The organism is Bradyrhizobium japonicum USDA 6 (assembly GCF_000284375.1).
Lineage (GTDB): Bacteria > Pseudomonadota > Alphaproteobacteria > Rhizobiales > Xanthobacteraceae > Bradyrhizobium > Bradyrhizobium japonicum.
Window position 1 is genome coordinate 2,876,673 of record NC_017249.1, and the last position, 224,927, is coordinate 3,101,599.

Consider the following 224,927-nt stretch of genomic DNA (forward strand, 5'->3'; position numbering starts at 1 on the left):
AGCGCGCGGTGATCCGCACGCATTTGTCGACCGGCGAGGCCGTGACGCTGGTGCCGGTCGCCGCGATCCTGGTCGCGAGCATCCGCCTGCACTTCCTCGACATGGTGCTGAACGCGCAGACCCGCGGCCCGGTCAATTTCCCCTGCGACGTCAACGTGACCAAGGGCGAGGAGCTCGGCTGGTTCGAGCACGGCTCCACCATCATCATCCTGGCGCCCGGCGATTTCAACTTCTGCGACGGGATCGGCGAGGGCACCCGCATTCGTGCAGGTCAACCGCTGTTGAAGAAAAACTAGCCTTCAATCCGCCGCGTCGGCAGCCTATATCGTCCGCGGGGACGATTGGATCGACGCGGAATTTTGTGATGGCGCGGGCGCCGGTGATGGCGGCGGGGGGGATTGTGCTGCGGCGTGGCGCGCCGCCGCTGGTTGCGGTCGTGCGCCAGCGCAAGCGCAACGAATGGGTTTTGCCCAAAGGCAAGCTCGACGACGGCGAGACGCCGAAGGAAGCCGCGCACCGCGAGGTGCTGGAGGAGACCGGCCACGATGTGGCCATCCACGAATTCCTCGGCACGCTCGTCTACCAGTCGGGAGGGCGCTCCAAGGTCGTGCATTTCTGGCGCATGGAGGCCGACGGCGGTCCCGTTCGCAAGCTGATGAACGACATCAAGGCGGTCGACTGGCTGACGCTGGAGGATGCGCTCGCGCGCCTGTCGCGTGAATATGAGCGGGCGTTCCTGCTGCAGGTCGGTCCGATGGCGCTTGCCGCGGCAGGACTGGTGTTTACGCCGGTGCCCGAGCCGGCGCCAGCAATCGACGACATCGATGCAGCTTTGCAAACCCTGACACCGGCTGAAGCCGCCTCAGTCGACGAGCTGCGTCATGGGCTCCTGCAGAAGGTGAAGGCCTGGCTGCGCGGCGAAGCGTGAGTTGTCTTCAGGCTGCTCCGCTCGCGAATTTGGAAACATCCGCGAGCTAGCAAGTTTGTGTGAGCCTTAGTTCCCTCCAAGTCGTCATTGCGAGCGCAGCGCAGCAATCCAGAGTCCCTCCGCGGAAAGATTCTGGATTGCTTCGCTTCGCTCGCAATGACGGAGGAGAGGGCCGCGCACTCGACGTCGACCCTCATGGTGAGGAGCGCGCATCGCGCGCGTCTTGAGTCATGCGGCCCGACTGTGACCTCGCCCTTCGAGATGCTTGCTTCGCAAGCTCCTCAGGGTGAGGGGAGGCACCGTTCACCGCCGCTCTTTCCTCTCCTTCTGAGCGGGCGCCGGTCTGCGCGGTGCTGCGGGACGTTGCGCGGCGGGGAGGCGCTGCTGGAATCCGCCCTGGCGCTGGATGCCGCCCGGCTGCTGAGCCGCGGGCGGCTGGCCCGGCTGCAATCCGGTGCGCGGCGTTTGCGGCTGCGGCGCCGTGCCCGGCTGCGACGGCACGACTCCGCCGGGCTGCGCCGGGGTCTGTCCGTCTCGCTGTGGCTGCGTCTGCAGCGCGCCGCCGGGCGGCGTGCCTTGTCCAGTACGCGGCGCACCTGCTGGCTGTCCCGCACCTTGTTGCTGACCTGGTTGCTGCGGGCCCCGTCGTTGCTGTCCCTGCTGCTGCTGACCCTGGCCCGCGCGCGGCGCGCCCGGCTGCACGGCGCCGCCTTGTCCTTGCCGCTGCGGCGGCTGCGCGCCTTGCTGTGTTCCTTGGCGACCCGGCGTGCCCGGTTGCTGCTGGCCCGGACGGTTGTTCTGGCCGGGCTGGCCGTTGGGCCGCTGTTGCTGTTGGCCCGGCGGCGTGTTCGGCCGCAATTGCTGCTGCTGCGGTGGCTGGGTCGGCCGCGGAAGGCGGCTGATCGCGGTCGGATTGGCGCGGCGGAAGTCGCGCTGCTCGGTGACGATCTGCCGGCCGGTGGTCTGCGCCAGATGCACCTGGCTGACGAAGCCGCGGTCGCGCGCGATCTGCTGCGGAGCGATCGTGATCGGCACGGCGGCAAAGCGCATGCCGCCTGCGCCGCCGGCGCCCGGGCGGATCGCAAAACCGCTTGCGGCCTGCGTCAGCGCGCCGAGTCGCGTGCCGCTGGTGCGGTCGTTGACCTCGATGTGGCCGACGCGGCCGTCGGCGTCGGGATAGAGCTTGACGTTGACGTTATTCGCGGCGCTAGCCGCTGCGCCTTCGGGAACGTCGACGACGCCGGTGGTGCCGCGAATGCCGAGCGTTGCGGTCGGCGTTGCGATCTTCATGTCGCCGGTCTTCGCCACGGCGGCCGCGACGAAGGCAACGGTGCCCTTGCCGATGTCGAAGATCGCCGAATTTTGCTTGCCGCCGTCCTCATAGACGTAATTGTCGATGGTGATCTTCGCGCTGGCGGAGAGGTTGAACGTGGTGGCGTCGTTGAAGGTGATGCCGAGCGAGGAGTTCGACGAGGTCCGCACGACGTCATTGAGATAGATGTCGTCGCGCACGCGCAGCGGATAAGAGTTCTTGTCGCGGACCACGGTTGCGATCCCCGTCACGGTCGCGACGTTGCCGATCGGCTCGACGGCGGCGGGTTGCGCGTCCGTGGCGGGCGCAGGTGAAGCCGACGGCGTCGGGGAGGGGGCGGGCGTTGGCTGCGCTTGGGGCTGAGCCTGCGCAAGCTCGATTGCATCGGATGCGAGCGCCACGCTCGCGCCGGCCAGCGGCAACGCCAGCAACGGAAGCGCGAAGACGAAGCGGCGCCAAGCCACCATTGATGTCACGAGGAAGTCCCGGTGAGAGCGCGAGGCGAGATCGGCCGATATCAGCCGGGGTTAGCTGAATGGCGGATGAACATCTGTCGCATGGACGGGGCGAACGTTCAAACGCCACGCCCGGTGAGGGGCGTGGCGTTTCGAACTTGTGGCGCGAGATCCTCAGGTGCGCAATTGCGCACCATAGTTCGATGCTTCGCATCGCCCCGGGATGACACTTTCGGTGTCAGCTCACGCGCTTCCAGGTCTGGCCGCCGCAGAACATGCCGCCGAAGGCGCAGCCCTGCACGCGCATCGCATTCGGGCCCTTCATCGCGATCGTGGAGTCGTAGTTGCGGCCGGAGTCGGGATCGTGGATGCGGCCGCTCCACTTCGCGCCGTCGGGCTTCATGTTGATCAGGATGCGCTCGTTGGACTTCACGGCGTAACCGCAGAGATTGGCGCCGCACTGTTCGACGCGGACATTGCCCTTGTTCTCTTCGGTCGCCCAGACGCCGATCGGCGTGCTGGCAGCTTGCACGGGCGCGGCAGCAACCGGCGCCGGAGCGGGCGCGGGAGCAATCGCGACCGGTGCAGGCGCGGCAACGGGAGCCGCGGCGGGCGCGGCCGGCGTGGTGTTGTCGTAGCCGGCGGCCGGAGCGGCCGCAACCGTCGTGGCGGGAGCCGCGGGGGCGGCGACAACAGGCGCGGCCGGCACGGTCGCCTGCACCGGCGCCTGTTGCACGGGCTGCTGCTGCACCGGAGCCGGCGCGGGTTGCGCGGTCGTCGTGGACGGAGCTGGCGTGGTGTCGTCGTCGTCCTTGGAGCCGCCGAGGCCCTTGAGGTTGATATTGTTCAGCTTGATCGGCTTGTCCGACAGGCCCGGTGCGACGATCGTCACGCAATTGAGCGAGGCGCAGTTGCGCGGCGTCTCGATGCGGATGTGCTGGCCTTCGATCTGGAACGCAATCGAGTTGCCGGCATGCGCGGCGGCGGTCGAAGCGAGGAAGAGCGCGGTGGCGGCGATGGTGAGCTTGTTCATGACAACCTCCGAAAATTGTGCCGGTCTGAACTAGTGTCGCTGGTGGATGAAGCCTGGTTCGACCCTATGCCGGGCCTGTCCCGCCTTCTGTGATGGACGTCACAACGTTCCGCGCCGGCTGGGTCAGGCAGCGCACATTCAGCGGCAAGTCAGACCGCGTAACCTCGTGGCGACACAGAGGGAGGCGCCGATGAAGCGGCTTGCGTTTCTCTTACCCTGCCCTGGAGGGACCTGGAGGGGGAGGGTGGCAGCTTGCCCCTGTCAAATTTGTAATCGTCCCGCACCGAACCCGCATCTCGCCTGCACGCGACCGATGGCTGACGACGCATGCAAGGAGAGCCAACATGAAACGTCTCGGCTTCATCGCCGCGCTGCTGATCGGCAGCGCGATCCCGGCCCACGCCGACACCGACATCTGGAACAACATGCTGAAGCAGCAGCGCGGCGACGATGCGCTGCATGTCGATAGCGCGTTCTGCGATGCGCAACTCGGCGCGCCGCAGAACGGCACGGTGACCTCGGCGCAATACAAGCGCTGCATGCGCACGCGGGGCTGGCGCTTCAGTCATACGGTTCGCGAAAAGGACGACGGCTATCCCGATCCTGACAATCCCGGTCTCGTCTGTCACGACTTCAAGATCGGCGGCGTCACGGGATCGTCCTGCTCGAATTTCTGAGCACGGCAACAGGCCCGGCGGCCGGATGATCCGGCGCCGCCGGGCAAGCCCGTGATGCGGTCGGTGATGTCTCTAGATCATGCCGAGCACGATGGCGCCGACAAAGGCCATGGCGAGGCACGCGGTGATAACGCTCAGTCTCCCGGCCAACGTCATATGGTCGCTCCCGCTGTTGTCCCCCGTGCGAGCGCATCATGGTTAACAGAGAGTCTCTCTCCGAAAAAGTCAGCCTTGCTTCCGCTGCTGCCGCGCGGCGTATGCGCGTGCGCGCCGGTATGGTTAAAGAACACTGAAATCAACACGTTGAAGAGTCTTTAAGTAAATTCACCGAACGTGCGTGCATGACGCGCGGAGTTCGTTTGTATCTCGTCGGCTCCATCGTCCTTGTTTCGCTTGCGGGTTGCGGACGCGGCTTTTTCCAGGCCGAACGTGAACCGTGGCGGGCCGAGGCCGAAGCCGCATGCCTGAAATCGGGCGCGGTGAAAGAGGGGCCGGATCTCGTCCGCATCGACCCGATCTCGGGCCCCGGCATGTGCGGCGCCGAGTTCCCGTTGAAGGTCGCCGCCATCGGCGAAGCCTCGGGCAGCTATGGTTTTGCCGACGAGGAACTGCGCCCGCCGGGGAATATCGGCAGCCAGCCGCGATGGCCGGTGACGCAGCCGCGATCGAACGTTCCGCAGAGCCAGAACTATCCGGCATCCTCCTATCCGCAGCGGTCGAACTATCCCGAGAGCGCGGTGCGCCAGCCCTCCGGCTATGGCAACGCGCCCGGCCCGATGTCGCTGAACGCGCCCGGCGTGGCACAGCAAGAGGACGAGATCGACCTGCCGCCCGAAGGCACCGATGCCGCGGGCGCCGCACGCTACATGAATGCGCCGAGCTATCCGACGCGGCCGGCGCCGTACTCGCAGGCGCCCGCGCAGCAACCTTTGCCGCGTCTTGGTCCGGCGCAGGGCAATCCCGTCATCGCCGTCGGCCCCGTCGCGATCAAGCCGACCGCGACGCTCGCCTGTCCGATCGTGTCGGAGCTCGACCGCTGGCTCGCCGACACCGTGCAGCCATCGGCGATGCGCTGGTTCGGTGCCCGCGTCGTCGAGATCAAGCAGATCTCCGCCTATTCCTGCCGTGGCATGAACGGCAACTCGCACGCCCACATTTCCGAGCACGCCTTCGGCAACGCGCTCGACATCGCCGCCTTCGTGCTCGCCGACGGCCGCCGCGTCACCGTGAAGGACGGCTGGCGCGGCATGCCGGAAGAGCAGGGGTTCCTGCGCGACGTGCAGTCGGGCGCGTGCGCGCATTTCACCACGGTGCTCGCGCCGGGCTCGAACGTCTATCACTACGATCATATCCATGTGGACCTGATGCGCCGCGCCAGCCGCCGCCTGATCTGCCAGCCCGCCGCCGTCTCGGGCGACGAGGTCGCCGGTCGCGCCCAGCAGCGCAACCCTTACGCCGGTCGGCGCGATCCCTATGTCACAGGCTCGCTCGGAACGCGCAAGAGCACGACGCGCAAGCAGGAAGAGGACGAGTACGCCGACGAGTAGACTTGTTCGCCAGTAGCCCGGATGGAGCGGAGCGCAATCCGGGAAGGGCGTCCCCGCATTCCGATTCGCTCCATGCGGGCTACGACCGTGCCAAAAAGATGCCCGCCGATATCATCCGCTATATCACCCATCCGCAGGTGCAAATCGATCCCACGGTGCCCGTGCCGCAATGGGGCCTCAGCCCTCTCGGTCGAACGCGCACCGAAGCGCTGGCGAATGCGGGCTGGCTCGCGAGCACCACGCAGATCGTCTCGAGCGCCGAGCGCAAGGCGATCGAGACCGCGGAGATCATCGCAGGCCGCCTCGGGCTCATGATCGAGATCCGCGAGGCCATGCATGAGAACGACCGTTCGGCGACCGGCTTCCTGAAACCGGCCGAGTTCGAGGAGGTCGCCGACCGGTTTTTCGCGCAGCCGCATCTCAGCGTCCGCGGCTGGGAGCGCGCGGTCGATGCGCAGGCGCGCATCGTGCGCGAGACCGAGGTGGTGCTCGCCCGCAATCGTCCCGGCGATGTTCTCTTCGTCGGCCACGGCGCCGTCGGCACGCTGCTGTTCTGCCACCATGCCGGTCATGCCATCGATCGAATTCACGATCAGGCGGCCGGCGGCGGCAATTGCTTCGCATTCACCCGCGAGGGGCGCCGCGTCCTGCACGGGTGGCGCAGGATGGAAGAGATCGGGGCCTAGCTCGCGCCGGACAATTATTTCGAGGCGGGCTTCGACGGTGCGGGGACCAGCCCCATGCACCGCTGCACCTCGCCCGGGACGTCGTAGGTCCGCATGATATGGCGGCTGTCGCGCAAGCCGGACGCCTCACGTTGCACCACGAACATCCAGAGCGCCTGGCCGGCTTCCATCACCAGCTTGCGCCTCGCCGCTTGCATTGAGGCCGGCGCCTCCGCGTCCGCGTGCGCGGCGTCGAATTCGCGCAAGCGCGCAAGGCTCTGTTCGAGTGCACTGCCCATCCGTCCAAGCGCTGAGGCCTGTTCCTGGACGATCTCGTAATGGAGGATATCGACGGGCGGGCGAAGATCACGGGACATGGCGCTTAATATAGTGCCGCGGCAGCGGCCCGCGCAACGCGTGGCCCGCCGTTGCTACGTCGCCCGGTACGCCGCCAGAAACATCCGCGTCGCGCTGTCGACGACCTCGATCATGCGCTCTTCCGACGGCGCGGGCGCGGCCTGGAAGACGAACGGCAGGAAGAGCGAGGCCTTGCACAGTTCCATGAACTGTGACGCGGCAAGGTCGCAATCGTCGATCTTGAGATCGCCGGAAGCGACATGGATTTTGAGATATTCGGAGAGCCGGTTGATGGTCTTGTCCAGCACGCGCAGATAATAGCGGCGGCCGACGTCGGGCATGCGCTCGGCGATCGCCATCACGGTGCGAATCGCAGAACCACCGCCGGGCCGGCACAGCAGATGGATATAGGCCTGGCCAAAATCCTTCAGCGTGGTCTCGGCGTCGCGCGCGGGATCGAAATTGAAAACGACCTGGCCGTGCTGGAGCGCTTCCTGCTCGAGGATCGCTTCGAACAGCGCGCATTTGTCGGCGAAGTAGACGTAGAGCGTGCCCTTGGAGACCTGCGCGGCGCGCGCGATCTCGCCCATGCTGGCACCGTCGAAACCGAGATCCATGAACACCTTGCGGGCTCCGTCCAGGATCTGGCGGCGCTTGGAGCTGTCCTCCTCCTGGACGATGTGGAGAGGTTCGCGGCCGGCTACAACCATTGGTTTAGCGTCTCGGAAGGTTTCTGGATCGGGCCTGACCCATGAAACCCAAATAAAGGATTCGGGCCAGTAGGGTCCTGCACAAGAACATTATCTATGTTGACCGAACCGTTCGGTCAATGATATTTGGGATGGGCGAGAGGGAACCGGCCGCAGGACGGCCGTCCCTGGTCGCCGCTTTTTTGTTGGGGAGGCCTTTATGGCCGTATCGAGAGACCAGGCTGCGCGCGTCCTTCGCCAGGAAGCGATGGAGACGACGCCGGGGCAGGCCGGCAGTGAAGCTGCGACCGAGAAATCCGTCGCCCTCGCCGAGCAGTTGCGCTCTCATGTGGCCGAGGAAACCAAGCGCCGCACCGCTGAGGCGCCGGAGAAGCCCGTGACCGACAAGCCGGCCGCACCGGATGCGTCCGCCGCCGCCGGCGCGCCGAAGTCCGGCAAGCGCAAATTCGTGCTGATGGGTGTTGGCCTCGTGCTGGCGCTCGCGGCCGCGAGCTATGCCGGCTACTACACGCTGGTCGGCCGCTTCTACGTCTCCACCGACGACGCCTATGTCCGCGCCAACAACACCATGCTGGGCGCGCGCGTTGCCGGCCACATCTCGTCGATCCTCGCCGGCGACAACACGATCGTGCGCGCCGGCGACGTGGTCTTCCGCATCGATGACGGCGACTACAAGATCGCGGTCGATGCCGCCGCGACCAGGATCGCGACCCAGCAGGCCACCATCGATCGCATCGGCCGCCAGATTGCAGCGCTCGAGAGCCAGGTTGCACAGGCCAAGGCACAGCTCGTCTCGGCCGAGGCGGGCCTCAAGCGCGCCGATCTCGATTATGAGCGCCAGCAGTCGCTGAGCAGCAAGGGCTTTGCCTCGCGCGCCACGTTCGAAAGCTCGGAAGCCGGACGCGACCAGGGCGCCGCCGCGGTCAAGGCCGCGCAGGCCGCCTACGACGTCGCGGTCAGCAATGTCGACGTCACCAAGGCGCAGCAGGCCGAAGCGCAGGCGCAGCTCGCCGAGCTCAAGACCTCGCTCGCCAAGGCCGAGCGCGATCTCGCCTTCAGCGCGGTGCGCGCGCCGGTCGACGGCACGTTCTCGAACCGCCTGGTCAGCGCCGGCGACTTCGTCGCGGTCGGCCAGCGCCTCGGCAACATCGTGCCGCTCGACGACGTCTATATCGACGCCAATTTCAAGGAAACCCAGCTCAAGCGCATCCGTCCCGGCCAGCCGGTGACGATCAAGGTCGATGCCTACGGCATGCGCAAGTTCTCCGGAATCGTCGACAGCATCGCAGCCGGCGCGGGCTCGGTGTTCACGCTGCTGCCCCCTGACAACGCCACCGGCAACTTTACCAAGATCGTGCAGCGCGTGCCGGTCCGCATCCGCGTGCCGAAATCGGTGGCGAAGCAGAACCTGTTGCGTGCCGGCATGTCGGTCTATGCGACCGTCGACACCAACAAGGGCGCAGCCGACGCCGACAGCGAGATCGATCTCGACGATCCCACCGCGATCCACCCGCAGTAGCCACAAATCGAGCGCTGCGAGGTCAGACCATGGCCAACGCCACCACCGCTTCACCCGCCATGATGGCGAACCCCGCCTCGGAGCGCATCGCGCCGAAGCGGCTGTTCGCCTTCATCATCATGGTGTTCGGGATGTTCATGTCGATCCTGGACATCCAGATCGTCTCGGCGTCCCTGAGCGAAATCCAGGCCGGCCTGTCGGCGAGCTCGAGCGAGGTCTCCTGGGTCCAGACCGCCTATCTGATCGCCGAAGTCATCGCGATCCCGCTGTCGGGATTCCTGTCGCGTGCGTTCGGCACGCGGCTGTTGTTCGCGATCTCGGCCGCCGGCTTCACCGCCTCGAGCCTGCTGTGCGGCTTCGCCACCACGATCGAGGAGATGATCCTCTGGCGCGCGCTCCAGGGCTTCCTCGGCGCCGGCATGATCCCGACCGTGTTCGCCTCGGCCTACACCGTGTTCCCGCGCTCCAAATTCCACATCGTTGGTCCCATCATCGGGCTTGTTGCGACCCTGGCTCCCACGATCGGCCCGACGGTCGGCGGCTACATCACCGATCTGATGTCGTGGAACTGGCTGTTCTTCATCAACGTCGTGCCCGGCATCGGCATTACCCTGGGCGTGCTGGCGCTGGTCGATTTCGACGAGCCGCATTTCGAGCTGCTCGACCGCTTCGACTGGTGGGGCCTGCTCTTCATGGCCGGCTTCCTCGGCACCCTGGAATACGTGCTGGAGGAAGGTCCGCAATATGAATGGATGCAGGACACGTCCGTCGCGATCTGCGCCTGGATCTGCGCGATCTCGGCGATCGCCTTCTTCTGGCGCGTGTTCACGGCGGCCGAGCCGATCGTCAATTTGCGCACCTTCTCCAACCGCAATTTCGCGATCGGCTGCGTCCTGCAGTTCTGCATCGGCATAGGCCTCTACGGCCTGACCTACATCTATCCGCGCTATCTCGCCGAGGTGCGCGGCTATAGCGCGCTGATGATCGGCGAGACCATGTTCGTCTCGGGCATCACCATGTTCCTGGTCGCGCCGCTGGTCGGCCGGCTCATGGTCAAGCTCGACATGCGCTACATGATCGCGTTCGGTCTCGTCGTGTTCGCGATCGGCTCCTACCAGATGACCTGGATCACGCGCGACTACGATTTCTACGAGCTGCTGGTGCCACAGATCCTGCGCGGCATCGGCATGATGTTTGCGATGGTGCCGACCAACAACATCGCGCTCGGAACGCTGGCACCCGACAGGGTGAAGAACGCCTCCGGCCTGTTCAACCTGATGCGCAATCTCGGCGGCGCGGTCGGCCTTGCCGTCATCAACACCGTGCTCAACAACCGCACCGACCTGCACATCACCCGCCTTCAGGAGCGGGTGACCTGGGGCAATGCGACGGCGACCGAAACCCTGACCATGTTCATGCAGAAATTTCAGGGGCTCGGCGACTCCACGCTGATGGCGATGAAGCAGCTCAGCCAGATCGTGCACCGCCAGGCCGTGGTGATGAGCTTTGGCGACGCCTTCTTCGTGCTGACGCTGTTCTATCTCGGCCTCAGCCTGCTGGTCACGCTGCTGAGCAAACCGGCCTCGCTGGCCGGTGGCGGCGACGCGCATTAGGCCAGCGGCTTGCGAGGTGTCATCGCCTGCGGAGGCGGGCGATCCAGCACTCCGCGGCGGAAGTTGTGTGAGCTAAATATCGCCGCGGAGTACTGGATGCCCCGGTCAAGCCGAGGCATGACAGCGGAGATTGAGGCGGCGGCGATGCCGGACCAAGGCGCCCCGCACCAAATTGCAACACTCGTCCGTGATCTCGCAGAACCCCCGTTGCAAAGCGGAAGCGGCACATCTATAAAGCGCACCTCATTCATTCGAACCGGGGAGAGATTTGCATGACTATTTCGCTTTCGCAGATCGCGCGCCCGTGCTCGATGATGTTCTGGCTCGGTGTGTGCTCGACCTCCTAGAGGTCATTTCAGCCAGCTTCGATTGGGCACCAGATCCCGATCGCCAAACTTCCCAAGTCAAAGCCAATTTCAGCTGACGCCGTCTCGGCCCTTGCGGCCGGCCTGCGTCCATCGATGGAGCCGGCGCGCCAAAGCGGCCGGATAACGTCATGACCGCTCTGTCAAAAAAGCACGCGGCGATACGCGTGGTGCTGCCCTTCGTATTCCGGCACTGGCTGAAGCAGCCCGGACGCGGCCTGGTCGTGGCCGGCGGCCTGCTGGGCGCAACCATCGCCGACCTGTTCATGCCGGTATTCTCCGGACATCTGGTCGATGCGCTGACGCGCGGCGCGTCCGATCCCGACGCGCGCCGCGCGGCGCTGGTTGCGTTCGGCGCCATCGTCGCGCTCGGTGCGGCGTCCGTGGTGCTGAGGCTGATCGGTCTCCAGGCGATCGTCCCGTTCACGCTCAAGATCATGTCGGATGTCGCCCAGGAGGCCTTCACGCGCGTCCAGCGCTTCTCGACCGACTGGCACGCCAACTCCTTTGCCGGCTCCACGGTGCGCAAGATCACCCGCGGCATGTGGGCGCTCGACCTGCTCAACGACACCATCCTGATGGCGTTGGCGCCGTCTCTGCTGGTGTTGATCGGCTCCATGGTCCTGATCGGCCTGCACTGGGCGTCGCTCGGTGCGGTGATTGCCGTGGGAGCGCTTTTCTACGTCGCCATCACCGTGCTGTTCTCGACGCGCTACATCGCGCCGGCCGCGCGCGTCTCCAACGCCTGGGACACCAAGGTCGGCGGCACGCTGGCGGACGCGCTGACCTGCAACGCCGTGGTGAAATCCTTCGGCGCCGAAACGCGCGAGGATACGCGGCTCGGCCGCGTCATCAATCGCTGGCGCGTGCGCGTGCGGCGGACCTGGTTTCGCTACAACTACACGGCCATGGCGCAGCTCTCGCTGCTGCTATGCCTGCGTGCGTCCGTGATCGGCGGCTCGGTGCTGCTGTGGATGTCCGGGCACGCCTCGCCCGGCGACGTCACCTATGTGCTGACGAGCTACTACGTCATCCACGCCTATCTGCGTGACGTCGGCATGCACATCAACAACCTCCAGCGCTCGGTCAACGACATGGATGAATTGGTGGCGATCCATGGCGAGCCGATCGGGATCGCCGATGCGGCCAGTGCGCGACCGATCGCGATCGAGGCCGGCGAGATCGTGTTCGACGACGTCACGTTCCACTATGGCGGCCACCGCGCGCCACTGTATGACGGACTGTCGATCACGATCCGCGCCGGCGAGCGCGTCGGCCTGGTCGGCCGCTCCGGCTCCGGCAAGACGACCTTCGTCAAGCTGGTGCAGCGGCTCTACGACGTCTCCGGTGGTCGCGTGCTGATCGACGGGCAGGACATCGCGCTCGCTACGCAGCAATCACTGCGCAGCCAGATCGCGATCGTGCAGCAGGAGCCGATCCTGTTCCACCGCACGCTTGCGGAGAACATCGCCTATGGCCGCCCCGGTGCCAGCCCGGAGGCGATCGAGCACGCGGCGCGGCTTGCGAATGCGCACGACTTCATCCTGCGCCTGCCGAAGGGCTACGGCACGCTGGTTGGCGAGCGCGGCGTGAAGCTGTCGGGCGGCGAGCGGCAGCGCGTGGCGCTGGCGCGCGCCTTCCTGGCGGACGCGCCGGTGCTGATCCTGGACGAGGCGACGTCAAGCCTCGATTCGGAATCGGAGGCGCTGATCCAGCAGGCGATGGAGCGGCTGATGAAGGGCCGCACCTCGATCGTGATCGCGCACCGGCTGTCGACGGTGCGCAGCCTCGATCGGATCCTTGTGTTCGACCGCGGAGAGATCGTCGAGCAAGGTACCCATGCCATGCTCGCGGGCAAGCCAGGGGGCATCTATCGCGGTCTGTTCGAGCGCCAGGTGGTGGAGCTCGGGCGCATCGCGGCGGCGGAATGAGAGGCGCGCGGCAGCGGGACGCAAGTCCCGCGGTCACGCCTTTAAGGATGGAATGAGATGAAGGACCTGACGCGCGGCTCCATCGTGAGCCACATCCTGAGCATGGCACCTCCGATCGTGGTCGGCATGATCACGATCATGATCTGTCAGCTCGTCGATCTGTATTTCGTCTCGGGTCTGGGCGAGGCGGCGATCGCCGGCGTCGCGGCGGCCGGCAATGCGGGCTTTCTGGTCAATGCGCTGATGCAGGTGCTCGGCGTCGGCACGGTGGCGCTGATGGCGCACGCCGTGGGGCGGAAGGACCGCAGCGACGCCAATCTGGTCTTCAACCAGTCGGTCGTCCTGTCGGTGCTGTTCGGGATCCTGACATTGGTCGCGGGCTTCGCGCTGTCGCGCCCCTACATGCGCGCGGTTGCAGCCGACGAAGCTACGGTCGAAGCCGGTACCGTTTATCTGCTCTGGTTCATGCCGGCGCTGGCGCTGCAATTCGCCACGCAAGTGATGGCGTCCGCATTGCGGGCGACCGGCATCGTGCGACCGAGCATGGTGGTGCAGGCGCTTGCCGTGGTCATCAACATTGCGCTGGCGCCGGTCCTGATCACGGGCTGGGGCACCGGACATGCGCTCGGTGTCGCCGGTGCCGGCCTCGCCAGCTCGATCGCCGTCTTCGTCGGCGTGCTGATGCTGCTCGGCTATTTCCTCAAGCTGGAGCGCTACGTCGCGTTTCACCCCGAGCAATGGCGGCCGCAGCTGCGGCAGTGGAAGAGAATCCTCAATGTCGGCCTGCCCGCGGGCGGGGAATTTGCGATGATCTTCATCATCATGGGCGTGGGCTATTACGTGCTGAGCGTTTTTGGCCCGGCGGCGCAGGCGGGGTTTGGCATCGGGACGCGTCTCCTCGGGCTGATCCAGATGCCGGCGCTCGCCATCGCCCTCGCTGCAGGGCCCATCGCCGGCCAGAATTTCGGCGCCGGCAATGGCGCACGCGTGCGGGAGACCTTTGTCAAGGCGTCGCTTATCGCGACCGCCGTGATGATTGTCTTCATGATCCTCGCGCAGTTCGCGCCCGGTCTGTTGCTTGCCGGCTTCTCCAGGGATCAGGAGACGATGGCGGTTGCGTCGCTGTTTCTGCGCCTCGTCTCGCTCAACATGGTGGCGCAGGGGCTGATCTTTACCTGCTCCAGCATGTTTCAGGGGCTTGGCAACACCAAGCCGGTGTTGTGGACGTCGGCGACGCGGGTCCTCACCTATTCCCTGCCGTCGATCTGGCTCTCGACGTGGCCGGGCTTCCGGATGGAGCATGTCTGGTATTTGTCGATCGCGACGACCCCGCTACAGGCCGCCCTGAGCGTGTGGCTGTTGCTCCGGGAGTTCAGAAAGCGCCTTGCGTTGCCGGCACAGGAGAAGGTCGCGAAGCCGGCAAATCCCGAGCCGGTTGTACCTCCCATGCGCGAGCCCGCGTAGCAGATCGAACGGACGCGCGCTTGTCGCCCACCCACGGCTCCGGCTAGTTTGCCGCGCCGTGGGTGGGCCGCGAATCTGCAAGGGACGGGAATGACCGAGGTGTTGAACGAGCAGGGACGAGCGTCCTGGCTCTCCGCGATCTGGGCGGCGCGCTACCGTACACCGGCCCGGTTCGTTGCGCTGGTCGCGTTACTGCTGCCCTGGAGCACCACCGGTGTTACTTTTGCGCTCGTGCCCTGGCTGATCGCCTTTGCTTTCATCGACCTTCGCGAACTCCCGCGCTCGCTGCTGCGCCCGATCTGCCTGCTGCCGATCGCGCTGTTCGTGCTGGCACTCGTCGGCACGCTCTGGTCAGTTGCGCCCTGGGCCGAGCGGCTGCACGCGCTCGGGCCGCCGGCAAAACTGCTGGTGATCCCGCTGCTGATCTACCAGTTCGAGCGCTGGCCCTACGGCAAATGGGTTTTTGCGGCGTTCCTGGTCTCCTGCGCGCTGCTCATGCTGTATTCCTTCGCTGTCGCGATCGATCCCGGGCTCTCGCTAAAGCTCTATCTGTCGCGCGGGCCTCACCAGGTCGAGAGCGGGATTGCCGTGCGCAACTATATCGACCAGAGCCAGGAATTCGCGCTCTGTGCGATCGCGCTGGTGTACCCGATCGTGACGCTGGTCCAGCAGGGCCGCGTTCGGATCGCGGCGTTGTTCGCCGTATTGGCGCTCGGCTTCCTCGCCAACATGATGTTCGTCGTGGTCTCGCGCACGGCGCTGGTGACGCTGCCGGTCCTGCTCGTGGTGTTTGCACTGCTGCATCTGCGCTGGCGGACGGCGCTCGTCGCCGGCGCTGCGACGGCGTTGATCGCCGTAGCGCTCTGGGCCGTCTCGCCGCATCTGCGCGCGACCGTCGGCAAGTTCCAGAGCGATTACGAAAGGAGCCTGGAGGCCGACAACAATTCGATCAGCGGCATGGGCTCGCGTCTCGAATACTGGCGGAAGTCCCTTGGGTTCATCGCCGACGCGCCGCTGATCGGGCACGGCACCGGCTCGATCCGCGGTCTGTTCGCCGGCGTGGCCGCCAACCCGCACGACGACCCGCTGCGCGGCGAGATCGTCAGCAACCCGCACAATCAGACCCTCAGCAATGCCGTGCAGTGGGGCGTCGTCGGCGTGCTGATCCTCTACGCGCTGTGGATCGCGCACCTCTTGATGTTTCGCGGCGAGGGGCTGGCCTGCTGGATCGGCATGCTGGTCGTGGTGCAGAACATGCTGTCCTCACTGCTCAACACGCATCTGTTCGATTTCACCTCGGGCTGGATCTACGTGCTCGGTGTTGGCGTCGCCGGCGGCATGGCGTTCGCCGCGAGGAGAGCATCGAGCTAGAGCGCGGCAATACTGTTCCAGACGAGGGTGAGGCCCGACAGGAACAACAGGCCGAGCACGACGTCGCCAAAATGCTTGTCGTTCAGTGCGTGATAGACGCGGGCGCCGGCCCACGCGCCGATCAGCGTGCCCGGAAAGGCCACCAGCGCGAGCCAGACCACCTTGAATTCGACGAGACCTGATGCCGTCTGCAACGCCAGCGCGGTCGCGAGCACGGTGAAATTGAAGAGCTGGAAGATGCCGCGCCGCTCGTGCTTGTTCCAGCCGCGTATATTGGCCCAGAGGATCGGCAGCGGCCCGGACAATCCGGCGAGGCCGCCGAGAATGCCACCGGCAAAGCCGATCGCGCCGTCGGCAATGCGGCCACCGAACGTCACGGCGAGGGGCCGCTTGTTGAGATAGAGAGCAGTCGAAAAGATCAGGATCAGCACGCCGACGCTCAGCTTGAACACTTTTGGATCGGCGGAGGCGATCAGCATGGTTCCGAGCGGCACGCCGATCAGGCCCCCGATCAGGAACGGCCAGACCAGCGACAGGTCGAAACTCTTCCACATCGACGGCAGTGTCGAGGTCTGCGCGATCACCGAGCAGATCAGCACCAGGGGCACCGCGAGCGAGGGCGGCAGGACGTAGAGCCAGATGCCGAGCGCCATCAGCGCGGTCCCGAAGCCGGCCAGTCCCGAGACGAAGCCGCCGGCCAGCGCGCCGAACAGCAGCAGCGCATAAGTGAGCGTTTCCAACAGATCGTCCTTGTCGCAATGGGCGATCCCGAACTGTTGATCGCCAACGCCCGCATAGCACGGCTGCGGCCGTGCAGGTCAATTCCAAAACCGCACGCAAGCGTGACCCCCAACCGCGGGCATTCGCCAATGGCAGGCCTACATGATGAGCGTACTTCAATCCGGGGGCCTGCCCGACGCCATGATGCGCTCTCATTGGCCTTTCCCCGAACGAGATGACGGAGAACGACCATGACCCGCACGAAGATTGCCGTTGCAGCCGCGCTGCTGTCTGCGGCGGCCCTGATCCCGACAATGGCGCAGGCGCAGTTCTCCGAACCCGCGGCCTATCAGGCGGCCCATCCCGACCGCGATGTGCTGAACGGCGGCCAGCTCACGCCTGCGGGCAGAGCGGCGCAAGGGCTGCAGGGCGTGCCGAGCGATGCCTTCGCATCGCAGGCCTATCCGTCATCTGTTGCGCCGGTCGTCCGCCCGCGTCATCGCCGTCGCCACAATTGATCTAGACGATCTGTCGGGTGTCGGCGGGCCTGTGCAGCGCGCCGACCAGGATGCGCAGCGCCTCGGTCAATTCGGCCCTGTTGCGCGCTGCGCCGAGCGAGACGCGTGCTGCGTGCGGCGGTGTTCCGTCCACCGTGAAGGCATCGCCGGCGACGACTGCGAGACCATTCCGCAAGAGATGTGCCGCGACATCAGGACGGCCATCCGGCAGCCGCAGCCAGAGATGATGGGCGGCGGGCTTGGCCAGGAACTGAATGCCTTTCAGCGCGCGCTGCGCAAGCTGCTGGCGGCCGACCGCCTCGTTGCGGATGGCGGTGATGATGCGATCGGCGATGCCGTTCTCGATCCAATGCGTCACCAGCGCGACCATCAGCGGCGCCGGCATCTGCACGGTAGCCTGCAAGCCGGCACGCATGTCCCGCTGCGCCGCGTTGTCGGGCGTCACGAGATAGGCGACGCGCAGCGCCGGCGCGATGCACTTCGACAGCGTGGTCGCGAGATAGGTCCGCTCCGGAACGAGGTTTGCGATCGGTGATGCCGAACGGTCGAGCAGCCCGTAGGCATCGTCCTCGATCAGAATCGTATCGGCATCGCTGATGATCTTGGCGATGGCGCTGCGCCGTTCGGCGGAAAGCGTCGCGGTGGTCGGATTGTGCAGCGTCGGAATGAGATAGACGGCCTTCGGCCTGTGCGCGCGACAGGCCTTCGCCAGCGCATCGGGCAGGATGCCGCCGTCATCCATGGCGACACCGATGAGCTTGACGCCGAGCCGCGCCGCGGCGGCCTTGATGCCGGGGAAGGTGAGCGCTTCCGTCAGCACGACGTCGCCGGGCCGCGCGAGATGCGCGAGCAGGTTGAACAGGATCGTCTGCGTGCCGGGAAAGATCACGAGCCTGTCGGCGTGCGCGTGCGGAACGCGTGCACGCATCCAGCGGGCCGCGACCTCGCGCTCATGCGCGCTGCCGCCGGGCGGCTGATAGTTGAGATGCGCCGTCAGGCCCGATTGCGCGCGGATGGCTTCCATCCCGGCAATGATCCGCTCGTCGAGCTGCGCTTCCAGCGGATGCGGCGGCACGTTCATCGAGAGGTCGATCGCGACCGGATGCGGCAGGTCGACCGCGCGGCGCGCGCTGGTCTCGGATACGAATGAGCCTTGTCCGACACGGGCTTCCATGATGCCGCGGCGCCGCGCCTCGGTGTAGGCACGCGTCACCGTGGTGAGGTCGATGCCGAGGGCCTTGGCCAGCGCGCGCTGCGTCGGCAGCTGCTGGCCGCGCACCAGCCGGCCCGCGGCGATGTCGGCCTCCATGGCCTCGACGATGCGCTGGTAGCGCGGCCCGCTCAGCTCCGAGATTGTAGGGGTCCAATCCATGCAATTTAGGCCCATATCCTTTGAATGTATGGATGCAAGATATTATTGTATGGATCAGCTAAAAGGAAGAGGTGCTGTGATGGCAACCGGTTCAGTCTCTCTCACGAAGGCGATGTGGCGCGGCTTCTTGGGCAAGTGCCCGAACTGCGGCGAAGGACACATGTTCGGCCGTTTCCTGAAGGTCGCCGACAGCTGCGACCATTGCGGCGAGGAACTGTTTCACCAGCGCGCCGATGACTTCCCGGCCTATCTCGTGATGGTCGTGGTTGGCCATCTCGTGGTGCCGGCGATCCTCGCGGTCGAGACGGCCTATGCGCCGGCGGTCTGGCTGCAACTGGCGGTGTGGCTGCCGGTGACGCTATTCGCTTCGCTCGCGCTGCTGCAGCCGACCAAGGGCGCCATCGTCGGCCTGCAATGGCAGATCGGCATGCATGGCTTTGAGGCGGGCAAGCTGCGGCGTGAGGCCGTCGCGCCCGTCCTCGTGAAGGCAAACACCCGCGCGGCCTGAGAGGCCGCAGCGTTTACATCGCGCGCGCGGCCGCTACACTCCATCGTAGAAACAAGAACGATGGAAACGCCGATGGCCGCACGCGCGAAGACTTTTCTGCTCTGTCATGGCGCATGGTCCGGCGGATGGGCCTGGAAGAAGATGCATCCGCTGATGGCGCAGGCCGGCCACCGGCTGGTGGGGCCGACCTACACCGGGCTCGGCGAGCGCGCGCACCTGGCCAGTCCCGCGATCGATCTCGAGACGCACATCAGGGACATCCTCAACGTCATCAAGTTCGAGGACCTCAACGATATCGTGCTGCTCGGCCACAGCTATGGCGGCATGGTCGCGACCGGTGTCGCCGATCGCGCGCGCGAGCGCGTCACGCAACTGATCTATCTCGACGCCTTCGTGCCGCGTGACGGCCAGTCGCTGTTCGATCTCAATGAGGGCGGGCGCGAGCCGATGCGCAAGGCGGCTGCCGCGGGCGACGGCTACCGTATCCCGCCGAATCCGCCGCCGCCGGATACGCCGCAGGTCGATCTCGACTGGCTCAATGCGCGCCGCATCAACATGCCGATCAAATGTTTCGAGACGAGGCTCAAGCTCGAACACGGCGAACCGGCGATGCCGCGCAGCTACATCTATTGCAAGCGCGTTCCGCCGGGCGATGTGTTCGGGCAGTTCGCGAAGCGCACGAAGAGCGAGGAGGGCTGGCGCTATTTCGAGCTCGATGCGAGTCATGCGCCGAACGTGACGGCGCCCGGGGCGTTGATGGCGGTGTTGGAGAAGATTGTGGCCTGACCCACAGCCGTCATTCCGGGGCTCGCGAAGCGAGAGCCCGGAATCCATCAGGCGGCAGAGTCGGTGGATGAATGGATCCCGGGTTCGCGACTTCGTCGCGCCCCGGAATGGCACCATTTGAATGGCTGCGCGCTGGTGCCTCAAAATGGTGAGGGGTCCGATGCGCTAGCATCGAACCCCTCGTTGCAAGATATCAGCCGGCCTGTAAGCCGGGTTCTGTAAGGCACCGTCCGCTTGCGCAAACGATACGTGACGGCCATTCCTCTGGGACCATGTTTGCACATGGCCTCGAGCAACCTACCCGGACGGCGGGCCTGACATCGCCCCGCGGCGTTATCGCTTGCGCGAACAGCCCGCTACGCCGTCCCTATTCGGTTTTGCTCCCGGTGGGGTTTACCATGCCGGCTCCGTTGCCGGAGCCGCGGTGCGCTCTTACCGCACCTTTTCACCCTTACCCCGCGAAGCCGAAGGCGAAGCGGGGCGGTTCGTTCTCTGTGGCACTTTCCCTGGGGTTGCCCCCGCCGGACGTTATCCGGCACCGTATGTCAAGGGAGCCCGGACTTTCCTCCCCGGCGGCCTTTCGGCACCTGCCGGAGCGGCCGTCCGGCCGACTGACCGGGTACGCATGGAGCATTTGTGACGGTTCCGTCAAGCCGAGATCGACGGGCAGGCATCGGCTGAAATAATTTATCCCGAAGATGTCGTTTGGAGCATGCCCCGTTCGACTGGATGCCGGCGATGCAGCCGAACAACAGGAGTTGAGCAATGCAGTATCTGCTGATGATCTACCAGAACGAAGTCGAATACGCGAAGAACGACGCTGCCACGGCCCAGAAGATGATGGCGGAATACCAGACTTTCACGCAAGGCATCGTCCAGAGCGGCAATTTCAAGGCCGGCGACCGGCTCCAGCCGACCACGACCGCGACGACGGTGCGTGTGCGCGACGGCAAGATGCTGGCGACCGATGGGCCGTTTGCGGAGACGCGCGAACAGCTTGGCGGCTACTATCTGGTCGAGGCCAAGGATCTCAATGCCGCGATCGAGATCGCGGCGCGCATTCCAAGCGCGCGCATCGGGTCGATCGAGGTGCGGCCGATCTGGGTCTACGACAAGTGACGGCCGGGCCGCGCATCGACGCATGAATCCAGGCGAGGTTGACAAGATCTTCCGTGATGAGGCGGGGCGGGCGCTGGCCACCCTGATCCGCCTCGTCGGCGATTTTGATCTCGCCGAGGATGCTCTCCAGGATGCCTTTGCGGTCGCGCTCGAGCACTGGTCGACGTGCGCGATACCGGACAATCCGCGCGCCTGGCTGGTCAACGTCGCCCGCAACAAGGCGATCGACCGGGTCCGCCGCCAGATCGCGTTCCGCGGCAAGCAGCAGGCGCTCGTGCACGAGCTCGAGCTGAACGCGCAAGCGCCGGACGAGCCGCCTGCGATGCTCGACGACGACATGCTGCGGCTGATCTTCACCTGCTGCCATCCCGCGTTCGCGCCCGAGGTCCAGGTCGCATTGACGCTGCGCACCGTCGGCGGGCTCTCGACCGCGCAGGTCGCGCGCGCCTTCCTGGTCAGCGAAGAGGCGATGGCGCAGCGCCTGGTCCGCGCCAAGCAGAAGATCAGGCTCGCCGGCATTCCCTATGAGGTGCCCGAGCGCGACACGATGGCGCCGCGGCTCGATGGCGTGCTCGCGGTGATCTATCTGGTCTTCACCGAAGGCTATGTCGCAACCGAGGGTGCGGATTTGATGCGGCCCGATCTCGCCGCCGAGGCCATCCGGCTCGGCCGTTTGCTCGACCGGCTGATGCCTGATCGCAGCAGCATCAAGGGGCTCCTGGCCTTGATGCTGCTTCATGATGCGCGCCGCGCCGGGCGCGAGACGCCGGCCGGCGACATCGTGTTGCTGGAAGAGCAGGACCGCACGCTCTGGGATCGCGCGCAGATCGAGGCCGGCCTGCGGCTGGTGGACGATGCGCTGCGTGTGCCCGGCCCGCCGCAAGCTTATGCGGTGCAGGCCGCGATCGCCGCGCTGCATGCGCGTGCGCCGAGTTTTGAGCAGACCGATTGGCCGCAGATCGCCGGACTCTATGAGGTGCTGCTGCGCATCAGTCCGTCTCCGGTGATCGAGCTCAACCACGCCGCGGCAGTGTCGATGGTCGACGGTCCGGGGCGTGCGCTCGATCTCGTCGACGCGACCGCCGCGCGCGGCGGGCTTCGTGGCTATGAACTGTTGCCGGCGGTGCGTGCCGATCTGCTACGAAGATTGGGGCGTAAGGACGAGGCGCGCGAGGCGTATCGCGCGGCGACGGAGGCGACGCAGCTGGAGCCGTTGCGGCGGCTCTATGCGCGACGGATGCGGGAGATGGAGTAGCTGCCACATACTCCGTCATTGCGAGGAGCGAAGCGACGAAGCAATCCAGACTGTTTCCGCGGAGACAGTCTGGATTGCTTCGCTGCGCTCGCAATGACGGAGTGTGGCTTGCACCGTTACTTCGCCGCGACGGCCGTCGCATCGGCCGGCAGGCTCGCGAGCAACGCCTGCAATGTCGACAGCGTCGAGTGATCCGCGACACCATCGAGCCGCGCCGGGCGGAAATGGCGCTGGAAGGCGGTGACGACTTCCATCGTCGCGGCGTCGTATTTGCCGGTCAGCGGCACGCCGTAGCCGTATCGGGCGAGCGCCTGCTGCAGGCTCAGCACCTCGTCGCTGATGGTGCCGAGCATCAGGCTCTCGCCGCGCACGACCGGCGCGGGCGTCACCCAGTGGCCAACGCCGGAATTGGCCAGCGAATGCCACGGAAATTTCTCGCCGGGATCCTTCTTGCGCGCGGGCGCGACGTCGGAATGGCCGAGCACCCGGTGCGCGGCCACCTTGCGGCGAAGCATGATGCCGCGGCACAGCGTGATCACGGCGGCGATCTGGCGCAGCGGATATTCCGGATAGCCCCAGTCATGGCCGCGATTGATGATCTCGATGCCGATCGAGCAGGAGTTGATGTCGTCCTCGCCGGCCCAGGACGAGACGCCCGCGTGCCAGGCGCGCTTGGCCTCGGGCACGCATTGCACGATGCGGCCGTCCTCCAGCACGACGTAATGCGCCGACACTTCGGTGCCCGCCGTGCACAGTCGCGCCAGCGCGCCCTCGACGTCGGGCATGCCGGTGTAGTGCAGCACGATCATATCCGGCTGCCGTCCCTTGTTGCGGTCGCCATGGTTGGGCGAAGGGATGATGTCGGAGACGATCGAGGAATCCGGCTCGAACGTCCGCGTGTTCGCCGCGGCCTTGGGAACCGGGAGAACGCGTTGACGCTTCGAATCAGATCCAGACGGCGTGGAAGGACCGGACGGCATAGACAGCTCAAGCAGGACAAAGAGTGGGCCAAGCCCTTCTCTTTACTATTCCTTTACCCTCCGCCGCACGCAATCGCGCGGCGCGGTTAATGGATGCATTTTGGCGCATGTGTGTGGATGGAGCATCACCGACGCGTCACCTTTTTGACTTGTAACGAGCCGATCAACGCTTTCTTAACGCTAAGGGCCGTTACTGAGGATTGAAGAGCCGACCCGCGTCCGGAGGCGGCCAAAGCGTATTTTGGCTCGAAATCCCATGGCTGCCCGACAAATTCCACTGGGAACTCTGGGTTTGCGGCCCGGGATGACCGGGCCCGGTAACCATGCTGGACGAGGGTTGGGTCGTGGAACCGCCGCGACGCGGAATTATTCGAGGCGTTATGGACTCGCTCGTCCCAGATCTCGCATGGACGCTCTGCGGGTGTGGCGCATGAGTTCGGTTCCGCACATCCCCGTTCTCGGCCGCGAGGCGGTCGATCATCTCGCGCCGCGCGCGGGTGGGATCTATATCGACGCTACCTTCGGCGCCGGCGGCTACAGCCGCGCCATTCTCGACGTGCCGGGAACCCGCCTAATTGCGATCGATCGCGACCGCACGGCGATCGCCGGCGGGGCCGAGCTCGTCGAACGCTCCGCGGGCCGGCTGACGCTGGTCGAGGACCGCTTCTCCAATCTCGCCGAGGTCTGTGCGGCGCAAGGCGTCGATGCCGTCGACGGCGTCGTGATGGATGTCGGGGTCTCCTCGATGCAGCTCGACCAGGCCGGTCGCGGCTTCTCCTTCCGTCTCGATGGTCCGCTCGACATGCGGATGGGGCAGGCGGGGCCGACGGCGGCCGACATCGTCGCGCGCGCCTCGGAGAGCGATCTCGCCGACATCATCTATCTCTTTGGCGAGGAGCGGCAGTCGCGCCGCATCGCCCGCGCCATCGTTGCCGACCGGCAGGAGACGCCGTTCACGACAACGCGCGCGCTCGCCGATCTCGTCGGCCGGGTCGTGCGCTCGAAACCCGGCGATATTCATCCGGCGACGCGAACGTTCCAGGCCCTGCGCATCTTCGTCAATGAAGAGCTCGAGGAGCTCCAGACCGCGCTCGCTGCGGCCGAGCGCGTGCTCAGGCCGGACGGCCGCCTCGTGGTGGTCTCGTTCCATTCGCTGGAAGACCGCATCGTCAAGAATTTCCTTAGCCTGCGTTCGAAGACCGGCGGTGGCTCGCGGCATCTGCCGGAAGTGGCGCAAGTCCCGCCGAGCTTCCAGCTGCTGACGCGCCGGCCGGTGATCGCTGGCGAAGCGGAAGTCGCGCATAACCCGCGCGCGCGTTCCGCAAAACTGCGTGCCGCCGAGCGCACTTCAGCGCCCGCGCACGACGACGGCGAGACCTCGTCCTGGCCAAAACTCGCCGACGTGATGAGGGGTGGCTAGCGCATGCGCTTCATCCACCTTCTCGTCATCGGCGCGCTGATCTTCGCGGCGGCCTATGTCTACCGGATCAAGATGGACTCCACGGCGCGCACCGAAAAGGTGCTGCGGCTCCATGCGGAGATCCGCGAGCAGCGCGATGCGATCGCGGCGCTGCGCTCCGAATGGGCCAAGCTCGATGCGCCCTTGCGTCTGCAGGGCCTGTCCGACCGGCATCTGCCGCTCAAGCCGGTCAATGGCACGCAATATGACTCGCTGAAGAACCTGCCGGAGCGTCCGCCGCGGATGTTCAGGCCGGGCGAGCCGGATCCGATCGGGGCCATGCTCAACACCATCGAAGCCGCGAGCGATCCGGATACCGTGACGGGCTCCGTGCCTCAGCCCGAGGACAAGCAATGAGCGCTGTGACCCCGGCCAAGCCAACTCAAAAGCCGACCGAGCCCTGGCGGCAGCGGCTCATCCGCAGCCTGCTCTACGGGCGCAATGTTGACCGCGCCGCGAAGGCGCGCGCGCGCGTTGGCCTCGCGATGCTCGCCTTTACGTCGGTCTACGTCCTGATCGGCGGCCGGCTCGTGATGTTCGCGATCGGTGCCGACGCCCACAGCGCCCGCCGTGCTGCCGCGCAAGAGGTGGTCGCGACCGCGCGGCCCGACATCGTCGACCGCAACGGCGCGATCCTCGCGACCGATGTCAAGGCCGCGAGCCTGTTCGGCGAGCCGCGCCGCATCATCGACAAGGACGAGGCGATCGAGCTTCTCACCGCCACCGTGCCCGACCTCGACGAGGCCGAGGTGCGTGAGCGCCTGTCGGGGCGAAAAGGTTTCGTCTGGCTCAAGCGCGAGGTCACGGCGAAGCAGCAGCAGGACATCCACAAGCTCGGCATTCCCGGCATCGGCTTCCTTCGTGAGAACAAGCGCGTCTATCCGACCGGCAACGAGGTCGCCCACCTCATCGGTCTCGTCAACATCGACAACCAGGGCATCGCGGGCATGGAGAAGTGGCTCGACAATCAAGGGCTCGCTGATCTCCACCGCGCCGGCTTTGCCACCGACCGGCTGCAGAAGCCGATCGAGCTCTCGATCGATCTGCGCGTCGAGCACGCGCTGCGCGACGAATTGCTCAAGGCCAAGGAGAAGTTCCACGCCAAGGCGGCGTCCGGCATCGTCTCGAACGTGAAGACCGGCGAGCTCGTGGCGATGGTCTCGCTTCCGGATTTCGATCCCAACAATCCGAAGGAAGCGCACGATCCCGATCGCATCAATCGCCTGACCACAGGCGTCTACGAGATGGGCTCGACCTTCAAGGCGTTCACGCTGGCGATGGCGCTCGATTCCGGAAAGATCAATCTGAACACGCCGTGGGATGCACGCGGAAACCTGCACTACGGCAAGTTCACCATCCACGACAGTCACCCGCTCGGACGTTTCATCAACACCAAGGAAGTGTTCACCTACTCGTCCAACATCGGCGCTGCGCGGATCGCGCTCGGCCAGGGCGTGGAGGCGCACAAGGCGTTCCTCGCCAAGATGGGCCAGCTTACGCGGCTGCGCACCGAGCTGCCGGAGAGCGCGGCTCCGCTGGTGCCGCGCCGCTGGGGCGAGCTGAACACGGTCACCATCGCGTTCGGCCAGGGCATGTCGGTGGCGCCGCTGCAGGCGGTGATGGGCATCAACGCGCTGGTGAACGGCGGCTATTTGATTCCGCCGACCTTCATGAAGCGCAGCGAGTCCGAAGCGGCGGCGCTGGCCAAGCGCGTCATCAAGACGGAGACCAGCGACAAGATGCGGTTCCTGATGCGGCTCAATGCCGAAATCGGAACCGCCAAGACCGCCGACGTCAAGGGCTACTATGTCGGCGGCAAGACCGGCACGTCCGAGAAGGTCATCAACGGCCGCTATGCCAAGAAGCGCGTGCTCAACTCGTTCACCGCGATCATGCCCTGCGACGACCCGAAGTATCAGATCCTGATCATGCTGGACGAGCCGCAGGCGATTCCCGAAACGAAGGGTTTCATCACCTCGGGCTGGAACGCGGTACCGACCGGCGGCAAGGTGATCGAGCGGATCGCGCCGCTTCTGGGCGTCGAGCCACGGTTTGACCTGCCGCCGTCCGACCGCCTTATTCTTGCAGCATCCAGGACAACCCAGTAATCAACGGGGGAGGCCGTCGCCGCTGCTGAGTCGGGGCTTTTCCGAAGATTCGGCTTTCCGGCACGGCATGTCGACTGGAAGACCATGAAGCTGCGCGACCTCCTAGGTCAGGACGTTCCAGGCAATGATGCCGCAATCGAGCCCGCTGTCGCAGCGCTCGATGTGACCGGCGTTGCGCTCGACAGCCGTGTGGTCAAGTCAGGCGACCTCTTCTTCGCGCTCGCGGGCAGCAAGACCGACGGCGCGCGCTTCATCGATGCCGCGATTGCAGCCGGCGCGGTGGCGATCGTCGGCGACCATGCGCCTGATGGCAGCAAGGTGCCGTTCGTTACCGTGGCCAATCCGCGCCGCGCGCTGGCGCTGGCCGCGGCCAAATTCTTCCCCGCACAGCCCGCGACCATCGCGGCGGTGACCGGCACCAGCGGCAAAACCTCGGTCGCCGCGTTCACGCGCCAGATCTGGGAGCGGCTGGGCCATGCCTCCGCCAGCATCGGCACCATCGGTCTCGTCTCGCCCAAGCGCACCGTCTACGGTTCGCTGACGACGCCGGATCCGATCGCGCTGCACCGGCAGCTCGATGAGATCGCGCGCGAAGGCGTGACGCATCTCGCCTTCGAGGCGTCCTCGCATGGGCTCGACCAGTACCGCCTCGACGGCGTCCGTGTCTCCGCCGGCGGCTTCACCAATCTCTCGCGCGACCACATGGATTACCATCCCACCGTCGCGCATTATCTCGCGGCAAAACTCCGCCTGTTCCGCGAGCTGGTCCCGGCGGATGGCGCGGCGGTGATCTCCGCCGATCATGATTGCTCGGCGGAGGCAATCGATGCTGCCAGGTCGCACGGCCTGCGCGCGATGGCGGTTGGCCGCAACGGCGACGGGGCAGGCGAGGGCATTCGTCTTGCTGCGGCCGAGGTCGAAGGTTTTTCGCAAGTGCTTGCCGTCGAGCATCGCGGCAAGCGCCATGCGATCCGGTTGCCGCTGGTCGGCGAATTCCAGATCGAGAACGCGCTGGTGTCGGCCGGACTTGCCATCGGCACCGGCAGCGATGCGGCCAATGTGTTCGCGAGCCTCGAGCATCTCGAAGGTGCCAAGGGACGTCTCGAACGTGTCGGCGAGCGCAATGGCGCGCCGATCTTCGTGGACTATGCGCACAAGCCCGATGCGCTGGCGAAGGCATTGCAGGCGCTGCGTCCCTACGCGAAGCGAAGGCTGGTCGTCGTGTTCGGCGCCGGCGGCGATCGCGATGCCGGCAAGCGCCCGATCATGGGTGAGATCGCGGCCGAGAACGCCGACCGTGTCATCATCACCGACGACAATCCGCGCAGCGAGAGGCCGGAAGCCATTCGCGCCGAAATCCTCGCGACTGCAAAAGGTGCCCGCGAAATCGGCGACCGCGCCGCGGCGATCCGCACCGCGATCGAGGAGTTGGAAGACGGCGATGCGCTGCTCGTTGCCGGCAAGGGCCACGAGACCGGGCAGATCGTCGGCAGCGAGGTGCTGCCCTTCAGTGATCACGAGGCGGTCGCCGCCGCATTAGCGTCGAGGGATGCATGAGCGCGCCAATATGGACGGTTGCCGACGTGGCGCGTGCGCTGGGCGCTGCGGGATCATTTCCGGACACGCCGATCGACTTCGTCACCCAGGACAGCCGCCTGGTGAAGCCGGGCAGCCTGTTCGTCGCGCTCAGCGGCACGCCGAGCGGCGGCTTCATCTCGGCCTTCGCCAGCGCGCGTGACGGCTGGGAGTTCGCCGACAAGGCGGAAGCATCGGGCGCGGTCGCGATGATCGTGCCGCACGAGATCGCCGGCATCCGCATTCCCCAGATCGTCGTCAAGGACACGCTGATCGACGGTCTCTGGGGCCTCGCACGCGCCGCACGCGCCCGTTTCAACGGACCGGTGATCGGGCTCACCGGCAGCGCCGGCAAGACCAGCACCAAGGAATTCCTCGCGGCCTACCCCGGCGCCTATGCCAGCCCGTCGAGCTTCAATAATTTCTGGGGCGTGCCGCTGACGCTGTGCAACGCGAGGCCCGACGCCAGCCTCTGGGTCGTCGAGATGGGCATGAACCAGCGAGGTGAGATCGCGCGGCTCAGCGAGCTCACGCGGCCGACCGTTGCGCTCGTCGTCAACGTTCAGCCGGTGCATCTGGAAAAGCTCGGCTCGCTCGAAGCCATCAGGCGCGAGAAGGTGTCGATCGCGCTCGGCCTGCCCGAGGATGGCGTGCTGGTGCTGCCTGCCGGGATCAAGGCGCCGGACTGGAAGGGCAAGGTGGTACGGTTCGGCGAGAAAGCCGAGGTGCACGAGGTCGCGCACGCGCCGCATGGCGAGAGCTGGCAGGTCGTGGCCACGCTCGGCAAGAAGGAGATCGCCTTCAGCCTGACGCCGGGCGCACCGCACCGCGTGCAGAATGCGCTTGCGGCGCTCGCTTCGGTCCGCGCCGCGAACCTCGATGCGGCGACGCTCGCGATCAAGCTCGACCGGGTCGGCATCATGACCGGCCGCGGCGTCGAGCAGGCGATCAGCGGCGTCACCGTGATCGACGACAGTTTCAACGGCAATCCGGCCAGCGTGGCTGCCGCACTGCAAAGCCTCCAGGCGCGCAACGTGACCGGCGGCCGTCGCATTGCGGTGCTCGGAGACATGCTGGAACTGGGCGATGACGCACCAAGCTACCACACGGCCCTCGCCAAGCATCTCGACGGCATCGACGGCGTCTACTGCGTCGGCCCCTTGATGCGCCATCTCTACGACGTGTTGCCTGCGGGCAAGGGCCTGGGCTGGCACGACGACCCCGCCACGCTGAAGCCGGGCGAGGTCGCAAATCTGCTGAGGGCAGGCGATGTCGTGGTTGTCAAGGGCAGCAAGAAGATGTTCTGGGTCAACAAGTTTGTGCCGGGCCTAGTGGCCGCCTTGCAGGCAAAGGCGTAAACTGCTTGGAAGGCGCAGTTCCCGAATCCCACCCTTTGCGGCGCGAAGCCGTCCGTTTTCCCAGGTCGCCCGACCCATGAAGAAGACCCGCGAATGCGCGTGAGGCAAATCAAGGCCAACACCAGGGCCGCGTGCAAAGGCGCCATAGGACCGTCTGAATGTTTTACTGGCTGATCGAGCTCTCCAACACATTTCCCGGCTTCGGTGCCGTTCGCACCTTCCTGAACGTCTTCCGCTACATCACCTTCCGCACCGGCGGCGCCGTCGTCACCGGCGCGCTGTTCGTGTTCCTGTTCGGGCCCTGGATCATCGACCATCTGCGCATCCGTCAGGGCAAGGGCCAGCCGATCCGGACCGACGGCCCGCAATCGCATCTCGCCAAGAAAGGCACGCCCACCATGGGCGGGCTGATGATCCTGTCCGGCCTCACGGTCGGCACCGTGTTGTGGGCCAATCCGCTCAATCCCTATGTCTGGATCGTGCTGGCGGTGACGCTCGGCTTCGGCTTCGTCGGCTTCTATGACGATTACCTCAAGGTGACCAAGCAGACCACGACGGGCTTCGGCAGCAAGCTGCGCCTGCTGATCGAGGCCGCCATCGCGCTGGTCGCCTGCTATGCGCTGGTGCGGTTGAACCGCGATCCGGCGTCGACCGCGCTGACGATTCCCTTCCTCAAGGACACCGTGCTGCATTTCGGCTGGTTCTTCGTCGTGTTCGGCGCCTTTGTCATCGTCGGTGCCGGTAATGCGGTGAACCTCACCGACGGTCTCGACGGTCTTGCCATCGTTCCCGTGATGATCGCGACCGCGAGCTTTGCGATGATCGCCTATCTCGCCGGCAACGCGGTGTTCGCCGACTATCTCCAGATCAAATATGTCGCCGGCACCGGCGAGCTCGCGGTGCTCTGCGGCGCGCTGCTGGGCGCCGGTCTCGGGTTCCTCTGGTTCAACGCGCCGCCGGCCTCGATCTTCATGGGCGACACCGGCTCGCTCGCGCTCGGCGGCATGCTCGGCGCAATCGCGGTCGCGGTGAAGCACGAGATCGTGCTCGCGGTGATCGGCGGCCTGTTCGTGCTGGAGGCGGTCTCGGTCATCGTGCAGGTGGTGTCCTTCAAGCTCACGGGAAAACGCATCTTCCGGATGGCGCCGATCCATCACCATTTCGAGCAGCTCGGCTGGACCGAGCCGCAGATCGTGATCCGCTTCTGGATCATCTCGGTGATGCTGGCACTTGCCGGCCTGTCGACGCTGAAGCTGCGGTGATCGATCGATGATCCCGGTCACATCCTTCGCCGGCAAGACCGTCGCGGTGTTCGGCCTCGGCGGCTCGGGGCTTGCGTCCTGTCACGCGTTGAAAGCGGGCGGCGCCGAGGTGATCGCCGCCGACGACAATGTCGAGAACGTCGCCAAGGCGGCACAGGCCGGTTTCATCACAGCCGATTTGCGCAATGTCTCCTGGGCGAATTTCGCGGCGCTGGTGCTCGCGCCGGGCGTGCCGCTCACCCATCCCGTGCCGCACTGGAGCGTGCTGAAGGCGCGCGAGGCCGGCTGCGAGGTGATCGGCGATATCGAGCTGTTCTGCCGCGAGCGGCGGCGGCACGCGCCCAACGCGCCGTTCGTCGCGATCACCGGCACCAACGGCAAGTCGACCACGACGGCGCTGATCGCGCATCTCACAAAGGTCGCCGGCTACGACACCCAGATGGGCGGCAATATCGGTACGGCGATCCTGTCGCTGGAGCCGCCGCGCACGGGCCGCGTCCACGTCATCGAGATGTCGTCCTACCAGATCGACCTCACGCCCTCGCTAGATCCCTCCGTCGGCATCCTGCTCAATGTCAGTGAGGACCACATCGACCGTCACGGCACCCTCGCGCATTACGCTGCGGTGAAGGAGCGTCTCGTCGCCAGCGTGCAGGCGGGCGGCACCTCGATCGTCGGCGTCGACGATGGCTTCTGCCGCGACATCGCCGACCGGCTCGACCGCGCCGGCAAGAACGTGGTGCGGATCTCCGTCAAGAACCCGCTGGCCTCCGGCATCCATGTCGAGCACGGCACGATTGTGCGCACCGCGGGCGGCGCGAGGAGCGAGATCGCAAAGCTCGGCGGCATCGGCTCGCTCCGCGGCCAGCACAACGCGCAGAACGCGGCCTGCGCCGCCGCCGCCGCGCTCGCGATGGGCATCAGCCTCGATGTGCTGCAGAACGGCCTGCGCAGCTTTCCGGGCCTCGCGCATCGCATGGAGCAGGTCGGCCGCCGCGGCAACGTGCTGTTCGTCAACGACTCCAAGGGCACCAACGCCGATGCCACCGCGCATGCGCTGTCGTCCTTTTCGGAAATCTTCTGGATCGCCGGCGGCAAGCCCAAGGCGGGCGGCATCACTGGCCTCACCGGCTACTTCCCGCGCATCCGCAAGGCCTATCTGATCGGCGAGGCCGCGCAGGAGTTTTCGGGAACGCTGGGCACGCAGGTCGCGCACGAGATCAGCCAGACGCTGGACGTCGCCGTCGAGCACGCCGCGCGCGATGCCGAGGCATCCGGTCTCACGGATGCGGTGGTGCTGCTGTCACCCGCCTGTGCGTCCTTCGACCAGTACCGCAACTTCGAGATCCGCGGCACCAAGTTCCGCGAACTGGTGCAGGCACTGCCGGGTGTGAAACCGGTGGTGTGAGGGGCGCTGCTTCTCCAATCTCCGCTGTCGTCGTCCGGCTTGACCGGGCGACCCAGTATCCAGAGGCGGTGCTGAGATACGGAGACGCTGCGGCGTACTGGATGCCCCGGTCAAGCCGGGGCATGAATTTGTGGTTGCGTTGTGCGCTCTCTCCAAAGTTATCGATCTCCTTAACCCCCGGTAACCAACCTCGGCGACCAATGGACCGACCTCTGTCCGAAAGCGGCCGCCCATGCTCTCCCGTGAAGAACGCACCCCCTTTTCCGAGTGGTGGTGGACCGTCGACAAGCCGCTGATGGGCGCCATCCTGGCGCTGATGCTCACCGGCGTGATCCTGTCGCTGGCGGCGAGCCCGCCGGTTGCGACCCGCATCGGGCTCGATCCGTTCCACTTCTTCAGCCGCCACGTGATGTTCCTGGCGCCGTCCTGCCTGGTGCTGCTCGGGGTGTCTTTCCTGTCGCCGCGCGCGATCCGCCGCTCGGCCCTGATCATCTTCGCGGCCAGCATCATCCTGATCGTGCTGACGCTCGCGATCGGCCCCGAGGTGAAGGGCTCGCGGCGCTGGATCACGCTGCTCGGCGTCAACATCCAGGCCTCCGAAATCGCAAAGCCGTCGTTCGTCGTCATCGCCGCCTGGCTGTTCGCGGAATCGACCAGGCGGCCTGAAATGCCGGCGACCTCGATGGCGCTGGTGCTGCTCTTGATGCTGGTCTCGCTGCTGGTGATGGAGCCCGATTTCGGTCAGACCATGTTGATCCTGATGGTGTGGGGCTCGCTGTTCTTCATCGCGGGCATGCGCATGATCTGGGTGTTCGGCCTGGCGGGCGCCGCCGCGGCCGGTCTGTTCAGCGCTTATCTGTTCGTTCCGCACGTCGCCGGCCGTATCAAGCGCTTCATGAATCCGGCTTCCGGCGACACCTTCCAGGTCGATACCGCCATGGAAGCCTTCTACAACGGCGGCTGGTTCGGGCTCGGGCCCGGCGAGGGCATCGCCAAGCGCAGCCTGCCGGACAGTCACACCGACTTCGTGTTCGCGGTTGCCGCCGAGGAGTTCGGCATCATCCTGTGCCTTGCGATGCTGGCGCTGTTCGCTTTCGTCGTGATTCGCACGCTGTCGCGCGCCTACGCCAATGAGGACATGTTCTCGCGCTTTGCGGCGTCCGGCCTTGCGATCCTGTTCGGCGTGCAGGCCGCGATCAACATGTCGGTCAACCTCCAGCTCATCCCCGCCAAGGGCATGACGCTGCCGTTCATCTCCTATGGTGGCTCCTCGATCGTGTCGCTGGCCTATGGTGTCGGCATGATGCTGGCGCTGACGCGGCTGCGCCCGCGCACCGAAGTCGAGGCGAGCGGCCACGCCGAGGCGATGCGCAGTTACGCCTAAGCGTCATTGCGAGGCGCGAAGCGACGAAGCAATCCAGAGTGTCTCCGCGGTCACAGTCTGGATTGCTTCGCTTCGCTCGCAATGACGGGAGATAGCCTGTAAAACTCCCTCACCATGGACACTTCCCCCCTGATTCTTCTCGCCGCGGGCGGCACCGGCGGCCATTTGTTTCCGGCCGAGGCGCTCGGCGTCGAGCTGATCCGGCGCGGCTTTCGCGTCCGCCTCGTCACGGACGAGCGGGCGCTGCGTTATAGCGGGCTGTTCAGCAAGGACATGATCGACGTCGTCTCGAGCGAGACCGCGCGCGGCCGCAATCCGTTGCAGCTCGCCTATGCCGGTCTCACGCTCGCCGCCGGCACGCTATCTGCGTATCGCCTGATCAAGCGGCTGAAGCCCGTCGCCGTCGTCGGCTTCGGCGGCTATCCGACGCTGCCGCCGCTGGTCGCCGCGAAGTTTGCGGGCGTCCCTGGCATCATCCACGACGCCAATGCGGTGCTCGGTCGCGCCAACCGGTTTCTGTCGACCCGCGTCCGCGCCATCGCGACGTCCTTGCCCGGCGTGCTCGACCGCGATCCGGCGCTGGCGGGCAAGACCACGACCGTGGGCACGCCGATGCGTCCGGCGATCCTCGCCGCGGCCGCCGTGCCATATGCCGCGCCTGAAGCGAACGGACCGCTGCGCCTGCTCGTCGTCGGCGGCAGCCAGGGCGCGCGCATCATGGCCGATATCGTGCCCGGCGCGATCGAACGGCTCGAGCCCGCACTGTGGAGCCGGCTCGTGCTGACCCAGCAGGTCCGCGACGAGGACATGGCGCGCGTGCGCGCGGTCTACGACAAGCTCAAGATCAATGCCGAGCTCGCGCCGTTCTTCACCGACCTGCCGGCGCGGCTCGCCTCCAACCATCTGGTGGTGTCGCGCTCCGGCGCCGGCACGGTCGCCGAACTCGCTGCGATCGGACGGCCCTCGATCCTGGTGCCGCTGCCCGGCTCGATCGACCAGGACCAGTTCGCCAATGCCGGCGTGCTGGCCAAGGTCGATGGCGCGATCCGCATCCCGCAGACCGAGTTCACCTCCGACCGGCTCGCCGCCGAGATCTCCGCCTTCGCCGCCGAGCCCGCGCGCCTCGCATCGATGGCCGCAGCCGCGAAGGGGGCGGGGCGGCTCGATGCGGCCGAACGTTTGGCCGATCTGGTGGTCAAAGTCGCGGGAATCTGACGCGAAAAAGCCCTTGTCTTGGCCTTCCAAAGCGGGGCATCCAGTAGGAAAGGCGCGCGGCTGATTTGGCCGTGACCTTCGCCAGATGCCGCCTTTCCGGCGGCAAGGTCAGGGAACAGAGCATGAGACTGCCGCGCGAGATCGGACCCATCCACTTCGTCGGGATCGGCGGGATCGGCATGAGCGGCATCGCCGAGGTGCTGGTCAATCTCGGCTATGCCGTGCAGGGCTCGGACGCTTCCGACAATTACAATCTCGACCGTCTGCGCAAGGCGGGTGCGAAGGTCTCGGTCGGCCACAAGGCCGAGAATGTCGACGGCGCTGCGGTCGTCGTCGTCTCCACCGCGATCAAGCGCGACAATCCGGAGCTGATGGCGGCGCGCGAACGCCGCATTCCCGTCGTACGCCGCGCCGAGATGCTGGCCGAGCTGATGCGGCTGAAGAGCTGCGTCGCCATCGCCGGGACCCACGGCAAGACCACCACGACCACGATGGTCGCAACGCTGCTCGATGCCGGCGGGCTCGATCCCACCGTGATCAATGGCGGCATCATCAATGCCTATGGCTCGAATGCGCGCCTTGGCGCCGGCGACTGGATGGTGGTCGAAGCGGACGAGAGCGATGGCACGTTCCTCAAGCTGCCGACCGATGTCGCGATCGTCACTAATGTCGACCCCGAGCATCTCGATCACTTCAAGACCTTCGAGGCGGTGCAGGACGCGTTCCGGCATTTCGTCGAGAACCTGCCGTTCTACGGCTTCGCCGTGATGTGCATCGACCATCCCGTCGTGCAGAGCCTCGTCGGCAAGATCGAGGATCGCCGCATCATCACCTATGGCGAAAATCCGCAGGCCGATGTGCGGCTCGTCGATCTCACCCCGATGGGCGGTGGCTCCAAGTTCAAGGTCGCGTTCCGCGACCGCAAGACCGGCGCCGTGCACGAGATCGCCGATCTCATGCTGCCGATGCCGGGACGCCACAACGCCTCCAACGCGACGGCCGCGATTGCGGTCGCGCGCGAGCTCGGCGTGTCGGACGAGGCGATCCGAAAGGCGATCGCAGGCTTCGGCGGCGTCAAGCGCCGCTTCACCAAGACCGGCGAGTGGAACGGCGTCACGGTGATCGATGATTACGGTCATCACCCCGTCGAGATCGCGGCAGTACTGAAGGCGGCGCGGGAATCCACCAACGGCAAGATCGTCGCCGTGGTGCAGCCGCATCGCTACACCCGCCTGCAATCGCTGTTCGAGGAATTCTGCACCTGCTTCAACGATGCGGATGCGGTTGTTGTCGCCGATGTCTATGCCGCAGGCGAGACGCCGATCGACGGCATCGACCGCGAGCATTTCGTCGCGGGCCTGCGCGCCCATGGCCACCGCGAGGTGATCCCGCTGCCGGGCGCGCCGGAGCTTGCAGGGATCGTCAAGGGCCTGGCGAAGTCGGGCGATCTCGTCGTGTGCCTTGGCGCCGGCAACATCACGCAATGGGCGTATGCCTTGCCCGGCGAATTGAAGGCGCTGGGGTAGGCGCTCTCATGAGAGTCTCACAGACACCCACACGGCACACTGCGCTCCCTCCCCCCTTGTGGGGGAGGGCGGGGGAGAGGGCTGGCCGCAGGCGAGGTCTGCGTTTGTGGCTACCCCTCTCCCTGATCCGCCCCAGCAAGTGGGGAGGGAACAGAGGCAGCGTGCGTCCCTCACGCGAAGCGAGCATCTCCGCATGAGCTTCCCGGACATCACGCCCGATCTCAAAGCCGCAATGCCGGAGCTGCGCGGCCGGATGCTGGCCAACCAGTCGCTGGCGGATCTCACATGGTTTCGCGTCGGTGGTCCCGCGCAGGTGTTGTTCACGCCGGCGGATGAGGACGATCTCGCTTACTTCCTCGCGCTTCTCGCGCCCGACATTCCCGTCTATGTCGTCGGCGTCGGCTCCAACCTGATCGTGCGTGACGGTGGCATCGCGGGTGTGGTGATTCGGCTGGCGCCGCGCGCCTTTGGCGAGGCTGTTGCGAATGGCGACATCGTCACCGCAGGCGCTGCCGCGCTCGACAAGCGCGTGGCGGAGGTCGCGGCATCCGCCAATATCGGCGGGCTCGAATTCTATTTCGGCATTCCCGGCACCATCGGCGGTGCGCTGCGCATGAATGCGGGCGCCAATGGCGGCGAGACCAAGGACGTATTGATCGAGGCGACCGGCGTTGCGAGGGACGGCAGCAAGCACGTGTTCTCGAACGCCGACATGAAGTTCGTCTACCGCAACAGCGGCATCGACCCCTCCATCATCTTCACCACCGCGCGCTTTCGCGGCGAGATCAGGGATACTGCTGCGATCCGCGCGCGCATGGCGGAAGTGCAGACCCACCGCGAGACCGCGCAGCCGATCCGCGAAAAGACCGGCGGCTCGACCTTCAAGAATCCGCCCGGCCATTCCGCCTGGAAGCTGGTGGACGCCGCCGGCGGCCGCGGCCTGCGCGTCGGCGGCGCGCAGGTCTCGGAGATGCACTGTAATTTCCTGATCAACACGGGCGATGCCACCGCGCACGACATCGAGACGCTCGGCGAGACCGTGCGCGAACGGGTGAAGGCAAACTCCGGAATTGAGCTACATTGGGAAATCAAGCGGATTGGAATTCCCGGCTAACCTGGACAGGCGACGAGAGAACATGCGCATCACCATCCTCTTCGGCGGCTCCAACCGGGAGCGTCTGGTTTCGGTCGCCTCAGCCCAGGCGCTACATCAGGCGCTGCCCGAGGCCGATCTCTGGTGGTGGGACGTCGAGGACAAGGTGCATGTCGTGCAGTCGAAGCAACTGCTCGAACACGCCCGTCCGTTCGAGGACGAGTTCAAGCCCGGCACATCGGGCATTCCGCTGGGGCAGGCGCTCGATCGGGCCAAGACGGAGGGCCGCGTGCTGGTGCTCGGCCTGCATGGCGGCCGCGCGGAGAACGGCGAATTGCAGGTGATGTGCGAGGCGCGCGGCGTGCCCTTCACCGGATCGGGCTCGGCCTCCTCGCATCTTGCCTTCGACAAGATCGCGGCCAAGCATTTCGCCGCGCTCGGCGGCGTGACGCCGCCGGCCAATGTTGCGCTGGACGAGATCGACGAGGCCTTCGCCGAATACGGCCGGCTGATCGCAAAGCCGGCGCGCGACGGTTCGAGCTATGGCCTGATCTTCGTCAACGCCAGGCAGGATCTCGTCGCCGTCCGCAATGCGGCGAAGCACGAAGACTATGTGATCGAGCCCTACATCGCGGGCGTCGAGGCGACCTGCGGCGTGCTGGAGCGCACCGACGGCTCGATCATCTCGTTGCCGCCGATCGAGATCATTCCGGGCGAGGGCAATTTCGACTACGCCGCAAAATATCTCCTGAAGTCGACCCAGGAGATCTGCCCCGGCCGTTTTGCGCCCGAGATCACCGCTGCGCTGAAGGAGCAGGCGATGCTGGCGCATCGCGCGATGTCCTGCACCGGCTATTCCCGCTCTGACTTCATCGTCTCTGACAGGGGCCTGATCTATCTCGAGACCAACACGCTGCCCGGGCTGACCAAGTCCTCGCTCTACCCCAAGGCGCTGAAAGCCGAAGGCATCGAGTTCGTCGACTTCCTGCGTGGCCTGGTCGAGCTCGCCGGGCGGGACGTAAGAAAATAATTAGGACTGGTTAACGGCCGAACGGGCGAAATGGCCGGTTTTGGAACCCAAAACCGGTAAGATGCCGGGTATCGCGGCATAAATGCCTCACAAGCCTGGGCAAAACGCATCCGGCGTTAACGAAGTTTACCTTTTGTTTACCAGGACGTCCGAAGGTTAACGCTGGCGGCGCACATGACGCTTTGGCTGCCGGCGCGTGGGCTGTTGCGGGTGATGTCACCTCCAGCGAACGCTTTGAAGGGGAGAGGTTTTCTTCTTCTGAAGACCAGCACCCGGCCCGGCAAGTCCGAGACGTCATGTTCGCCAGGACCCGCGCGATGTCGCGGGCTAACTGTTGACGAGCTCGTGCAATGGATGGTGCAGGAAGCCTCACCCGGTCGTTTTTGAGATCGCTGAGGCCCCAAGCTGACCTGAAGGCGGCCGCTATCGGAGCGGTGGTGCTTCTGCGCGAGTGGGTGCAGGACAAGCGCGACCAGAAGCGCGCTGCCGCCCAGAACAAGATCAGGTCCAAGACCAAAGCCAAGCCCGTCGTCGAGCGCGAGCCGCCGCCGCGCGTGGTCGCGCTGGTCGAGCGCTATGCGCCGCGCCGGGTCGGGATCACCATGACCGTTCTGCTGCTGGCCGGAAGCTGTGGCTTCGGCATCGTCAGGGGTGGCCACCTCCAGGATTTCATCGCCGCAGTCAGCGACACCCGTAACGCGCTGGCGAATTCCGCGGGCTTCCGCATCACCTCCGTCGTGATCAACGGCCGCAAGCAGCTCAGCCAGGACGAGATCCTCGCGGTCGGCGGGGTCAGCGGCCGCTCCTCGCTGCTGTTCCTCGACGCCGACGTCGTGCGCGACAAGCTCAAGGCCAATCCCTGGATTGCGGATGCGACCGTGCTGAAGCTCTATCCGGGCCGGCTCATGATCGACATCACCGAGCGCCAGGCGTTCGCGCTGTGGCAGGAGGCCGGCCGGCTCTCCGTCATCGCCGATGATGGTGCGGTGCTCGAGCCTTACGTCTCGCGCCGGTTCCTGTCGCTGCCGCTCGTGGTCGGCAAGGGTGCCGACACCCAGGCGCGCGATTTCCTGGCGCTGCTGGCGCGCTATCCGCAGATCAATTCGGTGACCAAGGCCGCGATCTATGTCGGCGAGCGGCGCTGGAACCTGAGGCTCAAGGATGGCCTCGACATCCGTCTGCCCGAGCAGGACGTCGGCAACGCCCTCGCGACGCTGTCCAGGCTCGACAAGGAGGACAAGCTGTTCTCCCGCGACATCGTCGCCGTCGACATGCGCCTGCCCGATCGCCTGGTGGTGCAGCTGTCCGACGACGCCGCCAAGGCGCGCGAGGACCTGTTCAAGGACAAGAAGAAAAAGAAGGCCGGGGACGCCGCATGACCGGTCTTGATCGCACCCAGACCCCGAAGACACGCCCGATGCCGCACAGGCGCGGCGGCATCGTCGCCTGCCTCGACATCGGCACCAGCAAGATCGCGTGCATGATTGCGCGGCTGAAGCCGTCGGCGCCGAGCGACGCCTTGCGCGGCCGTACCCATGCGGTTGAATTGATCGGTTACAGCCAGATCCAGTCGCGCGGCATGAAGGCCGGCGCGGTGATCGATCTTGCCGAATGCGAGCAGGCGGTACGCCAGGCCGTCGGGCTGGCGGAGAAGATGGCCAAGGTGCGGGTCGAGTCCGTGCTGCTGTCGGTCTCCGGCGGCCGGCTTTCCGGCCAGCTGGTCGAAGCCGCCGCCGACATCCGCGGCGGCGCCGTGACGCCGGCCGATGTCAGCCGCGTCACTTCGACCGGCATGCGCCACGCCACCGGCGAGGGCCGCACCGTGCTGCACGCGCTGCCGGTCGGCTACACGCTCGACGGCGTCAAGGGCATCCGCGATCCGCGCGGCATGGTCGCGCATCAGTTCGGCGTCGACATGAACGTCGTCACCTGCGAGGCCACCGTTGCCCGCAACCTGATGCTGGCGGTGGAGCGCTGCCACATCAATGTCGAAGCCATGGCGGCGAGCCCGTATGTGGCCGGCCTGTCGGTGCTGACCGACGACGAGGCCGATCTCGGCGCCGCCGTCGTCGAGATGGGCGCGGGCACCACCACCATCGCGGTCTATTCCGGCGGCCGCTTCGTGTATGCGGCGGGCTTTGCGGTCGGCGGGCAACACATCACGATGGATCTCGCGCGCGGACTCTCCGCGACCATTGCCGATGCCGAGCGAATCAAGACGTTATATGGCACCGTCATCACCGGCGGATCGGACTCGCGTGAGCTGATGTCTGTACCGACAGCCGGTGACGAGCAGGATCTGCCGCAGATCGTCTCCCGCGCCACCATCGCCAATATTGTCAAGCACCGTGCCGAGGAAGTCTTCGAAATGGTTCGGGACAAGCTGAAGGATTCGCCCTTCGCCTCAGAGCCCAACGGCCGCGTTGTGCTCTCCGGCGGCGCCTCGCAGCTCACCGGCCTCGTCGAACTCGGCACGCAGATTCTCGGCCGGCCCGTGCGGGTCGGACGTCCGCTCGGTTTCGGCCGGCTGCCCAATGAGGCGAAGAACGCCGCGTTCGCGGTGCCGGCCGGGCTCCTCGTCTACCCGCAATATGTTCATCACGAGCATGTCGAACCGCGGCATACGCGGCAGCAGGTCAAGACAGGGACGGGCGGTTATTTTGGAAAGGTCGGACGATGGCTACGCGAGGGCTTCTGATGAACCGGTTCCGCAACCTTCGCATTTCACCAACTCCCGCGGCCGCCGGCCGGGGCGAACCCACGCGCGCGTGATCGAGAGGCAAACATGACCATCAGCATCAATGTTCCTGATATTCACGAATTGAAGCCCCGGATCACCGTGTTCGGCGTCGGTGGCGCCGGTGGCAACGCCGTCAACAACATGATCACGGCGGGCCTCCAGGGCGTCGACTTCGTGGTCGCCAACACCGACGCGCAGGCGCTGACGATGTCGAAGGCGCAGCGCATCGTGCAGATGGGCACCGCGGTCACGCAAGGCCTCGGCGCGGGTTCGCAGCCGAACGTCGGCGCGGCGGCGGCGGAAGAGGTGATCGACGAACTGCGCGACCATCTCTCGGGCGCCAACATGGTGTTCGTCACCGCCGGCATGGGCGGCGGCACCGGCACCGGTGCAGCTCCCGTCATCGCCAAGACCGCGCGCGACATGGGCATCCTCACCGTCGGCGTCGTGACCAAGCCGTTCCACTTCGAGGGCGGCCGCCGCATGCGCACCGCCGAGGCCGGCATCAACGAGCTGCACAAGGTCGTCGACACGCTCCTGATCATCCCGAACCAGAACCTGTTCCGGGTCGCCAACGAGAAGACCACCTTCGCCGACGCCTTCGCGATGGCCGACCAGGTGCTTTACTCCGGCGTTGCCTGCATCACCGACCTGATGGTCAAGGAAGGTCTGATCAACCTCGACTTCGCCGACGTTCGCGCCGTCATGCGCGAGATGGGCAAGGCGATGATGGGTACGGGCGAGGCTTCCGGTGACAAGCGCGCGCTGACCGCCGCTGAAGCCGCGATCGCCAACCCGCTGATCGACGATAGCTCGATGAAGGGCGCCAAGGGCCTCCTCATCTCGATCACCGGCGGCAAGGACCTCACCTTGTTCGAGGTTGACGAAGCCGCGACCCGCATCCGCGAGGAAGTCGACCAGGACGCCAACATCATCGTCGGTGCGACCTTCGACGAAGCGCTCGACGGCCTGATCCGGGTCTCGGTCGTTGCCACCGGCATCGAGCAGGCAACGATCGCCCGCAACACCCAGGCCACCAGCGCCCCGGTCGCGAACGCGGCACCGCAGCAGATCCAACAGGTGCAGCAGGCTCCCGCTGCTCCGGCCGCCGCTGCCGAGAGCCGTCTCGCCGACCTGACCGCGCGTCTGCGTGCCGACAATCAGCGCATGGCCGAGCGCGCCCAGAAGCTGGAAGCCCAGATCCCGACCGCCGCCCCGGGGGCTGCCGCGCCGACCGCGCCGCGTCCGAATGTCGAGCGCGCCGCGCTTGCCGCCATCGCGGCTGCCGTTGCCGAGGTCCCGCAGGCCCCCGCGCCGATGCAGACCTATGGCGACGTCACGGTACGCCCGATCGCGCAGAAGCCGACCCTGTTTCCGGAGCCTGACATGGCCCCGGTCGCGATGCAGGAGCCGATGACGCCGGAAACCTTCATCCCGCCGCAGGCCGAACGTGGGCCGGTCCGTGCCCCGCGGATGCCGCGTATCGACGAACTGCCGATGCCGGCCCAGGCCGAGCTTCGCCAGGCCCGCGGCGAGGCGGAAGAAGAGACCCCGCAAAAGACCCGCCTGTCGCTGCTGCAGCGTCTCGCCAATGTCGGCCTCGGCCGTCGCGACGAGGAGAGTGAGGCGCCGGTCACAGCCCGCACCGCCAGTCCCGCGATGCCGCCGCTGCCCGATCGCCGGCCCCCCCAGAAGACTGTGGCACAGCAAATCGCGGCCAGCGAGCCGGTATCGGAGTATGCCCGCCGTCCCGCGCCTCAGGGCCTGGACATGCACGGCCGCCCGGCGCCTGTTGCGCCGGCGCCACAGGGTGACGACCATCTTGATATCCCCGCCTTCCTGAGGCGTCAGGCGACGTGAGGATTGTTACAATAAGGCTGACGAAAAAGGTCCCGGCGGGAAGCTCGCCGGGACCTTTCCATTTGTCCCGTGCATGTCCGGATTGCGGGGCCAAGCAACTGATTTTAAATCATTAATTACGCATCCGGTGGTTCAGTAGAACTGCCGATAACGGTCCCGAACTCCGGCGCAATTTGGTTAAGCCTTGGCGCGAATACGGCAGGTTTGGGGTAACAATCGGTAAAAAAGCGTGAGTTGGCTTGTTTGAGGCAGTGACTATGGTTTGCCGTGACTTGGGGATACGGAGATTCGCAACCGTCGGCACTGGCCGGCCAAGCGGGCCTAGTATAAGTCGCAGTGGGTCGTAGTGGGGCGGGTTCCTGATGAAATTTAGCCGGCAAACAACGCTTCGTGCGCAAGCCACCGTGGCAGGCGTTGGCGTTCATTCCGGTCTTCCAGTCACTCTCACGCTGGGGCCCGCGCCCGTCGATGCGGGTTTTGTTTTTGTCCGCACCGGCCTTGAGGGAAGTGACCGTGAGATTCAGGCGACCGCCGACCAGGTGATCGCGACCGACTTCGCTACCGTCCTCGGCGATCGTGACGGCCCGTTGGTTTCCACCGCCGAGCACGTGCTCGCGGCGCTGCGGGGCATGGGCGTCGACAACGCCACCATCGAGATCGACGGCCCTGAAGTACCGATCATGGACGGCAGTGCCGCGGCCTTCATTGCCGCGATCGACCAGGCCGGCATCGTCAGCCAGCCGGCACAGCGCCGCTTCATTCAGGTTTTGAAGCCGATCTCGGCCAAGGTCGGTGACTCCTTCGGCGAGATCCGGCCCTACGCCAACGGGTTCCGCGTTGATATCGAGATCGACTTCACCAATCCCGTCATCGGCCAGCAGAGCTACGGCTTCGACCTGAACCCGGAGCGCTTCCGCCGTGAAGTCGGCCGCGCCCGGACTTTCGGCCTGATGTGCGACGTCGCCCGACTCTGGAGCGCGGGTTACGCACTCGGCGCTTCCTTCGACAATACCGTCGTGTTCGACGACGAGCGGCTGCTCAACACCGAGGGCCTGCGCTACGCCGACGAATGCGCCCGCCACAAGGTGCTGGACGTGATCGGCGATCTCGCGCTGGCCGGCCTGCCGCTGCTTGGCGCCTACCGCTCGGTGCGTGGCGGCCACAAGCTCAACCACGCTGTCCTGACCGCGCTGCTCGCCGACCGTACCGCCTGGCGGGTGGTCGAGGGCGAGGCGGTCCGCCGCACCACGCGTCCCGTGGGCGAAGTCGGTCGTGGCATCGTTGGCGGCCGGATCGCTGCGGCCTACGGGCCGGACGTGTCCTGACGGGACCTGTCGCCACTGGCGTTCTGTTGCCGCCTGCGTTTGGCGGCGGCTTTCCCCGGGAAACTCCTGGTAACGATGATCGGCTAGGATTGCGGCGCGTTCGCCTTAATCCGGGCGAAATGCCTGCCTATCCGGTTGGTTCGAGATCGTTTTTCGGTTACACGGCGTGGTCGCATGGCAGGCGCCACGGCTACATTTCGCGCCCATGACGGGGTTCATGGGCTGGCGGACACCGCATCACAGGGCGTCAGGGCTTAAATTCATGTCGGCACAGCGTATGACGCGCGGATATCTCTCGGTGTCGCCTGGAGTCCGCGGGCTGCTTCAAGCCGCCACCTTCGTGGTGCTCGCGCTGCCGCTGGCCGGCTGCGGCACCGGCTCGCTCTGGGACAAGTTCACCGCCAAGGATGACACCTTCGTCGAGGAGCCCGCCGACAAGATCTATAATGAGGGCCTGTACCTCATGAACGAGAAGAAGGACATGAAGGGGGCGAACAAGAAGTTCGAAGAGGTCGACCGCCAGCATCCTTATTCCGACTGGGCCCGCAAATCGCTGCTGATGTCGGCCTATGCCTCCTACCAGGGCGGCGACTATGACGGCTGCATCGGCGCCGCGACCCGCTACGTCACGCTGCATCCCGGCAGCCCGGACGCGGCCTATGCGCAGTACCTGATCGCCGCCTCCCATTACGACCAGATCCCGGACATCAGCCGCGACCAGGCACGCACCGAGAAGGCGATCGCCGCGCTGGAAGAGGTGAACCGCAAATATCCGAACTCGGAATATGCGACCTCGGCCAAAGCCAAGATCGAGGGTGCGCGCGACCAGCTCGCCGGCAAGGAAATGAATGTCGGCCGCTATTACATGCAGAAGCGCGACTACACGGCGGCGATCAACCGCTACAAGGCCGTCGTCACGCAGTACCAGACCACCCGCCATGTCGAGGAGGCGCTGTTCCGGCTCACCGAGGCCTATATGACGATCGGCATCGTCGCCGAGGCGCAGACCGCAGCCGCGGTGCTTGGCCACAATTTTCCTGACAGCCGCTGGTACAAGGACGCCTATAATCTTGTAAAATCCGGGGGTCTCGAGCCGAGCGAGAATCAGGGTTCCTGGATGAGCAGGGCCTTCAAGAAGATAGGCCTATAGTCTCGGCTAGGAAATTTGATTCCATGCTGGCGCGTCTGTCGATCCGTGACATCGTCCTGATCGAGCGGCTCGATATCGAATTCGCCACCGGACTTGCGGTTTTGACCGGTGAGACCGGTGCGGGCAAATCCATCCTGCTCGATGCCTTTGCACTGGCGCTCGGCGGCCGCGGCGATGCCGGGCTCGTGCGCCATGGCGCGGAGCAGGGGCAGGTCACCGCCGTCTTCGATATCCCCAAAAATCACCCCGCGACGAAGATTCTGGCCGAGAACGGCCTGGACGATACCGGCGAGATGATTCTCCGCCGGGTGCAACTCGCCGACGGCCGCACCCGCGCCTTCATCAACGACCAGTCCATCAGCGTGCAGACGCTGAAGGCGGTCGGTGGCGCCCTGGTCGAGATCCACGGCCAGCATGACGAGCGCGCGCTGGTCGATGCTGCCACCCACCGCCGCCTGCTCGACGCCTTTGCGGGGCTCGAAAAGGACGTCACCGTGGTCGAAGCGCTCTGGGACGCGCGCCGTACGGCCAGCGCCGCGCTGGAAGAGCACCGCGCCGCCATGGAGCGCGCCTCGCGCGAGGCGGACTATCTGCGCCACGCCTCCGACGAACTGAAGCAGCTCGCGCCCAAGGATGGCGAGGAGACCTCGCTCGCCGGTCGCCGCACCACCATGATGCAGGGCGAGAAGATCGCCTCCGATTTGCGGGAGGCGCAGGAAGCCGTCGGCGGCAATCATTCGCCGGTCGCCTCGCTATCGGCCGCCGTGCGCCGGCTGGAGCGGCGCGGTGTCAACTCGCCGGCGCTGGTCGAGCCTGCCGTGAAGGCGATCGACGCCGCGATCAACGCGCTGGAGGAAGCCGACCAGCATCTTCTGGCCGCGCTCGCCGCGACCGACTTCGACCCGGGCGAGCTCGAGCGCATCGAGGAGCGGCTGTTCGCCCTGCGCGCCGCCTCGCGCAAATATTCGACGCCGGTCGATGGCCTCGCCGCGCTTGCCGCCAAATACGCTGCCGATGTCGTCCTGATCGATGCCGGTGCTTCGCGGTTGAAGAAGCTGGAGCAGGCGGCGATCGAGGCTGACGCGCGCTATGCCGCTGCCGCCAAGAAACTGTCGATGGCGCGGCAGAAGTCGGCGGACAAGCTCAACAAGGCGGTCAACGCCGAGCTCGCGCCGCTCAAGCTCGAACGCGCCAAGTTCATGACGCAGGTCGAGACCGATGAGGCCGCGCCGGGCCCGCAAGGTTTCGACCGCGTCGAGTTCTGGGTGCAGACCAATCCTGGCACCAAGCCGGGTCCGATGATGAAGGTCGCTTCCGGCGGCGAGCTCTCGCGCTTCCTGCTGGCGCTCAAGGTCGTGCTGTCCGACCGCGGCTCGGCGCCGACGCTGGTGTTCGACGAAATCGACACCGGGGTCGGCGGTGCGGTCGCGGACGCCATCGGTGGGCGGCTCGCGCGGCTTGCCGGCAAGGTGCAGGTGATGGCCGTGACCCATGCCCCGCAGGTCGCCGCCCGTGCCGGCCAGCATCTGCTGATCTCCAAGGACGCCCTCGACAAGGGCAAGCGCGTGGCCACCCGCGTCAATGCGCTGGCCGCCGACCACCGCCGCGAGGAGATCGCCCGCATGCTCGCCGGCGCCGAGATCACGGCCGAGGCGAGAGCTGCCGCCGAACGGCTGCTCAAGGCGGCGACGGCTTAGGCCACCACCGTCATTCCGGGGCGATGCGAAGCATCGAACCCGGAAACTCGAGATTCCGGGTCTGGTCCTTCGGACCATCCCGGAATGACGTTCTTAATTGCAGATCGACTCGTACAGATCATCCCAATTTGGATTCTTCTTCTCGATGAGCTGGGTTTTCCAAGCTCTCTTCCACTTCTTGAGTTCTTTCTCACGCGATATCGCCGAGATGGGATCGTCATAGGCTTCGAACCAAACCAGTCGCGTGATGTTGTATTTTGTCGTGAAGCTGGGCACGGCCTTGATACGATGCTCGTAGACGCGGCGCACAAGGTCATTAGTGATACCGACATAGATTGCCCCATCGCGCCGGCTTGCTAGGATATGACGTAGTACGCCATGATTGCCGAGCCCCTCCCAACCGTCATTCCGGGGCGCACGAAGTGCGAACCCGGAATCTCGAGGTTCCGGGTCTGGTCCTTCGGACCATCCCGGAACGACGAGACGCAACCTTAAGTATAATGGCAAGAGCAGCAAAATCCAACGCAAGGCCGCTTCGCGACGTCGCCGACCTCACCAAGGCGCAGGCCAAGGTCGAGCACATGCGGCTCGCGCTCGAACTCGAAGAGCACGACAGGCGCTACTATCAAGAGGACGCGCCTACCGTGACCGACGCCGAATACGACGCGTTGCGCCAGCGCTTCAACGCGATCGAAAAGCGGTTTCCGGATTTCGTCAGCGCGGAGTCGCCGTCCCAGAAAGTCGGCGCGGCCCCGTCGGGGCGCTTCAAGAAGGTTCGGCATTCCGTTCCGATGCTGTCGCTCGACAACGCGTTTGCCGAAGAGGACGTCCGCGACTTCGTCGGCCGCATCGTGCGCTTCCTGAAGCTCGACGACGACAAGGTCGATTTCTCGGCCGAGCCGAAGATCGACGGCCTTTCGATGTCGCTGCGCTACGAGGGCGGCGAGCTCGTCACCGCGGCGACCCGCGGTGATGGCGCTGAAGGCGAGGACGTCACCGCCAACATCCGTACGCTCGAAGACGTGCCGCAGAAGCTGAAAGGCCGCAACATCCCGGATATCTGCGAGGTGCGCGGCGAGGTCTACATGACCAAGAAAGCGTTCCTCGCGCTCAACGAGCGGCAGAAGGCGGAAGGCAGCACCATCTTCGCCAATCCGCGCAATTCGGCTGCGGGCTCGCTCCGGCAGAAGGACCCGACCATCACCGCCTCGCGCCCCCTGGGCTTCTTCGCCTATGCCTGGGGCGAGATGAGCGCGATGCCGGAGGGTACGCAGAGCGGCATGATCGGCTGGTTCGAGAGCTGCGGCTTCAAGACCAATCCGTTGACCAGGCTCTGTCATTCCGTCGAGGAGCTGCTCGCGTTCCATCATTCGATCGAGGAGCAGCGCGCAAAACTCGATTACGACATCGACGGCGTCGTCTACAAGGTCGACCGCATCGACTGGCAGGAACGGCTCGGCTTCGTCTCACGCACGCCGCGCTGGGGCATCGCGCACAAATTCCCGGCCGAGCGCGCCGTGACGGTGCTGCGCGACATCGAGATCCAGGTCGGCCGCACCGGCTCGTTCACGCCGGTCGGCAAGCTCGAACCGGTCGGCGTCGGCGGCGTGATCGTGCAGAACGTCACCCTGCACAACGAGGACTACATCAAGGGCATCGGCAACAAGGGTGAGGTGCTGCGCGAGGGGCGCGACATCAGGATCGGCGACACCGTCGTGATCCAGCGTGCCGGCGACGTCATCCCGCAGGTGGTCGACGTCGTCCTCGACAAGCGGCCGAAGACCGCCAAGGAATTCCATTTCCCGACGAAGTGCCCGTGCCCGCTGCACACCGACGTCACGCGCGAGGAGACGGCGGCCGGCGAAGAGGGCTCGCGCGCCCGCTGCACCGGCGAGTTCGCCTGTCCCTATCAGAAGATCGAGCACCTCAAACTGTTCGTGTCGCGGCGCGCTTTCGACATCGACGGTCTTGGCGAGAAGCAGCTCCAGTATTTCTTCGACGAGGGTTGGGTGAAGGAGCCTGCCGATATCTTCACGCTGGAGAAGCGCAATGCGAAGCTGAAACTCGAGGAGATCGAGGGCTACGGCGCAACGTCGGTGCGCAACCTGTTCGGCGCCATCGAGAGCCGGCGCAGAATCGCGCTGGAGCGCTTCGTCTATGCGCTCGGGATGCGTCATGTCGGCGAGACCACGGCGCTGGCGCTCGCACGCGGCTATGGCTCGTGGGACGCTTTCCACGACGCCTGCCTCAAGGTTGCCAAGGGCGACGAGGAGGCGATGGCCGAGATGGACGCGCTGGACCAGATCGGCGACACCGTGATCAAGAGCATCGCCGACTATTTCGGCGAGAGCCACAATCGCGGCATTGTCGAGCGGCTGACCAAGGAAGTCGAGATCATCGACGCCGAGAAGCCGAAGAGCAATTCCGCCGTCGCCGGCAAGACGGTGGTGTTCACGGGATCGCTGGAGAAGATGACGCGCGACGAGGCCAAGGCGACCGCGGAGCGTCTGGGGGCGAAGGTGTCGGGTTCGGTGTCGAAGAAGACCGACCTCGTCGTCGCCGGCCCCGGCGCGGGCTCCAAGCTCGCGGAAGCCAACAAGCACGGCGTCAAGGTGTTGACCGAGGACGAGTGGCTGACGCTGATCGGGGAGTGAGAGGGCACTTCACTCTCCACTTACTCCGCTGTCATTCCCCGCGAAGGCGGGGAATCCAGTATTCCAGAGGCATGCGTTGAAGATCTCGCTGTTGCTACCGGCGCCGCGGCGTACTGGATTCCCCGCTTGCCGCCTACGCTAAAGCTTCGGCGGCCCTGGACCTCAGCCCCGGCGAAGCCTTGGCGTAGCCGGGTCGCGGGGAATGACACCGAGATTGGTGCGAGGCCAATCCCCCCTTACATCATCCCGCTCTCTTCCTCCTCGGCCTGCTCGATCAACTCCTCGCTCACCACCAATTCGCGGCGGGGGACAACGAAGATCATCATGCAGGCGCAGAGCAGCGATATCGCCAGCACCGCCGAGGTCAGCGGCAGCGTGGTGGCGGAGTGGCCGCCGAGATAGGCGCCGAACTGCGACATCAGCGCGCCGATGCCCTGCTGGAGGAAGCCCATCGCGCCCGACGCGGTGCCGGCGGCTTCAGGGCGGATGCTGATGGCGCCGGCGGCGGAGTTCGCCATCACGAAGGCATTGCCGACCATCACGATCATCTGCGTGCCGAACAGCCATGCGGGTGCTTCGTTCCAGCCCGTAAAACTCCAGAGCAGGTTCAACAGGCTGCCGCAGAGTTGCAGGCCGAGCCCGAACCAGATCAGCTTTTCCAGCGAGTGTCGCGGCGCGAAGCGCACGCAGAGCAGATTGCCGACGAGATATGCGAAGCCGGTCGTGGCGAACCAGGCGCCATATTCGGCGCTGGTCCGGCCCATCTGCGTGACGACGATGTAGGGGCCGCCGCCGGCGAAGGTGAAGATAATCTGGGACGCCAGCACCTGGCACATCACGTAGCCGATGAAGGCGCGGCTCTTGATCAGGGTGCCGACGTCGCTGCGAAAGCCGCCGCTGCCGATCGCGCGATCGCGGCGGGTCTCGGGCAGCGCGATCGCGATGCCGACGGCGACCGCGATCGCACCGATCGTGACGGCGTAGAAGATCGCCCGCCAGCCGAATGCGGTCTCGATCAGGCCGCCGGTGAGCGGTGAGACCATCTGGCCGATCATGAGCGCTGCGACGACGAGGCTGATCATGGAGGCGACGCGGTCGCGCTCGTAGATATCGCGGATGATGGCGCGGCTCACCACCATGCCGGAGGCGCCGCCGAGCGCCTGGAAGAAGCGCGCTGCGATCAGTTGCGGCAGGGTTTCGGCGAAGATGCAGGCGATGCTCGCCGCGACCATCAGCGCGAGGCCGCCAAGCAGCACCGGACGCCGGCCGAACTTGTCCGACAGCGGTCCCATGATCAGCTGCGACAGTGCGATGCCGACCATGTACAGCGACACCGTCATCTGCGCGATCGAGATGTCGCGGCCGAATGTCGTCGCCAGCACGGGCAGCGCCGGAACCAGGATGTAGAGCGAGATCGGCGCGATCCCGGTCATGACGACCAGCAGCAGCAACACCACGCGCGAGGTCGCGATGTTTTTCGTCGCCGCGTCCGGCGGCCTGCTGATCATGCCGTGCATAGTCGTCCGTCTTTCGAAGTCGAATCGACTGTAGCGTGCTCGCGCAAGACGGATATCGGCGTTTCGGAATGCGGCTATTCGGATTTCGGGACGGTTACGATGAGGGCACGATGGCGACCGATTGGGCGCGTTGCACGCGCCACAAATTCACTGCCATCGCCCGCGAAGGCGGGCGATCCAGTACACCGCGGCTTCTCCGCATACGTTTCTGTCTCTGGAATACTGGATTCCCCGCTTTCGCGGGGAATGACAGGGATGGGCGGGGAAAGAGCGTTGCGCAAATCGCGTAGCGCTATGCGTCTCGGAATGGCGAGCTTACGCCTTCAGCTCCGCCGTCGCCTGATCGAGCCAGGCCTTCGTCGCATCGTCCAGCGCCGGCCGCACCTCGGCGCGAACGCGCGCGTGGTAGGCATTGAGCCAGTCGAGTTCGTCCTTGCCGAGCATCGCGACATCGATCAGCCGGCGGTCGATCGGCGCCAGGGTCAGCGTCTCGAACGCGTTCATCGATTTCTCGGCGCCCTCGATGTCCGCGGCGACCACCAGCTCGAGGTTCTCGATGCGGATGCCGAAGCCGTCGGTCTTGTAATAGCCGGGCTCGTTGGAGAGGATCATGCCGCGCTTCAGCGGCGTGGTGCCGAGCTTCGAGATCCGCGCCGGACCTTCGTGCACGCTGAGATAGCTGCCGACGCCGTGGCCGGTGCCGTGCTCGAAATCGACGCCGGCGGCCCAGAGATATTGCCGCGCCAGCGTGTCGAGCTGCGCGCCGGTGGTGCCGTCGGGAAACACCGCGCGCGCGATCGCGATGTGGCCGCGCAGCACCCGGGTGAAGCGGTCGCGCATCTCGCCGGTCGGCTCGCCCACGGCCATCGTGCGGGTGACGTCGGTGGTGCCGTCTTCATATTGCGCACCGGAATCGATCAGCAGCAAATCGCCCGGCGCGATGCGCCGGTTGCTCTTGCGGGTGACGCGGTAGTGCACGATGGCGCCGTTCGGACCGGTGCCTGATATGGTCGGGAACGAGACGTCCTTCAGCGCGCCGGTGTCGCGGCGGAACGTCTCGAGCGCCTCGACCGCATCGATCTCGGTCAGCTTGCCGCTTGGTGCCTCGCGATCGACGAAGGCGAGGAAGCGCGCCAGCGCCACGGCGTCGCGGCGGTGCGCCGTCCGTGTGCCCTTGATCTCGGTCGCGTTCTTGACGGCCTTGAGCAGTGCAATCGGATCGCTGCCGCGCACCGGCTTGCCGCCGGCACTTGCGATCAGCCGGCTGAGCGCGTCGGCCGCGGTGGCATTGTCGAGTGCGATCGCGGCGCCGCTCTTGGCCAGCGCCATCAGCGTCGGTGCCATCGCATCGGGCTCGCGCACATCGGCGGACTGCTCGAGATGGTCGCGGGCCAAATTGGAGAGTTTTCGGTGGTCGATGAACACGGTCGGCCGGCCGTCCTTCGGCACCAGCGCGTAGGACAGCGGCAACGGGGTATGGGCGACGTCGGCGCCACGGATGTTGAAGGTCCAGGCCACGGCGTGGCTGTCGGAGAGCACCAGCGCGTCGACGCCGAGCTTGGCGATCTCGCCTTTGATTTGCGTGATCTTCTCGGCCTCGGCGACCCCGGCATTTTGCAGGCTGTGCACGGCGACCGGGGCCAGCGGCGGCTGCGGCCGGTCCTGCCAGATCGCGTCGACCGGATTGCTGTCGACCGCGACCAGCTCTGCGCTGGCCTTGGCGCAGGCGGCGGCGAGGCGTTCGGCTGCCGAAGAAGTGTGCAGCCACGGATCAAATCCGAGGCGGTCGCCGGCTTTCAGGTGCGTCGATACCCAGCTCTCCGGCGGCGGATCGATCAGCGATTCCACCGCCCAGGCCTTTGCGTCGACCTGCTTGGCCGCCTGGATCGTGTAGCGGCCGTCGACGAAGATCGCAGCCTCATGCGTCAGCACCACCGCCAATCCTGCCGAACCGGTAAAGCCGGTCAGCCAGGCCAGCCGCTCTTCCGAGGGGGGCACATATTCGTTCTGCTGCTGATCGGCGCGCGGAACGACGAAGCCGGTCAGCTTGCGGCGGGCGAGTTCTTCACGGAGCGCGGCCAGGCGCGCCGTCAATGCGACGCCGGCCTCGGGCTCCTCGAATGTCTGGAAGTGTGCTTCGAACATGGCTCAGTTTAGGATCATGACGATCAGTCCGCAATGTAGACGCATTTGGAGTCGCATCTGGCACGGACCGTGCTTGAAAATGGTCCATTCGAATTGAGTGGAGTACAGGATGCAGCAGTTGCGCTTCGTCCGGATAACAGGGAAATTCGAGCGGGTGGTTCATCTCAACGGCGAGGGGACACACGATGCCAGCGTTCATGTTTGAGAAGATTTCGCCGCCGGCCCACCGCGCCCCGGCCGCAACGCCACCGAAGAAGCCGCGCGGCCTCATCAGCCAGATGATCGACCGTTTCGCCGAGCGCCGCGCCAAGCGTGCCTTGCAGGGCAAGCGCGCGACGCGTCGGGACGAGAAGCCGGCGGAGTAGGGCGGTGTTCGTTCACCTCGCCCCGCTTGCGGGGAGGTCGGATTGCGAAGCAATCCGGGTGAGGAGGGACTCTCCGCGAGTGCAACTCTCACCGTCGCTGCGGAGGCAGCCCCTCACCCCAACCCTCTCCCCTTAAGAACGGGGCGAGGGGCGCAGTACCGCCGCGGACGCAGCTCAACCAATCTTCTTCAGCAACAAACTGCTCCACCCCTCGATCCGCAGGTGCCGCAGCGGCGCGAGGCCGCGTGCGCGGTAGGCGGCGATTACGGCGGGGGCCTGGTGGGTCAAGAGGCCCGAGAGGATGACGCGCGCGCCGGGCGCGAGGTGCCGCGCCATCGGGCCGGCCAATTGCCTTAACGGATTGGCAAGGATGTTGGCCAGGACCAGGTCGAACGGGCCGCATCTGGCAAAGTCCGGCGCGGCAAATCCGGTCGCGCGGACCACCCGCAACTTGTTGCCGACGTGGTTCAGCGTCGCATTCTCGGCCGCCACCCGCACCGACGGCGGGTCGATGTCGGAGGCGAGCACAGCGCGATGCAGCGCCTTCGCTGCGGCGATGCCCAGCACGCCGGTGCCGGTGCCGAGGTCGAGCAGGTTCCTCGGCCGGGAACTCTTCAGGACGTGGTCAAGCAACAGTAAACAGCCGCGGGTGGTGCCGTGGTGGCCGGTGCCGAAGGCGAGCGCGGCCTCGATCTCGATGGCAAGCTTGTTCGGCGCGACGCGATCGCGGTCGTGGCTGCCGTGCACGACGAAGCGTCCGGCCGGCACCGGGACGAGATCTTCGAGGCTCGCCTTGACCCAGTCCTTGGCTTCGACAATGTCGAACACGAGCGTGTCCGCGATGTCGTTTCCTGCCGAAGTTACAATGAGTTCCCGCAGCCATGCCTGATCGGGCGCCTCGGCGAAATGGAGCGTGACGTCCCACTGTCCGTCCGGTCGCTCGAAGGCGGCGACCGCCGCATCGCCGTCGAAAAAGACCTCCGTGAGCACGTCGACGACGCGCTTGGCCGCGGCCTCGGTGCCGATCGAAAAGCAGGCGCGATGAGTGGGAGAAAGCTGCATCCTAGGGTCCCGTCAGTTCAATTTTTGGAACTTTTCTTCCCAATTTCCGTATAACTTGCAGGTTCCGATTTAACCTGACTGCAGGTTGTGTCCCGTACATTTCCGGGTGTTGGATCGAGCCAACACATCTTGAAATTGAAACGGAGGCGAGTCTTGAAGCGCATGGTTTTGAAGTTCTGGTCGGACGAGTCCGGTGCGACCGCGATCGAGTACGGCCTGATCGCAGCGGGTATCGCGCTGGCGATCATCACCGTGGTGAACAGCCTGGGCACCAGCATGAACGAGAAGTTTGGTTCGATTAGCAGTTCCTTGAAGTAATTTCCGCCTCCCATTTCCTGGCGGGGCTGTTTTTCTTTAGAGGCTGTTACCTGACGATCGCCCGCACGGGGAGTTGCCCCCGGCGGGCGAGGTCGTTTTGGGGCGGCCCGGAATGCCCACAGGCCCTCCACTCGTTTCCCCAAAGTTGTCCACGGCCTTATCCCGCCACTCGTCCCCAGCTTTTCCACCGCCTTGTGCGGGGCGCGCCGGGCCTGCCGCGCGCAGGCGACCCACTGCTTTCTCACAGCGTTGCCAACAGACTTGCCAACAGCCTGTCCACAGCTCTTTCCACATACCTATCCACGGCTTCCGAACAGCGAGCGGTGATCCCTCAAGATCGCCTGCGCGGCGTTGTGGCCGGGCGCGCCGGTGACTCCGCCGCCTGGGTGGGCGCCGGAGCCGCAATGATAGAGGCCCTTCAGCGGACCGCGATAGTCGGCATGGCCCAGCATCGGCCGCGCCGAGAACAACTGGTTCAGCGTCAGCGCGCCGTGGAAGATGTCGCCTCCCAACAGGCCGAATTGCCGTTCGAGGTCGAGCGGGGAGAGGATCTGGCGGCCGAGCACGCTTGCCGCAAAGCCGGGTGCGTATTTGTCCACCGTCGCGATCATGAGATCGGCGACCTCCTCGCGATGGTCGTCCCAGGACTTTCCGTCGGGCAGTTCGGGCGCGACGTGCTGGCAGAACAGGCTCGCGACGTGTTTGCCCGCCGGTGCGAGCGTGTCGTCGAGCGTGGAGGGGATCAGCATTTCGACGACAGGCTCCCGGCTCCAGCCTCGCGCGCGCGCGTCGAGATAGGCGCGGTCCATGTAGCCGAGGCTTGGCGCCAGGATGATGCCGGAGGTGAGGTGGTCGCCGTCGCCTGGGAGTGCGGTGAAGGAGGGCAGGCGGTCCAGCGCCACATTCATGCGGAAGGTGCCGGAGCCGTTCTTCCAGTGCCGGATGCGGGCGAGGAAGTCCGCGGGCAGGGCGTCGGCCGCGATCAGCCGCGTGTAGAGCAGCTTTGGATTGACGTTGGCCGCGACATATTTCGCGCGGAGGGACGTGCCGTTCTCCAGCACCACGCCCACCGCGCGGTCGCGCTCGACGATGATCTCGCGCACACCCGCATCCGTGTCGATCGTGACGCCGCGCCCCTGCGCGGCGCGCGCCATCGCCTGCGTGATCGCGCCCATGCCGCCGATGGCGTGGCCCCAGACGCCCTTCTTGCCGTTCACCTCGCCGAAGGCGTGGTGCAGCATCACATAGGCCGAGCCCGCCGCGTAGGGACTGGCGTAATTGCCGACGATCGCATCGAAGCCGAACAGCGCCTTGACCAGATCGTGCTCGAAGCGCTCGTCCAGCATCTCGCCGGCCGAACGGGTGAAGAGATCGAGCAGGCTGCGGCTTTGCTCCAGCGTCAACCCGCGCAGGATGTTGGCGCTCTGGAACGCGTTCATCGCTTCGCGGATCGCGTTCGTGCCAAAACCGTCGAGCAGGTTCGGCGGCGCGCGCAGCACGAACTGCCGCAGCACGTCGGCGATGTCTTCCAGCTCGCGCGAGAACCCGTCGAGCGCGCTTGCGTCGTCCGTGCTCAGCCGCGCGACGGACTCCTTCGTCCGCCCCTCGCCGGTGAGCAGATAGCTGCCGTCGGGCGCGGGCAGAAAATTCTGCGCGCGCCGCTCGACGATCCGCAGGCCCTGTTCAGTGAGGCCCAGGTCGCGGATCACCTGCGGATTGAGCAGGCTCACCGTGTAGGCCGCGACCGAGTTGCGGAATCCGGGGTGAAACTCCTCCGTGACCGCGGCTCCGCCGACCACTTTGCGGCGCTCGACGACGCGCACGCGCAGGCCGGCCATCGCGAGATAGGCCGCACAGGTGAGGCCGTTATGGCCAGCACCGATGATGATGACGTCGGTTTCGGTCATGAAGGATTCAAAATGTTCCACGGTCATTCCGGGATGATCCGAAGGACCAGGCCCGGAATGACATCTGTATAGCAAGCAATCGTCGCTGCAACATCACGAGACCCTTTATTGCCCGTTCAGGCGCGGTGTGCTCCATTGCGCGCGCCCGGCGCCCGCCGGGGTTTTAGCCGGAGCTTCCATGGATTCGATCGTGCAACCCGCCGCCACGGAGCAGCCGTCCTCGTCGCGCAACCGGCTGCTGCTGACGGTGTACACCGCCGCGATCTTCGTCAGCGCGCTGCTGCTGTTCTCGGTGCAGCCGCTGTTCGCCAAGATGGTGCTGCCGCGGCTCGGCGGTTCGCCGGCGGTGTGGTCGGTGGCGATGGTGTTCTTCCAGTCGCTGCTGCTGGCGGGCTATGCCTATGCGCATCTCTTGATGCAGATCAGGAATCGCATCGTTCCGGTCGCGGTGCATCTGGTTTTGCTGATCGCAGCCTTCGCCACGCTGCCGCTCGGCATCGCCACCGCCTATGGTGAGCCACCGGCCTCCGGCTATGCGTTCTGGCTGCTCGGCCTGTTCGTGGTCTCGATCGGCCTGCCGTTCTTCGCGCTCGCCGCCAACAATCCGCTGCTGCAGGCCTGGTTCGTCCGCACCGGCCATCCTGCCGGACACGATCCCTATTTCCTCTATGCATCCTCCAACATCGGCAGCTTCCTCGCGCTGTTGTCCTATCCGTTCCTGCTGGAGCCGATTTTCACGCTGCACACGCAGAACCGGTTCTGGACCCTTGGCTATGGCCTCCTGATCCTCCTGATCGCCGCCTGCGGCGTGCTGCTGCTACGCTCGCCGAAGCTGGCCGTGGTCGACGCAAAAACCGAGGACGTCAATGCGCCGGCCCCAGGCATCGTGACGCGGCTGCGCTGGATCTTCCTTGCCGCGGTGCCGTCCGGCCTGCTGATCGCCGTCACGGCGCACATCTCGACCGACGTCGCGGCGGCGCCGTTGCTCTGGGTGCTGCCGCTGTCGCTGTATCTGCTCACCTGGGTGGTCGTGTTCCAGTCGCGGCCGCTGCTGCCGCACAAATGGATGCTGATACTCCAGCCGGTCGCGATCGCGGGCGTCATCGTCCTGCTGGCCTTCGGCGGCGAACAGAATCTGCTGCTGACCCTCGGCGGCCACCAATTGTGCTTCTTCGTCATCGCCATGGCCTGCCATGGCGAACTGGCGCGGACACGCCCAGCCGCCAGATATCTCACCGGCTTCTATGTCGCGCTGTCGTTCGGCGGCATGGTCGGCGGGCTCTTCGCCGGCCTTGTCGCTCCATTCACCTTCTCCTGGATCGCAGAATACCCGATCCTGGTCGCGCTCGCCGCGCTGTGCCGGCCGCCGGCGAACGAGCGGCTGGCGGGCATCGTCAGATGGTACTGGCTGGCACTCGCCGTGCTTGCGGTGGCGCTGGTCGCGCCGTCTTACTTGACCGGCGATCTCTCGACCTGGTTCGAGGATCATCGCGTCTGGGTCGCGGGGGCCGTCGGCGTGCTCGCAGCACTTCTGGCGCTCGCGCTCAACGCCAGCCGCTGGAAGATCTTCGCCACCGCCGCGCTCGCGCTGGCGTTGATCCGCGTCTATCCGGCGGACGAAGGCCGCGTCACGACGGTGCGCAGCTTCTTCGGCGTGCACAAGATCGTGGTGACGCCCGGCGGCTATTTCCATGTGCTGATGCACGGCACCACGATCCACGGCGCCGAGCGCTTCCGCAACAACGACGGCACGCCGGTCGCCGGCCGGCCCGAGCCGATCACCTACTACCACAAGGACGGCGGGATCGGTCAGGCCATCACCGCGATCCGCGAGCGCAAGGGCGCGCCGCTGAAGGTCGCCGCAATCGGCGTCGGATCGGGCACGCTCGCCTGCGCCGCCGAGCCGGGCGAAAGCTGGACCTTCTTCGAGATCGACCAGTCCATGGTCGATGCGGCGAGCGACCCGAAGAACTTTCGCTACATATCGAGCTGCATGCCGGGCCTGAAGCCGGTGATCGGCGATGCTCGCCTCACTTTCGCGAAAGAGCCCGACGGCGCCTATGACCTGATCATCGTCGACGCCTATTCGTCGGATGCGATCCCGATTCATCTCGCCACCGAAGAGGCGATGAATATCTACAAGGACAAGCTGGCGCCGCACGGCGCCGTGGTGATGCACGTCTCCAACCGGCACCTCGATCTCGAGACCGTCGTGGTCGGTATCGCCGATGCCAACGATCTGAAGAGCTGGGTCTTCAACGAGGATTCCGGACGCGACGGGGACTACATCTTCTCGACCGACGTCGTCATCTCCGCGCGCGAGGAGGCCGACGTCGGCCGGCTCGCCTCCTCCAAGTCATGGGAGCAGACCGAAGCCGACGACCGGGTGCGGGTCTGGACCGACGACTATTCCAATATCCTTGGCGCGCTCTATCGACGCTTGAGGGATGGGGAGTAGGGGCGCGAGATCGAGCCCTACGGCGCGACCGGCGTTCCCGCCGGCAATGCAATTCCCTTCTCGCCCGCGACTTGCCGCAGCAGGTCCGGCCTGTCCGAGATGATGCCGTCGACGCCGAGCTCGATCATGCGCGCCATGTCCTCACGCTTGTTGACGGTCCAGACCACGATGCGCAGTCCGAGCGTGTGTGCCTCCGATACGACCGCCTCGGTCACATCGCCGTAATAGGGCGACCAGACCGTGCCGCCGGCAGCCTTGATCGTCCGCGGCAGCGAGCCGCCGTGATCGGCCGGGCTGAAACCCGCCGTCCAGTTCGTCGCCTTGTCCAACGACACCGTCTGGCCCGAGCCGCGCTGGAGCGTCAGGTAGACCGTCGGAATGTTGGGCGCCTGTTGCTGGACGAGCAGCAGGGTCCGCCAATCGAACGACTGGATCATGACGCGATCGGAAAATCCCTCGGCCTCGATCAGCCCGAGCAGCTTTGCGACAAAGCCTCGCGGATCGAGCGACTCGTCCGGATGGTTTGGATCGATCTTGGTCTCGATATTGAAACGCACGCGCGTGTTGCCGGCCTTGCGCACCAGCGCGAACAGCTGGCGCAGGGTGGGAATGCGTGTCCCCGGCACGGCCCTCTGGTCGGGAAATTGCTTCGCGTAGGAACTGTCGGGGCGGATCTGGCCGACGTCATAGGCCCTGACCTCTTCGAGCCGCAGCTTCACGAACGGTGTGCCCGGCGCGGCGACATAGGCGCCGCCTGCGTCGCGCGCGAGGTCGGGATTGAGCCCGCGTTCATGCGACACGACGACCTCGCCATCCGCGGTGACGCCGACGTCGAGCTCCAGCGTGTCCACGCCCATCGACAGCGCGTTGGCGAAGGCCGGCAGGGTGTTTTCCGGCAACAGCGCGCGCCCGCCGCGATGCGCTTCGAGATCAAAGGCCATGGCTTGTCCCGCAGTGAGAACCGAGAGCACGATCAGGATTGTCGCGGCACGTGACGGCATCGAGTTTCGCAGCCCGGGTGAAAGGAGGAGCTTATGAAATCTTCGCCCGGTTCGTCCAGCTTCGCGCTCGACAGGTGCTTGACGGCGGCCGCGGAAGACGGAAACTGGCTCTCAAAAAACAACGGTTCAGGGAGCCATTCATATGCGGCTTATCTTCATCGCAACGATGGCGGTTCTCATGGTCGGACAGGCGCTAGCCAAGGATGTGCTTTCGGGTGCGAGCCTCTATGAAGATGTGGCGCGCTACGCATCCTTCGGTCTGCACCGCTTCGGCTCCGCGGGCGATAGCGCGACGGCCGACTGGATCGCCGGCGAGATGAAGCAGGCGGGTTTCGAAATCAGCTTCCAGCCCGTCGTGCTCGGGCGGCAATATGTCGTCGAGCGGGCCCGCGCAGAAGCCGCCGGCATCTCCGTCGAGGCGACGCCATTCTGGTGGCCGCCGGAGGACAAGGCCAGCTTCCATCTCGCCGCGCCGCTCGCGCGCGATGGCGATGTCACCGGCAAGATCCTTCTGCTCGATCTGCCGTTCGATCGCGGCGCCTATCTGGGGGCGACCCATCGTGCGGCGATCGCGGAAGCTGCGGCAAGGAAGCCGGCGGCCATCCTGCTGATGATCGGCAATCCCGCCGATGACCGCTTCGCCTATAACGTCACGCAGGAGGATGCGCCCTGGCCGGTGCCGGTGATCGTGGTCGGCGCGGCGTCGCGAGCGGTGTTCGAGCGCGCGCTCGCCTCAGGCGCGCCTGTCACCTTCGACGTCAAGGGCCATTACGAGCGCGATGTTGTCGGCCGCAACGTCATCGCCGAGATCGGGGCCGGCCGTGGCCCGGTCATCGTCGTCTCCACGCCGATGACCGGCTGGTACTCGTGCGTCTGCGAGCGCGGCCCCGGCATCGCCAACTTTCTCGCGCTGGCGCGCACCGTCGCCGCCGAGAAATGGCCGGCGCATCTTGTTTTCATCGCCACCGCCGGCCACGAGATCGGCCACGGTGGCATGGAGCTGTTTTTGAAGCACGGAGCGCCGGCACCGAAGGACACGCTGGCGTGGATTCACTTCGGCTCGTCGAACGCCTGCTATGCCTTCGCGGAAGGCGCCCGCACCGATCGGCCCGAGCAAGAGCGTTATCTCGTGCTGAGCAAATCCGCCGTCGCGCTGACCGACGAGGCTTTTGCAAAAGTCGAGGCCAAACGCCTGGTGACGGAGAAGCAGGCGGTCGGTGAGCTGCGCGACGTGCATGCGGCGGGCTACGCCAATTTCATCGGCATGGCTGGGCGCCATCGGACGTTTCATACGCCGTCGGACGATCTCGCCGCGACCGGGCCCGAGATCCTCGAGCCGGTCGCGCGTGCCTTCGTCGATGCTGCGCGAAAGATCGTCGAACGCGGCAACGCCGCGTTCCGATAGTGTCAGTTCTGATAGTAACCGCGCGGCTGATAGTATTGCCGGGGCTGTGGCTGATAGTAGCCCTGCTGGCCGTAGCCTTGGTTGTAGTACTGCTGCGGCTGCTGCTGATAGACCTGTGCGTCATAGAGCGGGCGGCCGGCCGAGCGCGGCGCGGGATAGCGCGTGCCGGTGTCGCTGCCGTCGGCCGGATAGATGTAATTGTCGTCCTGCGGCATGTAGCGGCGGGCGGGCTGCGCCGGCGGTGCGAGATTCACGGGATCGCCTGAGGTGGCGTATTGCTCTTCGGCGGGTTGCGGCGCGCGGGCCACTGCAGTGGGGTTGCGGCCGCGCGGGTTGCGGGCCAGGGCCACCTGGGCCGAGCCGGTCAGCGTCACCGTGGTGTTGAGCACGCCCTGCTGCTGCACCAGCGCATAGAGCGTCGAGGCATTCTGACGCGACAGTCGCACGCAGCCGTGCGACGCCGGCGAGCCGAGGCGGCTGACCGAGTCGGTGCCGTGGATCGCGTGCCCGACCTTGGTGAAGAAGATCGCGTGCGGCATCGGCGCGTCGTCGAATTCCTTGGAGTAGTGATCCTCTTCCATGCGGAAGGCGCGGAAGGCGCCGCCCGGCGTTTCGCGCGAGGGGATGCCGGTTGACACCGGCCAGTGATAGCGCGCGACGCCGTCGACGGCGACGGTCATCTGCTGATTGTCCTTGTCGACGGTGATCTCGACCTTGGCTTGCGCGGCGCCCGCGCTCAAAAACATCAATGAGGAAAAAACGATGAAAAAGGAACGCATCTGGAAACGCATTTGAGTTCTGGCCTCCGGCCTGTTCACGCTAGGCGCCGCGGCTCGCCGTCCCCCGGCGTGCAATATGCCTGCAATCCGGCTTTCGTTCCAGCGGGCTGCCCGTCCATCGTTAACGCGATGCCGGGCGTAAGCAAGGCCGCTTTGTGCCGCGTGGCTGGCGGCGGCGCTGACATTTTCGCGAGCGTGTCAAGCAGTCACAACGCCGACAATTCGTCACAAAGGCGCAACCATTCGGCCGCTTCAGGCGTTGATCGTGGCTGCCCTCGACGGGCGGCTTCCGCTGCCCTTTCCCCCTTAATTCCCTTGGGACCGAAGATGAACAAAGCCCGTATCGCCGCCGCGCAATTGCCGGCCGGTTTGCCTCTCCGCCTGCTGTTCGCAGCCGCCGCCATCTTGCTCGCGCTGTTGTCGCTGCCGCAAGCCGGCCACGCCCAGGGCATCGTGCGCGGCGCCCAGGAAGGCTCCTATGAAGGCAACCGGATTGCCGGGCCCGTGGGTGGCGTCGTTGGCGGCGCGGTCGGCGCAGGTGTCGGCGGGGCCGTGGGCGCGGTGGAGGGCGTGTTCGGCATTCCGCATCACCGCCATTACCGCTGCCGCGGCTACTATGACGGCTACCATCGCTTCCACTGCTACAGGTAAGGTAGCGCCGTAGCCCGGATGGAGCGAAGCGCAGTCCGGGGCCGCTGGTGCGTGAGGTGACGCTCGTCCCGGATTTCGCTGCGCTCCATCCGGGCTACGGATCTGTGGTCAGTTCTTCAGCCGGTAGCCGGTCCGGAAAATCCACCAGATCACGGCGAGGCAGATCACCAGGAACGCCGTCGTCATGCAGATGCTGACGGACACGCTGACATCCGCGATCTCGTAGAAGCTCCAGCGGAAGCCGGAGATCAGATAGACGACCGGGTTCAGCAGTGCCACCGAGCGCCAGCCTGCCGGCAGCATGTCGATGGAATAGAAGCTGCCGCCGAGGAAGGTCAGCGGCGTCACCACCAGCATCGGGATCATCTGGAGCTTTTCGAAGCCGTCGGCCCAGATGCCGATGATGAAGCCGAACAGGCTGAACGTCACCGCCGTCAGCACCAGGAAAGTCAGCATCCACACCGGATGATGGATGTGCAGCGGCACGAACAGGCCGGCTGTCGCCAGGATGATGAGGCCCAAAATGATCGACTTGGTCGCGGCTGCGCCGACATAGCCCAGCACGATCTCGACATAAGAGATCGGCGCGGAGAGAATTTCGTAGATCGTGCCGGTGAATTTCGGAAAGTAGATGCCGAACGAGGCGTTGGCGATGCTCTGCGTCAGCACCGAGAGCATGATCAAGCCCGGCACGATGAAGGTGCCGTAGCTGACGCCCTCGACCTGGCTGATGCGCGAGCCGATCGCGGCACCGAACACCACGAAATAGAGCGAGGTCGAGACGACAGGCGAGACGATGCTTTGCAGCAGCGTACGCCAGGTGCGCGCCATTTCGAACAGATAGATGGCGCGGATGGCGCGATGATTCATGACGTCCTCACGAGGTCGACGAAGATGTCCTCGAGCGACGATTGCGTCGTGTCGAGATCGTTGAAGCGGATGCCGGCGCTGCGGAGGTCGCTGAGCAGGCTGGTGATGCCGGTGCGCTCGCCCTTGGTGTCGTAGTCGTAGACGAGCGTCGCGCCGCCGTCGCAGACGTCGAGCTCGTAATGGCTGAGGCTGTCCGGTAGCGCCGTGACCTTGCCCTGCAGATGCAGCGTCAACCGCTTCTTGCCGAGCTTCTCCATCAACGTCGCCTTGTCCTCGACCAGCACGATCTCGCCCTTGTTGATGACGCCGATGCGGTCGGCCATCTCCTCGGCTTCCTCGATGTAATGCGTGGTCAGGATGATGGTGACGCCGGATTGCTGCAGCGTGCGCACCACCTCCCACATGCCCTTGCGCAGCTCGACGTCGACGCCGGCGGTGGGCTCGTCAAGGAACAGGACCTGCGGCTCGTGCGACAGCGCTTTCGCGATCATCACGCGGCGCTTCATGCCGCCGGACAGCGTGATGATCTTGTTGTCCTTCTTGTCCCAGAGCGAGAGGTCCTTCAGCACCTTCTCGATATGGTCGGGGTTCTTCGGCTTGCCGAACAGGCCGCGGGAGAAGCTCACCGTCGCCCACACGCTCTCGAAGGCGTCGGTGTGCAATTCCTGGGGCACGAGGCCGATCAGCGAGCGGGCCTTGCGGTACGAGGTCTGGATGTTCTCGCCGCCGACGAGGACCGTGCCTTCGCTTGGGTTGGCGATGCCGCAGATGATCGAGATCAGCGTGGTCTTGCCGGCGCCGTTGGGGCCCAGCAGCGCAAAAATCTCGCCGCGCTTGATGTCGAGATTGACGTTCTTGAGCGCCTTGAAGCCGGACCCATAGGTCTTCGACAAATTGGCGACGGAAATGATGGAGGACATGATGGCCGCAGGGCTGAAAGGTAACGATTGGGGAGGGGAGGCTGGAACCGTCCGGGAGGAGGTCAGCGGAGCACTGAAATAGGAATGCACTTGCCCGGCCGCAATTGGCTGGGGAAAAATGGTCTCAAAACAGGCCCTTCGGTGGCAGGTTCCGGGTAAGTGTTGCGCAAGGGTCACGGCTTGTGGCTAAGATTGCCACTCACGCGCCTCTTTGTTGCGTCTGCGAGCGGGCCGTGGCTACGATTCCGGCCAATCGCAAAGCGTATCGTCCCCAGGGAAAACATCGAGATGAGACCGAACGGCCGTCACACCGCCGGCGCCAGCCAGTTGCCCGCCCTCCGTGTGTGGGCGATCTGCCTGCTCCTGCTGTCAGCTGTTGCCATCAGCCCGACCACCGCCAGGGCGGCGCCGAGCCAGTCCCCGGCCGCGACCACCCATGTCTACCTGCTCCGCGGCGTGCTCAACATCTTCTCGCTCGGGCTCGACACGATCGGCGCCCGGCTCCAGGCGCAAGGCATGCAGGTGACGGTTGCGAATTTCGTGTCCTGGTCCTCGCTCGCCGATGAAGCCGCGGCCGATTACCGGGCCGGCCGAGTCAAGACCATCATCCTGGTCGGCCATTCCTCCGGTGCGACTGCGCTGCCGGACATGATCGCCAAGCTCAACCAGCTCGGCGTTCCCGTGAAGCTCGCGATCGGCCTCGATTCCGTGTTCAAGACCAGGCTGTCGACCGGCGCCGAACGCTACATCAACATCTTTATCGGCGACGGTCCCGGTGAGCCAGTGCGGGCAGCGACTGGCCTCCGCGGCAAGCTCGACAATGTCGACGTCCGCGGCACCGGTGTGGGCCACATCTCGATCGACAAGAGCGAGGCGATCCAGCGCCGCGTCATCGGCGAGATCGACGCCGCCATCATGCGCTCGCGCGCCCCGGCAAGTCCGGTCGCCGAACCCGGCGCACCCAGGGCCCCGCGGCAGGCACGCTCGGCGGCGGCATCGGCTCCGGCCAGGAACTGAGGGCGCGTCCCGCTCGCAGCACCGCGTGATGCCGCCTAAGCGGCGGTCACGCGGACCGGCATGCTCTCCAGCCCACGCAGGGAATTGTTGAGCCTGCGTCTGGGCTCTGCCGTGAGCTCGATGGTCTTCACGCGCCTTGCAAGCTCGCCGAAGATCAATTCGCCTTCCAGACGTGCAATCATCTGGCCGACACAGGCGTGAATGCCGGCGCCGAAGCCGACATGCCCGGTCGCGCTCCGTTCGACCTCGAAGCGGTCCGCGTTGTCCCAGCGCGCGGGATCGCGGTTGGCTGAGGCCATGAACAGCAGCACCTTGCGGTGCGCGGGGATCACGCCGCCACTCGTCTCGACCTCGCGCGAAGTGGTTCGGAAGAACGTCTGCACCGGTGAGTCATAGCGCAACCCCTCCTCGAAGGCGTTGCGCGCCAGCTCCGGTCTCTGATGGAGCTTGCGATATTCATCCGGATGCGTGGCGAGCGCCAGCAGGGTATTGCCGATGCCATTGACGGTGGTGTCGATCCCGGCGGTGAGGAACGGCCGCACCAGGTGCGTTGCTTCGTGCTCGGTGATCTCGCCGTCGTCGGCGGCCTGGTAGATCATCATGCCGAGCCCGTCGGGTTGCAACGCGTCCCGGGCGCAGCATTCCATGATCCAGCTCTGTGCGGCGAGCCCCGCCTTGCGCGATGCGGCCAGCATCTCGTTCTCCGGCCCAAAGCTGTCGAACACGAAGGTGCTCCAGGCCAGCAGCTTCTCGCGGCCGTCAGGCCGGATGCCGATCGCATCCGGAAACACTTTCATGGGATAGGCTTCCGCAAGATCGGCCACCGCATCGAAGGTGCCTTTGTCGATCAGTTCCGAGACCTTCCTCTCCGCCTCCTGCTGAAACGTCTCGCGCAGCTTCCTTGCGACGCCCGGGGACAGGGTGCGGCCGAGGACGCGGCGGCCCTTGTCGTGGTCGGGCGGATCGATCTGGAGTGTCAGCGGTTTCGGCAGCGCCGGGTTCATTCCGTTGAGGCCGACGCCTTCGCCGCTGATGAAGGTCTTCCAGTCCTTCAGTGCCGCCTCGACCCCGGCATAGCCCGCCATGGCCCACACGTCGTAACGCGCGAGCCTGAACACGGGCCCCAGCGCCCGCAAGGTTTCGTAGGCGGGATACGGATCGATCAGGAAATCAGGCGCAAACGGGTCGGCCTGGCTGCACGCGATGCCGGTCATCGTGAACTCCTGATGCCGCTTTATTGACTGGAGAGCGGACACTTGCCTTCGCTCTCCGAGCGGAATGCGTCCTCGCCCTTGATCGTGGCGACGACCTTCAGCAGGTCCCAGGCCGAATTCGACTCCTCGGGCGCCTTGACCTGGAGCAAATAGAGCGGGTGGATCTTGCGTCCGTCCTTGCGGATGTAGCCCTTGCCGAACAGCGGATCGTCCGTCGGCATCTCCTTCATCGCTGCCACGACGGCCTTGCCGTCCTTGGCGCCGCCGACCTTGTCGACCGCCTTGAGGTAGTGAATGACCGAGGCATAGACGCCGGCCTGCATGTCGTTGGGATAGGACTTCGATGGGATGCGCTCGGCGAAGCGTTTGGCGAAAGCGCGCGTGCCGTCGTTCAGATCCCAGTAGAACGGGTTCATGATCTGCGCGCCCTGCGCAAACTTCAGTCCGAGTGAGGGAAGGCCGTTCATCCCCAGGATCAATCCGACCAGCTTGTGGTCCCTGGTCAGCCCGAACTCGGCGGCCTGCTTCATCGACGTGATGGTATCGTCGCCGGCATTGGCGAAGCCGACGACGTTCGCGCCCGAAGCCTGGGCCTGGAGCAGGAAGGAGGCGTAATCGGCTGTTCCCAGCGGATGCCGCACGCTGCCGAGCACCTCGCCGCCGGAGGCTTTCACGGCCTCCGCGGCCTGCTTCTCCAGGTCGTGACCGAACGCGTAGTCGGCGGTGATGAAGAACCACTTCTTGCCGCCTTGCTGCACGATCGCCTTGCCGAGGCCGCGCCCGTAGGCATAGGTGTCGTAGGTCCAGTGCACGGTGTTCGGCGTGCATTTCTCGCCGGTGAGCAGCACCGTGCCGGCCCCCGATCCGACGAAGACCTTGTTCTTCTCGGCGCTCATGCCGGCGACGGCGAGCGCGATCGACGAGTTGGGGATATCGAAGATCGCGTCCACGCCGTCGTTCTCGTACCAGCGCCTGGCGATGCCGATCCCGATGTCCGTCTTGTTCTGGTGATCCGCCGCGACGACCTCGACGGGCTTGCCGGCGGCCTTGCCGCCATAATCCTCGACCGCCATTTTTGCGGCGACGACCGACCCAATCCCCTGATAGCTCGCGAACGGACCGGATTGGTCGTTCAGGATGCCGATCTTCACGGCATCCTGGGCAAAGCCCGGCGCGGCAACCAGCATCGAGGCCAAAATGCACAATTTGTGCAGGAATTTGCTGTTCATTGTGTCCCTCCCATATGCGGTCTTGGTGCCGCTAAATAATAGTTATATTTTATAGCTATTTTTGAGAGTGTCAATTCGGCTGACCGGTGGCCGCCGCGGATTGAGGATCATGAGCTCGAAAACCGTAAGACCCGGGTTGAAGTCCGATCAGCAGCCGGAGAAATCGCTGGACCTGCGCGCGCTCCGGCGGACGCCCGGCTTCATGCTGCGCCTCGCGCAATTGAAATTCTTCGAAGGCTTTTACGAGGAGTTCGCCGCGTTGGGCCTGACGCCGGCGACCTATGCGATCTTCGCCGTCATTCGTGACAATCCCGGCGTGCCGCCGAGCAGCCTCGCCAGCCTGCTTCGGCTGCGCCTGCCGAACCTGATCAAGATCCTGAACGAGCTCGAATCGTCCGGCTTCATCAAGCGCAACCGCTCGAAGGCGGACCGCCGCGCCGTCGAGCTGATGCTGACGCCGAAGGGCGCAAAGCTCATCGCCGAGGGGGCAAGGCTGACGGAACCCTATAACGAAAAGATGCTGGCCCCGCTCAGCGCGGCCGAGCAGCGCACGCTGCTGGAATTGCTGAACCGCCTCCTGCCGCTCTAGCGGCGGGCTCTATCGCTTCCTGACCAGCTTCAGGGGACGACCGGTCTTCTGAATGCGGGGCTTGATCGCAGCGCTCTGTGCGTCGGGCGGGTTCAGGAAGCGGACGAGCATCGTTCTCAGATGCTCTACGCTCTGCTTGATATCCAGTTTCGGATCGCGGATCGGCATGGCGCGTGATCCGTCGACGAGGGCGATCAGGATGTTTGCCGTCGCGTCCGGATCGAGTCCCGGATCCACCCGTCCCCGGTCTTGCGCCTGGCGCAGGAAATCGCTCCACATGCGGCGGACCGCGCTGGTGTGGCGTTCGATGATCTCGGCGAATTCCGGGTTGCGCGCGGCCTCCGCGAGGCCATCCAGATTGAGGATCTGAGCGGGACGAAATCGCAGGCTGGTTTCCTCGATATCGACGAGCAGCGCCTCGATCACGTCGGGGGCAGCCAGAATTTTTTCGAACTTTTCGGCCGACCGCGCGAGACCGAGGTCGATCATCGCCTCGATGATCGCCACCTTGCTCGGAAAGTAGTGATAGAGGTGCCCCGGGCTGATGCCGGCTTCAGTGCAGATGTCTGTCGTGCTGGCGCCGCGGAAGCCGTCCCTGATGAAGCAGCGGATCGCCGCGCCGAGGATTTCCCCGCGCTTCTGCTCATGCTTGACGGGGTCGACTTTCCTCAAACCGGACATCTCCATTCACACTTGCCCCGTTTAGCACGACGGTCCGCCACGAGAAAATCAAAATTAGAGAGTTTCATCTATTTATATTGACGGATGTTGCGAGGCGTGACAGTGGTTATTAGAGCGATCTCTCTAATAAGCCGCCGAGCGGGAATGGGACCATGCGCTTTCCACGGAGGGCCCTGATGGGAGCCGCGCTTGCGCTCGGAGGGTGTGCGACCGCGCCGCTCGAACAGGCCGGCTCGCTCAGGAGCTACGACCGGATGTCGGAGGCGAACGGGCTGGTGACGCGATCGAAAATCCGCGTGAACAAGCAGGATGTGCTGGCGGCGAAGACGATCCGGATCGCATCGACCGTCTTTCCCGCGCGCACCGATGTCGTGTTGACCGAAAAGGAACGTCGCCTGGTCGCGAACGCCATCAGTCGCGAGCTGTGTCTCCGCTTGAGCGAGCGCTTTCGTATCGTCTCATCCGATGACGACGCCGATCTCACGGTGCAGGCGACGGTGACGCATGCCGCGCCGACCAGCCCGACCGCCTCCGGCGCATCGAAAGCCCTGTCGATTGCCAAGACCGTTGTGCTTCCCGGCGTGCCCGTACCGGTGCCGAGGCTTCCGGTCGGGCTCGGCAGCCTGTCGGTCGAGGCGGAAGCGCGCGATTTTGCAGGATTTCAGAAGGCGGCCATGGTCTGGGCGCGCGGCGCCAACTCGATTACCAACTCTCCGCGGGTCGCCAATGAGGGCGATGCCTACGATCTCGCCGCCGATTTCGGCACGGACTTCGCAAAACTGGTTACGACCGGAGAATCGCCGTTCGGCGGCATCCCCGCGCTGCCGCCGATGGACAGCATTCCCGTGCGCCTCGGCGGTGCGCCCAAATATGTCGCCTGTGAAGCGTTCGGACGGTTTCCCGGCATCACCGGCTTCGCGGGGCAGGGGCTTGGCCTGCCGCCGGCCTGGACCGATTCCGGCGCCAAGGAGAGCCCGGCCGGCAATCCGGTCCCGCCGCCTGTGCCCGGAGCGAATTCAGAGCAGGTGCTGACACAATGATGCGGCCGCGCGCCCCGCAACATCCGAGCCCGAAATATTGGTAGCCGATCAGAGTTGATGACATGCTGACATCCGGAATAACTCGCCCTTCCCAACGCGCTTTGCGCCAAAGCGCAGCGCGCGACGATGCGCGCCCGAGCGGCGTTCCCCTGTTCACGGCTGATGAGGCGTGGAGCCGGACGAACGCAGATCGGCGTGCAGTCGATGCGAGGGATGACCAGGACTCGATGCTCGAGCCCGGCTTCTGGATGACGGCCCTGGTCGCGTTCCTGCCCACGGTCGCCGGCTGCCTCTATCTCGTCCTGACCCAGGGATGAGGCGCGCACCGAGCGCGGCACCGGGGACAAGCGATGCATTCACGATGTGAGTTGGCGTGCGGCCAGCGAAGGTCCGTCTTCGGCCGCCGCAGATCTCTGGCGGCCTTGTCCGCCGTCTTGACGCTCTTGCTGGCGGGATGCGCATCGAGCGGGAATTTGCCTCCTGTCTATCATCCTCCGCGTCCGCCTGGTGCCAAGGCGGTGCAGGAGGGCGTCAGGAAGGCAGCCGCCGAAGTCAAGCTGAGCGGGGGACTCGAGACATCCGCCGTCCGTCCTAGCGACCACGGGCCGGGGTCGTATTTCGTCTGCCTGAGGCAGCGAGGCGGTCCGTCCGACAGCCACCCGGCCTATTCGGTCTTTTTCGACGATGACGCCTACAAGGGAATCCAGAGCTCGGTGATCCTCGACGCCTGCGAAGCCCAGTCATGGGTTCCGTTCAGTTGATACCGGGGATGCAAGGGGCAGAATGAGAACCTCGACCGACGGTCACGGGCCCGGTTCCGTGCCCCAAAATCCACCCAATCGGTGGTCACTAAGCCCGCGGAGGGGGCCTTTGCCTCTCATGGTGGGACTGCTGGACTGATGATCGATCCGAGGCGGCTAGTCGTGCTGGCAGCGGTTGCGCTGCTCGCCCTAGGCACCGGCATGGCCGTTGCCTCACCTGCGAAGCCGAAGCGGCCCGCGGTCGCGACCGCTGCGCCGCCGCCTCCTGCCCCGCTCGCCGAACCGCTGCCGCCGCCAAAAATCTACCTGTTCCGTGGCGCCATGGGGCCGATCTTCTCGACCGGCATGGACCGGCTTGGCGAAAAGCTGACGAAGGCCGGCTTCTCGGCCGACGTCTATGAATTCACCATCTGCCGGTGGGTCGGCGATCGTGCCATCTCCAGCTACAAGGAAAGCCCGGCGCCGATCGTGCTGATCGGCCATTCCATGGGCGGGCTGTGCTCGGTCGTGATCTCCGAGATGGCGGCCAAGGAGAACATCCCGATCAGCCTCGTCATCGCCATCGATTCCGCGCATGCGACCGGCGACGTGCCGCTCAATGTCGAGCGCTTCATCAACATTTTCATGTCCGACAGCGTGCTCGGCGGCGGCGACGTCGTGGCCGTGCCCGGCTATCGCGGCCATTATGCGAGCTATGACCTCAAGGAGAACTCGCGTGTCACGCACATCAACATCGAGAAGTCTGACGACATCCATCGCCAGATCATCGAGATGGTGACGCAGTTGCCGCGCATCCCCGCGCAAAGCCAGGCCGATGCCGTGCCGCTGCGCTATCTCGTGCCGGCGAACACGCCGGTCGAATTGTGGGACAGCGGCGTGCGGGTGCCGGTGCGCGCGGGCGACACCATGGAGAGCATCGCTGCCGCCCGCCGCGTGCCGCTGTGGACGCTGGCCCAAAGCAATTCGCTGGCGGAGAACGCGACCCTCACCCCCGGCCAGTCCATCATCGTCCCGCGCCATCTGACGCCGCCGGAGCCTCTGGCCGCGATGGCGGCGCCGGCGCCTCCGTCGCAAGGGCGGAAGTAGTTAATTCCCACCCGTCATGCCCGGGCTTGTCCCGGGCATCCACGTTCTTGCTGCCGCGTGAAAAGTTCGTGGATGGCCGGGACCAGCCCGGCCATGACGAAGACCGGCGATCACACATTCGTCCCGTGGATCGCGTCGATCACGGCGTCCGTGACTTCCTTCGTCGTCGCCTTGCCGCCGACATCGGGCGTCAGCACGCCGGCCGCGCAGACGCGCTCGACCGCCGACATCAGCCGTATTGCCGCGTCCTTCTCGCCGAGATGCTCGAGCATCTGGGCACCGGTCCAGAAGGTCGCGACCGGGTTGGCGATGCCCTTGCCGGTGATGTCGAACGCCGAGCCGTGGATCGGCTCGAACATCGAGGGGAAGCGGCGCTGCGGGTCGATGTTGCCGGTCGGCGCCACCCCGAGGCTGCCGGCGAGTGCGCCGGCAAGATCGGAGAGGATGTCGGCGTGGAGGTTGGTCGCGACGATCGTGTCGAGGCTCTTCGGATGCAGCGTCATGCGCACCGTCATGGCGTCGACCAGCATCTTGTCCCAGGTCACATCGGGGAATTCGGTCGCGACTTCGGCTGCGATCTCGTCCCACATCACCATGCCATGGCGCTGCGCGTTCGACTTGGTCACGACGGTCAGGAATTTGCGCGGCCGCGACTGCGCGAGCTGGAAGGCGTAGCGCATGATCCGGGTGACGCCGACGCGGGTGAACACCGCGACCTCGGTGCCGACCTCTTCCGGCAGGCCCTTGTGGGCACGGCCGCCCATGCCGGCATATTCGCCTTCCGAGTTCTCGCGCACGATCACCCAGTCGAGATCGCCGACGCCGACATTGCGCAACGGCGAGGCGACGCCGGGCAGGATCTTGGTCGGCCGCACATTGGCGTATTGGTCAAAGCCCTGGCAGATCGGCAGGCGCAGGCCCCACAGCGTGATGTGATCGGGCACGTCGGGCGCGCCGACCGCGCCGAAATAGATCGCGTCGAACTTCTTCAGCTCGGCAAGGCCCTCGGCCGGCATCATCACGCCGTGCTTCTTGTAATAGTCCGAGCCCCAGTCGAACGTCTTGACGTTGAAGGCCAGGTCGCCGCTGCGTTTTGCCAGAGCCTCCAGCACGCGGACGCCGGCCGAGATGACCTCGGGGCCGATGCCGTCGGCCGGAATTGCTGCGATCGAATGAGTGCGCATGAAGATGCTCCGTTTGAGATGTCAGTGGGATTGCGGGACGGGTTCGACGGGCGCGGTCTGCGCGCGCGACAATAGCAGGGTCAGGACCGCCGAGAGAACGAGCAGGCCGCTGACGAAATAGAGGCCGCCGACAAAACTGCCGGTCTGGTCCTTGATCCACCCGATCATGGCTGGACCGACGAAGCCGCCGAGATTGCCGATCGAGTTGATGGTGGCGATCCCTGCCGCGGCCGCGGGGCCGGACAGGAACAGCGTCGGCATGCTCCACAGCGGCGGTTTTGCGGAAGAGATGCCGATATTCACGAGAGCGAGCGCGACCAGCACGGCGACGACGCCGGCCGCAAGACCGGCATAGGCGAGGCCCGCAGCCGCGATCAGGCAGGCCCATACGACGTGCCAGGTACGCTCGCCGGTGCGGTCCGAGTGCCGCGCCCACAGGATCATGGCGACGACGGCGGCGGTTGCAGGCAGGGCGTTGAGGAAGCCGACCTGAAGCGAGGACAGGCCGAACTGCTTGATGATCTGCGGCGCCCAGACGCCGAGCGTGTAGAGGCCGGCCGAGGTGCCGAAATAGATCAGCGACAGCGCCAGCACCCGCGGGTCCGCAAGCCCGCGCCAGATGCTGTGGCTCGCGGTCGCGGCCTTGCTGGTGGTCTCAGCGTTCATGGTTTCGACCAGCCAGCGCCGCTCGTCTTCCGCAAGCCATTTCGCCTTCTCGGGGCGATCGGTCAGGAAACCAAGCACGACGAAGCCGAGCACCACGGCCGGCAGCGCCTCCAGCACGAACAGCCATTGCCAGCCCTTGAAGCCGAGATGGCCGTCCATCTCCAGCAACGCGCCCGATATCGGCGAGCCCAGCACGGTCGAGAGTGGCGCGGCCGCCATGAACAGCGCGGTCACCGCGGCACGCTGGCGCGCCGGGAACCAGTAGGAGAGGTAGAGGATGATGCCGGGAAAGAAGCCGGCTTCGGCGACGCCAAGCAGGAAGCGCAGCACGTAGAAGCTGGTCGTGCCCTGCACGAACGCCATCGCCGCCGACACGAGGCCCCAGGTGATCATCACCCGCGCAATCCAGATCCGCGCGCCGACCTTGTGCAGGATGATGTTGGATGGCACCTCGAACAGGAAATAGCCCCAGAAGAAGATGCCGGCGCCGAAGCCGTAGACCGCGGGCGACAGGCCGATGTCCTTGTTCATCGTCAGCGAGGCAAAGCCGATATTGACGCGGTCGATGAAGGCCACGAAGTACAGCAGCATGATGAAGGGAACGATGCGCCAGGTGATCTTGCGCAGCACGCGCGTCTGAATTTCGCTCGCCACCCTGGCCTCCTCGAGTTCCGGTTTGTTGTTGTGAGGCGGACCGCTGGAGGTCCACGCCGGCAATGAGCCTAGGCGCGGGAAGGAGGCATACTCAATTGGCGCTGGTTTATACAAAAAATGATATAATCCTCGCTGGAAGGCCGCCACGGCGTCATGGCCGGGCTTGTCCGAGACCAGAGGACCTTGGATGGAATTGCATCAGTTGCGATGCTTCGTGGCGGCGGCGGAGCAGCTGCATTTCGGCCATGCGGCGCAGCAGCTCCAGATGCTGCCCTCTGCGCTCGGCCGGCAGATCAGGTTGCTGGAAGAAGATCTGGGAACGCGTCTGTTCGCACGGACCACGCGCGCGGTGTCGCTGACGGAAGACGGCACGACGCTGCTGCGCGATGCCCGCGCCATTCTCGCCAAGGTCGAGGCGGTCGAGAGCAATCTGCGCAACCGCTCGCGTGCCGGCGCCGCGCGGCGGCTGCGGGTCGGCGCCATTGACAGCGCCGCGGCGGGATTGCTGCCGCCGCTCTTGCGCGATTTCCGCGACAAGCATCCCGAGATCGCGGTGCAGCTGCTCGAAGACAAGACCGTCCGGCTGCTGCCGAAGATTTTGACCGGCGCGCTGGATCTCGCCTTCGTCCGCCCGCCCGACAGTGCGGACAAGCGGCTCGAATTCCGCGATCTGCTCCAGGAGACCGCGATCGTGGCGTTTCCGCAGCGCCATGCGCTCGCCGAGCGCAAGTCGATCACGCTGGCGCAGATCGCCGACGAGGCGATGCTGGTGCCGGACCGCCGCTCGCGGCCGCACAGCCATGACCTCACGATCAAGCTGTTCGAGCAGGCCGGGCTGACGCCGCGCATCGTGCAGGTCGCCGACGAGAAGCAGACCATCATCCATCTGGTGGCAACGAAGCTCGGCGTTGCGATCGTGCCGCGCTGGACCACGCGGATGGCGGTGACGGGCGTGCGCTTCGTGCCGCTGCGGCCGAAGCAGAGCGGCCCCATCGGCCGGCTGCCGCTTGCCGCCGCATGGCTGCGCGGTTCGCGCGACCCGGCTCGCGATGCCATGCTGGCGGTGCTGGAGGCGCGCCTGCGCAGCTATGCGCGGGAGGCGTGAGCGGCTATGACATTGGCCTGGCGAGAAGGTGGGACGCGATGACTGGACAGAAAGCTTCGAACGAATTGCGGGTTGCCATCGCAGGCCTGGGCTCGATCGGCACCAAGATCGCGTCGGCGCTCGATCAGGGTATCGAGGGCTTGACCCTGTCGGCCGCCGCGGTGCGCAATCCCGCCAAGCATCAGGCCTTTATCGGCGGTCTGCGCCGTCCGCCGCAAATCGTGCCGATCGAGCAGCTCGGCGAAGTCGCCGACATCGTGGTCGAATGCGCGCCGAGCAGCCAATTGCGCGCGATCGTCGAGCCCGCGGTGAAACGGGGCAAGGCCGCGGTCGTCGTCAGCGTCGGCGGGCTGCTCGACAATTTCGATCTCGTCGATCTCGCCCGCGCCAATGGCGGCCGCATCATCGTGCCGACCGGCGCGCTGATCGGGCTCGACGCCGTCAACGCCGCCGCAATCGGCAACATTCATTCGGTGAAGATGGTGACGCGCAAGCCGATCGACGGTCTGAAGGGCGCGCCCTTCATCGTCGAAAACAACATCGACATCGACAATCTGCGCGAGCCGCTCAAGCTGTTCGAGGGCACCGCGCGCGAGGCCGCAAAGGGCTTTCCGGCCAATCTCAACGTCGCGGTCGCGCTGTCGCTCGCGGGCGTCGGGCCCGACCGCACCTCCGTGCAGATCTGGGCCGACCCGACCGTGACGCGCAACGTTCACCGCATCGAGGTCGAGGCGGATTCGGCGCGCTTCTCGATGTCGATCGAGAACATCCCGTCGGAGAATCCCAAGACGGGCCTGATCACGGCGCTGTCCGTGATCGCCCTGCTGCGCAAGCAGCGCGCCACGCTTTGTGTCGGAACGTAACCTCTATGCGCCCGTGACGCGCCAGATCACGTTGCCGACGTCGTCGGCCATCAGCAGCGACTTCTTGTCGGGGCCGATCACGACGCCAACCGGACGGCCGTAGGATTCCTTCTCGTCCGGGGACAGGAAGCCCGACAGGATGTCGCGACCGGGGCCGGAGGGCTTGCCGTTCTCGAACGGGATGAACACCAGTTTGTAGCCCGAGAGTGTGCTGCGATTCCACGAGCCGTGCTGGCCGATCACCATGCCGTCGGGGAAGCCGGGCAGGGTGCCCGCCGGCATCCAGCACAGGCCGAGCGAAGCGGTGTGGCCGCCGAGCGCGTAGTCCGGTTGAAGTGCCTTCGCGACCATCGCGGGATCCTGCGGCACGCGGTCGTCCACCGTCTTGCCCCAGTAGCAATAGGGCCAGCCGTAGAAGCCGCCGTCGCGCACCGAGGTGAGATAGTCCGGCGGCGTCTCGTCGCCGAGCCCGTCGCGCTCGTTGACGACGGTCCAGAGCACGTTCGTATTGGGCTCCCAGGCAAGACCAACGGGATTGCGCAGGCCCGCACCAAAAATGCGATGCGTGCCGGCGGCGAGATCGAGCTCATAGACCGCGGCGCGGCCTTCCTCGACCTCCATGCCCATCTCGGCGATGTTGCTGAGCGAGCCGACGCCGGCATAGAGCTTCTTGCCGTCGGGGCTTGCGAGCAGGCTGCGCGTCCAGTGGCCGCTCGGCTTGAACGTTGTGAGCCGCTTGCCCGGCGCAGTGATGCGGTCGGCATTGGCGACATAAGGGAACGCCATCACGCCGTCGGTGTTGCCGACATAGAATGTGTCGCCGACCAGCGCCATGCCGAACGGCTGGCTCAGATTTTCCATGAACGCGCCGCGATGCTCCGCGACGCCGTCGCCGTTCTTGTCGCGCAGCAGCGTGATGCGGTTGGCGCTGACGCCGAGCGCTGCGGCGCGCCGCATCGTCGCCTGCATCGCATAGTGAAACACCGACCTCGGCGCGCCTGCGATCTGCGTCGCCTCCGCGATCAGCACGTCGCCATTCGGCAGCACCTCGATCCAGCGCGGATGGTCGAGCCCGGTCGCGAACGCATTGACCTTGAGCCCGGGGGCGACCGTCGGCTTGTGGCCCTCGCTCCAGCCCCTGGCCGTCGGCATCTTCAGCGTCGGGATCGCGCCTTGCGGCTTGGCTTCGGGAATGGAGGGCGTCTGGCCCCAGGCCGGCGCAGGCACGGTGCCCGACAACTTCCGCCATTGCAGCGCGATGCCACCGAGGAGCGCAACGAACTGCGCAAAGATGCTGGAAAAAGTCATGAGAACCCCTGTCGAACCCTAGGCATAGTGCACAGTCCAACACCGGATCGCACCAAGCCCCTCGCGGGCTCAGGCCTGATCGTCGACCTCTCCAGATCCACGATGAATGTCGTCGTGCCTCGTTGCGCGCGCATCCAACTGGGTCGTGGGACAAAGGTCAACCGTTGCGGAACTCGACCGACACCTATTCCCGTGGAATGGCAGCCGACCAAATTTGCATGGAGAGAGGAAGATCAGCGGCCGATCTGCCGCTCCAGCCGCCGGCGCGAGCCTCTGCTCCAACGCTAGGCACGCCCAAAGAACGTTGCCGACTGATTTTCCGCGCCATTGCCCGCCGCGCGCCGTCACGACATCTCCAGGCATGCAACTGTTTAACCATCCGTTAACCACAGCTGTTCATGATACTGGTCGTGTATGTGTGTTCGCGACGAGCTTGGACTGCATGGCGCAGCGTGGTTCCAGAGCGCCGGTTGGAGGGGATGAGGGCGTCCTGAGCTTTCCCTCACCGCTGGCACCAGACAAGGGAGCAACAGCTCTCGATCTGGTATATCAAGCGGCCGATGTCTTCCGCGATATGGAGAAGCACGCCCGCGAGACCGAAGCGCGTGCCCAATCGCTTTGCACGAGCGCCTTGGAAAGATTGCGGCTGGCCGAAGGGCGAGCGGAGGCCGCCGAGCGGGCACAGCGTGAACTCACCATCACCACCGAACGTAAGCTGCAAGATGCTTGCCGAGCGCTGGAGCAAGCCCAGTGCTGCATTGAAGCTCAGAAGGATAAGTTGACGGCCGTAGAGCTTCGCGCCGAGGTTGCGGAAGCCGAGGCGCGACAAGCCAAGGAAGCGCTTGCGCTCGTTGAAGAGGCCATTCGCAAGCGTCTGCTTTGCGCAAATCCGCATGCCGATGGCAGGTTGGCAGCGGTAGCCTGATCAATTGCGACTGCAATGGCTCATTGGGGGCTACCGCGCGGACCGGCGCGGCACGGGCCAATTACCCCTGCTGCAGGCCTGGCGGTAGCCACCTCCTTTAGCATTTGAAATTGTGTGGGATTGGGTTCGACCCGAATAGGGGCTGGTGCAGCCTGAGAGGCTCATTTTACTTGCGGGACAAGACGCCGCGTGACCCGCGCGCCAATCCAAATGACAGAGCCAAACGATAACGAACTATTAACCATGTTGGGCTATCTGGAGAATTGGGCATTCGGGGCGCGTGTGCTGGCTTGCGGGCCAGCCGGTAGCGTAGGCGTGGACCCATGGCCCTTGACCCGGAAGAACTCGTCACCCTGACAGATCACGGCTCGATGAAACTGCGCGCGGCAGTATCGCGCGCGATGACGTTGCCACCCAAGGAACGCAAGCGGACGACAATCGTCCGCGAGGGTGAACCGGCGATCCTGCATTTCGAACAGATCAAAAACCTTGCGGCGCGGTGGAACGAACGGCTCGCGCCAGTCGACTGACTAGTTTCGCTGTGCTGGTGTCAATCGGGCCCCGAGCCCCCAAAGAGGCGGCCCGTGCACGGCCTCGTCGACCCTCGGTAAGCATGAGTTTGATGCCGGTCGCCGCATTACCGTTCGTTGCTGCCTGCGTCCGCGAGCGCTGCCGAGATCTCTCGCAATGAGCGCCGACCGCCCTTGAGCCGCACCCGCGCGAAGCTTGGCTTTCGCTGCCCCGTTAAGATTTCATTAACCCTACTGGAGCAAGTCTTTTGGCTGGGGCCGGGCGGATCATTCGCAAGGAAAATCCCATGCCAAATCTGGAAGAGGCAATTCGCGAGCGCGCCTACCACCTCTGGGTCGCCGATGGGCAACCCGACGGAAAGGCGGAAGTCCATTGGATGCATGCTCAATACGAAATTCTCGCGGCGTCAGTCGCAAACCCTGCCGTAGCTGACATCGCAGTGACAAGACCCGCCAGAAGGGTACGATCTCCGAAAAGCAAAACTCGCGCTGACTAGTCCAGCGCGAGGACGTGTGCCGTTTGCAATTCGGTCGACGAGCTGCCGGTTGTCGTTGGAAAAGACATCCAACGATGCGGGAATTGGCAGCCTCGCTAACCCAAATTTCTTCGAGAGGAACCGACAACAACACCTAGACTATTCATTGGGTCGGCAGTTCAATTGGCGTTGGTTGATCGAGCCGGTTTCTCGCACCATCCAGAGCCGAGAGCGACGAGCGCCGACCTGACCAGAGCTGACGGCAACCAGTGTCCGACGGGACCAGTGTCCGTAAGGCCAGCGTCAAAGAGGCCAGGGTCCAGAAGGCCAGCGTAAAGCGAGCATCAACCCTGCAAGCAGCCCGCCAAGTCTGCTCGCAGCCAAACTTGGCAAGACACGGCAAGGCCTTTGCCAACGAAGCTTGGGACCATCGGTCGCTCCGATGGTCCCTTTTCATTGGGTTGCCATTGGCGCGAGACATCGGGCGGCTGTCGCTCGCGCGTTCACCATGCAATCAATGCGCGGAACGCTATTTGATCGTCGCGTGCACAGTGATTACCGACGTGCCAGAAGCTGTCGGTCCCTGACCCGTCGCTTTGATGGCAAAGGTATCGCTACCCTTGTATCTGGCCTTTGCCTTGTATTCGAACGTAGACAGGTTGAGCCTTTTCAGCTTGCCGTGCGACGGCTTTTGAGAAATGTCCGAGCCACTCACCGTGCCGCGCATCTTGATTGGAAACTGGCAACTTCCTCCGGACGCGAGGTCAATGTCGGCCGTCGAGTTCTCGCCCCAATCGGCTAGTGTGCCTGAGATTGAGCATTCGGAAACGGCCGCCGCCCGAGATGCAGACAGTAGGCTTGGACAGCTAGCGATGAGCGTCAACGCGGCGACCTTTGACAACTGCATAATAGGCTTCTCCGTAGCGTTGTCAGTATACGGACTTCACTCCTCTGGCACCACGACTAAGGCTAGGCGCATTCCCTCGCAGACCCGCTCTCGTCCTGCGAGAGATTTCGTATTGTCGCTTGCTTGGCTGACAAGCAAGCGACTGATGGTAAAGCTTGGATCGAGCGCAAGACCTACACTAGCAGTAACGTCGTGCAGAGAAGGCGGAACGCTGCAACCGCGCCTTCGGGACGCTTCAGCGCGGCGACAGAAACGGAATGATCATCGGCACGCGGCGGCAATAGGCGCCGTAGGCGTCTTCGCCGAGCTCCTTGGACAGAAACACCTCTTCCATCCGGCCCTTCTGCCACATGCCGAGCGAGATCAGGATGGCGCCGAGCATGGCGGTCACCGTGCCGACTGCGATGCCGGTCACCAGCATGCCGAGGATCAGGCCGGTGTAGATCGGGTGGCGCACGATGCCGTACGGGCCGGTGTCGATGACGCGGTGGTCTTCCTTCTGGGTGATGGTGTTCGACCAGAACTGGCCGAGATGCAGCCGTCCCCACCAGGTGAAGGAGATGCCGGCGAGCACGATCACCGCCACGATGTAGACGCCGGTGTTGCTGAACACCCAGAGCGGCTTCTCGCCAAGTACTTCCGCGGTCCACGGCGTGAACAGGATGCCGCCCACCAGGATCGGGATGCGATACCGGCCGGACTCCAGCGTCATCACCTGCTTCTGGGTACGGCCCTGCCAGAACGAGGCGCCGACCCAGCTGGCAAGCCAGGCGAGCCAGATCAGGGCGAGCAGTTGCGTCGGCCAGGTCGTGGTCCAACCACCCCAGGCGACAGAGAGAAGCTTGCTGAAATCGAAGGACATGAAGGTTCTTTGCGTTTGGGCGGCGGCTTCAGCTCGCGCGCGAGGACAGCGCGTGATGCTCGATGGCGCCGGAGGGCCGCTGGCCGTTGCGGGCGAGCAGATGGGTGATGGTTTCGCGCAAGACCGGTTCGATCGGGCGCGGCGCGTAGCCGAGCTCGGTGCGCGCCTTGCCGATCGAGAGGTCGCTCGCGGCAAGCGCGATGCGCACGCCCTCGGCGGTGCCGTTGGGCGGCCGGCGCGTGATGCGATCGGAGATGGCTTCGAGCATGATCGCGGAGAGCTCGGCGATCTTGCCGGGCACGACGATCGGGAACTGCCGGCGGCCGCTCATCGCCGACATCATCCGCAGGATGTTGCCGAGCGGGACGCAGTCGCCGCCGAGGATGTAGCGCTGGCCCATGCGGCCGCGCTCCATGGTCAGCACGAGCCCCATCGCGACATCGCGGACATCGACGAGATTGACCAGGAAGTTGAGATGCGGCTGCACCTTCTTCTGGAGGAAGTACCAGAGCATCGCCGTCGGCGGCGTCAGATTGTGGTCGGCGGCACCGATCGGCATGGTGGGCGTGCCGATGACGAGCGGAAAGCCCGCGGCCGCCGCCTTCGCGGCGTGGTGCTCGGCGAGCGACTTCGACCGCGTATAGGCGCCGGGCATCGCATCGGCCGGCTGCAGCGCCTCTTCGGCGGCAACGCCGTTGAGGTCGGAATAGGGGAACAGGATCGATTCCGTCGAACAGTGCAGGAAGCGCGAGACCCCGCGCTTCATCGCGGCTGCGAGCACTACTTCGGTGCCGCGGCAATTGACCTCGTGGAAGTCCTGCTTGTTGGCGACCCACATGCCGGGGAGGCCGGCGAGGTGATAGACCTGATCGACGCCCGCGACCGCAGCATCGACGGCCGCGGCGTCAAGCACCGAACCGTGCATATGTTCAACGTCCGCGTTCGCCGCGGCCGGCGCACGGACATCGAGAACGCGTACCCGCTGCCCACGGGCGCGGAGCGCTTCTACGAGATGATGTCCGATGAAGCCGCTGCCACCGGTAACCAGTACGAGAGCCATGCAGAAGGTTTACTGTTTCGCTTCTAGAGCTATCGGGTTGAAAGGGAATTGGTCGGAACAGGCGCCAGAATCGCGGCAAGGTCGCGACGGAAGCCCAGTGCAATGAATAATTTCGCCATGACGAACATCGGTCCAAGCAGGAAATGCGCGGGGTGGTCGACCATCGACGGCTGCCGTTCCTCGAAAACCCTGTGGCCCACGATCTGCGCCGCGACGCCAAATCCGATCAGCACCGCAAAAATCGACCACATCATGACGATCGAGGCCTGATTGCCGATTGCGGTTGCGACCGAAAGCAGCACGATCATCGCGGCGAGGATGCCGAGTCCGATCCCGGCGTCCAGCATCAGCCAGTAGACCAGCACCGGCAGGGCCGCAACCACGGCCAGGCTCACCTCGATCCCGAAGATGGGAAAACGCACGAGAGTGAGCGGCAGCACGGCGCCGGTAAAGAGCAGGAGGATTCCGACCACGTGCATCGCGCAGTTCCAGGGATCGCGATGATATTCGACGTAATCGGCCAGTTGGCGTTGAAAATAACCAGCCATCTCGGTCTCGTGCAGCATGGGGTCGGGGAAGGGCGAAAACAGGCTATAGCACCTGATAGAGCAGTGCACAAACCGGCTCGCGTGTCGCGCAAAGCATGGCTGTTGCGCTTTCGACAGGCCGCAAAACGGTCGGAACTTCAAAGAGTTCCGTCAGGGGAAGCGATCTCGCTCAGCGCTTCTTGGCGGGCTTTTTCGCCGCAGGCCCGGGCGCCGCAGCCGGATGCGCAGGCGCGTCCTCCGGCACCTTGGCATAGGTCAGGATTTGCAACTGGCCGTTGACGGCCGAGGTCGGCTTGGCCCGGTCGAGAAACTGCTCCTCGCCGAGGCCGATCGGATGCAGCCGCTTGGTCGAGATCTTGAAGGTGTTCACCAGGACGTCACGGATCGCATCGGCGCGTCGCTGGCTCAGGATCGCATTGGCCTCGCGCGTCTTCGCACTGGATTCGACATGGCCGACGATCAGGAAGGTGTAGGGCAGCAGCGAGGAGTGGACCAGCGCGTCCGCGATGCGGCCGACGGTCTGGTAGGACGCCGGCTGGATGATCGGCGTGTCGGCGTCGAACTGGATCTGCGCGTTGAAGGCGGGCAGGTTGGCGAGGTCAGGCGCGATCAGCGGGCGGTTCACCGGACCCGGATCGTTCTTGATCCTGGTCTTGGCGCGCTCCATCACCTGCTGCTTCATCGCGGGAAGGTCGACCTCGGCGGCCTGTTCGAAATGGTTCAGCTTGCCGACGATGTCGTCACGGGTCGGCGCCGCCGTCTGCGCGCTTGCTGCGCCCGCGAGCAGGGCCAGGACCATGACCAGCGTGATGGCGATCCCGTTCGCGCGCATCACCGATACCCCGCGTCGTCGACGGCCTTCAGGCAGTTGTTGCTGATGCCCTTGGGCGTCGAGACCAGGCAGGGGATCGACTTGCTGGTCTCCTTGGTCGAGCCGCCGCAGACCTTGACGATCTCGCGCTGGCAGGCGTTCGCCACCGTGACGCGCGCGGCGACGCGCTTCTGGATGGCATCGAAGGCGCCGAGATAATCGCTCTGGCATTGCTGGGAGAGCACGTCGCGGTTGCGGGACAGGCACTCTTTCAGCCGGGTCGAGTCCGGATTGACGCCGCGGCAATTGGCGACGATTTCCGCGCCGCAACTCTTGGCCAGGAGCCCGATCGAATCGCCAAAGCTCATGGTCTCCGCCGCCGCAAGCGACGGCATCCCCAATGCCAGCAAGATCAGTGTGATGCCCCGGACCATGGGTGCATCTGATACGGGGAAGTTCGCGGTGGTCAAGGGGCGTTCGGGCGAGAACTGTCGAACGTCCGGCCAGTGCGGCGAACAGTCCTCACTCGGCCTCAGGGAGGGGCGGCCATTCGATCAGGGCGACCGTGTGTTTCCTGAGGTCGTCGGCCACAGCAGGGTCGGCCTTGAGCTCGTCCAATGTCCGCGGCGGGGGAAGCTGGCGGCCGTCCGCGCTCAGCTCCTGCGCATAAAATGCGAGCGCCTCGGGCGCGCCCTCCAGGGCCTCGTCGACGTCGTCGCCGCCGGAAATGCAGCCCGGCAGGTCGGGAAACCACAAGCCGACGGCGTCGTCCGGGCCTGCGTCCTCGATGATGGCGACGTACTGAGGCATACCAGGCCTCACGCCCGCTGCACGAAGCTGTCCACGACCTTCTTCTCGCCGGCCTTGTCGAAGGCGATGGTGAGCTTGTTGCCGTCGATCTTGGTGACGCGGCCGTAGCCGAATTTCTGGTGGAAGACGCGGTCGGAGAGGGAAAATTCCGAGGTGGTGCCGGTGGATTTGGCGACCAGCTCGCCCTCGATCGTCATCGGCCCGCGGCGGCGTGAGGAGAAGCTGCCGAAATCCGGGCCGGATGAGGAGGAGAACGATGAGGCCTGTTCCTCAAAGCCGCCTTGGCCTCCGCCACTGCGTCCACCGCCCCGGTTGCGGTTGGCCTGGGCGCGCTGCCAGCCCGGGGTCGAGTAGGTCGAGCCGAACGCCTCCATGTCGTCGAAACGCGAGGCGCCGTAGCCGCCGGTGCCGCCCCAGGCCGAGCCGCCCTTGGATTCCGTGATCTCGACATTGGCGGACGGCAATTCGTCGAGGAAGCGCGACGGGATCGTGGTCGACCAGGTGCCATGGATCCGTCGGTTGGTCGCAAAGTAGATCTTTGCGCGGCGCCTCGCGCGGGTCAGGCCGACATGGCCAAGCCGGCGCTCTTCCTCGAGGCCGGCGCGGCCCTGTTCGTCCAGCGTACGCTGGCTCGGGAACAGGCCTTCCTCCCAGCCGGGCAGGAACACGTTGTCGAATTCGAGGCCCTTGGCCGAATGCAGCGTCATCAGCGACACCGCGTCGTCCTCGGCGCCGCCGTCGCGGTCCATCACCAGCGAGATGTGCTCCAAGAACCCCTGCAGGTTCTCGAACTCCTCCATCGAGCGCACCAGCTCTTTCAGGTTCTCCAGCCGCCCCGCGGCGTCGGCCGAGCGGTCCTTCTGCCACATCTCGGTATAGCCGCTCTCGTCGAGCACGATCTGGGCGAGATCGGTATGCGCGGTGACCTCGCGCTGGGCACGCCAGCGGTCGAACTGAGCGACGACGTCGCGCAAGCTTCCGCGCGCCTTCGGCTTCAGCTCGTCGGTCTCGACCACCGCGCGCGCCGCTTCGAACAGCGGGATGCGGCGCTTGCGGGCGTGGTCATGCAGCATCTGCACGGTGGCGTCGCCGAGGCCGCGCTTGGGCACATTGATGATGCGCTCGAAGGCGAGATCGTCGGCGGGCGAGTTGATGACGCGCAGATAAGCCAGCGCGTCGCGGATTTCGGCGCGCTCGTAGAAGCGCGGGCCGCCGATCACGCGGTAGGGCAGGCCGAGCGTGACGAAACGGTCTTCGAATTCGCGCATCTGGTAGGAGGCGCGCACCAGGATCGCGATCTCGTTGAGCTTCTCGCCCTGGCGCTGGAGCTGCTCGATCTCCTCGCCGATGCCGCGGGCTTCCTCTTCGGAGTCCCACGAGCCCGTCACCGTGACCTTCTCGCCGTCATGGTCCTCGGTGCGCAACGTCTTGCCGAGCCGGCCTTCGTTGTGCGCGATCAGGTGCGAGGCGGCGGCGAGGATGTGGCCGGTCGAGCGGTAATTGCGCTCGAGGCGGATGACCTTGGCGCCGGGGAAATCGTGGTCGAAGCGCAGGATGTTGTCGACCTCGGCGCCGCGCCAGCCATAGATCGACTGGTCGTCGTCGCCGACGCAGCAGATGTTTTTGACGTGGGGCTTCTCCCTCTCCCCGTCCTTTACGGAGTCGTGACGAGCTCCGCTCGCGCTGAGAGGGTCGGGCTGAGGGGCTGTCTCCACGAGTTCAGTCTGCGGAGAGTCCCCTTCACCTGCATCGCTTTGCGATGCGACCTCTCCCCGCACGCGGGGAGAGGTGAGGGAGGGAGACGCCGGCGCCTGCGACAGCAGCCGCAGCCACAGATATTGCGCGACGTTGGTGTCCTGATATTCGTCGACCAGGATGAATTTGAAGCGCTGCTGGTATTGCCGCAGGATGTCCGGATGCTCGCGGAAGATCCGGATGTCTTCCAGCAGCAGGTCGCCGAAATCGGCGGCGTTCAAGATCTTCAGCCGCTCCTGATAGCTCGCATAGAGCTTGCCGCCCTTGCCGTTGGCGAACACGGCGGCCTCGCCTGACGGCACCTGCGACGGCGTCAGGCCGCGGTTCTTCCAGCCGTCGATCAAGCCGGCCAGCATGCGTGCCGGCCAGCGCTTTTCGTCGATGTTGTCGGCCTGCAGCAACTGCTTGAGCAGCCGCACCTGGTCATCGGTGTCGAGCACCGTGAAGTTCGACTTGAGCTGCGCCAGCTCGGCATGGGTGCGCAGGATGCGGCCGCCGATGGAGTGGAAGGTGCCGAGCCACGGCATGCCTTCGACCGCGTGGCCGAGCATCTGGCCGAGCCGATGCTTCATCTCGCGCGCGGCCTTGTTGGTGAAGGTCACCGACAGGATTTCGGCGGGGCGGGCGCGGCCCTGGCTGAGGATGTGGGCGATGCGCGTGGTCAGCACGCGCGTCTTGCCGGTACCGGCACCGGCCAGCACCAGGACCGGGCCGTCCAACGTCTCCACGGCGTCGCGTTGCTCGGGATTGAGCCCGGACAGATATTTCGGGCCCACGGAGGCGCGCGCACGCGCGGCGATGCCGCCGGCTGCGGGCTGGTGGTCGGGTACGCTGGTGATCTTGCTCGGCTCGGTCATGCGAATCATTGGCCCCACGATGGCACCGCAGGGTGGTGGAAGGGAGCCTTCTTAACAGGGATTGCTGCCCATATGGGGCGCCGGGGCAAGGTTTTCCACGTGCGCGGCGGGCCGATTTGTTCCCTCGGCGAGCGCGAATTTCCACCTTGCGTCGCCCGGAACCATCGTTCCCGCGTCGAGATTGTCTGGACAGGTGGCGCGGCCAGCCGCGCCGACGCAGACAGACATCAAGACGAGGGTTTGACCATGCTAGGCTGGGTTGTGACGTTTCTGGTTATCGCACTGATCGCCGGCATCCTGGGCTTCGGCGGCATCGCCGGCGCCTCGATCGAGATCGCTAAGATCATCTTCTTCATCGCGGTCGTGCTGTTCCTGGTCTCGGCCGTGGTGGGCCTTGCCCGCGGCCGCAGGATTTAGGTGTGACCCTCACGGTGAGGAGCGCGGAACGCGCGTCTCGAACCATGAGGGCCCGACTGTGGCCTTGCATCCTTCGAGAAGCCCGCTTCGCGGGCTCGTCAGGATGAGGGGTTAGAGCGAACTGTTCAGCTACCGCTTCGAGGGCATCGCCACGTTCCGGCCGATGCCCTCGGGCCGCGGCACGGCGCTGTGGGCGCTCACGACGGCTGCAATGCGCTGCCGGATATCGGGCGGAAAGGCCGCCACCTTTCGCGAGCCCATGTCGATGTGGAGCGACATGTTTTCGGAGGTCGCCGACAGCCAGCCTTCGGTCGCGTGCCGCAACTCCTGGAACGTATGCAACCGCTTGTCGTCGGCTTCGAGCAGCCAGACCGACACCTGCACGGGATCGCCGAGGTGGATTTCGCGCAGGTACCGCACATGGCATTCCGCAGTGAAGGTCGAGCCGCCTCGCTCCTTCATGTAGCCCGGCCCGATCCCGAGCTGTAACCACATCTGGTCGATCGCGCGGTCGAACATCACGTTGTAATAGGCCATGTTGAGATGGCCGTTATAGTCGATCCATTGCGGCTCGATCTGCATGATAGACGAGCGGAACGGCTCGGCAGCGGCGGTCTCCGGCATGTGTCTTTCCTGCTATGCGCGCGGTCGCTTGACTTGACCGGTCAGATGTCCTTTGCCACGGTTCTTCTGTCGGGAGGAATGTCCGTGGGTACGACCATCACCAATAATCCGCCGCGGGTCGAGCCGAAAGCCCTCGCAAGCGCGCTGGAGCAGCTTGCCGCGCGGTTCGGCAACCGCCTCATCACCTCGCAGGCCGTTCGCGAGCAGCACGGCCATACCACCACGTGGATCGTCAACCAGCCGCCGGACGGCGTGGTGATGGCGCAGGAGACCGCCGACATCCAGGACGTGGTGCGGATCTGCGCCAAGAACCGCGTCCCCGTCATCGCCTTCGGCACCGGCACCTCGCTCGAGGGCCAGGTCAATGCGCCCGCCGGCGGCATCTCGATCGACCTGCGCGACATGAACAAGGTGCTCGCGGTGCATGCCGAGGACCTCGACTGCGTGATCCAGCCCGGCGTCACCCGCAAGGCGCTGAACGAGCATCTGCGCGATCAGGGCCTGTTCTTCCCCATCGATCCCGGTGCGGATGCTTCGCTCGGCGGCATGGCCTCGACCCGCGCCTCCGGCACCAACGCGGTGCGCTACGGCACCATGCGCGACAGCGTGCTCGCTTTGAAGGTCGTGCGCGGTGACGGCGAGATCATCACGACAGGCACGCGCGCCAAGAAATCATCCGCCGGCTACGACCTGACGCATCTGTTCGTCGGCGCCGAAGGCACGCTCGGCATCATCTCCGAGCTGACCATTCGCCTGCGCGGCATCCCCGACACGATCGCGGCCGGCGCGGTGTCGTTCGAGACCGTGCACGGGGCATGTCAGGCGGTGATCCTGGCGATCCAGACCGGCATTCCCGTGGCGCGCATCGAGCTGCTCAACGCCGCGCAGGTGAAGGCCTGCAACGCCTATTCGAAGCTGACGCTGCCGGAAACGCCGCTGCTGCTGATGGAGTTCCACGGCAGCGAGGTCGAGGTCGGCGAGCAGTCCAAGGCCTTCGGCGAGATCGCAAAGGATTGTGGCGGCGGCGACTTCTCCTGGACCACCAAGCCGGAAGATCGCACCAAGCTGTGGCAGGCGCGGCACGACGCCTATTGGTCGGTGAAGGCGCTGCGGCCCGGCGACAGCATCGGCGTGGTTGCAACCGACGTCTGCGTGCCGATCTCGCGGCTTGCCGATTGCGTCGGCGAGACCGAGGAAGATCTCAAGCGGCTCAACCTGCTGTCGCCGATCGTCGGCCATGTCGGTGACGGCAATTTCCATTGCTCGCTGGTCTGCGACACCAACGATGCCGACGAGATGGCGCGCGGCGAGGAGTTCATGCATCGCCTGGTCGAGCGCGCGCAGGCGATGGACGGCACCTGCACCGGTGAGCACGGCATCGGCCAGGGCAAGCAGAAATATCTCAAGGCGGAACTCGGCCCCGAAGCGCTCGACGCGATGCGGGCGCTGAAGAAGGCGCTCGATCCGCTGAACATCTTCAATCCCGGCAAGATCGTGCCGGAGGCGTAGAGCATGATCCGGAAAAGTGTGCCGCGGTTTTCCGAAAAGATCATGCTCAAACAATAACCTAAAGCGCGATGATGATTCATCCCAATCTCATCGCGCTTTAGCGCGCGGCCGGCTGCGTCGCGGTCGCGGAACTTTCGGCAGTCAGGCCTGTTCCAATTTCCGTCAATTTCCGCTGCCTCGATGGCGCGGTTCTGCGGGAGGATGCGATGTTGCGACCTGTCATTGGAATTGCCGTGATGGCGCTTGCCTGCATGCTGGCGGGCACGGCTCTGGGCAAGGGCGGGCACGGTGGCGGCCATGGTGGTGGGCACGGAGGCGGGCACGGTGGTGGCCATCACGGCGGCGGTCATCATGGTGGCGGTCATCACGGCGGCGGTCATTTTGGCGGTCATGGCTTCGGACACGCGCATGGCGGCGGGCATCATGGCGGGCCCCGCTTCGCAACGGGCGCCCGACATCGCGGCCCGAACTTCGGCCAGATCCGCAATGCGGCCGTCCGTCCCGCGAATTTTCGCAACGCCCTCAACGCGCATTCCAGCGCCTTCCGCAACGGCCGTCTGATCAGCAATCCGGCCGCACGAGCCCAGATCGCGGCGGTGGCCGCACTCGCCGGCTGGCACGGCGCCAGCAGCGGGTGGTGGCAACATGCGGGCGGCGGTTATGGCTGGGTCGGACCGCTGTTCTGGCCGTTCGCCTACAACGATCTCTACGATTACACGATCTGGGGCGATGGTCTCGGCTTCTGGGGCTACGGCTATCCGGACATCTATGCCGGCATCTTCGGGCCCTATGGCTATGACGGTCTCTCGGCCTATCTGCCGCAGCGGCCGCAGGGACGGCGCCAGGCGCGCGGCGTCCCGCTGGATCGGCTTTGCGGCAGCGACCGCCGCGAAATCGTCGGTCTGCCGATCGACCAGATTGCCGCCGCGGTGCAGCCGACCGAGGCGCAAGGCGCAAGCCTCGACGAACTCGGCAATGCCTCGATCCAGGCGTCCGAGATGATCCGCGCGTCCTGCCCGTCGCAGGTCGCGGCGACAGCGCCAGGTCGGCTGACGGCGATGCAGCAGCGCATCGAGGCGATGGAGAAAGCCGTCGATCTCGTTCAGCCCGCCCTCGATCGTTTCTACGGCTCGCTCACCGACGAGCAGAAGGCGCGCTTCAATGCGCTGGCCGAGGATCAGCGTCGTGCGACGGCTTCCGGCAACACCGGGGGATCGCTGGTCCAGAATTGCGCGACGTCTGCTGCGCTCGATTGGCCCAGCACTGACATCGAGGCGAGGCTTCATCCCAACGACACCCAGCGTGCTGCGCTACAGGTGCTCCAGGATACCAGCGCCAAGGTCAGCGCATCGCTCAAGGCGGCCTGCGAGCCCAGCGACGTGATGACGCCGCCGGCGCGAATGGCGGCGGTTCGCAAGCGGCTCGACACGATGCTCGACGGCGTCAAGTCGGTTCGCGCGGCGCTGGAGGATTTCTACGCCACGCTGAATGACGAGCAGAAGGCGCAGTTCGAGGCCATCGGACCACGTCGGACGTCCTGACTGCATATCGATAATGCGTGGCGGAAAAATCGCCTCGCCGATCTCGATCGGCCTCTCTATGCTGGGCGAGGCGGGAGCGCGGAACTACGGCGGCGGGAAGACCATTGGTGACGGGGCGATGAAGTGGTTCGCGAAGCAGAAGCCGGCGGACATCTGGGACGAGACGATCGAAGGACCGCTCGGCGACATCGAGGCCGCCGAGCGCATCCGCGCGATCTGTGACGCCGCAGCCGCGAGCGCGGCCGGTTCGGCGCGCAGCGACACGCGCGAAGGTGGGCGCTATGAACGCGCGGCCAAAATGGCGATGGAAATTGCGATGAAGATCTCGGATGGATTGATGCGCGACGCCGCCGTCCATCGCATCGTCGATCTCTGCATGAGAGCGAACGACCTCAAGACCGCGCAGATCCTGTTTCGCGCGATCCACGCCAGCTGGATCCGCGAGGCGGTGCAGCGGGATCATCCGACACTGGCGCAGTGAAGGCGGCTATTTCCACGAAGTAAGTGCGCTCCCTCTCCCGCTCGCGGGAGAGGGTTGGGGAGAGGGTATCTCCGCAACGGGACAATCCCCAAGAGGATAGAGCTCTCACCCGCCACGCTCTTGCGAGCGTGTCGACCTCTCCCGCAAGCGGGAGAGGTTGCAGCGAGTTCGCGGCTCCGCCTGCGTGACCCAACTGCTATTCCTGTTTTGCCAGCTTGCGCACGGCTTCGTCGACGCTGCGGAAGACGTGTTCGCGGGGCAGGGCGTCGAACAATCTGAAACGTTCGAACGCGTTCTGCGCGCGCACCGATTCCAGCCGCGCCAGCGCGACGGTGACGCCCTGTTCGCTGCACGCCTTGAAGACGTCGAGCAGGATCTGCGCGGCGGTGAAGTCGATCTCGACCATGCCGCTCGCCTCCAGCACCAGCAGTTGCGGTGTCGACGTGCCGAGCACTTTGGCCACGTCACTGCGAAAACCCGGCGCGTTGAGGAACGACAGCGGCGCCTGGAGCCCGATCACGGCGACGCCGGCGATGCGCTCGCCGGTGATGTGCGGATGCGCCGGCCACCAGATCGTGGTGCCCGGCACGCGCTCGAACTCGACCAGCCGCGCGCGCGTCGTGCTCCAGATGCCGTGCAGCAGCGACAGCACGATGCCGAGGAAGGCGCCCTGCTGGATCGGCAGCACGATGATCAGCGCGGCGGTGGCGACGATCAGCAGGAACTCGCTGAACGATTGCCGGTAGATCGTGGCGATCTGCTTCACCCTGATGATCCGCAGCGCCACGAACAGCAGGATGCCGCCGAGCGCGGCGTCCGGAACGTGCTGCAGCAGCCCCGTCCCGAACGCGAGCAGCGCCAGCACGATTGCCCCGGCCGCAAGGCCCGCGAGCTGCGATTGTCCGCCGGTCTCGGCAACGATCCCGGTTCGCGGCGGGCTGGCATTGACCGGAAACGCGCCGAACAGGCCGGACAGCACGCTGCCGGCGCCCGCACCGAGGAAGTCGCGATCGACATCGGCGGGCTTGTCGGGATCGGACGGGAACGACCGCGTCGTCGCGGCGGTCTGCACCATCACGACGACGGTAATCACGAAAGCGAGCGGCACCAGGCGCACCCACAGCTCCGGTGCAAGGTCAGGCAAGGTCGGTCGCGGCAGCGTGCCCGGCACCGCGCCGACGACGCTGACGCCCTTGCTTTCGAGGCCGAGCGCGATTGTGGCCAATGTCGCGGCGACGAGCCCGATCAGCGCGCCCGGAATTTTCGCGCTGACCCTCTCGGCGATGAAGACCACGGCGAGCACACCGAGCCCGATGCAGAGCGTGAAGGGATTGGTGCGGCCGAGTTCGGTCGCGAGCACTCCGATGCGTTCGAGCGTCGGGCCGCTCGGTGACGGAAGCCCGAGCACGCCCGGCAGTTGCGAGACGATGATGTGGACGGAGATGCCGGCGAGGAAGCCGACCATCACCGGCACCGACAACAGGTTGGCGATGCCGCCGAGGCGGAAGGCGCCGCCCGCCAGCATCATTGCGCCGACCATCAGCGCCAGTGCGATGGCAAGCCCCTGATACTCGGGCGAGCCGGTGGCAGCGAGCGCGGCAAGTCCGCCGGCGAAGATCGGCGTGATCGTGGAATCCGCGCCGCAGGACAGGAAGCGGTTGCCGCCGAGCAGCGCGAAACCGAGCGAGCCCGCCATGAACGCGAAGAAGCCGATCTGCGGCGCAAAACCGCCGAGCCGCGCCGTGGCCATCTGCTCGGGGATCGCAATCGCCGCCAGCGTCAGTCCCGCCATGAGGTCGCCGGGCAGGGCATAGGACGCGAGCGACCGGAACAGCGGCCATGAGTTCTTGGCGGGCGCGTCGTGCGGCATCGATATGGAATCCCCGGAAGGGCTGGCGTCAGCAGATCAGACTACAGCATTTTCGGGAAGATTGGTTCTCTGTGGCCTCTCCGTCGTCATTGCGAGCGAAGCGAAGCAATCCAGAATCCCACCGCGGAGGGAGTCTGGATTGCTTCGTCGCAAGGGCTCCGCGCAATGACGGAGGGCACATTTGTCCTCCGCATTGCGCGAGCGGTCTCAGTACCTGCTGCGATTGTAGTCGCCGCGTCCGTAACCGCCTCCGCCACGGCCGCCCATGCCCATGCCGAGACCAATCCCAACACCAATTCCGACGCCCACGGCTTCGGGCGACGGGCCTGGGGGCGGCGCGCGTTCGTAGACCACTTCGTCGGGCGGCGGCCGGCGCGGCTTCGGCGGCGTCTCGACCACCTTTCGCTTCGGCGGGGTGTCGTCGGCGCGTTTCTTGATGACGGGCGCCACCGCCGGATTGACCGGCGTTGCCGGTGTCGACGGCGCCGAGCACGGGCAGGTCGGGGCCATTGCGACGGCGACCGGAGCAGGGGCCGCTGCTTCCGCGACGGGCAAGGCGTAGTTGCGGTTCTGCACACGGAGCAGCAGCCGGCGCGCGGTTGCGGCGAGATCGCTGTTGTCCCAATTCGCCAGATAGGCCTCGAACGATGCACGGGTGTTGATCGCGGTGGCACGCTCCCAGGCCAGCATCTGACGCCGGCGCTCCAGGATCGTGCGCAGACGCGGCGTGTAGGAGGCCTGTGCGTAGAGCTCGACATAGGCCTGATACGCCTCGACGGTGTCGTCGGCGATCACCAGCTCATAAGCAGCCTTCGGCTCCTTGCCCTGCAAATCCTTGCGCCAGTCCGCGACGCTGCGCGTGCCGCCGGCGAGTGCCATGGCGGATGCGCCCGGGAGAGCGGGCTGTCCGCCGCTGCTCTCGCCGCCGAAGAACCTGAAGTCGGTCGTCAGCGACGAGCTTTCCCACGGGATCTGCCGCCCGTCGGTCGATTGCGCCACGGCGATGCGGATGCGCTTGAACACCTCCTCGATCGGCAGGTTCGGTTGCTTGGCGACGGTCAGCGCGGCCGTGGTGTAGGGGCTGTCGATGCCGGAGCCGTCCTCGGCTTCGGCGCCGGGCGAGGTCGAATAGGAGATGAAGGAGCCGGGTGCGCCGGCCTTGGTGTCGACGATCGCAAGCCCGTGGCCGGCGCCGCTGAGCGCAGGGAACGGATTGTTGCGGCAGGCATCGAGCATGAAGATGCGTGCCCGTGTCGGCAGCGCGCCGAGCGTGTTGAGCAGATCGTTCAGCCGCACGCCCTGGAGCGGAATGTCGGCCTCGCGTTTGGGATCGAGATCGACCGGCACCAGATAGTTCTCGCCGTCGATCTGGAGGCCGTGGCCGGCATAGAACACCAGTGCGACGGTGTCGGCGCCGCTTGCGCTGACCTTGCCGGCGAAATCGGAGATCGCAGCGCGCATCTCGTTCTGCGCCAAATTGGCCGCCGTGGTGACGGTGAAGCCGGCATTGCCGAGCAGCTCCGTCATACCCTTGGCGTCGTTGGCGGCGTTGGGCAGCTCCGGCACCGTGCGATAGGCCGATTGACCGATCACGAGCGCGAGCCGCGCCTCGGCGTCGGCGTCCGTCGGCGTCATCAATTGCGCGAGCCCGACAAGGCTGGATGCAAGAAACAAACTGCGAAGGACTCGACGGCGCATGGTGTCACCTCCATCGGCAATGCGCGCGATGATCTCACCTTTTCTAGGTCGCCGCCACGCATCTGTCTGTGCGCTGGCTCACGCAAGCGGTGCGACAAAATCGGGCATGAGGTCGCCGGGCAGGCGCGCGGTCAAAGCAGTTCGCGGTCCCAGGGCGGGTCCGGCGCGAAGCGCGCGGCAAGAAAATCGATGAAGGCGCGCACCTTGGCCGGAGGCCGGCGGTCGGGCAGATAGACCGCGTGCACCGCCGAGGTCTGGATCTCCGGCTGGTCGAGCGGAAGAGCAACGAGCGAGCCGGCGCGCAAATCGTCGGCGATGATGAAGGTGGGCTGCCGCGACAGGCCAAGGCCTGCCAGCGTCGCCGCGCGCAGCGCATCGCCATTGTTGGCACGCAGGGTGCCACTGACCTGGACGCGAATCTCGCCATCCGCGCCGAACAGCCATTCCGCCGCGCTCGCCTGCTGCGCGAGCGTGTAGCCGAGGCAATTATGGGTAGCGAGGTCGGCAACGCTGCGTGGCGTGCCGTGTTTCGCCAGATAGGACGGCGCTGCGCAGACCACGAGGCGGTTCGGCGCGAGCCGCCGCGCCACCATGCTGGATTCGCGCAGCTTGCCGATGCGGATCGCGAGGTCCCAGCCTTCCTCGGCGAGATCGACGAGGCGGTCGTTGAGGCCGAGTTCGACCGTGACCTCGGGATGGCGTGCGGAGAACTCCGCAATCAGGGGCGCAATCTGCCTGTTGCCGAACACGACGGGCACGTTGACGCGCAGCAGGCCGCGCGGCTCGACGCGTTCGCGCGCCACCGCGGCATCGGCGGCCTCCATGTCGGCGAGGATGCGCTCGGAGGATTCAAGATAGCTCCGTCCGGCCTCGGTGATGGAGAGCCGTCGCGTGGTCCGGTGAAACAGTTTTGTGCCGAGCCGCGCCTCCAACGATGCAACATGCTTGGTCACCATGGTCTGCGACAGGCCCATGGCCCGGGCCGCGCCGGAGAGGCTGCCGGTCGCGGCGACCTTGGCGAAGACCTCAAGGCTGGTCAGGCGGTCGAGCAAACAATCTCACTCTGTTGGTATGAAGTGTATTTCCAGAATAGCGGATTATCATCGGAATGAGAATAGATCATGTTGCGGCGCAAAGGAGACCGCCATGATCGATTCCCGTACCGCCCCCTATGCCGCGCTGGTGCTGCGCGTGACCCTGGGCGCGCTCTTTCTGGCCCATGCCGGCCTGAAGCTGTTCGTGTTCACGCCCGCCGGCACCGCGAAATTCTTCGGCAGCCTCGGCTTCCCGCCCGAGCTCGCTTATCTCATCATGACGGTTGAGGTGCTGAGCGGCGTCGCGCTGATCCTCGGCGTCTGGACGCGCTATGCGGCGCTCGCGGGCATTCCGATCCTGCTCGGCGCGATCTTCACGGTGCACGGCGCCGCCGGTTTCTTCTTCACCAACCCGAAGGGCGGCTGGGAATACCCCGCCTTCTGGGCGATCGCGCTGGCGGCGCAGGCGCTGCTCGGCGACGGCGCCTATGCGCTGCGGCCCTCGCGCGATGTCGAGGCGGCCAGCGGGCAGCTCAGCGGCGCGCATTCGCGCTGACGTCACCGCATCCGCACGAACACGAAAGCCGCGGGATCACGGTCCCGCGGCTTTCGTGCGTTTCGTGGTCAATCAATCTGCGTTCGGCATTGATCCATACCTGAATTGGATCGATCCACTTCAATCTTGCATGGCAGGCCTCGTCGCTGCCGTGCGGCATGATCGAAAACACCTTCAAATACAGGCGTTCCGTTGCGGTCTCTGCCAGAGCGCTTGTCTCTCGCGGCCTCTCATCGGCCCCGCCCCGTCTCTTGCCTGCCCCGTCGCTTTGGCCATACTGTCCGCGCAGCAGGCCGTGGCAGCGATCTCGGCCGTAGACAAGAATATTCGGGGAGAGACCGCGCCATGACCATCGTGCCCGTGAGCCGTCGCACGTTCATCAAGTCGTCGACGGCGGTCACCGCCGGCCTCGTTCTCTCTCCCGCCATCATCGGTCGCGCCGAAGCGGCGACGCTGAAGCTGAAATGCTCCTCCTCGCTGCCGAACGATCCGAAATATGCCAACGGCCGCGTCTACTACGACAACCTCGTCAAGAACCTGAAGGGCAACGGGCTCGGCGAGCAGGTCGAGGTCGCCTTCTTCCCGGACAACCAGCTCGGGCAGGAGATCGACGTCATCAATTCGGTGAAGCTCGGCGTCATCGACCTCATGGTGTCGGGCTCGTCGATCTCCGCCAACCTGGTGCCGCTGGTCGGCACCTTCGACCTCGGCTTTCTGTTCTCGAGCTTCCCGCAGCAGACCAAGGCGTTCGATTCCGGCGCCGCCAAGCCGATCGAGGACGCGCTGCTCAAGGGCGGCAACATCCGCATCATCGCCTGGGCCTATAATTTCGGCTCACGCAGCGTGCTCGCGAAGAAGCCGGTGAAGACGCCGGAGGATCTCGCCGGCCTCAAGATCAGGACGCTGCCGAATCCGGTGATCACGGAATGCCTTCGCCTGATGGGCGCCGCCGCGACGCCGCTCGCATTCGGCGAGATCTACACGGCGTTGCAGGCCGGCGTGCTCGACGGGCTGGAGCACGATCCGCCGACGATCCTGGCCAGCAAGTTCTTCGAGACGGCAAAATTCTATGCACTGACGCAGCACAATTTCTCGCCGCTCGCGGTCTACTTCAGCGACGTGACCTACAACCGCATGGATCCGAAGCTGCGCGAGGGTTTCCTCGATGCCGCCAAGAAGGCCGCGGCCGACACGCGCGCCCACGGGCTTGCGGTCGAGAAGGAGGCGCTGACGGCCTTGACCGAGAAGGGCGTGACGGTGGCCGAATGCGACCGCGAAGCCTTCAAGAAGCGCGTCGCGCCGCAGCACGAGAACTTCATCAAGGCGCGGCCGGAGTCCAAGCCGGTCATCGACATCATCCGCGCGACGCAAGCTTGAGATGACCAAGTCTGAGATGGCGATGACAGCCGCCGTACCCCTCTCGGACGGTCGCCACGGGAGCATTACGCTGCTGCTTCGCCTCAGCGACGCGATAGCGGCCATCCTGCTGGCCGCCGATCTCGTGGTCGTCTGCGCGTCGGTCCTGCTGCGCTTCTGCTTCAATGCGCCAGTCGAATGGTCCGACGACGTCGCGCGCGGCCTGATGGTCGGCTCGGCCTTCTTCGGCGCGGCGAGCGCGCTGGCGCGCGGCGAGAATGTCGGCGTGTCCTTCTTCCGCGATCTGCTTCCGGTGCGGCTGCGCACGCTGGTCGATGCCGCGAGCGCGCTTCTGGTCGTGCTGATCTCCGGCTATGTCGCCTACAACGCGATCAAGCTGGGATCGTTGACGGCCGGGCAGACCACCGGATCCGGCCTGCCGCTGGAGCTGACCTTCTACCCGATGGGCATCGGCGCGCTGTTCATGACGGTGTTCGCGATCGATCATCTCTGCGCCAGGCCGCTGCCCGACATCCTCAGGGGCCTCGTTGCCATCATCGTCGTCACCGGCCTCTATCTCGCCTGGGATTACCTGTCGCCGTCCACCGTGCCGTCGGCGGGCACGCTGATGCTGATCGGCTTCTTCGCAACCCTGTTCGGTGGATTGCCGATCGGGTTCGCGCTGGCGCTGGCCGCGCTGATCTTCATCTGGGTCGAGGGCGCGCTGCCCGGCGTGATCTTCGCCCAGCAGATGGCGCGCGGCATCGACAATTTCGTGCTGCTCGCGATTCCCTTCTTCATCCTCGTCGGCTACCTCATGGAAGCCAACGGCATGTCGGTGCGGCTGATCGAGCTGCTACAGCGCGGGGTCGGTCGTATGCGTGGCGGCCTGAACGTCGTGATGGTGGCCTCGATGGTGCTGTTCTCCGGCATCTCGGGCTCGAAGATGGCGGATGTCGCCGCGGTCGGCTCGGTGCTGATCCCGGCGGCGCGCCGCTCGAAGCAGAACCCGGGCGGCGCGGTGGCGCTGCTTGCGGCGTCCGCGGTGATGGCGGAAACCATTCCGCCCTGCATCAACCTGATCATCCTTGGGTTCGTCGCGAACCTGTCGATCGGCGGCCTGTTCGTGGCCGGCCTGTTGCCGGCGGCGCTGATGGCGCTGGTCCTGATCGCGGTCTCGATCATCTTCGGCAAGCGGCCGGCGGATACCGAGGACGTCGCGCCGCAGATGCCGGTGTCGGGCCTGTGGAGCGGTGCGATCGCCTCGTTCGGGCTGATCTTCATGATCTTCTTCGGCTTCAAGAGCGGCTTTGCGACAGCCACGGAGATCTCCGCCTTTGCCGTAGCCTACGCCCTCATTGTCGGCAGTCTCGTGTTCCGCGAGCTCGGCTTCAAATCGGCCGCGCACAGTTTTGTCCAGGCTGCGACGCGCGCGGGGCTCGTGCTGTTCATCGTCGCCGCGGCGCAGTCGCTGGCGTTCACGCTGACCTTGCAGCAGGTGCCGCATGCGGTCGGCGATTTCATGCTTGGATTGTCCAAGACCTCGGGCGTCTGGCTGTTCATCCTGCTCGCGATCGCGGTGCTGATCGTGATGGGCTCGGTGCTGGAAGGCGCCGCCGCGCTCATCATCTTCGGGCCGCTGCTGCTGCCGGTCGCCGTGCAGCTCGGCGTCGATCCCCTGCATTTCGGCGTCGTGCTGGTCATCGCGATGGGCATCGGCCTGTTCGCGCCGCCGCTCGGGCTCGGGCTCTATGGCGCATGCCTGATCGGCAATGTGCCGATCGAGCAGACGGTGAAGCCGATCATGGGCTATCTCGGCCTGTTGTTTCTCTGCCTGCTCGTCATCGCCTTCGTGCCATGGCTCTCGACCGCGCTGCCGCGGGCATTCGGTTACTAAGGGAGTCCTGTCTTGAAAGTGTTGCTCGCCCACACGCCGGAGATGCGTCGCAATTACTACGGCGACCGCAGCCTGAACGGCCTGCGCGCAGCCGCCGAGGTGATCCTGCACGAGAGCGATGACACGCTGGATGCCACCGGCCTCGTGCGCGCCGCCAAAGATGCCGACATCATCGTCGCCGATCGCATGACGGAAGGGCGCGGCGAGATCTTCGCGCAACTGCCGCGCCTGCGCGCCTTCGTCCGCTGCGCCGTCGACATCCGTAACGTCGACGTGGAGGCGGCCTCGCAAGCCGGCGTTCTCGTGACCCGCGCCGGTCCGGGCTTCGTGCAGGCGGTGGCCGAGCTCGCGCTCGGCTTCATGGTCGATCTCTCCCGCGGCGTGTCCCGGGCGACGGCGGATTACCAGGCCGGCCGCAAGGTCGAGGCACGGATGGGCCGCCAGCTCGCCGGCAGCAAGATCGGTATCATCGGCTATGGCAGTATCGGGCGCTACCTCGCCGAGATCGCCAAGGTGATGCGCATGGAGGTGCTGGTCGCAGATCCCTTTGCGACCGTCAGCGACGGCGCGATCCGGCAGGTCGGTCTCGACGAGCTTCTTGGTGCGTCCGACTACGTCGTCTGCCTCGCGATCGCCAACGAGCAGACCGAGAATTTGATCGGCGAGGCGGCGCTGGCGCGCATGCAGAAGCATGCCGTCTTCATCAATCTCTCGCGCGGCAATCTCGTCGACGAGGCCGCGCTGGCGGGCGCGCTGCGCGAGAACCGCATCGCCGGCGCGGCGATGGACGTCGGCCGCGCGCCCGACCAGATGCCGAGCCCGGAGCTGGCGAGGCTTCCCAACGTTATCGCCACGCCGCATGTCGGCGGGCTGACGCCGCAGGCGATCGAATACCAGTCGCTGGAAACGGTGCGGCAGGTCGAGGCGATCGTGAAAGGCGAGGTCCCGCAAGGCGCAGTGAACGCGGAGCGCTGGACGCGGCGGCCTTGAAGCTGCGGTGCTAACGCAAGTTATGCGGTCGCTGTGCGCACCAAAGCTTCCGCATCGTCATGGCCGGGCTTGACCCGGCCATCCACGCCTTTGCCGGCAATGCCAAGAACGTGGATGCCTGGGCCTTCGCCTCGCCGAAGCGGCTTCGGTCGCGCAGGCGACAAGCCCGGGCATGACGACCTCCTGCTGCAACTACAGCCGATCCACCGCCCTGAACGTCCCGTCCTTCTGGATCACGGTCAAGAACACCTTCGGCGGCGCGTCGATCATGCGCGCGCCGACGGTGACGATGCTGCCGCTGATGTCGAAGCGGCCGACGTCGTTGATGGCGCGCAACAGGCTCGCGCGGGTCGGCTGCGGCCCGGCCTTTTCCAGCGCCGCGGCCGCGAGGCGGCCGGAGAGATAGCCTTCGAGCGACACGAAATCCGGTGTCAGCGTCGGGTCGAACGCCCTCTGCGCCGCCTGGTAGTCGGCGACGAGCTTTTGCGAGCGATCCCAGGGAAACGGCACGACCTGCGAGACGATGACGCCTTCGCCGTCGGGGCCGAGCTCCCTGGCGAGCGCATTGGCGCCGACGAAGGAGATGTTGACGAAGGTCGGATGGAAGCCGCTGCGATGCGCGAGCTTGATGAACTCCGCGCAGGGGCCGTAGGTCCCGACCATGACGATGGCTTCGGGCTCGGCCCGCCTGATCGTGCGCCAGGCCGAGCCGACCGCACGGGTGTTGCGCTCGAAGGTGCCTTCCGCGGCGAGCTCGAGGCCGCGCCTGGCGAGTGCGCGCTTCACGCCGGCGAGACCGTCGCGGCCGAAGGAATCGTCCTGGTAGAAGATGCCGATGCGGGTGAAGTGGCGATCCTCGGTGAGGTGCTTGACCCACGCCTCGGCCTCAGCGCCATAGCTCGCGCGGATGTTGACGACATTCGCAAGCTCGAGGTCGCGCAGGAATTCGGCGCCGCTGAACGGACCGATGAAGGGAATGTTCCTGGTATTGGTGATCGGGATCGTCGCCATCGCGGTCGGCGTGCCCACCGCGCCGATCAGCGCGAACACCTTGTCGTCCTCGATCAGCCGCAGCGTCTGCGCCACCGAGCGGTCGGGATCGTAGCCGTCGTCGCGGCTGATGAGCTGGAGCCTTCGGCCGTGGACGCCGCCCTTTTCGTTGATCTCGGTGAATGCCGCGACGATGCCTTGCCGCATCCGCTGTCCGAGCGCGGAGGAGGGGCCTTCGAGCGCGGCGGCCTGGCCGAACAGGATCGCATCGTCGCTGACGCCGACCTCGTCGCCTTTCGCTGCAGGATTGGCCGCGGCGAGTAGCGCGACGGCCAATGCGACGCAGGCCACTGATCGCGATCGTGTCATGAGGATGCATGCCGGATGAGGGAATACCTGCCGGAAACGATAGTCTCGTCGTCCTGAACAGCTCGCTAACCCCTGATGTGACGGTGCTCCGTAAGACTCCGGGGAAAAGCGGCAAATTGCTCGCACAATGGGCCCTGCTTGCAGGCCATTCGTTAACTAAGCCGCGCAATCTGCGACGACCCGGCTCTGAAATTGTGCGGTTCTTAACCCCGATCCTTGTCCGATAGCTGTTCCGGCAGCTCAACCAGAAGTGGGTTGCCGCGCCGAGGGGGACTTGCGGGATCAAGATGGGCGGTCGGGGTCAGAACGATCAGGATCGGGAACGTAGGCCCGGATGGTGGCGCGCGGCGCCGCTGCTCGGACTCTATCGCCCTGCGCTCGTCGCAGTCGGCGTCGGTCTTCTGTTCTCGCTCGTCGGCGCCGCCGCCGTGGCGCGATGGGAAGACCGCGTCAACAGGATCGAGTTCGAGAACGCCGCCGAAACCGAAGCCATCGTCATGCAGAACGGCATGAGCGAGTACATCTCCAGGCTCGTCGCGCTGCGTACGCTGTTCGAATCGACCAACGAGGAAATCACCCGCAGCGAATTCGAGACGTTCAGCTCCCGGCTGTTCGAACGTCATCCCGGCATGCTGCGCATCTCTTGGCTGCCGCGCGTCAACCGCAAGGAGCGCGCCGAATACGAGGCCGCCGCGGCCACGGACGGCGTGTCCGGCTATCGCATCAAGTCGCTCCAGGGCGAGACCTTCGCGACAGCGCCGCAAGCCGATGAATATTTCCCGGTGTTCTACTCGACCCAGCCGAAGACGTCGTCGGTCTACGGCATGGATTACGCGACCGTTCCAGAGCGCCGCGCGGCTCTCGAGCGCGCGCGCGACAACGACCGCGTCGCCGCCATTCGCACGCGGCTCTACGACCCGAAGGAGGGCGGCCGGCAGCCCGACGTGCTCGTTGCCATTCCCGTCTACGCCAAGGGAACCTCGCGCGAGGCGGTGGCGGACCGGCGCCGCAATCTGGCGGGTTTCGTCGTCGGCGTCTTCGACCTGCCGCTGCTGATCCAGTCCATTCGCGTGACCACGGGAGCAAGCCCCGCGGTCAGTGTGAACGTCTATCCGCCCTTCACGGGGCAGATCGTCAGCCTGGAACAAACCCTGCCGGACTATTCGTCGGCCGCCGCGTCGCCGCAGTCGATGCGGGACGTCGCCCGCGCGCTGCATTGGTCGGGCAGCCTCAAGATCGGCGATACCGACTGGCAGGTGCGCGCCATGCCGACGGCCGGCGGTTCGCTGGAGACGGCCTACGATCGCGCCGTTGCGGTCATCGTCGTCGGCATGCTGCTGACGCTGTCGCTCGCAACCTATCTCATGCTCGCAAGCCGCAGCTCGCGGCGGTTGTCGCTGGCGAACCGGCGGGTGCTGGAGCTCGCCCAGACCGACATCCTGACGGGGCTGCCGAACCGCGCCTTCTTCCTGACCCGGCTCGACCTGATGAACAGCCAGTTGAGCGTGCGGGGCCTGCCGTTCGCGATCCTGATGCTCGATCTCGACCGCTTCAAGAACGTCAACGACTCGCTCGGCCACGGTGCGGGCGATGTGCTGCTGCGCCAGGTGGCGCTGCGGCTGAGATCTGCGCTGCGCGCCACCGACGTGCTGGCGCGGCTCGGCGGCGACGAGTTCGCCATCATCCAGGAGGCTTGCGACGATCAGCGGGCCTGCGCGACCGAGCTCGCCGCGCGGATCGCGAAGCTGGTCGCCGAACCGTTCCTGCTGCCCGGCCATCGCGTCGAGATCGGCACCAGCATCGGCATCGCGATCGCACCGGACCACGGCAGCGACCAGGAGCAGCTGCTGAAGAAGGCGGACCTCGCGCTCTACCGCTCGAAATCGGCCGGCCGCAACTGCTTCACCGTCTACGACGAGGCGATGTCGGCCGAGCTCGAGGCCCGCAATACGCTGGAAGGCGATTTGCGCGATGCCATCGCGCAGTGCCAGCTGGAGGTGCACTATCAGCCCTTTGTCGACGTCGCCGGTGGTGGCCGTCGCGGCTTCGAGGCGCTGGTGCGCTGGCGGCATCCGAGCCGCGGCCTGATCCCGCCGGACCAGTTCATCGCACTTGCCGAGGAAACCGGGCTGATCGTGCCGCTCGGCGAATTCGTGCTGCGGCGCGCCTGTGCGGACGCCGCGGCCTGGCCATGCGATCTCATGGTTGCCGTGAACCTGTCGCCGATCCAGTTCAAGGAAGCCGAGCTGTTCGAGACGATCTGCGCGGCACTGGCGGATTCCGGCCTGGCGCCGCAACGGTTGGAGATCGAGATCACCGAATCCGTGCTGCTGGAACGCGGCGTCGAGAACCTCGCCTTCATGGAACGGCTGAAGCACATCGGCATCGAGCTCGCGCTCGACGATTTCGGCACCGGCTATTCCTCGCTGAGCTATCTGACCACGTTCCCGTTCGACAAGATCAAGATCGACAAGTCCTTCATCCGCAACCTCACGCATCAGCCGCGCAGCTCCGCGATCATCGCCTCGATCGTGACGCTCGCGCGCGGCCTCGATATGTCGGTCACCGCCGAAGGCGTCGAGACAGCTGAGGAGTTCGAGCGGCTGACGGCGCTCGGCGTCAATTTCGCGCAAGGCTATCTGTTCGGACGCCCGCAGCCGGTCGACCAGATCGCATTCGACGAGACCGCTCAACCTTCGCAGCGCGACGCGGCCTGAGCGCGCGCCCGGCAACACTCGAACATATACGAGAGGTCGTCATGCCCAGGCTTGTCCCGGGCATCCACGTTCTTTGTTCCGCGTAGCGAAGACGTGGATGGCCGGGACAAGCCCGGCCATGACGATGTGGCAGCTTCTGCGACCCGCCAAGAAATACATTCGAGAAAATCGCTTGACCCGGGCGGCCCCGGATGGTCGGTAGCACCATCTAGGGATGAAATAAGCACATCATGCGTCTTCCGTTCTTCTACGGCTGGGTCGTGGTCGCGGTGACCTTCGTGACCATGGCGATCGGCGTCAACGCGCGCACCGCGTTTTCGCTGTTCTTTCCTCCCATCATCTCCGAATTCGGCTGGGAACGCGGCGTCACTGCCGGCGCGTTCTCCTTCGGCTTCGTCGTGTCGGGCATCGTCAGCCCGCTGATCGGCCGCCTGATGGATCGCGCCGGCCCGCGCGCGGTGATGGAGCTCGGTGTCGTGCTGATGGGCGGCGGGCTGCTGCTCGCGCCACTCACCAGCACGCCCTGGCATCTCTACGTGACCATCGGCGTCATGGTCGGTGCCGGCTCGGTGTGTCTCGGCTATTCCGGCCAATCGCTGTTCCTGCCGAACTGGTTCATCCGCAAGCGCGGCTTCGCCATCGGCATTGCCTTTGCCGGCGTCGGCATCGGCTCGGTGACGCTGCTGCCGTGGGTGCAGCACATGATCGAGCAGACCGGCTGGCGCACCGCCTGTACCGCGATGGGGCTGCTCATTCTCGTCGTGCTGGCGCCGATCAATCTGTTCCTGCACAAGCGGCCCGAAGACATCGGCCTTCAGCCGGACGGCGATGCCACGCCGGCGGCGGGCGCGGCAACACCGGTCTCCAACATCGTCGATCCCGTCTGGGTCGGCACCGACTGGACGCTCAAGCGGGCGGTTGCGACCGCGCGCTTCTGGTGGATCGCGCTCGGCTATTTCAGCGGCCTGTACATCTGGTACGCGGTGCAGGTGCACCAGACCAAGTTCCTGCTCGACATCGGCTTCAGCCCCGGTGTCGCGGTGTGGGCGCTCGGCATCGTCAGCCTGCTCGGCATTCCCGGGCAGATCCTGCTCGGCCACGTCTCCGACCGGATCGGGCGGGAATGGGTGTGGGCGATCAGCTGCGCGGGCTTTGCGATCTGCTTTGCGGCGCTGATGGCGCTGAAATTCCAGCCGTCGCTGTGGCTGGTCTATGTCATGGTGTTCGCGCAAGGCGCGCTCGGCTACGGCCTCACCTCGATCATGGGCGCGGTGGTGTTCGAGATCTTCCAGGGCAGGCACCAGGGCAGCATTTTTGGAACGATCATGCTGGCGGCCCTGGCCGGCGGCGCGGCCGGTCCCTGGCTCACGGGTTTCCTCTATGATCGCACCGGCGACTACACGCTCGCCTTTGCCATCGCCATGGTCGTGAGTGGACTGTCGGCGCTCTCGGTCTGGCAGGCCGCTCCCCGCAAGGTGCGCGCGGTGGCGGGCCGGCTGCACAAGCTCAAGCCCGGAACCTCGAGCTAGCGCGTTTTCGAGCGACGCTGGCCAAGCTCGGCTGCGACGTCGTCCAGGGCTTCCTTTACGCGCCCGCGCTGCCGCCGGTCGCGTTCGAACGTTGGCTGATCAGCACTGCGCCGAGCAGGCGAGGGCAATGCTGGGCCGGCTCGATGTTGCGCCGGCAGATCGCGACGTGATGAAGCGGTCGGCATAGTCGGCTCCAGGGCGTTCGCGCACAATCCGGCAGTCATCCCTTTCAACGGGTAGCTCCAGCCCTGGCTGATGATCGGCTGGTCGGATTCTTGTTTCTGGATATTACTAATTGCCGATTGGCAATATCGAGCAACCGGAGCGGCGCCCTGCCAAATGCTCCGCGCCAGCTCCCGTTCCTACCACCGCGCAACCGGGCAGATCCAACTGCCAGGGCGAACTCAGGACTGGATGGGACTCGGGGCAACGTCACCTCGGGTCCGCCAAAAGCACGGAAAGCCACCATGACCTCGATTTCTGCGCTCTCCTCCCATCACCACCGCTCATCACCGTTGCAACTGCTGCAAGACGAACTGCAAACGGAAGTCGGGTCCGGCGCGATCGATGCGTCGGATCAATCGGCACTGTCGGCCGCGCTCAGCAGCATCGGCTCCGCGTTGCAGTCAACCGGCGCAAGCGATCAATCCGGCGGCGGGACATCTTCGCCCGACGCCTTCGAGTCGAAGATCAATGGCCTCATCCAGCAGCAAGTGTCGGCCGGCAAGCTGACGGACGCGCAGGCCACCGAGCTGCAAGGAATTTTCAAGGCGGCGCTCTCGCATGGACCGCACGGAGCGGGCGGGCCCCCGCCGGACGGGCCACCGCCATCCGGCGAGCCTCCCTCGGTCAACGGCACGGACGACTCGTCAAGCGGCAATTCGACGGCGGAGCTGCTGCAACAGTTTCTCCAGCAGCTGAAAAGCTCGCTTGCGGACTCGACCTATAGCGCGACGAAAGCAGGCGATGCGACCAATGCGAACGATCCGTCGTTGTCCGGCGTCCTGATCAACGATCGGATCTGATATCGGCGGCGCGCCGCGCTGAATCGCTTCGCCGCATCGAGACCAGGGCCCGCCATGAATGCGCGCCCTGGTCTCACGTTGGCTCAGCGAGCGATCAGTAATCCCAGAACACCGGCACCCAGCGAAATGCGTCGCCGGCGACCGCCACATGGCCGACGGACGGGAACGGCATGTGAGTCGCCACCAGCATCTCGCCGCTCGCGGCAATCTCTCGCAACAGACCGACCCGAACGCGCGCCGCCTCTTCGGGGTCGTGTTCGAAACCGTTGTGCCAGTCGGGTTGATCGAACCCGACAGCAAACACGGCGTCGCCCGCGAACGTCAGCCCGTCGCCGCCGGATGCCACGCGAACCACGCTGTGTCCGGGGGTGTGTCCGCCGGTGCGACGAACGACGACGCCCGGCGCAACCTCGTGCTGCTCATCGAACTGCCGCAGCTGACTTCCGTATTCCTTGACGAACCGCTTGGCGGTCGCCCGAAGCGCGTCCGGGAAGCCCGGCGGCATGGCGGTGTGGGAGAAATCGGGCGCTTCCCAGAATTTGACCTCGGCGGCCGCCACGTGGATCCGCAGGTCTTTGCGCAGCCGCTGCTTCACTCCGTCGACGAGCAGTCCGCCAATGTGGTCCATGTGCAAGTGAGTCAGCACCAGATCGGTCACGGACGAAAGGTCGATGCCGGCGGCCTCCAGTCGCTTGATCAACTGGCCGGCGCGCGGCAAGTGCAGATCCGGGTCGGACCCCAGGCCAGCGTCGATCAGGATGGTCTTGTCGCCGCTGCGGACCACGACCGCATTCAGCGCCCAGTCGAAAGCGTCCTGCGGCAGGAACATGTCGTGCAGCCAGGTCGCCCGGACGGCCGGGTCGGCATTGTGCGCCAGCATCGTGGTTGGCAGCGGCAGCACGCCGTCGCTGACCACCAGCACGTCGATCTCGCCGACCTTCAGCGCGTAGCGCGACGGAACGAGTTCTTCCGGCTTCGATGTCGCGGGGTATGAGGTGTTGTGCAGGTTCATGTTGGTCTCCTGTTTCAAGGTAGGGCTCCCGGCTGGTCTTGGTTGAGCAGGCCGCGCCGCCAGGGAGGTACGGCCGTCATCGTTTCGTGCCTCTAGAGGCTCGTCACACGTTCCGGATCGGCCGAGGCGAGCGCTGCGGCACGCTCGGCGCGGGGCGGGTAGATCCAGACCGTGTTGATCTCCTGCTTGGTCTTCTTGGCGACGTCGCCGACCATCTCGACCTTGCGCTCCCAGCCGCGCGTGAACAGCGCGCCGGCTTCGCCGAGATCGAGGCAGGTGACGTAGGCCTTCTGGTGATACGGCCTGGTCGGGACGCGCAGGAGTTCGGCGGCGGCATTGTTGCCGGCAAAGGCGCCCATCCGCGTGGCGTGCTGGCACGACATCAGCGCGTAATTGCCCTCGTCGTCGCATGCGGCCCGCGCCGCATCGCCGGTGGCGAAGACGCCGGCGACGCCGGGCACGCGCAGATCGCGGTCCACCAGCAATCGGCCGAAATTGTCGCGCTCGGCGGGAATTTGCGCCGTCAGGGGCGCGGCGCGAATGCCGGCTGCCCAGATCACCGTCTCGGTTTCGATGTGTTCGCCGGTCGACAGCGTCACGCCGGACTTGTCGAGCGAGGCAACGCCGGTGCCGAGCCTTGTCTCCACGCCGAGCTTGCGCAGCGCCTGCTCGATGACCGGGCGGGAGCCTTCGCCCATGTCCGGAGCGATCGCGCCGTTACGCTCGACGATGATCACGCGCGTTCTGGCGTTTTGGCCGAAGATGGCGCGCAGGCGCGCGGGCAGCTCGGTCGCCGCCTCGATGCCGGTGAAGCCGCCGCCGGCGACCACGACCGTGTCGCGTCCATTGACGGCCGGCCGGTCGGCGAGGCCATGCAGATGCTTGTCGAGGGTGACCGCATCGTCGAGCGAGTCGACACTGAAGCCGTGCTCGGCAAGGCCGGGAATGTTGGGTCGGAAGAGGCGGCTGCCGGTGGCGATCACCAGGCGGTCGTAGGACAGGGTCTTGCGGGTGCCATTGGGAGTCGAGATCTGCACCGTCAGCGCCTCGGTATTGACGGTCTCGGCGCTCCCCTGGATGTAGCCGACGTCGATCGCCTTGAGGACATCGAGCAGCGGCGCCGTCAGGGTTTCCGGCTTCGGCTCATAGAGTCGAGGGCGGACCACCAGCGTCGGCTCTGGTGCGATGAGCGCGATCTCGAGCTCTTCCGGCGAAACGCCCTGAATGTCGCGCAGGCGGGCGGCGGAGAGGGCGGCGTACATGCCGGCGAAGCCGGCGCCAATGATGAGCAGTCGCATGTGGTTCACTCCTTGATTTGGTTCTGGATTTGTTGGTTCGAAACGCGCGCCATCGCCGCCGCTCGATGCGAGCAGAGCCTGTTGCGAGCGATGATGACGCGAAGAGGTGAGACGGATACCGCCGGGCCCTTACGGCGCGGTGCAGTTCGGCAGCGAGGACAGCAGCGCAGGGCCTTCACATCCTGCGCGGCAGCTTCGCGGGCCCGATGGCCAGCCGCGCAGGGCGGCCGGGAGCGCAGGTTTGTTGGTCCAGCCCCGATCGATCAGGATCGACGTCGAGACCTTGGCGTTCTGCGCGGCTTGTGGCGGCGCCTCTTCGGCCGTCGGCGAGGTGAAACGCACGGTCAGCGAAAGCCCGTAGATGAGCGCCGTCGAGACGGCCTTCCGCCGTGGCGCGATTGCAAGCCGTTTCCTGTCCATCGTTTGTCTCCGTCCCCATGATGTGACGTTGCGATGTTTAGCCAACCGGATCGTCGACTGCGCCAGAGCGATTGCCGTCCCTGTCGAGAGATTGCTGCTAACGGACGCGCCTGCGCCAATCGCTCGGTGCCTCGCCGGTTAGCGCCGCGGAGTCCCGGCGTATTTCCCGAAGCAGCCATGCCTTGCCCGATTCTGCCGCAAGCAGCCCTGCGTTTTCACAAACGCACGATTGGGGGGCGGACGACGAGTTGTCGGAGAAGCGAACGCCGGTCGGATCGCGGTCCGGTCGTGCGCGTGATATCGGCGGTCCAGGCTAGTTCGACGACAACCCCGTCCTGCGCCTGAGATCCGTGATCGCGCGCAGAAAACTGTCGGCCGGCGTCGTCTCCGGATCGATCAGGCGGTGCAGGCGAAAGCCGTCTTCCAGCGCCAGCACGACGGAGGCCATCCACGGCGGATTCAGCGTGTCGTTCCTGCCGTTGCTCTTCAACGTGGCCTCGACGATGTCGGCGACCAGCTTGCGCCGCGCGCGTAGCCGCTTGGCAAGCTCCGGGCGGCGCTTCTCGGCGCGCGCGACGAACAGGATCATCTCCATGTGCAGGAGGGGCGAGCGGCCGAGCGGGTCTTGCCGGCTGCGATCCATCGTCTTCAGCGCCGCGATGAAATCGTCGAGATTGTCGTGCTGCGCGAGGATGTCGAGGTTGCGCCGGATCGACTGCTCGACATGATCCTCGAGCATGGCGATGATCAGTTCGTCCTTGCTCTTGAAGTTGGAATAGAATGCGCCGCGGGTGAAGCCCGCGGCGGCCGTGATCGCCTCGATGCTGGCGCCGCCGATGCCGTCGGCTTCGAACACGCGCGCGGCCGCCTCGAACAGTTTATCGCGCGTGTCGTCCCTGGTCGGCCTGGTTCTCGCCCTTGACATCGGCGCAGGTTAGGGCAGAATGCAACTCGATACAACAATGTATCGAGTTTATAATCTTGGGGATGGTTACGCCGCGTACGCAAGGGGACTGCCGGCGTATTCGTGTCATGCGGCAACCGATTGAGGTCACCATGAACGAGCAAGTGCAACCCGCAGGCGGACCGCTGTTCAATCCGCTGTCGCCGGACTTCATCCGCGATCCCTATCCGCACTATGACCGGCTGCGCACGATCGAGCCGATCCATGTGACCCCGTTCGGCCAGTTCGTCACCAGCCGCCACGCCGACGTCAGCCTCGTGATGCGCGACAAGCGCTTCGGCAAGGACTTTGTCGAGCGCTCCAAGCGCCGCTATAGCCCTGCCATCATGGACGAGCCGGTGTTCCGCAGCATGAGCCACTGGATGCTGCAATCCGATCCGCCCGACCACACCCGCCTGCGCGGCCTCGTCGTGAAGGCCTTCACCGCTCGTCGCGTCGAGGACATGCGGCCGCGGATCCAGGCGATCGTCGACCAGGCCATCGATGCGGTGATCGAGCGCGGCCACATGGACCTGATCGAGGATTTCGCCTTCCGCCTGCCGGTCACCATCATCTGCGACATGCTCGGCATCCCCGAGGATCATCGTGAGACCTTCTACAACAGCTCGCGCGATGGCGGCCGGCTGCTCGACCCCGTGCCGCTCACGCCGGAGGAGATCGCGAAGGGCAACGCCGGCAACATGATGGCGCAGATGTATTTCCAGCAGCTGTTCGAGCTGCGCCGCCGCAATCCCGGCGACGACCTCACCACCCAGCTGGTGCAGGCCGAGGAAGACGGCAACAAGCTCACCAACGAGGAATTGACCGCCAACATCATCCTGCTGTTCGGCGCCGGCCACGAGACCACCGTCAATCTGATCGGAAACGGCCTGCTCGCGCTGCATCGCAATCCCGATCAGCTCGCGCTCCTGAAGGCGCGGCCCGAGTTGATGGTCAACGCGATCGAGGAATTCTTGCGCTACGATTCCTCGGTGCAGATGACCGGACGCGTGGCGCTGGAGGACATCGCGGATCTCGGCGGCAAGAGCATCCCCAAGGGCGAGACCGTGCTCTGCCTGCTCGGCTCGGCCAACCGCGATCCGGCGGTTTACCCTGATCGCCCTGACCGGCTCGATGTCACCCGGCCCAACGTCAAGCCGCTGTCGTTCGGCGGCGGCATCCATTTCTGCCTGGGCGCCCAATTGGCGCGCATCGAGGCCGAAATCGCCATCGCGACGCTGTTGCGGCGGCTGCCGGATCTGCGCATCGACGACGTCGAGAACCCGGAATGGCGTCCGACCTTCGTGCTGCGCGGCCTGAAACGCCTGCCGGCGAGCTGGTGATGGCCGCCAGCGTTAACCTCCGCGCCCAACAGTCGCTGTGACTTCGCCACACTTCCCTTTATATAGGGGGCTGTTCCGGCGCGCCTGAGGCCCTCAGGTTCGGCCCGGGCCGGTTTGGCCGAGGGGAGACCCGTGCAGACGACGCTGCTCGGATTGGCGATTGCCTTCATCATTGCGCTGCTGACCGCGCTGATCGGGCCTTACTTCATCGACTGGAACCAGTTCAGGCCCCAGTTCGAGGCGGAGGCGGGCACGATCATGGGCGTGCCGGTGCGGGTGGCGGGCGAGCTGGATGCGCGGCTGCTGCCGGCGCCGACGCTGCGGCTGCGCTCGGTCACCTTCGGCGGCAACAACGATCTCGGCCGCCTGCGCGCCGACAAGCTCGACGTCGAGTTCAGCCTGAGCTCGCTGATGCGCGGCGAATGGCGCGCCACCGAGCTGACCGTCAACGGCATGGCGGTGGATCTCGGCCTGGATGCCAAGGGACGGGTCGATTTGCCGTCCACCGCGAGTGGCACCTTCAACCTGGCCTCGCTTGCGATCGAACGGCTGAACCTCACCGGCCGCATCGCCCTGCACGATGCCGCCAGCCGCTCGACGCTGGAATTGAACGACATCACCTTTTCCGGCGACGTGCGCTCGCTGGCCGGCTCGGTCCGCGGCGACGGCAGTTTCACCGCCACCGGGGTGCGCTATCCGTTCCGCGTCTCCTCCGGCCCGAGCGCCGACGGCAGCGCCACCCGTCTCCACCTCAACATCGATCCCGGCGAGCGCGCGATCTTGGCCGATCTCGAAGGCGTGCTCGCCTTCGACAACCGCCTGCCGAAATTCGACGGCGCGCTGACGCTCGCCGTGCCTCCGGTCAAGAAGGCGGGCACCGCGGGGCCGACACCCTGGAAGCTCACGACAAAGCTCAAGGCCGATCCGGCCGGCGCCAAATTCGACCAGATCGACGCGAGCTTCGGCGCCGAGGACAATGCGATCAAGTTTGGCGGTGTCGGCGATGTCAGGTTCGGCGCCTCGCCGCTGCTGCGCGCGGTGCTGTCGGCGCGCCAGGTCGATGCCGACAAGCTGGCGGGCAAGGACGATGCCGAGCCGCAGCGGGTCCTGTCGGCACTGCGCGCGGGCCTTGCGGCGATCCCGCAGGCGCCGATGCCGGCGCAGATCGAGTTCAACTCCGACCAGATCATGCTGGGCGGGCGTCCGCTCCAGAACATCACGGCGGAGCTTCAGACCGACGGAAGGTCCTGGACTTTCCAGCGGCTCGAGCTGCGCGCACCCGGCATGACGCAGCTCTCGCTCAACGGCGCAACGCCCGGCGCCGACAGCTTCAGCGGCCGTCTCAGCGTCGAGTCGTCCGATCCCGATACGCTGGTGGCCTGGCTCCAGGGCCGCAGCGAGATCAACCGCCGCAGCACGCGGCCGCTGCGCCTTGCCGGCGACGTGACCATCGCCGCCAACCATCTCGCTGTCGACAGGCTGAAGGCCGAGATCGAGGGCGGCGCGGTGGAGGGCCGCATCGCCTTCGTCCAGACCGGCGCGAGCAAGGGCTCGCGGATCGACGCCGAGCTCAAGGCCGACCGTCTCGACCTCGATGCCGCCGCAAGCTTCGTGCGCGCGCTCGCGGGGCCGCAGGGCGAATGGCCGGAGGAAGCCAGGCTCGCGCTCGATGTCGGCCGCGCGATGTCGGCCGGACAGGAGCTGCGGCCGTTCGCGGCGAAACTCGGTTACGGCCCGGCGGCGCTGTCGCTGGAGCAGTTGCGCTTCGGCCAGGCGAGCGGGGTGACCACCGAAGCGAGCGGCAGCTTCGACCGCGTTCATGCCACCGGCAAGCTCGCGCTGAAATCCTCGGCCAATTCGCTGCGTGAGCTCACCGCGCTGCTCGAGCCGATTGCGCCTTCGGTGCGCGCACGGCTCGACGCCATCCCGTCATTGCCCGGCGCAACGCGGCTGAAGCTCGACCTCAGCCTCGACAAGAACGCCGATCATGCCGATCGCAACGACGCGCGCGCCGTGCTCGATCTCGATGCGCCGCAGCTCAAGGCGACCGCGACGCTGGCCGGGCAGACGCCGGTGGCGGCGGTCAACGGCATCGACATCGACCGCTTGCGTAACAGCGACTTCACGCTGGACTCGAAAATCTCGACGCCAAAGGCCGGCGCGTTGCTGGCGCTGCTCGGCCTCGATCGCGTCGCCGCCGCGGGCGAGGGCGCCTCGCAGTTCGAAGGCCGATTGAGCGGCGCCTGGCGCCGGCCGTTGCAGTTGAACGCAAAGCTCAGTGGCGGCGGGCTGGATGCGGATGCGCAAGGCAGCATCGAATTGTCGGACCCCAGTTCGTCCCAGCCGAAGGCCAGCGTGAATTTGCGCGTGCGCAATGCCAATCTGGCGCCGCTGTTCGGGACCAGTCCAACCGATAGATCGGTGCAGAACGTCAACCTGTCCTCGCGCGTCGGCCTCTCCGGCAACCGCCTGACCTTCGACGATCTCGACAGCAGCGCGGCCGGCTCGCATCTGCGCGGGCATCTCGCGGTGACGCTCGATCAGGAGAAGAGCGTCGATGGCGAAATCGGCCTCGACGCGCTCGATCTCGCGCCCGCGTTCGCTATGGCCATCGGCGCCGCCGGACGTGATGCCGGTGATCCCCTGAGTGCGGGGCTGCTCGGCGGCTGGCGCGGCCGCATCGCCTTCCAGGCCTTGCGCGGCACCTTGCCCGACGGCATCGAGCTGCGCCCCGTCGGTGGCACGATCCGGAGCGACGGCCAGTCGCTCGCGCTCGACGCGCTCAAGGGCGGTATCGGCGGCGGTGAGATGTCGGCGAGCTTCGACGCGCGCAATGGCGCCAACGGTGTTGCGCTGAACGCGCGCATCGAGCTCAGGAACGTCGATGCTGCGGCGCTGCGCTACCGCGATCTCGCATTGCCCAAGGGACGCGCCTCGGTGCAGATGGCCCTGACCAGTCAGGGCCGCAGCGTTGCGGCGTTGATCGGTGCGCTCGCCGGCAATGGCACGGTGACGCTCGAGGCCGCGGAAATCAGCGGCCTCAATCCGCGTGCCTTCGAGATCGCCATCCGCGCCAGCGACGGCGGCCAGGTTGCCGACGACAACAGGCTGCGGCAGCTCGTCGAGCCCGCGCTGTCGGCAGGCCCGATCGCGGTCGCCTCGGCGCAGATCCCGTTCACGATCCGCGACGGGCGCCTGCGCGTCGGCGCGACGCCGCTGGACGCCAAGAACGCGCGGGCGATCGTCTCCGGCGGCTACGACATTCCCGCCGACCAGGCCGACATCCGCGCCAGCCTGACGCCGATCATGACCGGGCTCTCCGGCGCGCCGCCGGAGATCCAGCTGTTCGCGGCAGGTCCCCCCGACAAGCTCAGCCGCACCGTCGATCTCGCGCCGCTGTCGTCCTGGCTCGCGGTGCGCACGATCGATCGTGAGACGCGCCGGCTGGATGCGATCGAGCGCGGCGAGCCGCCGCCGGCGACTGCGGCGCTGCCGACGCTGGTCTCGCCCGATCCGGTGCCCGAGCCGTCGCTGATCGACGTGCCGTTGCCCGGCCGCGATCCGCGCCGCGCGCCGCCGAAGCCAAAGGCCGCGCCGACGCCGAAGGCGCCGCATGCCGCCCCCGCGGTGCCAAGTCCTTCAATCACAAGTCCTTCAATCGCAAGCCCGCCACTCACAAGCCCGCCGCTCGCGAGCCAGCAGATCGCGCCGCTGCCGCCGCCGATCGAGGTGAGGCCGGCGCCGGGCCCGCCGCCCGCAAGACCCAAGCCGAAGCCACCGCTGGTGCTGACGCCGTCGAATCCGTGAGGGCAGCAGCTTCGGCAAGCGCGGGCCCTTGCTCGCCGGTAAACCCATTCCCGCGCATTTTATCGAATTTTGCCCGGCAAAACTGATCTGCCGGTTTTACCGGATTCTCGCGTTTGTTCCCTAGTCTCTGTTCCCAGAGGAATTCGGCGTCCCGCCAGCACGAGCGGGATGGCTAACCAAGAACTGGGGTATCGAGATGAACGGCGCAAAATCGCTTCTGCAGGATCTGGACGACGCGATCGCGCGCGGCACCGACGAGAGCCGGGCGAAGGCGTTGTGGCATGCGACCGACATCCTGATCACCGGCCGCTACAGCGACGACGAGATCAGCATGTTCGGCGAGGTCATCGGGCGGCTTGCCGACGAGATCGAGGTCGCCGCGCGGGCGCAGCTCTCCGAGCTGATGTCGGCCTGCGACCATGCTCCGCTCAATGTCATCGAAAAGCTCGCCCTCGACGACGAGATCGACGTGGCCGGTCCGGTGCTGCGCGATTCCAGTCGGATCGACGAGAAGATGCTGGTCGAGAGCGCGATGACCAAGGGCCAGGCGCATCTGCTTGCGATCGCCCAGCGCAAGTCGATCGGCGAAGCCGTCACCGACGTGCTCGTCAAGCGCGGCGACCAGGAGGTCGTGACCTCCGTCGCCAAGAACGAGGGCGCGCGCTTCTCCGGCTCGGGCCTGCTGCACATGGTCCGGCGCGCCGAGGGTGACTCGATCCTCGCCGAGCAGCTCGGCCTGCGCAAGGACGTGCCGCGCCACATCTTCCAGCAGCTCATTTCCAAGGCGTCGGAAGACGTCCGCCGCCGCCTCGCGAGCGAGCGGCCCGAGATGATGTCGCAGATCCAGAGCTCGGTGACCGACGTCACCGGCGATCTCCAGTCCAAGTTCGGTCCGTCCTCGCGCAGCTATTTCGTCGCCAAGCGCGTGGTGACGACGCAGTACCGCCAGGGCAACCTCAACCAGGACTCGATCTCGAACTATGCGCGCCAGCACCGTTTCGACGAGGTGCAGATCGGCCTGTCGCTATTGTCGTCGCTTCCGGTCGACGTGATCGAGCGCGCGATGATGGACCGCAATCGCGAGATACTTCTGGTGCTGTGCAAGGCGCTCGACTTCTCGTGGGACACCACCATGTCGCTGCTGTTCCTCGGCGCCAAGGATCATCTGATCACGGCGCGCGAGCTTCATGACAGCGAGCGCGAGTTCGGCAAGCTCAAGATCGAGACGTCGCGCAGCATTCTGAAGTTCTACCAGTCGCGCAAGACCGGCGCGGGTGCCGATACGGGCCGTCAGCCCGAGCTCCAGGTGCACTGAGCCAGAGGGGAGTATTTGCCATGTTGCCTCAATTCGGCACCGCAATTCGCAAGAACAAGAGCCTGCCCGTCGATGCCGGCGGTTCGGCCCCCGAGAAGGCTTCCGTCGACGCCGCCTGGCTCGTGCTGGAAGCCGCCAACGATCTCGGCGACCACGCCGCGATCGCGGCCTGTCGCCGCGTTATCGACGCCGAGCTCAACGGCACGATCGCCGGCAGTTCGGACATCGATCTCGTGCTGGGTTATTTCCGGTAAGACGCCGTGGCCCGGACGAAGCGCAGTTCAATCCGGGACCGCCGTGTCCGCGCAAGAAGACCCGGATTACGCTTCGCTTCATCTGGGCTGCGCGGCTGAGTGTATCGGAAGGGATGGCTCTTGCAGCGCGCTATCTCCTGGCGCAGTCGAAAGTATGCTATCATACCACCAGGGATAGCATTCGCTATTCCTGAATTCGGGAGAGATAGCCATGAAGACCTTCGCGTTCCTCGTCGTCGGGCTCGCTGTCGCAACCCTTTCTATGCCGACAGCCAACGCCCAATACAAATGCTCCTGGAGTAGCGGCACCATTTCCCCGGTCCCGTGTGCCAAGCGTTATGCCGTCAACTACGAAGCGTGCCGAAAATACGTCATCGAGCATGGCTCGACCGGGGCTGACGCCATGTGGTGGTGTACGAGCCAGGGTTATACCAAGTAAGGTCACACCAAGTGATTTGAGGCCGATTACCAGCAGGAGGCCGCCTCGTGGGCGGCCTCCTGCAGCCGGACGTCGCCAGGTTCGCCGTCATCCCGGGTCGGTCCGACCGGAATTCGCGTCCGGCGTGGGATGCCTAGGCGTTCGCGCCGCCGTCGACGGTCAATGTCGAGCCGGTGATGTATTTTGCCTTCGCGCTCGCCAGGAATGCCACGGCATTCGCGATGTCATCCGTCGCACCATACCGGCCCAGTGCCATGAACTGTTTCAGCGTCTCCGCGGTCGGGCCGCTTGCGGGGTTCATGTCGGTGTCGATCGATCCCGGCTGCACCAGATTGACCGTGACGTCCCTGGGGCCGAGCTCCCGCGCCAGCGCCTTCGTGAACGCTGCAAGCGCCGACTTCGACGCCGCGTACACGCCGAGCACCGGCGCGGGCACGCGGTCGGCGAAATAGCTGCCGATGGTGATGATGCGGCCGCCTTTGCCGAGATGGGGCAGTGCGGCCTTGCTCGCGATCATTGGCGAGCGCACGTTGACGTCCAGCAGCGCATCGATGTCTTCCAGCGAGATGTCGTTGAGGCCGCCCAATCGAAGAATTCCGGCGTTGTTGACGAGAATATCGAGCCCGCCCAGCGCCGCGACGGTCTTGGCAACCGAGGCCTGAACGGCAGCGACATCGGCGCTGTCGGCCTGGATCGCCACGGCCTTGCGCCCGCCTGCCTTAATGACGTCCACGATCTTCGCGGCGCTGTCTGCGGACTTTTCGTAAGTGATTGCAACATCGGCGCCTTCCGCGGCCAGCGCTTTTGCAATGCCTGCACCGATGCCCCTGCTTGCGCCCGTCACCAGGGCCCGTTTTCCTGCCAGATTCATTTAATCTCTCCAATTTTGTAACGATCGACACAGAATATGTGGAGTCTTGAACGGGCGCGTCAAGTCAATTATGTGTTGATCATTACAGAAAGGGCGAGATGGCCGGACGACCCAGGGAATTCGATCGAGAGGCAGCGCTCGAAGCCGCCATGTTCCTGTTTTGGCGCAAGGGTTTCGAGGCGGCCTCGATGCACGACCTCTGCGACGCCATGGGCGTCCGCTCGCCGAGCCTCTATGCGGCCTTCGAAAGCAAGGAGGCGCTCTACCTCGCCGCAATCGAGCACTACGTTCAGACCCAGGGACCTCCGGTGTGGGACAAGCTCGCGGACGGAAAAACTGCGCGCGAGGGCATCGAGCACCTGCTGATCAGGGCGACCGAGACCCTGCCGAAATCCCGGACGGCGCCGGCCGGCTGCATGGCCGTGCTCGGTGCCGTCAGCGACGAATGGCCGGCCACAATCGCCCGCGCGATCAGGAAGGTCCGGCTCGACATGCTCGGCAATCTGCGCGCGCGGATCGAAGGGGCGGTGGTCAGCGGCGAGCTGCCTGCCGCAACCGACGTCGATGCGCTGAGCCGTTTCTATCTGAGTGTCTTTCAGGGCATGGCCATCCAGGCCAAGGACGGCGCCACGCCTGAGGAATTGAGGGGCGTAGCGAAGGCGGCCATGGCGATGTGGCCGGGCGAGCAGTAGCTCACGGCCTACGAACTCCGCTCCGTCCATCCTACGAGCTGATGTTGCCTCGTCGCGACGCAATCTGCGGCACCGAATGAAACCGGAGATCGGCCATTTTGTTGCCTTGCGCTCAGCATCCCATCGTCATTCGCCGCGATTTGGCGCGGCGGCGACGGCTCAATCCTCCGCGAGACAGGTGCCCCATGGACGAACATATCGACCGTCAGTCAAGCGCCCCGCAAGCAGGGTTTGCCGGTGTCACGCGCAAGATTCTCGAACGTCTTCCGCTGCCGGGCAATCATCAGGAGCTCATGGTCGTCGAAGTCACCTATCCGCCGGGCGGCGTCGCGCCGCTGCACCGGCATCCCGTCGCGGGCGCGATCTACATCGTCGAAGGTGTCGCCGAGTCCGCCTATGGCACCGACGAGCCACGGCAATACCGGGCGGGAGAGACGTTGCAGGACCGGGCGGATCTTCCCCACACCCTGTTTCGCAATTGCGATCCGGAACGTCCGCTCCGTTTCCTGACCATCTACGTGCTCGAACCCGGACGCTCCTACACGCTGGAGCCGTGAAGTAGCCCATAGGATGGGTAGAACGCAGCGAAACACATCATTCCTCCAAGCGTGTTGGGGCGTGATGGGTTTCGCTGCGCTCTCCCCATCCTGCGAGCTATGGCTTGCCGTCCGGGAACACGCGCCTTGCACGCAGCTGTGATCGTGGAACCCCGCCGCGCATGTAACGACCGACGCTCCCCTCCGAATAGCCCGTAGCGGACGCTTCGTTCGCCAACAGATGGATGCGCAATCCGGGAGAAATCGTCGCATGATGGGATTCAACGTCGCGGAGAATGGTGGAGGCTCTTATCGTCCGCTCGCCATTCTGCGCTGGGTCATGGTGGTCATATTCGTATCGTTTGGAATGCAGAAATTCACACTGCAATCCGCACAGGGTATCGCTCAGTTCATCAGCAACAGCCCGTTCATCTCCTGGCTGTCGGTATTCGGCCTGAGGGGAGAGGCATACGTTCTCGGTGTCGCCGAATTCGTGATTGCGGCGCTGCTCGTGGCAGGCAGCTTCAGTCCGGTCTTGTCGGCGCTGGGTTCATTCATGGGCGTGGTGACCTTCGCGATCACGTGGTCGTTCTTCTTCACGACGCCGGGCGTCGTCACATGGAGCCTTTCAACCGATCCGATGGCGTGGAATCTGGCCGGTGAGTTCTTGTTCAAGGACATCGTCCTGCTGTGTGTCTGCATCGTTCTGTTTCTCGCTTCGTTGCCGCAATCGGTTGTCCGGCTCCGCACCGGCTGAGCGTAAAGCGGCTTAGCTCTACCGATCCGATGAGACGCCTCTCACCGTCGGATGCGGTAGATCACGACGGCTTCGCCGTGATGCGTCGTGTCCTTCTCGAGGATGTAGTTCGACTTCTCCAGCACGCGGCGGGATGCGCCGTGTCCGACGAAGACGAGGCCGATGAGGGACGGCAGCTCGAGTTGCGACAGCCCGATCTCCGTCAGCGCCGTCGCGATCTCGCTCGCAAGGCCCTGACCCCAGAATTCGCGCTTGAACGTGTAGGCAATCTCGACCTCGTCCACGCCATCGACGAGGATATGCCGGATCCCCGCCCGCCCGGCGAAGGATCCGTCTTTGCGCAGCACCCACAATCCGAAGCCGTGCCGGTCCCAATGGGCGATGTTGACGGCGAGATAGGTCTTCGTCACATCGGGCGTGCGCACGCCGCCGAGATAGCGGGACACCTCGGCATCGAGATGCAGCGCGACGAGATCGGCGAGGTGGCCGTCGTGCAATTTCTCGGCGGTCAGTCTGTCGGTGCTGAAATGGTCCATGGAGCAGTTCGTCGCTTTGGAGCTGGTCGCGATCTTGATGATGCCATCGTGCCCCTGTTCTGCCCGACGGGTCAACCGAGCCTCAGTTCGCAGCCCGGCGCGTCAAGCGTTCGCATAAAAGCGGTCAAGTCGCTGCTTGATCTGAATCAAACAGGCGGATGACGGCCGCACCACAACATGGCTCCAGGGACTGGTGACATGTTGGTGCGCAATGAGTCCGACCTGGTACGTCACTTTCGAAGTGCAACGGCGAGGCGTTCTGCCGAGACAACGAAGTCCGCGCGAGACGAAGACCTTTGCAACTGAGCAGGAAGCGAAGCTGTTTGCGCGCGCCAAGCGCGATGAGGGACTTTCCGTCTTTGCAGGCACGATCAACCCGCACCTCCCGAAACGGCTGATCCCGTCGTCCGGCATCAACGCGTGGCTTGCCGACGAACAGGACAGCGCTGCGGCGCCCGGCACTTCAGATAGCGACTAAGCACTTTCCCGTGCATAGCGATGACGTTTGAGTGTTGCCATTTTGGTACGGGCCAGGAATCCCCTCGCGCATAGACTTCAGGCTGTTCGCAGCGTTTATGCACGCCAGCCTGCATAGGGCTCGCATTTTTGACGGACGAGATTTGAGCAAAGGGGACGAAACGATGAAAAAGCTTTCGATCGCGGCGATCGGCCTCGCTGCGCTGAGCATGGCGGCTCCGGCCATGGCGGCGGATATGGCCGTGAAGGCGCCGCCGCCGGCACCGGTGGTGGCGGTTTACAACTGGACCGGGTTCTACATCGGCGCCAACGGAGGCTGGGGGCAGAGCCACGGTTGCGTGGATTTGATAACGCCGGCGGGAGCAGTCGCAAGTGGTTGCGCCGATCGCTCCGGAGGCCTCGTCGGCGGACAGATCGGGTATCGCTGGCAGACCAATCAGTTCGTGCTCGGCCTGGAAGCCCAGGGTGATTGGGCCGAGATCAAGAACACGCGCGTCAGTTTGATCGATCCGTTGATCTCGACCACGGGCAAGACCGATGCCATCGGGCTGTTCACCGCTCAGCTCGGTTGGGCATGGAACGCCTCACTGCTCTACGTGAAGGGCGGCGCCGCAGTGACGCGCAATCGCTTTGACATCTTCAACAATGTCACAGGCGTCGGCCTCGCCTCGGCAGGTCACACGCGTTGGGGCGGTGCCCTGGGTGTCGGCTGGGAGTATGGCTTCACCCCGAACTGGACAGTCGGTGTCGAATACGACCATCTCTGGATGGGGCGTGACAACACCGGCTTCGCAGGCGTGGTCACACCTGGTGGGTTCACCCTCACGGGCAGCGGAGTCACCCAGGATATCGACATGGTCACGGTTCGCGTGAACTATCGCTTCGGCGGTTATGGTGCTGGTTATGGCGCTCGCTACTGAGCCTGTGTCTTCCCGGTGAACTCAGGCCCCGGCATCGACCGGGGCCTTTTTCATGGGGAGCGAAAGAAAACGCGCGGATGTCCGGCATCAATTGCTGCGGTTGAGCGCGGAGAGCTGCTTCCTGTCGAGCAGGACGGCGTGACGCTGGTTGTTGTCGATGAAGCCGATGATGCCGAGCTTGTTCGAAACCGGGGGTACGCGCGTATTATTAGGGAGGCCCCTGGACCTATGGCTACAGTGGCTGATCCGATTACGCCGCGCGCAACGGTATCGGCTGCACGCCAGGCACGCTCGTCAAGGGCGACGACGGCATCATGTATGTTTGCCAGTAATGATGAGGCACCGCGGCCTCGCGCCGCCTCCATTTGATTTGTTGATTTTGGTTGCAACCATGCACGCCAAATTGAGTTGATGTTGGCGGCCCGACGGGAGATTCTTGCACGCAGAAGCCGACAGAGCTGAGATCAGGAGATGGCCATGATCCGACTGCTTTTCGCAATCGTATCGCTTAGCTCAATTCTGGTGTCGACGACCTCGATCTCGCTCGCGGCCGGGCGCCATTATCGCCAAGGCTATGTCGCCCCGAGCGGTCCATATGATCTCTACTGCTTGCAGGGGCGGATTTGGGGATACCCAGGCAATTGCCAATTCGCGACCTATGAGCAGTGCATGGCAACCGCTTCAGGGATCAATGCCTATTGCGGCGTCAATCCGACCTACGCCTTCGCGCAGCAGCGTGACCCCCGGGGGCAGTGGTATCCGCGCTAGGATCGTTGTCGCTCGTCCGACGATTCTTCGACGATGCCATTCTGCCAGTGTTTTGCCCGACGGTGCAACTCGCGCGCAGCCCGTCGCGCGGGCGATTTTCGCGCACGCGCGTAACCCATTGATTTCACGAACCCCGTCTACTGTGCATGGGGTTGTTTTCGCAGTTTTGGTTTGAGGGGGCCTTATCCCGCGCCGAGTGCGACCGCAACGTTGTAGGTCAAAAGGCTCGCGGCGTAAGCCAGCACCAGCATGTAGAAGAAGGTCACCGCCATCCAGGCCCAGCTTCCGGTCTCGCGCCGGATCACCGCGAGCGTGGATGCGCATTGCGGGGCGAAGATGTACCAGGCCAGCATCGACAGCGCGGTGGCGAGCGACCATTTCGTCGCCAGCACCTGGCCGATCTGCTCGGCCGCTTCCTTGCCGCCTTCGATCGCGTAGACGGTGCCGAGCGCTGCGACCGCGACCTCGCGCGCCGCCATGCCCGGGATCAGCGCGACCGCGATCTGCCAGTTGAAGCCGACGGGGGCGAGCAGCGGCTCGAGCGCCTTGCCGATGATCGCAGCGAGGCTGAAGTCGATCGCCGGCTCGGTGGCGCCCGCGGGCGGCTGCGGGAATGAGGCCAGGAACCAGATCAGCACCATCATCGAGAAGATCGTGGTGCCGGCGCGGTACAGAAACATTTTCGCCCGCGTGTAGACGCCGATCGCGATCGATTTCAGCCGCGGCATCTTGTAGTCCGGCAGCTCCAGCATGAACGGCGCCGGCGCATAGTCGCGCAGCATGAAGAATTTGATCAGGAACGAGACGAACAGCGCGCTGGTGATGCCGGCGGCGTAGAGGCCGAACATTACGAGGCCCTGGAGGTTGATGAAGCCCCAGACGTCCCTGGCCGGAATGAAGGCGGAGATGATGAGCGTGTAGACGGGAATGCGCGCCGAGCAGGTCATCAGCGGCGCGATCAGGATCGTGGTCAGCCGGTCGCGCTTGTTGTCGATCACGCGCGTCGCCATGATGCCGGGAATGGCGCAGGCAAAGCTCGACAGCAGCGGAATGAAGGCGCGGCCGTGCAGGCCGGCGCCACCCATGATGCGGTCCATCAGGAACGCGGCGCGCGCCATGTAGCCGAAGTCTTCCAGCAACAGGATGAACAGGAAGATGATGATGATCTGCGGCAGGAACACGATGACGCTGCCGACGCCTGAGATCACGCCGTTCTGAAGGAAGCTCTGCAGCAGGCCGGCGGGCAGGGTGGCGTGCACGAGCTCGCCGAGCGCATCGAAGCCGTTGTTGAGCAGGTCCATCAGCGGCTGTGCCCAGGCGAACACCGCCTGGAACATCACGAACAGGATGAGAGCGAGCACGATCAGGCCGCCGACCGGATGCAGCACCACGGCATCGATCCGCGCGGTCCAGGTGTCGGGTCTAGCAGGCAGGCTGACGCAGTCGGCGATGATGCGATCGGCCTCGCGCTGGGTGGCGCGCAACTCGGCGACGCTGAGCGCGCGCCAGCTGTTCTCCTGCGGCTCCGCCGCGAGTTTCGCCGAGATCTCGTCCGTCAGCGCCAACAGATCGGCCGTGCCGCTCTTGCGCACCGCGATCGAGGTGACCACGGGCACGCCGAGCTCCTTGGCGAGCCGCTCCACGTCGACGGTGATGCCGCGCCGGCTCGCGATGTCGAACATGTTGAGCACGAGGATCATCGGCCGGCCGGTGCGCTTCAGCTCCAGCAGCAGGCGGATGGTCAGGCGCAGATTGGTCGAGTCGGCCACGCACAGCACGAGGTCGGGCACGGTCTCGCCGGACGCCTTGCCGAGCACGAAGTCGCGGGTGATCTCCTCGTCCGGGCTGCGGCCGCGCAGCGAGTAGGTGCCGGGCAGGTCGACCACCGAGACCTGGCGTCCGAGCGGCGTGACGAAGAAGCCTTCCTTGCGCTCGACGGTGACGCCCGGATAGTTCGCGACCTTCTGTCGGCTGCCGGTCAGCGCGTTGAACAGCGACGTCTTGCCGCTGTTCGGCGTGCCCACCAGGGCGAGATGCAGCAGAGGGGCTTCCATGTGATCAAAGGCCATGGGATCAGATTTCCGGTCGCGATCTAGGCGACAATGATGGCCATGGCTTCACGACGGCGGACCGCGATCGTGATGTTGTCGACGCGGACGGCGATCGGATCGCGCCCGACCAGGCCCTCGTGCAGGACCTCGACCCGGGCGCCCTCGACGAAGCCGAGCTCGATCAGCCGGCTCTCGAGCTCGATGTCCGAGAGCGCCGAGCCCGCATCCCCTGCGGAAAGGTGTTGGATGACGCCGATATAGCCGCGCTGGGCCAGGCCCAGCGGCATCCGCGAACGCGTGTCATTGGTGTCGGTCATGCCCTGTATTTTCAATGCAGGGCATTGAGGTCAAGCGCGCGGGTCGGCTGAAACTGCACCTTAGAGTGATTTTAAAGTGCAGAACCGGGAGGCGCCGTTGGACGACGCCCAACGGCTACTGGGCCGGGACCTTTTCCGGCTGAATCGCAGCCATGGCACGGCTCTTGAAGTAGTCGAGGACGAACAGGCGGATCGCCGAGGACAGATTGCCCTGCTGGCGGTTGCCGTCGATCTCGCCGACCAGCTCGGACAGCGTCATGTTGCGCAGGCCCGAGATCTCCTTCATGCCGTTCCAGAACGCCTCTTCCAGGCTGACGCTGGTCTTGTGGCCGGCAACCACGATCGACCGTTTCACCACGGGCGACTTCATGACTGATCCTCGCGATCGATCTGATGCTGGTCCAGATGCGCCCTCGCCTTGTCCGCGCGCCTCTCCTCCGCCGACCGCTCCGCCTTCGTGCGGCCGAACTTCGCCCGGTTGACGTCCGCCTGCTTCGCCGTGGCTTCCCGCTCGGCGCGCTTCCTGAAACGATTCAGGTTGATGACGTTCCCCATGCCGCGTCTCCATCATCCGCTCCTCTTCAGGCTGGATGAAACATTCAGAAACTGGGTGCCGTGTTGCGCCCTATGAGACTTGATCGCCATTCGCTCGTCCTCGTCAATTGGCCCCTTGGGCCATCAAACGATGAATTAGCCCCGTCAAAGGGCAGAGAGGCCTGCGTAGCACGCCGCCTCGCCACAACATTGACGGTAATCAAATCCCGGCCCTTAGGCCTTATATTTATGAGCCCCAGGGCACCGTATCATTACGGATGACTATCGGAATTCGGAATTCATCCAGGCCGCGTCATTTTCTCCGGCTGCACCAGCCGGTCGAACTCGTCGGCCGAGACGAAGCCGAGCCGCAGCGCCTCCTCCTTCAGGGTGGTGCCGTTGGCATGCGCGGTCTTCGCCACCTTGGCGGCGTTGTCGTAGCCGATCTTCGGGGCGAGCGCGGTCACCAGCATCAGCGAGCGCTGCATCAGCTCCCTGATGCGCTTTTCGTCGGCGCGGATGCCGCTGACGCAATGTTCGGTAAAGGAGCGCGCGGCGTCCGCCATCAGCCGGATCGAGTGCAGCATGTTGTAGGCGAGCACGGGCTTGTAGACGTTGAGCTCGAAATGGCCCTGGCTGCCGGCGACTGTGATCGCTGTGTGATTGCCGAACACCTGGCAGCACACCATCGTCATCGCCTCGCACTGCGTCGGGTTGACCTTGCCGGGCATGATCGAGGAGCCCGGCTCGTTCTCCGGCAGGATCAGCTCGCCGAGGCCCGAGCGCGGGCCCGATCCGAGCAGGCGGATGTCGTTGGCGATCTTGAACAGGCCCGTCGCGACGGAATTGATGGCGCCATGCGCCAGCACATAGGCGTCGTTCGAGGCCAGCGCCTCGAATTTGTTGGCGGCGCTGGTGAAGGGCAGCTTCGTAATCCCGGTAACGTGCTTTGCGAACAGTCTTGCGAAGCGCGGCTTGGAGTTGAGGCCGGTGCCGACGGCGGTGCCGCCCTGGGCCAGCGGATAGAGGTCCTTCACCGCGACCTTGAGGCGGGCGATGCCGCTTTCGACCTGCGCGGCGTAGCCGGAAAATTCCTGGCCGAGCGTCAGTGGCGTGGCGTCCTGGGTGTGTGTCCGCCCGATCTTGACGATTTTTGCGAACTCCTTCTCCTTCTTGCGGAGCGCGCGCAGCAGCTCGCCGAGGGCAGGGACGAGATCGGCATTGATGCGGCTTGCGGCCGCGATGTGCATCGCGGTCGGGAACGAGTCGTTCGACGACTGGCTCATGTTGACGTGATCGTTGGGATGCACCGGCTTCTTGGCGCCGAGCTCGCCGCCGAGCAGCTCATTGGCGCGGTTGGCGATGACCTCGTTGAGGTTCATGTTGCTCTGCGTGCCCGAGCCGGTCTGCCACACGACAAGCGGGAAATGATCGTCCAGCTTGCCCTGGATCACCTCGCGCGCGGCGCGGATGATGGCGTTGGCCCGGCGCTGGTCGAGCAGGCCGAGCGCGAGGTTGGATTGTGCGGCGGCGAGCTTGACGATGCCGAGCGCATGCACGAGTTCGATCGGCATGCGGTCGATGCCGATGCGGAAGTTCTGGCGCGAGCGTTCGGTCTGCGCCCCCCAATAGCGATCGGCGGGGACCTCGATGGGGCCGAAACTGTCGGTCTCGGTGCGGCTGGCGGGGCGAGCGGTCTTCGAGCGAGCAGTCTTCGAGCGAGCAGTCTTGGCCATGAGCACATCCATTCTGCGGCGCGGAATGCCGCGCAGCCTCTTCAGGTGCTCTTCTATATCGGCAGTTTGGCCGGGCGCGACCGTTTCGGGTCCAACCTAGATCATTTCTTGCGGAAACGATCGAGCCGCACCACCTCGGCGCCGCCCTGGTTCGGGGCGGTTGGCTCCTCGGCGCTTTCCGCCGGCTCACTGGCAGACGCGGGCACCGCGACGGCCGACGGCGCGGGAGCGGCCGGCAATGTCTCGGGCGACACCTCGGCGACATCGGAGGTGTCGAACTGGAGGCCGAACTTCACGGACGGATCGAGGAAGCTCTTGATCGCGCTGAACGGCACGATCAGCCGCTCTGGAATTCCGCCGAAGGACAGGCCGACCTCGAAACGGTCCTCGAGCACGGTCAGATCCCAGAACTGGTGCTGGAGGATGATCGTCATCTCTTCCGGATATTGCGCCAGGAGCCGCGACGACAGCTTCACGCCCTCGGCCTTCGACACGAAGGTGATGAAGAAATGGTGCTCGCCCGGCAGTCCATGGGACGCGGCATCGGTCAGCACCTTCCGCAGCACGCCGCGCAGCGCGTCGCGGGCCAGCACATCGTATCGGATATGATCGGTCGCCATGGTGGTCCTGTTGCATTCCAGGAGCTGGGCCCTGCCGGCCCGACTCGCCAAGCCGCAATAGTACCGCGCCTGACGGGTCAGCAGGAGTCCTGCCGGGAAGGAAATAAGAGGTAAGTGGAGGCTTCTGTTGCCAGGTGCCTCCGAACCCCGCCTAACGGAGCTTAACCCGTTAGGACTTTAAGATGGTCTTTCAAACTGCGTTACGCAGCCTGAGCAACCGGAGCAAAGTTGTCGTTGGCAACTATTGCAGTAGCCCGATAACGGCGGAACAATACCGGGAAAAAGCACGCCCTTTACGCCCTCGTCGATCCTATTTCGCCCCCGCCAAAACCCGCTCTGGGTGCGCCCGCTGGTGGGCTTTGGTGGAGGCGCCGGGTACCGCCCCCGGGTCCGAATGGTTTATTGCGACGACCGTTTATTTCCATAGCCGGCGAACCGGCACCCCCAATATAGGGGGCAAAGGTTTCAAATGACAGGTGTTTCGAGCGGCGATCCCGCGGTTTCCCTTTGGATAGGTTCCGGGCGGGCCTCGTATGATCTTGGCCCTGGGACGGCCAGCGTTCTAAGCTCCTGACATGTCCACGGATTCAGCACCGGCCGCCCAAGAGCCGGATCAAGAGCCAGATCAAGAGCCGGACCATCCAGCCGTGCACGCGCCTCCGCCCGGCCTCGTCGCGCTGTTCCTGGCCTTCGCCCGGATGTCGCTGGCCGGCTTCGGCGGGGTTCTGGTGTTCGCCCGCCACGCCATCGTCGATCAGCACCGCTGGATGACGGCGGACGAGTTCAACGAGACCTTTGCGCTCTGCCATTTCCTGCCCGGGCCCAACATCGTCAACCTGTCGATGGTGTTCGGGTCGCGGCTGCGCGGCATCGCCGGCGGCGTTGCCGCCTTTACCGGGCTGTTGCTGCCGCCGACGGTGATCATGACCGTCCTTGCGATCATCTACGCCCGGTTCGGCGACGTAGAGGTGCTGCGCCGGATTCTCGCGGGCATCTCCTGTGCGGCGGTCGGGCTGCTGATCGCGGTGGTCTTCCGCATGATGATGCCATTGCTCAAGCGGATGGACGCCGTCGTGCTCATTCTCATGCTCGGCGTGTTCGTTGCGATCGGCGTGCTTCGCCTGCCGCTCCAGGCGGTGCTGCTGGTTGCGATTCCCGTCAGTATCGGCGTCACATATTGGGTGCGGCGGAAGGTAGCAGCATGAACAGCGAAAACCCGATCTGGGCGCTGATCTCCACCTTTGGTCTAATGTCGCTGTTCGCAGTCGGCGGCGCTGCGGCGGCGGTGCCGGAGATGCACCGCATCGCGGTCGACGTGCATCACTGGATGACCGAGAAGCAGTTCGCCGACGCCTATGCGATCGCGCAACTCTCGCCAGGTCCGAACGTGCTTATCGTCACGTTAATCGGCTATGCCGTCGCCGGCATCCCCGGCGCGCTGGCGGCAACGCTGGCGATGTGCCTGCCGACGGCGCTGCTTGCCTATTATGTCAGCCGTCTGCTGAGCCGGCCCAGCCAATCGCGCTGGCCCACCTTGATTCAGACTGCACTGGTTCCGCTGTCGATTGGATTGATGGCAGCCAGCGCCCTGATCCTGGCCCAGTCGACCGATCGCACCTTTGCTGCGCTGCTTCTGACCGCGGCGGTTGCAGTGCTCGCATTCGTCTCGCGCATCAATCCACTCTGGCTTCTGCTCGCCGGAGGCCTGTTTGGTTTTGCTGGCATTGTGTAATGAAAATCGCTAGGCAGTGATCCGGGCGGGGGATCCTTTTCCAGCCGATTAGAACAACAGTGCTCGTGGCTTAGGAGTCGCGGAGGAGACAAGCATGGCCGACACGATGGGCCACTCGGCGACTGCCACCCGAAACACCTCGGTGGCGCTCGGCTTTTGCCTGCTGGCGATAGCGCCGCAGATTTTCGAATTCATCTGGTCGATCGGGACGATCTTCGGCTGGGGTGCCGGGCGCGGCCCACTGCAGGTCGTAACCAGCCATGCAACGGCGCTGCTCGCCGGCGCGCCCAGTGCCATATTCGGATCGTTCGGCGGCGGCACCAAGAAGGCGTCATCCGAGGTGCTGCTGGCGCTGATCTATTCCTATCCGCTGTTTGCGGTGGCGATCCTCACGCTGTTCATGACGATCCGGTCGGCGCAGGACTATGTCGGCGGCGTCATCCTGATGGCGCTCGCCCTGTTCGCGCTGTGGGCGTCGAGCGATCTGCAGGGCATGCGCGGCTTCTCCTTCGGCGCCGGCACGGCACCGCGGATGTTCGGTGGATTGCTGGTGGCCTTGTCGGCCGGCATCGCCTTGACCGGCCTTCTGGCCAATGGGCCGGCGATGGCCCATTATTCCTGGCGCGGGCCTCTGTTCGTGATGGCCGCGATCCTGTTTTTCGCGCTGGCGATCCGGCCGCTCGGCCTCGTGGTCACGGCCTTCGTGAGCTTCATGATTGCAGCGCTGGGCTCGCATGAGACGCGCTGGCTGGAGGCCGCCATCGTCGGCGCCTGCCTGACGCTCGGCTGCGCAATCCTGTTCCCGTACGTGCTCGGGTTGCCGATGCCGATGTTCCCGCGTTTCCTGGTTCAGTGAGGGTGTAATGGAGCTCTTTGCCAACCTCGCTCACGGTTTTGCCGTCGCGTTCTCTCCGATCAACCTGCTGATGTGCCTGATCGGCGCGCTCGTGGGCACGCTGGTCGGCGTGTTGCCGGGCATCGGCACCATCGCAACGGTCGCGATGCTGCTGCCGATCACTTTCGGCCTGCCGCCGGTCGGCGCGCTGATCATGCTCGCCGGCATCTATTATGGCGCCCAGTATGGCGGCTCGACCACGTCGATCCTGGTCAACATACCCGGTGAGGCGACATCGGTCGTCACCGCCATCGACGGCCACCAGATGGCCAAGCAGGGCCGCGCCGGCCCGGCACTGGCGATCGCCGCGATCGGATCGTTCTTCGCCGGCTGCGTGGCGACTGTTTTGATCGCCGTCCTCGGTGCGCCGCTCACGAAGCTCGCGCTGGCGTTCGGCCCGGCCGAGTATTTCTCGCTGATGGTGCTCGGCCTGATCTTCGCGGTGGTGCTGGCCAAGGGCTCGGTGCTGAAGGCGATCGCGATGATCGTGTTCGGCCTGCTGCTGTCGATGGTCGGCTCGGACATCGAGACCGGCGCCTCGCGCATGGCCTTCAACATTCCGGAGCTCGCCGACGGCCTCGGCTTCGCGACGGTGGCGATGGGTGTCTTCGGCTTCGCCGAGATCATCCGCAACCTCGACGCCGGTGCCGAGATGAATCGCGATCTGGTGCAGCAGAAGATCACCGGCCTGATGCCGACCAGGAAAGACCTGGCCGACTCGACGCCTGCGATCCTGCGCGGCACCGTGCTCGGCTCGATCCTCGGCATTCTGCCGGGCGGCGGCGCGGTCATCGCGTCGTTTGCCGCCTATACGCTCGAGAAGAAGCTCGCCAAGAACCCGTCGCGGTTCGGCCGCGGCGCGATCGAGGGCGTGGCGGGACCGGAAAGCGCCAACAACGCTGCAGCGCAGACCTCGTTCATTCCGTTGCTGACGCTCGGCATCCCGCCGAACGCGGTGATGGCGCTGATGGTCGGCGCGATGACCATCCACGGCATCGTGCCGGGTCCGCAGGTCATGCAGAAGCAGCCGGATCTGGTCTGGGGCATGATCGCCTCGATGTGGATCGGCAATCTGATGCTGATCATCATCAACCTGCCGCTCGTCGGAATCTGGGTGCGGCTGCTGCGCGTGCCTTACCGGCTGATGTTCCCCTCGATCGTGATCTTCTGCGCGATCGGCATCTACTCGGTGAACAACGCACCGGTCGACGTCATCCTCGCTGGCATCTTCGGTCTGGTCGGCTACTGGCTGATCAAGCACGATTTCGAGCCGGCGCCGCTGCTGCTCGGCATGGTGCTCGGACCGCTGATGGAAGAGAACCTGCGTCGTGCGCTTCTGATCTCGCGCGGCGACTGGAGCGTGTTCCTGACGCGTCCGTTGTCGGCGGTGCTGCTGGCGATCGCGGCGTTTCTGCTGATCCTCACGGTCCTGCCCGTGCTGCGCGCCAAGCGCGACGAGGTGTTCACCGAATCCGAGAACTGACCGCGCCTGCGTCGTCGCGGTGCCCTGCGTCCGCACGCCGCATTCGGAAGTCGAATCGACTTGTGTGACCGCTTCGTGAAATGAAAATGCCGGCCCTGTGGCCGGCATTTTTGTTTTACGTCCGAGGGGATCGAGATGACTTCCATTCGCGCGCTCGCAGGCGCATGTGCCGCGGCGTTCGCATCATTGTGCGGCCTTGTCGCACCGGCGGAGGCGCAGACCTATCCGACTCGCAGCATCACCATGATCGTGCCGTTCGCGGCCGGCGGACCGACCGACGTGATTTCGCGCATCGTCACCGGGCACATGGCGCAGACGCTCGGACAGAGCATCATCATCGAGAACGTGGTCGGCGCTGGCGGCACCACCGCGACCACGCGCGCTGCGCGCGCGGCCAATGACGGCTATACGCTCATTACCGGGCATATGGGTACGCATGCCGCCTCCGTGCCGCTCTATCCGAAACTCGCCTACCACCCGGAAAAGGATTTTGAGCCGGTCGCGCTGCTCGCGGGCACGCCGATCCTGATCCTGGCGCGCAAGGACTTTCCGCCGAAAGACCTCAAGGAGTTCGTCGCCTACGTGAAAGCGAATGCCGAGAAGGTCAACGCCGCGCATGCCGGCGTCGGCTCGGTCTCGCACGTCTCCTGCGAGCTCCTGCACTCGATCCTCGACGTCAAGCCGGTCGGCGTGCCCTTCAACGGCACGGGCCCCGCGATGAATGCGCTGGTGGCCGGACAGGTCGATTACATGTGCGACCAGATCGTCAACGCGGTGCCGCAGATCAATGCGGGCACCATCAAGGCCTATGCGATCGCGACGGCCGAGCGCAATCCGTCGCTGCCGAACGTGCCGACCACGGCGGAGGCCGGCCTGCCTGCATTCCAGGCCCAGGCCTGGAATGCGATGTTCGCGCCGAAGGGAACTTCGCCCGCGATCATCGCGAGCCTGAATGCCGCCGCCATCAAGGCGCTCGACGACGAGACCGTGAAGAAGCGCCTGCTCGAGCTCGGCAGCGTCATTCCGGGCCCCAAGGACCGGACGCCGGAGGCGCTGGCGACCCTCGTCAAGAACGAGATCGCGAAGTGGACCCCGGTGCTCAAGCCGGCAACTTAACCAGCACTTTCAAGCCGATAGGCGAGGGGCGGGACGTAAGTTCCGCCCCTTGTTGTTTGCGCCGGGAGCAGTCACTTTTCGGGGTATAATGCACTTAAACAGCGAATCGCTGCTGTCGTAGCGCGGGGCGCGCCGTTAAGTTCGCCGCCTCCCCAAAGGCTCAATGGCACATGCACCAGTATCAGGACCTGCTCGAGCGGATTCTTTCAGACGGCGCCGAGAAGACCGACCGGACCGGCACCGGCACGCTGTCGGTGTTCGGCCATCAGATGCGCTTCAACCTGTCTGCCGGCTTCCCGATGCTGACCACCAAGCGGCTGCCGCTGAAGGCGATCGTGCATGAGCTGTTGTGGTTCCTGAAGGGCGACACCAACATCAAATATCTGCGCGACAACGGCGTCACCATCTGGGACGAGTGGGCCGATGCCAATGGCGATCTCGGGCCGGTCTACGGCCATCAATGGCGTTCCTGGCCCACGGCCGACGGGCGCAGCATCGACCAGATCGCCAATGTCATCGACATGATCAAGCGCACCCCGGATTCTCGCCGGCTGATCGTCACCGCCTGGAATCCCGCCGACGTCGAGAAGATGGCGCTGCCGCCCTGCCACCTGCTGTTCCAGTTCTATGTCGCCAACGGCAAATTGTCGTGCCAGCTCTATCAGCGCTCGGCCGACGTGTTCCTCGGCGTGCCCTTCAACATCGCGTCCTACGCGCTGCTCACGATGATGGTGGCGCAGGTCACGGGATTGAAGCCCGGCGACTTCGTGCATTCGCTCGGCGACACCCATCTCTATTCCAATCACCTGGAGCAGGCGCGGCTCCAGCTCACGCGTGCGCCCCGCGCGCTGCCGGTGATGCGGATCAATCCCGATGTGAAGGACATCTTCTCCTTCCGCTACGAGGATTTCGAGCTCGTCGGCTACGATCCGCATCCGCACATCAAGGCGGAAGTCGCGGTCTAGCGCTGATGTCGTTGACCATCCGCCGCGTGCGCGCCGGTGAAGCCGGGCTCGTTCTTGCCTTCATCCGCGAGCTTGCCGAATACGAGAAGCTTTCGCACGAAGTCGAGGCGACCGAGGCGATGATTGCGGAAGCGCTGTTCGGCGAGCGTCCGCAGCTCTATTGCGCCATTGCCGAGTGGAACGGCGAGCCCGTCGGCTTTGCGGTCTGGTTCGCCAATTTCTCCACTTTCAGCGGCCGTCACGGCATCTATCTCGAAGATCTCTATGTGCGGCCGTCGCATCGGGGCAAGGGCCTCGGCAAGGCGCTGCTGGTCTATCTCGCCAGGGAGTGCGTCGACAAGGGCTGGTCGCGGCTGCAATGGGCGGTGCTCGACTGGAACGCGCCGTCGATCGCGTTCTACAAATCGCTCGGCGCCGTCATGATGGACGACTGGACGCTGTGCCGCGTCACCGGCCCGGCACTGACACGACTTGCCGGGAGTGCGTCCTGATGGAGATCGTCTTCGTCGTCGCGATCGCGGAGAACGGCGTCATCGGCGCAGGCAATGCGATGCCGTGGCGAATGAAATCCGACATGGCGCGCTTCAAGGCGCTTACCATCGGCAAGCCCGTGATCATGGGTCGCAAGACCTTCGAGACCCTGCGCCGCCCGCTGCCGAACCGCACCAATATCGTCATCACGCGCGATGCGGATTATCGCGCCAACGGCGCCATCGTCACGACATCGGCTGCCGATGCGGGCGCGGTTGCGCTTGGCGATGCCCTGCGGCGTTCGGTCGCCGAGATCGCGGTGATCGGCGGCGCCGAGATCTATCGGCAATGGCTCGATCGCGCCGATCGCCTCGAAATCACCGAAGTCCATGCGCGTCCCGAAGGCGACACGCATTTCGACATCGACAAGGCAGAGTGGGATGAGGTTGGGCGCATCCGTCATCCTGCCGGACCCGACGACAGCGCCGACTACTCCTATGTGACATATCGTCGGCGGACGGGCCGTTAACCGCATTCACCAATGTTTACATTGACTTTTTCGTGCCCGAGCATAGCTCGAAAGACAGCCCGGGCCGCGTTGTAAGGGACTTGCCTGTCCCCTATAAAGCCGGACCGGACAAAGCGGGCGGGGGCAATTTCACCCTGCCGAGGAGAGCGTCGAATGCCGTGGAAGAATCAGGGCGGTGGCCCATGGGGCTCGGGTCCGAAGGGACCGTGGGGCAACGGCCCGCAACCGGTCGGGCCAAGGCCGCCGGATCTGGAAGACCTTCTGCGGCGCGGCCAGGACCGCCTCCAGCAGATCATGCCGGGCGGCTATTTCTCCGGCATCGGCATCACGCTGATCATCCTGCTCATCATCGCGTTCTGGCTGCTGTCGGGCTTCTTCCGGGTGCAATCCGAAGAGCTCGGCGTCGTGCTGCGCTTCGGCAAGCATGTCCGCACCGTGCAGCCGGGTCTGAACTATCATCTGCCCTATCCGATCGAAACCGTGCTGCTGCCGAAGGCGTTGCGCGTCAACACGATCTCGATCGGCATGACGCTGATCGACGATCCGGCGCGACGCGGCCGCTCCATTCGTGACGTGCCGGAAGAGAGCCTGATGCTGACCGGCGACGAGAATATCGTCGACGTCGACTTCACCGTGCTCTGGCGCATCAAGCCGGATGGCGTCGGCGACTTCCTCTTCAACATCCAGAATCCCGAAGGCACCGTGAAGGCGGTCTCCGAGAGCGCGATGCGCGAGGTGATCGGCCGTTCGCAGATCCAGCCGATCCTGACCGGTGCGCGCAACGTCACCGAGCAGAGCGTGCAGGAGTTGATCCAGAGGACCCTGGACAGCTACGGCGCCGGTATTCTCATCAGCCAGGTGCAGATGCAGAAGGTCGATCCGCCGGCGCAGGTGATCGACGCGTTCCGCGACGTCCAGGCGGCGCGCGCCAATCTCGAGCAGTTGCAGAACGAGGCGCAGACCTACGCCAACCAGGTCGTGCCGCAGGCCCGCGGACGTGCGGCGCAGATCATGCAGGCCGCCGAAGGCTACAGGGAGCAGACGGTCGCCGAGGCCAAGGGCCAGAGCTCCCGCTTCCTGAAGGTTTACGAAGAATACAAGAAGGCGCCCGACGTGACGCGTGAACGGATCTATCTGGAGACGATGGAGCGCGTGCTCGGCGGCGCCGACAAGCTCGTCTATGACGGCGGCCCCTCGGGCCAGGGCGTCGTGCCCTTTCTGCCGCTCAATGAGTTGACGACCAAGCGGCCGCCTACCACCGGTCAGCAGTCGAGCGGAGGCAACCGATGAGGTCTCCGGTCACAGGTATCGTCGCGCTGCTCGCCCTCCTGCTCGTCGTGATCGTCGGCTACATGTCGCTGTTCACGGTGCAACAGACCGAGCAGACCATCGTGCTGCAGTTCGGCCGTCCCGTCGACGTCGTCACCGCGCCCGGCCTGCACTTCAAGGCGCCGTGGAATTCGGTGATCAACATCGACAAGCGGATCCTCGATCTGGAGAACCCGTCGCAGGAAGCGATCGCGTCCGACCAGAAGCGGCTCGTGGTCGACGCCTTCGCGCGTTACCGCATCAAGGACGCGTTGCGCTTCTACCAGAGCGTCGGCTCGATCCAGGCCGCCAACATCCAGCTCACCACGCTCCTGAACGCGGCGCTGCGCCGCGTGCTCGGCGAGGTCACCTTCATCAACGTGGTGCGCGACGACCGCGAGAAGCTGATGCAGCGCATCCGCGACCAGCTCGATCGCGAGGCCGACGGCTACGGTATCCAGGTCGTCGACGTCCGGATCCGCCGTGCCGACCTGCCGGAGCAGAACAGCCAGGCGGTCTACCTGCGCATGAAGACGGAGCGCGAGCGCGAAGCCGCCGAGTTCCGTGCTCAAGGCGGCCAGAAGGCACAGGAGATCCGGTCCAAGGCCGACCGCGAGGCGACCGTGATCGAGGCGGAAGCCAAATCGCAGGCCGAGCAGATCCGCGGCGTCGGCGACGCCGAGCGCAACCGCCTGTTCGCGGAAGCCTACGGCAAGGACGCCGACTTCTTCGCCTTCTACCGGTCGATGACGGCCTACGAGAACGGGCTGCGCGCCAACGACACCCGCTTCCTGCTGCGGCCGGACTCGGATTTCTTCCGGTTCTTTGGTAACCCGTCCGGCAAGACGGCGACCGAGACGCCGGCGAAGCCGTGAGCTAGACAGAGGGCGGCAGTTCTGCCGCCCTTCGTCCAGACAAGAACAGCACAACGGGAGGTTCCATTCCGATGAGGTCCATTGCGTTCGCCGACTTCCTCATCGGCTTAGGCATCCTGTTCGTGCTGGAAGGCTTGATGTTCGCGGCAAGTCCCAACTGGATGCGCAAGGCCATGAAAAGCGCCATCGCCACGCCGGACAATATCCTGCGGGCGGTTGGGATTGGTTCGGCCGTGGCCGGCCTGGTCCTGATCTGGGTTATGCGCCGTTCGATTTAGCCGTCACGCCAACGCCAAAGTGAAGGCGAGAGACTGGTTTTCGCCGTATTATCCGGGTCTTGAGGCCCGTTAAGCTCCGCGCTTGCGCCGTCCCCCCGTTCCAGCGCAGTGTTGGAGGCGAATCCTTGGCGCCTGATCCTTTTCTCTGGAGATACCAATGACCGCTGCCACCATTGCCCCGACCCGCTTGCGCATAGGGCTGGCCGCGCTCGCCGTCAGTGCATTCAGCGCGTTCGGCACGCCGGCCCTTGCGCGCGGCCCGGACGGGATCGCCGACGTCGCCGAGAAGGTGATCGACGCGGTCGTCAACATCTCGACCTCACAGACCGTCGAAGCCAAGGGCGGCGGCAGCAGCACCATGCCGCAACTGCCGCCCGGCTCGCCCTTCGAGGAGTTCTTCGACGACTTCTTCAAGAACCGCCGCGGCCCCGGCGGCAGCAAGGGCGGCGAGCGCGGTGACAATCCGCCTCGCAAGACCAACTCGCTCGGCTCCGGCTTCATCATCGACACCACTGGCGTCGTCGTCACCAACAACCACGTCATCGCGGACGCCGACGAGATCAACGTCATCCTCAACGATGGCACCAAGATCAGGGCCGACCTGGTTGGCGTCGACAAGAAGACCGACCTCGCCGTGCTGAAGTTCAAGCCGCCGAAGCCGCTGGTCGCCGTAAAGTTCGGCGACTCCGACAAGCTGCGCCTCGGCGACTGGGTGATCGCGATCGGCAATCCGTTCAGCCTCGGCGGCACGGTGACGGCCGGTATCGTCTCGGCCAAGAACCGCGACATCTCCTCGGGACCGTATGACAGCTATATCCAGACCGACGCCTCCATCAACCGCGGCAATTCCGGCGGTCCGCTGTTCAACCTCGATGGCGACGTCATCGGCGTCAACACGCTGATCATCTCGCCCTCCGGAGGCTCGATCGGGATCGGCTTTGCCGTGCCCTCGAAGACGGTTGTCGCCGTGGTCGACCAGCTCCGCCAGTTCGGCGAACTGCGCCGCGGCTGGCTCGGCGTGCGCATCCAGAGCGTCACCGACGAGATCGCCGAGAGCCTGAACATCAAGCCCGCGCGCGGCGCGCTGGTCGCCGGCGTCGATGACAAGGGCCCGGCCAAGCCCGCCGGCATCGAACCCGGCGACGTCGTCGTCAAGTTCGATGGCAAGGACGTCAAGGATCCCAAGGATCTCTCCCGCGTCGTCGCCGACACGGCGGTCGGCAAGGAAGTCGATGTCGTCATCATCCGCAAGGGCCAGGAGGAGACCAAGAAGGTCACGCTCGGCCGTCTCCAGGATCCCGACAAGGTGCAGGCCGCGGTGAAGACCGACGAGCCGGCGCCCGAGAAGCCGGTGACGCAGAAGGCGCTCGGTCTCGATCTTGCCGCGCTCAGCAAGGATTTGCGCACGCGCTACAAGATCAAGGACAGCGTCAAGGGCGTGGTCGTGACCAATGTCGACGCCAATTCGGACGCTGCCGAGAAGCGCCTCTCCGCCGGCGACGTCATCGTCGAGGTTGCGCAGGAGGCCGTCTCCAGCGGCGCCGACATCCAGAAGCGGGTCGACCAGCTCAAGAAGGACGGTAAGAAGTCCGTGCTGCTGCTCGTCTCCAACGCCGACGGCGAATTGCGGTTCGTGGCGCTGAGCGTGCAGTAAGGGGCTCTCGGAGACACATCCTCACTGTCATCACCCGCGAAAGCGGGTGATTCAGTATTCCAGAGACAGTGCGAGGATACGGAGACGCCGCGGCGTCCTGGATGCCCCGCCCCCGTGCGCAATTGCGCACTAGGCGGGGCATGACGGTGGAGAGGAAGCTAAGCCTCCACGAACTCGTCCCGCCGATACCCCTGCGCGTAGAGCAGCGCGGTGAGATCGCCATGGTCGATCCGCGCGGCAGCCGCAGCCGCGACCGCCGGCTTGGCGTGATACGCCACACCCAGCCCCGCCGCCTGGATCATCGCGAGATCGTTGGCGCCATCGCCGACCACGACCGAGTCGATGTCGTCGAGATCGAACGACTCCATCAGATCCACCAGCGTCGCAAGCTTTGCCGCGCGGCCCAAAATCGGCTCCTTGACCTCGCCGGTGAACTTGCCGTCGCGGACGACGAGTTCGTTGGCGCGGTTCTCCTGGAAGCCGATTTTGGCGGCGATCGCGCTCGTGAACAGCGTGAAGCCGCCGGAGACGAGACAGGTATAGGCGCCGTTGGCGCGCATGGTCGCGACCAGTTCGCGGCCGCCCGGCGTCAACGTGATGCGCTTGGCCAGCACCTCGTCGACCACGGCGGCGGGAAGGTCCTTCAGCAGCGCGACGCGCTCGCGAAGCGCCGGCTCGAACTCGATCTCGCCGCGCATCGCGCGTTCCGTGATCGCCGCCACGTGGGCCTTCATCCCGACGAGATCGGCGAGCTCGTCGATGCATTCCTGGCCGATCATGGTGGAATCCATGTCGGCGAGAAAAAGCTTCTTGCGCCGGAAGCCGACTGGCTGCACCACGATGTCGATGGGAAGGTCGCCGCGAAGCTCGCGCAACCGCTGTTCGATGGCGTGGCGGTCGCCTTGGAGGTTATCCTGCGCGCCGAAGGGAATGTCGACAGCAACCCCGTCGAACAGCCAGTGCGCAGGTTGCGCTTGGGGCAGCACGGCGCGGGCACCGTCGACGATGGTGCTGTCGAGCGCGGGATTGTCGGGATTGCAGATCAGCGTGGCGACGAGGGACATTTGAGGTTTTCGTGAGCGAGGGGCAAGTCAGCAGAGGACATGTTGGCAAGGCCGTGCTTATCGCAGGCCCGACCGCCAGCGGCAAGTCGGCGCTGGCGCTCGAGCTTGCCCTGAGTACGGGCGGAATCGTCATCAATGCCGATTCCATGCAGGTCTATCGCGACCTCCGCATCATCACCGCGCGCCCCACACATGGCGAGGAAGGACGCGCGCCGCACCGTCTCTACGGCCACGTCGATGCGGCCGTGAATTTCTCGGCCGGCGCCTGGGTGGTCGACGCGACGAAGGCGCTGGAAGAGGCGAAAACCGAAGGCCGCCTGCCGATCTTCATCGGCGGCACGGGCCTTTATTTCAAGGCGCTGACGGCGGGGCTCTCCGTGGTGCCGCCGATTCCCGCCGAAATACGTGAGGGTGTGCGCGCGCGGCTGGAGCGGAACGGCGTCGAGGCGCTGCATGAGGAACTTGCACGCCGTGATCCGCGCGCCGCCGGACGATTGAACCTGCGCGACCGCACCCGGATCGCGCGCGCACTCGAAGTGGTCGAAGCGACGGGCCGTTCGCTGCTCGACTGGCACCATGAAGGCCAGCCGCCGCTGCTGCCCAAGGACAGTTTTCACGCGGTGTTTCTCGCCCCCGAGCGCGATGAACTCTATGCCCGCATCGATGCCCGTTTCGATGCCATGCTCGGTGCCGGCGCGTTGAGGGAGGTGGAGCGGCTCGCCGCCAGGCATCTCGATCCGCTGCTGCCGGCGATGAAAGCCCATGGCGTGCCGGCCCTGATCCGGCATCTGCGCGGCGAGCTCGGCCTGGACGAGGCCGCCACGATCGGTCGCGCCGACACCCGCCACTACGCCAAGCGGCAGTTCACCTGGTTCCGGCACCAATTGCCCGAATTCGAATGGGTCAAGCCCGAGGAGGCGAGGGGGTGGCTCGCCGCCATCGTGAGCGCGGAGCGGGATGAGGGGTGAGGGCCTCGCTCCATCGTCATTCCAGCGCGACGCGAAACATCGGCCCTGGAATGACGAGCGGGGGTGCTGACGCGCTTTTGTACCCGGGTTCCCGAATTTACCTCTCGCCGAACCACGGGAACACCGCTACACTGCTAAAATCGCGCGGGAACGGCCGCATTGCCTTGACATCGGGGCTTTGACCGTTATGTTTCGCGCAACCTTTGGGAAGCCGGGCGCCTGCCATGCGTAACATTATTACCAAACTCCTTATCGCCGTCGTACCCAGGCACACCGCCGGGGTGGCTAGCTGCCATCCACATGACAGGCGGTGTGCAGGGTCCCTCTTCGGGGCCTTTTTTATTTCCCGAACCCGACACGAACGAAGCCGCTGACAACAGCGCATCCGGAGCAAGACAATGAGCGACAAGAGCCACGATCCGAACCAGATGACCGGCGCCGCGATGATCGTCCGTGCGCTCATCGATCATGGCGTGACCGACATTTTCGGCTATCCCGGCGGCGCCGTGCTTCCGATCTATGACGAGATCTTCCAGCAGAGCGAGGTCCAGCACATCCTGGTCCGCCACGAGCAGGGCGCGGGCCACGCCGCCGAGGGCTATGCGCGCTCGACCGGCAAGCCGGGCGTCGCGCTGGTGACCTCCGGACCCGGCGCCACCAACATGGTGACGCCGCTGACCGACGCGCTGATGGACTCGATTCCGCTGGTCTGCATCTCCGGCCAGGTGCCGACGCATCTGATCGGCAACGACGCGTTCCAGGAGTGCGACACGGTCGGCATCACCCGGCCCTGCACCAAGCACAATTGGCTGGTGCGCGACGTCAACGATCTCGCCAAGGTGCTGCACGAGGCCTTCTATGTCGCGACCTCCGGCCGTCCCGGCCCGGTGCTCGTCGACGTGCCCAAGGACGTGCAGTTCGCGACCGGCACCTATCATCCGCCGCGCAAGTCGGATGTGCACCGCTCCTACGCACCGCGCGTGAAGGGCGACGCGACGCAGATCCGCAAGGCCGTGTCGCTGCTCGCCAACGCCAAGCGCCCGGTGATCTACAGCGGTGGCGGCGTCATCAATTCCGGCCCCGAGGCGACCAAGCTCCTGCGCGAGCTGGTCGAGGTCACCGGCTTCCCGATCACCTCCACGCTGATGGGCCTGGGTGCCTATCCGGCGTCGGGCAAGAACTGGCTCGGCATGCTCGGCATGCACGGCACCTACGAAGCCAACATGACGATGCATGATTGCGACGTCATGCTGTGCGTCGGCGCGCGCTTCGACGACCGGATCACCGGCCGCGTCGATGCGTTCTCGCCGGGCTCGAAGAAGATCCACATCGACATCGATCCGTCCTCGATCAACAAGAACATCCGTGTCGACGTGCCGATCATCGGCGACTGCGGCAACATCCTCGGCGACATCCTCCAGGTGTTCAAGGCGGAAGCGAAGAAGCCCGACATCAAGGCCTGGTGGCAGCAGATCGCGCAGTGGCGCGCCCGCAACTCGCTCTATTACAAGAAGAGCAACGACGTGATCCTACCGCAACACGCGATCCAGAGCCTGTTCGAGGCGACGCGCGGCAAGGACACTTACATCACGACGGAAGTCGGCCAGCACCAGATGTGGGCGGCGCAGTTCTTCGGCTTCGAGGAGCCGCATCGCTGGATGACGTCGGGCGGTCTCGGCACCATGGGCTACGGCCTGCCGGCCGCGATCGGCGTGCAGGTTGCCCATCCCGACAGCCTCGTCATCGACATCGCGGGCGATGCCTCGGTGCAGATGACGATGCAGGAGATGTCGACCGCGGTTCAGTACGAATTGCCGATCAAGATCTTCATCCTGAACAACCAGTACATGGGCATGGTGCGGCAATGGCAGCAGCTGCTGCACGGCAACCGGCTGTCGCATTCCTATTCGGAGGCGTTGCCGGATTTCGTCAAGCTCGCGGAAGCCTATGGCGGGGTCGGCATCCAGGTGCACAAGCCCTCTGATCTCGACGGCGCCATCCAGGAGATGATCTCGGTCAAGCGTCCGGTGCTGTTCGACTGCCGCGTCGCGGCGCTCGAAAACTGCTTCCCGATGATCCCCTCCGGCAAGGCGCACAACGAGATGCTGTTGCCTGAGCAGGCGAACGACGAAGCCACCGCAAAGGCGTTCGCCGGCGGCAAGGCGCTGGTGTGACGTCATGTTCGACCTGACGGAGCTCGAGCGCGCACATGCGATCGTGGGGCAGGCGGTGCCGGCGACGCCGGCACGCGGCTGGCCGCTGCTCGCCGAGCGCCTCGGGACGCAGGTCATCGTCAAGCACGAGAACCACACGCCGATCGGCGCCTTCAAGGTGCGCGGCGGTCTCGTCTATCTCGAAAGGCTGAAGCGCGAGCGGCCGAACATTCCGGGCATCATCTCGGCGACGCGCGGCAATCACGGCCAGAGCCTGGCCTTTGCCGCGAGCCGCCACGGCGTGCCGGCGGTGATCTACGTGCCGCGCGGCAATTCGGTCGAGAAGAACCGGGCGATGAAGGCGTTTGGCGCGGAACTCGTCGAACATGGCGAGGACTTTCAGGCGGCCGCCGAAGAGGCGCAGCGGCGCGCCCAATTTACCGGCCTGCACATGGTGCCGTCGTTTCATCCGGATCTCGTGCTCGGCGTCGCCACCTATGCGCTCGAACTGTTCCGGACGGCGCCGGATCTCGATGTTCTCTATGTGCCGATCGGGCAGGGCTCTGGAATCTCCGGCTGCATCATGGCCCGCGACCTGCTTGGCCTGAAGACCGAGATCGTCGGCGTGCAGTCCACCGAAGCGCCGTCCTACGCGCTGTCGTTCGCGGCCGGCAAGGTCGTGACGACGAAGACCAGCAACACGCTGGCCGACGGCATGGCGACGCGCATTCCCGACGCAGACGCGTTCGCGCTGATCCGCAAGGGTGCCGCGCGCATCGTGCAGGTTTCCGACGACGAGGTCGCGGCCGCGATCCGCGCCTACTGGACCGACACGCACAATCTCGCTGAAGGCGCCGGCGCCGCCGCGCTCGCCGCGGCGCTTCAGGAAAAGACCAAGCTGTCAGGCAAGCGCGTCGGTCTCGTGCTGTCCGGCGGCAATATCGATTTCGATCTGTTCAAGCAATGGGTGGTCGCGTGATGACGCGAGCGATCGCCAAATACACCGCTGTCATCGTCCGGCTTGACCGGACGATCCAGCACGCCGCGGCAGATATGGAAATCCCGACGCTGGCGATTACTGGATCGCCCCGCCTTCGCGGGGCATGACAAGAAAGAATAGAGGGGACGACAATGAACCAGCCCGCATCCGCCTACTTCATCGAAGACCGCCACGATCCCAACGAGACGCATACGCTCTCGGTGCTCGTGCAGAACGAGCCGGGCGTGCTCGCGCGCGTCATCGGGCTGTTCTCCGGACGCGGCTACAACATCGAGAGTCTCACCGTCTCGGAGACCGAGAGCCAGAAGCATCTGTCGCGCATCACCATCGTCACCACGGGCACGCCGATGGTGATCGAGCAGATCAAGCACCAGCTCGATCGCATGATCCCGGTCTATCGCGTCGTCGACATGACCCTGACCAAGCGTTCGATCGAGCGCGAGCTTGCGATGGTGAAGGTGCGCGGGCAAGGCGAGCATCGTGTCGAGGCGCTGCGGTTGGCAGATGCGTTCCGCGCCCGCGTGATCGATGCCACCACCGAGAGCTTTGTGTTCGAGATCACAGGCAATACGGACAAGATCAACCAGTTTATCGACCTGATGCGCCCGCTCGGCCTTGTCGAGGTGTCGCGCACCGGCGTTGCCGCGATCGGCCGCGGGCCTGAAGGGATGTGAGCCATGCTGGCGCGCGACTGGTACTACAACGAGCGCAACCGGATGGGGATCGAGCCGGCGGTGGCTTCGATCTACGACGCCCATGACGATGCCGATCTGCGGGCGCGCGCCGCGCTGAAAATGCTCGGGGTGCAGCGCGGCTGGCGCATCGCGGATATCGGTTGCGGCAACGGCGTGCTCGCCACCGAAGCGGCGCTGATGGGTGCCGAGGTGGACGCCATCGACATCTCGCCGGCGATGCTGGCGCTCGCCGAGATCTACGCCCGCGACCGCAAGGCGCCGGTGCGCACGCAGTCGGCCGGCTTGCTCAGCTTCGCCTACCGCCCGGAATCCTACGATCTGATCGTCAGCGAGTTCACGCTGCATCATCTGCCGGATTTCTGGAAGGCGGTGGCGATGTCGCGGATCTACCGTGCACTGAAGCCGGGCGCGAGCTTCTATCTGCGCGACATCGTCTACGCCTCGATGCCCGACGCCATCGAGCGCGACGTCGAGCAATGGGCCGATTTCCATATCAAGAACCACGATTTTTCGCGCGAAAGCGTCGTCACGCACATGCGCGACGAATATTCCACCTTCGGCTGGGTGATGGAACGGATGCTGACCGATGTCGGCTTCACGCTGGTCTCGGTCGACTACCACGCGCCCATGCACGGCACTTATCTGCTGCGGAAACCGAAAGCCGGCGAGCAAGGCTAGAACAGAACAACAAACAGGGCTGCACGACAAAGCAGAACCGAGAACAACAATGAAGCCGGCCGATATCCTCATCGCCATTCTGGTGGCGGTCATCTGGGGGCTTGCCTTCGTGGCGAGCCGCATCGCGCTCGACGAATTTTCGCCGGAGCTGATGACGGCGATGCGCTTCACCATTGCCGCGGTGCCGTGCCTGTTCATTCCCAAGCCGAAGATCGCCTGGTCGCTGCTGATCGCGATCAGCTTCACGCTGTTCCTCGGCCAGTTCCTGAGCCAGGCCTATGGCATCGCCCACGGTGTGCCGGTGGGGTTGACCTCTGTCGTCGTGCAGAGCCAGGCGCTGTTCACCATCGGCTTTGCCGCGATCGCATTCGGCGAGCGGCCGACGCCGGTGCAGACGCTTGGCATCGTCGTCGCCGCAGTCGGCCTGCTCATGATCTGCGGCACTGTCGGTTATGATTTCAGCGTTGGCGCCTTCGCGGTGCTGATGATCGCCCCGATTTGTTTTGCCGTCGGCAATCTCCTGCTGCGCGGCGCCCGTGGCGCGCCGATGTTCGACCTGTTCGCATGGCTCTGCCTCACCGCCGCCGTGCCGCTGTTCGCGCTGGCGCTGGTCGTCAACGGGCCGGCGCCGACCTTCCAGTCGCTGGTCCATATGTCGCCGACTGGCCTCGGCTGCCTGCTGGCGATCGGCGCCATCTCGACCAGCATCGCCTATTGGCTGTGGGGCCGGCTGCTGCGTGATTATCCAGCCGCTCAAGTGGTGCCGTTCGCGCTGCTGGTGCCGTTCGTCGGCTCGGCTGCTTCCAGCATCGTGTTTGGCGAGAAGTTCGGCCCGTTGCGGCTGGCCGGGATGCTGACGGTCATCGGCGGCATCGCGGTGATGGTGCTGGCGAGACGCCCGCAGCCGCTGCCGAAGACCGTGTGAGGTGAGCATGTCCCAGTCGCTGCTCTATGCCTTCATCATCTTCGCCCTCGTGATGTTCTTCACGCCGGGGCCGAACAACATCATGCTGCTGTCGTCGGGACTGACTTACGGCTTCCGCCGCACCATCCCACATATCGCCGGCATCACGATCGGCTTCGCCTTCATGGTCGGCGCCGTCGGCCTCGGGCTCGGCACGGTGTTTCTGGCCTATCCGATCCTCCAGACCATCCTGAAATATGCCGGCGCCGCCTACCTGATTTACCTCGCCGCGGTGATCGCCTTCTCGGGGCCGGCCAAGCCGGGCGAGGAGGACGGCCGTGGCCCGATGACTTTCTGGGGCGCGGCGATGTTCCAGTGGATCAACGCCAAGGGCTGGGTGATCGTGATCGGCACCATCACCGCCTATGCGGCGATCGCCCAATTCCCCCTGAACATCGCGATCCAGACCCTGATCAGCCTGCTCGTCGGCACGGTCTCGACGGTGGTCTGGGCCCTGTTCGGCACTGCACTACGACCGGTACTGACCTCGGAGCGGCTGGTCCGCGCCTTCAATATCGTGATGGCGCTCCTGCTGCTCGCCTCCCTCTACCCCGTTTTCACGGATGCATGATGTCGCGGATTTCCATGCAGAAACGGGTTTCCCTAGGGGCTGAAAATGCTCTAGACAGCCCCCGAAATCCGCAAATTTCACCCTTCGGACACTGACTATCGGCCGCTTCTGGCCCTGAACGAGGAAACGACTATGCGTGTTTATTACGATCGCGACGCCGACCTGAACCTGATCAAGGGCAAGAAGGTCGCCATCGTCGGCTATGGCAGCCAGGGCCACGCCCATGCGCTCAACCTCAAGGACTCCGGCGTCAAGGAAGTCGCCATTGCTCTGCGCAAGGATTCGGGCTCGGTCAAGAAGGCGGAAGCCGCCGGCTTCAAGGTGATGGAAGTCGCCGAAGCCGCCAAATGGGCCGACCTCGTCATGATGCTGACCCCGGACGAGCTCCAGGGCGACATCTACCGCGAGCACCTGCACGACAACATGAAGAAGGGCGCTGCCCTCGTGTTCGCGCACGGCCTCAACGTCCACTTCAACCTGCTCGACCCGCGCGCCGACCTCGATGTGCTGATGATCGCGCCGAAGGGTCCCGGCCACACCGTGCGCTCCGAGTATCAGCGCGGCGGCGGTGTGCCCTGCCTGATCGCGATCGCCAAGGACGTCTCGGGCAATGCCCATGACCTCGGCCTCTCCTACGCCTCCGCCGTCGGCGGCGGCCGTGCCGGCATCATCGAGACCACCTTCAAGGAAGAGTGCGAGACCGACCTGTTCGGCGAGCAGGTCGTGCTTTGCGGCGGCCTGGTCGAGCTGATCAAGGGCGGCTACGAGACCCTGGTCGAAGCCGGTTACGCCCCGGAGATGGCCTATTTCGAGTGCCTGCACGAAGTGAAGCTGATCGTCGACCTGATCTATGAAGGCGGCATCGCCAACATGAACTACTCGATCTCCAACACCGCGGAGTACGGCGAGTACGTCACCGGTCCGCGCATCGTCACCGCGGAGACCAAGGCCGAGATGAAGCGCGTTCTCGCCGACATCCAGGGCGGCAAGTTCGCCCGCGACTGGATGCTCGAGAACAAGGTCAACCAGACCTCGTTCAAGGCGACCCGCGCCAAGCTCGCCGCGCATCCGATCGAGGAAGTCGGCGCGAAACTGCGCGACATGATGCCCTGGATCAAGAAGGGCGCGCTGGTCGACAAGAGCAAGAACTGACGGCTGCACCGTCATTCCGGGTTCGCGACTTCGTCGCGCCCCGGAATGACGCGCGAAGCACAAGCTTCGCGCGCCGAACCAAATCTTAAACCTTCTCGACTACATCGGAGCGAGATCGCGAACGGCGGTCTCGCTCCTTCATCTCGCGCGAAGCATTGCTGCTTCATTCAAATTCTTCGCGAGCTGACGTGTCCTCTGAGCACGAAGAACTGACGCCTAAACCACATTCTTGGGCTCGCGTCGTTTCAGAACTTTTCCAGAAGCTCGCGATCGCCAAAAGCCCAGCGTCTTCAAGATCGAGGATTCGGATCTTCATCTGCATCTTCAGGGCGCAATCAATCTCATGTCGCGAAGTTCGCGCGCCGCTTCATCCTAAGAATCGACACCCGCGACGTCCGTTTGAACATTGGGCGGCATTGCGTTGACACATCCTTCTCTCCATGATCGCGGGAACTTGAAGGGGAGGGGTCTATGCGATCTGTCGTCGTCACCGGCGCGTCCACCGGCATCGGCTGGGCCATTGCGAAATTTCTGATCGGGCGCGGCTACCGCGTCTTCGGCAGCGTCCGCAAGCAGGCCGACGCCGACCGGCTCAGGGGTGAGTTCGGCGCGAACTTTACGCCGCTCCTGTTCGACGTTACCGACGAGGCCGCCGTGCTCGCTGCTGCGCGCCAGGTTCGCGAGGCGCTGGGCGGCGAGACGCTGGCGGGGCTCGTCAACAATGCCGGCGTTGCGGTCGCGGGGCCGGTCCTGGAATTGTCGGCTGATGATTTCCGCCGCCAGATGGACATCAACGTCATCGGCCCGGTCATCGCGACGCAAGCCTTCGGGCCGCTGCTCGGCGCGGACCCATCGCTGAAGGGGCCGAAGGGGCGGATCGTGATGATCAGCTCCGTCGCCGGCAAGAACGGCAATCCGCTGTCGGCGCCCTACTGCACCTCCAAGCACGCCGTCGAAGGCCTGTCGGAGAGCCTGCGGCGCGAGCTGATGCTGTTCGGGATCGACGTCATCATCGTCGCCCCGGGCGCAGTGAAGACGCCGATCTGGAGCAAGGCCGAAGAGATCGATCTCTCCGTCTACCAGAACTCGCCCTATCTGCCGGCGCTGAACAAGGTCATGGCGTTCATGATGGACCTCGGTGCGAAGGGTCTGCCGGCCGAGCGGATCGCCGAAATCGTGTTCGAGGCGCTGACCGCCGCGAGCCCCAGGGTGCGCTACCAGATCACGCCTGACCCGCTGCGCCATCTGATCGGCGCATTGCTGCCGAAACGGACCGTCGATGGCATCATCGCCAAGCGCCTGGGGTTCCTGCCGCAGGGCTGATCGACGTTCAGCTCGCTTCGGCCGTCCGTCGTCGGGGTTTGGGGGCCATCGCGGTCAGCCGCAGCGCCATCACGGCGAGCAATGGAATGAGGAAGGCGGCATAGAGCGGCATCGCCGGCACGCGCTTGCCGAACGACACCATGAACTGGAACCAGAGATAGTAGCCGCCCGTGAGGTGCAGCACGCGCCAGGCCTGCGGACCGAGCAGCGCGGCGGTACGGTCAAACGAGGTCGCGCTCATGGCGATGATGAATGCATAGCCGATGCCGCCGAAGATGTAGGAGGCGGCCGAAGTCGCCTCCGCAAAGCCGGCCGGGTCCATTTTGGCGAAGGCAACGATCGCGCCTGCGTGGATGGCGTGGGAGGCCGCAAAGCTCAAGCCCAGATAGCGACGGTTGCGGCGCTGCCAGCGGGTCCAGGCGTTCGGCCACAGCCGGGCGAGCGCCGCTGCATTGAAGGCAAGGCAGAACGGCAGCAGCGAGCTTCGCGCCGTGAAACGGATCACCATCCGCACGCCCTCGACCTCGAACTGCCGCATCGACGCGATCCACAGGCTGAGCGCGATGAGGCTCAGGGAGAGAACGGCGAGCAGCCGCCAGCCCTCGAACCAGTTTTGACGTTGTGACATGCGGTCCCCTCCCCAAATGTAATCATCGATTACATTTCGGGTTGGCGAAATCGTCAACGGTGTAATCGGTGCTTACATTCACGTTGAGGCGATGCTAGGGAGCGCCATGCCCGCCCGACAGCCGTCCAAGCCGCGCACCCGCCGCCAAACGCCGGAAACCCGGCCCTATCATCACGGCGACCTCCGCCGCGTGCTCATCGATGCTGCGTTGCAACTGGCGGCGGAGGGAGCCGAGGTTTCGGTGCGCGAGGCCGCGCGCCGGGCCGCGGTGTCGCCGGGGGCGCCGTTCCGGCACTTCCCCAACCGCGACGCGCTGATGGCGGCGGTGGCCGGGGAGGCGCAGCGGCGCTTTCGTGCCGAGATCGAGGTGGCGCTGGACCAGGCGCCGGCCACCGACCCGCTCGGCCGATTCCGCGCCTTCGGGCTCGCCTACCTGCGTTGGGCGAGGCGCAACCCCGCGCATTTCGAGATCATCTCCACGGGGCGCTACTTCGCCCATGGCAGCTCAGCGGAGCTGACACGCGACCATGCCGAGCTGATCGCTTTGACCGAACGGATGCTGGCAGACGCGGCGGAGCAGGGCCTGCTGCGGTCGGCCGATCTCAAGCGCATCCAGATCGCCGGCCGCGCCCTGGTGTACGGCTTTGCCCGGATGAATCTCGACGGCCACTTTCCGCGCTGGGGGGTGGAGGAGGGCGAGACCGAGCGGATGGCGGAAGGCGTGATCGACCTCTTCATCGCGGGGATCGCCAAGCCCTAGCCTGGCCAGCGGCTCCGCCCCTCGCTGTGCGGCTCATCGCCGCCCACCGACAATAGGCGAAGGTCGGACCGCCGCGCGCGTTGCCTGTCCTTGACTGTTCCGTTACAGTTTTATGACACGGTGCAGGCTTCCGGCTGCGCCGGATGCCCTTGCCGTCGTTAGGCCGGCCAGACGGCTAGGTATCATTGCGCCGGACCAGCTGTTGCGTGCCGTAATGGCGTCCGCGCCGAATCCAGGTCCTTCTGCCACCACCGCCGTGCTGGCGAGCGTCGCCGCGCTCGGTATCTGGCGGCTGCTCGCGGTTGCCGCGCCGCATCTTGCCGCCCTCGCGCTGATGTACGAGACCGAGACCGATTTCGGTTCGCGCCTCTCCTTCGTGCTCGCCTGGGGCATCCTCAATTTCTTCTGGATCACGCTCTTGCGGCGGCCGGCGCTGTCGGGTGCGCTGTCGCTGACCATGGTCGTCGTGCTGGTGCTGCTGTCGCGGCTCAAGCACGACGTCGTGCAGATGACGGTCAACTTCATCGACCTGATGATGATCGACCGCGACACGGTGGCGTTCCTGTTCACGATCTTTCCGAACCTGCGCTGGTCGGTGATCGGGGCCGGCCTCGTCACGCTGCCGCTGATGTATGCGCTATGGTGGCTCGATCCGTTTCGCATCCGCCGCCTGCCGGCGTTCGCGTCCACGCTCGCCTGTCTTGCCGCGCTGGTCGGCTATTCGCTCTATCATCCGGACGAGGCCTGGCGCGGCTATTATGACGACGGCTATCTCTCGAAATTCTTCCGCTCCGGCGTCAGCGCGGTTTCCGACTTCGCGCAATACGGTTTCATGGAGTCGGCGGCCTCGACCAACGAGCGGCTCATCATGCCGCTGGTGGATGCCTGCCACCCCGCGGGCCGCCGGCCGAACATCATCATGGTCCATGATGAATCGAGCTTCGACATTCGCGCCGCCCAGGGCATCAAGGTGCCGCCGCGCTATGGCGATCATTTCAAGTCCTGGGACGGCAAGCAGCGCACGTTCCTGGCCGAGAGCAATGGCGGGCCGAGCTGGTTCACCGAATACAACGTGCTCGCTGGCCTCTCCTCGCGCTCCTTCGGCCGCTTCGCCTATTTCGTGACGCGCATCGCCTCAAACCGCGTCGAGCGCGGCCTGCCGCTAGCGCTGCGCCGCTGCGGCTATGACACGCTATCGCTCTATCCCGCCTATGGCGGCTTCATGGGCGCGCGCAGCTTTCAGGTGACGACCGGCGTCGAACGCTTCCTCGACTCGAAGGATCTCGGCGCCAAGGACGTCGAGCCCGACTCTTTTTTCTACGACAAGGCGCTCCAGCTGATGGGCCAGCAGCCGCCGAACAAGCCGCTGTTCACCTTCATCTATCTCGGCGCCAATCATTTCCCCTGGGAGACGCGCTTCCGCCCCGATCTGCTGCCGAACTGGCGCGCGCCGGGCAATAATGTGGCGTCCGTCGACGAATATCTGCGCCGGCAGGCGATGAGCGCTGAGCAGTACAGAACGTTTGTGGCGGGGCTGAAGAAGAATTTTCCCGGCGAGCCCTTCTTGATCGTGCGCTACGGCGATCACCAGCCCGAGTTTGCGCCGAACCTCCTCGAGCCCGGGCTCGACGAGGGCGCGCTCGGCAAGAAGCTCGACGCTTACGATCCGCGTCTCTACGCGACCTATTACGCGATCGACGCCATCAATTTCGAGCCGGTGAAGAGCGAGGCCGTGATGGACACGGTCGACGGCCCCTATCTCCCGCTGGTGATTCAGGAGGCCGCCGGCATTCCGCTCGATCCCTCCTTCGCCGAGCAGAAGCAGATCATGCTCCGCTGCAAAGGCATCTTCTACGGCTGCAAGGACGGCGCCGAGGCGCGGCGGCTCAACCGGCTGCTGATCAATGCCGGGATCATCAGGGGGCTGTAGCGCTGATCGCTACGCAGACCCAGATCGCAGGGTGGGCAAAGCGAAGCGTGCCCACCATCCCGTTGCGCGTGTTGAGAGACGGTGGGCACGGCGCTTACGCGCCTTTGCCCACCCTACGAAATCCTGGCCTACCGCTTGCCCACCTTCTCCCAAAGCCACTTCGCCACCGCATCCGGCGATGAATTCGCGTCGTTACCGCTGGCGCGCAAATTGGCCTCGCGCATTGTGGCGATGTCGATCTTGCCAAGCAGCGGCTCGAGCGCGGCCCGTAGTCGCTCATCGCCGGCGCGCTTCGGCGCCAGCAGCAGGATCGCGTCGTAGGGCGGGATCGCGTGCCTGGGATCGTCCAGCACGGCCAGATCGTATTTCGCGATCAGCCCGTCGCTGGTGTAGCCGGCGATCACGTCGACCTCGCCGCTGGCGACGGCCGCATACATGAAATCCGGCTGCATCTGGCGCTGGGCGCGGAACGAGAGGCCATAGGATTTTTGCAGCGCCGCCCATTCGGGGCGCGAGAAGAACTCGTAGTCGCCGGCGATGGACAACGCTGGTGCATGCGCGGCGAGATCGGCGATGGTGCGGATGCCGAGCGCCTCGGCGTGCTTCTTCGGCATCACCAGCGCATAGGCGTTCTCGAAGCCGAGCTCGCCGAGCAGGGTGATGTTGTCTTTCGCGAGCGCTGTCTTGAGCTCCGCCAACAACTCCGCGCGCGGCTTGATGTCGGTGCGGTGCAGCTGGTTGGCCCACAGCGTGCCGGAATAATCGACATAGAGATCGATGTCGCCGGCCTTGAGCGCCTCGAAGATCACGCTGGAGCCGAGACCCGACCGCGCGGTCGCGGAGAGGCCGGCGGCCTGGAGGCGGTCCCTCAGCAGGGCCGACAGCACATATTGCTCGGCGAATGTCTTGGCGCCGACGACATAGCTCTGCGACGAGCGTCCGATCGTCGGCACCAGCGTTGCGAGGACCAGGGCCGCGATCCCGATGCCGCCGAGCGCGGCAGGCAGGCGGCTGCGCTGGCGCAAGCCGCTCTCGATCAGGCCGAGCAGCTGATCGACGGCGAGCGCGAGCAGGGCCGAGGCAAAGCAGCCGAACAGCACGAACACCCAGTTCTGGGTCTGAAGCCCGGCAAAAATGTAATTGCCGAGGCTGGTCTGCCCGATCGGCGTTGACAGGGTCGCCGTGCCGATCACCCACACCGCCGCGGTGCGGATGCCGGCCATCATCACCGGCAGCGCCAGCGGCAGCTCGACCATGATGAGCGACTGCCGCGCGGTCATGCCGACGCCCTTGGCGGCTTCGATCAGCGCGGGATCGATGCCGTTGAGGCCCGTGATGCCGTTGCGCAGCACCGGCAGCATCGAATAGAGCGCGAGCGCCAGCATCGCCGGCAGGAAGCCGAAAGCGGAGAAGGAGATCCCGAACCAGGCGAGCGTCAAGGACGCAGCCAGCAGCAGCAGTGGATAGAACAGCGCGAGCAGAGCCAGCCCGGGCACCGTCTGCACGATGCTTGCGAGCGCGAGCAGGACGGCGCGCGGCGCCGGGCGGTTGCGTGTCAGGATCGCCAGCGGCAGGCTGACGGCGAGGCCGAGCGCGAGCGCGGCGAGGCTGACCCGAACATGGTTGCCGAGATAGTCGGGCAGATGCGACAGCGCCTCGCCCCAGCGCGGATCGGCGAACAGGCTCATGCCGCACCGCTCTGTGGCAATAGCGCGTTCAGCCGCTCGACCTGGCGCCGCGGCGTGCGCAGCAGCTCCAGCACATAGGCGTCGCCGCTCGTCGAGAGTTCCGCGGGCGTGCCCTGCGCCAGCAGCTGTCCGCTGCGCATCACCGCGATGCGGTCGGCGAGCAGGATCGCCTCCGTCATGTCATGGGTGATCATGACCGTGGTCAGGCCGAGCTTGCGATGCAGCTCGCGAAAATCCTCGCCGAGCGCATCGCGGGTGAGGGGATCGAGCGCGCCGAACGGCTCGTCCATCAGCACAATGCGGGGTCGCGCCGCGAGCGCTCGCGCCACCCCGACGCGCTGGCGCTGGCCGCCGGAGAGCGCCTCGGGCAGGCGATCGCGATGCGCGCCACGGTCAAGTTGCACGAGCTCGAGCAGCTGGTCGACCCGCGCGGTGATGTCCGCTGCCGGTGCGCCCAGCAGCCTTGGCGTGATCCCGATATTGTCGGCGACGCTCAGATGCGGAAACAGCCCGCCGCTCTGGAAGACGTAACCGATCCGGCGCCGCAGCGCGACCGGATCGATGGTTTGCACATCCTCGCCCTCGACCGTGATGGTGCCGCCATCGGCCTCGATCAGCCGGTTGGCGAGCCGCAGCAGCGTGGTCTTGCCGGAGCCGGAGCCGCCGACGATGGCCAGAAATTCGCCCTCGGCGATATCGAGCGACACATCGTCGACGGCCTTGAGTGAGCCGAAGTTCTTGCTGACGTGGGAATAGCCAATCATCGGCCTGGAAGGCATTGGGCGGGGCTCACTCTCTTACCCTCCCCTGGAGGGGGAGGGTCGCTTCGCATGTAGCGGAGCGGAGTGCGAAGCGGGGTGGGGTGACCTCTCCACACGGGGACTGCCTCAAAGGAGAGACTGTCACCCCACCCCGTCTCACATTTCGCTGCGCTCATGTAAGCCGACCCTCCCCCTCCAGGGGAGGGTAAGAGCACGGCAGGCCCATGCGTAGCACGCTTGGCGGCTCGATTGAACTTGGCCGCGCGAGCGGCTAAGGCATCGGGCCAAGTTCGGAGGGAACACATGACGACGCCCACGGCAGTGGCGCTGGAAGATGCCAAGGTCGCGTTCCGGCTGGGGGACGACCGGGTCTATACGGCGGTGGAGAAGGCGCATCTTTCGGTCGCGCAGGGCGAGTTCGTCGCCATCGTCGGGCCGACCGGCTGCGGGAAATCGACGCTGCTCAACGTCGCGGCCGGCCTGCTCAAGCCTGCCGCCGGCAGCATCAAGATATTCGACCGGCCGCTCGCGGGGCTGAACCGGGACGCCGGCTACCTGTTCCAGGCCGATGCGCTGTTCCCCTGGAAGACCGCGCTCGACAACGTCGCGATCGGGCTCGAGATCGCGGGCACGCCCCGCGCCGAGGCGCTGCAACGCGCGCAAAAATGGCTGACTTCCGTCGGCCTCGGGGCTTTCGCCAACCGCTATCCGCACATGCTCTCCGGCGGCCAGCGCAAGCGCGTGGCGCTGGCGCAGGTGCTGATCCGCGACCCAAAGATACTCCTGATGGACGAGCCGTTCGGGCCGCTCGATGCGCAGACCCGCCAGGTCATGGGCAATCTGCTGCTCGACCTCTGGAATGCCGACCGCAAGGCCGTGCTGTTCGTGACCCATGATCTCGAAGAGGCGATCGCGCTCGCCGACCGCGTCGTGATCATGTCGGCGGGGCCGTCCTCGCGCATCATCGGCGACTGGCGCGTGAGCTTGCCGCGCCCGCGCGATATTTTCGAGGTGCGGCTGGACAAGGAGTTCCATGCGCTCCACCGCGAGATCTGGAGCGTGCTCAAGGACGAGGTGATGAAGGGCTACGCGCAATCGACCCAAGCGGCGGAGGCGATCTGATGTCACGCGTGACGCTGCTTGCGCTGCAAGTCCTGGTCGCGGTCGTCTGCCTCGTACTGTGGCAGCTCTTTGCGACCGTGCCGGTGTTCGGAAAAATCCTGCTGCCGCCGTTCTTCTTCTCCAACCCGGTCGACGTGTTCAGCCAGATCGTCAAATGGTTCTCGTCCGGCGTGATCTGGAAGCATCTCGGCATCACGTTGACGGAATCGATTCTGGCGTTCGTGATCGGATCGCTCGGCGGCGTGCTGGTCGGCTTCTGGTTCGCGCGCCAGCCATTGGTTGCCGCGGTGTTCGATCCTTACGTCAAGATGGTCAACGCGCTGCCCCGCGTCGTGCTTGCGCCGATCTTCGCGCTGTGGCTGGGCCTCGGCATCTGGTCCAAGGTCGCGCTCGGCGTGACGCTGGTGTTCTTCATCGTGTTCTTCAACGTCTACCAGGGCGTCAAGGAGGTCAGCCGCACCGTGCTCGACAATGGCCGCATGCTCGGCATGAGCGAGCGGCAGTTGATGCAGCACGTCTATTGGCCGTCGGCGCTGTCGTGGATGTTCTCCTCGCTGCACACCTCGGTCGGCTTCGCCGTGGTCGGCGCCGTCGTCGGCGAATATCTGGGATCGGCGGCGGGGCTCGGCTATCTGATCCAGCAGGCCGAAGGCATCTTCGACGTCGCCGGCGTGTTCGCCGGCATGTTCGTGTTGTCGGCCTTCGTCATCCTGATCGACTTCGGGGTGACGCTGGTTGAGCGCAGGCTGCTGGTCTGGCGGCCGACCGTGGACGGGCGGGGATAGGCCGCCTCGTTTGCCTGCTGACGTTTATGTGATTGACCGCCCGGAATAGAACGCGCGGCCATACGTCATACCCCCATGCAACCACCTGCATGGGAGTTCAGGATGCCCCCCTCACAGTTTCGCCGCGCCGTAGCGGTGTTCGCAGGCAGATGCCGATGGCCCAGGCCCGGCCTCGGCACTGCGTTCCTTGCCGCGCGCATTCTGGTCGCGTTCGCATTCCCGCCGCTCGTGTTCGCGCATGAATCCCATCCGGCCGCCCCGCCGGTCGCGGTGAGCACGGAGGAGCGTGCGTTTCTGGAAGAAAACGAAGCGGCGATGACCAAGATGATGAACGACATGGCGGCCAAGCCGACCGGCGACATCGATCGCGACTTCGTCGCAATGATGAGCCCGCATCATCAGGGCGCGATCGACATGGCGGTGATCGAATTGCGCTATGGCAAGAACGAGCAGCTGCGGCGCATCGCCCAGGAAATCATCGTCGACCAGATGCAGGAGATCGCGGCCATGAAGCTCGCGATCGGCGAGCCGGCGACAGACACCACGCCCGCCCCGACCCAGCCGCCCTCAGCTCCCAACACAACCGTTCATCATCATCCGGGCATGCAGATGGATATGTCCACGGGAATGAAGAAGTAGGAGTCGCAGATGACCACGTCACGATGCACGATGATGAAGACCATTTTCCTGGCGGCCACGATGCTTGCGACGGGTTCGGTCGCGTGGGCAGGGCAGGCGCCGGGCGCGCTGTCCGCCCCCGATATTCCGGTGAGCCACCACGACCGCGTCTACGCCGCAGAGCAGTTCTCGAATACCGTCTCGGTCACCGATCCCGTCGACAACAAGCTGCTTGGCGTGATCCGGCTGGGCGACCCGCAGCCCGGCAATTTCAGCCCGCTCTACAAGGGGCAGGTGCTTGTGCATGGCATGGGCTTCTCGCCCGATCACAAGACGCTCGCCGTGGTGTCGATCGGCTCGAATTCGGTGAGTTTCATCGACACCGCGACCAACGCGGTCAAGCATATCACTTACGTCGGACGATCGCCGCACGAGGCGTTCTTCACGCCGGACGGCAAGGAAGTCTGGGTCACGGTTCGCGGCGAGAACTACATCTCCGTCATCGATCCGATCAGCTTCAAGGAGAAGACCCGGATCACGACCCCGAACGGGCCGGGCATGCAGATCTTCTCACCCGACGGCAAATACGGCTACATCTGCTCGTCCTTCAATCCCGAGACCGACGTCGTCGCGGTGGCCGAGCACAAGATCATCGCCACGGTGAAGCAGGAGAGCCCATTCTGTCCGAACATCGCGGCGACGCCGGATGGAAACCAGGTGTGGTTCACGCTGAAGGACGTAGGCCGGACACAGGTGTTCAACGCAAGGCCTCCGTTCAACGCGATCAAGACGATCGATACCGGGCCGATCACCAACCACGTCAACTTCGCGCACACCGCCAAAGGCACGTTCGCCTACGTCACCATCGGCGGCCTGAACGAGGTAAAGGTGTTCCGCACCGACGATTTCTCGCAGGTCGCGACGATCCCGGTCGGCAATCTGCCGCACGGCGTCTGGCCGTCCGGCGACGGCACGCGCATCTATGTGGGGCTGGAGAACGCCGACGCGCTCGCGGCCATCGACACGGCGACCAATAAAGTGGTCGGGAACGTTCCGATCGGCCAGGCGCCGCAGGCGATCGCGTATGTTCCAAATGCCGCGCCTGACCCTGATGACCGCCAGAATTTGCAGGCCCTCGGCGTCGCCGGGCAGGTCGCTCATCTCACGCTTGCGTCGAAGGACGGTGCGAAGGACGGCATGGCGCCGACCAGCGTGTCGCTGTTCGACCAAGGCCTGATTCAGATATTGCAGGCTTCGGTGACGGGACTTCAACCCAAGCAGAAATATGTGCTTGCTCTGGCGGAGCATGGCGACGGCAGTGGCCCGTTGCAGCCATTGGCGGCGTTCATGACCAATCCGGCTGGATCTGCTATCGTCAATGTGGCCGGTCCGATCCGGCAGATCGTCGACCAGTCTGCCGCTGAAGCAAGGCGGTACCTGGTGATTGCGGCTGGCGACGCGGCCATGCCCGGTGAGGCGGTCCAGATCGAGGCGCGATGACGGGCCGTCCGACCTCGGCTAAGGGCAGGTGGAGCGCCTCGTGAAGGACATGCTGGTTCAGGTCGAGCCGCTTATCCCCGCGCTCCGCCGCTACGCGCGCGCGCTTTTGCGCGATCGCGCTGCTGCCGATGATCTGGTTCAGGATTGCCTGGAGCGTGCCGTCAGCCATTGGCATCAGCGGCGCGACGGCAGCGTGCGCGCCTGGCTGTTCAGCATCCTCCACAATCTGGCGGTCACGCAATTCCGCCAGGCGACGGCGCGGGGCAGGCATATGCCGATCGACGATGCAGGCGAGCGTGAGCTTGTCAGTGCCGCCGCGCAGGAGCACAGGCTGATCTATCAGGATGTCCTGAAAAAGCTTGCGAGATTGCCGGAAGAGCAGCGTGCCGTGTTGTTGCTTGTTGCGGTTGAGGATCTATCCTACGCGGACGCCGCGGGAGTGCTGAAGATCCCGGTTGGGACCGTGATGTCACGCCTGTCGCGCGCGCGGGAGAGGCTATTGCAGGAGATGGAGGGCGTGGCTCCAGGGAACGTCGTGGCATTGCGGGGCGTGAAATGAACCGGCGGCCGATCACCGAGGATGATCTTCACGCCTATGTCGACCAGGCGCTCGAGCCTGAGCGGCGCGCGGAGGTCGCATCCTATCTGGACGATCATCAGGATGTCGCCGCGCGCGTTGCGGCCTTCGCCACCCAGCGCGAGCAGCTGCGCGGGGCGTTTGCGTCGATCGCCGACGAGCCGTTGCCGGCCGAGCTGAATCTGTCGCACATCATCGAGAGCCGGAGGCGGTCTCCCATGCGGGCGTGGTGGGCAATCGCTGCGATGTTGCTTCTCGGCATCGGCGGTCTCGGCGGATGGACCATGCGCGGCGTCTTGCAGGAGGGCTCGAATGGATTGTCTGCGCTGGCACAGGAGGCGGCCTATTCGTATGGCGTTTACGCACCGGACCGCGTGCGGCCGGTCGAGATAAGGGCGTCCGACAGTGCCGAGCTCACGCGATGGGTATCGAATCGGCTGAAACAGCCGGTCAAGGTGCCGGATCTCTCTGTATCCGGCTATCGTCTGATGGGCGGTCGCCTTGTTGCGACGTCGCACGGCCCGGCCGCGATGTTCATGTACGATGACGATCACGGCGACCGGCTTGTCGTGCTGACGCGTCCGATGAGCAACCGCAATCTGGATACCCCGATGATGCCGCAATCGACCGGCGATGTCGCGGGCTTCGTGTGGGCGGATGGCGGCATGGGTTACACGCTCGTCGGCCAGCTTCCGGGAGACACCCTCAAGCCGATCGCGAACGAGATCCGGAAGCAGACACGCCCGATCTAGTGCCGGGATCCACGGAACGGGCCCGCGCGTTGGCGCGAGCCCCAATATTGCGAAAGCTCAATCCAGCAGCTTGGTGTCATCGGGCGCCTGCGGAGGCGTCTTGATCGCGATGGCCTTGACCTGACCGCTGATCGGCTTGGTGCCGCCATGCGGGGTGCCCTTGGGGATGATGACGAGGTCGCCGGGTTTCACCGTCACCTCCTTGTCGCCGAGCCAGATCGTCCCGGTCCCGTCCAGGATGTACTGGATCTCGTTGGTGTTGGGATGCATGTGCTTGGGCACATTGCCGACCTGGATCGAGATGGTGGCGCCGTCGGCGCTGGCGAACATCTTGGAACGGTAGCCGACATTGTTGGCGGGGCCGAGTGCGTCGCCCTCCATCTCGCCGGTGTGGATGATCTGCGCGGTGACGTTCTCGGCGGCCAGCGCCGGCCGGAGCAGCTGGTTGGCGCCGCATCCGGCGGCAAAGGCGGCGGCGATCGACAGGCCCATTGCAAGGCGATTCATGGATGATCCTCCCCATCAAGAATTGTTGTTGTGGACCCATGCTATTGCGCCGAAAGGCTGATGGCGAGTCGCACTTTGGCAGTGCTTCTCAAGCCAATCCTGCTGCTCTATGGTGCCGCCAGCCGAACGGAGGAAACCAATGAAGAACACGATTGCCAGGCTCGCCGGCGCGCTGCTCGCGCTGACGCTCACCACGGGTCTTGCCGCGGCGCAAAGCAAGGTGACCATCGCGGTCGGCGGCGGCGCCTGCCTGTGCTATCTGCCGACGGTGCTGGCCAAGCAGCTCGGCGAGTACGAGAAGGCGGGCCTCAATGTCGAGCTCGTGGACCTCAAGGGCGGCTCGGACGCGCTCAAGGCCGTGCTCGGCGGCAGCGCCGACGTCGTCTCCGGCTATTTCGACCATTGCGTCAATCTCGCCGCCAAGAAGCAGGAGCTTCAGGCCTTCGTGGTCTATGACCGCTATCCCGGCCTCGTGCTGGTGGTCGCGCCTTCGCGCACCAATGACATCAAGTCGGTCAAGGATCTCGCCGGCAAGAAGGTCGGCGTCAGCGCGCCCGGTTCCTCCACCGACTTCTTCCTCAAATATCTCCTGAAAAAGAACGGGCTCGATCCCGCCGGCACCGCCGTGATCGGCGTCGGCCTCGGCGCCACCGCCGTGGCCGCGATGGAGCAGGGGCAGCTCGATGCAGCCGTGATGCTCGATCCCTCCGTCACCGTGCTCCAGGGCAGCCACAAGGATCTGCGTATCCTCAGCGACACCCGCACCCAGAAGGACACGCTCGAGACGTTCGGCGGCGAATATCCGGGCGGTGCGCTGTACTCGACCGTGGCCTGGATCAACGGCCACGAGAAGGAAACGCAGGCGCTCACCAACGCAATGCTCGCCACGATCGGCTGGATCCATTCGCATTCGCCGGAGGAGATCATGGCGAAGATGCCGGACGAGATGGTCGGCAAGAACAAGGAGCTTTATCTCGCCGCGCTGAAGAACACGATCCCGATGTTCTCCGAAACCGGCAAGATGGACCCGAAGGGTGCGGACGCCGTGCTCGCGGTGTTCAGCGTCGGCTCGCCCGAGGTGGCCGCCGCCAAGATCGACGTCAGCAAGACCTTTACCAACAAATACGTCGATCAGGCCAAGAAGACCACGGGGAACGCCAAATAACTGACGCGAAGGCATTGTAATCAGGTGTCATGACGTCATTGGTCATTCATCGCGTCACGACGCTTGATCTTGCCGTGCGACCGATCGCCTGGCCGTTCGCCGAGCAGCGCCGCGCCGAGATCGCGGCGCATTTCGCCGAGAAGCAGCGCGAGCGGCCGAAGATGTGGAACGGTCGCGTCCTGCTCGGGCGCGATGCCGTGTTCACGGACGGCCATCTCGCCGCGACCTATTTCGAGACGGATTTCGCGAGCTTCCTCGCCTGGCGCGACTGGGGCTTTCCCGACAAGGCCGTGTTCAACGGCTTTGGCATGGGCGCGCTGCGCGCCTCCGACGGCGCTTTCATCATGGGCGAGATGGCGCAGCACACCGCCAATGCGGGCCGCATCTATTTCCCCTCCGGCACGCCCGATCTGGACGACGTCAGTGACGGCGCGCTCGACATTCCCGGCAGTGTCATCCGCGAACTCGGGGAAGAGACCGGCTTGACCGCGGCCGACTACCGGATACAGCCGGACTGGCACTGTGTCGTCACCGGTCCGTCGATTGCAATGATTCAAATCATCAACCTGGACATGCCGGGTGACGTGGCCCGGGCCCGGATCGAGGCCAATCTCGCCCGCGAAGCCGATCCGGAGTTGTCGGCCATTCATCTCGTGCGCGGGATGAGTGATCTCACGCCGACAATGCCGCGATTTGTCACGGCCTTTATCGAGCAGCAGTTCGCGTCGCGCTGACGCGCGAGGCTTGACATCGCTGCGCCCAGCCCATGTGATGGGCCAAAAAGCAAAAGCAACAAGAATGCAATGCACAATCGTCCAGGGAGGTTTTGATGCGCCTGCGCATGGCTGCCCGCTTGGTACGTGGGCTTTTGGTCGTGATATCAGCGACGGGCTTGATGGCTTCGGCTCAGGCTCAAGAGAAGAAGATCAAGATCGGCGTTGTTTTCGACCTGACCGGGCCTCTCGCGGGCGGTGGATCTGAGCTCGGCTATATCGGCGCAAAAATTATTCTCGACCATTTCGCCAAGACCGGCGTCGAGGGCTACAAGATCGAGGCGGTCTATGCCGACGCGCAGAGCAAGCCCGACATCGCCATCAACGAATCCGTCCGCCTGCTCGAGCAGGAGAAGGTCGACATGGTGCTCGGCTTCTTCTCCTCGGCGCAATGCGTGCCGGTGGCCGCCCGCGTCGAGCAGCTCAAGAAGTTCATGTGGATGACGACCTGCATCTCGTCGGCCGTGTTCAACGACAAGGGCTACAAATACGTGTTCCGCCCGCAGGCGAGCGGCGACCAGTTCGGCATGATGACGATGGATTTCATCGCGCAGAATGCCAAGGCAAAGTTCGACAAGGAGCCGAAGGACGTGCGCGTCGTCATCATCCACGAGGATGGCGCCTATGGCGTCGACGTCTCCAGGGGCAACGAGGCCGGCGCGAAGAAGGCGGGCTTCAACGTCGTGATGAAGGAAGGCTATTCGGCGACGGCGCCCGATCTCTCCGCGCTGGTGACCAAGCTGAAGCGTGCCAAGCCCGATGTCATTTTCCACACCGGCTACAACCCCGACATCACGCTGTTGCTGCGCCAGGCCCGCGAGCAGGGGCTGAAGTTCGGGGCGCTGATGGGACATGGCGCCGGCTACGGCGTCTACGAGAAGCTGAAAGAGGGGATGGGGGCTGACGCCACCTACATCTTCAACACCGACCCGATCTCGATCTGGCTCGCCAACCAGAAGACCATGGATCCGAAGCTCCCGCCCGTCATCAAGATGGTCGGCGAGGAGTTCGACAAGATCAGGCCCGGCGTTGCCATCCGCTCGGCGCATGTCGGCATCGGCGCATCCAACACTTACGTGTTCATGAGTGATGTGCTGCCGCGCGCGATCAAGAAGTATGGCGGCGTCGATCCCGACGCGCTGCGCAAGGCCGCGCTCGACACCGACATCCCCGAAGGCGGCACGATGCTCGGCTTTGGCGTCAAGTTCTACGGCGAGGGCACGCCGATGGCCGGGCAGAACGAGCGTTCGTTCCCGGTCGTGATCCAGTACATCGACGACAAATCCTCTGTGGTGTGGCCCAAGAGTCAGGCGCAGCGCGAGGCTGTGCTGCCGCTGCCGAAGGGCACCACCTACAGCAACCAGTAGCGGCGGAGCAGGACGGTGCTGGAAGTCAGCGGGCTGGTGAAGCGGTTTGGTGGCTTCACCGCCGTCAATAACGTGTCGTTTCGGGTCGATCAGGGCGAGATCCTCGGCCTGATCGGCCCCAACGGCTCGGGCAAGAGCACGATCTTCAACATGCTCTCCGGGACGCTGGCGCCGACATCCGGCTCGATCGTGTTTGGCGGCGCCGAGATCGCGGGCCTCGCCCCGCACCGGATCATCAACAGCGGCATCGGCCGCACCTTCCAGATCCCGCGGCCGTTCCGACGCCTGACAATCTTCGAGAATGTCGCGCTTGCCGGCTTCTACGGCCAGGGCCGCCACAGTCGTGCGAGGGCGGAGGAGGCGGCCGAGCGGTCACTTGCGATGGTGGGCTTGCCGACCGATCGCCATGCCAGCGTCGATGGCCTGGGCGCAGCCGGCCTGAAGAAGCTCGAACTTGCGAAGGCGCTCGCCACCGCGCCAAAACTGCTGCTTGCCGACGAGAGCCTCGGCGGCCTCGACGAGACCGAGATGGACCAGGCGGCCGACATGCTGCGCAACATCCGCGACGAACTCGGCATCACCATCATCTGGGTCGAGCACATCATGGGCGTGCTGATGCGCGTCGTCGACCGCGTGATGGTGCTCGATCACGGCGAGAAGATCTCGGAAGGGTTGCCGAGCGCGGTTGCCGGCGACCCGCGCGTCATCGAGGTCTATCTCGGCACCGATGCCGAGACCACGCAGGCCGCGGCGGCGGAAGCGCGCCGCCGCTCGGGAGGCTAGACGATGCTGGAGCTTCGTTCGGTCAGCGCGGGTTACGGCACGTTCCAGGCGCTGTTCGACGTCAATCTCGACGTGAAGGCGGGCGAGGCCGTCGGCGTCATCGGTCCGAACGGCGCCGGCAAGACCACCCTGATGCGCGTCATCTCCGGCCTGATCCGTCCTACGCGCGGGTCGATCAGGATGGAAGGCGTTGATGTCGTCGTGACGCCGCCGCACAAGATCGTCAGCCTCGGTATCGCGCATGTGCCGGAGAACCGGCGGCTGTTTCCGCAGCTCACGGTCGACGACAATCTCAAGATGGGCGCCTTCATGAAGGAGGCGCGTGGCCACTATGCCGAGCGGCTGGATGTCGTGTTCGACCTGTTTCCGCGCCTGAAGGAACGCCGCCACCAGATGGCCGGCACCATGTCCGGCGGCGAGCAGCAGATGTGCGCGATCGGCCGCGCGCTGATGTCGAATCCAAAACTTTTGCTGCTCGACGAGCCGTCGGCGGGGCTGGCGCCGGTCGTGGTGCAGCAGGTGTTCGAGCTGGTGAAGCGGATCCGCGCTCGCGGCCTGACGGTGCTGATCGTCGAGCAGAACGTGCAGCAGGTGCTGAAGGTGGTTGATCGCGCCTATCTGATCGAGGCCGGCACGATCCGGGCATCCGGCACCTCGGCCGAGATGCTGGCGAGCGACACGGTCAAGGAAGCGTATCTCGGGGTATGAGGTTCATGCAGGCATGCAAGCTTTTCTGGGCATTTTCGATATCTATCTGCTAGAGGCCGTGATCAACGGCATCCTGCTCGGCGGCGTGCTGGCACTGCTCGCGCTCGGGCTCAACTTGATCTTTGGCGTCATCGACGTGACCTGGATCTGCTACGCAGAGCTGGTGATGATCGGCATGTACGCCATGTATTTCATGGTGCAATATTACGGCATCAGCTATTTCGTCGCCGCGCCGCTCACCATCCTGCTGGTCGCGGTGCTCGGCGCGGCGCTGCACTATCTCGTGATCGCGCCGCTGCTGACCGCGCCGCCGATCAACCAGCTGCTCGCGACCGGCGGGGTGCTGTTCGTGCTCCAGAGCTTTGCCACCGTTGCCTTCGGCATCGACTTCCGCAATCTCGGCATCCGCTTGCCGGTGCTCGCCTTCGGCGACATGAATTTCAGCTACGCGCGACTTCTGTCCTTCCTGGCGGCGCTGGTCGGCATGGTCGCGGTCTATCTGTTCATGACGCGGACCTTCACCGGCACCGCGATCCGCGCCATCTCGCAGGACCGGCAGATCATGGCCCTGATGGGCGTCGACACCAGGCGGATCTACCTCGTCACGTCGGCGCTGGGCGGTGCGTTGGCCGGGCTCGCCGCTTGTCTTCTTGTGCTGCAATATGACGTGCACCCCTTCGTCGGCCTGTCCTTCGGGCCGATCACCTTCCTGATCTGCGTGCTCGGGGGCCTGGGCAATTTCATCGGGGGCTTCATCGCCGCTTTCCTGTTCGCCGAGATCATCTCGCTCGGCGGCCTGTTCTCCGATCTCGAATGGGGCTACGTGCTCGCCTTCGCCTTCTTCATCGTCATGATGTTCATTCGGCCCGCGGGCCTGCTTGCGAGGCGCCGATGATGGGGCAGGGGCGGCTTGCGGCATGGGCGGTCGGGCTGGCGGCGCTGGTCGCGCTGCCCTTCCTCTATCGCGACCCCTATCATCTGCACATCCTCGTGCTGATCCTGATCTGGTCGTTCGCCTACACGTCCTGGTCGATGATGGGACGGTTCGGCCTCGTCTCGCTCGGCCATGGCGGCTTCATGGGGATCGGCGCCTATGTCACCGCGCTGCTGTGGAATCATCTGGGCTGGTCGCCCTGGATCGGCATTCCCATCAGCATGGTTGCGGCCGGTGCGCTGGCGCTGATCGTCGGCTATCCCTGCTTCCGCTTCCGCATCACCGGACATTATTTCGTGCTGGTGACGCTGGCGCTGTCGGGCATCGTGCTCCAGGTCATCACGGCGACGCGTGACTATACCGGCGGCTCGCTCGGCTATACGCCGAATCGCGCCACCGGCAACAAGCTGCTGGCGCTGCAATTCGACGACAAGACGACCTGGTATCTGATCGCGCTCGGGGTCTGGCTTTTCGGCATCGTGGTCTGGCACTGGGTCGACCGCAGCATGGCCCGCTACGCACTCGAGGCGATCTCGGAGGATGAGGATGCCGCGGCCGCGGCAGGAGTAGACGTCACCGCCGAGAAGCTGAAGATCACGCTGCTCAGTGCCGTGATGACGGCGCTCGCCGGCGCAATCTACTGCCAGTACCAGATGTTCATCACCCCTGACACCGTCAGCGGCATCGCGGTGTCGCTCCAGATGGTGTTCGCGGCCATCGTCGGCGGCCTGTTCGTCTCGCTCGGCCCGACCTTTGGCGCTGTCATCACCATTCTGTTGGCGGAAACCCTCCGGATCGGCTTCGGCACCAAGGCGGTCGGCTGGGACAACCTCGTCTATGGCGTGCTGCTGGTCCTTTTCATCATATTCCTTCCCAAGGGCATCCTTGGTAGCCTGCTCGACCGATTGAAGCCGCAACGCAAGGTGCCCCGCGCTCATGAGCAAGAAGCCGTCCAAATCGCTCGCCCAGGAACTTGACCGCTACATCACGCCGTTCCGTTACGACGGATCGGGCAAGTTTCATCTCAAGGATTACAAGACCAACGAGAAGGGCGATCTCGACAAGGAGAAGGCGCAGGAGATTCTCGACGCTAACAAGAAGCGGATGATCGAGTTTCAGGAGAAGCTCTACGCCCAGGACCGCTGGTCGGTGCTGATCGTGTTCCAGGCCATGGACGCCGGCGGCAAGGATAGTGCGATCAAGGCGATCTTCGAGGGCATCAATCCGCAGGGCTGCGAAGTCCATGCTTTCAAGGCGCCGAGCACCAAGGAGCTCGATCACGATTTCCTCTGGCGCCACGCGATCGCGCTGCCCGAGCGCGGCCATATCGGCATCTTCAACCGTTCGCATTACGAGGAGTGCCTGGTCACGCGGGTGCACCCGGAGATTCTTGCCAAACAGAAGCTGCCGCAAAGGCTCGTCACCAAGAACATCTGGAAGGAGCGGTTCGAGGACATCTCCGCCTTCGAGCGCCATCTCAGCCGCAACGGCACGGTGGTTCTGAAATTCTTCCTCAATCTATCCAAGGAGGAGCAGCGCGAGCGCTTCCTTGAGCGGCTCGAGGAGCCGGCCAAGCAGTGGAAGTTCTCGATGGACGACATCAAGGAGCGCGCGCTGTGGCCGCGCTACCAGGCGGTCTATCAGGACATCGTCCGGCATACGGCAACGTCGCATGCGCCCTGGTATGTCGTGCCGGCCGACCACAAATGGTTCGCGCGCGTCGTGATCGGTTCGGCGATCGTCGCGGCGCTCGAAAAACTGGATCTGCGTTTTCCCCGTGCCGACAAGGGCTCACTGCGTGAGTTCGCCGAAGTGCGCAAAGCGCTGGAGAGCGAGGGGAAGGGAGGCAGGAAGCCCGCAAAGTGACCGCCGGTGAGACCAGCAACCAGAAGAACGTCAACTTCGCGCTCCAGGGCGGCGGCGCGCACGGCGCCTTCGTCTGGGGCGTGCTGGACCACGTGCTCGAGGACGGCAGGCTCGCCATCGAGGCGATCAGCGCTACAAGCGCGGGCGCGATGAATGCGGTGGTGCTGGCCTCAGGCATGGCCATCGGCGGAGCCGAGGCGGCGCGGCAGAACCTGCATGCGTTCTGGTACGAGGTCTCGCGGATGGATCAGGTCTATGACCTGTTCTCGCCACTCAACCAGTTGATCCAGGCCCTCAAGCTGCCGCCGGAATATCACCCTGTCCATGCTTTCATCCACACGCTGACGCACACGGTGCCGCCGAACCTGCTCAACCCTCTCCACTTCAATCCGCTGCGGTCGTTGCTGCAACGCGTGGTCGATTTCGACCGGCTCAATTCATCGCCGGACGCACCGCAGCTCTTTCTCAACGCCACGAATGTCCGTACCGGCAAGATCAAGGTGTTCCAGACGCCGCTGCTCAGCGCGGAGACCGTGCTCGCCTCGGCCTGTCTGCCGCCATATTTCCAGGCGGTCGAGATCGACGGCGAGCATTATTGGGATGGCGGTTATCTCGGAAATCCCGCGATCTTTCCGCTGATCTATCGAAAAGGTAGCCAAGACGTTATCATCGTGCAGGTGACCGCGATCCGGCGTGACGAACTGCCGGCGAGCGCCGCCGACGTCCTCCATCGCATCAACGAGATCAGCTTCAATTCGTCACTGATGCGTGAGATGCGCGCGATTGCCTTCGCGACCCGGCTGATCGATAGTGGCGAGCTCGATCGCAACACGCACAGCCGCATGTTCATGCACTGGATCGGGAACGACCAATTGATGTCGCAGCTCGGAACGGCCACGCAGTTCCATCCCGAATGGAGCCTCTTGTGCCGCCTGCGTGACGAGGGGCGCGAGGCCGCGCGAATCTGGCTGACGCAAAACTTTGACTGGATCGGCAGCTCGTCGACGGTTGATTTGACTGAAATGTTTCTCTGATTTCGAGGTTGTCGTGTACAAGCCTGCTGTCGTCGTTTCCCTGTTCGCCGCGCTCTTGATCGCCGGTTCCGCGCGCGCCCAGACCTATGGGGGCGATGCGTCGGTCTGCCTGCACGTCTTCGGCGAGTTGGAGGGCGAGCGGATGGATTGCATTTTCTCGTCGTTGGCCCAGTGCCAGGCAAGCGCGCAGGGACGTCCGGCGACATGTCTCACGAATCCGTATTTCGCGCAGGCGCCGTCGGCGAGGACAGGGCGGCGCGTTCGCTAGCGGCGACCCCGTAGGGTGGGCAAAGCAAAGCGTGCCCACCAATCTTCATCCGGCGAGAGGTGGTGAGCACGGCGCAAGAGCGCCTTTGCTCACCCTACGATCTCAGCGCGAGCGAAGCTCGTCGCGTCTGAGCAAGCCGCCCCTCAATACCCGCGGCCCCACCAGTAGCAGAAGCGTTCGATATTGGCGGGAAGGACGGTCTCGTAATTCGCCCATTTCTCGTATTTCGGCAGCTTCACTTCCTTCATCGCGGTGTCGAAGCATTTGCCGGCATCGGCGGCCTTCTTCACCTCCGCAGAAAGGTCCTCCATGTAGGCGATGTCGTCCTCGACGTCCTTCTTGGTGCCGAAGCGGCCGCCGGCATAGGGATGGCCGGGGATCATCCGCTCCCAATCGAGCGACGCCAGCTTCTTCAGCGAGGCGATATACTCCAACGGCGACGCATTGTCGGGAATGTTGCGGAACTGCACGGACTCGATCGGCGCGAAGTCGACGACGAAGACGATCTTCTCCTTCGGCAGCCGCATCACCAGCGAATTGTCGGAATGGTTGCGGCCGACATAGTTCAGCTCCAGCGTGGTGCCGCCGAGCGTGATGCTCTTCTTGCCGTCGATCACCTGGTCCGGCATCACGACGTCGGCGAGCAGCGAATTCTGCTTCTTCAGCTCGAGCAGGCGCTCCTTGGTCCGCCGGTGCGCAATGAAGGTGGCACCGAGATCCTTGAAGGGCTGGCCGCCGGCGATGTGGTCGTAATGGTGGTGGCTGTAGATGACGTATTTGATCGGCTTGTCGGTGACGGCCTTGATGGCGTCGATATAGGGCTTTGCCGGACGCAGATACGAGATCGGGTCGGTCGCGATCACGCCCTGCGGCGTCACGATGAACATCGACTGATGACCACCATAGCGGAAGACGTAGACGTTCTCGGTGCCGTCGACCTTCTTGGTCGAGGTCTGCGGCGGGATCTGCGCGAAGGCTGATCCAGTCAGGAGAGCCGCCACAGCGGCGATGCAAAGTAATGCTTTCATGTCTGGCTTTCTGGAAAAGGATGGAATGCGGAAGGCGGATGGACTCTCTGACACAAACGCGGCGGGAGGGAATTTATTCCCTGATCCACTGCCATCAATCTGTCGAGGTGGAGGGAACACGTCCTCAAATGTGATACCGGCACCATTGATCCTGCTTGACAGTTTTATGTCACGGGAGGAGCATGTTGTTGGTCGCAAACAAGCGACGCGTCGTCCACCTCAGAGCAAGGGGAGGTCTATGACTCCACCTCCGCAGATCCAGCCGCGTTAAGTGCGATGGAGCTCGTTCGGACTATCGCATAGCGGCAGAAACCGCGAACGGCACGCCGGGTCAAGGTTTAGCGGGCTGCATCAGTGAGGCAAAGCCCCTACCTTCCCGGCGCTGTATTTTGCATCACACCGATCGTGTCGGATGGCCGTGATGCGGCCGCCGTGACAGGCGCTTTGACATCCTGCTTTCTCCTCCTCCTCGCCGTCATTCCGGGCCGACTCCCGGGATGACGGGAGGATTTTATTGTGCGCATCGCACTCGGCCGATGTCCGGCCGCGCGGAGCCGACGGTTCCCGTTCCTGCATTGCGGCAAATGCCAAGAGAATGTCGCCTCGTTGGCCAACTTCCGACACAGCGCCGGGGCGAATAGCGTCGATCCGACATGATGCAGTGCTTCGGCGGCGACAGTCCCGACTCCGCCGGCGCATGCACTTTTCCAGGGAATCCTCGTGTCGCACAAGCTTGCCCCGGCGTTCCTCGCCGCTCTCTTCCTTGCGATCTCGTCTCTTTCCACGGTCCGCGCCGAGCCGCCGGTCGCCAACAGGGCTGCCGCGCTTTCGCAGGAGGAAGCCAAGCGTGCGCTGGAGACGCTCCAGGACGACAAAAAGCGTGCGCAGATGATCGATACGCTGCGCGTGATCGCGAATGCGCCCGGTCAGCAGCAGCCCGTGCCCGCCGCGCCCGAGCAGAAATCGCCGATCCCGCTCTCGGCCGACGGCCTTGGCGCACAGCTCCTGCTCACGGTGTCGGAAGAGATCGGCGAGATCTCGCGCGAGATCGCCGACGTGGCGCGGACGCTGACGCATTTCCCCGCCTTCTATTACTGGATCGTACGGACCGCCAACGATCCCGCCGCCTACAACCTCCTGATCGAGATCGCGTGGAAGCTCGCGCTGGTGCTCGGCTGCGCCATTGCGGCGGAATGGGTGATCTTCCGCGCGATCCGGCGGCCGGTTGCCTTCCTGGAAGGACGCGTCCCGCAAACCGCGCGCCTGCCGGCGCAGGTGCTGCCCATCGCAGATCCACCGTCATCGGTCGCCGATGTCACGCCCGCGCCCGAGCTGCACAAGCGCCGCCACAGTCTCGCACGTGTCTGGCAATTGCTGCTGCGGCTGCCCTTCGTGCTCGGGCGTCTCCTGCTCGAGCTGCTCCCTGTGTTCGTTTTCATCGGCGTCGCAACCGCACTGCTCGGCACGGAGATCGGCGATCCCGCAACCGTCCGCCTCGTGATCCTCGCCGTCGTCAATGCCTATGCGTTCTCGCGCGGGCTCATCTGCGTCGTCCGCGCGCTGGCGGGGCCGTTTGGCGTCGTTCCGGTTCGGGCAGAAACCGCGGCCTATATCGAGATCTGGGCGCGGCGCATCGTGGCCGTCGGCGTCTCCGGCATCGCGTTCGCCAATGTGGCGCTGCTGCTCGGCCTGCATCGTGCCGGCTATGCGGCGCTGCTGCGCATGGTGTTGCTGGTCGTACATCTCTTCGTCGTCGTCATCATCCTGCAATGCCGCCGCCAGGTCGCCGAGGCCATCCGCGCGCCGGCGGAGCGTCAGGGGATCGCGGCGCGACTGCGCAACCGCATTGCCGGCGGCTGGCACTATCTCGCCATCGCGCTCGACCTCGCGCTGTGGGCGGTGTGGGCGCTCAACATCCGCAATGGCTATTCGCTGCTGCTGCAATATTTCGTCGGAACCGTCGTGGTGGCGCTGATCACGCGCGTCGCCATCATGGTGACGCTGAGCCTGATCGACCGCGGCTTCCGCATCAAGCCGGAGATTCTCCAGCGCTTTCCGGGCCTCGAGATCCGCGCCAACCGCTATCTGCCGCTGCTGCGCAAGGTCGTGTCCAGCGTGATCGCGTTCATCGGCTTCGTGGCCGTGCTCGAAGTCTGGGGCGTCGACGCCATCGTCTGGTTCTATGGAGGCCAGATCGGCAGCCGGCTGATTTCGGCGGTGGCGACCATCGGCATCGCTGTGCTCATTGCTGCCGCCATCTGGGAGGCCAGCAACGCGCTGCTGGATCGCCAGATCAATACGTTGTCACGCGACGGGCACTACGCCCGCGCGGCGCGCCTGCGCACCTTCCAGCCGATGCTGCGAACGGCGCTGCTCTGCCTGATCGCCACCGTCGTCGGCCTCACCGCGCTGAGCGAGATCGGCGTCAACGTCGCGCCGCTGTTGGCCGGCGCCGGCATCGTCGGCATCGCCATCGGCTTCGGCTCGCAGAAGCTGGTGCAGGATCTCATCACCGGCCTGTTCCTGCTGCTGGAGAACACGGTCCAGGTCGGAGATAATGTCAGCGTCTCCGGCCTCTCCGGCGTGGTCGAGAACGTCTCGATCCGCACCATTCGTCTGCGCGCAGGCGACGGCGCGGTGCACATCGTGCCGTTCAGCGCGGTCACGACCATCACCAATGCCAGCCGCGGCGCCGGCAATGCGTCCGTCAGCGTCAATGTCGCCTACAAGGAAGACACCGACCGCGCCGGCCAGATCCTCAAGGACATCGTCGAGGAGATGCGCCGCGAGCCGGAGTTTCGCGCGGCAATTCGCGGCGACCTCGAGCTGTGGGGCATCGACAAGGTCGATGGTGCCATGGTGTCGATCGTCGGCCAGATCCGGTGCACGGAGGCGGGGCGCTGGCCGGTCCAGCGCGAATTCAACCGCCGCATGAAGCTGCGCTTCCAGCAGAACGGCATCGAGGTCGCATCCCCGGTCCAGACCATCCTGATGCAGATCGCGCCGCCGGCTGATGGCGCCGCCAATCTGGCCCCGCGGCGGGCGGCTGGTTAGCGCTCGGCATAATTTCCGGCTTGCCTCTGCCCGCCCGGCAGCGTTCACTCCGGCCCCAGCCCGCTGACAACATGCGGGCGATGAAAAAGGGTGGATGAAATGCAGGGGCTGTGGGCCGGACTACGCGGTCATGTGATCGTCATTTGCGCATTGATCGGATCCGCGGCGTGGGCCGTGCCGGCCGGCGCCCAGCCGTTCCCGTCGCGCCCCATCACCCTCGTGGTGCCGTTCGCGGCGGGCGGCCCGACCGACACGCTGGCGCGGATCCTGTCCGAGCGGATCGCCGCTCAGCTGCACACGACCGTCGTCGTCGAGAATGTTGCCGGTGCCTCCGGCAGCATTGCGGGCGCCCGCGTCGCGCGCGCGACGCCCGACGGCACGACGATCACGATCGGCCATTGGGGCACGCATGTGCTGAACGGCGCGATCTTCAAGCTGCCCTATGATGTGATCGCCGATTTCGAGCCGGTCGCGACAATCGCGATGGGAACGCAGCTGATCGTCGGCCGGAAGTCGCTCGAGGCCAACAATCTGAAAGAGATGATTGCGTGGCTGAAGGCCAGCCCCGGTAAGGCGACTGCTGGCACAGCTGGTGCAGGCACGGGCGCGCACGTCGCAGGCGTCTTCTTCAAGGAGAAGACCGGCACCGATTTCCAGTTCGTGCCTTATCGCGGCGCCGGACCCGCCATGATCGATCTCGTCGCGGGCCAGATCGACATCATGTTCGACCAGGCCTCGAACTCGCTGCCGCAATACAAGAACGGCGCGATCAAGGCGTTTGCGGTGACCTCGCCGACGCGGCTCGCGTCCGCGCCCGACATTCCGACCGTCGACGAGGCGGGCCTGCCCGGTCTCTACATCTCCTACTGGCACGGCATCTGGGCACCGAAGAACACGCCGAAGGAGATCGTCACAAAGCTCCACGCGGCCATCGTCGCCGTGCTTGCCGATCCCTCTGTCAAGCAGCGTTTCGGCGAATTGGGGCAGGAGATTCCGCCGGCCGACCAGCAATCGCCTTCGGCGCTCGGCGCATTCCAGAAGGCGGAGACCGAGAAATGGTGGCCGATCGTGAAGGCCGCCGACATCAAGCCCGAGTAGTCCTGCCACGTTAACCTCTTCTCGCGCGCAAATGCCGGCTTTTCGCGAAATCTCGCTGCGGTGCGAGATCACAATCCAGCCTTGAGTCTCTACGTCCTTGATCTCAGGTGAGCACTGGCCGACAATGCTTGCAGTTCAATAAGAAACTCCCTGGGGGAATTCGTGAATAGACCTGCTCGGGTCAGCGCCCATTCGACACCATCCGACACCGCTCACGGCATGACGCTGTTGCGCGATCCCTTGCTCAACAAGGGCACAGCCTTCACGGAAGCGGAGCGCGATTCGCTTGGCCTGCGCGGCCTGCTGCCGCCCTGCGTGCTGACGATGGAGACGCAGGCCGAGCGCGTGCTGACCAATTTGCGCACGCTGCCGACGGACCTGGAGAAATATGTTGCGCTGAACGCGCTGCACGACCGCAACGAGGCGCTGTTCTTCCGCGTCGTCGTCGACAATATCGACGAGATCCAGCCGATCATCTACACGCCGACGGTCGGGCTCGCCTGCCAGAAGTACGGCCTGATCTTCCAGCGGCCGCGGGGCATGTTCATTTCATCGCACGATCGCGGCCAGATCGCCGAGATCTTGAAGAACTGGCCTTATCCGGCCAAGCTGATCGTCGTGACCGATGGCGAGCGCATCCTGGGCCTCGGCGACCTCGGCGCCAACGGCATGGGTATTCCGGTCGGCAAGCTCTCGCTCTATTCGGCCTGCGCAGGCGTGCATCCCGAGAATTGCCTGCCTATTGTGCTCGACGTCGGCACCAACAACGAAGAGCTCCTGAATGATCCCTATTATCTCGGCCTGCGCGAGCGGCGGCTCACCGGCGAGGCCTATGACAGCTTTGTCGACGAATTCATGGTCGCTGCGCGAAAGACCTTTCCGGGCGTCCTGATCCAGTTCGAGGATTTCGCCAATCACTCGGCGTTCAAGCTGCTCCACAAATACCGGGACGAAGCCTGCGTCTTCAACGACGACATCCAGGGCACCGCGGCGGTGGCGCTCGCTGGCCTGTTCTCCGCGCTGCGCGTCAACGGCGGCAAGCTCGGGGATCAGCGCATCCTGTTCCTTGGCGCGGGCGAGGCGGCAACCGGCATCGCCGATCTCGTCGTCTCCGCCATGATGGCGGAGGGGATTTCCGAGGCGGAAGCTCTCCGGCGCAACTGGCTGGTGGATTCCCGCGGCCTCGTCGTCGGCGGCCGTGACGGCCTCTCTGGCCACAAGCTGCGCTATGCCCATGCCGGCCAGGCGCCGATCGCCGATTTCCTCACCGCGATCAAGACGCTGAAGCCGACGGCGATCATCGGTGTCGCCGCGGTCGGCGGCGCCTTCACGCCCGAGGTGCTCAAGGCGATGGCCGAGCTCAACGAGCAGCCGATCGTGTTCGCGCTCTCCAATCCGACCTCGAAGGCCGAATGCTCGGCGGAGGACGCCTATCGCTACACCGAAGGCCGCGCGCTGTTCGCCTGCGGCAGCCCGTACGATCCGGTGAAGCTGAACGGCCGCACTTTCGTGCCGCGCCAGGGCAACAATTCCTACGTCTTCCCCGGCGTCGGCCTCGGGGTCATCGCCAGCCGCTCGCGCCTGGTGACGGACGAGATGTTCATGGCGGCCGCGCATACGCTCGCCGATTGCGTCGGCAAGGAGGACCTCGCGCAGGGCAGCCTCTATCCGGCACTTCCTCGCATTCGCGAGGTTTCGGCCCGCATCGCCGTTGCGGTGGCAGACGTCGCCTACCAGCGCGGTCTCGCCGACGGCCCCGCTCCCAACGACGTGAAGGGCCTGGTCCAGTCCGAGATGTACGAGCCGAAGTACTGAGCGTGCTGCATCCAAAACGGCGCGGTTAATGCGCTGACGCTTCCACATCGTCATGGCCGGGCCTGTCCCGGCCGTCCACGCCCCTTGCCGCGTGATCCGAAGAACGTGGATGCCCGGGACAAGCCCGGGCATGACGGCACGGCGAGGTGGAATCGCCGTTGCGCGGCGCGGCCGCATATGCGACGATCTGTAGCGTTACAAGGAAACTCAATCCGCAAGGTCAGATGCCATGGACGATCGTTTGCCCGAACTGGGCGACCTCGAGCACGAGGTCATGCAATTGGTTTGGGCCCATGGTCCCGTTACGGCCGAGGTCGTGCGCGAGCGGCTGTCGCGGCGTCTGAAGGAATCCACCGTCCGCACGGTGCTGCGCCGGCTGGAAGAAAAGGGCTATGCTCGGCACACCGTGGACGGACGCACCTATGTCTACCACGCTGCGGAAGAGCGCGCGCGGGTCGCGGCCAAGGCGGTGCAGCGTATCGTCGACTGGTTCTGCAACGGCTCGATGGAGGAAGTCCTCGTCGGCATGGTGGACAATGCGATGCTCGATCAACAGCAGCTGCGTACACTGGCCGACCAGGTGGCCAAGGCGAAGAAGGCGAGGGGAGTGAAGAAAGAATGATCGCAACTCTGGCTGAGGCGGCGCTACGCTCCTTCGTGCTGGGAGGCGTCGTCTGGTTCGGTCTCAACCTGTTTTGCGTGCGCAATCCGCACGTCCAAATGACGGCGTGGGTCGTCGTGCTGCTGGCATCGCTGGCGATGCCCTTCGTCATGCATTGGCCGACGCTGACGATCACGCGGATGCCTCTGCCGGTATCCGTGCCGGATGATTTCCTGCCGGCCGACATCTCGATGCTGGAGGCCCCGCAACCGGCGCTGCCGATTCCGCCGGGCGCTGCTGTCGTGGTGCCGGCAAAAGCTGCTGTATCGATCAATTGGTGGCTGGTCGCCACCATCGTCTATGCCGGCGTCGCCGGCGCGTTGCTGCTGCGGCTGGCCATCGGTCTCTGCCTGACCTGGCGTCTGGCACGCGCGGCAAGGCCGATGAGCGGCCCGCAGCTGATCGACGTCGACGTGCGCGTCAGCCGCGAGGTCGGTGGTCCCGTCACGTTCGGCTCGACCATTCTGGTGCCGCCGCAGTTTTCCGGCTGGGATGCGAAGAAGCGCCTCGCGGTGCTCGCACATGAGGGCGCGCACGTCGCCAATCGCGATTTCTATGTGCTGCTGCTCGCCTCGCTCAACCGTGCAGTGTTCTGGTTCAGTCCGTTCTCGTGGTGGCAGCTCGCGCGTCTCGCCGAGCTCGCCGAGATCATCAGCGACGCCGAGGCGATCGAAGTCATCGACGACCGCTGGTCCTATGCCGAAATCCTGCTCGATGTCGCAACCAGCGCAAATCCGCGGCCGGTGGAGCTCGCGATGGCGCGGGTATCGACCGTGCGCGCCCGCGTCGAGCGCATCATCGCGGCGGCCGCCATGCCCGTCGCAGTCGGCTGGCGCAAGCGGCTGTGGATCGCGGCCGCGATCATTCCGGCTGTGATCGTGTCCGCCGGCATGATCGCCTATCGCACCCCGGACCCCGCACCCGTCGCTGCGGATACCGGCGAGGTGCCGGCCCAGCATTACCGCCCCTTCGTCAATTTCTACGCCATGGGTCCTGCCTCGGTGTTCGCCATCTTCCGCGAAGGCGACGACCTCTACGGCCAGCTCACCGGACAGCGCAGGCTGCGCCTGACCGTTGGCAGTGACGGCAGCGCAGCCTACGCAGCCTCGTCCGGCGAGATCACGTTCCCGCTCGATGCGGAGCGCCGCTCCTCCGAGCTGACGCTGCGCATGAACGGCCGCGATATTCGTGCGGTTCGCGTCGCCGAGATGCCGACGGCGGCCGCCGATCCGGCATCGCTCGACCAGTATGTCGGCTGGTACAGGATTGCGCCGAACCGCGTGCTGATGGTGCGGCGTGAGGGCGATCGTCTCCAGGTACAGGAAACCGTGCAGGGCCGGGCCACGCTCCTCGCCGAAGGTGCCGACGTCTTCTCGATCCGTGGCGAGAATCTCCTGATCTTCCTGCGTGACGAGCAATCAAAGGTCTCGCGGGTTCTGGTGCAGAATTCGGTCTTTGGCGCTCGCCTGGCGCCGCGGATCGATGCATCGGTGGCTCAGGCGATCGAGGCGGATTTCGCGCGCCGCCTTGCGGAGGTTCCTGACAGGTTCAGGGAGCAGGTCCCGGTTGCCGGCGGCAAGGAGATGATTCTGCGCGGGATCGAGGATCTGCGTCGCGGCACGCCGAACTACGATCGGATGAGCGCGCCGCTGGCGGCCAAGGTTCACCGGCAGCTCAGTGAATCGCAGGCGACGTTCGTGGCGCTCGGCGCGGTCGAGTCGATCTTCTTCCGCGGCGTCGGCCCCGGTGGCTATGACATCTATGGCGCGAAGTTCGAGAACGGCACGGCCGAATTCCGCCTGATGATAGAGCCCGACGGCAAGGCCGGCGACGTGATCTTCCGGCCCGACGGCAACGACGAGCTCGGCGGTATCGTGCCTTGCTCGGAGGAAGCGCGCGTGCGCGGCCGCGCCGGCACTTCGCCGATCAGGATCATGATCTATAACGAGATCGGCGACGACATCCAGGTCTTCAATCTCGACGCCGATGGCAATCGCAGGATGCAGAGCATCGTCAGACCCAACGTGTCCTGGGCGTCCACGACCACGGTGAACAATCCCTGGGTGATTGCCGACAAGTCCGGGCGGTGCCTCGAGGTCCTGGTGCCGGGGCGGCAGACACGCTTCCACAATGTCGAAGCGTCGAACATCGGCGCGCGGCCGGGGCGCGCGGCGCGGCGCGCCGTTCCGATCGCCAATGGCGAGGAGATGCTGCGCCGCTATATCGAAGGCGTCGGCAAGGGCCAGCCGGACTACGAGCGCATGACGTCGGAGGTGGCCGACATCACGCGTCAGCAGCTTCCGTTTGACCAGGCGATCCTGGCGCGGCTCGGCGCATTGCGCGCGGTTTCGTTCCGTGGCGTCACCGCGCTCGACAGCGACATCTATGTCGCCCAGTTCGCCAACGGCTCGGCGGAATGGCGCATCGGCGTCAGGAACGGCACGATCACGAAGATCGCGCTCGGACCCAATTTCTAGCGGTTCACGTCTGCCGCAGGAGTGCCTACTCAGATTTGTTGTGCTTCTGCGGAGATTGCGGAGTGAGACTCGTCGCATCGATGCGGGCGATTCCCGTTGTGCTTTGCCTGTCGGGGACGGCGTTTGCCGATGACCTCGCGACACCAGGCGATGCAAAAAGCCTGGGGTTCTCGGCCGCGCGTCTGGCGCGGATCGCGCCGTGGTATCAGGCGCGCTTCGATTCTTTCTCGCCGTCGGACGGCCTTTTGCCTGGCGCGGTCGTCGCCATCGCGAAGGGCGGCAAGCTCGCCTATTTGCAGGCCATCGGATTTCAGGACCGCGCCAAGACCGTCCCGATGAAGACGAATTCCATCTTCTGGATCGCCTCGATGTCCAAGCCGGTGACCAGCGTCGCCGCCATGATTCTGGTGGACGAGGGCAAGCTCGACCTCGACGCGCCCGTCTCGCAATACCTGCCGGAGCTTGCGAACATGCGGGTCGCTTTCCAGAAGACGGACCCGGCCACAGGCGAAATGGACTATGGGATCGGTCTGCCAAAACCAGCAAAACGACCGATGACGGTTCGCGATCTGTTGCGCCATACGTCCGGCCTGATCTATTCGGAGCTCGATTTTGCCTACCCGGAACGGGGCCTTGCCGACGCAAGGGCCGACTTCGGGATTCGGATGATCCATGGGCTCTATGGCTTGAGGGCCGTGCGGAGACGCGACACGACGTTGGCGGATTTCGTGTCGAGCCTCGCCCGCCTGCCGCTCGCGCACGAGCCTGGCGAGGTCCACGAGTATGGCTGGAGCGTCGAAGTGCTGAGCCGGGTCGTTGAAGTGGCGTCCGGTCAGCCCTTCGATCAGTTCCTGGAGAGCCGCATCTTTGGGCCGCTGCATATGGTCGACACCGGCTTCTTTGTGCCGAAGGAGAAGCTCGATCGGCTGGTCGATTCTCCCATGCCGGAACGGCCGCCGATCTGGGATGTCACGACGCCGCCAAAGTTGTTTTCCGGCGACGGCGGACTCGTATCGACCGCGCCCGACTATCTCCGCTTTTGCCAGATGCTGCTCAATGGCGGCGAGCTCGATGGCGTGCGCGTGCTCAGCCCGCATGCGGTGAAGCAGATGACGACGAACGCACTGCCATCGGGTGTCAGCATCTTCGGAGGTGACGAGGTTGGCGCCCGCGCCGGAACAACCTTCGGGCTTGGCTTCGCCATCCGCACCGATCCGGTCCAAAGCTGGATCCCGGGAGCGGTCGGAAGCTTTTCCTGGGCTGGACATTGGAGCACGTATTTCTGGATCGATCCGGCGGAGCAATTGATCGGCGTACAGATGGTCCAGGCGACGCCCGGCAGCAAAGGGCGCCAGGCGGTGCTGTATTCGGGGATCAATCACCTCGTCTATGGCGCATTGACGATTCCCGAGTCGACCGCCGTCCCGCCGGCTGCGCCGGTGCCCCCGAGCCCGGAAGCGCTCGCCGACTATGCCGGGACCTATGACTTCGGCGCCACGGTGAGCTCGCGTGACAGGCAGGGCCTGGCCGATGGCAAGACCGGATGGCTTGGAATCGGGAGTTTCGTCGCCATGGGGCAGGAGGGGCTGAGGATCAACAAGCCGAACCTCGGCAGTAGCCCCGCAGCCAAGGCCGGTGTGATGGCGGGCGACCTCATCACTGAAATTGACGGCGCGCCGCTGAAAGGCCTCGCGCTCGCCGATGTCCTGGCCAAGCTGCGAGGGCCAGCCAACTCGACGATCAAGATGAAAATCGTCCACAAGGGGCAACGCAGCGCAGGCGATCTCAGCGTCGTAAGAGCCACCCGCCGTGCCAATTCGGTCCTGCTTCAACTTCGCGTCGAGCAAGGCAAGCTCATCGCGGAGGCGACGGGGGCTTGGCCGATCCTCGAATTCGAGAAGGGCAACGCGACGCCGATCGTGGCGACATCAAGCAACGGATTCACCGTCGACGACGAAGATCATACCCGGATCGCTTTCGTCAGGGACGCGGCAGGCAAAGTCTCGGGGCTCATCCTGAATCCCGGGCCTTGGGAGCAGCATGCGGCGAAGAGCGCGCTTGGGCCCAATTTCTAGGACTGCCGCGGGCGCCCGTCTGTCGCGGCTCACGATTTCTAGGCCCTAGCGTTTCAATCTCCGCTTGCGAGTGCATTTCCGTAATGCTACGATTTGTAGCATTACGGTTGGTAGCCTAGCGCGACACCGGTCGGCAGGCTCGAAAGAGTTGGGCGTTCGCCATGAGCAATTCCGCAAAGGCCGAGGCCGTGCTGGCGCTTCATCGCTTCGGGATGGGGCCGCGACCGGGATCACTTGCGGCCGTCGGGACCGACCCGCGCGGCGCGTTGATCGCAGAACTCGATCGGCCGCTCGCATTGAGCGCCGGCGCCAGTCTTCCGACCAGTGCGAAGGCCTATCGCACCGTGGCCGATGCCAATGCACGGCGAGCCGCGCGCGCCAAGCAGGCGCAGCAACAGGCCAAGAAGCAGCAGGTGGCTGCGGTACCAACTGCTCCGGGTGACCAGGGTCAGGCTCAAGCGCAGACCGAGGGGCAAGCGCCTGCACAGGGCCAGGAGAAGGATGCTGCCGAGATGGCGGCCAAGCAGGCGGCCGACGCCGTTCCCGATCCCGGCCGTCCGATCTACTTGCAGGAAGCCAAGCTGCGCACGGAGGCCGCGCTCGCCGCCGACATCGGCTTCGCCGAGCGGCTGGTGTGGTTCTGGTCCAACCATTTCTGCGTCTCGGCCAATCGGATCCAGAGCATGTCCGGTGCCTATGAGCGCGAAGCCGTGCGCGCCAACGCGCTCGGCCGCTTCGTCGATCTCTTGCAGGCCGTCGAAGGCCATCCGGCGATGCTGTTCTATCTCGACAATCTGGGCTCGATGGGCGCGAACTCGATCGCCGGCATCAACCGCAGCAGTGGCCTCAATGAGAACTTTGCGCGCGAGATCATGGAGCTGCATACGCTCGGCGTACGCACCGGCTACACCCAGGACGACGTGATCAGCTTCGCCAACGTGCTGACCGGATGGACGCTGGTGCCGCCGGGCGCCGACCCCCAGCATGGCGGCGAGTTCACCTTCAATCCGCGGCTGCACGAGCCCGGCGGGCAGACCGTGCTCGGCAAGCGCTACGAGCAGGAAGACGCCGAGCAGGGCCGCGCCGTGCTGCGCGACCTTGCCGCCCATCCGGCGACGGCGACCCACGTCGCAACCAAGCTCGCGCGCCATTTCGTCGCCGACGAGCCGCCGCCGGTTCTGGTCGAGCAGATGGCCAAGACCTTTCGCGACACCGAAGGCGATCTCAAGCAGGTCGCGATTTCGATGGTGTCGTCGGACGACGCGTGGCGCGGGCCGCCGTCAAAACTGAAGCGTCCCGGCGAATGGGTCGTCGGCATGGTGCGCGCGACCGGCATCACGGTCGTCGATCCCGTGCGTTTCACCGGCGGCCAGGAGCTGCTGGGCGAGGCGCTGTGGCGTCCGTCCGCGCCGAAGGGCTATCCGGACGACGAAGCGAGCTGGGTCGACGGTATCGGCCGGCGGCTCGACGTCGCCAACAATTTTGCCGAGCGCATCACCGGCATGGCCGATCCGCAAGTCATCATCGAGGATGTCTTCGCATCGCAGATCGGGCCCGAGGTGAAGCAGGCGGTCGGACGCGCCGAAAGCCGGCAACAGGCGCTGGCGCTTTTGTTCATGTCGGCGGATTTTCAGAGGAGGTGAGCATGGGCTTCGTCAATCATTTGCCCACGCGGCGCGAACTTCTGGTCGGCTCCGGCGCGCTGTTCGCGTGGAGCCAGATGCCGCGGATCGCGCGTGCCGAAGGGCGCGATCCGCGCCTTCTCGTCGTCGTCCTGCGTGGCGCGCTCGATGGTCTCGGTGCGGTCGCGCCGGTCGGCGATCCCGACTGGGTCGGCTTGCGCGGCGATCGCGCGCTGGTGCTGGACGGCAAGCCGCCGGCGCTGCCGCTCGATTCCTTCTTCGCGCTCAATCCGGCGATGCCGAACCTGCACCGGCTGTACAAGACCGGCAAGGCCGCAATCGTCCATGCTGCCGCGACGCCCTATCGCGAGCGCTCGCATTTCGACGGCCAGGACGTGCTGGAGAGCGGCATTTCGAAGCCCGGCGTGACTGCTTCGGGATGGCTCAACCGCGCGCTGCTCGCGATGGAGTCCGGTGGGCGCGTCGATCCGCGTGGCAGCCGCGCGCTCGGCATCGGCTCGGTGACACCGCTGGTGGTGCGCGGCTCGGCGCCCGTCATGACATGGGTGCCGCAAAAACTGTTGCCGGCGAGCGAGGACACGCAGAACCGCCTGCTCGATCTCTACCAGCACACCGATCCGAAGCTTGCGACCGTGCTCCAGGCCCGCATGAAGCTCGCCTCGCTCGGCGGCGCGCCCGGCACGGGCGATCAGATGTCGGACGATCCGACGTTGATGCCGCCTGGCATCGCGCGCGTGCGCGCCTGCTTCGCCGAAGCAGCCGGCACCGCCGCGCGCTATCTCGCCAAGGCCGACGGCCCGCGCGTCGGCGCCATGGGCTTCGTCGGCTGGGACACGCACATCGCCGAAGGCGCGGCCTCGGGCCAGCTCTACAATCTGCTCGGTGCGCTCGATGGCGCCTTCGCGGCAATCGAGACCAACATGGGCGAGGCCTGGCGGGAGACGGTCGTTGCCGTCGTCACCGAGTTCGGGCGCACCGCGCGCATCAATGGCACGCAGGGCACGGATCACGGCACCGGCACGGTCGCCTTCCTCATTGGCGGCGCGCTCACCGGCGGCCGTGTGATCGCGGACTGGCCGGGCCTCAAGCCGGCGCAGCTGTTCGAGGATCGCGACCTCAAGCCGACCACCGATCTCCGCGCCGTGCTGAAGGGCCTGCTCAGGGATCATCTGCGCGTCGAGGAGAAGGTGCTGGCGGATGCGGTCTTCCCCGGCAGCGCAGACGTTAAGCCGATGGGAGGCCTCGTCGGCTGACGGCGCGGCCTTCGCAACCGGATCGGGTCCATGATGTACACACTGACGCAACGGGAACTCGACTTTCTCGCCAGCCTGAAAACCGGCTGGCGGCGGCTCTATCGGCGCGAACTGATGCGGCTCCTGAAGGGGGACTCCGAGGCGAGCGAAGCGCAGCTGGAGGCGCGCCCGATCGCCTGGCGCGTTGCATCGGGCTAGTTTTGCGCGAGTCTGTCTCGATTCAGGAGACGCCACTGTGGTGGAATCGCCACAGCCGGCGCGAAACGGCCGTGGCCCTAACCCTGCTTTCCTTCAGCCAAGGTTCTGCCCTCATTGCCCACCGAAACTCCGGGTAGTTCGGAGGGGCGTATCATGTCTCGCTTTGCACGTGCCGAAAGTGCCCGAATTTCCCTCGCAACCTCTTGCCGGTTGCTGCTCGCCATCGTCGGCGCCGCGTCGCTCGCCGCCTGCGCGCAATCGCCGGTCGGCCGCCAGAAGGCCGATCTTGGTACCAATCGGCAGGCTGCGGTCCAGCGGCCGCATAGGGTAGCGGCCCTGCATCCGCGGCCGATCAGCCGGGTACGGATCACCGACCGTGACGCAAAGCAAACCGCTTCGCACGGCGTTGCCAGCTTCTATTCGGATACGGAGACCGCGAGCGGCGAGAGGTTCGACAAGAACGAATTGACCGCGGCGCATCCCAGCCTGCCGTTCGGCACGAAGCTGCGCGTCACCGATGTCTCCTCAGGCCGCTTCGTGACCGTCCGGGTCAACGATCGCGGGCCCTATGTTCGCGGGCGCGTGGTCGACATCTCGCCCTCCGCGGCCGAGGCGCTCGGAATGGTCGACAAGGGCATCACCAATGTCCGGCTCGACGTGGTGCGATAGAGCGCGATTGATTGACTTGAGCCGCCCCGCTTAACCGAGTGTTAGTCGCCCTGGCGCACCATGAGCGCCCAAACAAGTCGGGGCTCCAATTTGGGGTCCTCGGGGGAGGCGGCGTTTGAACACGATCCAGTATCTCGAAGATCAGGCCGCGCGCGCCGAGCGGCTCGCCAAACGGATCACGGATACGCTGACAATCGAAAAGCTCCTGACCTTCGCCGGCGAACGCCGCCGCGAAATCGAGGTCATCGCCGGCAAGTACCGGCGCGCCTGATAAACCATGCACTGAACGCATTCGCCCTCGCTGCGAGGCGCGGAACTTCTGTTCGTCTCTGGCGTCATGTCAATGATGAATGTGGAGGAGGAAGTCATGGGTTTTGGACGAGGTGCTTTGCTTTGGCTGCTTGGCGTGCCGCTGCCGATCGTTCTGCTGCTGGCGTTGTTCTGGCACCACTAGAGCATGATCCGGAAAAGCGTGAAGTGGTTTTCCGATAAGATCATGCTCAAACAATAATGCTGCCACACGAAAAGCGCCGCGGAAGCGGCGCTTTTTTTGCCTGCGATTTGAAACTTAACAACGAGGACGAGGCGCGGTCAGCTATGGCTCTCGACGAAGTCGCTGAGATAGTCGGGAAGCCGGACGCCATCGATGTCGCAACGCGCCTTGATCTCACCGGCGATTTCGGTCGAGATGTCCTTCATCCAGTGCTCGAGCGTGTTGAAGGAGATCACCTTGATCGGATCGTTGAAGCAGCCGGCGACGAGCTCGCCGATCGTGGCTTCAAGATCGCTTCGTTCGATGCGGATTTCAGTCGCCTTGTCGCGGCGATCAATTACCACGAACAGGGTCTGGTCTGCACCATAGGGCACGACCGCGGATGGCACGCCGGCTTCAAGCATCTTGTGGCTCTCGTCTCGACTTCCGATCCCGGTTAACGGGAAAATCCGGTAGAAGGTTCCTGCCTCGTGAAAAGCTTGTCGCGCGCGTGCAGCTTCGGCGTCTGCACGCAATCAGAGAAATTCTCTCAACCGCGATAGTTCGATGACGTGCTCGGGCGAGAGGATATCGGTGACCAGCGGCGGCTGCGCAATCGTGTGAATCTCATAGAGATGCCTGGTCGTGGCCGGCTTCTCCATGAAGGCCGATATGCACTGGTCGAGCGTACCTTCGCTTATCGGATAAGAATCCCTGTCCGGTCGGCGCTGGTTCGCAAGCGAGGGCCATTTATGCAGGGTTGCAGGCGCTCCGAAATCGACCTTTGAATCCGCAACCACGTCCGTCCCGCCTCACGCAACAAAAATTGCCCCAACACGCGGATCTGCGTGCCGGGGCCCACACCTATCGCTGCATCTCAATGCCGAGCGCTTAACGCCGCAGCCGGGAAAAGGTTCCCGGCGGCCTTGTCGCAAATCAGCTCGCGGCCGCCGCGATTCTGTGGCCGGGGCTGGAATGTTCGTGGCTAACCTCATCGCCGCGACTGACTTCGGGCGGAAGCCCGGCGAAGCGCCGCAGGGCTTCGGCCATCTGCACCCGGCCTGCTACACCGGTGATCACCACGTCGACCATCGCAAAGGACGAGTGGAAATGGCCGCGCGCCTTGAGCTGCTCGACCGGGACGCCGGCGGCCGCCATTGCCTCGGCATAGGCGATGCCCTCGTCCCGCAACGGGTCGAACTCGCAGGTGACGACCAAGGCCGGCGGCAGGCCCGCGACGTTGCCGCGCAGCGGCGAGACGCGCGGATCGGTACGGTCGGCCGGTGAGCAGTAGAGGTCCCAGAACCAGTACATCAGCGAGCGCGTCAGGAAATAGCCGGTCGCATTGTCGTTGTAGGAGGGCCGGTCGAAGGTGCAGTCGGTGACCGGGCAGACCAGGAGCTGGCCGGCGATCTCAGGCCCGCCGCGATCGCGCGCAAGCTGGCAGGTGACGGCGGCGATGTTGCCGCCGGCGCTCCAGCCTGCGACCAGCACCGGGCCCGGCCTGCCGCCAAGCTCGGTCGCGTGCTCGGCGATCCATCGAGTTGCCGCATAGCCGTCCTCGGCCGCGGTCGGGAAACGATGCTCGGGCGCGTGGCGATAGCCGACGCTGACGAACATCATGCCGGTCCGCCGCACCAGATCGCGGCACAGCGGCTCGTCCGATTGCTCGTCGCCGAGCACCCAGCCGCCACCATGGAAATAGACCACGACCGGATGCGGCCCCGGCGTTGCAGGCTTGTAGATCCGGTAAGGCAGCGGGCCGTCCGCGCCGGACAGCGTGCCGTCGACGATGTCGCCGATCGGCCGTCCCGCGGGCCGGCCCTTGTTGAACTCGTTGACGAAGGCGCGCGCGCCGAGCGCACCCATCGACTCGATCGGCGGCAGGTTCAGCGATGCCAGCAGATTCAGCACCAGCCGCACATCCGGCTGCAGTGATACCACCTCGCCGTCGTTGCATTGCGCCGCGCCGTTGGGGCCGGTCAGCTTGAAGCCGAGCATGCCGCGGGCCGTGACCTCGTCGCAAATGCTGCGATAGGGGCCGACGCCGCCGGTGTAAGGCATCAGGCCCTGCACCTTGCCGGGCACGTTGGCGCCCGTGTACCAGGTGTTGGCGAGCCGGTGCAGGGTCACCATCGAACAGTCCGTCATGTGCCGGCCCCAGCCGGCCTGCGCCGTCTCGGTCGGCTCGATCGTGGTGAAGCCGGCGTCGCGCAGCGCAGCGATGCGGTCGACGACCCAGTCGACATGCTGCTCGATCGACACCGCCATGTTCGAAAGCACCGACGGGCTGCCGGGACCGGTGATCATGAAGAAGTTGGGGAAGCCCTCGACCGTCAGCCCGAGATAGGTCTGCGGCCCCTGCGCCCAGACGTCGGTCAGCGACTTGCCGCCGCGTCCGGTGATCGGATGCACGGCGCGGATCGCGCCGGTCATGGCGTCGAAGCCGGTCGCGAACACGATGACGTCGACATCGACGCTGCGCTTGGCCGTTGTGATGCCGTTCGTGGTGATCGCCTTGATCGGCTCCTGGCGCAGGTTGACCAGCGTAACGTTCGGCCGGTTGTAGGTCGCATAGTAATTGGTATCGAGGCAGGGGCGCTTTGCGCCGAAAGGATGATCGTGCGGCGTGAGCGCCGCAGCGGTCTCGGGGTCGTTGACCGCGGCGCGGATCTTCTCGCGGATCAGATCCTGGACGATCTTGTTGCCGTCGATGTCGACGGCCTGGTCGGCCCAGAGCTGCGTCAGGATGTGGACGAGGTCGCCGGCTGCCCAAGCACGTTCAAACCGCTCACGACGCTCGGCATCGCTCAATTGCCAGCTCACGACGGTCTGCTGCGGATAGGGCACGCCGGTCATCGACTGTCGCGCCTGCTCGCGATAGGCCGCGCGGTCGCTCTGGAAAAGATCCATGCGATCGGACGGCGAGGGGCCGTTATGCGCCGGCAGTGCGAAGTTTGGCGTGCGCTGAAACACGGTCAGATGCGCGGCCTGCTCGGCGATCAGCGGGATCGACTGGATGGCCGACGAGCCCGTGCCGATTACGGCGACGCGCTTGCCGGCGAGATCGACGCCGTCATGCGGCCAGCGCCCGGTGAAATAGACCTTGCCCTCGAAATCCTTGACGCCGTCGATCTCGGGCGGCTTCGGCGCGGAGAGGCAGCCTGTGGCCATGATGTAGTGGCGGCAGGAGACCGGCGTGCCGCTGCTCGTGGTGAGCTGCCAGCGCTCAGTCGCTTCATCCCATTTGGCTTCGGTGACCTTGGTCTTGAAGCGGATGTCGCGGCGCAGATCGTAGCGGTCGGCAACGAAGCCGAGATAGCGCAGGATCTCGGGCTGGGTCGCGTATTTCTCCGACCAGGTCCACGTGTTTTCGAGTTCGGGATCGAAAGTGTAGCTGTAGTCGATGGTCTGGATATCGCAACGGGCGCCGGGGTAGCGGTTCCAGTACCAGGTGCCGCCGACATCGCCGGCTTCCTCGAGGGCGATCGCCGTGAGGCCGGACTTGCGCAGGCGATGGAGAAGATAAAGGCCGGCAAATCCGGCGCCAACCACTGCAACGTCGACCTGTTGGGCTGTTCCACTCGCCGCTTTGGACTCACGTGCGGCGACCATTGCGTCTGGCATGGTATTCCTCCCGTGTCTTTTGTTTTGCCGGCAGGCTATCGCTGCAGGCTTGGCTTGTCATCAGGACAGGTACAATCTTCGGTAGTTGTTTGCGGCACCATCGTGGCCGCGCGAAGGTTGCGGCGATACACGCACCGCGATGCACAACCGCCGGGATTGTCCGGGCTAATCAGACCACATCCTTCTGTGTATGCTTGCGGTTACAAGCCACGCGTACCGACCGGACGTCATGACAGAGTTGAGCGAGCGGACGAAAGCCAACATGGACGTCGTCCTGGAGCAGACGTGCCGCCAATTGCCGCACGGCGGCGATCACGACAGCCGCAGGTTCATCGCAGAGCGCCTGATCGAGGCGGCGCAATCGGGCCATTCCACGCTTGGTGAGCTCGGCATCGTCGCACGCCGCGCGCTGGCGGAAATCGTCGCCAAGGGCGGTTAGCTGGCGCCGCCGAGCTTGCCTCATCGCGGGCCGCAGACGTAACCTGTCGGGGAACCTTTTGGCGCATCGAGATCCCCCAGGATGCGGCTCCAGTTTGCGCTCGTCGTGGCGTCTTCACTCCTTTGCTGGGACGGTGCTGCCGTCGCTCAGGCGGTCGGGCAGTTTTCGTTCGCGCTGACGCGTGAAGGACAGATGCTCGGCGCGGTCGAGGGCGAGGTGGCGTCGTTCAAGGGGCTGGCCTATGCGGCGGCTCCGGTCGGCGCACTGCGCTGGCGCCCACCGCAGGCAACAGCCGAGAACCCCGAGATGCGCACCGCCTATGAGTACGGCGCGCCGTGCCTTCAGCCCTCGCTGCCGGGCGCGAGCGAGGACTGCCTCACGCTGAACGTATTCCGTCCCTTCGGGGTCGACGGCCCGCTGCCGGTGATGGTCTTCATCCATGACGGCGGCTTCGTCGGCGGCACCGCAAACGATCCGCTGTTCGACGGTGCAAAGCTCGCGCAAGCGGGCCTCATCGTGGTCACCGTGAATTATCGTCTCGGCGCGCTCGGCTGGCTCGCCCATCCCGCGCTGTCGGAAGGTGGCTCAGGCAACTACGGCCTGATGGACCAGATTGCGGCGCTGCATTGGGTGCACGACAACATCGCGGCCTTCGGCGGCGATCCGAACAACGTCACCCTGTTCGGCGGCGGCGCAGGCGCGACGTCGATCGCGCTGCTGATGCTGTGTGCGCAATCGCGCGACCTCTTCCAGAAAGCCATTCTGCAATCGCTGCCCGGCCGCGCGCGCCTGCGCCCGGTGCAGGAGGCGGAGGCCATGGGCCGGCAATTCGTGGCGGCGCTGGGGCAGGAAGCAGATTTCCGCGTCGCCGCGCCGGCGCGGCTGCTTGCTGCCGAACAAAAACTGCTCGCCAAATCCGAACGCAGCTTCGCGCCCGCGATGGATGGAATCCTGGTGCGCGAAGACGTGGCCAAGGGATTTGCGGCAGGACATGAAAGCCGCATTCCACTTATGATCGGCTCGAATGACGACGAGACGCGTTTCGATGGCGAGCGCGAGATCAAGGAGACGCTGGCGTCCTCGGGCGAGAGCAGCGATGAGCTGCGCCAGCTCTACCCTGACATCACCAGACCATCGGAGCGCGCAGCCAGATTCTACACCGACAAGGTTTTCTCCGAGCCGGTCAGGCTGCTTGCCCGCCTCCATGCGGCAACCGGTGCGCCAACGTTTCGCTATCGCTTCGCTTACGTGACCGAGGCCCGGCGCACAAATCCCGACGAAGGGCACGGGCGCGAGCTGCAATTCATTTTCGGCGCGGAAGGCGTGCCCGGCGCGGGACCGCTCACATGGGGGGATCGCGAGGTCGCGACCCGCATGCGCGGTTACTGGATCAACTTTGCGAAGACTGGTGATCCCAACGGCCCGGACCTGCCCCACTGGGACGCGGCCGCAGACCGCGATCGCCTGCTGCTGATCACGAACGATCGCATCGCGAGCGGCGACGACCCGTGGTCGGATCGCCTGGACCGGCTTGCAAGCGAGAGCAGAAAATGAGTTGGGCTTAGGCCGCGAGCTCGACGCGCGGCGCCGGGCTCAGCCGGTGTTCTTCCAGGTGGTCCATCGCGCCGTCCTTCTCGACGGCGTAGAACTGCTGGCCGTCCTTGGACCTGTAGGCGGCGCGAACGACGCCGCGGCGGCCCTTGTCACTGTTGACGACGTCCCCCAGCGCAAACTTCTTCATCTCACGTCTCGCTTGTCTTCAGGCCGACTCCTTCGGCCACGGCCGGATTGTGGGCGGCAAATCGTTAACGACTTGCTAACCATACCGGTTTGCCTATGCTCGCCGCCGTTCGCGCGGGCAGCTCGCACGCGCATGTTGTCAACGAGACGAGCCGGCATCCATGACGCGATTTCCAACCCTCTTCCTGTCGCATGGCGGCGGCCCCTGGCCCTTCATGGAGGACCGGCGGGTGCAATATGCCAAGACGGCAGCGGAGTTCGGCCGGCTGCCGCAGCTTCTTCCCGAGAGGCCCAAGGCCGTGCTCGTCATCACCGGCCATTGGGAGGCCGACGCCTTCACGGTGTCGATCTCGGCGCATCCGCCGATGGTGTACGACTATTACGGTTTCCCCGAGCATACCTATCACCTCAAATATCCGGCGCCGGGCAAGCCCGAGCTCGCCGCGGAGGTGAGGGCACTGCTCGAGCACGCGGGCCTCGATTGCCGGGAGGATCCCAATCAGGGTTTCGATCACGGGACCTTCGTGCCGCTCGGCCTGATGTATCCGAACGCGGATATGCCGATCGTGCTGCTGTCGCTGAAGTCGAGCTACGATGCGGCCGAGCACATCAAGGTCGGGCAGGCGATCGCATCGCTCCGCGACGAAGGCATCCTGATCGTCGGCAGCGGGCTCACCTATCACAACATGCGCGGCTTCAACAGGCCGGAGTCAAAGCCGGTCTCGTATGATTTCGAGGCCTATCTGAACGAGGCGATCAGCAACCCGGATGCGGCGCGCCGCAACGCGATGCTGGTCGACTGGGAGAACGCGCCGAGCGCGCGTCTCGCGCATCCCCGCGAGGACCATCTGCTGCCGCTGATGGTCGCGGCAGGTGCCGCCGGCAGCGACGTCGGCAAGCGCGTCTTCGTCGACGAGGTCGCGAACGTCGTGATGGCGTCGTATGTGTTTGGATGAATCCTAGCGTGGATTAGCGCAGCGTGATCCACCATAGAATGTCGAAAACAACCCCATGCACAGTAGAACGGCCCAGCAAATAGAATGGCTTAGCAGAGTACTTTTGCCGGGCAGGATACGCGAGCGGTATTTCGACGGGTTTGACACGTCGGGCAAAACAGCGGCAAAATTCGATCATGGCACCGCTCTCGCTCGGCCACACCGAGATCGAAGGCACGGTGCGCTATCTCGGCATCGAGGTTGACGACGTGCTCGCGATTGGCGAGCAAGTTGGTGTGAATTATCAGGGCAGAGCGGACATGCTTTGCCCGTCGGCCATCAGCCGCTTCGGGCCAACAGGCGTTCGAAACAAGAGAACCGCCAAACAAACCGGTCTTTAACGAGCGCGCATTGGGGGTGCTGCCAGTTGCTGACAGCAGGGGGTAGCCTGATAGCTGAAGCACAGCGATTCACGGTATTTGCGAGGAGTCTGCTTTGGGTTCGCTGCGCCATTGAAGGTGCGAGTCTCCGCCGCGATCAGGCGGCTGCTGTGGTGTCCGAGGCACAGTTCTCCAACAACTGGCTTCCAATCGGGAGGCCTGTCGATTTTGTCTAGACGGACAGTGCGAGTGCCGGCTTACTCTTGATTGTCCGAGTCTGGAAATACTTCGGTTTCAGGATTATCGACGCCTCTGATGACGCTGCATGTCACGGTCAACGACGCTCAGACTGGCGCCCCCGCTGTGACGTGAAGGCGGTCATCGCCGTGGTTGGACTTGCGATCGAGGCCAGAATAGCCGGCGCGCCGGCGATGATTGCTGAAGGTGACCGGACCGCCTTTTACTTGCGTGACGCCATCAGACATGGCGCGCGCGGCATTATAAGTTTCGGGGTATGCGGCGGGCTAGATCCGAAGCTCCGACCAGGTAACATTGTCATCGCCTCGTCGGTATTTGCCGCGAAAGATGAAGCTTATCCAGCTGACCACCCCTGGGCCGAGGAGCTCCTTCGGATGATCCCGGGTGCCAGCTACGCTGCGATAGCGGGTGTCGCTTCCCCGATGACAAGTCTTGAAGAGAGACGGGATTTCCATGGCATCACTGGGGCGGTTGCCGCCGATATGGAGTCGCAGATCGTCGCTCGAATTGCTTCCGAACTCAGAATTCCCTTTGCCGTCTGTCGTGTTGTTCTAAACCCCGCTCATCGAAAACTTCCGAGGGCAGCGCTCATAGATATCGGGCCAGCAGGTAAGCCTGAACTGCGCAAGATTGGACGTTCGCTTGTTCAAGACCCGGGGCAACTCCCTGGTCTTAGCCGGCTCACCGTTGACTCCGTCATGGCGGTGATGGCTTTGCGCAGCGCCAAGCGACGGCTCGGAGCTCACTTTGGTTTCCCGCACCTGTGTTCACGAGACCGAGTCCCCATTCCGACGCGTGCACTTGAAACGATAGCCACACGCGCCTGATCCTGCAGCAGCGCGCTCCCGATCTCAGACTCCAGGCTTTTCCAGGTCCGAGATGGTGTTGGAATCTGCACGCCGGCGCAGAAAGACGTTACTCACCGAAAGAGCCGGCGCGGCCAAAATATCCGCCAGCGCGTTCCAGGAAAACGTTGGCCGAGGCGCGCCCGCGTGGCACGAAGTCTGCTCGGCCGCTCGTCCGAAGCAGCCTCGTCGTCTCATAAATCGCCAGGCGAGCGGGTTCCAGTCGCGCCAGACCTGCTCGGCCCTTTGGGATAGCAAGCCCGAGACGATTTCCGGCGCAGGTCCGAAGACCTCAGGCAGTTTGCTCGACAAACTGTTGTCCGACAGAACGTCCCATCTCGAAAATCCGCCCATGATCGGAGATGAAATGGCGAACACCACGCGACCAATCCGCGCCTCCCGTGCCGGGAAAGAACACATTGGGCAAGGTTCGACGATTGAATACAAGGTGCAATCCGGCAAACGCTTTTGTCTCAGAGTCTTCTGCGCCTCTGAAAGAGCCACGAGTTCCGCGTGTCGGGTCACGTCGCATTCCGATGAAACGTGGTTGGTCGCTTCTGCGATGACCTGTCCTCGGTACGCGATGACGGCGCCGAATGGCAGCTCTCCTTGCTTCACCCCTTGCCGGGCGAGTTCGAGGCATCTTTCTATCATTCGCAGATCTTGAACGTCAGCTTCTGATCTACTCATGGGCGGTCCCTCGGGAACGCGAAATCGGTGTTGAGAATGCGTTGGGTTCTGTCGCCGTCCCTGCAAATTGCGGCGGTGCCGGAGCGACGAAGAATTTTTCCGGCGCCGCTACGGAAGCCCCTCCTGCGGCCTGGCATATTGGCAATCAAACAACGGGCTGCAAACAGTCTGACTTGATCTGGATCAAGGACTACCTTTCAAGTACCGCACTGACCACGCGATGGTCGATTGTCTATGTCGGCTCCGGGGTCCCTCAAAAATGGACATCCCGGATTTTATGGGGACACGCGCTAATCCGTCCTACGCAGCGTCAAGCTCACCCGTACCTCAGCTTCATGAACAGGATGCCGCCGGCGAGCACCATGGTGATGGCGTTGGCGGCGACCAGCGGGGCGTCGCCAGAGAGCAGGCCGTAGACGAGCCAGAGCGCCAGGCCCAGCACCATGACCAGGAACATGCCGAGCGAGATGTCGCGCGCCGAGCGGGTCTTCCAGACCTTGATGAACTGCGGCGCGTAGGCGACGGTGGTGCAGGTGGCGGCGGCAAAGCCGATCAGCTTGATCGCGAAGGGTTCCATGCCGGCTCTATAGCATGGATTCGGTGGTGATCATGGCTAGGGCCTTTTCCGTTCCGATGAAATCGGAACGGGCTCTGGATTCTTGTTTTGACGCGTTTTCTTTGCGCGAACCGGTATCCACTTCGCTCAAAAACGCTACGTCCGGCGCGCCGCCACGAGATCGCGATAGAGCACGGCATAGTCGCCGGCGCGGTTGCGCCAGGAGACGTCGGTCGCAAGGCCGCTCAATTGCAGCCGGCGCCAGGTCGCCTTGTTGTGGAAGGCCGTGTTGGCCTTGCGCAGCGTGCCGGTGAGGGCCTCTACGGTGACGGGCGCGAACTTGAAGCCGGTCGCGGCGCGGTCCGATGTGCTGGCCTCGCCGATATCGACGATGGTGTCTTCGAGGCCGCCGACGCGCGACACGATCGGGACGGCGCCATAGCGCAACGCGTAGAGCTGGGTCAGGCCGCACGGCTCGAACCGCGACGGCACGATGAGTGCGTCCGATCCGGCCTGGATCAGGTGCGCCAGAATCTCGTCATAGCCGATCACGACGCCGATCCGTCCGGGGTTCGCGCGGGCGACGGCCTGATAGCGATCCTGGAGATCGCGATCGCCGCTGCCGAGCAGCGCGAGCTGCATGCCGTCGCCCAAGATGGTCGGGATGGCCTCGAGCAGGAGATCGAGCCCCTTCTGCCAGGACAGGCGGCTGATGACGCCGAGCAACGGCGCCTCGTCCGAGGAATCGAGATTGAACTGCTGCTGAAGCACCGCCTTGTTCGCAGCGCGGAACGTGAGGTCCTCCGCGCCGAAGCGGTAGGCGATGTGCGGATCGGTTTGCGGATTCCACACGTCGGTGTCGATGCCGTTGAGAATGCCGCTCAGCACATCGGCGCGTTGGCGCAGCAGGCCGCCGAGCCCCATGCCGCCTTCGTCGCTCTGGATCTCCTGCGCATAGGTCGGCGATACCGTGGTGATGCGATCGGCGAGCTGAAGCCCCGCCTTGAGGAAGCTGATGCCGCCGAAATATTCGAGGCCATGGACGTTGAAGGAGTCCCAGGGCAGGCCGATCGAACCGATCAGCTCAGGAGCGAACTTGCCCTGATAGGCCATGTTGTGGATGGTCATCACGGTGCCGGGCCGCGGACGGTTGTCGTAGTGCAGATAAGCGGGCGCGAGCCCCGCCTGCCAGTCATGGGCGTGCACCACATCGGGCACGAACGCAGGAACGAGGCCGTGACCGATGTCGGCGGCAATGCGTGACAGTGCGGCGAAGCGCAGGCCATTGTCGGGCCAGTCGACGCCCTCGGCAGTGACGTAGGGATTGCCCGGCCGCGCATAGAGATGCGGCACGTCGAGCACGAACAGATCGAGCCCGTCATGCGAGCCCGCGAGCAGGCGTCCGGGACCGCCGAAATAATCCGGCCAGCGCCGGATTTCGCCGGCTCCCCCCAGCATTCGCATCACGTCGGGATAGCCCGGCATCAGCGTGCGCATCTCGACGCCGTGCGCCTTCAGCGCAAGCGGCAGTGCGCCGGCGACATCCGCGAGGCCGCCGGTCTTGACGATCGGGTAGACTTCGGAGGCGACCGCGAGGACGCGAACAGGCGTCATGTATTGAGCCTGTCGAGCATTGTCTGGGTGATGAGCGAAATGCCCTGCTCGGTGGTGCGGAAGCGCTTGGCGTCGAGTTCGGGATCCTCGCCGACGACGAGTCCCTCGGGGATTTCGACGCCGCGGTCGATCACGACGTTCTTCAAACGAGCGCCGCGGCCGACATTCACGTAGGGCATGATCACGGCGTTCTCGACAGTGGCGTAGGAGTTGACGCGCACGCCGGTGAACAGCAGCGAGCGGCGCAGCGAGGCGCCGGAGATGATGCAGCCGCCCGAGACCAGCGAGCTCACGGCCTGGCCGCGCCGGCTCTCCTCGTCATGGACGAACTTGGCGGGCGGCGTGATCTCCGCATAGGACCAGATCGGCCAGGCGCGGTCGAACAGGTCGAGCTCCGGCACGACGTCGGTGAGGTCGATATTGGCCGCCCAATAGGCATCGACCGTGCCGGCATCGCGCCAGTAGGAGCGGGGGTCGCTGCCGGAGCGAACGCAGGAGGTCGAGAACTGGTGCGCGATCGCACGGCCGTTCTTGACGATATAGGGGATGATGTCCTTGCCGAAATCGTGACTGGAGTTCGTATCCTCGGCGTCGCGCTTGAGCTGGTCGAACAGGAATTTCGTATCGAACACGTAGATGCCCATGCTGGCGAGCGAGACGTCCGGCTTGCCCGGCATCGGCGGCGGATCCTTGGGCTTCTCCAGGAACTGCTGGATCCAGCCGTTCTCGTCGATATGCATGATGCCGAAGCCGGAAGATTCCTGGCGCGGCATTTCGAGGCAGCCGACCGTGACGTCGGCGCCGCTGTCGACATGCTGGCGCAGCATCACCTCGTAGTCCATCTTGTAGATGTGGTCGCCGGCGAGCACGACGATGAAGCGTGCGTTGTGCGACTCGATGATGTCGATGTTCTGATAGATCGCATCCGCCGTGCCGACATACCACATGTTCTCCGAGACGCGCTGACTGGCCGGGAGGATGTCAAAGCTCTCGTTGCGTTCGGGGCGGAAGAAGTTCCAGCCCATCTGAAGGTGCCGGATCAGGCTGTGCGCCTTGTACTGGGTCGCGACCGCGATCCGGCGGATGCCGGAGTTCACCGCATTGGACAGCGCGAAATCGATGATGCGGGACTTGCCGCCGAAATAGACCGCGGGCTTGGCGCGCCGGTCGGTCAGTTCCAGGAGCCGGCTGCCGCGTCCGCCGGCCAGGACGAACGCCAGCGCCTGACGGGCAAGCGGCTCGGATCTCGCGGCACTCATGTCATCCTCCCACAACTCTGGCGCTTTGCGAGAAGCCTCCCGGCCGCGCACATTGGAACCGATAGTAACGGTACGAATAGTAAATCGGGAAGGTGCTTGTTGGTTGCGAACGCCCAGGAAGCTTAATGCTTTGCTGTGGCCTCCGGCTCCGTCGCACCGGTGTCATTTTTGCGCGGGCGCCGGCATTGGCCGGACCACAATCGAGGCATGCGCGGGTATTCTTGTGCGGTGCACGCAATGCAGGCTGTGACTTTCGGAGGCTTTGACTTGGGGCAAGGATGCCCGATCATGGCCTTGCGATCCTTTTCCAAACGAAACGTCAGACAGGGAGCAAGACGATGAGTATCTGGAAAACGGCAATTGCCTGTTCGCTGGCGGGCGCGGTGATGGCCGGCCAAATCGAGCAGGCGGCAGCGGCTCCGCTGCCGACCAACGTCGCGACCATGAAGGCCGCCGTTGGTGACGATGTCACCCCGGTGTATTGGCGCGGCCGTGGCTGGGGATGGGGATTGGGCGCAGGAGGCCTCCTCGCCGGAGCAATCATCGGCGGTGCCATCGCAAGCAGCGCGCCCTATGGTTACTATGGCGGCGGTCCGTATTACGGCGGTTATGGTTATGGGCCGGGCTACGGCTATGGCTACGGTCCGTCCTATGGCTATGCGCCGGCCTATTACGGCGGCTACGGGCCGAGCTATGGGTACGGCGGCTACTACGCGGGTCCCCGCTACTACGGCTATCGCGCCTATCGTCCATATTACGGCCCTCGCTACGGCTACTACCGGCCATACCGGGCCTATGGATATTGGTAAGGACCCTGCGCGGCTAGAGCGAGAGCCACACGATCAGGCTCATGCAGGCGAGATGCGCGAGCACGATCGCGGCGAGATGCAACGGGCCGGCCTTGAGGCTGGACTTGCGCATCCCGCCGCGCGCCCTGCGCTAGTTTGACCCCGCGGCCGCGGCCGTAAAGCTGCGGTCCACGGCTTTGCTCACGTCGAGCGTCTTCGGCAGGATGCCGTAGCGCGTCGAGCGGTCGGACGCTTCCTGCACCTCCTTCACCACGTTCTGGTCGATCACGATCGGGCTGGTGCGCTGCGCGGTGTAGGCCGACAGCAGCACGTCCTCCGGCAGTTTGGTCAACTCGGCCGTGCTCTTTGCGTATTCGGCAACATGATCGAGCGACCACAGCCGTGCCTTGTTCAGCCGCTGCACGAGGTCCTGCACCGCCGCGCGCTTGGTGGCGATGGCGTTGTCGGAGGCCACGATGAAGGTGATTGTCGGCGTCAGGCCTTCGCCGTCGGCGATCACGCGGGCCTTGTCCTTCAGCGTCGCGAACGAGACATAGGGCTCCCACACGGCCCAGGCATCGATCGAGCCGGCCACGAGTGCGATCTTGGCGTCGACCGGGCCGAGCGGTGCGAAGGTCGCGTCCTCCAGCTTGATCTGCGCTTTCTCCAGCGTCGCGTCGATCAGGAACTGGCCCCAGCCGCCGCGCGTGCCGGCGAGGCGTTTTCCCTTGAGGTCGGCCGCCGACTTGATCGGCGAATCCTGGCGCACGAGGATCGCTTGCGTCTTCGCATCCGACCTGGTGCCGCCGATCGCCTTGATCGGCGCGCCGGCTGCATAGACCGAGAGGAAGGAGAGATCGCCGGTGTAGCCGACGTCGAGCGCGCCGGCGTTCAGCGCTTCCAGGATCGGAGCGGCGGCAGGGAATTCTGACCATTCGATTCTGTAGGGCAGATCCTTCGCATAGCCGGAGATTTCGAGCAGCGAACGGTTGCCGCCCTTCTGGTCGCCGACGCGCAGCACGACGGTGTCGGCCGCGAACGAGGCGGCCGCGGTCGACAGGGTGATGGCTGCGGCGAGCAGCGATGCTGCGAGCCGGCGTGTGATGGAATGGTCGTCGGAGTTGATGCTCATGTGGCCTGTCTTGTTGCTTTGCCCACGACGCGTGAGCGAGCGATGCAGCGAGACGATCAAGTCTATGACGGCGCGATGTGCAGTCAATGAAATGGCTATCCGTATTGCAGATGCGCCGAGCAATGACGTTTCAGCGTAGCGCCGCTTTCGAGAACGCACCTCGTGCGCGGCGGGAGCTGCGCAAGAATGATGCAGGCTGCGGAGTCGCGGCGCATCCTTGCAAGACGATGCAGCAACGAAAATCGTTTCATCGCTGTCCCATGCGCTGATGGAGAGAATGACCTCGCTTCGCGCCACATTCGAAATTCCATTTCATTGACGATGCGGCGGACGCGCCGCATGATTTGCGCATCGCATCAAAGCGGCGCCGGAAGTGTCGGCGAAATTATTCTCTCAACGCGGCTCCACACGGAACATGCGCAACGCGAGACGTTGCGCGCATGGCGGAGCTGTGCCAGCGCAGGAGTGGGGATTGATGGGCAACGACAACAAGCGCAGCGGATCGGGCCTCGACCGGCGTCATTTGCTGCAGGCGGGGCTTGCGGCGGCATTTGCAGCTCCGCTTGGTGCCTTCGGTGCAGCGCAGGCCTTCGCGCCACAGGCGATCGCGCCCGGTGTCGATCTCTCGGAGTTTCCGCTGTGCCGGACGGCCGCGGATGGCCCCGTCCTCACCGGCGCGCCGCGCAAGCTGAAGCTGTCGTGGAATGCCGGCGCGGTCTGTCTCGCCCCGGTGCCCGTCGCCATCGAGCACGGCTTCTTCCAGAAGCACAATCTCGACATCGAGCTCATCAACTATTCCGGCTCGACCGACCAGCTGCTCGAGGCGATCGCGACGGGAAAGAGCGATGCCGGACTCGGCATGGCGCTGCGTTGGTTGAAGCCGCTGGAGCAGGGCTTTGACGTCAAGATCGCCGCCGGCACCCATGGCGGCTGCATGCGCGTCCTGACCCGCGCCGACGCCAATGTGAGCAAGCTCGCCGACCTCAAGGGCAAGATCGTCGCGGTCGGCGATCTCGGTGGTCCCGACAAGAACTTCTTCTCCGTCCAGCTCGCCAAGCTCGGTATCGATCCCAACAAGGATGTCGACTGGCGCGCCTATCCCGGCAACCTTCTCAACGTCGCCGTGGAGAAGGGCGAGGTGCAGGCCTTCCTGTCGTCGGATCCGCTCGGCTATCTCTGGCTCAAGGACAGCCAGTACAAGGAAGTCGCTTCCAACCTCGACGGCGAATATCGCGACAAGAGCTGCTGCATCCTCGGCCTGCGCGGCAGCCTGGTGCGCGAGGAGCCGCAGGTCGCGCGCGCGCTGACGCAGGCGCTGCTCGATGCCGCGATGTTCACCGCGCAGAATCCGGCCGTGACGGCGAAGTCGTTCCAGCCTTACGCACCGAAGACGGCATCGCTCGCCGATATCGAGGGCATGGTGCGCTACCACACCCATCATCATCATCCCGTCGGTGAAGTCCTCAAGCGCGAGCTGAAGTCTTATGCGGACGATCTGAGGAGCGTGCAGGTCTTCAAGCAGAGCACCGATACGGCCAAATTCGCGGAGCGCATCTATGTCGACGTATTCGCTGTCTGACGGCCTCGCCTCCGGCGCGCCGCGCCTCTCGCGCACGCCGGCCCTTGCGAGCTGGGTCCGGGATTCCGGCGTCGGCATTCTCGCCAGCGTCGCGTGGACCGCGTTCGGCCTGTCCTGCCTGTGGTGGGAGGATGTCGGCGACTGGTCGCGGACGCATTCGCTCGGCATCGCCGCCTTCATCGTTGCCGCGATCGCCTTGTTCGGCACCGTCGGCGCCGACTATCTGGGGACCGCGGGTAAGGCCTTGCGGCAGCGCGCGCCCTGGCTCGCGGCGCTCGGCGCATTCCTGACGGTGTGGGAAGTTGCCACCGCGAAATTCGCCTGGCTGCCGCTGCCGTTCTTCCCGCCGCCGCAATCGATCATCGAGGTCTATACGGACGATCTGCCAAAGCTGCTCGACAGCGTGTTCGCCTCGGTCAAGCTCCAGCTCGGCGGCTACCTGATCGGCGCCACGGTCGGCTTCCTGACCGGCGTCTCGATCGGCTGGTCGCGCGCGGTCGGCTATTGGGTGCATCCGGTGCTGCGCTTCATCGGCCCGCTGCCGGCAACGGCCTGGCTGCCGATTGCCTTCTTCACGTTTCCGTCGAGCTGGAGCGCCTCGACCTTCCTGATCGCGCTCGCGACCGGTTTCCCGGTCACCGTCTTGACCTGGTCCGGCGTCGCGAGCGTCAGCAACGCCTATTACGACGTCGCACGTACGCTCGGCGCAAAGCCGTCCTTCCTGGTGCTCAAGGTCGCGATTCCCGCGGCCCTCCCGCACGTCTTCGTCGGCCTGTTCATGGGCCTCGGCTCGTCCTTCGCCGTGCTCGTCGTGGCCGAGATGATCGGCGTGAAGGCCGGGCTCGGCTGGTACCTGCAATGGGCGCAGGGCTGGGCCGCCTACGCCAACATGTATGCGGCGCTGATCGTGATGTCGCTGCTCTGCTCCGGCGCCATCACGCTGCTGTTCGCCATCCGCGATCGCCTGCTGGTCTGGCAGAAGGGGACCGTGAAATGGTAGCCGCAACCGCACTGGCCGAGGTCACGACCCCGCCGGCCGCAGGCGCCGCGCTCGACATCGAGCAGGTCAGCCACGCCTTCGACATCGACGGCACTGAGCTGCCTGTTCTCAGCGACGTCAGCATCTCCGTGGAGCCGGGCGAGTTCGTCGCGCTGCTCGGCCCCTCCGGCTGCGGCAAGTCGACCTTGCTCCGGCTGGTCGCCGGCCTCGACAAGCCCAAGGCCGGGACGCTGCGTGAGGACGAGGTGCGCATCACCCGCCCGCATCCGTCGCGCGTCGTCGTGTTCCAGGATCCGACCCTGTTTCCCTGGCGGTCGGTCTGGGACAACGTCGCCCTGGGCCTCGAGGCCCAGGGCATTTTGAAGAGCCAGCGGCAGCGCGTGGATGACGCGCTCGATCTCGTTGGTCTGTCGTCGTTTCGCAACGCCTATCCCCATCAGCTGTCCGGCGGCATGGCGCAGCGCGTTGCGCTCGCCCGCGCGCTCGTGAATGATCCAAAAATCCTGATCCTCGACGAGCCGCTCGGCAAGCTCGACTCGCTGACCCGCATCACCATGCAGGCCGAGCTCGTCTCGCTCTGGCAGCGCAAGGGCTTTACCACGCTGCTGGTGACGCATGACGCCGAGGAGGCGCTGGTGCTCGCCAACCGCGTCATCGTGTTCAGCGACCGCCCGGCGCGGGTGAAGGCCGACATCCGTGTCGACCGGCCCTATCCGCGCCATCGCGGCGATCCATATCTGGCCGACCTGCGCCGCCAGATTCTCGGCTTGTTGGGATTGGACGCTACATGGTGACGTCCGTAGCCAAGGGCCGGGCGGCCCATAGCGAGCCGGACTACATCGCGCGCGCCGAGGCGCTAGCCGAAGGCTTCGCTGTGCGTGCAGCCGAGCATGATCGCACCGGCAGCTTTCCCTTCGAGAATTTTCGCGAGCTCTCCGAGGCTGGCCTGCTGTCGCTGACGGTGCCGGCCGTTCATGGCGGGGCCGGAGCGGGCGCACGATACGCCGTGCGGGTCATCGGCATCATCGGCAAGGCCGATCCGTCGACCGCCTTGGTGCTGTCGATGCACTACATCAACCATCTGGTAATGGGGCGCAGTCCGACCTGGCCGCTGCGGCACTCGCGCAAGCTTGCGCGTGAGAGCGTCGAGGGCCTCGCGCTCGTCAACGCGCTCCGCGTCGAGCCCGAGCTCGGCTCGCCTGCGCGCGGCGGCCTGCCGGCGACGATCGCCCGGCGCACCGAAACCGGTTGGCGCCTGACCGGTCACAAGATCTATTCGACGGGATCGCCGATCCTGAAATGGTATCTGGTCTGGGCGCGGACAGACGAAGCCGAACCGCGCGTCGGGCAGTTCCTGGTGCCGGCGGGACTGCCGGGCACCCGCATCGTCGAGACCTGGGATCATCACGGCCTGCGCGCCAGCGGCAGCCACGACGTCATCTTCGACGACGTCGTGATCCCGCTCGATGCCGAGGTCGATGTCCGCAAGCCCCAGGAGTGGCGTGCGCCCGACGTCGCGCAGGCGACCGTCCACACGGTGTTCGTCGCGGCGATCTATGACGGCATTGCCCGTGCCGCGCGCGACTGGTTTGTCCAGTTCCTGAAGCAGCGCGTTCCCGCCAGCCTCGGCGCGCCGCTTGCGACCTTGCCGCGGGCGCAGGAGATTCTCGGTGCCATCGAGGCCAGGCTCGCAGTCAATGCGCGGCTGATCGAGACGTTCGCCCGCGACTTCGACGACGGCGTCGCTCTCTCCACCGGCGAATCCAACGTGATCAAGCTGACGGTGACCAACAACGCCGTCGCCGTGGTCGAGGATGCACTATCGCTGACCGGCAATCACGGCCTGTCCCGCACCAATCCGCTGGAGCGGCACTATCGCGATGTCTTGTGCGGCCGCGTGCACACGCCGCAGGACGATGCCACCCGCACCGGCCTCGGCCGCGCCGCATTGGGCCTCTAGCTTTCAGGACAACAAACAGGGAGACGATCATGTCGATCGAGTTCATCGGCTTCATCAGCAACAACAATTCGTCCGAGACCGTCGTCCGCGAGGGGCCGGTCCTCAATCCCACCCACATCGAGACGGTGGCCAAGGCGCACGAGAATGCCGGCTTCGACCGCGCGCTGCTGGCGTTTCATTCGACGACCCCGGACGCGCTCCAGATTGCCCAGCACGTGTTGGGCGTCACCGACCGCCTCAATGTGCTGATCGCGCAGCGGCCGGGGTTCACCGCGCCGACGCTGCTGGCGCGTCAGTTCGCCGTGCTCGACCAGTTTTCGCGCGGCAGGGTCGCGCTGCATGTCATCACCGGCGGCAATGCGACCGAGCTTCGGCAGGACGGCAACACGCTCGACGACAAGGACGAGCGCTACGCCCGCACCTCCGAATTCCTCGACGTCCTCAAGCTGGAATGGACCAGCGACAAGCCGTTCACCTACAAGGGCAGGTACTATCAGGTCGAGAAAGCGTTCTCGCAGGTGAAGCCGTATCATTCCGAGGGCATCCGGATCTATTTCGGCGGTGCTTCGGATGCGGCGATCGAGGTCGCCGGCAAGCATGCCGACACCTTTGCGCTGTGGGGCGAATCCTATGCGCAGGTGCGCGACGTCACCTCCCGCGTCCACAACGCGGCGGTTCGTCAGGGACGGCCGACGCCGCGTTTCAGCCTCTCGGTGCGGCCGATCATTGCCCCGACCGAGAAGCAGGCCTGGGAGAAGGCGGAAGAGATCCTGGCGCGCGCCACCGCGCTCCAGGACAAGACCGGCTACCGCAAGCCTGCCGACGGCCACGCCACGGCCGGCGCGCGGCGCCTGCTCGCGCTCGCCGACCAGGGCAGCCGGATCGACAAGCGGCTCTGGACCGAGATCGCCAAACTCACCGGTGCCAACAGCAACACCACCGCGCTGGTCGGCACGCCCGAGCAAGTCGCCGAAGTGTTCGGCGACTATTACGATCTCGGTATCAGCCACTTCCTGATCCGCGGCTTCGATCCCCTGATCGACGCCATTGAGTATGGCCGTGAGCTGATCCCGCTGACGCTCGAGCTGGTTGCCAAGCGCCAGGCCGTTCGCGGCGAGGCGGCGGAATGATCCGCCTCATGCTGGCCGGTGCGCTGCTGTTCGGCTCGTTGGAGCTCGCGGCGGCGCAAACCACCTTGCGCGTTGGCGACCAGAAGGGCAACTCGCAGGCCGTGATGGAAGCGGCAGGCGTGCTCAAGGACGTGCCTTACAAGATCGAATGGAAGGAGTTTCCGGCGGCGGCACCGCTGCTGGAAGCGCTCAGCGCCGGCGCGATCGAGACCGGGCTCGTGGGCGATGCACCCTTCACCTTCGCCGCCGCTTCCGGCGCGCCGGTGAAGGCGATCGCCGCGATCCGGCAGACCCGTGAGGGACTCGCGATCCTCGTGCCCGAGAATTCGCCGATCAGGAGCTTCGCCGATCTGCGCGGCAAGAAGATCGCGACCGGTCGCGGCTCGATCGGTCATCAATTGATCCTCGCTGCGCTCGAGAAGAACGGCTGGAGCGCAAGTGATGTACAGATCGCGTTCCTGGCGCCGTCGGATGCCAAGATCGCCTACACGCAAGGCTCGGTCGATGCCTGGTCGACGTGGGAGCCCTATGTCAGCCAGGAAGAGGTGCTGTTCAAATCGCGCCGCGTCATCACCTCGGAGGGCCTGACGCCCGGGCTGAGCTTCCAGGTCGCGCGGCCCGACGCGATCCGCGACAAGCGCGCGGAGCTGACGGACTTCATCCGCCGCCTTACGGCGGCGCGGGCCTGGTCGCTGAGCAACGTCGACAGCTATGCCGCGACCTGGGGCAAGCTGATGAACATCCCGACCGCCGTGCCGCAAAACTGGCTGTCGCGCGCAAAGATCCGCATTGCGCCCATCGACGACGGCGTGGTCGCGGACGAGCAGGGCACGATCGACCTCTATTTCCGCTGGGGCCTGATCAAGCAGAAGCTCGATGCGGCCGAGATCGTGGATCGCTCTTTTGCCGATGCGATCGCGAAGGCGGGGCTGTAGCCACCAGGCACTCGCTCTTGTCCCGGACGCGGCGCAGCGTGCAACGCTGCTCCGCAGAGGCGGGACCCATGCCAGAGAGATTGCTCTCGGAAGATGGGCCCCGGCTCTGCGGCGCGCCACTACGTGATGCGCCGCGTCCGGGGCACGAGATCTCACGTGATCTCAAGCGTCCGTGAGATGAGAAGGACACTTTCCACGCGATGGCTCTTCGCGAAACGTTCTTCTGTATTCTTCGCTCCCGACAACATCCCCATTGCTATTTGCACCGCCTCCCTTGCGGCACGCTGCGCTCCGTCAAAAATCAGACAGACGACCACATCGGGAGACCGGCCATGGGCCTGCAAGAAACAAAAATCGAATCGCTTCCCTTCGTCACTGCTGAACTCAACTACCTCGCGCCGGTTTCCGGCAAGCCGCGCACCTATGCTTTCGATCCGCCGCCGGGCGAGCCCAAGAGCACGTCGTTGCCGGAGCCGCATCAGGTCCCGATCTTCGATGCGCGCCTGATCGCGGACAATTTCTCGCTCGATCGCGAAGGCTTTGCGCTGGTGCGTCACCCGACGCAGGTGAAGGACTTTTACAACGACGAGGAAATCCGCACCGTCTATTATCCCGCCGTCGAGGCGTTCCTGCGCGCGACGCTGAAGGCCGACCGGGTCGTCATCTTCGATCATACCGTGCGCAGGCGTGTCGAGGGGGCCGCGGATATTCGCGACGGTGGCCCGCGTCAGCCCGCGACGCGTGTCCATGTCGACCAGACCGCCGTCTCCGGCGCTAACCGCGTGCGCGAGCATCTGCCCGACGAAGCCGATGCGCTTCTGAAAGGTCGTGTGCAGGTGATCAACCTCTGGCGGCCGATCCGCGGACCCCTGCGCGATTCACCGCTGGCGATGGCCGACGGCACGACCATCGCGCCCGACGATCTCGTCGCCTCCGATCTGATCTATCCCAATCGCCGCGGCGAGACCTATTCGGTGAAATACAATCCGAACCACCGCTGGTTCTATTTTCCGGAGATGACGCCGGACGAGGCGCTGCTGCTCAAATGCTATGATTCCGCAACCGACGGCCGGACGCGGTTCGGGCCGCATACGGCCTTCGTCGATCCGACCACGCCGGCCGATGCGGCGCCGCGCGAAAGCATCGAGGTCCGCACGCTGGTGTTCCATAAACAGTAACAATGTGTGATGGCACTGCCGGGCGCGCCCGGCAGTGTTCCTGGAACTTACCGGAATAAATCGACGTTTGCAGCGCCGGGCAGGCAACCGGGAGCGGTGCCGTGCGAACGCAGACGACGGTATTTTGCTGTCTAGCCACTTTTTCGCTTTTTGCATTTTCTGCCGCGCAAGCCGAAAGCGGGCTTGCCTCATACTATGGCTACGGAAAAGCCGGTAAGGGCGGGGAGCTGACCTGCGCTCACCGCACGCGTCCCTTCGGCACCGTGCTGAGGGTGTCCTACAGCGGCCGGTCGATTCAGTGCCGCGTCAATGACCGCGGCCCCTTCATCCGCGGCCGGATCGTCGATCTCTCGGTGCCGGCGGCCAAAGCGCTCGGCATGATGAGCGCCGGCGTGGTGCGGGTCTCGGTGGAATAGGCCTGCTGGCGCGCTATAGTGCCGCCCAACGCAAGGGTAAGGGGGGCGCTATGGCCAGGATTCGGGTGGGACTTGTCGGCTGCGGCTTCGTGTCGGAGCTGCATATGTATGCGTTCCGCCGCGTCTACGGTGTGGATGTCGAGGTCGCGGCGGTCGCGGCGCGCGGCGATCATGTCGTCGAATTCGCCGGCCGCCACGGGATTCCGCGGGTCTATCGCAGCTTCGCCGAGCTGATCGCGGACCGCGAGCTCGATGTCATCGACATCTGCACCCCGCCCAATCTCCATGCCGACATGATCGTCGCCAGCATGCAGGCCGGCAAGCACGTGATCTGCGAAAAGCCGTTCGCCGGCTATTTCGGCCGTGCAGGCGACGCGCAGCCGATCGGCAAGCATGTGCCGAAGGCGCTGATGTATGAGCGGGTGCTGGAGGAGATGGACGCGACCCGCGCCGCGATCGAGCGCACCGGAAAACTCTTCATGTACGCGGAGGATTGGGTCTACGCGCCCGCGGTGACCAAGACCGCGGAGATCATCAGGGCGACGAAAGACAAGATCCTGTTCATGAAGGGCGAGGAGAGTCATTCCGGCTCGCACGCCGCGCATGCCGCGCAATGGGCGATGACCGGCGGCGGTTCGCTGATCCGCATGGGCTGCCATCCGCTCTCGGCCGTGCTTTATCTCAAGCAGGTGGAGGCCAAGGCGCGCGGCGAAACCATCCGCGTCGCCAGCGTCACAGGCGATGTCGGCAACGTTACGGCCGTCCTGAAGCCCGAGGAGCGCTCCTACATCAAGGCCAATCCGGTCGATGTCGAAGATTGGGGCACGCTGACGGCGACCTTCTCCGACGGCACCAAGGCGACCGTGTTTTCCGGCGACATGATCATGGGCGGCGTGCGCAATCTGATCGAAACCTACACCTCCGGCGGTTCGCTGTTCGCCAACATCACCCCGAACACGCATCTGATGAGCTACCAGACCAGCGAGGAGAAGCTCGCCAGCGTCTACATCACCGAGAAGGTCGACCGCAAAACCGGCTGGCAATATGTCTGCCTCGAGGAGGAGTGGACGCGCGGCTATCTCCAGGAGATCCAGGATTTCATGGAATGCGCCACAAGCGGACGGCAGCCGCTGTCGGACCTGGCGCTGGCGTATGAGACGATCAAGGTGAACTACGCGGGCTACTGGGCCGCGGAGGAGGGACGGCGGGTGGTGTTGTAGGGCCGCTGAAGAGACCGCAGGCGCGCTGCCATCCCTTCTCCCCTTGTGGGCCTGTTGCGTTATCAGCTCTTGAGGCTGAAGACGTCAGGAACGAAGGCCTTGGTCCCGGCAATTGCCTGCCAAGATCTGTAGTTGTCGCCCTCGGAGGGTGGCTCACGCGGCGATTGTGGCCCACCGCCTCATGTTGAAGGCGATCGCGGCGAGCACGACTTGCCCGGTCGCCTTGATCAGACCGACGTAGCGGATGCAGGTCAGCCGCATGCGGCGTTTGAGAGTAGCGAAGGTGGTCTCGACCTGGGCTCGGCGGCGCGCGATGAGGAGGTTGTAGCGTTTGAGCCTGGGCGGCAGTTCCGGATGATGTCTGTTGGGCCGACGAGCGATGCGGGGTTTCTTGCCCTCCGCCTTCAGCCGGGCCCGTCGGGCATGGGTGTCGTAAGCCGCATCGGCCCACACCGCAGCTTCATCGCCCCGGATCAAAGCGTCCGCAGGTGTCGTATCGTTGACGTTAGCGGGTGTGGTCAGCACCGCGCGGATCAAGCCGGATCCTTCGTCCACACCCACATGGGCCTTGTAACCGAAGGTCGAGCCGCTTTTGCCCTGCCGTTTGGCAAACCGGGCATCAGGGTCGTTTGAGGGGCGATCCTCCTTGGGCGGAGCCGAGACTGCCTGGATCAAGGTCGCATCCAGCATCGTGCCGCGCTTGAGGATCACGCCAGCATTCTCAAGCTGACGATCCAATTCGCCAAACAGCTTCTCCAGCAGGCCCTGTTCAACGAGCTGGTTCCGGAAGCGGTTCAGGACCGTGTGGTCGGGCGTCGCATCCTCAAGGCTCAAACCGACGAAGCGCTTGAACGACAACCGGTCGCCCAGCGCTTCCTCGAGTTCGCGCTCCGAAAGACCATACAGCGACTGCAACAGCACAGCACGAAACAGCACCAACACCGGATAGCCTGGTCGACCGGGGCTCCCTTCATCCCGCAAATGGCCGATCAGCTTCTCGAACCGGTACCACTTGACCAGGCCAGCCAGCCGATCCAGCGCCGCATTGGCGCCGGCCCCCTTCGGCATCAGCGCTTCCACAAAGCTCGGCTGTCCCGTCCGCTTGACCGCCATCGCTACCCTCCAAGGCTTTGCCCTAGGGAATCACAATTGACGAATTACGCAACAGCCCCACAAGGGGAGAGGGGAAGAGACCGTCCGCATCACCTCACGCCCCGTAGGTCGAACCCTTTGGCAGCGGAAACACCGGGTCCTGCGTGCGGATGTTCGTCGGCCACACCACCGAGATGTGCTCGCCGGCGTTCTGCATCACCACCGGTGTCGAGCGCTCGTTCTGGCCTGACATCGGCGTGCCCGGCGGGAAGAACTTGACGCCGTAGCCCTGGATGGTGCCGCCGGCGGGAATGTCGACGTCGAGCGCGGCCTTGCGGATGGCCTCGGGATCGAAGCTGCCGTATTTCTCCTTGGCGACCGGCAGCACGTTGTTGAGCAGCAGCCAGGTCTGGTTGAAGCCCATCGAGCAGTGTGGCGGCACTTCGGTCGCGCCGGTCTTGGCCTTGTAGCGCGTGACCATGGCGTTGGTCAGATCGCCGATGCCCGGTGCGAGCTTTGCGGGATCGAGCAATTGCGCCGGCACCGGATCGATGTTGCAGAAATTGTCGATGTCGGCGCCGAAGGTCGCGCGCAGCTTGTCGAGCTGGCTGTAGCCGGCGCCGGCGCCGAACAGCATCTTGAAGCGCAATCCGCTCTCGCGCGCCTGGCGCAGGAACAGGGTGATGTCGGGGTTGTAACCGGCATGCGAGATCACGTCGGCCTTGGCGCGCTTGATTTTCGTGACGAGCACCGAGAGGTCGGGCGCCGAGGCGGAGTAGCCTTCGCGCAGCACCACCTGGATGCCGGCCTGCTTGGCGTAGGCCTCGTCGGCCGCCGCGACGCCGACGCCATATGGGCCGTCCTCGTGGATCAGCGCGACCTTGACGTCCTTCGGATCCATGCCGAGCTTGCCTTGCGCATGCTCGGCGAGGAAGCTCGCGAAGGCCTGGCCATACTGGTCGGAATGGATCTGCGCGCGAAACACGTATTGCAGGTTCTTGTCCTTGAACACGGCGGTCGAGACCGCGGTCGTGATCCAGAGGATCTTCTTCTGCTGCTCGACCTTGGCCGCGAGTGGCACCGCATGCGAGCTCGCATAGACGCCGTTGAGGATGTCGATCTTTTCCTGACTGATCAGGCGTTCGGCCTCGTTGATCGCAACGTCGGGTTTGCTCTGGGAATCCGCGGCGACCGGAACAATCTTGGTCTTGCCGCCGACACCGCCCTTTTCGTTGACGAGATCGATCGCGATCTGCGCGCCGATTGACGAGGCGACCGAGCCGCCGGCGGCGAAGGGGCCGGTGAGGTCGTAGATCAGGCCGATGCGCAAATTCTCGGCCTGCGCCTGGGCCCGGGTCCAATCAAGGCTGAGTGCGGCGGCGGCAGCCGCCGAGCTCTTCAGCAACTGCCTGCGTGAAGTCGGCATCCTTTCCTCCCTCAAAACCCGTCGGTTGATTGGTCTTGTTATTTTTTGCGAAGTATTTGGAGGGTGCGTGTGAAAGTCAACATGCAGCGCACCAGACAATTCGCAGCCGGCCGCGCGGCGAGGATGGCACGAGCCGGCACTGCACCATCGTACGCCTGACGGATCAGAGAAACGGCGATGCCAGGGCCGGAGTTTCGACCAGCGCGTGAGCGGCATACTCGAGCGCAGATCTAATCTGTGCTCGAGTGGAAGGGCCGCAGATGCATACTCTGATGGCCTCGGGGGGCGGATCACTCACGACAAAGGCGTCACTTGCGACCACGCCGATGCCGGTCTGCCGCATATGCTCCACGAAAGCCGAGCGCCTCCAGGGCGTGGGCAGCGCGACCCACAGGTTGAAGCTGAGAGGATCGCCACGGTAGGACCCCTTGGGCAGGATTTCGGCCGCGAGCTTCTGCCGCGCCGAGGTCTCGGCGCGGATGAACCGCAACATCGTGTCCGCGGTGCCGTCTTCGATCCAGCGCGTCGCGATCGCCACGGTGAGGGGGGATGCCATCACCGTCGCCGAGCGGAGCGCCGAGGCAAACGGCCAGGCCGAGCGCGTATCGGGCACGACGACATAGGCCGTGCGCAAGCCTGCTCCGATGCATTTCGCCAGTCCCGCGACGTGCCAGGTCAGATCGGGCGCGATGGCAGCGAAGGGCGCGTGGCCGTGGCCGTGCTCGGGAATGAAGCCATAGGCATCGTCCTCGATGATCGGCAGCTTGAAGCGTCGTGCGATCGCAACGATCTCTCGCCGTCGAGAGTCCGGAATCGTCAGGGTCGTCGGATTCTGCAGCGTCGGATTGAGGTAGATGGCCTTGGGCTTCAGCTTCTTGCAGGAATCGGTCAGCGCCTGCGGCTCAATGCCGTCGTCATCCATCGGCAAGCCGACGAGGGTGATGCCGAGCTGCGCGGCGATGGACCTGATCCCGGGATAGGTGATGGCCTCGCACAGCACCACCTCGCCTGCCTTCGCAAGGATAGAGAGGATGCCGAGCAGCGCCGGATGGGCCCCCGGCGAGACAAAGATGCGGCTTTGTGCCGGCACCAGCGCACGGCGGCCGAGCCAGCTCGACGCAGCATCCTTGTCGGCCTGCGTGCCGCCAAAGCCCTGGTAGCGCAGCAGTGGAACAATGTCGCGCATCACAAGCTCGGCGCCTGCCTGCATGCGCTCGATCAACTCGGGATCATCAGGCTCGGGCGGCAGGTTCATCGACAGGTCGACGGGGCGAGGCGGAAAGATCGCTGCTGAGCGCCGCGGCCGCGGCTTGTCGCGAACGAAGGTTCCCTGTCCGACCTTGGATTCAATCAGGCCGCGCTTCCGGGCTTCGACATAGCCGCGCGCGACGGTGGTGAAATCGACATCGAGCCGCTTGGCCAGCTTCCGCTGTGGCGGCAGGCGGTCGCCGATCACAAGCCGTCCCGCGGCGATATCGTCGGCAATTGCGTCTGCGATGGCGAGATAGCGCGGCTTGTCGCTGTTCGAGAGATCGGGTCGCCAGTCGGCCATAGCTCAGTTCCGGTAAGTTACGTCAGCATAATTGACTGTATATTGTTGCAAACGTCGAAGCAATTGTATCGCGTATTTTTGGCTGCTTGAGGAGGCGGTTCGTCTGAGCGCATTGCACACCGATCGGGCGCGCTGCCCAGCATTTTTCAGGCACTATTTTTCAGGCACAACGCAAGCATATCCAAATCCAGTCAGGTCTCCATTCAACATTGAATGCATAATTGAATGTAAATTGTATGGTTTGATGATTTGTCGTGCAGAAGGCTGCTTGGCACATTGATTGCAAAACCTGATCCCGATCCGGGAGGCCGGACGTGAACAGGAGGTGTCTATGCCAGCAGTGAACATTCCCGCGCGTCAGAAGGGCGACTTTCTTGTCGACTACGAAGAGAAGGTTTTCGAGGACGTCAAAGCAAAGCCGGGTGAGAAGGCGCTGGTCACCTTCCACACCGTCGCGTTCGAGGGCTCCATCGGCCTCGTCAACATTCTCCAGGCGCTGCGCCTGAAGCGTAAGGGCTTTGAGACGTCGGTTCTGCTTTACGGTCCCGGTGTCACGCTCGGCATTCAGCGCGGCTTCCCGAAGATCGGCGACGAAGCCTTCCCCGGCGCGCAGAACTTCAACAACCAGCTCGCAAAATTCATGGATGAGGGCGGCAAGGTCTATGCCTGCCGGTTCGCGCTGCAGGCGCTTTACGGCCATGGCGAGCCTTCGCTCATTCCCGGCATCCGGCCGATCAATCCGCTCGATGTGCTCGACCTCATCCTGCTTCACCGCAGGGACGACGCGTTCATGATCCACACCTGGACCGTCTGACTTCGGTTGTCTCGCGCGACGGACGAGGGAGAATACAGTGACAGCGAAACGCACGATCAGGGCCGGCGCGATTCAGATCGCGCCGGATCTGGATACGCCGACCGGAACGGTCGACCGGATCCTGGCGGCCATCGCAGAGGCGGCGGGCAAGGGAGTTCAGTTCGCCGTTTTTCCAGAGACGTTCGTTCCCTGGTATCCCTATTTCTCCTTTGTCCGTCCGCCGGTCCTCAGCGGCGCTGAACACATCCAGCTCTATGACAACGCCGTCGTCGTGCCTGGTCCCGTCACAGATGCCGTTGCGCAAGCGGCGAAGCGCCACGGCATGGTGGTGGTGCTCGGCGTCAACGAGCGCGATCACGGCTCGCTTTACAACACCCAGCTCGTGTTCGACGCGAACGGCGCGCTCGTCCTGACGCGACGCAAGATCACGCCGACCTTTCACGAGCGAATGATCTGGGGGCAGGGCGATGGCGCCGGCCTGAAGGTGGTCGAGACTGCGGTCGGCCGTGTCGGCGCGCTGGCCTGCTGGGAGCATTACAACCCGCTCGCCCGCTACGCGCTGATGGCCCAGCACGAGGAAATCCATGCGGCCCAGTTTCCGGGTTCGCTGGTCGGACAGGTCTTTGCCGACCAGATCGAGGTGACGATCCGGCATCATGCGCTGGAAAGCGGATGCTTCGTCGTCAATGCCACCGGCTGGCTGACCGAGGAGCAGATTGCGAAAATCTCGCCGGAGGAAGGCCTGCGCAAAGGCCTGCGCGGCGGCTGCATGACGGCGATCGTCTCACCGGAAGGCAATCATCTGGTGCCGCCGCTGACCAGCGGCGAGGGCATCCTTGTCGCCGATCTCGATCTCGCACTGATCACCAAACGCAAGCGGATGATGGATTCTGTCGGCCACTACGCCCGGCCCGAGCTGCTTTCGCTGGTGCTGAACGACCGACCCGCGCGTCCGATGCACGGCTTTCACCCGAACCGCCTCATGCCCATTCCGGGAGACCAATCAGATGAGACCGCAGATGCCGCAACCCAAGGCGATCCCGACCGAGCAGCTGATCAACGAGTTGCAGTCCTTCGGAGTCCGGCTCGCTGATCCCAAGACCGGGGGAACGAGCCGCCGTGGCGGCGCCGGCCCGTCGGATCACACGCCGTTCACGATCGACGGCGCGACCGTGATGATTCCGGTCCACAACGCGCCTGCCTTCGAGAGCCCTTATCTCGTCGAGCGTCCCGACGAGGCCGGGCGAAGCCGCATCTCGCGCGACGGCGTGGTGCTCGCGGACGTCTCGTTTCCGTTACGACCCAAATTCTACGACCGCGCCACCGAGGACGGCATCCCCTATTGGAAGATCGCGACCCTGCATGGGCGCGACGTTCTCGCCACCACCGTACTCCAAACCTGCATTCGCTACCAGAGTCGCACCAAGACCTGCCGGTTCTGCGCCATCGGCCAGTCACTCGCAGCCGGGCGTACGGTCGAGCGCAAGACGCCGGCACAGCTCGCCGAAGTGGCCAAGGCGGCCGTCGAGCTCGACGGCATCAGGCATATGGTGATGACCACGGGCACGCCGCACACGTCCGATCGCGGCGCCGGCATCCTTGCGGAGAGCGCGCAGGCCGTCAAAGCCGCTGTCGACCTGCCGATCCAGGCGCAATGCGAGCCACCGGACGATTTTGCCTGGTTCCAGCGCATGAAGAGTTCAGGGGTCGACGCGCTCGGCATGCATCTGGAGGTCATCGGTCCTGCCGTGCGGCAAAGGATCATGCCAGGCAAGGCGCAGGTCTCGATCGAGCACTACATGGAAGCGTTCGCCGCGGCCGTGCCGGTCTTTGGCCGCGGTCAGGTCTCGACCTATATTTTGGCTGGCCTTGGCGACGAGCCTTCCGAGATTCTCGCGCTGTCGCGTCGGCTCATCGATATCGGCGTCTATCCCTTCGTCGTGCCGTTCGTGCCGATCGCCGGCACGCCGCTGGAGAGCCATCCGACGCCGTCTCCAGGGTTCATGCATCAGATCCTGCGTCCGCTCGCCGAGATGCTGCGCGCCGGCGGCCTGCGCGCCACCGATATCAAGGCAGGCTGCGGCAAATGCGGCGCCTGCTCGGCCCTGTCCACTTACGAACGCGGAGCACGTGCATGATCTTTGAGCCATTCAAGCCGTTCGTCGCGCCGGAATTCCAGGTGAAGTTCGCAACCGAAGCCTGGGAGCGTGCCGCCGCCGCAGCCCTGCGTCGCAAGGTCTTCTGCGAAGAGCAGGGCGTGTTTGCGGGTGATGATCGCGACGCGGTCGACGACGTCGCCATCCCGCTCGTAGCCGTGTCGCTGCTCGGCGTCGCCGAGGATGACGTCGTCGGCACCGTGCGCATTCACGCCGATGACCACGAGGCGGATGTGTGGTGGGGCTCCCGCCTTGCCGTTGAAAAAGGTTATCGCCGGCTCAGCGCGGTTGGCGCCGGCCTGATCCGGCTCGCCGTCTCCTCAGCCCATGCGCGCGGTTGCCGGCGCTTTCTTGCCAATGTGCAAAGTCAGAACGCGCTTCTGTTCCAGCACATGCATTGGCGTTCGCTCGGCGAATTCGAGCTCCATGGCCGGCCGCACCATCGCATGGAGGCCGATCTCGACCACTACCCGCCGTTCCGGACGCCTGAAACCGGCTTCCTGTCACTCGCAAAGCTGGCGGCCTGATCATGCTGACGGACGCCGCTCTCACAAACCTCGCCGAGACGCTCCGCAAAAGCCGCGGCATCGCCGCCAAGGCCGACATTGCGGCTGTCGCGGCCACGCTCGACCTCTCGAGCGGCGATGCCATCGCGGTGGGGGACGATTGCGCGGCGATCCCGGAGGGCGATGGCTATACCCTGTTCGCCATCGAAGGCTTCATGAACGAATTCGTCGCCGCCGACCCCTGGTTTGCAGGCTGGTGCGGCGCCATGGTCAACATCTCGGACGTCGCGGCAATGGGCGGACGGCCGACGGCCATTGTCAATGCGATCTGGTCCAATGGTGCGGATAAGGCCGCGCCCATTCTCGAAGGATTGAAAGCTGCTGCGAAGACTTTCGGTGTGCCCGTCATCGGCGGCCACACCAATGTGCGCAGCAACCAGAGCCAGTTTGCCGTCGCGATCCTGGGTCGTGCGAGGCGGCTTCTCACGAGCTTCGACGCCAGGCCCGGCGACAAGCTCATTGCGGCGATCGATCTGCGCGGCCGCTACCGCGAGCCGTTCGCGAACTGGGAGGCAGCAACCGACGCGCCCGCGGAGCGGCTGCGCGACGATCTGGAGATCCTGCCGTCGATCGCCGAGGCGGGGCTCGCACTCGCAGCCAAGGACATCAGCCAGGGCGGCATCGTCGGGACCGCGGCGATGCTGGCCGAGTGCTCGCAGGTCGCCATCACGCTGGACGTCGAGGCGGTTCCGATTCCTGCCGGCGCGCCGCTCGAACGCTGGCTCCTGACATTCCCGAGCTTCGGCTATCTCCTGTCGGCGAAGTCCGAAGACGTCGACGAGATACTGTCGCGCTTCCAGCGGCGCGGCATTGCGGCAGCCGCGATCGGAGACGTCGCTGCGGGGACAAGCGTCGACATTCGCGCCGCTTCCGGTCGCGCAACGGTCTGGGACTTCGCGGCGCAGCCCCTGATCGGATGTACGCCAGGGCAGGGTTATCGGCAGCGGAGCGTGGCATGAGCGGCGGCTCGTCAAGGCTTCGCATCGCGATCCTCACGCACTCGACAAATCCACGAGGCGGCGTGGTGCACGCGCTCGCGCTCGCGGACGCCCTGGCACATCTCGGACTTCGGCCGGTCGTGCACGCGCCCGACCCAGCAGGCAAAGGCTTCTTCCGCCGCGGCGTCGCGGCGACGCGCTCCGTGCCTGCATCGCCCGTCTCGGGCGACGTCGTCGCGATGGTCGAAGCGCGCATCGCCGACTATGTCCGGCATTTCGAGGATGTGGCCAATCGGCAGTACGACGTCTTCCACGCCCAGGACGGCATCTCCGGTAATGCGCTCGCGACGCTGAAGCAGCGCGGCCTGATCCAACGCTATGTCCGCACCGTTCATCACATCGATGCATTCAAGGACGAGCGGCTCTGCGAACTCGACCGTCGCTCGATCGTCCACGCTGACAGCCTGTTCGTCGTCAGCCGGTTCTGGCAGGAGCACTTGAAGGCGGAGATGTCCCGCTCTGCAATGTTGGTCGGCAATGGCGTCGACGCGGGGCGATATTCGCCCATCGCGGGTGCCGACGACCAGGCGCTGCGCGCCCGGCTCGGCCTTCGCACAGGCCCGATCCTGTTGTCGATCGGCGGCGTCGAGCAGCGCAAGAATGCGCTCGGCATTCTCGAGGCGTTCCGGCAGGTGTACGCCGTACATCGATCCGCGCAGCTCGTCATCGCCGGCGGGGCTTCTCTGCTGGACCATGGTCTCTATCGGCAACAGTTCGAGGCACGGCTGCGCGATGCGGGACTGCCTGTTGGTGCGGTGATCGAGACGGGTCCGCTGATCGATGCCGACATGCCATCGCTCTTTCGCCTCGCGGATGTATTGTTGTTCCCGTCCTTGCGCGAAGGTTTTGGCCTGGCTGTGCTCGAAGCGATGGCCAGTGGCGTGCCGGCCGTGGTCTCGCATATCGCACCGTTCACGGAATATCTCGGCCCGGACGATGCTGCCTGGTGCGATCCGCATCACGCAGGCTCGATCGCGGATGCCGCCCTCAGTGCCCTCGCCGAGCCCCTGCGTTCGCGCCTGATTGCGAATGGCGCGAGAGTCGCCCGGCATCATGACTGGAGCCGCACCGCCACGGCACACATGGCGACCTATCAGGATATGCGCGAGGTGCACTATGCCTGAGATGCACTTCCACGTGCGCTGGCCCGATGAGCGGATCGAGGTCTGCTATTCGCCCTCGCTCGTCATCAAGGATCATTTCGCCGCCGGCACGACCTACGCGCTCGACGACTTTCGCGAGCGCAGCCGCGTTGCGCTGACGATTGCGGCCGAGCGAGTCCGAGAGAAGTACGGCTTTCTCTGCTCGCGCGCGCTCGGGCAACTCGCACGGATCGAGGCGACAGCCGTGCAGTTCGAGGCCACGCCTGGCGCTTCCGTCACTATCGTCTCATTCGAAGAATAGCAGGAGCTGATCATGTCTGACCTTCACACTCACTATCCGGTCGTCGTGATCGGCGGCGGCCAGGCCGGTCTTGCCATGAGCGCGCAACTCAAGGCGCACGGCATCGAGCATGTCGTGCTGGAGAAAAATACGATCGCGCATTCCTGGAAGACGCAGCGTTGGGACGCGTTTTGCCTCGTGACGCCGAACTGGCAATGCCGGCTTCCCGGCTTTCCTTACGCCGGCAGCGATCCGCATGGCTTCATGCTGCGTGACGAGATCGTCACTTACATCGAGGATTTCGCCAGGCACATCGATGCGCCGGTCCGCGAGGGCGTCGCCGTCACACGCCTCAGGCAATCCGGTCATGGCTTCATGCTCGAGACGACGATCGGCGAGATCGCTGCTGGCAGCATCGTGCTGGCCGTCAGCGGATATCACGTCCCGAAAGTGCTGCCGTTTGCAGACCGGCTCGATCCGTCGATCACGCAGATCCACTCTTCAGCCTACCGCAATCCGGATCAGTTGCCGCCGGGCGAAATCCTCGTGGTTGGAAGCGGACAATCGGGCTGCCAGATCGCCGAAGACCTGCATCTGGCCGGCCGCAAGGTGCATCTCGCCGTCGGCAGCGCGCCGCGGTGCCCGCGCTTCTATCGCGGCCGGGACGCCGTCGACTGGCTCGACGATCTCGGGCAGTACGACTTGCCCGTCGACAAGCATTCGCTAAAGGAAGGCGTTCGCAAGAACGCCAACCATTACCTGACCGGACGGGACGGCGGCCGCGACATCGACCTGCGCAGGTTCGCGCTTGAGGGCATGAAGCTCTACGGTCGTCTCAAGGACGGCCGCGGGACGTCCTTGCAGCTTGGCGATGATCTCCAGGTCAATCTCGACAATGCCGATCGGGTCTACAACGGCATCTGCCGAATGATCGACGAGCACATCGCAAGGAATAGAATCGCCGCGCCCGTGACGCCTCACTATGCGCCCGTGTGGTCCCCCACTGCGGTGCCCACGGAGCTCGATCTCGCAACGAGCGGCATCAGCAGCATCGTCTGGACGACCGGCTTCCGGTCCGACTGGTCCTGGGTCGACCTGCCGATGTTCGATGGCACGGGCTATCCAACCCACAAGCGGGGCATCACGTCGATCGACGGTGCCTATGTGGTCGGCCTGCCGTGGCTCTACACCTGGGGCTCTGGTCGGTTCGTCGGCATCGGGCGTGATGCAGAGTTTGTTGCAGACCACATCATGGAGCGATCGAGCGCATCGCATGCCGACGCGTATCGAGCCGACCGACGCGAGCTCTCGCAAGATACCGCGCGAGAGGCTGTTTAGCCTTGCTCGCGCGACTACGCGCCCTCTCCAGGGGAGGCGAAACGACGATGCCCGGGACAGGCCCGGGCATCATGCGTTCAAGGTGTCTTCCGGCGGTTACTGCGACAGCTTCACGAAGCTCGGAAACTTCAGCTTGCCTTCGGCGATCTTCTCGGGCCAGACCACGACCTGCTTGCCGTCCTGCCACTGGAAGACGAGACCGGAGACTGTGGTGGGACCGGACTTGATGCCGTGGGTGAACTCGTCGTCCTTGCCGTAGAACTGGATGCGGCCGATCGTGCCCTCGTAGTCGGTCTTCTCCAGTTCAGCGACCATCTTGTCGGGATCGGTCGAGCCCGCGCGCTTGATCGCGTCGGTGATGAAGTAGACCTCGTCATAGGCGGTGTAGCCGGTATAGGCCGGCGGCGCGCCGAACTTGGCCTTGAACGCGGCCGCGAACGGCTT

The 224,927-nt window shown here is 65.1% G+C and carries 209 protein-coding genes, 2 other RNA genes and 1 pseudogene (2 of these 212 cut by a window edge); 144 read left to right on the top strand and 68 right to left on the bottom strand.

The genetic code is table 11. From position 1 onward, the window contains the following. A protein-coding gene (gene asd / locus BJ6T_RS13495) for an archaetidylserine decarboxylase (protein ID WP_014492927.1) crosses the window boundary here: on the top strand, positions 1-296 show its 3' portion. It extends 568 nt beyond the left edge of the window; the window shows 296 of its 864 coding nt (coding positions 569-864); the start codon falls outside the window, past its left edge; it ends in the stop codon at positions 294-296. 68 nt (positions 297-364) lie between these two features. After that, positions 365-928 carry an NUDIX hydrolase gene (locus tag BJ6T_RS13500; protein ID WP_014492928.1) on the top strand — a complete coding sequence of 188 codons (564 nt, stop codon included), beginning with the start codon at positions 365-367 and terminating at the stop codon, positions 926-928. A 303-nt stretch (positions 929-1,231) separates the two neighbouring features. Here BJ6T_RS13500 and BJ6T_RS13505 read toward each other — a convergent pair whose 3' ends face one another. Together BJ6T_RS13505 and BJ6T_RS13510 are read right to left on the bottom strand one after the other, a co-directional pair. Beyond that, the gene (locus BJ6T_RS13505; protein ID WP_014492929.1) at positions 1,232-2,707 is read right to left on the bottom strand and encodes a FecR domain-containing protein; all 1,476 of its coding nucleotides are present in this window, start codon (positions 2,705-2,707) and stop codon (positions 1,232-1,234) included. Between the two features lie 226 nt (positions 2,708-2,933). Beyond that, positions 2,934-3,728 carry a DUF2147 domain-containing protein gene (locus BJ6T_RS13510; RefSeq protein ID WP_014492930.1) on the bottom strand — a complete coding sequence of 265 codons (795 nt, stop codon included), beginning with the start codon at positions 3,726-3,728 and terminating at the stop codon, positions 2,934-2,936. A 344-nt stretch (positions 3,729-4,072) separates the two neighbouring features. On the opposite strand from BJ6T_RS13510, the gene BJ6T_RS13515 reads away from it, so the two are divergent. The 3 genes from BJ6T_RS13515 (at position 4,073) to BJ6T_RS13525 (ending at position 6,638) form a co-directional block, all read left to right on the top strand. Next, positions 4,073-4,405, top strand: coding sequence for a hypothetical protein (locus BJ6T_RS13515; protein WP_014492931.1), 333 nt, complete (start codon positions 4,073-4,075; stop codon positions 4,403-4,405). 341 nt (positions 4,406-4,746) lie between these two features. Beyond that, positions 4,747-5,952, top strand: coding sequence for an extensin-like domain-containing protein (locus BJ6T_RS13520; RefSeq protein WP_028170649.1), 1,206 nt, complete (start codon positions 4,747-4,749; stop codon positions 5,950-5,952). Between the two features lie 98 nt (positions 5,953-6,050). After that, positions 6,051-6,638, top strand: coding sequence for a histidine phosphatase family protein (locus BJ6T_RS13525; protein ID WP_028170650.1), 588 nt, complete (start codon positions 6,051-6,053; stop codon positions 6,636-6,638). 14 nt (positions 6,639-6,652) lie between these two features. Here the strand turns inward: BJ6T_RS13525 and BJ6T_RS13530 are convergent, their stop codons facing one another. Together BJ6T_RS13530 and BJ6T_RS13535 are read right to left on the bottom strand one after the other, a co-directional pair. Further along, positions 6,653-6,994, bottom strand: coding sequence for a DUF6665 family protein (locus BJ6T_RS13530; protein ID WP_014492934.1), 342 nt, complete (start codon positions 6,992-6,994; stop codon positions 6,653-6,655). 54 nt (positions 6,995-7,048) lie between these two features. Beyond that, entirely contained in the window at positions 7,049-7,684 is a 636-nt protein-coding gene (locus BJ6T_RS13535; protein WP_014492935.1) for a TetR/AcrR family transcriptional regulator, read from the bottom strand. Between the two features lie 199 nt (positions 7,685-7,883). On the opposite strand from BJ6T_RS13535, the gene BJ6T_RS13540 reads away from it, so the two are divergent. The 5 genes from BJ6T_RS13540 to BJ6T_RS13560 all read left to right on the top strand — a co-directional run bounded on the left by BJ6T_RS13540 (position 7,884) and on the right by BJ6T_RS13560 (position 15,947). Further along, on the top strand, positions 7,884-9,203 hold the full coding sequence (locus tag BJ6T_RS13540) for an HlyD family secretion protein (RefSeq protein ID WP_028170651.1): 1,320 nt from the start codon (positions 7,884-7,886) through the stop codon (positions 9,201-9,203). A 29-nt stretch (positions 9,204-9,232) separates the two neighbouring features. Then, positions 9,233-10,816 carry a DHA2 family efflux MFS transporter permease subunit gene (locus tag BJ6T_RS13545; RefSeq protein WP_014492937.1) on the top strand — a complete coding sequence of 528 codons (1,584 nt, stop codon included), beginning with the start codon at positions 9,233-9,235 and terminating at the stop codon, positions 10,814-10,816. Between the two features lie 496 nt (positions 10,817-11,312). Then, positions 11,313-13,112 (top strand): ABC transporter ATP-binding protein, encoded by a 1,800-nt coding sequence (locus BJ6T_RS13550; RefSeq protein ID WP_014492938.1) that lies wholly within the window; start codon positions 11,313-11,315, stop codon positions 13,110-13,112. A gap of 57 nt (positions 13,113-13,169) precedes the next feature. Next, positions 13,170-14,576, top strand: a complete 1,407-nt coding sequence (locus BJ6T_RS13555) for an MATE family efflux transporter (RefSeq protein WP_014492939.1) — start codon at positions 13,170-13,172, stop codon at positions 14,574-14,576. 90 nt (positions 14,577-14,666) lie between these two features. Beyond that, positions 14,667-15,947: an O-antigen ligase family protein gene (locus tag BJ6T_RS13560; protein ID WP_014492940.1), complete on the top strand. Its 1,281-nt coding sequence runs from the start codon at positions 14,667-14,669 to the stop codon at positions 15,945-15,947. On the opposite strand, the gene BJ6T_RS13565 is transcribed toward BJ6T_RS13560, so the two are convergent. Continuing rightward, positions 15,944-16,687, bottom strand: coding sequence for a sulfite exporter TauE/SafE family protein (locus tag BJ6T_RS13565; RefSeq protein ID WP_014492941.1), 744 nt, complete (start codon positions 16,685-16,687; stop codon positions 15,944-15,946). The genes BJ6T_RS13560 and BJ6T_RS13565 overlap by 4 nt on opposite strands. Positions 16,688-16,918: 231 nt before the next feature. Here BJ6T_RS13565 and BJ6T_RS13570 point away from each other — a divergent pair, with 231 nt between their 5' ends. Then, positions 16,919-17,185 carry a hypothetical protein gene (locus BJ6T_RS13570; protein WP_014492942.1) on the top strand — a complete coding sequence of 89 codons (267 nt, stop codon included), beginning with the start codon at positions 16,919-16,921 and terminating at the stop codon, positions 17,183-17,185. A 1-nt stretch (position 17,186) separates the two neighbouring features. Here the strand turns inward: BJ6T_RS13570 and BJ6T_RS13575 are convergent, their stop codons facing one another. Beyond that, positions 17,187-18,557: an aminotransferase-like domain-containing protein gene (locus BJ6T_RS13575; protein WP_014492943.1), complete on the bottom strand. Its 1,371-nt coding sequence runs from the start codon at positions 18,555-18,557 to the stop codon at positions 17,187-17,189. A gap of 49 nt (positions 18,558-18,606) precedes the next feature. Between BJ6T_RS13575 and BJ6T_RS13580 the strand changes: the two genes are divergently transcribed. After that, on the top strand, positions 18,607-19,065 hold the full coding sequence (locus BJ6T_RS13580) for a DUF983 domain-containing protein (RefSeq protein ID WP_080593855.1): 459 nt from the start codon (positions 18,607-18,609) through the stop codon (positions 19,063-19,065). A 72-nt stretch (positions 19,066-19,137) separates the two neighbouring features. Continuing rightward, on the top strand, positions 19,138-19,851 hold the full coding sequence (locus tag BJ6T_RS13585) for an alpha/beta fold hydrolase (protein ID WP_028170652.1): 714 nt from the start codon (positions 19,138-19,140) through the stop codon (positions 19,849-19,851). 189 nt (positions 19,852-20,040) lie between these two features. On the opposite strand, the gene rnpB is transcribed toward BJ6T_RS13585, so the two are convergent. Continuing rightward, positions 20,041-20,466: RNase P RNA component class A (gene rnpB, locus BJ6T_RS42790), an RNA gene on the bottom strand. A gap of 150 nt (positions 20,467-20,616) precedes the next feature. Here rnpB and BJ6T_RS13590 point away from each other — a divergent pair. Both BJ6T_RS13590 and BJ6T_RS13595 read left to right on the top strand, forming a co-directional pair. Continuing rightward, complete coding sequence (locus tag BJ6T_RS13590; protein ID WP_014492947.1) at positions 20,617-20,970, top strand: YciI family protein; 354 nt, start codon at positions 20,617-20,619, stop codon at positions 20,968-20,970. Positions 20,971-20,992: 22 nt separating this feature from the next. Continuing rightward, a complete protein-coding gene (locus tag BJ6T_RS13595) occupies positions 20,993-22,225 on the top strand; it encodes an RNA polymerase sigma factor (protein ID WP_014492948.1) in 1,233 nt (410 codons plus the stop codon). Positions 22,226-22,341: 116 nt separating this feature from the next. On the opposite strand, the gene BJ6T_RS13600 is transcribed toward BJ6T_RS13595, so the two are convergent. Next, positions 22,342-23,205, bottom strand: coding sequence for an N-acetylmuramoyl-L-alanine amidase (locus tag BJ6T_RS13600; protein ID WP_014492949.1), 864 nt, complete (start codon positions 23,203-23,205; stop codon positions 22,342-22,344). Between the two features lie 430 nt (positions 23,206-23,635). Between BJ6T_RS13600 and rsmH the strand changes: the two genes are divergently transcribed. The 18 genes from rsmH to recN all read left to right on the top strand — a co-directional run bounded on the left by rsmH (position 23,636) and on the right by recN (position 47,395). Then, positions 23,636-24,625 carry a 16S rRNA (cytosine(1402)-N(4))-methyltransferase RsmH gene (rsmH, locus tag BJ6T_RS13605; protein WP_028170653.1) on the top strand — a complete coding sequence of 330 codons (990 nt, stop codon included), beginning with the start codon at positions 23,636-23,638 and terminating at the stop codon, positions 24,623-24,625. Positions 24,626-24,628: 3 nt separating this feature from the next. Further along, positions 24,629-25,021: a cell division protein FtsL gene (gene ftsL, locus BJ6T_RS13610; RefSeq protein ID WP_014492951.1), complete on the top strand. Its 393-nt coding sequence runs from the start codon at positions 24,629-24,631 to the stop codon at positions 25,019-25,021. Beyond that, on the top strand, positions 25,018-26,772 hold the full coding sequence (locus BJ6T_RS13615) for a peptidoglycan D,D-transpeptidase FtsI family protein (protein ID WP_014492952.1): 1,755 nt from the start codon (positions 25,018-25,020) through the stop codon (positions 26,770-26,772). The genes ftsL and BJ6T_RS13615 overlap by 4 nt, the downstream gene beginning before the upstream one ends. A gap of 84 nt (positions 26,773-26,856) precedes the next feature. After that, the gene (locus tag BJ6T_RS13620) at positions 26,857-28,329 is read left to right on the top strand and encodes a UDP-N-acetylmuramoyl-L-alanyl-D-glutamate--2,6-diaminopimelate ligase (RefSeq protein WP_014492953.1); all 1,473 of its coding nucleotides are present in this window, start codon (positions 26,857-26,859) and stop codon (positions 28,327-28,329) included. After that, complete coding sequence (locus BJ6T_RS13625; protein WP_014492954.1) at positions 28,326-29,705, top strand: UDP-N-acetylmuramoyl-tripeptide--D-alanyl-D-alanine ligase; 1,380 nt, start codon at positions 28,326-28,328, stop codon at positions 29,703-29,705. The genes BJ6T_RS13620 and BJ6T_RS13625 overlap by 4 nt, the downstream gene beginning before the upstream one ends. Before the next feature lie 158 nt (positions 29,706-29,863). Next, positions 29,864-30,967 carry a phospho-N-acetylmuramoyl-pentapeptide-transferase gene (gene mraY / locus BJ6T_RS13630; protein ID WP_014492955.1) on the top strand — a complete coding sequence of 368 codons (1,104 nt, stop codon included), beginning with the start codon at positions 29,864-29,866 and terminating at the stop codon, positions 30,965-30,967. Positions 30,968-30,974: 7 nt separating this feature from the next. Then, on the top strand, positions 30,975-32,375 hold the full coding sequence (gene murD, locus BJ6T_RS13635; protein WP_014492956.1) for a UDP-N-acetylmuramoyl-L-alanine--D-glutamate ligase: 1,401 nt from the start codon (positions 30,975-30,977) through the stop codon (positions 32,373-32,375). 232 nt (positions 32,376-32,607) lie between these two features. Then, the gene (ftsW, locus tag BJ6T_RS13640) at positions 32,608-33,759 is read left to right on the top strand and encodes a putative lipid II flippase FtsW (protein WP_014492957.1); all 1,152 of its coding nucleotides are present in this window, start codon (positions 32,608-32,610) and stop codon (positions 33,757-33,759) included. A 114-nt stretch (positions 33,760-33,873) separates the two neighbouring features. Then, positions 33,874-34,974 carry an undecaprenyldiphospho-muramoylpentapeptide beta-N-acetylglucosaminyltransferase gene (gene murG / locus BJ6T_RS13645; protein ID WP_014492958.1) on the top strand — a complete coding sequence of 367 codons (1,101 nt, stop codon included), beginning with the start codon at positions 33,874-33,876 and terminating at the stop codon, positions 34,972-34,974. Between the two features lie 122 nt (positions 34,975-35,096). Further along, positions 35,097-36,500, top strand: coding sequence for a UDP-N-acetylmuramate--L-alanine ligase (murC, locus tag BJ6T_RS13650; RefSeq protein ID WP_014492959.1), 1,404 nt, complete (start codon positions 35,097-35,099; stop codon positions 36,498-36,500). Between the two features lie 193 nt (positions 36,501-36,693). Then, positions 36,694-37,614, top strand: a complete 921-nt coding sequence (gene murB, locus BJ6T_RS13655) for a UDP-N-acetylmuramate dehydrogenase (RefSeq protein ID WP_014492960.1) — start codon at positions 36,694-36,696, stop codon at positions 37,612-37,614. A 22-nt stretch (positions 37,615-37,636) separates the two neighbouring features. Beyond that, positions 37,637-38,623, top strand: a complete 987-nt coding sequence (locus BJ6T_RS13660) for a D-alanine--D-alanine ligase family protein (protein WP_014492961.1) — start codon at positions 37,637-37,639, stop codon at positions 38,621-38,623. Between the two features lie 350 nt (positions 38,624-38,973). Further along, a complete protein-coding gene (locus BJ6T_RS13665) occupies positions 38,974-40,002 on the top strand; it encodes a cell division protein FtsQ/DivIB (RefSeq protein ID WP_028170654.1) in 1,029 nt (342 codons plus the stop codon). After that, positions 39,999-41,321 (top strand): cell division protein FtsA, encoded by a 1,323-nt coding sequence (gene ftsA / locus BJ6T_RS13670; protein WP_014492963.1) that lies wholly within the window; start codon positions 39,999-40,001, stop codon positions 41,319-41,321. Before BJ6T_RS13665 ends, ftsA begins: the two co-directional genes overlap by 4 nt. Before the next feature lie 87 nt (positions 41,322-41,408). Beyond that, positions 41,409-43,223 carry a cell division protein FtsZ gene (ftsZ, locus tag BJ6T_RS13675; protein ID WP_014492964.1) on the top strand — a complete coding sequence of 605 codons (1,815 nt, stop codon included), beginning with the start codon at positions 41,409-41,411 and terminating at the stop codon, positions 43,221-43,223. Between the two features lie 362 nt (positions 43,224-43,585). Next, entirely contained in the window at positions 43,586-44,548 is a 963-nt protein-coding gene (gene lpxC, locus BJ6T_RS13680; protein ID WP_014492965.1) for a UDP-3-O-acyl-N-acetylglucosamine deacetylase, read from the top strand. Between the two features lie 262 nt (positions 44,549-44,810). Next, on the top strand, positions 44,811-45,698 hold the full coding sequence (locus BJ6T_RS13685; RefSeq protein WP_028156378.1) for an outer membrane protein assembly factor BamD: 888 nt from the start codon (positions 44,811-44,813) through the stop codon (positions 45,696-45,698). Between the two features lie 23 nt (positions 45,699-45,721). Further along, entirely contained in the window at positions 45,722-47,395 is a 1,674-nt protein-coding gene (gene recN, locus BJ6T_RS13690; protein WP_014492967.1) for a DNA repair protein RecN, read from the top strand. Positions 47,396-47,488: 93 nt separating this feature from the next. On the opposite strand, the pseudogene BJ6T_RS48240 reads toward recN, so the two are convergent. Then, positions 47,489-47,775: pseudogene (locus tag BJ6T_RS48240) on the bottom strand (GIY-YIG nuclease family protein). A 120-nt stretch (positions 47,776-47,895) separates the two neighbouring features. On the opposite strand from BJ6T_RS48240, the gene ligA reads away from it, so the two are divergent. After that, positions 47,896-50,049 (top strand): NAD-dependent DNA ligase LigA, encoded by a 2,154-nt coding sequence (ligA, locus tag BJ6T_RS13700; RefSeq protein WP_014492969.1) that lies wholly within the window; start codon positions 47,896-47,898, stop codon positions 50,047-50,049. Positions 50,050-50,285: 236 nt separating this feature from the next. Here ligA and BJ6T_RS13705 read toward each other — a convergent pair whose 3' ends face one another. Both BJ6T_RS13705 and BJ6T_RS13710 read right to left on the bottom strand, forming a co-directional pair. Continuing rightward, on the bottom strand, positions 50,286-51,566 hold the full coding sequence (locus BJ6T_RS13705; protein WP_014492970.1) for a multidrug effflux MFS transporter: 1,281 nt from the start codon (positions 51,564-51,566) through the stop codon (positions 50,286-50,288). Positions 51,567-51,881: 315 nt separating this feature from the next. Further along, positions 51,882-53,711 carry an aminopeptidase P family protein gene (locus BJ6T_RS13710; protein ID WP_014492971.1) on the bottom strand — a complete coding sequence of 610 codons (1,830 nt, stop codon included), beginning with the start codon at positions 53,709-53,711 and terminating at the stop codon, positions 51,882-51,884. Between the two features lie 185 nt (positions 53,712-53,896). Here BJ6T_RS13710 and BJ6T_RS13715 point away from each other — a divergent pair, with 185 nt between their 5' ends. Next, positions 53,897-54,076, top strand: a complete 180-nt coding sequence (locus BJ6T_RS13715) for a hypothetical protein (protein WP_014492972.1) — start codon at positions 53,897-53,899, stop codon at positions 54,074-54,076. Between the two features lie 174 nt (positions 54,077-54,250). On the opposite strand, the gene BJ6T_RS13720 is transcribed toward BJ6T_RS13715, so the two are convergent. After that, positions 54,251-55,138, bottom strand: a complete 888-nt coding sequence (locus BJ6T_RS13720) for a 50S ribosomal protein L11 methyltransferase (protein ID WP_014492973.1) — start codon at positions 55,136-55,138, stop codon at positions 54,251-54,253. Positions 55,139-55,300: 162 nt separating this feature from the next. Between BJ6T_RS13720 and BJ6T_RS13725 the strand changes: the two genes are divergently transcribed. Further along, positions 55,301-55,456, top strand: a complete 156-nt coding sequence (locus tag BJ6T_RS13725) for a Flp family type IVb pilin (protein ID WP_085965691.1) — start codon at positions 55,301-55,303, stop codon at positions 55,454-55,456. Positions 55,457-55,752: 296 nt separating this feature from the next. Here BJ6T_RS13725 and BJ6T_RS13730 read toward each other — a convergent pair whose 3' ends face one another. Beyond that, a complete protein-coding gene (locus tag BJ6T_RS13730) occupies positions 55,753-57,363 on the bottom strand; it encodes a phytoene desaturase family protein (RefSeq protein ID WP_014492975.1) in 1,611 nt (536 codons plus the stop codon). A 178-nt stretch (positions 57,364-57,541) separates the two neighbouring features. On the opposite strand from BJ6T_RS13730, the gene BJ6T_RS13735 reads away from it, so the two are divergent. After that, positions 57,542-59,821 (top strand): fused MFS/spermidine synthase, encoded by a 2,280-nt coding sequence (locus tag BJ6T_RS13735; RefSeq protein ID WP_014492976.1) that lies wholly within the window; start codon positions 57,542-57,544, stop codon positions 59,819-59,821. Positions 59,822-59,838: 17 nt separating this feature from the next. Here the strand turns inward: BJ6T_RS13735 and BJ6T_RS13740 are convergent, their stop codons facing one another. Beyond that, positions 59,839-60,822: a glycerophosphodiester phosphodiesterase gene (locus BJ6T_RS13740; protein ID WP_014492977.1), complete on the bottom strand. Its 984-nt coding sequence runs from the start codon at positions 60,820-60,822 to the stop codon at positions 59,839-59,841. 142 nt (positions 60,823-60,964) lie between these two features. Here BJ6T_RS13740 and BJ6T_RS13745 point away from each other — a divergent pair, with 142 nt between their 5' ends. Beyond that, positions 60,965-62,227, top strand: a complete 1,263-nt coding sequence (locus tag BJ6T_RS13745) for a zinc-binding metallopeptidase family protein (protein ID WP_014492978.1) — start codon at positions 60,965-60,967, stop codon at positions 62,225-62,227. A gap of 2 nt (positions 62,228-62,229) precedes the next feature. Here BJ6T_RS13745 and BJ6T_RS13750 read toward each other — a convergent pair whose 3' ends face one another. Beyond that, positions 62,230-63,006, bottom strand: coding sequence for a L,D-transpeptidase (locus tag BJ6T_RS13750; RefSeq protein WP_039229100.1), 777 nt, complete (start codon positions 63,004-63,006; stop codon positions 62,230-62,232). Between the two features lie 327 nt (positions 63,007-63,333). On the opposite strand from BJ6T_RS13750, the gene BJ6T_RS13755 reads away from it, so the two are divergent. Next, positions 63,334-63,657, top strand: a complete 324-nt coding sequence (locus BJ6T_RS13755) for a hypothetical protein (RefSeq protein WP_014492980.1) — start codon at positions 63,334-63,336, stop codon at positions 63,655-63,657. Between the two features lie 108 nt (positions 63,658-63,765). Here the strand turns inward: BJ6T_RS13755 and BJ6T_RS13760 are convergent, their stop codons facing one another. Further along, entirely contained in the window at positions 63,766-64,527 is a 762-nt protein-coding gene (locus BJ6T_RS13760) for an ABC transporter permease (protein ID WP_014492981.1), read from the bottom strand. Further along, entirely contained in the window at positions 64,524-65,447 is a 924-nt protein-coding gene (locus BJ6T_RS13765; protein WP_014492982.1) for an ABC transporter ATP-binding protein, read from the bottom strand. The genes BJ6T_RS13760 and BJ6T_RS13765 overlap by 4 nt, the downstream gene beginning before the upstream one ends. Before the next feature lie 288 nt (positions 65,448-65,735). Between BJ6T_RS13765 and BJ6T_RS13770 the strand changes: the two genes are divergently transcribed. After that, positions 65,736-66,464: a hypothetical protein gene (locus tag BJ6T_RS13770; protein ID WP_014492983.1), complete on the top strand. Its 729-nt coding sequence runs from the start codon at positions 65,736-65,738 to the stop codon at positions 66,462-66,464. 35 nt (positions 66,465-66,499) lie between these two features. Here BJ6T_RS13770 and BJ6T_RS13775 read toward each other — a convergent pair whose 3' ends face one another. Continuing rightward, entirely contained in the window at positions 66,500-67,678 is a 1,179-nt protein-coding gene (locus tag BJ6T_RS13775) for a cytochrome P450 (RefSeq protein WP_014492984.1), read from the bottom strand. Between the two features lie 20 nt (positions 67,679-67,698). Then, positions 67,699-68,907 (bottom strand): ABC transporter substrate-binding protein, encoded by a 1,209-nt coding sequence (locus tag BJ6T_RS13780; RefSeq protein WP_014492985.1) that lies wholly within the window; start codon positions 68,905-68,907, stop codon positions 67,699-67,701. Positions 68,908-69,016: 109 nt separating this feature from the next. On the opposite strand from BJ6T_RS13780, the gene BJ6T_RS13785 reads away from it, so the two are divergent. Then, a complete protein-coding gene (locus tag BJ6T_RS13785) occupies positions 69,017-69,496 on the top strand; it encodes a MarR family winged helix-turn-helix transcriptional regulator (RefSeq protein WP_014492986.1) in 480 nt (159 codons plus the stop codon). 9 nt (positions 69,497-69,505) lie between these two features. Here the strand turns inward: BJ6T_RS13785 and BJ6T_RS13790 are convergent, their stop codons facing one another. Next, positions 69,506-70,183 (bottom strand): TetR/AcrR family transcriptional regulator, encoded by a 678-nt coding sequence (locus tag BJ6T_RS13790; RefSeq protein WP_014492987.1) that lies wholly within the window; start codon positions 70,181-70,183, stop codon positions 69,506-69,508. Between the two features lie 170 nt (positions 70,184-70,353). Here BJ6T_RS13790 and BJ6T_RS13795 point away from each other — a divergent pair, with 170 nt between their 5' ends. From BJ6T_RS13795 to BJ6T_RS13810, 3 genes are all read left to right on the top strand, one after another. Continuing rightward, positions 70,354-71,217 carry a DUF3313 domain-containing protein gene (locus BJ6T_RS13795; protein ID WP_014492988.1) on the top strand — a complete coding sequence of 288 codons (864 nt, stop codon included), beginning with the start codon at positions 70,354-70,356 and terminating at the stop codon, positions 71,215-71,217. Positions 71,218-71,279: 62 nt separating this feature from the next. Further along, positions 71,280-71,534, top strand: a complete 255-nt coding sequence (locus BJ6T_RS13800) for a hypothetical protein (protein WP_028170655.1) — start codon at positions 71,280-71,282, stop codon at positions 71,532-71,534. Between the two features lie 582 nt (positions 71,535-72,116). Then, a complete protein-coding gene (locus BJ6T_RS13810) occupies positions 72,117-73,064 on the top strand; it encodes a LysM peptidoglycan-binding domain-containing protein (RefSeq protein WP_028170656.1) in 948 nt (315 codons plus the stop codon). A 110-nt stretch (positions 73,065-73,174) separates the two neighbouring features. Here BJ6T_RS13810 and BJ6T_RS13815 read toward each other — a convergent pair whose 3' ends face one another. Next, positions 73,175-74,248, bottom strand: a complete 1,074-nt coding sequence (locus BJ6T_RS13815) for a tartrate dehydrogenase (RefSeq protein WP_014492991.1) — start codon at positions 74,246-74,248, stop codon at positions 73,175-73,177. 21 nt (positions 74,249-74,269) lie between these two features. After that, positions 74,270-75,568: an MFS transporter gene (locus BJ6T_RS13820; protein WP_014492992.1), complete on the bottom strand. Its 1,299-nt coding sequence runs from the start codon at positions 75,566-75,568 to the stop codon at positions 74,270-74,272. Positions 75,569-75,755: 187 nt separating this feature from the next. Here BJ6T_RS13820 and BJ6T_RS13825 point away from each other — a divergent pair, with 187 nt between their 5' ends. Both BJ6T_RS13825 and BJ6T_RS13830 read left to right on the top strand, forming a co-directional pair. Continuing rightward, positions 75,756-76,673 carry a LysR family transcriptional regulator gene (locus BJ6T_RS13825; RefSeq protein ID WP_014492993.1) on the top strand — a complete coding sequence of 306 codons (918 nt, stop codon included), beginning with the start codon at positions 75,756-75,758 and terminating at the stop codon, positions 76,671-76,673. 38 nt (positions 76,674-76,711) lie between these two features. Beyond that, on the top strand, positions 76,712-77,536 hold the full coding sequence (locus tag BJ6T_RS13830; RefSeq protein ID WP_014492994.1) for an aspartate dehydrogenase: 825 nt from the start codon (positions 76,712-76,714) through the stop codon (positions 77,534-77,536). Positions 77,537-77,539: 3 nt separating this feature from the next. Here BJ6T_RS13830 and BJ6T_RS13835 read toward each other — a convergent pair whose 3' ends face one another. Beyond that, the gene (locus BJ6T_RS13835; RefSeq protein ID WP_014492995.1) at positions 77,540-78,844 is read right to left on the bottom strand and encodes a PQQ-dependent sugar dehydrogenase; all 1,305 of its coding nucleotides are present in this window, start codon (positions 78,842-78,844) and stop codon (positions 77,540-77,542) included. Positions 78,845-79,205: 361 nt separating this feature from the next. Here BJ6T_RS13835 and BJ6T_RS48245 point away from each other — a divergent pair, with 361 nt between their 5' ends. The 3 genes from BJ6T_RS48245 (at position 79,206) to BJ6T_RS49600 (ending at position 80,796) form a co-directional block, all read left to right on the top strand. Further along, a complete protein-coding gene (locus tag BJ6T_RS48245; RefSeq protein ID WP_225894937.1) occupies positions 79,206-79,769 on the top strand; it encodes a nucleotide exchange factor GrpE in 564 nt (187 codons plus the stop codon). Positions 79,770-80,092: 323 nt separating this feature from the next. Further along, the gene (locus BJ6T_RS13845; protein WP_014492997.1) at positions 80,093-80,299 is read left to right on the top strand and encodes a hypothetical protein; all 207 of its coding nucleotides are present in this window, start codon (positions 80,093-80,095) and stop codon (positions 80,297-80,299) included. Between the two features lie 287 nt (positions 80,300-80,586). After that, positions 80,587-80,796, top strand: coding sequence for a DUF2934 domain-containing protein (locus tag BJ6T_RS49600; protein ID WP_014492998.1), 210 nt, complete (start codon positions 80,587-80,589; stop codon positions 80,794-80,796). A gap of 508 nt (positions 80,797-81,304) precedes the next feature. Here BJ6T_RS49600 and BJ6T_RS13855 read toward each other — a convergent pair. The 8 genes from BJ6T_RS13855 to BJ6T_RS13890 all read right to left on the bottom strand — a co-directional run bounded on the left by BJ6T_RS13855 (position 81,305) and on the right by BJ6T_RS13890 (position 88,394). Then, positions 81,305-81,682 carry a hypothetical protein gene (locus tag BJ6T_RS13855; protein ID WP_014492999.1) on the bottom strand — a complete coding sequence of 126 codons (378 nt, stop codon included), beginning with the start codon at positions 81,680-81,682 and terminating at the stop codon, positions 81,305-81,307. Between the two features lie 235 nt (positions 81,683-81,917). Further along, positions 81,918-82,544 (bottom strand): methyltransferase family protein, encoded by a 627-nt coding sequence (locus tag BJ6T_RS13860; RefSeq protein WP_014493000.1) that lies wholly within the window; start codon positions 82,542-82,544, stop codon positions 81,918-81,920. Positions 82,545-82,572: 28 nt separating this feature from the next. Then, entirely contained in the window at positions 82,573-83,604 is a 1,032-nt protein-coding gene (locus BJ6T_RS13865) for an NAD-dependent epimerase/dehydratase family protein (protein ID WP_028170659.1), read from the bottom strand. A 29-nt stretch (positions 83,605-83,633) separates the two neighbouring features. After that, positions 83,634-84,170, bottom strand: a complete 537-nt coding sequence (locus tag BJ6T_RS13870; protein WP_049802979.1) for an Mpo1 family 2-hydroxy fatty acid dioxygenase — start codon at positions 84,168-84,170, stop codon at positions 83,634-83,636. Between the two features lie 151 nt (positions 84,171-84,321). After that, a complete protein-coding gene (locus BJ6T_RS47145; protein ID WP_014493004.1) occupies positions 84,322-84,984 on the bottom strand; it encodes an OmpA family protein in 663 nt (220 codons plus the stop codon). Beyond that, complete coding sequence (locus BJ6T_RS47150) at positions 84,984-85,397, bottom strand: hypothetical protein (RefSeq protein WP_014493005.1); 414 nt, start codon at positions 85,395-85,397, stop codon at positions 84,984-84,986. Before BJ6T_RS47150 ends, BJ6T_RS47145 begins: the two co-directional genes overlap by 1 nt. An 88-nt stretch (positions 85,398-85,485) precedes the next feature. Further along, the gene (locus BJ6T_RS13885; protein WP_014493006.1) at positions 85,486-85,773 is read right to left on the bottom strand and encodes a type II toxin-antitoxin system HicB family antitoxin; all 288 of its coding nucleotides are present in this window, start codon (positions 85,771-85,773) and stop codon (positions 85,486-85,488) included. Between the two features lie 8 nt (positions 85,774-85,781). Then, positions 85,782-88,394 (bottom strand): ATP-dependent helicase, encoded by a 2,613-nt coding sequence (locus BJ6T_RS13890; protein ID WP_028170660.1) that lies wholly within the window; start codon positions 88,392-88,394, stop codon positions 85,782-85,784. Between the two features lie 237 nt (positions 88,395-88,631). Between BJ6T_RS13890 and BJ6T_RS42875 the strand changes: the two genes are divergently transcribed. Then, entirely contained in the window at positions 88,632-88,802 is a 171-nt protein-coding gene (locus BJ6T_RS42875) for a DUF1328 domain-containing protein (RefSeq protein ID WP_014493008.1), read from the top strand. A 129-nt stretch (positions 88,803-88,931) separates the two neighbouring features. Here the strand turns inward: BJ6T_RS42875 and BJ6T_RS13900 are convergent, their stop codons facing one another. Next, on the bottom strand, positions 88,932-89,426 hold the full coding sequence (locus tag BJ6T_RS13900; RefSeq protein ID WP_014493009.1) for a thioesterase family protein: 495 nt from the start codon (positions 89,424-89,426) through the stop codon (positions 88,932-88,934). 84 nt (positions 89,427-89,510) lie between these two features. On the opposite strand from BJ6T_RS13900, the gene BJ6T_RS13905 reads away from it, so the two are divergent. From BJ6T_RS13905 to BJ6T_RS13915, 3 genes are all read left to right on the top strand, one after another. After that, positions 89,511-90,935: an FAD-binding oxidoreductase gene (locus tag BJ6T_RS13905; RefSeq protein WP_014493010.1), complete on the top strand. Its 1,425-nt coding sequence runs from the start codon at positions 89,511-89,513 to the stop codon at positions 90,933-90,935. A 206-nt stretch (positions 90,936-91,141) separates the two neighbouring features. Next, on the top strand, positions 91,142-92,476 hold the full coding sequence (locus BJ6T_RS49120) for a Spy/CpxP family protein refolding chaperone (RefSeq protein ID WP_014493011.1): 1,335 nt from the start codon (positions 91,142-91,144) through the stop codon (positions 92,474-92,476). A 118-nt stretch (positions 92,477-92,594) separates the two neighbouring features. Next, entirely contained in the window at positions 92,595-92,957 is a 363-nt protein-coding gene (locus BJ6T_RS13915) for a hypothetical protein (protein WP_028170661.1), read from the top strand. 196 nt (positions 92,958-93,153) lie between these two features. On the opposite strand, the gene BJ6T_RS13920 is transcribed toward BJ6T_RS13915, so the two are convergent. The 3 genes from BJ6T_RS13920 to BJ6T_RS13930 form a co-directional block, all read right to left on the bottom strand. Continuing rightward, positions 93,154-94,827 carry a SulP family inorganic anion transporter gene (locus BJ6T_RS13920; protein ID WP_014493013.1) on the bottom strand — a complete coding sequence of 558 codons (1,674 nt, stop codon included), beginning with the start codon at positions 94,825-94,827 and terminating at the stop codon, positions 93,154-93,156. A 207-nt stretch (positions 94,828-95,034) separates the two neighbouring features. Next, positions 95,035-96,525: a caspase family protein gene (locus BJ6T_RS13925; protein WP_014493014.1), complete on the bottom strand. Its 1,491-nt coding sequence runs from the start codon at positions 96,523-96,525 to the stop codon at positions 95,035-95,037. A gap of 131 nt (positions 96,526-96,656) precedes the next feature. Further along, complete coding sequence (locus BJ6T_RS13930; RefSeq protein ID WP_014493015.1) at positions 96,657-97,577, bottom strand: LysR family transcriptional regulator; 921 nt, start codon at positions 97,575-97,577, stop codon at positions 96,657-96,659. Between the two features lie 94 nt (positions 97,578-97,671). Between BJ6T_RS13930 and BJ6T_RS13935 the strand changes: the two genes are divergently transcribed. The 4 genes from BJ6T_RS13935 to BJ6T_RS13950 all read left to right on the top strand — a co-directional run bounded on the left by BJ6T_RS13935 (position 97,672) and on the right by BJ6T_RS13950 (position 102,358). After that, a complete protein-coding gene (locus tag BJ6T_RS13935) occupies positions 97,672-98,115 on the top strand; it encodes a DoxX family protein (RefSeq protein ID WP_014493016.1) in 444 nt (147 codons plus the stop codon). Positions 98,116-98,460: 345 nt separating this feature from the next. Then, the gene (locus tag BJ6T_RS13940) at positions 98,461-99,492 is read left to right on the top strand and encodes a TRAP transporter substrate-binding protein (protein ID WP_014493017.1); all 1,032 of its coding nucleotides are present in this window, start codon (positions 98,461-98,463) and stop codon (positions 99,490-99,492) included. Between the two features lie 22 nt (positions 99,493-99,514). Further along, the gene (locus BJ6T_RS13945; RefSeq protein ID WP_039229104.1) at positions 99,515-101,368 is read left to right on the top strand and encodes a TRAP transporter large permease; all 1,854 of its coding nucleotides are present in this window, start codon (positions 99,515-99,517) and stop codon (positions 101,366-101,368) included. A 12-nt stretch (positions 101,369-101,380) separates the two neighbouring features. Next, positions 101,381-102,358, top strand: a complete 978-nt coding sequence (locus BJ6T_RS13950) for a hydroxyacid dehydrogenase (RefSeq protein ID WP_014493019.1) — start codon at positions 101,381-101,383, stop codon at positions 102,356-102,358. 192 nt (positions 102,359-102,550) lie between these two features. Here BJ6T_RS13950 and BJ6T_RS13955 read toward each other — a convergent pair whose 3' ends face one another. Next, positions 102,551-103,717 carry an ABC transporter substrate-binding protein gene (locus tag BJ6T_RS13955; protein WP_028170662.1) on the bottom strand — a complete coding sequence of 389 codons (1,167 nt, stop codon included), beginning with the start codon at positions 103,715-103,717 and terminating at the stop codon, positions 102,551-102,553. Between the two features lie 287 nt (positions 103,718-104,004). On the opposite strand from BJ6T_RS13955, the gene BJ6T_RS13960 reads away from it, so the two are divergent. The 3 genes from BJ6T_RS13960 to BJ6T_RS13970 all read left to right on the top strand — a co-directional run bounded on the left by BJ6T_RS13960 (position 104,005) and on the right by BJ6T_RS13970 (position 108,988). Beyond that, on the top strand, positions 104,005-106,434 hold the full coding sequence (locus BJ6T_RS13960; RefSeq protein ID WP_014493022.1) for a bifunctional diguanylate cyclase/phosphodiesterase: 2,430 nt from the start codon (positions 104,005-104,007) through the stop codon (positions 106,432-106,434). A 230-nt stretch (positions 106,435-106,664) separates the two neighbouring features. Further along, positions 106,665-107,963 (top strand): MFS transporter, encoded by a 1,299-nt coding sequence (locus tag BJ6T_RS13965; RefSeq protein ID WP_014493023.1) that lies wholly within the window; start codon positions 106,665-106,667, stop codon positions 107,961-107,963. Between the two features lie 275 nt (positions 107,964-108,238). Further along, a complete protein-coding gene (locus tag BJ6T_RS13970; RefSeq protein WP_307724532.1) occupies positions 108,239-108,988 on the top strand; it encodes a hypothetical protein in 750 nt (249 codons plus the stop codon). 94 nt (positions 108,989-109,082) lie between these two features. On the opposite strand, the gene BJ6T_RS13975 is transcribed toward BJ6T_RS13970, so the two are convergent. The 4 genes from BJ6T_RS13975 to BJ6T_RS13990 all read right to left on the bottom strand — a co-directional run bounded on the left by BJ6T_RS13975 (position 109,083) and on the right by BJ6T_RS13990 (position 112,643). Beyond that, positions 109,083-110,000, bottom strand: coding sequence for an MBL fold metallo-hydrolase (locus BJ6T_RS13975; protein ID WP_014493025.1), 918 nt, complete (start codon positions 109,998-110,000; stop codon positions 109,083-109,085). Between the two features lie 92 nt (positions 110,001-110,092). Then, a complete protein-coding gene (locus BJ6T_RS13980; RefSeq protein ID WP_014493026.1) occupies positions 110,093-111,298 on the bottom strand; it encodes an NAD(P)/FAD-dependent oxidoreductase in 1,206 nt (401 codons plus the stop codon). Positions 111,299-111,427: 129 nt separating this feature from the next. Then, entirely contained in the window at positions 111,428-111,718 is a 291-nt protein-coding gene (locus tag BJ6T_RS13985; RefSeq protein WP_014493027.1) for a hypothetical protein, read from the bottom strand. A 313-nt stretch (positions 111,719-112,031) separates the two neighbouring features. Continuing rightward, complete coding sequence (locus BJ6T_RS13990; RefSeq protein ID WP_028170664.1) at positions 112,032-112,643, bottom strand: TetR/AcrR family transcriptional regulator; 612 nt, start codon at positions 112,641-112,643, stop codon at positions 112,032-112,034. A gap of 131 nt (positions 112,644-112,774) precedes the next feature. Here BJ6T_RS13990 and BJ6T_RS13995 point away from each other — a divergent pair, with 131 nt between their 5' ends. From BJ6T_RS13995 to BJ6T_RS14015, 5 genes are all read left to right on the top strand, one after another. Next, positions 112,775-114,004, top strand: coding sequence for a cytochrome P450 (locus BJ6T_RS13995; RefSeq protein WP_014493029.1), 1,230 nt, complete (start codon positions 112,775-112,777; stop codon positions 114,002-114,004). A 132-nt stretch (positions 114,005-114,136) separates the two neighbouring features. After that, positions 114,137-117,811, top strand: coding sequence for an AsmA family protein (locus BJ6T_RS14000; protein ID WP_014493030.1), 3,675 nt, complete (start codon positions 114,137-114,139; stop codon positions 117,809-117,811). A 196-nt stretch (positions 117,812-118,007) separates the two neighbouring features. Beyond that, on the top strand, positions 118,008-119,126 hold the full coding sequence (locus tag BJ6T_RS14005; RefSeq protein WP_014493031.1) for a DUF2336 domain-containing protein: 1,119 nt from the start codon (positions 118,008-118,010) through the stop codon (positions 119,124-119,126). Between the two features lie 20 nt (positions 119,127-119,146). After that, complete coding sequence (locus BJ6T_RS14010; RefSeq protein ID WP_014493032.1) at positions 119,147-119,380, top strand: lipase chaperone; 234 nt, start codon at positions 119,147-119,149, stop codon at positions 119,378-119,380. A 211-nt stretch (positions 119,381-119,591) separates the two neighbouring features. Continuing rightward, positions 119,592-119,819: a hypothetical protein gene (locus tag BJ6T_RS14015; RefSeq protein WP_014493033.1), complete on the top strand. Its 228-nt coding sequence runs from the start codon at positions 119,592-119,594 to the stop codon at positions 119,817-119,819. A 133-nt stretch (positions 119,820-119,952) separates the two neighbouring features. Here BJ6T_RS14015 and BJ6T_RS14020 read toward each other — a convergent pair whose 3' ends face one another. After that, entirely contained in the window at positions 119,953-120,690 is a 738-nt protein-coding gene (locus BJ6T_RS14020) for a 3-oxoacyl-ACP reductase family protein (RefSeq protein WP_014493034.1), read from the bottom strand. A gap of 98 nt (positions 120,691-120,788) precedes the next feature. On the opposite strand from BJ6T_RS14020, the gene BJ6T_RS14025 reads away from it, so the two are divergent. The 3 genes from BJ6T_RS14025 to BJ6T_RS14035 all read left to right on the top strand — a co-directional run bounded on the left by BJ6T_RS14025 (position 120,789) and on the right by BJ6T_RS14035 (position 122,675). Continuing rightward, positions 120,789-121,382: a TetR/AcrR family transcriptional regulator gene (locus BJ6T_RS14025; protein WP_014493035.1), complete on the top strand. Its 594-nt coding sequence runs from the start codon at positions 120,789-120,791 to the stop codon at positions 121,380-121,382. A gap of 185 nt (positions 121,383-121,567) precedes the next feature. Then, positions 121,568-121,939, top strand: coding sequence for a cupin domain-containing protein (locus tag BJ6T_RS14030; RefSeq protein ID WP_014493036.1), 372 nt, complete (start codon positions 121,568-121,570; stop codon positions 121,937-121,939). A 250-nt stretch (positions 121,940-122,189) separates the two neighbouring features. Next, entirely contained in the window at positions 122,190-122,675 is a 486-nt protein-coding gene (locus BJ6T_RS14035) for a YkgB family protein (RefSeq protein ID WP_014493037.1), read from the top strand. Positions 122,676-122,716: 41 nt separating this feature from the next. Here the strand turns inward: BJ6T_RS14035 and BJ6T_RS14040 are convergent, their stop codons facing one another. Further along, positions 122,717-123,211, bottom strand: a complete 495-nt coding sequence (locus BJ6T_RS14040) for a GNAT family N-acetyltransferase (protein WP_014493038.1) — start codon at positions 123,209-123,211, stop codon at positions 122,717-122,719. A 211-nt stretch (positions 123,212-123,422) separates the two neighbouring features. Between BJ6T_RS14040 and BJ6T_RS14045 the strand changes: the two genes are divergently transcribed. The 3 genes from BJ6T_RS14045 to BJ6T_RS14055 all read left to right on the top strand — a co-directional run bounded on the left by BJ6T_RS14045 (position 123,423) and on the right by BJ6T_RS14055 (position 125,376). Next, positions 123,423-123,689 carry a hypothetical protein gene (locus BJ6T_RS14045; RefSeq protein WP_014493039.1) on the top strand — a complete coding sequence of 89 codons (267 nt, stop codon included), beginning with the start codon at positions 123,423-123,425 and terminating at the stop codon, positions 123,687-123,689. A gap of 163 nt (positions 123,690-123,852) precedes the next feature. Next, entirely contained in the window at positions 123,853-124,608 is a 756-nt protein-coding gene (locus BJ6T_RS14050) for an outer membrane protein (RefSeq protein ID WP_014493040.1), read from the top strand. A 477-nt stretch (positions 124,609-125,085) separates the two neighbouring features. Then, positions 125,086-125,376, top strand: coding sequence for a DUF3551 domain-containing protein (locus BJ6T_RS14055; protein WP_014493041.1), 291 nt, complete (start codon positions 125,086-125,088; stop codon positions 125,374-125,376). A 182-nt stretch (positions 125,377-125,558) separates the two neighbouring features. Here BJ6T_RS14055 and feoB read toward each other — a convergent pair whose 3' ends face one another. The 7 genes from feoB to ssrA form a co-directional block, all read right to left on the bottom strand. Further along, positions 125,559-127,430 carry a ferrous iron transporter B gene (gene feoB, locus BJ6T_RS14060; RefSeq protein ID WP_028170665.1) on the bottom strand — a complete coding sequence of 624 codons (1,872 nt, stop codon included), beginning with the start codon at positions 127,428-127,430 and terminating at the stop codon, positions 125,559-125,561. 38 nt (positions 127,431-127,468) lie between these two features. Beyond that, positions 127,469-127,744 (bottom strand): FeoA family protein, encoded by a 276-nt coding sequence (locus BJ6T_RS14065; RefSeq protein WP_014493043.1) that lies wholly within the window; start codon positions 127,742-127,744, stop codon positions 127,469-127,471. Positions 127,745-127,859: 115 nt separating this feature from the next. Then, complete coding sequence (locus BJ6T_RS14070) at positions 127,860-128,114, bottom strand: ribbon-helix-helix domain-containing protein (protein ID WP_014493044.1); 255 nt, start codon at positions 128,112-128,114, stop codon at positions 127,860-127,862. Next, positions 128,111-128,299: a DUF4169 family protein gene (locus BJ6T_RS14075; protein WP_014493045.1), complete on the bottom strand. Its 189-nt coding sequence runs from the start codon at positions 128,297-128,299 to the stop codon at positions 128,111-128,113. The genes BJ6T_RS14070 and BJ6T_RS14075 overlap by 4 nt, the downstream gene beginning before the upstream one ends. Before the next feature lie 278 nt (positions 128,300-128,577). Then, positions 128,578-130,026, bottom strand: coding sequence for a class II fumarate hydratase (gene fumC, locus BJ6T_RS14080; protein WP_028170666.1), 1,449 nt, complete (start codon positions 130,024-130,026; stop codon positions 128,578-128,580). Positions 130,027-130,115: 89 nt separating this feature from the next. Then, positions 130,116-130,634 (bottom strand): SspB family protein, encoded by a 519-nt coding sequence (locus BJ6T_RS14085; RefSeq protein WP_014493047.1) that lies wholly within the window; start codon positions 130,632-130,634, stop codon positions 130,116-130,118. A 113-nt stretch (positions 130,635-130,747) separates the two neighbouring features. Further along, positions 130,748-131,113, bottom strand: a transfer-messenger RNA (tmRNA) gene (gene ssrA, locus BJ6T_RS42825). Between the two features lie 96 nt (positions 131,114-131,209). Here ssrA and BJ6T_RS14090 point away from each other — a divergent pair. The 12 genes from BJ6T_RS14090 to BJ6T_RS14145 all read left to right on the top strand — a co-directional run bounded on the left by BJ6T_RS14090 (position 131,210) and on the right by BJ6T_RS14145 (position 141,940). Continuing rightward, complete coding sequence (locus BJ6T_RS14090; protein ID WP_028170667.1) at positions 131,210-131,839, top strand: chromate transporter; 630 nt, start codon at positions 131,210-131,212, stop codon at positions 131,837-131,839. Beyond that, positions 131,836-132,366 (top strand): chromate transporter, encoded by a 531-nt coding sequence (locus tag BJ6T_RS14095; RefSeq protein ID WP_014493049.1) that lies wholly within the window; start codon positions 131,836-131,838, stop codon positions 132,364-132,366. Before BJ6T_RS14090 ends, BJ6T_RS14095 begins: the two co-directional genes overlap by 4 nt. Before the next feature lie 94 nt (positions 132,367-132,460). Then, on the top strand, positions 132,461-133,222 hold the full coding sequence (locus BJ6T_RS14100) for a tripartite tricarboxylate transporter TctB family protein (protein ID WP_014493050.1): 762 nt from the start codon (positions 132,461-132,463) through the stop codon (positions 133,220-133,222). Between the two features lie 7 nt (positions 133,223-133,229). Further along, positions 133,230-134,744, top strand: a complete 1,515-nt coding sequence (locus BJ6T_RS14105; protein WP_014493051.1) for a tripartite tricarboxylate transporter permease — start codon at positions 133,230-133,232, stop codon at positions 134,742-134,744. A gap of 135 nt (positions 134,745-134,879) precedes the next feature. Continuing rightward, positions 134,880-135,860, top strand: coding sequence for a tripartite tricarboxylate transporter substrate binding protein BugD (locus tag BJ6T_RS14110; protein WP_014493052.1), 981 nt, complete (start codon positions 134,880-134,882; stop codon positions 135,858-135,860). Between the two features lie 170 nt (positions 135,861-136,030). After that, positions 136,031-136,825, top strand: coding sequence for a thymidylate synthase (locus BJ6T_RS14115; protein WP_014493053.1), 795 nt, complete (start codon positions 136,031-136,033; stop codon positions 136,823-136,825). A gap of 5 nt (positions 136,826-136,830) precedes the next feature. After that, positions 136,831-137,316, top strand: a complete 486-nt coding sequence (locus tag BJ6T_RS14120; protein WP_014493054.1) for a GNAT family N-acetyltransferase — start codon at positions 136,831-136,833, stop codon at positions 137,314-137,316. After that, a complete protein-coding gene (locus BJ6T_RS14125; RefSeq protein WP_014493055.1) occupies positions 137,316-137,825 on the top strand; it encodes a dihydrofolate reductase in 510 nt (169 codons plus the stop codon). The genes BJ6T_RS14120 and BJ6T_RS14125 overlap by 1 nt, the downstream gene beginning before the upstream one ends. Before the next feature lie 153 nt (positions 137,826-137,978). Beyond that, a complete protein-coding gene (gene hflK / locus BJ6T_RS14130; RefSeq protein ID WP_014493056.1) occupies positions 137,979-139,115 on the top strand; it encodes an FtsH protease activity modulator HflK in 1,137 nt (378 codons plus the stop codon). After that, positions 139,112-140,008: a protease modulator HflC gene (hflC, locus tag BJ6T_RS14135; RefSeq protein ID WP_014493057.1), complete on the top strand. Its 897-nt coding sequence runs from the start codon at positions 139,112-139,114 to the stop codon at positions 140,006-140,008. The genes hflK and hflC overlap by 4 nt, the downstream gene beginning before the upstream one ends. A 71-nt stretch (positions 140,009-140,079) precedes the next feature. Then, the gene (locus tag BJ6T_RS14140; protein WP_014493058.1) at positions 140,080-140,286 is read left to right on the top strand and encodes a DUF2065 domain-containing protein; all 207 of its coding nucleotides are present in this window, start codon (positions 140,080-140,082) and stop codon (positions 140,284-140,286) included. 157 nt (positions 140,287-140,443) lie between these two features. Beyond that, on the top strand, positions 140,444-141,940 hold the full coding sequence (locus BJ6T_RS14145; protein WP_014493059.1) for a Do family serine endopeptidase: 1,497 nt from the start codon (positions 140,444-140,446) through the stop codon (positions 141,938-141,940). A 158-nt stretch (positions 141,941-142,098) separates the two neighbouring features. On the opposite strand, the gene serB is transcribed toward BJ6T_RS14145, so the two are convergent. After that, on the bottom strand, positions 142,099-143,004 hold the full coding sequence (gene serB / locus BJ6T_RS14150) for a phosphoserine phosphatase SerB (RefSeq protein WP_014493060.1): 906 nt from the start codon (positions 143,002-143,004) through the stop codon (positions 142,099-142,101). 11 nt (positions 143,005-143,015) lie between these two features. Here serB and miaA point away from each other — a divergent pair, with 11 nt between their 5' ends. From miaA to BJ6T_RS14195, 9 genes are all read left to right on the top strand, one after another. Continuing rightward, positions 143,016-143,972 carry a tRNA (adenosine(37)-N6)-dimethylallyltransferase MiaA gene (gene miaA / locus BJ6T_RS14155; RefSeq protein ID WP_028170668.1) on the top strand — a complete coding sequence of 319 codons (957 nt, stop codon included), beginning with the start codon at positions 143,016-143,018 and terminating at the stop codon, positions 143,970-143,972. 398 nt (positions 143,973-144,370) lie between these two features. Next, positions 144,371-146,146: an acetolactate synthase 3 large subunit gene (locus tag BJ6T_RS14160; RefSeq protein WP_014493062.1), complete on the top strand. Its 1,776-nt coding sequence runs from the start codon at positions 144,371-144,373 to the stop codon at positions 146,144-146,146. A gap of 4 nt (positions 146,147-146,150) precedes the next feature. Continuing rightward, the gene (locus tag BJ6T_RS14165) at positions 146,151-147,104 is read left to right on the top strand and encodes a threonine dehydratase (RefSeq protein ID WP_014493063.1); all 954 of its coding nucleotides are present in this window, start codon (positions 146,151-146,153) and stop codon (positions 147,102-147,104) included. 152 nt (positions 147,105-147,256) lie between these two features. After that, positions 147,257-147,799, top strand: a complete 543-nt coding sequence (gene ilvN, locus BJ6T_RS14170; RefSeq protein WP_014493064.1) for an acetolactate synthase small subunit — start codon at positions 147,257-147,259, stop codon at positions 147,797-147,799. Positions 147,800-147,802: 3 nt separating this feature from the next. After that, positions 147,803-148,498, top strand: a complete 696-nt coding sequence (locus BJ6T_RS14175; RefSeq protein ID WP_014493065.1) for a class I SAM-dependent methyltransferase — start codon at positions 147,803-147,805, stop codon at positions 148,496-148,498. Between the two features lie 49 nt (positions 148,499-148,547). Next, positions 148,548-149,423, top strand: coding sequence for an EamA family transporter (locus tag BJ6T_RS14180; RefSeq protein ID WP_014493066.1), 876 nt, complete (start codon positions 148,548-148,550; stop codon positions 149,421-149,423). 7 nt (positions 149,424-149,430) lie between these two features. Continuing rightward, positions 149,431-150,033 carry a LysE family translocator gene (locus BJ6T_RS14185; protein WP_014493067.1) on the top strand — a complete coding sequence of 201 codons (603 nt, stop codon included), beginning with the start codon at positions 149,431-149,433 and terminating at the stop codon, positions 150,031-150,033. A gap of 132 nt (positions 150,034-150,165) precedes the next feature. Then, complete coding sequence (ilvC, locus tag BJ6T_RS14190; RefSeq protein ID WP_014493068.1) at positions 150,166-151,185, top strand: ketol-acid reductoisomerase; 1,020 nt, start codon at positions 150,166-150,168, stop codon at positions 151,183-151,185. A gap of 471 nt (positions 151,186-151,656) precedes the next feature. Continuing rightward, on the top strand, positions 151,657-152,508 hold the full coding sequence (locus tag BJ6T_RS14195) for an SDR family oxidoreductase (protein ID WP_014493069.1): 852 nt from the start codon (positions 151,657-151,659) through the stop codon (positions 152,506-152,508). Positions 152,509-152,515: 7 nt separating this feature from the next. Here the strand turns inward: BJ6T_RS14195 and BJ6T_RS14200 are convergent, their stop codons facing one another. Continuing rightward, on the bottom strand, positions 152,516-153,136 hold the full coding sequence (locus BJ6T_RS14200; RefSeq protein ID WP_014493070.1) for a hypothetical protein: 621 nt from the start codon (positions 153,134-153,136) through the stop codon (positions 152,516-152,518). Between the two features lie 106 nt (positions 153,137-153,242). Between BJ6T_RS14200 and BJ6T_RS14205 the strand changes: the two genes are divergently transcribed. After that, positions 153,243-153,896, top strand: coding sequence for a TetR/AcrR family transcriptional regulator (locus BJ6T_RS14205; RefSeq protein ID WP_014493071.1), 654 nt, complete (start codon positions 153,243-153,245; stop codon positions 153,894-153,896). A 214-nt stretch (positions 153,897-154,110) separates the two neighbouring features. Beyond that, positions 154,111-155,826: a sulfatase-like hydrolase/transferase gene (locus tag BJ6T_RS14210; RefSeq protein ID WP_014493072.1), complete on the top strand. Its 1,716-nt coding sequence runs from the start codon at positions 154,111-154,113 to the stop codon at positions 155,824-155,826. Between the two features lie 128 nt (positions 155,827-155,954). Here BJ6T_RS14210 and BJ6T_RS14215 read toward each other — a convergent pair whose 3' ends face one another. Together BJ6T_RS14215 and BJ6T_RS14220 are read right to left on the bottom strand one after the other, a co-directional pair. Further along, positions 155,955-157,514: a glycine betaine ABC transporter substrate-binding protein gene (locus BJ6T_RS14215; RefSeq protein WP_014493073.1), complete on the bottom strand. Its 1,560-nt coding sequence runs from the start codon at positions 157,512-157,514 to the stop codon at positions 155,955-155,957. Further along, positions 157,511-158,293, bottom strand: a complete 783-nt coding sequence (locus BJ6T_RS14220) for an ATP-binding cassette domain-containing protein (RefSeq protein WP_028170669.1) — start codon at positions 158,291-158,293, stop codon at positions 157,511-157,513. The genes BJ6T_RS14215 and BJ6T_RS14220 overlap by 4 nt, the downstream gene beginning before the upstream one ends. 285 nt (positions 158,294-158,578) lie before the next feature. Here BJ6T_RS14220 and BJ6T_RS14225 point away from each other — a divergent pair, with 285 nt between their 5' ends. The 6 genes from BJ6T_RS14225 (at position 158,579) to BJ6T_RS14250 (ending at position 163,629) form a co-directional block, all read left to right on the top strand. Further along, positions 158,579-159,397 carry an ABC transporter ATP-binding protein gene (locus tag BJ6T_RS14225; RefSeq protein ID WP_014493075.1) on the top strand — a complete coding sequence of 273 codons (819 nt, stop codon included), beginning with the start codon at positions 158,579-158,581 and terminating at the stop codon, positions 159,395-159,397. Further along, positions 159,397-160,182, top strand: a complete 786-nt coding sequence (locus BJ6T_RS14230) for an ABC transporter permease (protein ID WP_014493076.1) — start codon at positions 159,397-159,399, stop codon at positions 160,180-160,182. The genes BJ6T_RS14225 and BJ6T_RS14230 overlap by 1 nt, the downstream gene beginning before the upstream one ends. Before the next feature lie 102 nt (positions 160,183-160,284). Beyond that, on the top strand, positions 160,285-160,821 hold the full coding sequence (locus BJ6T_RS14235; RefSeq protein ID WP_014493077.1) for a DUF305 domain-containing protein: 537 nt from the start codon (positions 160,285-160,287) through the stop codon (positions 160,819-160,821). A gap of 9 nt (positions 160,822-160,830) precedes the next feature. Next, positions 160,831-162,300 (top strand): YncE family protein, encoded by a 1,470-nt coding sequence (locus BJ6T_RS14240; protein WP_014493078.1) that lies wholly within the window; start codon positions 160,831-160,833, stop codon positions 162,298-162,300. A gap of 49 nt (positions 162,301-162,349) precedes the next feature. After that, positions 162,350-162,859 (top strand): sigma-70 family RNA polymerase sigma factor, encoded by a 510-nt coding sequence (locus BJ6T_RS14245; protein ID WP_038935210.1) that lies wholly within the window; start codon positions 162,350-162,352, stop codon positions 162,857-162,859. Further along, a complete protein-coding gene (locus tag BJ6T_RS14250; protein WP_014493080.1) occupies positions 162,856-163,629 on the top strand; it encodes an anti-sigma factor family protein in 774 nt (257 codons plus the stop codon). The genes BJ6T_RS14245 and BJ6T_RS14250 overlap by 4 nt, the downstream gene beginning before the upstream one ends. Positions 163,630-163,686: 57 nt before the next feature. Here BJ6T_RS14250 and BJ6T_RS14255 read toward each other — a convergent pair whose 3' ends face one another. After that, positions 163,687-164,136, bottom strand: coding sequence for a cupin domain-containing protein (locus BJ6T_RS14255; protein WP_014493081.1), 450 nt, complete (start codon positions 164,134-164,136; stop codon positions 163,687-163,689). 139 nt (positions 164,137-164,275) lie between these two features. Here BJ6T_RS14255 and BJ6T_RS14260 point away from each other — a divergent pair, with 139 nt between their 5' ends. The 10 genes from BJ6T_RS14260 (at position 164,276) to BJ6T_RS14305 (ending at position 173,034) form a co-directional block, all read left to right on the top strand. Beyond that, a complete protein-coding gene (locus tag BJ6T_RS14260; protein ID WP_014493082.1) occupies positions 164,276-165,301 on the top strand; it encodes an ABC transporter substrate-binding protein in 1,026 nt (341 codons plus the stop codon). A 29-nt stretch (positions 165,302-165,330) separates the two neighbouring features. Then, entirely contained in the window at positions 165,331-166,035 is a 705-nt protein-coding gene (locus BJ6T_RS14265; RefSeq protein WP_014493083.1) for a hypothetical protein, read from the top strand. Between the two features lie 95 nt (positions 166,036-166,130). Then, positions 166,131-167,441 (top strand): ABC transporter substrate-binding protein, encoded by a 1,311-nt coding sequence (locus tag BJ6T_RS14270; RefSeq protein WP_014493084.1) that lies wholly within the window; start codon positions 166,131-166,133, stop codon positions 167,439-167,441. Between the two features lie 15 nt (positions 167,442-167,456). Next, positions 167,457-168,224, top strand: coding sequence for an ABC transporter ATP-binding protein (locus BJ6T_RS14275; RefSeq protein ID WP_014493085.1), 768 nt, complete (start codon positions 167,457-167,459; stop codon positions 168,222-168,224). 3 nt (positions 168,225-168,227) lie between these two features. Next, a complete protein-coding gene (locus BJ6T_RS14280) occupies positions 168,228-168,932 on the top strand; it encodes an ABC transporter ATP-binding protein (RefSeq protein WP_014493086.1) in 705 nt (234 codons plus the stop codon). A gap of 13 nt (positions 168,933-168,945) precedes the next feature. Continuing rightward, positions 168,946-169,827: a branched-chain amino acid ABC transporter permease gene (locus tag BJ6T_RS14285; protein WP_014493087.1), complete on the top strand. Its 882-nt coding sequence runs from the start codon at positions 168,946-168,948 to the stop codon at positions 169,825-169,827. Beyond that, positions 169,824-170,843, top strand: a complete 1,020-nt coding sequence (locus BJ6T_RS14290; protein ID WP_028170672.1) for a branched-chain amino acid ABC transporter permease — start codon at positions 169,824-169,826, stop codon at positions 170,841-170,843. The genes BJ6T_RS14285 and BJ6T_RS14290 overlap by 4 nt, the downstream gene beginning before the upstream one ends. Continuing rightward, entirely contained in the window at positions 170,803-171,732 is a 930-nt protein-coding gene (locus BJ6T_RS14295) for a polyphosphate kinase 2 family protein (RefSeq protein ID WP_014493089.1), read from the top strand. The genes BJ6T_RS14290 and BJ6T_RS14295 overlap by 41 nt, the downstream gene beginning before the upstream one ends. Beyond that, positions 171,729-172,766, top strand: a complete 1,038-nt coding sequence (locus BJ6T_RS14300; RefSeq protein WP_014493090.1) for a patatin-like phospholipase family protein — start codon at positions 171,729-171,731, stop codon at positions 172,764-172,766. The genes BJ6T_RS14295 and BJ6T_RS14300 overlap by 4 nt, the downstream gene beginning before the upstream one ends. A gap of 13 nt (positions 172,767-172,779) precedes the next feature. Beyond that, positions 172,780-173,034, top strand: coding sequence for a DUF3551 domain-containing protein (locus BJ6T_RS14305; protein WP_014493091.1), 255 nt, complete (start codon positions 172,780-172,782; stop codon positions 173,032-173,034). A 143-nt stretch (positions 173,035-173,177) separates the two neighbouring features. Here the strand turns inward: BJ6T_RS14305 and BJ6T_RS14310 are convergent, their stop codons facing one another. Continuing rightward, complete coding sequence (locus tag BJ6T_RS14310) at positions 173,178-174,062, bottom strand: MBL fold metallo-hydrolase (RefSeq protein ID WP_014493092.1); 885 nt, start codon at positions 174,060-174,062, stop codon at positions 173,178-173,180. A gap of 720 nt (positions 174,063-174,782) precedes the next feature. On the opposite strand from BJ6T_RS14310, the gene BJ6T_RS14315 reads away from it, so the two are divergent. The 11 genes from BJ6T_RS14315 (at position 174,783) to BJ6T_RS47160 (ending at position 189,276) form a co-directional block, all read left to right on the top strand. Then, positions 174,783-177,116 carry a mechanosensitive ion channel domain-containing protein gene (locus tag BJ6T_RS14315; RefSeq protein ID WP_014493093.1) on the top strand — a complete coding sequence of 778 codons (2,334 nt, stop codon included), beginning with the start codon at positions 174,783-174,785 and terminating at the stop codon, positions 177,114-177,116. A gap of 99 nt (positions 177,117-177,215) precedes the next feature. Then, positions 177,216-178,214, top strand: a complete 999-nt coding sequence (locus BJ6T_RS14320; RefSeq protein ID WP_014493094.1) for a Bug family tripartite tricarboxylate transporter substrate binding protein — start codon at positions 177,216-177,218, stop codon at positions 178,212-178,214. Positions 178,215-178,376: 162 nt separating this feature from the next. Beyond that, positions 178,377-180,029 (top strand): NAD-dependent malic enzyme, encoded by a 1,653-nt coding sequence (locus BJ6T_RS14325; protein WP_080593857.1) that lies wholly within the window; start codon positions 178,377-178,379, stop codon positions 180,027-180,029. Between the two features lie 229 nt (positions 180,030-180,258). Then, positions 180,259-180,651 carry a BlaI/MecI/CopY family transcriptional regulator gene (locus BJ6T_RS14330; protein WP_014493096.1) on the top strand — a complete coding sequence of 131 codons (393 nt, stop codon included), beginning with the start codon at positions 180,259-180,261 and terminating at the stop codon, positions 180,649-180,651. Beyond that, entirely contained in the window at positions 180,648-183,167 is a 2,520-nt protein-coding gene (locus BJ6T_RS14335) for a M56 family metallopeptidase (protein WP_014493097.1), read from the top strand. The genes BJ6T_RS14330 and BJ6T_RS14335 overlap by 4 nt, the downstream gene beginning before the upstream one ends. 62 nt (positions 183,168-183,229) lie before the next feature. After that, a complete protein-coding gene (locus BJ6T_RS42545; protein ID WP_039227657.1) occupies positions 183,230-185,242 on the top strand; it encodes a serine hydrolase in 2,013 nt (670 codons plus the stop codon). 161 nt (positions 185,243-185,403) lie between these two features. Next, positions 185,404-186,885 carry a DUF1800 domain-containing protein gene (locus tag BJ6T_RS14345; RefSeq protein ID WP_014493099.1) on the top strand — a complete coding sequence of 494 codons (1,482 nt, stop codon included), beginning with the start codon at positions 185,404-185,406 and terminating at the stop codon, positions 186,883-186,885. A 2-nt stretch (positions 186,886-186,887) separates the two neighbouring features. Beyond that, a complete protein-coding gene (locus BJ6T_RS14350) occupies positions 186,888-188,138 on the top strand; it encodes a DUF1501 domain-containing protein (RefSeq protein ID WP_014493100.1) in 1,251 nt (416 codons plus the stop codon). 30 nt (positions 188,139-188,168) lie between these two features. Further along, a complete protein-coding gene (locus BJ6T_RS47155) occupies positions 188,169-188,336 on the top strand; it encodes a hypothetical protein (RefSeq protein ID WP_014493101.1) in 168 nt (55 codons plus the stop codon). Positions 188,337-188,489: 153 nt separating this feature from the next. After that, complete coding sequence (locus tag BJ6T_RS14355; protein ID WP_028170674.1) at positions 188,490-189,005, top strand: septal ring lytic transglycosylase RlpA family protein; 516 nt, start codon at positions 188,490-188,492, stop codon at positions 189,003-189,005. A gap of 115 nt (positions 189,006-189,120) precedes the next feature. Then, entirely contained in the window at positions 189,121-189,276 is a 156-nt protein-coding gene (locus tag BJ6T_RS47160) for a hypothetical protein (RefSeq protein ID WP_014493103.1), read from the top strand. Positions 189,277-189,596: 320 nt separating this feature from the next. Here the strand turns inward: BJ6T_RS47160 and BJ6T_RS47165 are convergent, their stop codons facing one another. The 3 genes from BJ6T_RS47165 to BJ6T_RS14370 all read right to left on the bottom strand — a co-directional run bounded on the left by BJ6T_RS47165 (position 189,597) and on the right by BJ6T_RS14370 (position 193,104). Continuing rightward, positions 189,597-189,902 carry a hypothetical protein gene (locus BJ6T_RS47165; RefSeq protein WP_014493104.1) on the bottom strand — a complete coding sequence of 102 codons (306 nt, stop codon included), beginning with the start codon at positions 189,900-189,902 and terminating at the stop codon, positions 189,597-189,599. A 111-nt stretch (positions 189,903-190,013) separates the two neighbouring features. Beyond that, positions 190,014-190,277 carry a hypothetical protein gene (locus tag BJ6T_RS14365; RefSeq protein WP_014493105.1) on the bottom strand — a complete coding sequence of 88 codons (264 nt, stop codon included), beginning with the start codon at positions 190,275-190,277 and terminating at the stop codon, positions 190,014-190,016. Between the two features lie 136 nt (positions 190,278-190,413). Beyond that, the gene (locus BJ6T_RS14370; RefSeq protein WP_014493106.1) at positions 190,414-193,104 is read right to left on the bottom strand and encodes a flavin-containing monooxygenase; all 2,691 of its coding nucleotides are present in this window, start codon (positions 193,102-193,104) and stop codon (positions 190,414-190,416) included. Positions 193,105-193,294: 190 nt separating this feature from the next. Between BJ6T_RS14370 and BJ6T_RS14375 the strand changes: the two genes are divergently transcribed. Next, entirely contained in the window at positions 193,295-193,543 is a 249-nt protein-coding gene (locus BJ6T_RS14375) for a hypothetical protein (protein WP_014493107.1), read from the top strand. Between the two features lie 81 nt (positions 193,544-193,624). Then, complete coding sequence (locus tag BJ6T_RS14380; RefSeq protein ID WP_028170675.1) at positions 193,625-195,097, top strand: carboxylesterase/lipase family protein; 1,473 nt, start codon at positions 193,625-193,627, stop codon at positions 195,095-195,097. 7 nt (positions 195,098-195,104) lie between these two features. Here BJ6T_RS14380 and BJ6T_RS14385 read toward each other — a convergent pair whose 3' ends face one another. Further along, on the bottom strand, positions 195,105-195,284 hold the full coding sequence (locus BJ6T_RS14385) for a hypothetical protein (RefSeq protein ID WP_014493109.1): 180 nt from the start codon (positions 195,282-195,284) through the stop codon (positions 195,105-195,107). A gap of 160 nt (positions 195,285-195,444) precedes the next feature. Between BJ6T_RS14385 and BJ6T_RS14390 the strand changes: the two genes are divergently transcribed. The 3 genes from BJ6T_RS14390 (at position 195,445) to BJ6T_RS14400 (ending at position 197,683) form a co-directional block, all read left to right on the top strand. Further along, positions 195,445-196,239 (top strand): DODA-type extradiol aromatic ring-opening family dioxygenase, encoded by a 795-nt coding sequence (locus BJ6T_RS14390; RefSeq protein ID WP_014493110.1) that lies wholly within the window; start codon positions 195,445-195,447, stop codon positions 196,237-196,239. A 176-nt stretch (positions 196,240-196,415) separates the two neighbouring features. Continuing rightward, positions 196,416-196,619 carry a hypothetical protein gene (locus BJ6T_RS49375; RefSeq protein ID WP_014493111.1) on the top strand — a complete coding sequence of 68 codons (204 nt, stop codon included), beginning with the start codon at positions 196,416-196,418 and terminating at the stop codon, positions 196,617-196,619. Positions 196,620-196,966: 347 nt separating this feature from the next. After that, positions 196,967-197,683: a phosphorylase family protein gene (locus BJ6T_RS14400; protein ID WP_144037993.1), complete on the top strand. Its 717-nt coding sequence runs from the start codon at positions 196,967-196,969 to the stop codon at positions 197,681-197,683. Between the two features lie 24 nt (positions 197,684-197,707). Here BJ6T_RS14400 and BJ6T_RS43340 read toward each other — a convergent pair whose 3' ends face one another. The 4 genes from BJ6T_RS43340 to glgC form a co-directional block, all read right to left on the bottom strand. Next, positions 197,708-198,391: a nucleoside deaminase gene (locus BJ6T_RS43340; protein WP_080584015.1), complete on the bottom strand. Its 684-nt coding sequence runs from the start codon at positions 198,389-198,391 to the stop codon at positions 197,708-197,710. 316 nt (positions 198,392-198,707) lie between these two features. Beyond that, the gene (locus BJ6T_RS14405) at positions 198,708-198,968 is read right to left on the bottom strand and encodes a SemiSWEET transporter (RefSeq protein ID WP_014493113.1); all 261 of its coding nucleotides are present in this window, start codon (positions 198,966-198,968) and stop codon (positions 198,708-198,710) included. 135 nt (positions 198,969-199,103) lie between these two features. Then, positions 199,104-200,561 carry a glycogen synthase GlgA gene (gene glgA / locus BJ6T_RS14410; protein WP_014493114.1) on the bottom strand — a complete coding sequence of 486 codons (1,458 nt, stop codon included), beginning with the start codon at positions 200,559-200,561 and terminating at the stop codon, positions 199,104-199,106. Further along, entirely contained in the window at positions 200,558-201,820 is a 1,263-nt protein-coding gene (gene glgC, locus BJ6T_RS14415; RefSeq protein ID WP_014493115.1) for a glucose-1-phosphate adenylyltransferase, read from the bottom strand. The genes glgA and glgC overlap by 4 nt, the downstream gene beginning before the upstream one ends. A 338-nt stretch (positions 201,821-202,158) precedes the next feature. Here glgC and BJ6T_RS14420 point away from each other — a divergent pair, with 338 nt between their 5' ends. Beyond that, positions 202,159-202,629 (top strand): hypothetical protein, encoded by a 471-nt coding sequence (locus BJ6T_RS14420; RefSeq protein WP_014493116.1) that lies wholly within the window; start codon positions 202,159-202,161, stop codon positions 202,627-202,629. A gap of 130 nt (positions 202,630-202,759) precedes the next feature. Here BJ6T_RS14420 and BJ6T_RS14425 read toward each other — a convergent pair whose 3' ends face one another. Beyond that, positions 202,760-203,740 (bottom strand): ABC transporter substrate-binding protein, encoded by a 981-nt coding sequence (locus BJ6T_RS14425; protein WP_014493117.1) that lies wholly within the window; start codon positions 203,738-203,740, stop codon positions 202,760-202,762. 475 nt (positions 203,741-204,215) lie between these two features. On the opposite strand from BJ6T_RS14425, the gene BJ6T_RS14430 reads away from it, so the two are divergent. From BJ6T_RS14430 to BJ6T_RS14470, 9 genes are all read left to right on the top strand, one after another. Then, positions 204,216-205,319 (top strand): ABC transporter substrate-binding protein, encoded by a 1,104-nt coding sequence (locus tag BJ6T_RS14430; RefSeq protein ID WP_014493118.1) that lies wholly within the window; start codon positions 204,216-204,218, stop codon positions 205,317-205,319. Continuing rightward, a complete protein-coding gene (locus BJ6T_RS14435; protein ID WP_014493119.1) occupies positions 205,297-206,319 on the top strand; it encodes an ABC transporter permease in 1,023 nt (340 codons plus the stop codon). Before BJ6T_RS14430 ends, BJ6T_RS14435 begins: the two co-directional genes overlap by 23 nt. Further along, entirely contained in the window at positions 206,313-207,113 is an 801-nt protein-coding gene (locus BJ6T_RS14440; protein WP_014493120.1) for an ABC transporter ATP-binding protein, read from the top strand. The genes BJ6T_RS14435 and BJ6T_RS14440 overlap by 7 nt, the downstream gene beginning before the upstream one ends. Further along, entirely contained in the window at positions 207,107-208,279 is a 1,173-nt protein-coding gene (locus tag BJ6T_RS14445; RefSeq protein ID WP_014493121.1) for an acyl-CoA dehydrogenase family protein, read from the top strand. Before BJ6T_RS14440 ends, BJ6T_RS14445 begins: the two co-directional genes overlap by 7 nt. Positions 208,280-208,308: 29 nt before the next feature. Next, positions 208,309-209,409: an LLM class flavin-dependent oxidoreductase gene (locus BJ6T_RS14450; RefSeq protein ID WP_014493122.1), complete on the top strand. Its 1,101-nt coding sequence runs from the start codon at positions 208,309-208,311 to the stop codon at positions 209,407-209,409. Next, positions 209,406-210,344: an ABC transporter substrate-binding protein gene (locus BJ6T_RS14455; RefSeq protein WP_014493123.1), complete on the top strand. Its 939-nt coding sequence runs from the start codon at positions 209,406-209,408 to the stop codon at positions 210,342-210,344. Before BJ6T_RS14450 ends, BJ6T_RS14455 begins: the two co-directional genes overlap by 4 nt. 332 nt (positions 210,345-210,676) lie before the next feature. Next, entirely contained in the window at positions 210,677-211,522 is an 846-nt protein-coding gene (locus BJ6T_RS14460) for a CmcJ/NvfI family oxidoreductase (protein WP_014493124.1), read from the top strand. 101 nt (positions 211,523-211,623) lie between these two features. Continuing rightward, the gene (locus tag BJ6T_RS14465; RefSeq protein ID WP_014493125.1) at positions 211,624-211,938 is read left to right on the top strand and encodes a septal ring lytic transglycosylase RlpA family protein; all 315 of its coding nucleotides are present in this window, start codon (positions 211,624-211,626) and stop codon (positions 211,936-211,938) included. A 50-nt stretch (positions 211,939-211,988) separates the two neighbouring features. Then, positions 211,989-213,158 (top strand): Gfo/Idh/MocA family protein, encoded by a 1,170-nt coding sequence (locus BJ6T_RS14470; protein ID WP_014493126.1) that lies wholly within the window; start codon positions 211,989-211,991, stop codon positions 213,156-213,158. Between the two features lie 153 nt (positions 213,159-213,311). Here the strand turns inward: BJ6T_RS14470 and BJ6T_RS14475 are convergent, their stop codons facing one another. The 3 genes from BJ6T_RS14475 to BJ6T_RS14485 all read right to left on the bottom strand — a co-directional run bounded on the left by BJ6T_RS14475 (position 213,312) and on the right by BJ6T_RS14485 (position 217,228). After that, positions 213,312-214,271: an IS5 family transposase gene (locus tag BJ6T_RS14475; protein WP_014491453.1), complete on the bottom strand. Its 960-nt coding sequence runs from the start codon at positions 214,269-214,271 to the stop codon at positions 213,312-213,314. Positions 214,272-214,365: 94 nt separating this feature from the next. Then, positions 214,366-215,676 carry an ABC transporter substrate-binding protein gene (locus tag BJ6T_RS14480; protein WP_014493127.1) on the bottom strand — a complete coding sequence of 437 codons (1,311 nt, stop codon included), beginning with the start codon at positions 215,674-215,676 and terminating at the stop codon, positions 214,366-214,368. Between the two features lie 163 nt (positions 215,677-215,839). Continuing rightward, on the bottom strand, positions 215,840-217,228 hold the full coding sequence (locus BJ6T_RS14485) for an aminotransferase-like domain-containing protein (RefSeq protein WP_014493128.1): 1,389 nt from the start codon (positions 217,226-217,228) through the stop codon (positions 215,840-215,842). 331 nt (positions 217,229-217,559) lie between these two features. On the opposite strand from BJ6T_RS14485, the gene BJ6T_RS14490 reads away from it, so the two are divergent. Genes BJ6T_RS14490 through BJ6T_RS14525 form a run of 8 tightly spaced genes read left to right on the top strand, consistent with a single transcriptional unit; the run spans position 217,560 to position 224,483 of the window. Beyond that, complete coding sequence (locus BJ6T_RS14490) at positions 217,560-218,042, top strand: MSMEG_0572/Sll0783 family nitrogen starvation response protein (RefSeq protein WP_014493129.1); 483 nt, start codon at positions 217,560-217,562, stop codon at positions 218,040-218,042. Positions 218,043-218,079: 37 nt separating this feature from the next. Next, positions 218,080-219,135 (top strand): Nit6803 family nitrilase, encoded by a 1,056-nt coding sequence (locus BJ6T_RS14495; RefSeq protein WP_014493130.1) that lies wholly within the window; start codon positions 218,080-218,082, stop codon positions 219,133-219,135. Beyond that, positions 219,062-220,180 (top strand): MSMEG_0568 family radical SAM protein, encoded by a 1,119-nt coding sequence (locus tag BJ6T_RS14500; RefSeq protein ID WP_014493131.1) that lies wholly within the window; start codon positions 219,062-219,064, stop codon positions 220,178-220,180. The genes BJ6T_RS14495 and BJ6T_RS14500 overlap by 74 nt, the downstream gene beginning before the upstream one ends. Continuing rightward, the gene (locus BJ6T_RS14505; RefSeq protein ID WP_014493132.1) at positions 220,177-220,725 is read left to right on the top strand and encodes an MSMEG_0567/Sll0786 family nitrogen starvation N-acetyltransferase; all 549 of its coding nucleotides are present in this window, start codon (positions 220,177-220,179) and stop codon (positions 220,723-220,725) included. The genes BJ6T_RS14500 and BJ6T_RS14505 overlap by 4 nt, the downstream gene beginning before the upstream one ends. Positions 220,726-220,727: 2 nt before the next feature. After that, positions 220,728-221,723: a sll0787 family AIR synthase-like protein gene (locus tag BJ6T_RS14510; protein WP_014493133.1), complete on the top strand. Its 996-nt coding sequence runs from the start codon at positions 220,728-220,730 to the stop codon at positions 221,721-221,723. Continuing rightward, on the top strand, positions 221,720-222,886 hold the full coding sequence (locus BJ6T_RS14515; protein WP_028170255.1) for an MSMEG_0565 family glycosyltransferase: 1,167 nt from the start codon (positions 221,720-221,722) through the stop codon (positions 222,884-222,886). Before BJ6T_RS14510 ends, BJ6T_RS14515 begins: the two co-directional genes overlap by 4 nt. Next, positions 222,879-223,166 carry an MSMEG_0570 family nitrogen starvation response protein gene (locus tag BJ6T_RS14520; protein WP_014493135.1) on the top strand — a complete coding sequence of 96 codons (288 nt, stop codon included), beginning with the start codon at positions 222,879-222,881 and terminating at the stop codon, positions 223,164-223,166. The genes BJ6T_RS14515 and BJ6T_RS14520 overlap by 8 nt, the downstream gene beginning before the upstream one ends. Positions 223,167-223,178: 12 nt before the next feature. Beyond that, a complete protein-coding gene (locus BJ6T_RS14525) occupies positions 223,179-224,483 on the top strand; it encodes an MSMEG_0569 family flavin-dependent oxidoreductase (protein WP_014493136.1) in 1,305 nt (434 codons plus the stop codon). Positions 224,484-224,579: 96 nt separating this feature from the next. Here BJ6T_RS14525 and BJ6T_RS14530 read toward each other — a convergent pair whose 3' ends face one another. Then, positions 224,580-224,927: the 3' portion of an ABC transporter substrate-binding protein gene (locus BJ6T_RS14530; RefSeq protein WP_014493137.1), read on the bottom strand. 894 nt of this gene lie beyond the right edge of the window; the window shows 348 of its 1,242 coding nt (coding positions 895-1,242); its start codon lies off the right edge, out of view; its stop codon occupies positions 224,580-224,582.

What these genes read in the sequence shown, in the direction of transcription:
- BJ6T_RS14295 (WP_014493089.1), top strand. Translation starts at nt 170,803, where the DNA reads ATGAGCAAGAAGCCGTCCAAATCGCTCGCCCAGGAACTTGACCGCTAC.
- BJ6T_RS13745 (WP_014492978.1), top strand. Translation starts at nt 60,965, where the DNA reads ATGCGGCTTATCTTCATCGCAACGATGGCGGTTCTCATGGTCGGACAG.
- BJ6T_RS13535 (WP_014492935.1), bottom strand. Translation starts at nt 7,684, where the DNA reads ATGGTTGTAGCCGGCCGCGAACCTCTCCACATCGTCCAGGAGGAGGAC.
- BJ6T_RS13550 (WP_014492938.1), top strand. Translation starts at nt 11,313, where the DNA reads ATGACCGCTCTGTCAAAAAAGCACGCGGCGATACGCGTGGTGCTGCCC.
- BJ6T_RS13580 (WP_080593855.1), top strand. Translation starts at nt 18,607, where the DNA reads ATGGATCAGCTAAAAGGAAGAGGTGCTGTGATGGCAACCGGTTCAGTC.
- BJ6T_RS13570 (WP_014492942.1), top strand. Translation starts at nt 16,919, where the DNA reads ATGACCCGCACGAAGATTGCCGTTGCAGCCGCGCTGCTGTCTGCGGCG.
- fumC (WP_028170666.1), bottom strand. Translation starts at nt 130,026, where the DNA reads ATGGATGTGCTCATGGCCAAGACTGCTCGCTCGAAGACTGCTCGCTCG.
- ftsW (WP_014492957.1), top strand. Translation starts at nt 32,608, where the DNA reads ATGCTCTCCCGTGAAGAACGCACCCCCTTTTCCGAGTGGTGGTGGACC.
- BJ6T_RS13720 (WP_014492973.1), bottom strand. Translation starts at nt 55,138, where the DNA reads ATGCAGCTTTCTCCCACTCATCGCGCCTGCTTTTCGATCGGCACCGAG.
- BJ6T_RS13555 (WP_014492939.1), top strand. Translation starts at nt 13,170, where the DNA reads ATGAAGGACCTGACGCGCGGCTCCATCGTGAGCCACATCCTGAGCATG.
- BJ6T_RS14345 (WP_014493099.1), top strand. Translation starts at nt 185,404, where the DNA reads ATGAGCAATTCCGCAAAGGCCGAGGCCGTGCTGGCGCTTCATCGCTTC.
- BJ6T_RS13885 (WP_014493006.1), bottom strand. Translation starts at nt 85,773, where the DNA reads ATGCCTCAGTACGTCGCCATCATCGAGGACGCAGGCCCGGACGACGCC.
- BJ6T_RS13520 (WP_028170649.1), top strand. Translation starts at nt 4,747, where the DNA reads ATGACGCGCGGAGTTCGTTTGTATCTCGTCGGCTCCATCGTCCTTGTT.
- BJ6T_RS14470 (WP_014493126.1), top strand. Translation starts at nt 211,989, where the DNA reads ATGGCCAGGATTCGGGTGGGACTTGTCGGCTGCGGCTTCGTGTCGGAG.
- BJ6T_RS14180 (WP_014493066.1), top strand. Translation starts at nt 148,548, where the DNA reads ATGAAGCCGGCCGATATCCTCATCGCCATTCTGGTGGCGGTCATCTGG.
- BJ6T_RS13835 (WP_014492995.1), bottom strand. Translation starts at nt 78,844, where the DNA reads ATGACTTTTTCCAGCATCTTTGCGCAGTTCGTTGCGCTCCTCGGTGGC.
- BJ6T_RS48245 (WP_225894937.1), top strand. Translation starts at nt 79,206, where the DNA reads ATGCAACTGTTTAACCATCCGTTAACCACAGCTGTTCATGATACTGGT.
- BJ6T_RS13780 (WP_014492985.1), bottom strand. Translation starts at nt 68,907, where the DNA reads ATGAACAGCAAATTCCTGCACAAATTGTGCATTTTGGCCTCGATGCTG.
- BJ6T_RS14165 (WP_014493063.1), top strand. Translation starts at nt 146,151, where the DNA reads ATGTTCGACCTGACGGAGCTCGAGCGCGCACATGCGATCGTGGGGCAG.
- recN (WP_014492967.1), top strand. Translation starts at nt 45,722, where the DNA reads ATGCTGGCGCGTCTGTCGATCCGTGACATCGTCCTGATCGAGCGGCTC.
- BJ6T_RS13860 (WP_014493000.1), bottom strand. Translation starts at nt 82,544, where the DNA reads ATGTCCTTCGATTTCAGCAAGCTTCTCTCTGTCGCCTGGGGTGGTTGG.
- BJ6T_RS13925 (WP_014493014.1), bottom strand. Translation starts at nt 96,525, where the DNA reads ATGCGCCGTCGAGTCCTTCGCAGTTTGTTTCTTGCATCCAGCCTTGTC.
- BJ6T_RS14030 (WP_014493036.1), top strand. Translation starts at nt 121,568, where the DNA reads ATGGACGAACATATCGACCGTCAGTCAAGCGCCCCGCAAGCAGGGTTT.
- BJ6T_RS14100 (WP_014493050.1), top strand. Translation starts at nt 132,461, where the DNA reads ATGGCCGACACGATGGGCCACTCGGCGACTGCCACCCGAAACACCTCG.
- BJ6T_RS14040 (WP_014493038.1), bottom strand. Translation starts at nt 123,211, where the DNA reads ATGGACCATTTCAGCACCGACAGACTGACCGCCGAGAAATTGCACGAC.
- BJ6T_RS13855 (WP_014492999.1), bottom strand. Translation starts at nt 81,682, where the DNA reads ATGCAGTTGTCAAAGGTCGCCGCGTTGACGCTCATCGCTAGCTGTCCA.
- BJ6T_RS13825 (WP_014492993.1), top strand. Translation starts at nt 75,756, where the DNA reads ATGGAATTGCATCAGTTGCGATGCTTCGTGGCGGCGGCGGAGCAGCTG.
- BJ6T_RS14160 (WP_014493062.1), top strand. Translation starts at nt 144,371, where the DNA reads ATGAGCGACAAGAGCCACGATCCGAACCAGATGACCGGCGCCGCGATG.
- BJ6T_RS14515 (WP_028170255.1), top strand. Translation starts at nt 221,720, where the DNA reads ATGAGCGGCGGCTCGTCAAGGCTTCGCATCGCGATCCTCACGCACTCG.
- BJ6T_RS14010 (WP_014493032.1), top strand. Translation starts at nt 119,147, where the DNA reads ATGTTGCCTCAATTCGGCACCGCAATTCGCAAGAACAAGAGCCTGCCC.
- BJ6T_RS13900 (WP_014493009.1), bottom strand. Translation starts at nt 89,426, where the DNA reads ATGCCGGAGACCGCCGCTGCCGAGCCGTTCCGCTCGTCTATCATGCAG.
- BJ6T_RS14230 (WP_014493076.1), top strand. Translation starts at nt 159,397, where the DNA reads ATGTCACGCGTGACGCTGCTTGCGCTGCAAGTCCTGGTCGCGGTCGTC.
- BJ6T_RS13685 (WP_028156378.1), top strand. Translation starts at nt 44,811, where the DNA reads ATGTCGGCACAGCGTATGACGCGCGGATATCTCTCGGTGTCGCCTGGA.
- BJ6T_RS14405 (WP_014493113.1), bottom strand. Translation starts at nt 198,968, where the DNA reads ATGGAACCCTTCGCGATCAAGCTGATCGGCTTTGCCGCCGCCACCTGC.
- ftsL (WP_014492951.1), top strand. Translation starts at nt 24,629, where the DNA reads ATGCGCTTCATCCACCTTCTCGTCATCGGCGCGCTGATCTTCGCGGCG.
- BJ6T_RS14225 (WP_014493075.1), top strand. Translation starts at nt 158,579, where the DNA reads ATGACGACGCCCACGGCAGTGGCGCTGGAAGATGCCAAGGTCGCGTTC.
- BJ6T_RS14265 (WP_014493083.1), top strand. Translation starts at nt 165,331, where the DNA reads ATGACGTCATTGGTCATTCATCGCGTCACGACGCTTGATCTTGCCGTG.
- BJ6T_RS14005 (WP_014493031.1), top strand. Translation starts at nt 118,008, where the DNA reads ATGAACGGCGCAAAATCGCTTCTGCAGGATCTGGACGACGCGATCGCG.
- BJ6T_RS14445 (WP_014493121.1), top strand. Translation starts at nt 207,107, where the DNA reads ATGGTGACGTCCGTAGCCAAGGGCCGGGCGGCCCATAGCGAGCCGGAC.
- BJ6T_RS13980 (WP_014493026.1), bottom strand. Translation starts at nt 111,298, where the DNA reads ATGCGACTGCTCATCATTGGCGCCGGCTTCGCCGGCATGTACGCCGCC.
- BJ6T_RS13660 (WP_014492961.1), top strand. Translation starts at nt 37,637, where the DNA reads ATGCGCATCACCATCCTCTTCGGCGGCTCCAACCGGGAGCGTCTGGTT.
- BJ6T_RS13715 (WP_014492972.1), top strand. Translation starts at nt 53,897, where the DNA reads ATGCCAGCGTTCATGTTTGAGAAGATTTCGCCGCCGGCCCACCGCGCC.
- BJ6T_RS14430 (WP_014493118.1), top strand. Translation starts at nt 204,216, where the DNA reads ATGGGCAACGACAACAAGCGCAGCGGATCGGGCCTCGACCGGCGTCAT.
- BJ6T_RS14370 (WP_014493106.1), bottom strand. Translation starts at nt 193,104, where the DNA reads ATGCCAGACGCAATGGTCGCCGCACGTGAGTCCAAAGCGGCGAGTGGA.
- BJ6T_RS14050 (WP_014493040.1), top strand. Translation starts at nt 123,853, where the DNA reads ATGAAAAAGCTTTCGATCGCGGCGATCGGCCTCGCTGCGCTGAGCATG.
- BJ6T_RS14110 (WP_014493052.1), top strand. Translation starts at nt 134,880, where the DNA reads ATGACTTCCATTCGCGCGCTCGCAGGCGCATGTGCCGCGGCGTTCGCA.
- BJ6T_RS14090 (WP_028170667.1), top strand. Translation starts at nt 131,210, where the DNA reads ATGTCCACGGATTCAGCACCGGCCGCCCAAGAGCCGGATCAAGAGCCA.
- BJ6T_RS14335 (WP_014493097.1), top strand. Translation starts at nt 180,648, where the DNA reads ATGATCGCAACTCTGGCTGAGGCGGCGCTACGCTCCTTCGTGCTGGGA.
- BJ6T_RS14385 (WP_014493109.1), bottom strand. Translation starts at nt 195,284, where the DNA reads ATGAAGAAGTTTGCGCTGGGGGACGTCGTCAACAGTGACAAGGGCCGC.
- BJ6T_RS14245 (WP_038935210.1), top strand. Translation starts at nt 162,350, where the DNA reads ATGCTGGTTCAGGTCGAGCCGCTTATCCCCGCGCTCCGCCGCTACGCG.
- BJ6T_RS14520 (WP_014493135.1), top strand. Translation starts at nt 222,879, where the DNA reads ATGCCTGAGATGCACTTCCACGTGCGCTGGCCCGATGAGCGGATCGAG.
- BJ6T_RS13665 (WP_028170654.1), top strand. Translation starts at nt 38,974, where the DNA reads ATGGATGGTGCAGGAAGCCTCACCCGGTCGTTTTTGAGATCGCTGAGG.
- BJ6T_RS14505 (WP_014493132.1), top strand. Translation starts at nt 220,177, where the DNA reads ATGATCTTTGAGCCATTCAAGCCGTTCGTCGCGCCGGAATTCCAGGTG.
- BJ6T_RS13920 (WP_014493013.1), bottom strand. Translation starts at nt 94,827, where the DNA reads ATGCCGCACGACGCGCCCGCCAAGAACTCATGGCCGCTGTTCCGGTCG.
- BJ6T_RS13955 (WP_028170662.1), bottom strand. Translation starts at nt 103,717, where the DNA reads ATGACACGATCGCGATCAGTGGCCTGCGTCGCATTGGCCGTCGCGCTA.
- BJ6T_RS14455 (WP_014493123.1), top strand. Translation starts at nt 209,406, where the DNA reads ATGATCCGCCTCATGCTGGCCGGTGCGCTGCTGTTCGGCTCGTTGGAG.
- murG (WP_014492958.1), top strand. Translation starts at nt 33,874, where the DNA reads ATGGACACTTCCCCCCTGATTCTTCTCGCCGCGGGCGGCACCGGCGGC.
- BJ6T_RS13710 (WP_014492971.1), bottom strand. Translation starts at nt 53,711, where the DNA reads ATGTTCGAAGCACACTTCCAGACATTCGAGGAGCCCGAGGCCGGCGTC.
- BJ6T_RS43340 (WP_080584015.1), bottom strand. Translation starts at nt 198,391, where the DNA reads ATGAGTAGATCAGAAGCTGACGTTCAAGATCTGCGAATGATAGAAAGA.
- BJ6T_RS13560 (WP_014492940.1), top strand. Translation starts at nt 14,667, where the DNA reads ATGACCGAGGTGTTGAACGAGCAGGGACGAGCGTCCTGGCTCTCCGCG.
- BJ6T_RS14065 (WP_014493043.1), bottom strand. Translation starts at nt 127,744, where the DNA reads ATGACCGACACCAATGACACGCGTTCGCGGATGCCGCTGGGCCTGGCC.
- BJ6T_RS14425 (WP_014493117.1), bottom strand. Translation starts at nt 203,740, where the DNA reads ATGAGCATCAACTCCGACGACCATTCCATCACACGCCGGCTCGCAGCA.
- BJ6T_RS13615 (WP_014492952.1), top strand. Translation starts at nt 25,018, where the DNA reads ATGAGCGCTGTGACCCCGGCCAAGCCAACTCAAAAGCCGACCGAGCCC.
- BJ6T_RS13750 (WP_039229100.1), bottom strand. Translation starts at nt 63,006, where the DNA reads ATGCGTTCCTTTTTCATCGTTTTTTCCTCATTGATGTTTTTGAGCGCG.
- BJ6T_RS14200 (WP_014493070.1), bottom strand. Translation starts at nt 153,136, where the DNA reads ATGTCACAACGTCAAAACTGGTTCGAGGGCTGGCGGCTGCTCGCCGTT.
- BJ6T_RS13985 (WP_014493027.1), bottom strand. Translation starts at nt 111,718, where the DNA reads ATGGACAGGAAACGGCTTGCAATCGCGCCACGGCGGAAGGCCGTCTCG.
- BJ6T_RS14035 (WP_014493037.1), top strand. Translation starts at nt 122,190, where the DNA reads ATGATGGGATTCAACGTCGCGGAGAATGGTGGAGGCTCTTATCGTCCG.
- BJ6T_RS13530 (WP_014492934.1), bottom strand. Translation starts at nt 6,994, where the DNA reads ATGTCCCGTGATCTTCGCCCGCCCGTCGATATCCTCCATTACGAGATC.
- feoB (WP_028170665.1), bottom strand. Translation starts at nt 127,430, where the DNA reads ATGGAAGCCCCTCTGCTGCATCTCGCCCTGGTGGGCACGCCGAACAGC.
- BJ6T_RS14480 (WP_014493127.1), bottom strand. Translation starts at nt 215,676, where the DNA reads ATGCCGACTTCACGCAGGCAGTTGCTGAAGAGCTCGGCGGCTGCCGCC.
- BJ6T_RS14020 (WP_014493034.1), bottom strand. Translation starts at nt 120,690, where the DNA reads ATGAATCTGGCAGGAAAACGGGCCCTGGTGACGGGCGCAAGCAGGGGC.
- BJ6T_RS13810 (WP_028170656.1), top strand. Translation starts at nt 72,117, where the DNA reads ATGATCGATCCGAGGCGGCTAGTCGTGCTGGCAGCGGTTGCGCTGCTC.
- BJ6T_RS13515 (WP_014492931.1), top strand. Translation starts at nt 4,073, where the DNA reads ATGAAACGTCTCGGCTTCATCGCCGCGCTGCTGATCGGCAGCGCGATC.
- BJ6T_RS13845 (WP_014492997.1), top strand. Translation starts at nt 80,093, where the DNA reads ATGGCCCTTGACCCGGAAGAACTCGTCACCCTGACAGATCACGGCTCG.
- BJ6T_RS13540 (WP_028170651.1), top strand. Translation starts at nt 7,884, where the DNA reads ATGGCCGTATCGAGAGACCAGGCTGCGCGCGTCCTTCGCCAGGAAGCG.
- BJ6T_RS13815 (WP_014492991.1), bottom strand. Translation starts at nt 74,248, where the DNA reads ATGCGCACTCATTCGATCGCAGCAATTCCGGCCGACGGCATCGGCCCC.
- BJ6T_RS13960 (WP_014493022.1), top strand. Translation starts at nt 104,005, where the DNA reads ATGGGCGGTCGGGGTCAGAACGATCAGGATCGGGAACGTAGGCCCGGA.
- BJ6T_RS14510 (WP_014493133.1), top strand. Translation starts at nt 220,728, where the DNA reads ATGCTGACGGACGCCGCTCTCACAAACCTCGCCGAGACGCTCCGCAAA.
- BJ6T_RS13770 (WP_014492983.1), top strand. Translation starts at nt 65,736, where the DNA reads ATGAGACCGAACGGCCGTCACACCGCCGGCGCCAGCCAGTTGCCCGCC.
- BJ6T_RS13585 (WP_028170652.1), top strand. Translation starts at nt 19,138, where the DNA reads ATGGCCGCACGCGCGAAGACTTTTCTGCTCTGTCATGGCGCATGGTCC.
- BJ6T_RS14215 (WP_014493073.1), bottom strand. Translation starts at nt 157,514, where the DNA reads ATGAGCCTGTTCGCCGATCCGCGCTGGGGCGAGGCGCTGTCGCATCTG.
- BJ6T_RS14450 (WP_014493122.1), top strand. Translation starts at nt 208,309, where the DNA reads ATGTCGATCGAGTTCATCGGCTTCATCAGCAACAACAATTCGTCCGAG.
- BJ6T_RS14105 (WP_014493051.1), top strand. Translation starts at nt 133,230, where the DNA reads ATGGAGCTCTTTGCCAACCTCGCTCACGGTTTTGCCGTCGCGTTCTCT.
- ilvC (WP_014493068.1), top strand. Translation starts at nt 150,166, where the DNA reads ATGCGTGTTTATTACGATCGCGACGCCGACCTGAACCTGATCAAGGGC.
- BJ6T_RS13865 (WP_028170659.1), bottom strand. Translation starts at nt 83,604, where the DNA reads ATGGCTCTCGTACTGGTTACCGGTGGCAGCGGCTTCATCGGACATCAT.
- BJ6T_RS49375 (WP_014493111.1), top strand. Translation starts at nt 196,416, where the DNA reads ATGGCACCGCTCTCGCTCGGCCACACCGAGATCGAAGGCACGGTGCGC.
- ilvN (WP_014493064.1), top strand. Translation starts at nt 147,257, where the DNA reads ATGAACCAGCCCGCATCCGCCTACTTCATCGAAGACCGCCACGATCCC.
- BJ6T_RS13800 (WP_028170655.1), top strand. Translation starts at nt 71,280, where the DNA reads ATGCTGACATCCGGAATAACTCGCCCTTCCCAACGCGCTTTGCGCCAA.
- BJ6T_RS13625 (WP_014492954.1), top strand. Translation starts at nt 28,326, where the DNA reads ATGAGCGCGCCAATATGGACGGTTGCCGACGTGGCGCGTGCGCTGGGC.
- BJ6T_RS14095 (WP_014493049.1), top strand. Translation starts at nt 131,836, where the DNA reads ATGAACAGCGAAAACCCGATCTGGGCGCTGATCTCCACCTTTGGTCTA.
- BJ6T_RS14285 (WP_014493087.1), top strand. Translation starts at nt 168,946, where the DNA reads ATGCAAGCTTTTCTGGGCATTTTCGATATCTATCTGCTAGAGGCCGTG.
- lpxC (WP_014492965.1), top strand. Translation starts at nt 43,586, where the DNA reads ATGAAATTTAGCCGGCAAACAACGCTTCGTGCGCAAGCCACCGTGGCA.
- hflK (WP_014493056.1), top strand. Translation starts at nt 137,979, where the DNA reads ATGCCGTGGAAGAATCAGGGCGGTGGCCCATGGGGCTCGGGTCCGAAG.
- BJ6T_RS13965 (WP_014493023.1), top strand. Translation starts at nt 106,665, where the DNA reads ATGCGTCTTCCGTTCTTCTACGGCTGGGTCGTGGTCGCGGTGACCTTC.
- BJ6T_RS13765 (WP_014492982.1), bottom strand. Translation starts at nt 65,447, where the DNA reads ATGTCCTCCATCATTTCCGTCGCCAATTTGTCGAAGACCTATGGGTCC.
- murB (WP_014492960.1), top strand. Translation starts at nt 36,694, where the DNA reads ATGAGCTTCCCGGACATCACGCCCGATCTCAAAGCCGCAATGCCGGAG.
- BJ6T_RS14490 (WP_014493129.1), top strand. Translation starts at nt 217,560, where the DNA reads ATGCCAGCAGTGAACATTCCCGCGCGTCAGAAGGGCGACTTTCTTGTC.
- BJ6T_RS14380 (WP_028170675.1), top strand. Translation starts at nt 193,625, where the DNA reads ATGCGGCTCCAGTTTGCGCTCGTCGTGGCGTCTTCACTCCTTTGCTGG.
- rsmH (WP_028170653.1), top strand. Translation starts at nt 23,636, where the DNA reads ATGAGTTCGGTTCCGCACATCCCCGTTCTCGGCCGCGAGGCGGTCGAT.
- BJ6T_RS13995 (WP_014493029.1), top strand. Translation starts at nt 112,775, where the DNA reads ATGAACGAGCAAGTGCAACCCGCAGGCGGACCGCTGTTCAATCCGCTG.
- BJ6T_RS42875 (WP_014493008.1), top strand. Translation starts at nt 88,632, where the DNA reads ATGCTAGGCTGGGTTGTGACGTTTCTGGTTATCGCACTGATCGCCGGC.
- BJ6T_RS14420 (WP_014493116.1), top strand. Translation starts at nt 202,159, where the DNA reads ATGAGTATCTGGAAAACGGCAATTGCCTGTTCGCTGGCGGGCGCGGTG.
- BJ6T_RS13600 (WP_014492949.1), bottom strand. Translation starts at nt 23,205, where the DNA reads ATGCCGTCCGGTCCTTCCACGCCGTCTGGATCTGATTCGAAGCGTCAA.
- BJ6T_RS13935 (WP_014493016.1), top strand. Translation starts at nt 97,672, where the DNA reads ATGATCGATTCCCGTACCGCCCCCTATGCCGCGCTGGTGCTGCGCGTG.
- BJ6T_RS14310 (WP_014493092.1), bottom strand. Translation starts at nt 174,062, where the DNA reads ATGAAAGCATTACTTTGCATCGCCGCTGTGGCGGCTCTCCTGACTGGA.
- ligA (WP_014492969.1), top strand. Translation starts at nt 47,896, where the DNA reads ATGGCAAGAGCAGCAAAATCCAACGCAAGGCCGCTTCGCGACGTCGCC.
- BJ6T_RS47165 (WP_014493104.1), bottom strand. Translation starts at nt 189,902, where the DNA reads ATGCTTGAAGCCGGCGTGCCATCCGCGGTCGTGCCCTATGGTGCAGAC.
- BJ6T_RS13940 (WP_014493017.1), top strand. Translation starts at nt 98,461, where the DNA reads ATGACCATCGTGCCCGTGAGCCGTCGCACGTTCATCAAGTCGTCGACG.
- BJ6T_RS13705 (WP_014492970.1), bottom strand. Translation starts at nt 51,566, where the DNA reads ATGCACGGCATGATCAGCAGGCCGCCGGACGCGGCGACGAAAAACATC.
- BJ6T_RS13945 (WP_039229104.1), top strand. Translation starts at nt 99,515, where the DNA reads ATGACAGCCGCCGTACCCCTCTCGGACGGTCGCCACGGGAGCATTACG.
- BJ6T_RS14205 (WP_014493071.1), top strand. Translation starts at nt 153,243, where the DNA reads ATGCCCGCCCGACAGCCGTCCAAGCCGCGCACCCGCCGCCAAACGCCG.
- serB (WP_014493060.1), bottom strand. Translation starts at nt 143,004, where the DNA reads ATGTCCCTCGTCGCCACGCTGATCTGCAATCCCGACAATCCCGCGCTC.
- glgA (WP_014493114.1), bottom strand. Translation starts at nt 200,561, where the DNA reads ATGACGCCTGTTCGCGTCCTCGCGGTCGCCTCCGAAGTCTACCCGATC.
- murD (WP_014492956.1), top strand. Translation starts at nt 30,975, where the DNA reads ATGATCCCGGTCACATCCTTCGCCGGCAAGACCGTCGCGGTGTTCGGC.
- BJ6T_RS13775 (WP_014492984.1), bottom strand. Translation starts at nt 67,678, where the DNA reads ATGACCGGCATCGCGTGCAGCCAGGCCGACCCGTTTGCGCCTGATTTC.
- BJ6T_RS13870 (WP_049802979.1), bottom strand. Translation starts at nt 84,170, where the DNA reads ATGCTGCACGAGACCGAGATGGCTGGTTATTTTCAACGCCAACTGGCC.
- BJ6T_RS13890 (WP_028170660.1), bottom strand. Translation starts at nt 88,394, where the DNA reads ATGATTCGCATGACCGAGCCGAGCAAGATCACCAGCGTACCCGACCAC.
- BJ6T_RS14125 (WP_014493055.1), top strand. Translation starts at nt 137,316, where the DNA reads ATGGAGATCGTCTTCGTCGTCGCGATCGCGGAGAACGGCGTCATCGGC.
- BJ6T_RS13755 (WP_014492980.1), top strand. Translation starts at nt 63,334, where the DNA reads ATGAACAAAGCCCGTATCGCCGCCGCGCAATTGCCGGCCGGTTTGCCT.
- BJ6T_RS14175 (WP_014493065.1), top strand. Translation starts at nt 147,803, where the DNA reads ATGCTGGCGCGCGACTGGTACTACAACGAGCGCAACCGGATGGGGATC.
- BJ6T_RS14115 (WP_014493053.1), top strand. Translation starts at nt 136,031, where the DNA reads ATGCACCAGTATCAGGACCTGCTCGAGCGGATTCTTTCAGACGGCGCC.
- BJ6T_RS13620 (WP_014492953.1), top strand. Translation starts at nt 26,857, where the DNA reads ATGAAGCTGCGCGACCTCCTAGGTCAGGACGTTCCAGGCAATGATGCC.
- BJ6T_RS14235 (WP_014493077.1), top strand. Translation starts at nt 160,285, where the DNA reads ATGCCCCCCTCACAGTTTCGCCGCGCCGTAGCGGTGTTCGCAGGCAGA.
- BJ6T_RS14140 (WP_014493058.1), top strand. Translation starts at nt 140,080, where the DNA reads ATGAGGTCCATTGCGTTCGCCGACTTCCTCATCGGCTTAGGCATCCTG.
- BJ6T_RS14055 (WP_014493041.1), top strand. Translation starts at nt 125,086, where the DNA reads ATGATCCGACTGCTTTTCGCAATCGTATCGCTTAGCTCAATTCTGGTG.
- BJ6T_RS14240 (WP_014493078.1), top strand. Translation starts at nt 160,831, where the DNA reads ATGACCACGTCACGATGCACGATGATGAAGACCATTTTCCTGGCGGCC.
- BJ6T_RS14390 (WP_014493110.1), top strand. Translation starts at nt 195,445, where the DNA reads ATGACGCGATTTCCAACCCTCTTCCTGTCGCATGGCGGCGGCCCCTGG.
- BJ6T_RS47150 (WP_014493005.1), bottom strand. Translation starts at nt 85,397, where the DNA reads ATGGTCCGGGGCATCACACTGATCTTGCTGGCATTGGGGATGCCGTCG.
- murC (WP_014492959.1), top strand. Translation starts at nt 35,097, where the DNA reads ATGAGACTGCCGCGCGAGATCGGACCCATCCACTTCGTCGGGATCGGC.
- BJ6T_RS14280 (WP_014493086.1), top strand. Translation starts at nt 168,228, where the DNA reads ATGCTGGAGCTTCGTTCGGTCAGCGCGGGTTACGGCACGTTCCAGGCG.
- BJ6T_RS14485 (WP_014493128.1), bottom strand. Translation starts at nt 217,228, where the DNA reads ATGGCCGACTGGCGACCCGATCTCTCGAACAGCGACAAGCCGCGCTAT.
- BJ6T_RS47145 (WP_014493004.1), bottom strand. Translation starts at nt 84,984, where the DNA reads ATGCGCGCGAACGGGATCGCCATCACGCTGGTCATGGTCCTGGCCCTG.
- BJ6T_RS13510 (WP_014492930.1), bottom strand. Translation starts at nt 3,728, where the DNA reads ATGAACAAGCTCACCATCGCCGCCACCGCGCTCTTCCTCGCTTCGACC.
- mraY (WP_014492955.1), top strand. Translation starts at nt 29,864, where the DNA reads ATGTTTTACTGGCTGATCGAGCTCTCCAACACATTTCCCGGCTTCGGT.
- BJ6T_RS13785 (WP_014492986.1), top strand. Translation starts at nt 69,017, where the DNA reads ATGAGCTCGAAAACCGTAAGACCCGGGTTGAAGTCCGATCAGCAGCCG.
- BJ6T_RS13830 (WP_014492994.1), top strand. Translation starts at nt 76,712, where the DNA reads ATGACTGGACAGAAAGCTTCGAACGAATTGCGGGTTGCCATCGCAGGC.
- BJ6T_RS13760 (WP_014492981.1), bottom strand. Translation starts at nt 64,527, where the DNA reads ATGAATCATCGCGCCATCCGCGCCATCTATCTGTTCGAAATGGCGCGC.
- BJ6T_RS13730 (WP_014492975.1), bottom strand. Translation starts at nt 57,363, where the DNA reads ATGACCGAAACCGACGTCATCATCATCGGTGCTGGCCATAACGGCCTC.
- BJ6T_RS13915 (WP_028170661.1), top strand. Translation starts at nt 92,595, where the DNA reads ATGAAGTGGTTCGCGAAGCAGAAGCCGGCGGACATCTGGGACGAGACG.
- BJ6T_RS14185 (WP_014493067.1), top strand. Translation starts at nt 149,431, where the DNA reads ATGTCCCAGTCGCTGCTCTATGCCTTCATCATCTTCGCCCTCGTGATG.
- BJ6T_RS14355 (WP_028170674.1), top strand. Translation starts at nt 188,490, where the DNA reads ATGTCTCGCTTTGCACGTGCCGAAAGTGCCCGAATTTCCCTCGCAACC.
- BJ6T_RS14330 (WP_014493096.1), top strand. Translation starts at nt 180,259, where the DNA reads ATGGACGATCGTTTGCCCGAACTGGGCGACCTCGAGCACGAGGTCATG.
- BJ6T_RS13545 (WP_014492937.1), top strand. Translation starts at nt 9,233, where the DNA reads ATGGCCAACGCCACCACCGCTTCACCCGCCATGATGGCGAACCCCGCC.
- BJ6T_RS14525 (WP_014493136.1), top strand. Translation starts at nt 223,179, where the DNA reads ATGTCTGACCTTCACACTCACTATCCGGTCGTCGTGATCGGCGGCGGC.
- BJ6T_RS47155 (WP_014493101.1), top strand. Translation starts at nt 188,169, where the DNA reads ATGATGTACACACTGACGCAACGGGAACTCGACTTTCTCGCCAGCCTG.
- BJ6T_RS13975 (WP_014493025.1), bottom strand. Translation starts at nt 110,000, where the DNA reads ATGAACCTGCACAACACCTCATACCCCGCGACATCGAAGCCGGAAGAA.
- BJ6T_RS14120 (WP_014493054.1), top strand. Translation starts at nt 136,831, where the DNA reads ATGTCGTTGACCATCCGCCGCGTGCGCGCCGGTGAAGCCGGGCTCGTT.
- BJ6T_RS14350 (WP_014493100.1), top strand. Translation starts at nt 186,888, where the DNA reads ATGGGCTTCGTCAATCATTTGCCCACGCGGCGCGAACTTCTGGTCGGC.
- BJ6T_RS13595 (WP_014492948.1), top strand. Translation starts at nt 20,993, where the DNA reads ATGAATCCAGGCGAGGTTGACAAGATCTTCCGTGATGAGGCGGGGCGG.
- BJ6T_RS13990 (WP_028170664.1), bottom strand. Translation starts at nt 112,643, where the DNA reads ATGTCAAGGGCGAGAACCAGGCCGACCAGGGACGACACGCGCGATAAA.
- BJ6T_RS49120 (WP_014493011.1), top strand. Translation starts at nt 91,142, where the DNA reads ATGTTGCGACCTGTCATTGGAATTGCCGTGATGGCGCTTGCCTGCATG.
- ftsZ (WP_014492964.1), top strand. Translation starts at nt 41,409, where the DNA reads ATGACCATCAGCATCAATGTTCCTGATATTCACGAATTGAAGCCCCGG.
- BJ6T_RS14070 (WP_014493044.1), bottom strand. Translation starts at nt 128,114, where the DNA reads ATGAAGTCGCCCGTGGTGAAACGGTCGATCGTGGTTGCCGGCCACAAG.
- BJ6T_RS14195 (WP_014493069.1), top strand. Translation starts at nt 151,657, where the DNA reads ATGCGATCTGTCGTCGTCACCGGCGCGTCCACCGGCATCGGCTGGGCC.
- BJ6T_RS14260 (WP_014493082.1), top strand. Translation starts at nt 164,276, where the DNA reads ATGAAGAACACGATTGCCAGGCTCGCCGGCGCGCTGCTCGCGCTGACG.
- BJ6T_RS14440 (WP_014493120.1), top strand. Translation starts at nt 206,313, where the DNA reads ATGGTAGCCGCAACCGCACTGGCCGAGGTCACGACCCCGCCGGCCGCA.
- BJ6T_RS13795 (WP_014492988.1), top strand. Translation starts at nt 70,354, where the DNA reads ATGGGAGCCGCGCTTGCGCTCGGAGGGTGTGCGACCGCGCCGCTCGAA.
- BJ6T_RS13725 (WP_085965691.1), top strand. Translation starts at nt 55,301, where the DNA reads ATGGTTTTGAAGTTCTGGTCGGACGAGTCCGGTGCGACCGCGATCGAG.
- BJ6T_RS14435 (WP_014493119.1), top strand. Translation starts at nt 205,297, where the DNA reads ATGTCGACGTATTCGCTGTCTGACGGCCTCGCCTCCGGCGCGCCGCGC.
- BJ6T_RS14145 (WP_014493059.1), top strand. Translation starts at nt 140,444, where the DNA reads ATGACCGCTGCCACCATTGCCCCGACCCGCTTGCGCATAGGGCTGGCC.
- BJ6T_RS14220 (WP_028170669.1), bottom strand. Translation starts at nt 158,293, where the DNA reads ATGCCTTCCAGGCCGATGATTGGCTATTCCCACGTCAGCAAGAACTTC.
- BJ6T_RS14320 (WP_014493094.1), top strand. Translation starts at nt 177,216, where the DNA reads ATGCAGGGGCTGTGGGCCGGACTACGCGGTCATGTGATCGTCATTTGC.
- BJ6T_RS13500 (WP_014492928.1), top strand. Translation starts at nt 365, where the DNA reads ATGGCGCGGGCGCCGGTGATGGCGGCGGGGGGGATTGTGCTGCGGCGT.
- BJ6T_RS14270 (WP_014493084.1), top strand. Translation starts at nt 166,131, where the DNA reads ATGCGCCTGCGCATGGCTGCCCGCTTGGTACGTGGGCTTTTGGTCGTG.
- BJ6T_RS14210 (WP_014493072.1), top strand. Translation starts at nt 154,111, where the DNA reads ATGGCGTCCGCGCCGAATCCAGGTCCTTCTGCCACCACCGCCGTGCTG.
- BJ6T_RS13575 (WP_014492943.1), bottom strand. Translation starts at nt 18,557, where the DNA reads ATGGATTGGACCCCTACAATCTCGGAGCTGAGCGGGCCGCGCTACCAG.
- BJ6T_RS14025 (WP_014493035.1), top strand. Translation starts at nt 120,789, where the DNA reads ATGGCCGGACGACCCAGGGAATTCGATCGAGAGGCAGCGCTCGAAGCC.
- glgC (WP_014493115.1), bottom strand. Translation starts at nt 201,820, where the DNA reads ATGAGTGCCGCGAGATCCGAGCCGCTTGCCCGTCAGGCGCTGGCGTTC.
- BJ6T_RS14290 (WP_028170672.1), top strand. Translation starts at nt 169,824, where the DNA reads ATGATGGGGCAGGGGCGGCTTGCGGCATGGGCGGTCGGGCTGGCGGCG.
- BJ6T_RS13735 (WP_014492976.1), top strand. Translation starts at nt 57,542, where the DNA reads ATGGATTCGATCGTGCAACCCGCCGCCACGGAGCAGCCGTCCTCGTCG.
- ftsA (WP_014492963.1), top strand. Translation starts at nt 39,999, where the DNA reads ATGACCGGTCTTGATCGCACCCAGACCCCGAAGACACGCCCGATGCCG.
- BJ6T_RS14375 (WP_014493107.1), top strand. Translation starts at nt 193,295, where the DNA reads ATGCTTGCGGTTACAAGCCACGCGTACCGACCGGACGTCATGACAGAG.
- BJ6T_RS14015 (WP_014493033.1), top strand. Translation starts at nt 119,592, where the DNA reads ATGAAGACCTTCGCGTTCCTCGTCGTCGGGCTCGCTGTCGCAACCCTT.
- BJ6T_RS13525 (WP_028170650.1), top strand. Translation starts at nt 6,051, where the DNA reads ATGCCCGCCGATATCATCCGCTATATCACCCATCCGCAGGTGCAAATC.
- BJ6T_RS14045 (WP_014493039.1), top strand. Translation starts at nt 123,423, where the DNA reads ATGAGTCCGACCTGGTACGTCACTTTCGAAGTGCAACGGCGAGGCGTT.
- BJ6T_RS13505 (WP_014492929.1), bottom strand. Translation starts at nt 2,707, where the DNA reads ATGGTGGCTTGGCGCCGCTTCGTCTTCGCGCTTCCGTTGCTGGCGTTG.
- BJ6T_RS14475 (WP_014491453.1), bottom strand. Translation starts at nt 214,271, where the DNA reads ATGGCGGTCAAGCGGACGGGACAGCCGAGCTTTGTGGAAGCGCTGATG.
- BJ6T_RS13790 (WP_014492987.1), bottom strand. Translation starts at nt 70,183, where the DNA reads ATGGAGATGTCCGGTTTGAGGAAAGTCGACCCCGTCAAGCATGAGCAG.
- BJ6T_RS14250 (WP_014493080.1), top strand. Translation starts at nt 162,856, where the DNA reads ATGAACCGGCGGCCGATCACCGAGGATGATCTTCACGCCTATGTCGAC.
- BJ6T_RS14085 (WP_014493047.1), bottom strand. Translation starts at nt 130,634, where the DNA reads ATGGCGACCGATCATATCCGATACGATGTGCTGGCCCGCGACGCGCTG.
- hflC (WP_014493057.1), top strand. Translation starts at nt 139,112, where the DNA reads ATGAGGTCTCCGGTCACAGGTATCGTCGCGCTGCTCGCCCTCCTGCTC.
- BJ6T_RS14460 (WP_014493124.1), top strand. Translation starts at nt 210,677, where the DNA reads ATGGGCCTGCAAGAAACAAAAATCGAATCGCTTCCCTTCGTCACTGCT.
- BJ6T_RS13740 (WP_014492977.1), bottom strand. Translation starts at nt 60,822, where the DNA reads ATGCCGTCACGTGCCGCGACAATCCTGATCGTGCTCTCGGTTCTCACT.
- BJ6T_RS14500 (WP_014493131.1), top strand. Translation starts at nt 219,062, where the DNA reads ATGCCGCAACCCAAGGCGATCCCGACCGAGCAGCTGATCAACGAGTTG.
- BJ6T_RS49600 (WP_014492998.1), top strand. Translation starts at nt 80,587, where the DNA reads ATGCCAAATCTGGAAGAGGCAATTCGCGAGCGCGCCTACCACCTCTGG.
- BJ6T_RS14075 (WP_014493045.1), bottom strand. Translation starts at nt 128,299, where the DNA reads ATGGGGAACGTCATCAACCTGAATCGTTTCAGGAAGCGCGCCGAGCGG.
- BJ6T_RS14255 (WP_014493081.1), bottom strand. Translation starts at nt 164,136, where the DNA reads ATGAATCGCCTTGCAATGGGCCTGTCGATCGCCGCCGCCTTTGCCGCC.
- BJ6T_RS13590 (WP_014492947.1), top strand. Translation starts at nt 20,617, where the DNA reads ATGCAGTATCTGCTGATGATCTACCAGAACGAAGTCGAATACGCGAAG.